Genomic DNA, 230686 nt, shown 5'->3' with positions numbered 1-230686 from the left:
GCCGTCATCAGTAATCTTATCGTCATGGTTTTATCATTGGTATCGGTAACCTGAAGCACCTGTGTCTGTTGATCCCAAAGTTTTGTTTCACTGAGTACTTTTTCAAAATGTTTGCGCAGGGGATCTAACGGCATGGAATAATCCACATAAAGAAAAACAGATCCTAATATTTGTGCATTATTACGCGTCCAGTTCTGGAAGGCATTTTCTGTAAAGTAGGTAATAGGCAACACCAGGCGGCGCAGATCCCAGATACGCACCACAACATAAGTCAGGTTGATCTCCTCAATCCAACCCCATTCATTTTCAACCACCACCGCGTCGTCAATTTTTATCGGTTGCGTAAACGCTATCTGAATTCCGGCAAATAAATTGACCAGCGACTTCTGAAGAGCAAAGCCAATGATTATCCCGGCAACGCCGGCGCCCGCAAGGATAGTCGTGCCGAATTTACGCACCCCCGGAAAACTAAGTAGGATCAGAGTAAGACAGAATGATACCAGTAATACTATAGCGACTTTTTTAACATAGATTATTTGAGTGCGAATTTTTCGCGCGCGGAGATTGTTTGAAAGGTTAATGTCATAGCGTATAAAGAGCATATCCTGCGCGACATTAGTCAACCGGATTAAAATGGAGCAAAATGATAATATAATAAAAATGTTGGTCGTGGTCGTAATAAAGGCAAGGGAGTCTGGGTGAATGTTAATATAATTAACCCCGACATTGATTAACAGCAAGGGAATGAAGAGAAACAGCGATCCGCTCAGATGTTTTTCGAGTGATTTGAATAGCTTTCTGTCACGGCTCTGCCAGTAGCGGATAAACCTGAGAAGTATAAACCGCGCCAGAAAACCCAGAGCGAGCGAGAGCGTGACGAGCAATACAGCAGGCACCCATACTGGAGCACCAGATAACTCACCAAATATTAGTGGCATTCTTTTCCCTTATATTCAGCCAACAACCTTTAGCTGTCAGGTAATTCATAAAAATTCAGTAACCGTTGTCTTTCCGGTTATCTGCGAATGACATGTTTAACGCACGTTAGTTTAGGAAGAATTTAAACATCCGACTTCCCCGACAGGTAAAAAAACCGCGCACAATGACGGTTTTCTAAGGGGGATGCTAGCGCAACTCACTGAAATATATGATGACGGCTTCTTTTATTCTCGGGCTAGTAGGACCACTCTTAAAGTGGCCGCAAGCACAACGCGAGGTCATTTACATAAAACCCTGACCCAACGCTTTCTACCGCAAACAGTTTTACTCCTGCACACGCTCAAATGTGGCAATTACCCGGTCAATATGCTTCTTCATCGCGGCTCTGGCTGCTTTAGCATCCCGTTTTTCTAGCGCCGAGAGAATCTCCATATGCTCCGTTTCTGAGACGAGCGGCATATCGCTCGGCGTGTAGTGCGCCTGCAACATGCGGAACATACTGCCATAGCGATGACCGAGCAGATGGCCGATGATAAAGCCGTAGGCGGGATTGCCACTCGCCTGGGCGATGCGAATGTGGAATAAACGGTCGCCGGGATGGGTGCGCGACTGCGCACGGTTATCTTCACAGTTTTGCCGATACGCTGCGCGGATGAGGGCCAGCTCCTGATCGCTGGCATGCACGGCGGCAAGCGCAGCGGCCTCTGGCTCAATCAGGCGGCGCGCCTGCAGCAGCGAGAAAGGCGGCAGTTCGGTGGAGAAATCCAGCTTTATCCCCAGTTCATCGTCGGGTTCCTTCCACTGATCGCGCCCGGCTTGCATCATCACCGGTTCCTGCGTAGTGGAACGTGCTTTCACAATCACGCCATTGCCCACTTTCACATCTACCAAGCCAATCACTTCCAGAGCGATTAGCGCTTCACGCACCGATGCGCGACTAACTTGTAGCTGCTCTGCCAGCTCGCGCTCCGCTGGCAGACGGCTGCCGGGAGGAAATTCATTGTTATCGATAAGTTTGATCAGCTGGTCAGCTATTTGTCTGTAAAGCCTGGGGTTTTCCATCTTTTTTATCGGCATCGCACTGCTACCTGTCTACATAAATTAAGTGATCGGATGCACAAATAATCATCAGCACACTTGTCAATGTTACGCAATTGTCAATAAAACGTAATGCGTCAGCGAAAAAGTTGCCAGCGTTATTTTGCTAACCCGGAAGGGCAAAACTCACTTTTAATGGCCTGACCATTAGATCTTTGGACCAGAGGAAATGCAATGAATTTATCCGGAAAACGCGTGTTAATCACCGCCGCCGGGCAAGGCATCGGCCTGGCCAGCGCGCGTTATTTTGCGCAGCAGGGCGCAAAGGTTATTGCCAGCGATATCAACCTTGCCGCGCTGCAGGATCTGCAAGGTATCCGCGCTTATCAGCTGGATGTGACCGATCGCCAGGCAATTCGCGCAGCGGCGCAGGAGCTCGGCACGCTCGATGTGCTGTTCAACTGTGCAGGTGTTGTACACAGCGGCAGCCTGCTGGCGTGCAGCGAAAAGGAGTGGCAGTTCGCGCTCGACCTCAACGTCACGGCGATGTTTCACATGATTCAGGCCTTTCTGCCGGGGATGCTGCAACAGCAGCAGGGCTCGATCATTAACATGTCATCGGTGGCATCCAGCGTAAAAGGCGTAGTCAATCGCTTTGCCTACAGCGCGACCAAAGCGGCAGTGATTGGCCTGACACGCTCGGTAGCGGCGGATTACATCGGTGAAGGGATTCGCTGCAACGCCATCTGCCCCGGCACGGTCGATTCGCCTTCGCTACGCCAGCGCATCGCCGCGCAGGCACAGGCGGAAGGCCGCACGGAGGCGGAAGTGTATGACGCCTTTGTCGCGCGTCAGCCGATTGGCCGTATCGGCACCACAGAGGAGATCGCTTATCTGGCGGCCTATCTGGCCTCCGATGCCAGCGCTTATATCACCGGCACCGCACAGATTATTGATGGCGGCTGGAGCAACTAACAGGAGTGCAGTCATGAAATTATTACGAGTGGGCGAGCCGGGAAAAGAGCGTCCGGCAATGCTGGACCAACAGGGTGAACTGCGCGATTTGTCGCACTTTGTCGATGACATCGCTGGCGATGCGCTGCTACCTGCCGAACTGGAAAGGCTGCGTCAGCTGCCGCTCAGTGAACTGCCTAAAATCAGCGGCCAACCGCGCATTGGTGCCTGCGTCGGGCGTATTGGCAAATTTATCTGTATTGGCCTGAACTATGCCGATCACGCCGCCGAAACCGGTGCTGACATCCCGCAAGAACCGGTGGTGTTTAGCAAATGGACCAGCGCCGTGGTGGGACCAAACGATACGGTGCGCATTCCTCGCGGTTCGGTGAAAACCGACTGGGAAGTCGAGCTGGGCGTAGTAATCGGTAAAGGCGGTAGCTATATCGCCGAAGCGGATGCGCTGTCGCATGTCGCAGGCTACTGCGTGGTCAACGACGTTTCTGAACGTGAATATCAGATTGAACGCGGCGGCACATGGGACAAAGGCAAAGGCTGCGACACCTTTGGTCCGATCGGCCCGTGGCTGGTGACTGCTGATGAAATCGCCGATCCGCAGCAGCTTAATTTGTGGCTGGAGGTGGACGGCAGGCGCTATCAGAACGGCAACACCCGCACCATGATCTTCACGGTTGCGCAGATCGTTAGCTATCTCAGTCGGTTTATGAGTTTGCAGCCGGGCGACATCATCTCAACCGGCACACCGCCAGGCGTGGGGATGGGACAAAAACCACCGGTTTATCTGCGTCCGGGGCAGGTCATCCGGTTAGGCATCGCCGGGCTTGGCGAGCAGCGTCAACTCACCGAGGGCAGCGAACAATGACCAGACTTACCGCATTGCGCGTCGAAGACATCCGCTTTCCTACCTCCGAACAGCTCGACGGTTCGGATGCGATGAATCCGGACCCGGATTATTCTGCCGCTTACGTCATCATCGAGACGGATAACGCGGCGATCAGCGGACATGGTCTGACTTTTACCATTGGACGCGGTAATGAAATTTGCTGTGCGGCAATACGCGCGCTGGAGCACCTGATTGTTGGTCGCCAGCTGGAGTCAATCACCGCCGATATGGGGCAGTTCTGGCACGACATCACCAGTGATAGCCAGCTGCGCTGGATCGGCCCGGATAAAGGCGCGATTCATCTGGCGACCGGCGCAGTAGTCAACGCAGTATGGGATCTGTGGGCCAAATCGGAAGAGAAGCCGCTGTGGCGGCTGGTGGCTGATATGTCACCGCAGGAGTTGGTGCGCTGCATCGATTTCCGCTACCTCACTGACTGCATCACGCCGGACGAAGCGCTGGCATTGTTGACGGCGCAGCAGGCTGGCAAAGCGCAGCGCATCCGTGAGCTGGAGCAGCACGGTTATCCCTGTTACACCACCTCGGCAGGCTGGCTCGGTTACGACGACGACAAACTGCGTCGCCTGTGCCAGCAGGCAGTCGATGCCGGATTCTCACACATCAAGCTGAAAGTTGGACGTGACCTCGAAGATGATATTCGCCGCGTGCGCATTGCGCGTGAAGTGCTGGGACCGGATCGCCAGTTAATGATCGATGCCAACCAGGTGTGGGAAGTGAATGACGCGATTGAGTGGGTGCAGCAGCTGGCCTTCGCGCGACCGTGGTTTATCGAGGAACCTACCAGCCCGGATGATATCGAAGGGCATCGCAAAATCCGCCAGGGCGTCGCGCCGGTGAAGGTGGCAACCGGTGAGATGTGCCAGAACCGCATCATCTTCAAGCAGCTGATTATGCGTGAAGCGATTGACGTAGTGCAGATCGATGCCTGTCGCCTCGGCGGCGTTAATGAAGTACTGGCGGTAATGTTAATGGCAGCGAAATACCAGTTGCCGGTGTGCCCGCATGCCGGCGGCGTTGGACTGTGCGAATACGTCCAGCACTTGTCGATGATCGACTTCGTTTGCATAGCCGGCAGCCATCAAGGCCGGGTCATCGAGTATGTCGATCATCTGCACGAGCATTTCTTACATCCTTGCGAAGTGCGCGGCGCTGCCTATATGCCGCCTAGTGCGCCCGGCTTCTCTATCGAGATGTATCCCGCCTCGCGCGAGAAATACCGCTATCGCGCGCAGGGAGGCTGAGGTGCGAATCGACGCTCATCAGCATTTCTGGCGCTATGACGCGGTGGACTATCCGTGGATCGCGGAATCCATGACGCGCCTGCAACAGGATTATTTACCCGATGACCTCGCGCCGCTGCTGGCGCAACGGCAGCTGCAGGGCTCAATTGCCGTTCAGGCGCGGCAGTGCGTGGCGGAGACGCAGCAGCTGTTGCAGTGGGCGCAGCAGCACGCGGCAACGCAGGTGGTTGGCTGGATTGACGTCAGCGCCGCGCACCTGACGGCGCAGCTGGAAGCATTGCAGCATCCGCTGCTGCGAGGGTTCCGTCATCAGGTGCAGGATGAACGCGATCCCGCCGCATGGCTACGGCAACCGCGTGTGGCGAGCGGCATCCGTCTGCTGCAGCAGCGTGATTACGTGTGGGAAATGCTGCTGACCTGGCGGCATCTGGCGGACGCTACCCGGTTTGCCGCACAGCACGACCGTCACTGGCTGGTGCTCGATCACCTCGGCAAACCGGATATTGCGCGCGGCGCGCAGGCGTGGGGCGAACAAGTGGCGGAACTGGCCGCAATGCCGCACGTGGTCTGCAAATTATCGGGGCTGGTGACTGAGGCGCCGCAAGGCCAATGGCACAGCGCGCAGCTGCGGCCCTTTATCGATGAGGCGCTGGCGCGTTTCGGTCCGCAGCGCCTGATGTTTGGCTCAGACTGGCCCGTCTGCCTGCTGGCAGCGGAGTACCACGCGGTGGCGCAGCTGATTGAAGACGCAATCGCTGAGCTTGCAACCGACGAACAGGCCGCCATTTGGGGCAACACGGCGGCGCAGGTATATAGCCTGACAGGAGAGAAGCATGAATCTGTTTTTGCAGGATAAAGTGATTATTGTCACCGGCGGCGGATCGGGCATTGGTGCCGCCATCTCACGACTGCTGGCGGAAGAGGGCGCCATTCCGGTGATCGTCAGCAACGCACAGCCCGATGAGATGTGGCTGGCCGGCTTGCGCGCGCTGCAACCGCAAACCGAAGTGCTGCTTGCCGATCTGTGCGATGAGCAGAACTGCCAGCGTGCGGTTGAGGCCGTGCAGCAGCAGTTTGGGCGCATCGATGGGCTGGTGAACAACGCGGGTGTCAACGATGGCGTCGGGCTGGAAGCGGGGCGCAGCGCCTTTGTCACCTCGCTGGAAAAGAATCTCATCCACTATTACCAGATGACGCATTTCTGCCAGCGCGCGCTGGAAAACAGCGGCGGTGCGATCGTCAATATTGCTTCGAAAACGGCACTGAGCGGACAGGGCGGCACCAGCGGCTACTGCGCGGCCAAAGGCGCGATTCTGGCACTGACGCGGGAGTGGGCGGTGTCACTGCGCAGCAGCGGTGTGCGGGTCAACGCCGTGGTGCCCGCCGAAGTAATGACGCCGCTGTATGAACGCTGGATCGGCACTTTTGCCGATCCGCAGGGCGAACTGGCGAAAATCACCCAGCGGATTCCACTCGGCCAGCGCATGACCACGCCAGAGGAGATCGCTAACACCGTGGTGTTTTTGCTGTCGTCGCGCGCTTCACACACTACCGGCGAGTGGCTGAGCGTTGATGGCGGCTATCTGCATCTCGATCGGGCGCTGTTATGAGCGGCGCAACCGAACGCTACGCTCTGGCGCTGGATCTGGTGGACGAGGCGGACAAAATTGCCGAATACCAGCGCCTGCATCAACGCATCTGGCCAGAAGTGGCGCAGCATCTGCGCCAGCACGGCGTCATCAATATGGAGATTTACCGCCTTGGTACCCGACTTTTTATGGTGATGGAGGTGAACGAACGGTTTAACGCGCAGGATGTTGCTCAGGCCGCTGAGCAAAATCCGCATATTCAGCGCTGGGAAGCGCTGATGTGGCAGTTTCAACAGCCAACGCCCTGGACGCCAGAAGGGGAAAAATGGGTGGCGATGGCGCGAATATTCTCTTTGCAGGACCAATAACAACACTTACCGACTGTACCCTACGAGGATATAACCATGTCTACACAACGCGTCGAGACGCCAGAAAACATTGGCGTCGGGGGAACTATTAGTCTGCGCTGGGCGTTCATGCTGATTACTACCCTGTTTTTTATGTGGGGCGTGTCATACGGCCTGCTGGATGTTCTTAATAAACACTTTCAGGAAACGTTAAGCGTTACCAAAGCCCAATCGGGATTATTACAGGCGGCCTATTTTGGTGCCTATTTTATCATCGCGCTGCCGGCCGGTTATTTTATGCGTCGTCATGGCTATAAGGCTGGCATCCTGGCGGGATTATCGCTGTACGCCCTTGGCGCGCTGCTGTTTGTGCCGGCGGCGATGGTCAATAATTTCTCGGTATTTCTGTTTGCGCTGTTCGTGCTTGCCTGCGGGCTTGGCTGCCTGGAAACCGCGGCTAATCCGTACGCTACGGTACTGGGCGATGCCAACGGCGCCGAGCGTCGTCTCAATCTGGCGCAATCTTTTAATGGTCTTGGGCAGTTTGTCGGGCCTATGATTGGCGGCTCGCTGTTCTTCACCCACGCCAGCCAGGAAGCCGCGCAGGACAGCGTCAAAATGACCTATGTGGTGATTGCGTGTGTGGTTATCGCTATCGCGCTGTTATTTAAGCGTACCGCGTTACCGGATATTCGTGAGGCCGCCAGCGAGCATGTGCAGCAGCCCGGTGCCACGCTATGGCAGCAAAAACATTTTGTCGGCGGGGTGATTGCGCAATTCTTTTATGTTGCCGCTCAGGTTGGGGTAGGTGCCTTCTTTATTAACTACGCCACCGAGCACTGGCATGGCGTGACCAATCAAAGCGCGGCTTATATGCTTTCGGTTGCGATGATCTGCTTTATGCTGGGACGTTTCTTTTCCACCTGGCTAATGGGCAGAGTTAAACCAGCGGCGATGCTGGCGGCCTACGCGCTGATCAACATCGTCCTGAGCGCCATTGTGATGTTAGGCGCAGGCGATGTCTCCGTTATCGCGCTGATCGCCATCTTCTTCTTTATGTCCACCATGTTCCCCACCATCTTTGCTATGGGCGTGAAAAATCTCGGGCAATCCACTAAACAGGCCAGCTCGTTTATGATCATGGCGATTGTGGGTGGTGCAATTATGCCTTACTTCATGGGGCTGATTTCTGACCACGTCAGCACGGCCGTGGCTTACAGTTTACCGCTGCTGTGTTTTGTCGTGGTGTTGGTTTATGCGCTGAGGCAGCGGAGACATTCATAATGACGTCTTCACGTTAGCTTGCGAGGCTGATAAGAGCAGGGCAAGGGCGATGCTGCGGGATCGCCCTTACATGCCGCCAGGCAGGAGTAAAGCAGGCGTGTTTGGCTTAGAGCGGGTAGCAAAATGAAATTAGCAATAACAGTTTGTTAATTGTTATGTTATAACATTTACTTTGACATATAAGGTTAATGTTATGAAAATTAAGAAGTCATTAGTCGTTGTGGGATTAGTATTCAGTTCACACGCCTTTTCACATGCCCATCATTCACACGGTGCGCCACTCACCGCGACAGAGGTGAGTGCGGCAAAAGGTATTTTTAATGATGGCGATATCAAAGACCGACCGCTCTCTGACTGGGATGGCGTATGGCAGTCTATCTATCCATATGCCAAAGATGGCAGTTTGGATCCGGTTTTCCGCAAGAAGGCGGAAGCCGATCAACGAAAATCATTTGAGGATATTAAGCATTACTATTTGAAGGGCTATGCCAGCAATATTACAGATATTGGCATTGAAAACGGGATGATGGAATTTACCGCCAATGGAGAAGTTAACGCCTGTAAATATACTTATAAAGGGTACAAGGTCCTCAATTACGTATCAGGAAAAAGAGGCGTTCGCTATCTTTTCGAATGTACCGATAACAAAAGCGCAGCCCCTAAATTTGTGCAATTTAGCGATCATATTATTAGTCCGAGAAAATCATCGCACTTTCATATTTTCACCGGCAACGTATCACAAGATGCGCTCTATAAAGAGCTGGAGAATTGGCCAACATTTTTCCCCTATCAGCTGACCAAACAGGAAATTGTTGATGACCTAATGCATCACTGATCCCTCAGGGATAAAGGATGCTTTCGTCGCTGGTAGGCTATGAGCCGGACTCTGACGTCCGCTTCTTAACGCGAGACATCAAGAAAAGGGTGAATAGAGGCTACGTTCCATTAATAACAGCCTGTTCCACTACAGGCTGTTTTGCATCTAGCCATGAAACGTTGCTCACAAACATCCTGTATGCAGCTTTGTGTCAGCGGCCTGGTGGTTTATTAAGGTATTTCATCTGAAAACCGTGCGCTAATCGCATCGCGTTCATACCCCTGCGGTTGCGTCAAAATCTGGTATAAATCTGGCCGACGACCGTGGATCCAGCGGCGTCCAGTACTCATTGCCAGCAGGGTCAAATCCAGCTCAGCGCTGACCATGGCATCTTCAGCGGCCCAGGTTTCCTCAATCACTCTTCCATAGGGATCCAGGATCATCGCATTGCCGGTGCGTACTTCGTCGTCATCGGCGCCTACACCGTTACTGAAAAGAAGGAACAATCCGTTGTCATGCGCGCGTGCGGGCAGCCATCGCATTAACCATTCCCGGCCGCTTTGGCCTCTGAATGCCGCAGTGATTTCATCTTTACGCGTTTCCCGTTCCGCCCACAAATCGAGAGGAATCGGCTTCATCGCATGCGGGCTACGGGAATCAGTACCGCCGGTTTGATGGGGGGCGAGCAGGATATCCGCACCCATCAATGCCGTTGCACGCACGTTTTCCACCAGATTATTGTCCCAGCAAATTAAGATGCCTACTTTTACCCCCCATGGTGTTTCAAATACCGTAAACCCGTCGCCGCTGCTGATTGCGGGATGTTCGAAAGCGTGAAGTTTACGGTGCGTGTGCAATGATCCATCTGGCATACAGGCAACGTAAGCATTATAGAGTTGGCCATCCTCGGCTTGCTCAATAAGCCCCGCGCCAATAAGCATTTGATGCTTAATCGCCAGAGAACGGATTAACATCAGGGAAGGGCTGGTTTCAACCGGCTCAGCCAGAGCAGCCACCTCAGCAGCGGTGAGTTTGGGCACATGCCAGTAGCCGGTGATACACATTTCTGGAAAGGTGAGAATCTTCACCTCTTGAAGCGCCGCCTTCTCAATAAATTTCTCCATTATCAGCAGATTATAGTGTTTGTTATTGGCTTGATGCTGAAACTGTACGGTTGCAGCCTTTAAGGTGGTTAATGTGGGCATGATGCTTCTCCTCGGAATCGGAACTGAATTACACAGGAGCGACCGATAACTGTATAATCAATTTATTTCCCTTTTCGATAACATCCTGGAATGTAAATATGAACACCCGGTTGCTAAACGCCTTTGTGATGCTGGCTGAAAAAGGAAATTATGCGGAGGCGGCCCGCGCGCTCTATATTTCGCAGCCGGCGCTGACCAAGCAGATTCATCTCCTTGAATCTATAGTGAACATGCCTTTATTTTCACGTGGCCGCCACGGAGCAATACTGACGGTTGCAGGAAGACGCCTACTGCCACAGGCAGAAAAGGTTGTTCGGCAAACCCAGTTATTCATGCATCATGCTGGGCAGGTTTCAAAAGGGATTGAAGGGAATATTGCAGTGGGGTTCGGTCTTTCGAGCTTTTACCTTGCTCCGCGCTGTATTGCTGAATATCGCCGTGAGTATCCGGGTATTGAGGTTTCATTAACGGATCAAGCATCCTTCCTGCAATACGACATGCTGCTGAACGACGAGCTTCAGTTAGGATTTGTCAGGGTTCCTCCACCCGTAGCGCTTGATTACCTGCCATTATTTACCGATCGATTAGTTCTGGTTGCGCCGGCAACATCTTCATTTAGCGTTGCCGATTGGTTAAAAAAAGTCCCGCTGTTGCGACTTCACACCACGCGCGGGCGGGGTTTAAATGCGCAGATTGATCGCTATCTGCATGACAATGCCCTTTTTACTTCCTCTATTCAGGAGACTGACGATATACAAACCATTGTCGCGCTGGTGATTGCGGGAACGGGCGTTGCGCTTTTGCCTTATAGTGTGGTTCATATAGCGCCGCCAGAACTGGTTATTATTCCGTTAACGGGAGAATCGCTGAGCTGGCAGGTTGGTATCGCCTGGAATGCAAATCATGAGGATGTAATACGCGACAATTTTATTGCCAGCATAAGAAAGGCGATGACGATTAATAAAGAAGAGTAAGCCATAGCGTTTCATTTAATCATATTGACAAAGACTCAATGCATATGGTTGTATCATACAACTAATAGTTGAGGGTTAATGTTTATGCGCTCTGAATCGCTGATGGTTGAAAATATTCGTGTCGCTTCGCGTCAAATGGTGCGGGAGTTGGGGTTCATGAACCACACTCTCGCAGCGACTCAATACTCTCCTTCCGTTGTTCACACTTTGCTGGAAATTGAAGCCCGGGGATTAATGACTGCGGCTCAACTGGTTCAGATTCTGGGACTTGAGAAGTCCAGTGTTAGCCGCATGTTGTCCAAACTGGTCAATATTGGTGAACTGGAAGAACAGCCTTCAACTGAGGATGCCAGAATTAAGCAGCTTGGTTTAACCGCGAAAGGCGAAGAAACAGTGCGAAAAATCAATGAGTTCAGTAATGAACGCGTTATGGGCGCGTTAAAGAAATTGGATCCCATACGGCAGCAGGCCGTTTCACAAGGTCTCAGCGCTTATGCCGCTGCTCTTAAAGCCTGTCGTGAAAACAGTGTGGTAGATTCTTCGACCAGTTGCGAAATCGTTAAGGGGTATCGGGCCGGAATGATTGGCCGTATCACTGAAATGCATGGCAGTTATTATGCAAGAGAACATCAGTTTGGCTATGTTTTTGAAAGCAAGGTTGCAGCAGGCCTGGCGGAATTTTCAGGACGTCTGGAAAGGCCATGTAATGAGATCTGGTTGGCCATACAAAACGATCGCATTGTTGGATCGGTAGCAATCGATGGGCAAGATCTTGGAAACAATGAGGCGCACTTGCGATGGTTCATCCTTGACGATGGTTGTCGTGGTAATGGCGTGGGCAAAAAACTCATTTCCGCCGCTATGAAGTTTTGCGATGAAAAGGAATTTTCAGCCATTCAGCTCTGGACGTTCAATAAATTGACAGCGGCACGGCGTCTTTATGAGTCATTTGATTTTGAATTAACCAAAGAGTGGCAGGGTGACCAATGGGGAAGCCGTGTTACAGAGCAGCAGTTCACTCGGTTGGCGCGATAATGAATGAATAACCGCACGACGTGCGGTTCGTTCTATTTTTTAATATGCACGGTAATGAAGTAACAGAAAAAAGCGTAAAGTCTTATCGCAGTGTGCCGATATAGATAGCGTTTTTTTACTATATGGATATTACATGCGTAAAGTTATCTGCTCCATTGGATTCATGCTTGGAATGACAGGGGTAACGTTACCTCTTCACGCCAATACATTGACGCAAAGCCTGACGCGTTGCGACACAACATTTTTCAGTGAGATTTATCATCAGCGAGCCAAACTCAGCCGCGTAGCACCGTTAACGGTGGATAAGCACTTTCAGGCTTGGTTCAAAGCGCCTGTTGACGGTAACGGCACCATCTGGTTTACCCAATCTCTTCAGGAATTAAACCTGAAAATAGCGGGATATTTTCTGCAAACCAGCAATCTCGATGAAATCAGTTACGGTAAATACTATTACTGGGGCTTGGTTTTCAAAGAATCACCGGAAGAGGTCATGTCCAGGCTCGATCATTTAACGTGGAGTAAGGCAGGGGATGATTATATCTCTCAGGCGATGATTAAAGCAGACGCAAACAGTGTTTGGGAAAAAAATGCACAGGCGGTGTCGGGTATTGCCCCGGCAAAAGAGAGTGCCGAAAAGCTCTTAATGCTCAGCAAAGGCAAAGAAGGAACATTATTGCTCTGTTCAGTTCAGGGAAATGTAACGCCTGACATGCTCACCACATTACGACCTGATTTATCCGGTGGGGCAGCAAAATGAAAAAGTTGACATGGCTGGTATTGTTTATGCTGTCGGGCTGTGCCGGGACCACTACACCCCAGCCGCAAACGCCCGCTAAAGCACCGGCTGGTTTTATAAAAGTTCTTGCAGATGAGCGCGTGACGTCATATGTCGATTTCAGGGTGATTTCAACGTACCAGGGTAATAGCCACTTACGCCGGTTTTATTTCATCAATAACTACGCGAAGCAGACGCAGATTATAAAAAATCCACCCGTCTACGTTTCAAGTTCTCGGGCAATCGATGTGATTAACTGCGACAAAAATCAGCGTGCCGTTATGGGTCGTACACTCTTTTCCAAACCGTTCGCGGAGGGCGATCTTATTCATGCGTCACCGGATGTGGGCCAATGGGAAACTTACCCGAAAGACTCTCTTTTCGGGATAATTGCTGAAAGCATGTGCAGCATTCCCGTAGAAAGACTTAAGCCAGAGCCGGCGAAAGAAAACCGCAAACCGCTATTGGATTAATTACCATTCATCTTAACCTGACGCTCCATGCTGAAGCAGATGGCCTATGTTTATTGTGGGCCATCTGCAATAAGTAAGAGAATAGGGAGCTTCTCTGGCGTGTACCTTTCTACTTAACGCTTCGACCACTCACAACGTTCCGTTGATTCGCTCACCCTAATGATTGAAACGTCTGCGGTTGCTCGACGCAAGCCAGCCATGACACGCCAGGTTAAATTCTTCTTCCGCATTTATTCGGTTTTCCCCTGCATCAGCTGGCGGTATTTCATGCTGTCGTGGTACATCTCATGGAATACGCGGTATTTACGATCGTAATACTCTTTAATCTTGTTGGTCTGCGGCGTGATGGTTTTGCCAATGCGGCTCATGGCGGCCATCGCTTCCGGCAAAGAGTCGTAGGCGCCCGCCGCAACGGTACCCATCATGGCGCTGCCAAGTAACATCGCCTCGCTCTCTTCCGGCAATAGCATCGCGCAGCCTGTCGCATTGGAATGTTCCTGCACAAAGAGCGGGTTTTTGGTGCCGCCGCCGCTCGCCATCATGGTATCGATGCGGTAACCACTCTGGTTCATGGTCTCAATAATATGCCGGGTGCCGAGCGCCAGCGCCTGGATGGTGGCGAGATACTGCAGCGCCATGTCTTCCGGCGTACGTGACAATTTCAGACCTGTCAGCGTGCCAGTCAGCGTCGGATTGGCACGCGGTGAACGGTTGCCGTGAAAATAGGGCAGCATATGAATGTCTTTGGTCAGGAACGCGATATTTTCTGGTTCACCAGCCATTTTGCGCAGTATGCCGTTCAGTATTTCATAAATGGTTTTGCCACTGTCTTTACCCTGTTTAAGCAGGTCCTGATAACACGGGTGTGACTGAATCACATGGTCAATTAACGCGCCGGTGGTGGATTGTCCACCTTCATTCAGCCAGTAATCCGGAAGAATCGCCGAATAGTATGGCCCCCAAATACCACCGATATAGCGCGCGCTACGCGACATCGCCATATGCGCAGTGGACGTACCGCCAATCATCGCGATGCGATTGTCGAAATCCGCCGATTCGCCAGATGCGCCGCTGGCACCAAGAATGCCAAGGCTGCCGGCGTGGGCATCAATAATTGAGACGCTGACCGCTGTACCCGCGATCAGCCCCATCTCGGCGGCGGCGCGCTGCGTCAGACCATGCCCCAGCGGTTCACCCATGGTTTTCACTTCGCTGCCGATTTTTGACGCGTTTTTTTCTAATAAATCTTCCAGACCTATCTGGCGGAAGTAGCTAGTGTCCCAGCGATCTTCGTGACCGATATACGTCCATTTGCAGACGGTGGAACATAAAGATCGCGTAGGGTCCTGCGTGGCGCGCCAGGTCAGAAAATCAGGCAGGTCAAAAAGATGGCCAACATTCTTCCAGGTGGTTGGCATGTGCTGTTTCAGCCAGAGCAGTTTTGGCGTCTGCATTTCGGGGGAAATAATCCCGCCGACAAACTCCAGCACACGATGACCGGTGGCATTGATGCGTTCCGCCTGAGTAATCGCGCGGTGATCCATCCACACAATAATGTTCTGCTCGCTGCGCCCGGACGGGCTTACGGTCAGCGGTTTACCCTCTTTATCCAGCACCACCAACGAACAGGTGGCGTCAAAACCTATGCCTTTCACCTGAATCGGGTTGATATCCGCCTGATTAACCGCGTCTTTAACGGCGTTACAAACGGAGTGCCAAATCTCATCGGAAGACTGCTCAACAAAATCGGCTTTCGGGCGATACAACGTAATATCACGGCTGGCCTGGCCAACCATGCGCCCGGTCATGTCGAAGACGCCCGCGCGGGCGCTGCCGGTTCCAACGTCTACCCCAATAAAATAACTCGCCATGTTTTTTCCCTTCGTAAAAAACGTTCGCTTAGGATTTTCTGTTTTGCAGAGCGATAAACAGGATCAGGACGCAGCCCCACAGGGCCATGGTCAGGTAACTGCTGACGCCCATGAGGTTGAGGCCGCTCTCCAGCATTTGCAGAACGATCAGCGCCAGCACTAACCCGATGACCCGTCCGAAACCGCCGTCGGGATTAATTCCGCCGAGTACGGAGGCCAGAATGGTCACCAGCAAATAGGCATCGCCGTAGCCTGCTTTAGCCGAGTTAAATTTGGACATCATCAGCAGTGCCGCGCCCCAGCCAAGCAGAGCGGAAAGCACGTACACTGCGATGGTGACTTTATGTGTATTAACACCGCTGAATCGCGTGGCCTGTTCGTTGGAACCCATCAGATACAGGCTGCGCCCGAGCGTGGTGTGTTCAAGTAAGACCCACAACAGCAGCGCCACCAGCAGGAATAACAGCAGGGCAACAGGAATGCCCAGCAGGCTGCCGTTGCTGAGGTACTGAATCGCCGACGGGAAGCCGGAAATCACGGCGCCGTTAGTGAGCAGAATATTCAGCCCAGCGATCAGCGTCATGGTCCCGAGCGTCGCCAGAATCGGCGACACACCGATATAGGCGATCAGCGCGCCATTGAGCACGCCAATGACCATTGCCACCAGCAGGCCGGCGAACATCGCCAGCGCGAAATAGCCAGGCTGGTTTGGGTGCGCCACCAGAATGGCCGCCATCACCAGTGAACAGGCGTTGGCACCGGCAATGACCGAAAGATTGATACCGCCGGTCAACATGGTGATACCCATCCCCAGCGCCAGCATACCCAGAATCGGTAACTGCGAGGCAATCGACTGGAAATTGCCAATGCTGTAAAAACTGCCGCCCAACGTAAATGAGAACAGCACGGCAACGGCGACGATGATCAGCAACTGCAAACGGATAATGTGATCGCCGGGTAAGAATCGGTTTAAGGTTGTCATGTCACATCCCCTTTGCGAGTTTGCGCTTTTCATTCCACGCGGTGCTGCTAATGCTGACCAGAATGATCACGCCGCTGAAAACCTGATGCCAGTAAGATGAAATGCTTAGCAAGGTCATGCCGTTTTGCAGGAAGGCCAGCAGCATCACACCCAGAATGGTGCCTGTCAGCGAGCCGCGTCCGCCGGTCATGCTGGTGCCGCCTAACACCACTGCTGCCAACACCGTCAGCTCATAACCGAGCAGGGAGTTAGGCGCGACCGACTGCGTAATTTGCGCCTGAACCACGGCAGCAATGCCCGCCAGCAATCCCATAAAACCGTAGACGTAAAAGTGCAGCCGCAGGATATTCAGACCAAGACGAGAAGCCGCGTCACGATTACTGCCCATGGCATAAATCTGGCGACCCACGCGTGTGCGGTTCATCAGCACCCCGGTTGCGATAATCACGCCCAGCAGGCTGAGCAGTGGCAGCGTCAGGCCATAGTCGTAACCATCGGCGGCGGTAAAGGAGAACCAGTTGATGCCGTTCATAAACCAGTCGGGAAAACCGTACAACCAGGTGCCGTTGGTGAGATACACCAGCAAACCATAGAACAGGTTAAGCGTGGCAATCGTGATAATGATGGCCGGAACGCGCAGCCAGTACACCAGAAAACCGTTGACCAGCCCAAGCAGCAAACCGCTTCCCATCGCCAGGGCAAATGCCAGCGGAAAGCTGCCGCCGTGGTGAATGATGTAACTTGCCATCACGTACTGACCAATGGAGGTGACGGCCGGAAATGAAATGTCGATGCCGCCGGCGATCAGCACCACAAACAGGCCGCAGGCCAGAATACCCAAAATGGCGTAGCTGGTGGCGACGTCAGTCAGGTTACCCAGCGTCATAAACTCGCTGGTGCTGACGCTCAGGCCTATCACCAGCAGCAGCACCAGTAATCCCAACCAGAATTCATGCTGAGAAAACAGCTTCGAGAGCGCCTTGTTATCCATTGATTACCTCCGCAATCTGCGCTTCGCTGCTCTGATGCGGCGCGAATTCCGCCACCAGTTCGCCTTTGCGCATCACCAGCACGCGGTGACTGTTGTAATAAGCCTCCGGGATTTCATCGCAAATCATCAGCACCGCCATGCCGGACTCCGCTAAATCGCGCGCAATGCGGTAAATCCCTTCTTTATTGGCGATATCCACGCCCACGGTGGGTGAATCGAGGATCAGGATATGTGGCCGCGTTGCCACCCATTTGGCAATGGCAATACGCTGCGCATTACCGCCAGAAAGGGTCTTCACGGGTAAGCGGCTATCTGAGACTTTAATATTCAGATCGCGGATGAGATCTTTCACTACCGACGCGGCTTTAGGGTGATCCATCAATCCTGCGACGGTGTGCAGCTTGTCGAAAATTGAGACCAGCGTGTTGTCATAGATGGATTGCTCCATGATGAGCCCCTGCGTCAGACGATCTTCTGACACATAGGCTATACCGTGGCGGATGGCGTCGCGGTTCGAGTGGAATTGCACCGCCTGGCCGTTGATGCGGATCTCTCCGCTGTCGGGCTGGCTCATGCCGAACAGGCTCAGACAGAGTTCCGTACGCCCCGAGCCAAGCAGGCCGACAATCGAGGTGATTTCGCCCTGGCGCAGCGATAGCGAGATATCGTGATATTGCCCTTTGCGGCTCAGATGGCTCACTTCCAGCAGCGGCGTTACGTCGGCAGAGGCACGATGGGGCAGGTGACTGTAGGTAAAACGCTGGCCGGTCATCAGGAAGGCCAGTTCATTGCTATCGAGTTCGCTGGCCGGATAGGTGCCAACCAGTTTGCCGTCGCGCATCACGCTGATGCGGTCGGCCACTTCCATCACTTCATCCAGACGATGGCTGACAAACACCACGCAGATCCCGGCGGCTTTCAGCTCATTCACCACGCGCAGCAGGCCGTTTACTTCTGTGCGGGTCAGTGACGCGGTGGGTTCATCCATAATCACCAGACTGGCGTCAGCGGCGATAGCACGGCATATTGCCACTAACTGGCGGTCGGCGATCGACAACTTTTCGACTTTACGATCCGGATCCAGAGCAACGCCGACGCGTTGCATCGCCGCCACGGCTTTTTTGCGCATGGCCGCGCGATGCACCCAAAAATCACCGCCCGGCAAATAACGGTGAATGGCAATATTTTCGGCCACCGACAAATTTGGGAATAAAGACAGATCCTGATAAATAACCTGAATGCCATAATAAGACGACAGCTGCGGCGTGAGAGTATGAAATAGTTTTCCGTCCAGAGTAATGGCCGCGCCTTTTTCCGGCTGATAGACGCCGGAAATCACTTTAATAATCGTACTTTTGCCGCAGCCATTTTGACCGGCAAGACAATGCACTTCGCCTTTATTGAGTGTCAGGCTGAGATTGTCTAATGCTAATACGCCGGGAAACCTTTTACTGATTTTCTCGAGGCTGATAAAGGCCTCAGCAGGGGCAGGGGACGTGTTGAGAGTATTCATCACAGATCCTTAAACATACCCGACCGGGTTCCAGCGGAGGCGTTGGCTGTACTCGTTCACCCGAAACGCTAACATAGGTCAGCTCTGCCGGGTTTACTCATTTGCAACCTTGCCCCAACTCGAATGATTGAAGGTATACGTTTTCGATGTCAGAGTAGAATTCAAATACGGCACAGCGCACAACGCCGTATTTGTTTCTATTTGCCTGGTGTGGCGCTGGAGCGAATATTGCTCCGTAAAATAAAAGAATTAAAAGATCGGGTTAGAACCCAAGCGATTTCGCATTCTCTGGTGTCACTTCAAGAATTTTATTAAAGCGGATCACTTTCTTATCCATATCTACATCGGCTTTACCCAGTCCCTCGATGCTCAGGTCTTTGATGACTTCTTTACCCTGCAGCAACTGATCGGCAATCGTGACTAAGGCGAAACCGGCATCTTTCGGATCCCATAGCAGCGCTTTCTTAATATCACCGCGCATCAGGTAGGGCGCAGCCTGGCCGGGCATGGCGATGCCAACCACCGCGATTTTATTTTTCGCACGCTTCTGCTGGACAGCTTGACCGGCACCGATCGGGCCGAGCGAACCGAAACCGATTATTCCTTTCAAATCAGGATAGGTTTTCATTAAATCCAGCGTGGTGGAATAGGACTTATCAATGTTTTCTGCTACCGGCAGGCGTGAAGTCACTTCATGCATATCCGGGTATTTTTCTTTCTGATATTTAATTGCGGCATCTGCCCAGGCATTATGCAGTGGCACGGTCAGCGAGCCAACGTAAATGGCGTAACCCCCTTTGCCGCCCATATCTTTTGCCAACTCGTCCATGTTGGCTTGAGCATATTTCTGGCTGTCAATGGTTTCGACATCCCATTGCCCAATTTGCTGATCCGGTGATTCATGCGTTAATACGACGATGCCTTGGTCGCGGGCTTTTTTAAGCACCGGTTCCAGTACCTTGGCATCGTTTGGCACCACGATGATTGCGTTAACTTTTTTGGCAATCAAATCTTCAATCACCTTGACCTGCTGGGCTGGGTCCGGAGTGGCGGCACCGACCTGATAAGCGTTGACATCCAGTTTCTGCGCGGCTTCTTTGACGCCAACTTCCATGCGGGTGAACCAGGGAATACCGGTGACTTTAGCGACGACGGCGATATCGTAAGGCTTGGCGGCGAATGACGGTGTTGTAAATAACATGCATGCTGAAACCACACATGCACTGACCAATGCGAGGTTAAATTTCATTATGGTACCTTTCTTATGATGTTCAGTTAGGGGGAACAGACGATAGTTATTAAATCCGCGATCAGAGATTAACTGAAGGGGATACCGCTTTTCGCGCAAATGTGAACAAAATGTGATCAGCACCCGAATGTGTTAAATTCTATGATTTAATGTGTTAATTTAATGTTAATAACGCGATTATTAAGGCATGAGAGTGATGTAATAATCGAATTTACAATGCTTTTGTTAACCAAGTGGCATCAATTAATAAACAATATTGTTACATATGCAGGCTGGCCAGGCGTCCCTTTGCGGGAAGATTAAGGCCGCGGATTTTAATTGCACAAACTGTGAACAGGGTCACGTGAGCAGGTAACCAGGCTGTATTACTGGTGGTGGATTAAATCTAAAAGTAGAAATTAGATTTCCAGTGCAGCAAGGATCGTCGCTTCCATTTTCTCGGGGGGAGTAAATGGCGCAAAACGTTTAAGCGGCTTGCCGTCGCGTCCAATCAGGAATTTAGTGAAGTTCCACATGATTCGCCCACCCAGCACACCGGGCAGTTGGTTTTTCAGATAACGAAATACCGGATGCGTGGCGGTTCCGTTAACTTCCACTTTCTCAAATATCGGGAAGCTCACACCGTAGTTGATGCGACACGTTTGCGCTATTTCGTCGGGGCCTCCGGGCTCCTGCTTACCAAATTGGTTGCAGGGGAAACCAAGCACCACCAGACCCTCGACGGCGTACTTCTTGTACAGCGCTTCAAGGCCAGTGTATTGCGGTGTGAAGCCACAATGGCTGGCGGTGTTCACCACCAGAACCAACTTACCGGCGTAGTCGGCCATGGAAACATGTTTGCCATCCAGACGAACGGCGGAAAGCTGATGAAAGGTTGTCATAGTCGAATCCCAAAGCAGAACTAATTTAATGTCGACCTTTATCGCTTAATGCCGTTCACTTAAGCAGAAAAATGCCTCTTTATACCAGTGCGCATGAATGTGCACTCTACGAAAAAACCGCTATGACATGTGAAATGTTTCCGCTTATCAGCGTTCGCTGTGTTAAAAATTAACATTTTGCCGATTATATGGCATCCAAATCACATTTATTAACATGCGCCGGCCGTCACTTTTCGCGTCAGTGTTAAAGTCACGAGCTGGCGTCAGCGACATGAGCATGCCGCCAGAACAACGACCGCGCACGAAGTCGGCGCCGGCATAACCTTCCCTTCAGACATTGACTATCAGGGCTAAGACTATGGGCAAAAATCTGGCTTCGCATGCGTCCGAAGAGCGTAACGCCTATCGGATAGCCCCAGGAATACGCTTTGATTTGGTGACGTTAAGAGTGTTTGTTGCCACGGCGGAGCTTGGCGGCATCACACACGCCGCCGCACAATTGCACCTGGTGCCTGCCGCCGCCTCGCGACGCATTCGCGAGCTGGAAGAGCAACTCGGCATGCCGCTGTTTGTCCGCTTGCCGCATGGCATGGCGTTGAACGATGCGGGCCGCGCGATTTTAGCGCATGCACGCTCTATTTTGCATGCCGCCGAACGGATGCAGGATGACATGCAAGCCTTTCTGCAAGGCAATCGCGGTGTGGTACGCATTGCTGCCTGCACCTCGGCAGTATTGCAATTTCTCACCGACGATCTGCGCAGAAGCCATCAGCTCTATCCCAATATTCATATTGATCTGCATGAGATGAATAGTGAAAGCGTGATTCAGGCAGTGCAGCGGGGCGTGGCGGATATTGGCATCTATGAGCAGTCCGTCAGCCATGCTTCGCTGCCGCTGATTCCGTATCGCCACGATCGTCTTTGCGTCGTCACGCCAATTGACCATCCGCTGGCCGAGTGGGTTGCCAGCAAACAGTTGTTAACGGCGAACGAACTGTTGCAGCACGATCTGATTGGGCTGACCGAAGGCGCTTCCATCTCGATTATGCTCACCCAATTGGCGCGCCGGCTGGATAAGCCGCTGAAGATGCGCATTCGCGTTGGCAGCTTCGATAGCATGGCAGCGATGATTTCCTGCGGGATTGGCATTGGACTCATGCCTGAAAGCGTGGCTCGTCAAATTATCTCCACTTCTGAATTTGCACATTTATCGCTGCACGATCCACTGGCTGAGCGTCAGTTTGTGTTGTGCCATCAGGCGCATGAAGCTCAGTCAATGGCGACGGAGAGTATTCTTACGCTACTGAGTCACGTCAGCGAAGCCACGCATTGACATATTGTTAACGCTGTATATCCAAATTGTTAATAGCTTCCGCGTAATTGATTGCAGCATAGTTGACAGGGCGACATACCCTACAACGACTGCCCCAATTACATAAAAGCAGGAGGCAATTTTGAAAACTCAGTCCCACATCAGCAGAAATATGCTGATTATCTTCTGTGCCATGTCATTTATCCTTTATCTGGATCGCGTTAACCTGGCCGCCGCTGCAGGACCGCTAAAAGCGGAACTGGGGCTAACCAATACTGAACTCGGTATCGCTTTTTCAGCATTTGGCTACACCTACGCTATTTTTCAACTGGTCGGTGGCTGGGTGGCGGATCGCTTCGGCGCACGTCGCACCATTATCGTCTGCGGTATCATCTGGGCCGTAGCGACCGTATGCACCGGCCTGATCGGTGGGCTGGTTTCATTGTGCTTAGCACGCCTTTTGCTGGGTATTGGCGAGGGTGCTGCGCTTCCGGCGCAGGCAAGAGCGATTACCAACTGGGTACCAAAACCTAAACGAGGTATGGCTCAAGGGCTGACTCACTCGTTCTCGCGCCTTGGTAACGCTGTAGCGCCTCCGCTGGTGGCCATTTTGATTGCATGGCATTCATGGCGCGCGGCTTTCATCGCGGTGGGCATTCTGTCAGCGTTGTGGCTGGTGGTGTGGCTGGTCTACTTCAAAGAGACACCCGAAGAGCACCCCGGTGTTTCAGACGCGGAATTAGCCTTGCTGCCGCGTCGGGAAAACGTTCAGGAGGGAGGCGACTCGCTGCCACACTCATGGTGGACCATCCTGCGTCGCATGCGCGCGACGATCGCGGTTTACTTCTGCATGGTTTGGTCTAATACGCTGTTTTTCAGCTGGATGCCGATCTTCTTTATGCAGTCGTTAAATCTCGATATCAAAAGCTCAGCGCTCTATTCATCCGGGGTGTTCTTTGCCGGTGTGCTGGGCGATTTAACCGGCGGCGTGATCAGCGACTTCATCTTAAAGCGCACCGGTCGTCTGGCGCTGGCCCGTCAGGGCGTGATCACCATCAGCTTACTGGGCGGGCTCATTTTCTTTATCCCGGTGCTGATCAGTCATAACGTCATCACTATCGCACTGTGCCTGAGTGCTGCATTTTTCTTCCTGGAGTTAACCATTGGGCCGATATGGGCTGTTCCGATGGACGTTGCGCCAAAAACGGCAGGAACTGCCAGTGGCATGCTCAACTTCGGTGCCGCAATGGCGACCATTATTTCCCCGATTATTTTCGGTCTGATGATCGATATGACCGGAAGCTGGACGCTGCCTTTTGCGGGTGCGATTGGCTTCCTGATCCTTGGCATTATTTTTACCCAATGGATCCGTCCGGACATCTCGGTTGAGGACATCTCACAACATAAACCCGCAGAGACACAATCGCTGCTGGGCTAACTTTTAGCGCTTATCCCGTCATTCCCTATGCCACTTTCTTCGGCAGAGGCTTGCCTCTGCCCGTTATAAAATTGAGGAGCAATTCGCCATGACAAATGAAACTTTGCGTCAAACCTTCGCCGAAACCGATAAACCCCATATTGTGCTCGCTGTAGGCGATGCCGCGGGCATTGGTCCCGAGGTTATTGTCACACTGCTAGCGGATCCGCAAACGGCACGCAAAGCGAATGTAACGTTGATCGCGAATATGCCCGCGCTTGAAGCGGCGGCTCGCAGTAAAGGCGTTGCATTACCCACCGCCACTGATTGGCTATCAATTCCGCAGTGGCCAGGCTTACACCGCCACATTGCGCCGGCGCAAGTGAGTGAAGATAACGGCGTATTTATCCTCGAATCGCTGAAAATAGGCGTTGAGATGGTTGCATCTGGGCAGGCCGATGCGCTGTGCTTTGGTCCTCTGAACAAAGGCGCCATGCGCCTGGGCGGAATGCAGCAAGAGGATGAAATGCGTTGGCTGGCAAATGAGCTCAATTACCAAGGCGTTTGCGGTGAATTCAACGTTCTGGATAAGCTCTGGACCGCGCGCGTCACCTCACACATCCCGTTGTCGGCGGTTTCGAGCCAGCTAACTGCAGAAAAAGTTGCCAGAGCAATTGGCATGCTGACGCAGGCGCTAAAAGACGCCGGTGTCGCGCAGCCAAAAATCGGGGTCTGTGGCTTAAATCCCCATAATGGTGATAACGGCAATTACGGTGATGAAGAGGGCAGAATCATCACGCCAGGCATTGAACTGGCTGCAACTCAGGGCTATCCCGCCGAAGGTCCATTCCCGGCAGACACGATTTTCCTGCGCGCCAGAGACGGTCAGTTTGATGGAATTGTTTCGATGTATCACGACCAGGGACAAATCGCCACCAAGATGATGGGCTTTGATATTGGCGTTACCGTACAGGGCGGGTTGCCGATTCCAGTGACCACGCCAGCACACGGCACAGCCTATGAAATTGTCGGCAAAGGCGTGGCAAAAACCACGGCGATGGCCAATGCCTTTGACCTCGCGTGCCGCATGGGAATCAGTCATCGGCAGAAGCGCGCCTGATTTTACTGACCAGCCAGGTGCGCACTCTTGCACACCTGGCATCATGACGATTAATGGAACAGGCTAAAGAACTTCCAGAGCAAGAACGAAAGAACATGCGATCCCTGATCCAGCGACGAAATCTCGCTGGCGCCGGGTGGAATATTAAAGCCGATGTTATGTGCTACCTGAGTAATTAACGGTGCCATGGCTGTACCAATCCAAAGAATGCAGCAGACCACCACAATGGATGAGAGCAGCGAGCGGAACAAATTGCCGGCACAGGGAATAATTACCCAGGTGAGGAAGATCGGGATAACGGGTAAATCAGCGAAGGGCAGAATCTTATTGCCGGGCAGTATTGCAGCAATAAACAGCGTTAACGGCACCATTAAAATACCCACGGAAAGTATTTTGGGATGGCCCAGCGCAATTGCGCCGTCGAGTCCAATATAGACTTTTCTTCCCGGGAACTTCTTCGACATATAGCTCTGAGCACCAATCGAAATAGCCGATAAACCTTCCATGAGTTTTCGCGTCATCATCGGCAAAAGAATCATCACGGCTGCCAGCTGAGTCATCAGAATTAAGGTGCCTTTGATGTCATAGCCGGCTAATAAGCCAATGCCTAATCCGATCAGTAAGCCAAGAATTCCGGGGTCGCCAATGATTTTATAGAGCACACCAATCCTATTATCATTCGTGCTCTGGGATGTGTCATCCGGCTGATGCGCGTGAAAGACGGTTTCCATAATCTGGTCGTAAATTTCGTTGCCTGCAGCGCCGGCGAGAATTTTCACGCCCAAAAACGACGGACAATCCAGATGCGTTCCCGGCGGTAAAGCGGCTGAGTGGATCACAAAGTCGGGCTTAACTGATTGAGCGTACTGTTCGACTTCCGCCAGCTTGCATTGCGAAATCTCAAGCTGAATATTCAGGTCATCAAAGTGCTTCTGTACCTTTTTAATGATCATTGAAGATGTGGCGACCCCGGAAGGGCAGCATACCAAACATTTAGCTGTCGTTTGATGCAGAGCCACGTCAGCAGAATCGCTGCTCCGTTCGCCAATTTTATTAATGCCCGGAATGATGCTCCACAGCTTATTCAAACCGTAACCCACAGGCAGCCAGTTGATGGTTTCCAGATGGGCGAAAGTGACGCCTGGCATCTGGAAATACTTCTCGACAATCGGTGCACCCCAGTCCGCTAATTTCAGCACGACGATAATACTGATGGCTATAGCCAATATGCTTAAGAAGATTGAACCGGTTGAGTAATACACCAGCGCGCCGGTGAAGATGAAGTGCCAGTAATTCCACAAATCAACGTTCAGCACGTTGGTCCAGTTACGCCAAAGCATGATGCCATTAATCAAAAAGTGCAGTACAAATACCCAAAGTACCAGCGGTGTGGCATAAGATATCGCCGCGCCGACCGACCATCCGGTATCCAACACGGTTAAATGGATATCAAAACGTTCGGTCATCAATTTGGTCGCCGCACCCAGATTGGTCACCATAAAACCAATCATCAGATTGATACCAATAAAACCCACTGAGATGGCAATGGCGCTTTTGATGGCGTCCAGCAATTTTACCCGAAAAAATAATGCCACAAACAAGATTAATATCGGCACAACGATGGTTGCGCCATAAGAGAGAAAGTTATCAATGTAACGCATTATAAGAGCAACCATATTGCAACCTCTATTATTATAAAGCGTGAAGGTTAATCGTGCAGGTGCGCATAACTACGCACCCTAAGATATGCCTGGCTTATTGTTAAGCCGCCAATTATGACGACCGAAGACCCTGGTGTTGACGATTCAATCTTCTAATGAAGAAATAAAGGTGCTCAGTGCGCTAAGTGCCGCCTCTTCATCAGGGCCTTCAGCGCTAATAGATATTTTATCCTGATAAGAAATCCCTACCTGCAGGAGTTTCATTAAGCTTTTTCCATTGGCAATTTTATCGCCTTTTTTTACCAGGATTTCTGACTGGAAACGTTTTGCTTCTTTGACAAAACTCGCGCCGGGTCGGGTATGCAGTCCTGTCGGGTTCGTGATCACGATTTCAATTGATTTCATCGCTCTCTCCTTTAGCCACGTTATTATCAGGAAAGTAGGTCACGTACCTGTTCCCCATCTGTAGCATGCTTCAATTGCTCAATAAGGTGGTCATCATCCAGCAGCGTCATAATTTCCATGAGGATGCCTTCATTGAGTTCTTCGTTATTTTTAGCTGCCATGGTGAAAAGAATGCTGACCGGGTCATGATCCTCATGACCAAAGACAACCGGTTCTTTGAGAATAACCAGGCTACAGCCGGTTTTGATCGCACCTGCCTCAGGTCTGGCGTGTGGCATAGCAATACCGGGTAGAATTACAAAGTAAGGGCCATGCTCTGCCACGCTATTTAAAATGCCCTGATAATAATCTGCGGTGATGTAACCTTGCTCTTCGAGTAATGCGCAACCGGCCTGAACTGCGTCTTGCCAATCAGTAGCGACATGTTGTGTAACGAATAAATTATCCGCGACAATTTTAGCAGCTAATTTCATCATTCATCCTAATATTAAGTTGGATTGAAAAAGAGTTAATGCGTATCGCTTAATCCATAGCCGTGGAATTTGATCAACACCTCGTCAATCTGTGCATCGGACAATATTGGCGCGGGATCCATAATGGGTAAAATAGTCAAATACAGTTTTGCCAATACTTCGACTTCCTGTGCCAGCCACAGCGCTTTTTCCAGCGTCTTCGCCGTGGTGATCATACCGTGATGCTGTAATAGCGTGGCTTTATAACCCTGTAAGGCGTTAACCGCATATTCCGATAATTGCTGGGTACCATAGGTGGCATAAGGCGCACAGGGAATGACATTGCCGCCGGCGGCGGCCACCATGTAGTGAATGGCGGGGATTTCTTTATTCATCACGGCAACCGCCGTGGCAGAAATGGCGTGGTTATGCAGCACGACATTTTCTTCCGGTTTTGACTTGAGGATATCCAGGTGAAATCGCCACTCGGAAGAGGGATTTTTACCCGGTTCTGCCGCGCCGTTCATATCGACATAAACGATATCGTCCGGGCGCAGATCTTCATATGGCACGCTGGTCGGGGTAATCAGCATACCATTTTCAAAACGCACGCTGATATTCCCAGAGGTTCCCTGATTCAGGCCCATAGCACTCATCTTTAGACAGGTATTAATAATGTCCTGACTTATCTGTGCTCTGCTCATTTTCTTCTCCTTAGGTAAATTTCCTCATTTTTATAAATGTCAGCATTGAGCACCAACACAGGATTGAAATCAGCTTGTGATGGCAATCATATATTCGGCGTACAATGCGCGAATTTTTCTGGGCGCGCTCACATTTCTCTTTGCCCTTTTGATAAATTTCTTAATCAAACGGGCATTTATGAAGGTAGAAGTACTGCATATAAAAAGTAAAATAATGGGGAGGGGATTAGGTGGGCGTTAGCGTTATACCGGGGTTAACTGTAAAAAACGGATGTGACCTGGCTGAGGTTGAAGAGATTCAACTCACCACGCGAACCTATTTTGCTCTTATCGATGAGCAAAATCTTATTGCTAGCCAGGTTGAAAGCGAATTTTTTAAACTTAGCGTTGCCATTATTGGTATCCCAGATGTTTCCCATCTTATCAATGCTGTCGCAGGAAAAAATAAACAGATCGATTTTCTTCGATTTAATCGCGGGCAGGGCATCGCTGCTCATAAAAAAGCTCGAATACTTCCTGATCAACGTTCCGCCCGTGGAAATAATGGTAATATGGTCTTTCTTTTCGAGTTCGCAACAAATTCTAAAACTATTTGTAATGACGGTAAGCGGAATATTGGGGAGCTGCTTAGATAAATACCAACAGGTGCTGCTGGCATCCAGTGCAATACACATGTTGGGCTTAATTTGCGACAGCACTTGTGAAACCACGTCTTTCTTATTTCGGGCGTGACGGCGGAAACGATCAACGAAGGAGAGTCCGTTATCACTGTTATCATCCGCTAAGGCTTTAATCTTGCCATGCTGACGAATGATTTTGCCCTGCTGGTGCAGTTCACGAATATCGCGTCGTACCGTTTCGATGCTAACGTCTAGCATCGCGGCTAAGTCGCTGGTGGCCAATGAGTGCTGGCCAGCGATAATATCCAGAATTGCGCACTGCCGCTGCTGTTTCATCACCGTCTGTACCTAAAAAAACAGAGACAGAACTATACCTGAAGTTGGGCGGCTATATACATGCTAATGCTGGGATATCAATCACCTTCATTCCATCACCCAGTGCCCGGCACTGACTTCACGATAGCGACGCGTTTCAGGAATAAATCCCACTGCCCGCACTGGGCTTTTTAACTCACCGATCTCCACCTGCCGCTTCAAATGACGCCGCGTCGGATCGGGGATCGGCACTGAAGACAGCAGCTTGCGCGTGTACTCATGCTGAGGGTTTTCGAAGATAGCTGCCCGCGGGCCTATTTCGACGATTTCCCCTAATAACATCACCGCCACCCGATGGCTAATACGTTCGACTACTGCCATATCATGGGAAATAAACAGGTACGACAAGCCCAGACTTTGCTGCAGATCCAGCAGCAGATTGATGATTTGCGCTTTTACGGTGACATCCAGCGCGGACACGGATTCATCCGCAATAATCATTTTGGGGTCGAGCATCAACGCGCGCGCGATGCAGATGCGCTGACGCTGGCCGCCGGAAAATTCGTGCGGATAGCGCGTTAACATGCTGGCAGATAAGCCGACTCGCTCCATCAGCGATGCAGCTTTCTCGCGCGCTTCGGTTTTAGACCCGAGCCGATGCTGTAAAAACGGTTCGGTTAGCGCTTCCTGCACCGACATACGCGGATTGAGGCTGGCGAACGGATCCTGAAAAATCATCTGCATGACGCGACGCAAATTACGCAACTCATTGGCAGAAAGATTCAGCACATCGTACCCATCAAAGGCAATTTCACCGGCCGTGGGCGTGACCAGGCGTGTCAGCGAACGTCCGGTGGTTGATTTTCCGCAGCCAGACTCACCCACCAGCGATAAGGTTTCACCCGGCATCAAATCAAACGAGATATTTTCCACCGCGTGAACCGCCCCGGTTTTGCGGCTAAACACGCCTTCATGGATAGTAAAGCGCGTGCTGAGCTGCTTCACCGACAGCAGCGGCTTAACCGGCGCAGACCTGGTTACCGATTCATCGGGTTCCTTTTCGGAGTTTAAGGCGAACTTGCGCGGCCCACGACTGCCGCGCATCGCACCAAGCTGCGGCACGGTGGCAATGAGCGTGCGCGTATAATCGGCGGCAGGCGCGGCGAAAATCGCTGTGGTCGTGCCGGTTTCTACAACGTCACCTTGATACATGACTAACGTGCGATCGGCGACTTCCGCCACCACGCCCATATCATGGGTGATGAACAAAACTGCGGTGCCTTCCTCTTCCTGCAATGTCTTAATCAGATCAAGAATTTGCCCCTGAATCGTCACATCTAGCGCCGTGGTGGGTTCGTCGGCAATCAACAGTTTGGGCCGCAGTGCCAGAGCCATGGCGATCATCACACGTTGACGCATTCCACCGGAAAAATGGTGGGGATAATCATTGAAGCGTTTACTGGCATTGGGTATACGTACTTTTTCCAATAGCCGTATTGTCTCCTCACGTGCGGCACGTTTACTGATTTTGCGATGATTGATCAGCGCCTCTGCAATTTGATCGCCAATGGTAAAGGAGGGATTGAGGCTGGTCATCGGCTCCTGAAAAATCATTGCCACCGCATTGCCGCGAATATCGCGCATGGCGGATTCGCTTAATTTCAGCAGATCGATGCCGTTTAACATCACTTTGCCGCTGACTCGCGCGTGCCGCAGGTTGAGCAAACGCATAATCGCCATTGAGGTGACGCTTTTGCCCGAGCCTGATTCTCCAACAATCGCGAGCGTCTCACCTGCATGGACGGTTAACGACAGGTTTTTGACAACCTCGCGCCACCCATCGTCGCGATGAAAAGCCACCGTCAGATTTTCAATCCGCAGAACCGGTTCAACCACGGTTATTGGCTCGCTCATTTTGCCGCCAAAAAGCGCGCTGACAGGCGGCTTACCGGCAGGAAAGAAAAGTCGGTATCAAAGGGGTAAGCAGGCTGCAATTTGCGCTTGCGAGCTAAACGTTCCACATATTGATCGACCACGCCTTCCGACAGCGCCATCAGGTTGGGATTGGCCAGCGGCGCGAGTTCCGGCGACAGATAACCTGATTTCACCACGACGATTTTGGCTGCTGCCGGATCGAGGCCAAGCAGAGCAAAATCCGCCAGATTGTGATACGGACGACGCCGATCGGTCACGACCAGCGTAATACCGCCGGTTTGCAGCAATGCTTGTTTTGCCAGGGAGCGGGCGTCGTCGCTGAGATGCTTCACCACAAATTCGGCCTGCACTTTACCTCCCGCCGGATCGAGTGAGGCGCCCACGGTGAGATGCAGCGTAGCGCCCTCGCCAGCGGCAAATGCGGCTTCGGTAGCCGGTTTATCCGTAATACCGGCCACGATGACATCCTGCGCATTTTGACGAATCAGTTCGGCTAACACATCCGCACGATCCCCTACGCCGCCGCCGGTGGGGTTATCCCCAGAATCGGCCAAAATCACCGGCGCGGTTTCGCTGGCGATAGCCATGGAGACACATTCTGTAATGCTGCCGGTGGCGCAGCCAAAGCGAAATTCATCGCGCGCCTGCCAGTAGGCCAGTGCCAGGTTTGCAGCCTGCTCAGCCAGCACATCTGCATGGGTGCCCGTCATGATCGCCGCAGCCGTCGCGCGCGGTTCATCGGCCCACACGTAGCCGACCATCAGCGAAGCATCCCAGATGCCCTCTATCTCATTGATGGCAGGCAAGCGGGCATACAAACTTTTAGCCGGTTCATCTTCAGTGCTGGTACGTTCACCAGGCAAAACGACAGGGATCGGCGCCCATACCACGCCCGGTTTTATGCCGGTTTGCAGGCTTTTAACCAGCATCGTCACCGAGCGGCGCATGGTCTCTTCCACATCAATGTGCGGCGCGGTGCGGTAGGTTGAGAACATATCAATTGCATCAATGATGCGCTGCGTGACGTTGCCGTGTAGATCGTAACTTACCGTAATGGGGCAATCAGGCCCCACCAACTCGCGGGTGGCGCTGATCCAGTCGCCTTCGGCGTCTTCCATACCTTCAACGTAGACCGCGCCGTGCATGGCCAGGTAGACACCGTCGACCGGCAGGTAAGCTGCAAGGCGTGTCAGAAAATCCTGCTTAAAATCCTCGTAGGTCATACGTGCGACGGGGCCGCCGGCAATGGCCCGCGCGTGGAATGTGGGCAGGAACTCAGCGGGATAATCCTGCAGAAAGGCAAAGTAAGGATTGGTCGTCAGTTCATCACCACGCACGATGCGGAAGTCATCGGCGTAATTCAGCACCGGATTGTAAGTACTGCACTCAGTATGAATTCCACCAAAAGCAATGCGCATAGCAGCCTCCGCTAGTCGGGTAAGTGAATGATAAAGCGATATGCCGCCACGCTGGCTGCGGCTCTGGCCCAGCTCTGTTCGTTGATGGCAATATTGGCAATGGGTGTTTTGCCCATCATTGCGGGCAAAACATTGCTATCGATGGCCTGCATGACCACGGTTTTGAGTAGGCCATCAAAGGCATCGGGCTGATGCGCAATGACAATCAATTCGGGATCGTTCATCTGAATGATATTCGCGATCGATAAACCCAGCGCATGTCCGGCCTGGTGCAGAATGGCAATCGCAGCGCTGTTGCCTTTCACCGCCAGTGCCTCCAGCTCGCCAATCGATTCGCTCTCCAGCGCTTTATCGCGCGTGCTTTCGCGAATTGCCGTTAGCGAGGCGAGGGTATCGAGGCAACCTCGCTTGCCGCAGCGGCAGGGGCGACCGCCGGGTTCAATGGTGCAATGGGCAATCTCTCCGGCGCCACCGTGTGCACCACGGTGCAATTGCCCCTGAAAGAAGTGCGCTGAGCCGATGCCGTCGCCATGTGAAATCAGGGTGAAATTGCGCGCCTTTTTTGCCACGCCAAACATCTTCTCGCTCACCGCCAGCGCTTTGGCATCGTTCTCCAGTGAGACGTCCAGGCCGGTTTGCTGCTTCAGCATTTCAGCCAGCGGGACATTTTTCCAACCGAGCAGAGCCGATTGCACACAAACTGCCTGATGTTCATCAATAAAGCCGGAAAGCGTGACGCCAAGGCCGATGACCTGATCCAGTGAAATGGATTTCTGCGCAATCAGCGCTGGGATGGCCGCTGCTATCGCCGCCACTAACTGGGCGGGCGCGAGATGGAGCGCCATTTCGGTGGCTGCCAGCGTATGACCATGCATATCGATTAACACTAAAACTACGCGTTCGCCGAGCAGCGAAGCACCGAGAAAATAGGCGCTGTCGGCGCGCATTTTTAATAATACCGATGGACGTCCCTGGCCGTTTGATTCTGGAATACTTTCCTCCAGTAATCCGGCATTTAGCATCTCTTTAACCTGCGTTGTAATAGCGGCTTTGCTCAACTTCATCTGTTCAGCAATCAGGGTACGGCTCATTCCCTGTGAGGCAATAAGCAAACGCAGAATTTGTTGCTGATGGGCATTGAGCATTCGAGGTCTCACAGCGTTAGCATTTATGCGCTGACAATAATAAGGCCAGAAAACAAATACAACGAGATTTAGTTAAATTTCTGAATACAGATCTAATTATAAGTAAATTATATGAACTGACATCTTGGCTTTTGTTTAGAGATCGTGGCTTATATAGCGCAACGCCGTGGTAAAGATTTCGTAGGGATGCCATTCATGGCAACCAATGCATTCAGGCGCGCATAAATGCGCACCCTACAACGACATGTTCATTCACCCTTCGTTTCAATGATTCATTGAGGGCCTTCATGGAAAGCAAACATAAGCATTTCAAGGTACTGACGCTGGCCGGTTGTTTATTAGCGTCAATGGCCAGCGCCTCCGTTTTCGCCAGCCAGCTGGTGATCATGCAGAACGAACCGCCGCGTAGTATGGATCCGGGCAACCAGACCGCGACCTTTACCGGTACCGTGCTTGATCCGATGTATGAAGGCCTGACGCGCATTGGAGACGATGGAAAAATTATTCCGGCATTAGCCTTATCCTGGACGTCCGACGACAGCGGTCTTAATTGGACTTTCACCCTGCGGCCCAACGTGAAATTCCATGACGGCACGCCGTTTAATGCCGATGCGGTAGTCGAAAACTTTCAGCGCCATTTAAATACGCAACGTGGGCTGGCAGGTAGCGGAAAAATTCGCACCTTTATTCAGGATGTGAAGAAAAAAGACGATCTTACCGTTACGTTCCAGCTTAAAAAAATCAACCCGGCCTTTTTAACCGTTTTAGCCTCCGGACCAGGTTTAATGGTGAGCCCAAAAGCGGATAAAGAGGGCAGCATTAACAATAAAGCCGACGGCACTGGGCCCTATAAGCTGGTGCAATACAAATCTGGCGAATATGTACTTGAACAAAAGAACAGTGACTATTGGGGAAAATCCTCCGGGCCGGATGAAATAAAATGGACGTGGAGCAGCGAGCCTTCGGTAATGAATATGGCGCTGCAATCGGGACAGGTAGATATTATTAATCCGGTGCCGCCGCAGTTCGCTGGTATGTTAAAAAACAATGCCAACGTTAATCTGAAACGGTCGCCGGGAGCGGCTGTGTTCTGGGTCGATCTGAATACGCAGAGCAAAGCGCTCAGCGATGTTCGCGTGCGGCAGGCGCTAAACTTTGCCACCGATCAACAGGCGCTGGTAAAAGCCATCATGTTTGGCTATGCGCAACCGGCCAATTCCGCGCTGGCACCCGTCGATCCTAACTACGACAAGAATCTGCACGATTATCCTTATGATGTTCAAAAGGCCAAAGATCTGCTGAAGGCAGCGGGCTACGCCAATGGCTTCCCGATGTCGATTGCGGTGCAGGCGCCGGACGCGCGTACTGCGCAAGTACTGCAGGGTATGTGGAGCAAAATTGGCGTGAAGCTCACCGTGCGCCAGATGGAAAGCGGTGTGTGGACCAAAGCGGCCTTTGCCGATGGCAAAGAGAAGGCCGCACAGGGCACCGATGCGGTACTGGCGTCATGGTCTTCCGGTTTATACGGCTCAGACCTGCAATTGCGTCCGCTGTATCACACCAGCAGCTTTGCACCAGGTGGCGCCAACCTTGGCTTCTTCAGCGATAAGCACACCGATGAACTGATTGATACTGCCGCGTCCACGCTCGACGATACCCAACGCAAGGATCTCTACTTCCAGGCACAGAAACAGATCAGCGGATTAGCGCCGCAGGTGCTGCTGTTCTATCAGGACGATCTTTACGCCGCGCGCAAAAACATCAGCGGGGTTGTCATGCAGCCGGGTGGGCAGATTGTCGTCCGTGATGCAATGAAGCAATAAACTCATGGCTGATGTGATATGAAAGCGTACGTCGCAAAAAAGGTGCTATCGCTGCCGTTAATTATTTTCGGGGTGTCGATCATTGTATTCATTGCCATCCGCGCGCTGCCGGGCGATCCGGCACGCTTGATGGCAGGACCGGAAGCGCCACAGGAAGCCGTGGATAATATGCGCGTGCGGCTGGGACTGGATAAGCCTTTGCCGCTGCAATATGCGAAATTTGCTGCCGAAGCCATACATGGCAACCTCGGACTGTCGCTGCAGTCGCAGCGACCGGTGATGACGGAAATCAGTGAGCGGCTGCCGTATACCTTATCACTGGCGGCGCTGGCTTATCTGCTGGCCATTGCGATTGGCGTGCCGGCGGGGATGACAGGCGCAATATATCGCCAGCGCATTCCCGACCAAATCGTCATGGTGCTGACCATTGCCGGCGCGTCCATCGCCAACTTCTGGCTGGCGCTGCTGGCGATGAACTACTTCGCCGTTGAGTTAGGTTGGCTACCACTGCTGGGTGCAGATTCATGGAAAAATTACATCATGCCAACCGTTACGCTAGCGATCTTGCCGATGGCGATGATTGCCCGCATGACGCGATCCAGCATGCTGGATGTGCTGAGTCAGGACTATATTCGGACTGCCAAAGCCAAAGGTTTATCGTCTGGCAGCATCCATTGGAAGCATGCGCTGCGTAATGCGCTGATCCCGATCGTCACCATTGTCGCACTGAATTTCGGCAGTCTGATTGGCGGTGCGGTGGTGACGGAATCGGTGTTTAACTGGCCGGGGATTGGCCGCTTACTGGTGGATTCGGTGCGCTACCGTGATTATCCCGTGATTCAGGGCGTGACGCTGGTCGCCGTTACCGGCGTGGTGCTGATGAATCTGGTGGGGGAAATTCTGATTGGTCTGCTTAACCCCAAAATAAGGTTCGACTGATGAACAGCATTGAAAGCTCCGTGCTGCCGCCGCGTTCGCGCAGCCGAAACCTGCTAAGAACCCTGGTCGCTAATCCTTCCATCGCCATTGGCGGCGCACTGGTATTGCTGGTGGTATTCGCCGCCGTGCTGGCACCGCTGATCACCCATTGGGATCCGGTTGAACAGGATTTACTCAATACGCTGCAGGCACCCTCGGCCGCACATTGGTTTGGCACCGACGATTATGGCCGGGATATTTTCTCGCGGGTGATTTTTGGTGCGCGCATAACGCTGTTTGAGGTCTGCCTGAGCGGGGCGATATCAATGGCGATCGGCATTCCACTGGGCATCATTTCTGGCTTAGCCGGGCGTAAAATTGATGCCCTGATCATGTGGGTAATGGACATTATCTTTGCTTTCCCGGGAATTGTTCTGGCGATTCTGGTTGTTAGCGTGCTGGGGGAAGGGCTTACTAATATGTTGATCGCTATCTCGCTCTTCTCCATACCGGTCTATGCGCGCCTGAGCCGCAATTTAACGCTGGGATTGAAAAATATGGAGTATATCGAAGCGGCACATATGCTCGGCGTGCGCTATCCGCGCATCATCACTCACTATATTCTGCGCAATTCGATTGGCCCGCTGATCGTGCAATCAACCCTAACGGCCGGCGCGGTAGTGCTCTCTGCCGCCAGCCTCTCTTTTCTTGGCTTAGGCGTGCAGCCGCCCATGCCGGAGTGGGGCACGATGATGAGCGACGGGCGCAACTTCCTTGGCCTGAATATCTATGTGTCACTCTTCCCTGGATTGGCGATTTTGATTACCGTGCTGGGCTTCAATGTCCTTGGCGACGGCTTGCGTGATGTGATGGATAAACGTTTATGAGTAAACCTGCAGTTATTTGCCTCGATTTGGGCGGTTCATTTATCAAGTTAGGCGTGATGGATGCGCAAAATGCATTAACGATTCTCGATCAGCAGAATATCCCGGCGACCAGTTGGACGGCGTTCACCACGCTGGTCAGCCACATGATTGCCCAACATCAGGCGCATTTTACTGCTGATAGTCCGGTGGCGATTTCCACCGCCGGCATTGTGGCGCCGGACACCGGGGAGATGTTTGCCAGCAATATTCCTGCTTTTCATCAGCGCAGATTGGCCAACGAATTATCAGCGATCTTGCAGCGACGGGTGATTGTGCACAACGACGCCGATTGCTTCACGCTGGCGGAGGCGCTAACGGGAGCCGGGCAAGCACACAAGGTGGTGTTTGGTGCCATCCTCGGTTCAGGTGTTGGCGGTGGATTAGTTGCGGATGGTCGTATCATCACTGGCCAAAATGGTTTGACCGGGGAATGGGGGCATGGGCCGATCACACTCACTGAAGTGGAGCTTGATGGTGAAACGCTGCGCCTGCCGCGCCTGAGCTGCCCGTGCGGACAAAAAGGCTGTCTCGACAGTTACGGCGGCGCGCGCGGCCTGGAAAATCTGCATCAGACATTGCATAGCAGCACGGCGAGCAGCATTGATATTATCAAGCGCTGGCAGCAGCAGGACAGGCAGGCGCAGCAAACCCTGCAGGCGTGGTTACAGCTGGTTGGCCAGCCGCTGGCGTACACCATTAACATTACCGGCGCATCACGCGTGGTGGTAGGCGGCGGGCTGGCTTCTGTGGTGCCGTTAATCGAGGCGTTAGATCAGGCGGTGCAGGGTTATGTGTTGCGCAGTACGCGCCAGCGTTTAGTGGTGCCGGGAGCGTTCGCGCATCATGGCGGCATGATGGGCGCTGCGCTGTTGGCCCGACAACGTCATGGATAATGTTACCCGGTGCGCATAAATGCGCACCCTACGTCGTAGCGTCGCCAATCATGGCGACCAATGCGGCAGCGTTACCCCAGCCATTAACACATAATTGCGCTATCATATGCCGCTTACTTAACTCAGTTACGACGATGGTTGCTGTTCAATGCACCCACGATCCTGGCTGAGTTCTTCACCTGTGGTTCGGAAAACTCATGTCATCAGTACAACCTCAACTTACTCAGTTGCTGAGCGAGGCATCGCTGCCGCGCAAAAGCGTGCTGAAAGCGCTGTTCGCGCTGGGAACCGGTGGCTTTGCCATTGGTACCGGTGAATTCGTGATTATGGGCCTGCTGCCCGATGCAGCCAAAGGCCTCAACGTGTCGATCCCTTCCGCCGGGCATCTGATCAGTATTTACGCTCTCGGCGTGGTAATTGGTGCGCCGCTGCTGGCCGTTTTGGGTGCGCGAGCCTCACGTCGTAATTTTCTGATGACGTTAATGGGCCTGTTTGCCGCCGGAAATTTGCTGAGCGCGGTGGCACCTGGCTACTACTCGATGCTGTTGGCGCGTTTTCTTGCCGGTTTTCCGCATGGCACTTTCTTTGGCGTGGCCGCGCTGGTAGCGGCCGGTTTGGTCGAGCGCAGAAAGCGTGCGCAGGCGGTATCGATGGTGCTATTTGGTTTGACCATTGCTAATTTGCTGGGCGTTCCGGCGGTCACTGCCATCGGTCAATGGTTTGGCTGGCGCGATGCCTTTGCCATTGTGGGTGGTCTGGCGCTGGTCACGTTGCTTTTGGTGTGGCTGTGGGTACCCAACGTAGCGGGTGATAAAAATGCCAGCCCGCTGCGTGAGTTGTCAGCGCTAACGCGCAAGCAGGTGTTGCTCACACTGGCGATTGGTGCAGTAGGCAGCGGCGGATTGTTCTCGGTGTTTAGCTACGTCAAACCCACTATGACCGAACTGGCACAGATGCCGGTGAGCTGGATTCCTGCCGTGTTGGCGCTATTTGGTTTAGGCATGATTATCGGCAATATTGCGGGTGGTCGTCTGGCCGATCGCGGTATTGAAAAGACGATTCGTATTTTGCTGGTGTGGTCGTTTCTGGTGCTTAGCGCCTTTGTGTTTGCTGCACATTATGCCCTGGCGGGTGCAATCAACGTGATGCTGGTTGGCACCATGGTCGCGCTGGCGGCTGTACTGCAAATTCGATTGATGGATGTGGCGGGAGATGCACAAACCATGGCGGCAGCGATGAACCACTCGGCATTTAATCTGGCCAATGCGTTAGGTGCGTGGCTAGGTGGCGTCACGATCTCAGCAGGTTTAGGCTGGCAGTCAACCGGTTGGGTGGGCGCGATTCTGGCGGTGCTGGGTCTGTTGATTCATGGTGTTGCGGTATGTGATGCGCGGCGGAAATCCATCACCTTTGCCCACGATAATCATTAACATCACAGGGTCGCCATGAATGGCGACCCTACTGTTTTGTAGGGTGCGCATTCATGCGCACCTGGTCAAATTATGAAAGCTTCTGCTACAAAAACGTTACAAATATCCTATTTGTCTCCCTCCGAATGTGGGAGATATGCCAGCCCGAACGATGCGAATTACTGCTCCCACCCTGGACAATTAACCACCAGACCTGTCTTGGGTTTCTGCGTTGCGAGGCTAAAAAAATAGAGAAAAAATTAATGGTTCTATAAGGGCGAGCACGCATTATTTCTATATATACCAATACGATGCTTTTATAGTCACGCCGATTTGCTCGCACGATCACAGCGTAAGTAACACAATTTCTTAACATTAATTGCAGTGATTAAGATCGCAATAATTATTCCCATACTCTCTTTAATAGAAAGCCTTGAACCTAAGCAACCTGGCTTAACATGGAGAGGGCAGCATGCAAGAAAAAATCCCCGGAACGCGTTGGTATCGCGTTATCGCCCCCATTCTCATTACCTGCATCGTCTCATTCATGGATCGCGTCAACATCAGCTTTGCGCTGCCTGGCGGCATGGATCAAGACCTGGCGATCACCAGCCAAATGGCGGGTGTGGTAAGTGGCATTTTCTTTATCGGCTACCTGTTCCTGCAAGTGCCAGGTGGACGTATCGCCGTAAATGGCAGCGGTAAACGCTTTATTGCGTGGTCGCTGGCAGCATGGATGGTGGTGTCTATCGCCACCGGCTTTGTTACCAACCATTATCAGCTGCTGGCGCTGCGTTTCGTGCTGGGTATCTCGGAAGGTGGCATGTTACCGGTGGTGTTAACCATGGTCAGCAATTGGTTTCCAGAAAAGGAGCTGGGACGCGCTAATGCTTTTGTAATGATGTTTGCGCCGCTGGGCGGCATGTTTACCGCACCGATATCCGGCTACATCATTAACGTGCTGGACTGGCGCTGGTTGTTCATTATTGAAGGTCTGCTTTCTGCCGCTGTGCTGCTGGTGTGGTGGCTGGTAATCGCCGATCGTCCCGAAGAGGCGCGCTGGTTACCCGCACGTGAAAAGGCGTATTTGCTGCGCGAACTGGCGCGTGAAAAGGCGCAACATCGCCAAAAAGCACCGCTTAGTAAAGCCCCGTTAAAAGCGGTGTTCCGTAATTCAGGTTTGATGAAGCTCGTGGCGCTTAACTTCTTCTACCAAACTGGCGATTACGGTTACACGCTGTGGCTGCCGAGTATCCTGAAAAATCTCACCGGCACTAACATGGCGGGCGTCGGCCTGCTGGCCGCCATTCCGTTTGTGGCGACAGTGCTCGGTATCTATGCGATTTCCTGGCTGAGCGATCGCACCGGTAAGCGACGTTTGTGGGTAATGGTCTCGCTGTTCTGCTTCGCTGCTGCCTTACTGGCTTCGGTGGTGCTGCATGAGAACGTGGTTGCCGCCTATATCGCGCTGGTGGTATGCGGCTTCTTCCTGAAAGCAGCGACCAGTCCGTTCTGGTCTATTCCCGGACGTATCGCTGCGCCGGAAGTGGCGGGTAGCGCACGCGGCGTGATTAATGGACTTGGCAACCTGGGGGGATTCTGTGGGCCGTACTTAGTTGGCATCATGACGCTGCTCTATAGCCAAAACGTGGCAATCTGCTGGCTGGCGGGTTCGCTGGTGATTGCGGGGATCTTTACGCTGTTATTGCCAAAAGAGTGTGATATTAACCCTTCAGAACCGCGCAGACATATGAAGGACGATCGTTTGATGAGTGCCAAATAGTGAAGCTGGCAAGGTTGGCACTATTCTGAATATGAACAATAGAAAGTCAGAATAAATAAAAAGGGAATGCCTGATAAGGTGTTCCCTTTTTAACGTTTCAATCAATCGACAGATTGTGAATAGCCAGCACAGCACGTGCGGCTTCTTTGCCTTTCTTGATGAAATGCTCGGTGTAGAAGTTTTCGATGACGTCTACCGGTTGGAAATTATGCGGCGTCAATGAAACGGAAAACACCGGTACGTTAGTGGTGAGCTGCACATTCATCAGGCCATCAACCACCGCTGCCGCAACGAAATCATGGCGATAGATACCGCCATCCACCACCAGCGCCGCGCAGACAATCGCATCGTATTTGCCGGTTTCAGCCAGACGCTTAGCCAACAGCGGCATTTCAAATGCGCCAGGCACTTCCAGCACTTTTAATTCCGCGGCAATAGATTGATCGGCTAATTCTTTTTCGAAACCTACCAGGGCATTGTGGACAATTTCTTTGTGCCATCCGGCTTTAATAAATGCAATTTTAATAGTGTTCATGGTTATTTCGGCATCACCTGTAATTTGTTCTTGCTCATAAAATAATGTGTTTGTATACCATATGTTACGTTTGTAATCTACCGACGCAAAACCCGTCATACTTCGAGTTGCAGGAAGGCGGCAAGTGGGTTCATCCCCAGGAGCATACTGAAGTATGTGACTGGGGTGGACACGCGCAGCCAACGCACCTGCAGCTCGAAGTATGACGGGTTTAAGTATGGAGAAGACAATTTAACCACACCCTTAATGCAGTTATTCCGCGCTTGACGGCGACCATCGCCTGCAATACAAATAGACGCGTCGGGGGAGTCTCGCCACAGAGACTGAGAGGCTAATAGCGCACTGCGCGGCTTAGCGACCCTTTGAACCTGACCCAGTTGATACTGGCGTAGGAAGACTGACAGTCTGTTAGCTTGGCTGTCTGGCGCTAAGGCAAGCTCGATCGTGGCGCCATTTCCCTTCACCTGTATCTGCGGGTCTCAGTCAACACTGAGAGGCCGATGTGAATTTCCCCTTTTTGAACATCATGGAACCTGCGCTGTGAGCCGCTGGAGCGTGCTAGGCTGCGGCGTGGCCGGCTTGTGCGTGGCAACATTATTGGCGGAGCGCGGCGAAGACGTTGAGGTGATCGACGATGCATCGCGGCGCCCGGCATCGTGGTATGCCGGCGGCATGCTGGCGCCCTGGTGTGAAGCCGAAAGCGCGCCGCGTGAGGTGATAACCCTTGGACAGCACGCCGCCGCGTGGTGGCAACAGCGCGTCAGCAGCGTTGCACATCAGGGAACGCTGGTGGTGGCGCCGCCGCGCGACAGCCAGGAGCTTAACCGCTTTGCCCGCATGACCGAGCAGCATCAATGGGTTGAACCTGGTGCGATTGAACCGGCGCTGGAAGGGCGCTTTGCGCGCGGTCTGTTTTTCGCTCAGGAAGCGCACCTCGACCCGCGCCTGGCGCTGCAGGAAATGCGTGAGAAGCTGATTGCGCGCGGCGTAGCCTTCAACTCGCATGCGCCGAGCGGCCAGATTATCGATTGCCGTGGCATTCATGCCGCGCCCGAATTGCCGCGCCTGCGCGCCGTGCGCGGCGAGATGCTGATTCTGCACAGCGATGAGGTGCAGTTCTCCCGTCCGATTCGCCTGCTACATCCGCGTTTTCCCTGCTATCTGGTGCCGCGTCGCGGCGGGCATTTTATGCTCGGCGCTACCATGATTGAGAGCGATGACGCTAGCCCAATCAGCGCCCGCGCCATGATGGAGTTACTCAGTGCCGCTTACGCCATTCATCCGGCGCTGGCGGAGGCACGGGTAATTGAGAGCGGCAGCGGGCTGCGTCCGGCGTATCCGGCCAATCTGCCGGAAATTCACTATCAAAATCACACCTTCTATCTCAACGGCATGTATCGCCACGGTTTTCTGCTGGCACCGATGCTGGCTGAACAGCTGATGCAGCGCCTATCTGGAGAGCAATCTTATGATTATTCAGCTTAACGGGCGCGCTATCAGCACCGAAGCAAAAAGCCTGAGCGAACTGCTGATCGAGCAGCAAATTGATGTGGCCTGCGTCGCCACCGCCTTTAATGGCACCTTTGTGCCCAAAAGCCACTACGACACGCAGCTGCTGGATGAAGGTTGCCAGCTCGAAGTGTTGTCACCGATGCAGGGAGGCTAAACGATGTTTTACGATGTTGACCCACAATCGCACTTCCTGCTCGGCACCGCCGGATATCCTTCGCCCGCCATTTTGCAGCAGGCGATTGCCGCGTCTGGCACTGAAATCATCACCGTTAGCCTGCGACGTGAAGGTGCTGCGGGCGCGGCATTTCGTGAACTACTGACCGGACTCAACATCCGCGTGTTACCGAATACCGCCGGCTGTCACACGGTGAAAGAGGCGGTCACCACCGCGCATATGGCGCGAGAATTGTTTAATACCGCGTGGATCAAACTGGAAGTGATTGGCCACGCCGACACGCTGCAGCCCGATCCGTTCGCGCTGGTGGAAGCGGCGCGCATTCTCAGCGAAGACGGGTTCAAGGTGTTTCCCTACACCACTGAAGATCTGATCGTTGGCGAAAAACTGCTGGCGGCAGGCTGCGAGCTGCTGATGCCGTGGGGCGCGCCGATCGGTTCCGGCCAGGGACTGCGCAATATCGACGGCCTGCGCGCGATGCGTGCCTGGTTTAGCGATGTGCCGCTGATCATTGATGCCGGCATTGGCGCGCCGTCACAAGCGGCGCAGGCGATGGAAATGGGCTTCGATGGCATCCTGCTGAATACCGCCGTCGCCAAAGCGGGCGATCCGATCGAGATGGCAAACGCATTTCGTCTGGCAATAGAAGCCGGACAGGCGGCCCGTCGCGCCGGATTAATGGAAAAGCGTGATATGGCGAGTGCTTCCACGCCTATCTTTGGCCTGGCAAATCTCAACTGATGGGCGGCGATATGGAACGCTATCAACGCCAGATGATGCTGCCGGAAGTGGGTGAAGACGGGCAGCGCAAACTGCGCAACGCGCGCGTAGTGGTGGTGGGTGCCGGTGGGTTAAGCGCGACGCTGCTGCCGCAGCTGGTGGGCGCGGGCGTCGGCCATATTCGGCTCTATGACGACGATGAAGTGGCGCTGCATAACCTGCATCGGCAAACGCTGTTTACGCTGCAGGATATCGGCCAGCCCAAGGTGCTCAGCGCTCAGCAGGCTTTGCAGCAGCGTAATCCCGAGGTGCAGATCGACGCGATGCAGCAGTCGCTGAGCGCCAGCAATATGCAGCAGGCGCTGGCGCAGTGCGATCTGGTGATCGACGCCGCCGATAATTTTGCCGTCACCTATCAGCTCTCCGATGCATGCATGCTAGCTGGCATCCCGCTGATCAGCGCCTCGGTGTTACGCAGACAAGGTTACGTGGGCGGTTTCTGTGGCGGATCGCCGAGCTATCGCGCGGTATTTCCGCGCCTGCCGACCTCCGCGGCGGACTGCAACACCGCCGGCGTGATGGGGCCGGCGGTCGCCGCATTGGGCGCAATGCAGGCGCAGATGGCGCTCAGCGTGCTGCTCGAACTGCAGCCATCGCCGCTTGGCTGTCTGGTGAATTGCGATTTTGTTAACTGGCACTTCCGCCCGTTCCGCTTTGATCAGGCCGAAGAACCGCAACAGGCGGTGCCGTTTATCGATCGGCCGCTGCTGGCGGCGGATGACTGCATTGTCGAACTGCGTAGCCATGAAGAAGCGCCAGTCAGCGTCGCAGAGGGCGTTGAGCGCATTCTGCCGCAGGCGATCGCCACATGGCAGCCACCGACGCAGCAGCGCATTGTGCTGGTATGCGCCAGTGGCATTCGTGCCGCGCAGGCCGCCGCAGTGTTGGCGCAGCGTGGCTTTAACCAGCTGGCGATTCTGGCGGCAAATCGCCCATGAGCCACGACATTGTGTTCAACGACGTGAGCTTTAGCTGGGGCGATAAACCGCTGTGCCAGCAGCTGAATCTGCGACTGCGCGGCGGCACAACCACGGTGATGCTGGGACGCAGCGGCATCGGCAAAAGCACGCTGCTGCGCTTAATCGCGGGGTTACTTCAGCCGCAACAGGGCGCGGTGCAGGGGTTACGCGGCAATGTCGCCTGGATGGGGCAGCAGGATCTGCTCTATCCGTGGCTGACGGTGCTGGAAAACGTGATGCTATCGGCGCGACTGGGCGGTGAAAAAGCAGATCGTCCGCGCGCGCTGGCGCTGCTGGCGCAGGTGAAGCTCAGCGAGGTGGCGCACGCGCCGCCGCATCAGCTCTCAGGCGGCATGCGGCAACGGGTGGCGCTGGCGCGCACGCTGTATGCGCAGCGTGAGGTGGTGCTGATGGATGAGCCGTTCGCCACGCTGGATGTGATGACCAAACTTAGCCTGCAGACGCTGACCGCACGCTTGCTGCAAGGCAAAACCGTGTTGCTGGTGACCCACGATCCCCTGGAAGCCTGCCGCATGGCTGATGATATTTTGCTGCTTGATGGCCAACCGCTGGCGATCGAAAACTGGCCGGTGCCTGGCGGTGTGACCCCGCGATCGTTCGATGATCCCGGCGTGTTGCAGGCGCAGGCGCAACTTTTCTCCCGATTGAATACCCATGAAAACACTGTTTAGCGCGATCTATTTGTTTGTGGTGCTGCTGTGCGGCTGGCTGCTGGCGCGTCACAGCGGCGTGCCGACCTTTTTACTGCCCGCGCCTCAGGCGGTGCTTGAAGCGCTATGGCTGCAGCGCCAACTGCTCTGGCATCACATGTTATATACGCTGGCGGAAATTGTGCTGGCGCTGCTGCTCGGCGTGGGTGCCGGCGTGACGCTGGCGGTGCTGATGGCTGCCAGCCCGTTGCTGCGACGCGTGCTGTTTCCGCTGGTCACCGCCAGCCAGGCGATCCCGGTATTTGCCCTCGCGCCGCTGCTGGTGCTGTGGCTCGGTTTTGGCATTGCGTCGAAAGTGGTGGTGGCGGCGTTGATTCTGTTTTTTCCGCTGTGCCTGTCGCTGTTCGATGGGCTGTGCCGCACGCCGAGCGGCTGGCTGGAGCTGGCGCAAACCACCACGCCATCGCGCTTTCGCATCTTCTGGCGCGTGCGCTGGCCCGCCGCCTTACCGCAGTTTTTTTCCGGCTTACAGATGGCGGCGGTGCTGGCACCGATAGGCGTCGTGATTGGCGAATGGGTAGGAGCCAGTGAAGGGTTGGGCTACTTGATGATGCAGTCCAACGCCCGGCTGGAAACCGCCACCAGCTTTGCTGCACTGCTGCTGTTACTGATTCTGGCGCTGTTGCTCTCCGGCAGCGTGGCGCTGATTCGCAAGAAAACCCTCTGGCAAACTTCATAAGGATGCACTTTGAACACCTTACGCACTATTTTTACCACCTTGCTGTTGCTGGCTTCTGCTCATGTCCACGCCGCAGAGAAAGTTCGTTTGCTGCTCGACTGGTTTATTAACCCGAATCATGCCGCGATTTTTGCGGCTCAGCACAGCGGGGCTTTCAAAAAAGAGGGGCTGGACGTAGAGATGATCGCGCCTGCCGATTCCGCCTCTGTACCGCTGCTCTTGGCCGCAGGTAAAGCCGATCTTGCTATCAGCTATCAGCCGCAGCTCTATACGCTGGTGGAGAAGGATGTGCCAGTCATCCGCGTTGGCACTTTAATCAATCAGCCACTGAATACGCTGACCACGCTTGCGAGCGATATTCACTCTTTAAAAGATTTTGCAGGGAAAACGCTGGGCTATGCGGTACCGGGAACGGAAGACGTGGCAATTCGCAATATGCTGAAATCGCAGGGCGTTGATGTTGCCACCGTGAAGCTGATTAACCTGAATATGGACGGTGAATCAGCGCTATTGACGCACAAGATTGAGGGTGCGATGACCATCTTCCGCAACTATGAGCTGCTGGATCTGCAGGACAAAGGCGCCAATCCGACGGTGTTCAAACCTGAGGATTACGGTGTGCCGGCGTATGACGAACTGATTATTCTGGCAAATCAAAAAACGGCCGCGCAGGACAAACGTATTCCGGCGTTTTTGCGCGGGCTTGATGCGGGTGTGGCATGGCTGCGCGCGCATCCGCAAGAGGCGTGGCAGGCATTTATCAAGCAATATCCAGAGCTGAACACCAAACTAAACCATGAAGCGTGGCAGGCGACGCTACCGTACTTTGCTGCGCACAGCGCAGAGTTTGATCGGGCGCGCTATCAGGCATTTGGTGAGTATATGAAAGCGAATGGTGTGATTAAGGATGTGGCGCCGATGGCGCGTTATTCACTGCAGTAACTTCTGCCAGGTGCGCAGTAATGCGCACCCTACTAATAGGTAGGGTCGTCATTCATGGCGACAGGAAAAACACAAAGAATTACGCTTGCACGCCGCTGTATTTTTGATAATGATATTTATTCTCAATTATCAAGTGATGGACAACCTGATGCGTTTTCCCGCTCTTTCTCTGCTGCTCACCCTATTTTTCATCTGCACCCACGCCCACGCAACCGCCAGCTGGCCGCGCACCATCCAAACCCCGCAAGGCCCACTTACGCTGCAACAGCCGCCGCAGCGTATTGTTTCGACCAGCGTCACGCTGAGCGGCACTTTGCTGGCAATTAATGCGCCGCTGATCGGCTCTGGCGCCACCAGCCGCAATAGCAGCGTGGCGGATGCGCAGGGCTTCTTTACTCAGTGGAGTGAAGTGGCGAAAGCGCGTCAGGTAAAACCGCTGTACGTGTCGCAGCCAAACGCCGAAGCGATTGCGGCCGAAGCGCCGGACTTGATCGTGATGGCCGCCACCGGCGGGGATTCAGCGCTGCGCTTGTACGATCAGCTGCAAACCATTGCGCCGGTATTAGTGATCGACTACGGCGATAAGAGCTGGCAGGCATTAGCTTTACAGCTGGGCGACATCACCGGTCATGAAGCGGATGCGAAAAAGCTGATAGCTGCGTTTGACCAGCGCGTCGCAGCGGTGCGCAATACGATCACGCTGCCGCCGCAGCCGACGTCTGCCGTGGTCTATTACGAAGATGGACGCGGCATGAACCTATGGACACCGGCCTCGGCGCAGGGTGCGCTGTTAAAGGCGTTGGGCTTTACCTTGGCCGCGCCGCCCGCGAGTTTTCAGGGCAGCACCAGCATGGGCAAGCGCAATGACATCATTCAGCTAAACGGTGAAAATATGGCCGATGGCATCACCGGCAACACTATTTTGCTGTTTGCGGCCGATGAGAAAACCGTGCCGCAGGTGGCGAAGAATCCATTCCTCGCCCATCTGCCCGCGGTGCAGCAGCACGCTATTTTTGCCGTGGGGAACGACACTTTCCGCCTCGATTACTACAGCGCCAGCAATATGCTGAGCAGCATCGAGCGGCAATTCACGCATCAAGCGTCAGCGGTGGCTGGTCGCGACGCATCAGGCTGATCGCCGAGGCGTGCGGTGCGCAGGCCGCGCGCCGCCAGCGCCAGCAAGACCAACAGCCCCGCCGCCAGGCCACCAAACCACAACACGCTGCTCAACGGCGCCAACACCCGTGCCAGTGCCCCCAAACCTAATGCGCCAAGCGAATCGCCCGTCACATCCTGTGCTGTGCCAAGGCTGTTAACGCGACCCAGCAGCGCATCCGGCGTGTGATGCTGCGTCAGCATAAATTGCAACAGCGAGGCGATAGCGTTGCTGTAGCCGTAACACACCAGCGCCAGCAGTGCGGGCAGCAAATGGCTGTAGAAACCGAGCGAGGCGATGCAGGCAAACGCCAGCAGCGCACAACCGATCAGCACCCGCCCCGGGCGTGCCAGTTGTCGCACCCAGCCGCTGGTAAATGCGCCGATCATCGCGCCCAGCGGCACCGCAGAATACATCAAACCTAATGCCGAGGCATCGGCGTGCAAGGTTAGCGCCAGCGCCGGGAACAGTATACGCACCGCGCCCACCATGCTGAGCAGTAACCCAACCAGCACCACCGCGCCCACCACTTTATGCTGGCAAACAAATTGAATGCCGCTCGCCAGCGCGCGCAGCGGATGCTCCGGTTCCTGCTGTTCAGGTTTCATGGCGGGCAAACGCACTAGCGGAATCAGCGTAGCCAGCGTACCGATGGCGGCGACCGCAAAGGCCCAGCCGACGCCTGCCGCGACGATAATCATCCCGCCAATCGCTGGCGAGAGAATCGCGCCGAGGCGCACCGTTAGCATGCTGAGCGCACCGGCTTCAGCCAGATGTTCGCGTCCGACGATCAGCGGGATCACTGCCATCAGTGCGGTCATGCCCAGCGCTCCAAAGAAGCCATCCCAAAAGGCGAGAAAATAGAGCGCCAGCAGCGAAGGCGCTAAGCTGAAGGCATTCAGGCTGAGCAGCACAAAGCCGATGCCGCAGGTGCCGCGTGCAAACAGGATCAGCTTGCGGCGATCGTAGCGATCTGCGAGCACACCGCCAAGCAGCAGGCCGATAAACATGCCGACGCCATCGAGCATCACCGCCACGCCCACCTGCAGCGTGGAGCCGGTCATGGCCTGAATCTGCACCGGCACACCCACCGCCAGCATGCCGAGCGCAAACACCGACAGCATGCGAGCGCAGAATATTGCGCGGAATGACGGGTTATTTTTCAGCAAACTAAAATCTAAAAATATCGAGGGCTTAGCCATATATCTCCAACATAAGGGGTAAAGGTCGCCATGAATGGCGACCCTACACTTATTTCCAGGCCGCTATGAATACGACCCTACAAAAACGTGCAGACCTTTCGTAGGGTGCGCATTTATGCGCACCGTTTCGATGCCCGCACCAAAGCTCAACCCGCTAACAGCTGATTGATCAACGGTCCCAATACCTTCAGCGAATCCGCCGAGAGAATATCGGCGTGTTCACAATCCAGTGGGATGAGGGTGAGCTCATCCACAAACGGCGCCCAGCTGGCGCGGACATCCATATCCGGCGGCACGGTTCTTTTCGCCATAAACAGCGTGGCGCTGCCGGCATAACGCGGCGTGCGCGCTTCGGCCAGGCGCGCGACGGCATCTTTGTAATTAGCCACGATGGTGCTAAACATCGCCGCCTTCTCCGCCCGCAGCAGCGGATCGCGTTCGTCTTCGGTTGCCGCCATAAATTCGGCCTGCTCCCGCGCCACCTCATGTTCCGCTTCCGCGGCATCCGGCATGCGCCAGTCCTGACCTTCCGCCGGATAGGTATCCAGCAGGCCGAGGAAGGCCACCTCTTCACCTAACGCCTGCAGGCGTGCCGCGATGCCTTGCGCCAGCGTGCCGCCAAGCGAATAACCGAGCAGGAAGTAGGGCCCGCTCGGCTGCTGCTGGCGAATCGTTGCCAGATGCCGATCGCACATCGCCGCCACGCTGTGACACGCCGCAATCACCCCATCAGGACGCGGCGATTGCAGGCCGACAATCGGGAAGTCGCCGTCCAGATAGTGCAGCAGGGCGCTGTACTGCCAGGCGAAACCGGAGGCGGGATGGATGCAGAACAGCGTAGGGCCGTTGCCTGCGCGCAGCGGCAGCAGTTCACCGTTGCCACCGGTTTCGCTGCTGGCGCCGTCGTCGAGCAGCGCCGCCAGCTTCTCCACGCTGCGTGCCGCGATGATCTGCCCGACGCTGAGCGGCGGCACCTCACGACGACGCAGTTCTGCCACCAGACGCATCGCCAGCAGCGAATGGCCGCCGAGCGCGAAGAAATCGTCGTCGGCGAACACGCTGTCGCAACCCAGCAGCTGCTGGAACAGCTCTGCCAGCAAATGCTCACTGGCGCTGTCCGGTAAGCGACCGCTGCGCGCGCTGCGCTGCGGCATCGGCAGCGCTTTGCGGTCAAGCTTGCCGTTAGCGCTCAGCGGCAATTGGTCGAGCAGCAGATAGCTGACCGGCTGCATATGCGCAGGCAATCGTTCGCTCAGCTGCTGCTTCACGCGCTCGAGGTCCAGCGTGATGCCCGCTTCCGCTACCAGCCAGCCCAGTAGCTGACGATTATCGACGCCCGGCGTTGACTGCTGCGTAAGGTTGCGCGCCGCGACCACCGCTTGCGCCACGCCTGGCAGCGCCGCCAGGGCTTGTTCGATCTCGCCCGGCTCAATACGCTGTCCGCGCATTTTCAGCTGATCGTCACTGCGTCCCAGATACTCAACCGCACCGTCGGCGCGCCAGCTGGCAATATCGCCGGTGCGATACATGCGTTCCCCTTCGGCAAACGGCGCGGCGACAAAGCGCTGCGCGGTGAGGTCGGCGCGGTGCAAATAGCCATCGGCCAGCTGCACACCGCTGAGATAGAGATCGCCGGGCACGCCAACCGGCACCGGGCGCAGCAGGTTATCGAGAATATGCAGCTGCGTGTTCCACACCGGGCGACCAATCGGCACGCCCGGACCGTTGAGGCTCGCTAGCGCGCTGCCGCTGGCCGGTTGCCAGGTGACATCGACGGCGGCTTCGGTCGGGCCATACAGATTGTGCAGCGGTGCGGCAATCAGATCCTGATAGCTGCGCGCCAAATCGCACGCCAACGCTTCACCGCTACAAAATACGCGGCGCAGGCTTGGGCAAGCACGATCGGTTTGCGTCGCCAGATGGCCGACAAATGCGGCCAGCATCGAGGGGACAAAATGCATTGTGGTGACGCGATAATCGTCAATCAGCTGCCACAGCGCCTGCGGATCGCGGTGTGCCTCCGCTGGAGCCATCATCAGCTGCGCGCCAGTCATCAGCGGCCAGAAGAACTCCCACACCGAGACATCAAAGCTGCACGGGGTTTTCTGCAGCACCACATCGTCGGCGCGCAACGGATAGCTGGCCTGCATCCAGCGCAGACGATTGACGATAGCGCGTTGGTTCACCACCACGCCTTTCGGTTTGCCGGTGGAACCCGAGGTATAAAGGACGTAAGCCGGCCGATTGGCATCCGCCTGCGGCAGCGTGTGCCGAGCCTGAGCCTGTGGGTTGGCTAAGCCATCAAACAGCATCAGCGTACCAAAACGGGCGAAACGAATTTCCAGCGCTGACTCGGTGATCACCACCCACGGCCGCGCATCTTCTACCATGTAGGCCAAACGCTCATCGGGATAACCGATATCCAGCGGCAGATACGCCGCCCCAGCTTGTAAAATGGCGCTGAGCGCGATGCTAAGCCGTACCGAACGCGGCAGCGCCACGGCGACGATGTCGCCCGGCATCACGCCGGCTTCGATCAGGCGATCCGCCAGCAGCGTAACCTGCCGCTGCATGTCGCTGTAGCTCAAACGATGCGCTTCATCAACCAGCGCTAGCGCATCGGGCGTACGCGCTGCCTGCTGGGCAATTGCCTGCTGCAGAGTTTCATCTTCCAGCTGCACGCCGGTGTTATTGACCCACGCCAGCAGCGATTGCTCAGCCAGCGTTTGCAGTCGCCACTGCGTCAGCGGCAGATCGGGCGTGGAAACCAGCTGTTGCAGCAGCAGGAGCAACCGCTCGGCGAGACGTTCCGGCGCGCTGACGCAGTCGCGATACTCCATCAGCAGCGTCAGCTGTTCACCCGGTAGCACCAGCAGCGTCAGCGGGTAATGCGTATAGCCGCGGTTGTGAATCGCCTCGCAGCGCACGTCGGCATTGGCATCCAGCACGCTTTGGTTGTCCGGATAGTTCTCGACCACCAGCAAGGTATCAAACAGCGTACCCGCGCCAACCAGCTGCTGAATTTCGGCCAATCCGAGACAATCCTGCTCAATTAGCTGGATCTGCTGCGCCTGATGATCGGCCAGCTGCGCCAGCAGTGGCCGCTGATGATCGAAGCGAACGCGCACCGGCAAGGTGTTGCTGAACAGGCCGACGTGCTGATCGATACCGTCAATCTGGCCAAATCGACCGGACACTGGTGCGCCAAACACCACGTCCTGCTGGCCGCTGGCAACGGACAGCATCAAGCCCCACACACCCTGCATGACGGTGTTCAGGGTTAATCCACGCGCCCGACACAGCGCATAAAGCTCGCGCTCCAGCGTGGCATCCAGCGTGATGCGTTTTTCGCTGACCGCGCTGTCGGCCGCGTTTGGATAGAGCAGCGTCGGCCGCACGTCGCGCAGGCACGATTGCCACTGTTGGCGGGCGTCGTCGCAGTCACGCTGGCTGAGTTGACGCACCAGGTCAACATAACTGCTGCTGAGCGCGGGCAGGGTTTGCTGGCGCAGCGCACAAAGCAGATCGTGGAGGATCACCGGCGTTGACCAGCCATCGACCACGAGATGATGCGCGTTAAGCAGCAGCGTCCAGCGCAGGCCATCGCGATGGGCGATCAGCGTGGCTTGCAGCATGATCGGCTGACTAAACAGATCCTGCGCCAGCGCCTGATGCTCCAGCGCCAGCAGCGCCTGATCTTCGTCTTCCTCAGCCAACTGATGCACCGCCAGCGGCCAATCCCGCTCGCCTTCCGGCAGCAGCTGCAGCGGTTGCAGGCTGAGTTCGGCATCAAAGCGTGCCGCCAGCTGTGGATGGCGGCGTAGCACCGCGTTCAGCGCCTGCTGAACGGCTGCGGCGCCGATCTCGCCGCTCAGCGTAAGACGCGTCAGCGAGTTATAGCTGCCTTGTTGTGCGGTGGTTTGAGCGTGGAACAGCAGGCCTTTTTGTAATGGCAACAGCGGCAGCACATGGCTGAAGGCGCCGTGACGCGCATGCAGCTGTTGCAGCGTGATATCGTCTACGCCATCAATGGCCACGTCGGCGGCAACCAGCGTATTGGCGGCCTGCTGCGGCTGATCTTGTGCCAGTGCCATCAACGCCTGCGCGGTGCTGACCATCGCCAGATGCAGTTGTTCAATTGCCTCAGCATTTAACACGCCAGCGGCCCAGCTCCAATTGAGCGCCAGCTGCGCCGCGTCCGGCTGCTCTTCGACAAACACGTTAAGTTCTAACGCATGCTGCAGCGGCGGCGCGCCATCCTGCATCACCGCAAAGGTGTCGTGGAACGCCTTGGCGGTGCGCTGTGGCGACCAATAGCCGCTGCGCTGTTGGAAGCGCCCCAGGTAGTTAAATAGCACCTGCGGCGCATGCTCGGCCGCCAGTTTTGCCAGCGTAACGCCGCGATGCGCATCCAGCCAACGTAACTGACCATAGCCAATGCCGCGGTCCGGCACCGCGCGCAGTACCGCTTTTACCGCGCGTACGCTGGCGTTGAGCGGCGCCTGTGGGTTTTCCGGTAATGCCAGCAACAGCGGGAATTCCGCCGTTAACCAGCCAACGGTGCGCGCCAAATCCTGCTGGGTATGCAGCTCGGCGCGGCCATGCGATTCCAGCGTAACGCGTTGCATCGCACTGCCGTTATGCTGGCGCAGCGCGAGGGTCAGCAGCGTTAACAGCAACTCTTCGCTGGTGGCGCGATAAGATTGCGGCAGCGTGTTGAGCAGCGCGTGCGTAGTGGCCGCATCCAGCAGCGTGCGCCGATGCTGCTGGCGATCGCTGTGCTGAAGGGATCGCTGTCCAATCGCCGGCAGCGGTTCAGCCAGCATCTGTTGCCAGAAGGGCAGTTCGCTAGCGCGGACGGAGAGGTTCGCCAGCAAGGCCGCCGACCAGTCATGCAGCGAGGTTTCCTCTGCAGGGATCATCAGCGGCGTGTTATTGAGCAGCGCATCACCGGCCTGTTGCAGCTCATCCAGCAACACGCGCCAGGAAACGCCATCAACAATTAAATGATGCAGCGTCAACACCAGCGCGCAGCTGGCGCCGTTTTGTTGCAACAGCGTGGCCTTGAGTAACGCACCGGCAGCGGGATCAAGCGCGTAAGCATCTTCGGTAAACGCCTGCTCCGCCGCACTATCGCGATCTGCTATTGCCCATACGCGTACGCGGGCAGGGCATGCAGGCAATGTTTCGCCGACGATCAGCTGCTCATCGCGCGTAAAGCCGTTCAACACGGGATGCGCCCGCGCCAGTTGATCGATCAACTGTTCTACCTGCGCCTGCTGTAACTGCGGCGGCACCGACAGCAGCACGCCGTGGGCAAAGCGCGCATTAATGCCTGCCTGCGCGTGGAACCAGTGCAGGATCGGCAATCCGCCAATCGCGCCCTGTTGCGCCACCCGGTTAGCGGTGGACTGTTGTGCCAACGGCGTTAAATCACGCGCCATGCGGGCAGCGGTACGTTCAGCGAAAATTTCACGCGGACGCAGCAGATAACCGGCGCGACGCGCGGCGGTGCTAAGTCCCATCGCCGAGATACTGTCACCGCCGAGTGCAAAGAAATCATCCTCTGCACCCACGCTTTCCAGCCCGAGCAGGTTGGCTATCGCCGAACAAATCAGCTGTTCCTGCGGCGTGCTGGCAGCCCGGCTTTGGTTCTGCGCTGCCTGTTGCGGCTTTGGCAGCGCCTGGCGATCAATCTTGCCGTTGACATTAAGCGGCAACGTCTCCATCACCATCAGTACCGCCGGCACCATGTAATCCGGAAGCCGTGTTGCAAGCTGCGCCAGCAATTGCGCGCTGAGAGTGCCCTCTGCGCGCAGCGCATCATCCTGCACCGAGCAGTAGCCAATTAAGCGATGCGTCGCGCCTATCACTTCGGCGATGACGATGGCGGTGCTGACTTCCGGCAGCGCCACCAGCGCGTTCTCCACCTCACCCAACTCGACGCGGAAGCCGCGCACTTTAATCTGGTGATCGGTACGGCCAATAAACGCCAGCTGACCATCCTGATTCCAGCGCATCAGGTCGCCGCTGCGGTACATCACATCGCCTGCGCGGAACGGATTGGCAACAAAGCGTGCGCTGGTGAGATCGGGGCGACGCAAATAGCCGCGCGCGATGCCGCTTCCGGCAATGTACAACTCGCCTGGGCAGCCAATCGGTACCGGACGCAACTGGTTATCCAGCAAATAGACTTCGCTGTTCCCCACTGGACGGCCAATCACCGGCTGCGGCGAGGCCATCACGTTGGCGCCGAGCGTATCAATGGTGTATTCCGACGGGCCGTAATAGTTGTGGATCTCCATCTGCTGCTGTTGCTGCATCCGTTTCCACAGTGTCGGCGTTGCCGCTTCGCCGCCAATCATCACAAATGATGGGCGATGGTTATCGGCTTCCAGCAGGCCGCTGTCGATCATTTGTGAGAAGAACGACGGTGTGATATCCAGTAAATCCACCGGCACCGCGTTCATCTGTTGTATCAATCCCCAGGCGTCGCGGCGCAGATCTTCGTTGAAGATATTTAGCTCGCAGCCCATCAGCATGCAGAACAGCGGTTCCCAGGAGGAGTCAAAGGAGAATGAGGCGGTGTGACCCGCGCGCATGCGGCGCGGACTGTTGGCGGTAAAGCGCGCAATCGCGGGGCCAAACAGGTGTTCACGATGCGAGAGGAACAGATTGAGCAAACCCTGGTGCGTGCTCATTACGCCTTTGGGGCGTCCGGTCGATCCCGAGGTGTAGATCATGTAAGCCAGATCGACACCGCACAGGTTAGTTGCGGGTCGCGCGGTGGGATGCTTGTTCAACTCAATCTCGTTAATCAGCAGATGCGGCAGTTTTGGCATTTGCTCCAGCGTGCGAGTGTGGGTGAGTAGCAGTTTGGGCTGCGCGTCATCGCACATCAGGGTTAAGCGTTCACGCGGGTAGTCGAGGTCGAGCGGCATATAGGCCGCGCCGCTTGCCAGTACGCCAAATATCGCTACCAGTGAATCTACAGAACGTGGAATTCCGATTGCCACCACGTCGTCGGCGTGCAAACCGCGCGCGATCAGCAGATGTGCAAGCTGCATCGCGCGATCGGCAAGCTGGCGATAACTCAGGCTGCGCTCGCCGCAAACTACCGCGATCTCATTGCCATGTTGCGCAGCAGATTGCAGCAGGACATCAACAATGGTGGCGGTATCGGCAGGCGGTATGATGCCAGGGCCGGTTGACCAGCGCTGCAGATCGGCCTGCTCTTGCGGGGCAATCAGCGACAGCGCACCCACGTTAATAGCAGGATTATCAACAAACTGGTTTAGCAGATAGCCAATGCGTTCGGCGTGACGTTGTAACGATTTTGCATTATAACGCTGCGGGTTAGCGACTAACGTCAACTGTAATGCACCGTCGCGGAAACCAACCTCAAATTCCAGATCGTCCACCGGGCCCATTGCCAGCGTGTGGGTGGCGGCACCATGACCATCGAATTGCACATCGTCGTGATAAACCTTGACGTTAATCACCGGGCCATACAGCGCCTGGCTGCTGCCAACCAGACCCAGATCGCGGCGCAGCTGTTCCGCTTCATAACGCTGATGACGGCGCGCTTTGCGGATTTCGCTCTGCACCTGCTGCAACAGCGCCGGTAACGTCATCTCATCGCTCACGCTAAAGATCAGCGGCAATACATTCACCACCGGTCCGAGCGTTGAGATCGCCGCCGAACCCATGCGGCGCATGAACGGAAAGCCAATCGACAAACGCGAGCGGTTGCTGATGCGGGCGAGATAGGCAATTAACAGGGCACTGACGATATCTCCTTCGCTGCTGTCAGCCAGCTGCTGATGCAATCTCGTCAACTGCGGGAGGGTGACCTGACAACTGATGGGGCGAGCGTCGGGATGCGTTATGTTTTCATTTGAGAGCGTAAGGGTTTCAGGAAGCTCAGCGGTGTAGCTTTGCCAGTGGCTGGCGGCGCGTGCGCAGGCGGCGGAATCCTGCCACTGTTGATACTCCTCAATCACCGTGGTGAAGGGGGTAAACGGCGTGGGCGCAGGCGTTTCGCCGGCACTCACGGCGGCATAGATCGCCGCGATGCGCTGCGTCAACGCCGCAAAACTGAAGCCATCAACCAGCAGATGATGATAGCGCTGATACCACAGCCAGCTGCCGTCATCGACGCGCATTAACACGTGACGATAGAGCGGAGCGTCGCCGTCGGCAGGCAGCTCAGCAGCGAGATCTGCCTGCATCAGCTTGTGCGCCTGGCGGGTTGCGTCGGCACGCTGGCTAAAATCGTGCCATTCCGGTGCGATGGGGGCTTGTGCATCGAACCACTGCGCCGGATTGCCCTCATCGTCGAGACCAAAGCGCGCCTGCACGGTATCAGCTTCGGCCATCGCCTGACGAATAGCGCTATCAAGTGCGACGCGGTTGATGTTGCCGTGCAACACGCTGTAGTGCGCCACGGTAAATTGATTGCGCGGCTGCGCAATGCTGTCAGCGATCCAGATGCCGGGCTGCGCCGCGACTAAAGGATAGGGTTGTTTGATCGTTGCCAAGAGACAGTTCCTGTCTGATTCCCGTCATCCTTCGGGCTGCAGCGGCGTTGGCTGCGTGCGCTCACCCCAGTCACTTACGTCCGTAAGCACCTGGGGATTTGCGCACTTGCCGCCTTGCTGCAGCCCGAATGATTGGGGGAATAAATTAACTAAATGATTAAAAGAGCAAATTAAGCTGCGGTAGACGACGTCTGTTGCGTCGCTGGTCGCATGTCGTGCCAGTTGGCTTCGATAAATTCAATTGCCGCAGCGCGCGTGAGTGGCCCTGCCACGTTGTGCCAACCGGCGGGAACGGGAGCGAATGCTGGCCACAAACTGTATTGCTGGCGCGTGTTAAGCAGCACCAGAAATTCCAGCGCATCGTTATCAAACGGGTTTTGTTGTTCAGACATGGTGATTACCTTCAGAGGGTGAGGTTGGGGATAGAAAATCGGCCAGCAGCCAGCGGCAGCCGTCGATCAGACCGCCGCGCCAGCACAGCGCATCGTGCCCTCCGGCGTAGCGGCGAAAATGTAATTCGTGGCCAGCGGCTTCCAGCACCGGAGCGATCTGCTGGTTGACGTACACCATGTCCGCCTCGCGATCGCCCACTTCCTGGAAGATCTTCAGCGTGCCCGTTGGCAATGTGCCTTGTTGCAGACGCTGCAGCAGCAGGCCCGGCACGTGATGTTCACGATTGGCGTAGTCGCGGAGATATTGCAGGTTGGGCCACCAGAATGAGCCGGATTGCGTAAGAATGCGGCCAAAGCGCTGCGGCCAGTGCAACCCGGCATACAGGGCGGCGAGTCCACCGTAGCTTTGCCCGGCCACCAACGTGCGATCGGCATCGCTACTGAATGCCGCGTGTTGCTGAGCCAGCGGCAGTAGCTCTTGCTGCACCGCCTGCCAGAAAGTTTCATTGCACGGTAATTCCGCTTCGCGATGCTGGCTGTCGATGACATCGATAAACAGCCAGCAGGCCGGCGGCAGTTCGCCAGCGGCGGTGACCTGATCCAGCGCGCTAAAGATCGGCTGGCCGTACACCCAGTTTTGTCCGTCGAGCAGAATTGCCAGCGGACGCTGTTCAGGCCGGTCGGTTTTACCCGTGCTGTAGATCCAAACCTTGCGCGTAACCTGGAGCAGCGTGCTGCGCCACCGCAGCGTTTGCAGCGTATCGGGCCAGGTTTCGGCGAGTCCGGCATCCAGTGCTCGCCACGCCGATTGATCCGGCGCATCCGGCATATGCGCGTTGCTCAAAGCAAAGCGACGGCTGCTGAGAAACGGCGGGGTAGGATTGAGCTTGTCGGGAATCGCCAGCGGCATCAGCGAAATCCACCATTTACGTTGCAGCGCGCGACAGGTGTCATCATCGCCACAAAATAGCGGCGGCAGCTGTTGCGCAGTGACCGGAATCAGGCTGTAACTGCCGCGCCAATCGGATTCAATCGGCGTAGACCAATGCCAGACGTTGCTGTCCCCCACGCGCGCCAAACTTTCTGGCGCTTCGCTGTGGTGATCGGTGACGCCATTAATATCGATATAAACCCGTTGCGTAGAAGAAAGTGCGGAATGACCTTGGGGATCGCGCCAAAAAAAATGCATGGAAGTCTGACCCTGCTCATCACGTTCCACCAGCGGTGTTCCGGTGGCATAAAGCCGCTGCCACCAGCCTTCGCCGCCCACATCAGCTTGTCGCAACCATTGCGCAACGGTTCCCGCAGGCAACCAGGTTTTTGCTGTTTTTTCTGCATGCGTTAGAAACATCCTGCAATCCATCTCCACATTTTGTTCATAGTCTTTACTTAATCAAAGCTAATGCAAATGCTATTGATAACGATTTACATTTGCAATATGATTTTTCGCGCCTAAGAAACCTTCGGATTTTCAGTGGATTATTTTGTGAGAGAGGTCACGCGGGGAAATTAGGGCCGTAAATAATCGATGACAGTAATATTTCAATCCGTTACAGCCTCTGCTATTAGGCGAGGACCTCTGAATGGATTATTTCATTTACAAGGCAGTTTGAAATAGAGATGGCGACTATGTCTATTAAAGTAAGAAAATCAGCAATACCTGCTGTGGCACACCCGTTCAGATTCAATCCTGTATATCTTTCACTGGCCTCAATTTTGTTAGTGGCACCGGTGTCCGCTGAAGAGACGATTACCGTTAACGCCGAAACGCACGAAAGCGTCACCGCACCGCTACAAGGCTATGTGGCGAAAGAGAGCGCGGCAGGCACAAAAACCGCCACGCCGCTGCGCAAAACCCCGCAATCCATTTCAGTGATTACGCGTGAGCAGATGGACGATCAGGCGGCGGCATCGGTGGCGGATGCGCTAAGCTACACCAGCGGCGTGCTAACCAACTATCGCGGTAACTCCAACCGTAATGATGAGATTATTGCGCGCGGTTTCCGCTATGCGCCGAAGTTCCTCGACGGCCTGAGCTACGGCTTGTCCGGTCAGGCGGGCGCCGCGGGGCAGATCGATCCCTGGCTGCTGGAGCGCGTTGAGATGATTCATGGTCCCGCCTCGGTGCTGTACGGCCAGGTGAATCCGGGTGGCATCGTGGCGATGACCAGCAAACGCCCGACGGCGCAAAGTATTCATAAAGTGCAGCTCAGCACTGGCAATCAACATTTGGGTGAAGCGGCGTTTGATTTCGGCGGTAAGCTAAATGATGACAACACGCTGTTTTATCGCCTGAACGGTATCGCCAGCACCAAACACGAGTTCGTTAAAGACAATAAACAGCAGCGTATGGCGATTGCGCCGGCCATCACCTGGCTGCCCAACGCCGATACCAGCTTTACGCTGTTGACGCTGTATCAGAACGAGCCGAAAGCGGGCTACCGTAACTTCCTGCCGGCCAACGGAACGTTGTTCAACACCAGTGCCGGACGGATCCCTTATGACTTTAACGTCAGCGATCCGAGCTTCAACGAAGCCAAACGCGAGCAGACGTCGATTGGTTATATTTTCGAGCACAATCTGAACGACAACGTCAGCTTCACGCAGAATTTGCGCTACAGCAACATGGATGAGTCGTACAAATATCTGGTGTATACCGTTGATGCGGATAACGATCACTCGATCAACCGTCGTCCGCAGCATGACAAGATCAAGTCAAAAGAGTTGGGCCTGGATAACCAGCTGAAAGCCACCTTTGATACCGGGAATGTTGCGCACACTGTGCTTGGCGGGCTGGATTACAAGTGGAGCGACGTAGATAACAAATTGTGGCTCGACAGGGGCGATCAATACATTCTCGATTGGGCTAACCCAACGCGTATCAGCATCAACGAGAGCGATTTGACGCTGACTACCAGCACCCGTAAGAAGCTCGATCAGGTTGGTGTTTATCTGCAGGATCAGCTGGAGTGGAATCAGTGGAACCTGCTGTTGTCAGGCCGTAATGACTGGAGCGAAGTGCGTACACAGGATCGCACCGATAACAGCGAAACCCAGCAGAATGATAACAAGTTCACCGGGCGCGCCGGTTTGCTGTATGCGTTCGATAACGGGATTTCGCCATACATCAGCTACAGCACCTCGTTTGAACCCAACCTGAACAGCGGCGCGCCGGGCACCGATCCGTTCAAACCGACCACCGGTGAACAGACAGAAGTGGGCGTGAAGTATCAGCCGTTGGGGTGGGATGCGGTGTTTACCGTGTCCGCGTTTGATATCACGCAGAAAAACATTACCGCTTATAACAACGTCACCGGCTACAACGAGCAGATTGGTAAAGTGCGTTCAAAAGGTATTGAAACCGAAGCGCATGCGCAGATCACGCCAGAGATCAAACTGCTAGCGGCTTATACCTACACCGATGCGGTGACCAAAGAGAGCAGCATCACCGAGCGTATTGGTCACTCGCCGTCCAGCATTCCGCGTCATGCGGCCTCGGCGTGGGGCAGTTATACCTTCCTCGATGGCGTGCTGAATGGCTTTACCCTTGGCAGCGGCGTGCGCTACACCGGCACCGCGCCAGCGGATGAAACCGGCACCAATAAGGTTCCGCATTACACGTTGTACGACGTGATGGCGAAGTATGAATTAGGCGAAGCGGCGAATTCGCTGCGCGGTACCACGCTGCAACTTAATGTGAATAACGTGGCGGACAAACACTATGTCGCCTCGTGCAGCAACACCAGCGCCTGCTTCTATGGCAGCGGTCGTTCCATTGTTGCATCGGTTAATTACAGCTGGTAATTCCGTCGGCGGTCTTACCGGCCGCCGTTTCTTTTCACATTCCGTGCGGCTGGTATGCACCTGTTACAACTCCTCACCGGTTTTAGGAAAATACTGTAATTATGAGACTGTCATCACTATTCAAGGCACGCTAAAATAATCGCTTCTCATTCAGCAAAGGTGTTTTTGTCACGATGTTATCGCGTTTCACACTGGCCACTTTGATGGCAACCTTAATGCTCACCGGCTGTGCCCGACTGGCTGCCGTTACCGGTACATCCCCTGACAGCACTGCGACGGCGGATACCTCCGCGGCTCAGCCTGCGACCGGCGCGCCAATCGAAAATAATGACACGCCAACCCCATTTGAAAGCGGCCCGACGGTGATTAATGTTTCGCATCTGGTTACGCGTACCGATGATGGTTCAACCATTTATTTAACGGTTGATGGTCAAAATGCGGGACTGTTGCAGAAGGGCGAAAAGAAAGAGATTCGTGTCGCGCCAGGTAAACACCAAATTGGCGGATACGTGCAGACGCTGTTTGGCTTTGGCAAAGTGACGATTGCTTCAGTGGATGTCACCACCGATCCTAATAGTCCGAAAAATGTTGTCTATTCGGTAACCCGCCAGAAGCCAACGTTTAGCGAAACCGACGCTACACCGCCGAATAACTCCTGATTCTGCTCTGTGCGCCGCGTGTTCTGTAGGTCGCCATTTATGGCGACCGTATCGATCTCCGCTGCGACTGAACACCAACTTCAAACCCGCAACGGTAAAGCAACAGGCCAGCAGCGCCTCTAATCCACGGCGGATGCGGCAATAAAAGGCCGCCATCACTGCGGTGGAAAACAGCAGCGCATAGCCCCCAAACACCAGCACGCAGATTGCCGCACAGCCAGCGATAATCATCGGTAAGGTTGACGCAGCGGCGCCCGGTTTAAGCGCTACCGACATGATCGCTACCCAGGTCAGGATCGCCTTGGGATTGCCGACGTGCATTAAAATCCCCTGACGGAACATTGTGCCAAAACGCGCTTTTTCGTTGCCCGGCGCTACTTCCCCGACATCCGACTTACGCAGTGCCGATTTTCCAGCCTTACACGCCAGCCACAGCAGATATAAACCACCGCCAATCTTCAGCACAATCAGCAGTTGCGCGAAGGTAGCCAACACGGTGAGTACGCCGCAGGCCGCCAACAGCGCCCACATCATCGAACCGCCAATCACGCCACTGGCTAAGGCTAACGCCGCGCCGCGTCCCTGTTTCATGGCCGTGCCCATAATCGCCATGTTGCTGGGACCCGGACTGGCGGTGGCGACGAAATAGGTGGTGTAGATCAAAATCAATTCATGTGAAAGCGCCATAGGTTCCTCTGCGATGGCTGATGGGAACTAACGTTATATCGCCTCAAAATGCAGTCTGCCAGAGTGCTATAGGTGTTTAGATATATCGTTGCTGCGGTATCACTGACCTTGCAACTCCTTACGCAACAGCACTAACTCGCCCGCCAGGTCGCGACAGAGCATCGCCGTCATTAGATGATCCTGTGCATGCACCATAATCAGCGTGACCGGCACTTTGCCGCTGCCTTCATCGGCGCCAATTAACGCGGTCTGGATCTTATGCGCCGCCTTTGCTGCCTCGTCCGACGCCGCTAACGCGTCATCCGCCCCTTGCCAGTCGCCTTTGCGGGCTTGCTGAATCGCCATCATGGCTTGCGATCTCGCCTCACCGGCATTAATCAGCAACTCCATCATCGTTTGTTCAAAATCCATAGCCGCCTCACTTATTGGTATGCCAAATTAACGTTAACGATGCTACCGGAATACCAAAAAGAGGTTCCGCGAGCAGGATCACAGAAATTAATCACGATAATCGCCATTTTGGTATGCCACGAACCATCAAGCTCATGCATAACACTTAAAACCGCTGAGGGTTGACCAATGTCTCTACAGGAACGTCTAATCGATTCACTGGGTAGCTTTGCCACCCGATTCAACAGCTACCGCTACATCATGGCGATCAAAGCCTCGTTTATTACCTTGATGCCGGTGATTATCGTCGGTGCTTTTTCGGTGCTGATTTCTAACATGGTGCTCGATCCGAAAAATGGCCTCGCCAGTTTCGCGTCACTGTCGTTTCTCGCCGATTTAAAACCGATCACCAGCAGCATTAATTATGCGACGCTGAGCTTTCTGAATATTGGCGCAGTGTTCCTGATTGGTATTGAACTCGGACGCATCAACGGCATTAAAACGCTGTTTCCGGGCTTATTGGCGATCATCTGTTTTATCTCCGTTACGCCTACCACGCTGCAAATGCTGGTGGACGGGCAGATGCATGTGGTCACCGATGTGTTGGCGAAACAGTTCTCCGACACCAAAAGTCTGTTCCTCGGCATGTTTATCGCCATTCTCTCGGTGGAGATTTATTGCCGGCTGGAGCAGGTTGAGCGGCTGAAAATCAAGATGCCGGATACCGTGCCGCCGAACGTGGCCGCGTCATTTTCCGCGCTGATTCCGTCGATCATTACCGTCACGCTGGTGGCTACCTTTGGCTTTATCTTCCATCAGATCACTAGCATGTACCTGTATGACGCTGTGTATAAAGTGGTGCAGCAGCCGCTGGAATCGGTGGTGCAGAGCCTGTGGGGCATTCTGCTGTTGATGTTTGTTGCCCAGCTGTTTTGGGTGATTGGAATTCACGGCAACCAAATGGTGAAACCGATTCGCGAGCCGCTGCTGCTTGGGGCAATTCTGGTCAACATGAACGCTTTCGAGCAGGGTAAGGAAGCGCCAAACATCATCACCATGCCGTTCTGGGATGTGTATATGAGCATTGGCGGCTCAGGCCTCACGATTGGTCTGTTAACCGCGGTGATGATTGCCACCAAACGTAAAGAGATGCGTGAAATCGCCAAACTGTCGTTTGGACCGGGCCTGTTTAATATCAATGAGCCGGTGATTTTTGGTATGCCGATCATGCTCAATCCTATTCTTGCCATTCCCTTCATCATTACGCCGCTGGTTACCGGTTCGATTGGTTATTTCGCTACGGTGATGGGTTTTGCCGGTAAAGCGGTGGTGATGGTTCCCTGGACCACGCCGCCGATCATCAACGCGTGGCTCTCTACCGCCGGTTCGATGGGCGCGGTGGTGACACAAATTATCTGCATCGTGGTTTCGGTATTGATTTATCTGCCCTTTGTCAAAGTGGCTGCGCGTCGAGCTGAAGCGGCGGAAGCGAAAACGTTGCAGGCAGAGCTGGCACAAAATTAAGGAGAACCTATGAGTAAGCACATCATTAGGCTGCCGGAAGGCTTCATTCTCGGCGCGGCGGCGTCGGCCTGGCAAACCGAAGGCTGGAGCGGCAAAAAAGCGGGGCAGGACTCTTACCTTGATGCCTGGTATCAGCAGGACCGTCATGTCTGGCATAACGGTTATGGACCGGCGGTGGCGACGGATTTTATCAACCGGTTCCGCGAAGATGTGGCGTTAATGAAAGCGGCAGGGCTGACGCACTATCGCACCTCCATCAACTGGTCACGTTTTCTCACCGATTATGAGAACGCGGTAGTTGATGAAGAGTACGCAGCCTATTACGACCAGTTGATTGATGAGATGCAGCGCCAGGGCATTGAACTGATGTTATGCCTCGAACATTACGAACTGCCGCTGCAATTGCTGGAGGCGTATGGCGGCTGGCAATCAAAGCATGTGGTCGAGCTATTTACGCGCTATGTCGAAAAAGTGTTTGCCCGCTACGCCGGAAAAGTGACGCGCTGGTTTGTTTTTAATGAGCCGATTGTGGTGCAGACCCGCGTCTATCTTGATGCGATACGCTGGCCCTATGAGCAGAACACGCATAAGTGGATGCAGTGGAATCACCATAAAAATCTTGCCACGGCGAAGGTGGTGAAACTGTTCCGCCAGCAGGGATACGCCGGCACGATTGGCACCATTCTTAATCCTGAGGTGACTTACCCGCGATCGTCGGCCGCGCACGATGTTAAAGCCGCGCAACGCTACGATCTGTTTTATAACCGGGTATTTCTCGACCCGGCGATCAAAGGCTCCTATCCCGCTGAACTGCTGCAGCTGCTGGCTAAACATGACGTGCAGTGGGACGCGACGGAGGAGGAGCTGGCGATCATCGCCGCCAATACCGTCGATGAAGTGGGGCTCAATCTTTACTATCCGCATCGCGTGAAAGCGCCTTCCCGTGCCTGGCATCCGGAGACGCCGTTTCACCCCGCTTTTTATTACGAGCATTTTGAATTACCGGGCCGCCGCATGAACAGTTCGCGCGGTTGGGAAATTCAGCCTCGCATTGTTTTCGACATGGCGCAGCGTATGAAAGAGGAGTACGGCAATCTGCCGTGGTTTGTGGCGGAGAGCGGCATGGGCATCGAAAACGAAGCGCAATTTAAGAATCCGCAGGGGGAAATTCAGGACGACTACCGCATTAACTTTATTGCTGAACATCTTTACCAGGCGGTGCGCGCGCGTGAAGCGGGCAGCAACTGTCTGGGCTATATGCTGTGGGCGTTCACCGACAACGTTTCACCGATGAATGCGTTCAAAAACCGCTACGGACTGATCGAGATTGATCTCGACAATCAACGCCAACGGCGGATGAAGAAATCGGCGCACTGGTTCCGTCAGTTGCGTGACTCGCAGCAATTGACCCTCAATATTGACGATGACGCCAAATAAGGACGACCTATGAAACGTATTATTCTTGCCTGCGCGGCCGGCATGTCGACTTCGCTGCTGGTCACCCGCATTGAAAAAGAGGCGGTGGCACGTGGCCTTGCGTATCAAATTTATGCCATCCCCGAGCAAAACCTGCGTGAAGAGTTACAAAATTACGGCCAGGAGGTGGTCGTGGTGCTGCTGGGGCCGCAGGTACGCTTTAAGCTGGAGGAGAATAAAAAGTTGACCGATAGCTATCAGCTGCCGATTGCGGTGATTGATAGCGTGGCTTACGGCACGTTGAATGGTGCAAAGGTACTCGATCAGGCGCTGGCTTTGGTACACTAGCGCCCAGATAGCAGTAAGGTTCCGGCTCGCAGAGGATGCGACCGGACCTGGTGCACCATGATGGAAAAGGGTGAGAGCGTGGAAAAAGCCGAAGCGCCACAAGAGAAAAAGCAGTATCAGGAAATTGGTCAACATCTGCGTCAGCAAATCCTTGATGGCCATTATCCCGTTGGCTCACGACTGCCGCCTGAGCGCCAGTTAGCTGAAACCTGGGGCGTGAGCCGCACCATTGTGCGTGAAGCGTTGCTGATGCTGGAGCTGGAAGGCACCGTAGATATTCGCCAGAGCTCCGGCGTCTACGTGATGCGCATTCCTTCCGCCAGTGAAGATGCGGAAGAGGCCTTTTTCCGCAGCGATGTCGGCCCGTTCGAGATGTTGCAGGCGCGTCAGCTGCTGGAGAGCAACATTGCGGCCTTCGCCGCCAAAATGGCCACCAAAGCCGATATCGAGAACCTGCGGCGTACGCTGGAGCAGGAGCAGCGCGCCATCGCACTCAATGACAGCAGCCAGGATAACGATAAGTTATTTCATTTGCTGTTAGCGGGCGCAACGCAAAATCAGATGCTGCTCGACACGGTCACCAGCGTCTGGCGTCATCACGAGGCCAGCCCGCTTTGGCAGCAACTGCGACCGCAGTATGAAACCCGCGCCTATCGCCTGAAGTGGTTAGGCGATCATCAAACGATTCTGGCGGCGCTGCGACGTCGTGATGTGATGGGATCCTGGCAGGCGATGTGGCAGCACCTGGAAAACGTCAAGAACACGCTACTGGAGTTGTCCGATGCGGATGCACCTGACTTCGACGGTTATCTATTCGAATCAGTGCCGATTTTCCAGGGTAAGTTGATGTGATGATGGTGAGTTAATCCAGGAAAACCGGCATAGCTATTCATAGGGTCGCCATTCAAGGCGACCACTCGTCTCACTAAGCGCACCGCAACGGTGCAATGTAACAATATCCGCAAATATTTAACCGCCGAACACTGCAGGCATTATTTATTTTCTTATGACGATTTATTAACTCCTGCACTAATTTGTGACACTCATCTCTCAATTTAATAAGAAATGCACTGAATCTGTGCTGCTCCTCATGAAATCTTCATAAGAAAACAATATATCAGCGGGCAATCCGCATTTCTTTCGAAATGCGCCAGCTGTGGATAATAAATATTTTCTATAATAATCATTATTAATCATATATTTATAATAAATTCCGCCATCTGAAATCCCCATCTCTTGGTTAATTTAAAACCTCGCACCTGTCATATTCATGTAAAAAAACCGTTGCATACCCATTTTTTAAAATGATAAAAGTTTCTCACTTGCTAATTATTTCTCATTTTAAAGGTGACCAACAATGGCTCTTGAAACGGCTGAAGTGCGTATTTCTACCTCATGGCAGCGCCCAGAGAATAAATGGCTGGCGGCATTTGCTGAATTTCCAGTTGCCAATATTGGTGATGCGATGGAAAGACTGAATATGTGCGATGGCGGCATTGTTCCGGTCTCCTCAAAAACGGCATTTGTCGGCTTTGCCTTTCCGGTGCAGGTCACGGCAGGCGATAACGCTGCGGTGATTCGCGCACTGGATTACATCCAGCCGGGCGACGTGATGATGATCAACGGCCAGGGACACATCGATCGGGCGCTGGTGGGCGAGCAATTGACGCAGCGTTTTCAGCATGCCGGTGCGGTGGCGCAGGTTATCGACGGCGCGGTTCGCGATCGCAGCGTGATTGAGTCCACCGGCTTACCCACATTCTGTCGCGGCACCACGCCGGCAGGTCCGTTCAAAAACGGTCCTGGCGTCATCGGTGAGCCGGTCGCGATTGGCGGCGTGGTGTGCTGCGCCGGCGATATTGTGGTTGGTGACGACGATGGCGTCATCATCATTCCGTTCTGGCGTGCAGAGGCGGTATTAGCGGCGGTGCAGGAAGTCGCGCGCCGTGAAGCAGAGATGACGGCAGAAGTGACGCGTCAATATAAGTAAGCCTTTGGCTTCACGAATTCCGGGGATGTATCAACACACTTTCAGGGCAAACCAATGACGAAATCACATGCGGTAACAATGGATTACGCTTTGCCGAAGGACGGAACAACCAAAAATAACGTCGTACGTCGCGCCTCTCTGGCGGGCGGTGTCGGCTCGTTTGTTGAATGGTATGACTACGGTATTTACGGCTTATTAGTCAGCTCGCTGGTGCTGGTATTTTCCGCCAGTGACATGAGTAGCAGCGACTCAGGCCTGATGCTGACTTACCTCGGCTTCACCGTGAGTTTTTTTGTTCGCCCCTTTGGCGGCGTGATCTGCGGTTATCTCGGCGACAGAATGGGGCGTCAGAAGCTGCTGGCGATTTTATTGCTGATGATTTCACTGGCGACGGCGGCAATTGGCCTGCTGCCCAGCTACGCCAGCATCGGCTGGGCGGCACCGGCGCTACTGATTTTGCTGCGCATTGTGCAGGGCTTTTCTGCCGGTGGTGAAGTCTCCGGTGCCGGTTCGTTCGTCGCGGAGTATGCCGAAGATCACCGCCGCGCGATGGTGATGTCACCGCTGGTAATGGGATCGTTTATCGCTCTGCTGTTCGGCAGCTTGCTGATCAGTGGATTGATCAACGTGTTCGGCAGCGAGGCGATGACCGCCTGGGTATGGCGCGTGCCGTTTTTGCTGGCTATTCCAATGGCGTTGATTGGCGTCTACATCCGTACGCGCATTGAAGATACGCCTCACTTTCAGATGGTAAAAGCCAACAAGCGCGTGGTGCGCAATCCGCTGCGTGAAGTGCTTTCCTCAAAGCGTCATCTGAAAGCGATTGGGCTGGCGATTACCTTGCCGGCGGTCAACGGACCTGGCTATTACATCCTTTTTGTCTACATGCCGACTTACCTAAACAAAGTGATGCACTTCCAGCAGATTCAAAGCCTGATGGTCACCGCCTGCGGGTTGATCACTATTATTGGCGCGATTCCGATGATGGCCTGGCTGTCGGATCGTCTGGGGCGCAAGCCGCTGCTGGTGGCCTCCGCTATTGCCATGGCGGTGCTGGCCTGGCCCTGTTTCTGGCTGCTGACGCTCGGCATGTTCCCGCTGGCGTGTATGGCGGCGATTCTGCTGGCCTTTGCCTTCGCCGGACATGCTGGTGTGATTCAAGCCACGCTGGCTGAAATGTTTCCTACCAACGTGCGTTACAGCGCCTACAGCATCGGTTTCAATCTCTCTACGGTGATCTTTGGCGGCTCCGCGCCATTGCTAATGACCTGGCTAATCGGTCTGACCGGCATCGCCAGCATTCCCAGCTATACGGTGATTTTCACCGCCGCGCTGACGCTCATCAGCACGCTTTATCTGAAAGAAACCGCCGGTAAGCCACTCGCTGCCGAGTGAACGCCGTAGCAATCAGCTCACATTCTGGATTTCGAGGTCACTATGAAAAACGCGTCACCCTGGCGGATAGGGTTTGATATTGGCGGCACCTTTACCGATCTGGTGCTGTTGAATGATATCTCTGGCGAGGCGCTACGGCATAAAACCCTCACCACACCGGAGGATCCTTCGGAAGGTGCCTACACCGGCTTAACTCAGCTGGTGGAAATGGCCGGGCTTAAAGCCAGCGACATCCATACCATCACCCATGGCACTACGCTCGCTATCAATGCGCTGCTGGAACGACGTGGCGCGAAGACCGCCTTGGTGGTCACGCGCGGTTTCCGAGACGTGCTGGTGCTGGGGCGTGAGTATCGTTATGACATCTACGACCTGAACGGTGCACCGGCAAAGCCGTTACTGCCGCGTTCGCAGTCCTATGAAATTAGCGAACGCGTGACGGCGCGCGGCGCGGTAATTACGCCACTCGACGAAGCCGAAGTGGTGCAGCTGGCTGCAGAGCTGCGCGACAAAGGCTATGAAGCGGTTGCCGTGCTGTGTATGCATGCCTATGCCTGGCCGGATCATGAGAATCAAATCGAGGCTATTTTCAGCCGCGAACTGCCCGGTGTGTCGATCTCGGTTTCGCACAAAGTGTCACGTGAAATCCGCGAATACGACCGCGGCGTATTAACCGCCATGAATGCGTTTGTTCAGCCCAAGGCGAGACGCTACATGGCGCGGCTGGAGAACAAACTGCGTGAGGGTGGCTTCGTCTGCGACTGGTTGGTGATGGGATCGAACGGAGGATTAATGGCACCGCAGGTTGCCGCTGATTATCCCACGCGCATCATCGAATCCGGCCCGGCGGGCGGTATTGTCGCCACTGCCGCCTTTGCCCGGAAAAACGCCCTGCCGCAGGTGCTGGCGTTTGATATGGGTGGCACCACGGCTAAAGCCTGTGTGGTGCGCGATGGCCAACCCTCCATCACCATTGATTATGAAGTCGGGCGTGCGGATCGCCTGCTGAAAGGCAGCGGGTTACCGGTCAAGCTGCCGGTGGTGGATATGATTGAGATTGGTGCTGGCGGCGGCAGTATCGCCCGCGTCGATTCGCTCGGGTTGCTGGAAATCGGTCCGGAAAGTGCCAGCGCCTGGCCGGGGCCGGCCTGCTACGCGCGCGGCGGCGAACGGCCAACCGTCACCGACGCCAATCTGGTGCTGGGCTTGCTCGATCCCGATGCGTTCCTCGGCGGACGCATGCCGTTGGATGTCGCGGCGGCGCGTCAGGCAATACGCCGCGTGGCCGAGCCGCTCGGATTGAGCATTGAAGATGCCGCCTGGGGCATTCACGAAGTTGCCAATAGCAAAATGTCCGAGGCGCTGCGCACCCATTGCGTTGAGAAAAACGTGAGCCCAGCACAGATGACCATGCTGGCGTTCGGCGGCGCAGGCCCGAGCCACGCCTGGTCGCTGGCAAAACAGCTGAGCGTCAAGCGTGTCTATTTCCCCAATGGTGCGGGCGTTTACTCCGCCTTCGGTTTGCTAACCGCGCCGCCAAGCGCCGACTTTGTACGCAGCGATCGCTGCCGCCTGCAGCCGGACATTGATGTCAACCGTATTGCGGCGTTGTTTGCCGAAGGTTTTGACGAAGCGATCACTACGCTGGCGGCGGCTAACGCTGATCCCAACACCGCGCTTCAACAGAAACTCGCGGGCGTGCGCTATGTCGGTCAGGGCTCGGAACTGACCGTGACGCTGCCAGAAACCTTCCTCACCCAAGGCGATGTAACCGCCTTAGTTGATACCTTTGAGGCGGCGCACCTGGCGCGCTTTGGTCGCACCTTGCCGGGGCAAGGGGTGGAAGTGGTGAACTGGCGTGGCCGCGTGCAGACCACGCCGCCGACGCTGAATACCAGCGATCGATTGCGTCACGCTGAACCCGAAGCGCGTGAGAAAAGCTTGCAGGTGTATCTGGGCCGCGAGCAGGGCTTTAGCGCCTGCCGCGTGATCCCGCGCAGCTTGCTGGTAACCGGTGAAGCGATTCATGGCCCGGCGCTGCTGCAGGAAAAAGAGTGCGCGATTTATGTCGGTCCTGGCGCGTCAGCGCAGCTGGACTCACAGGGCAATATTTTGATGGAGCTGAGCTAATGAGTGCGACAACCCCCGATCATCTGCGTTTTCTCGACGATCCCATTAGTCTGCGCATTACCTGGGATCGGCTGGTCAGTATCTCGGAAGAAGCGGCGGCCACGCTGGTAAATATGGCGTTTTCTAGCATTATCCGCGAAGTTGGCGATTACTCCTGCCTGCTGATGGACGCCGGCGGCAGTTCGCTGGCCCAACCGAAAACCAGCGTCCCGGTGTTTATTGGCACGCTACCCGCCACGGTGCGCCATCTGTTGGCAAAATTCCCGGCGGATACGCTAAAACCCGGTGATGCGCTTATCACCAATGATCCCTGGCTCGGCACCGGCCATCTCAATGACGTGACGGTGGTCACGCCGGTGTTCCGCGCGGGCAAGCTGGTGGCGTTTACCGGCGCAGCGGCGCACATGTCGGACATTGGCGGCTCGCTGAATATGGGGTCATCGCGCGACATGTTCGAAGAGGGCTTCCTCATCCCGCCAAGCAAATTGATGATTGCGGGTGAGGTAAATCAGCAACTACTGGATCTGTTTCTTGCCAACGTGCGCTCGCCGGATCAGGTTGAGGGCGATCTGCACGCCATGCTGGCGGCTAATCAGATAGGTGCCAACGGCCTGCTGGGGTTGATGGATGACTTGCAGCTTGAATCCGTTACGCCGCTGGCGGAAAAAATTCACTCGCTGACCGAAATCGCCATGCGCAAAGCGATTGAGGCGGTGCCGGATGGTCGCTATGAAGCGGCGGTCGATATTGGTGACTATGAAGGGGATATCCATCTCAACGTGGCGGTAATTGTTGAGGGGAGCAACATCACAATCGACTACGCCGGCTCCTCCGCCGAATCGCTGTTTGGCAGCAACTGTCCAATGTCGTTCACCTATGCCTACAGCGTTTATCCGCTGAAGTGCCTGCTGGAACCGCATCTGCCGAATAACGAAGGCTGCTTCAAATCCATCACCGTCACCGCGCCGGAAGGCTCAATTGCCAATGCACGTCCGCCTTGTGCGGTCGAGATGCGCAACCGCGTTGGGCATATGGCGCACGCGGCGATTTTTACTGCGCTAGCGGAGATCATGCCGGATCGCGTGATGGGCCACTCAGGCAGTGCGCCGGTGACCTGCGATGTGTTCGCCGGGCAGTTTGATGACGGGCGGCGGTTTGTTGAAAGCCTGTGCGTGAACGGCGGTACCGGCGCACGTCCCGCTGCAGACGGTATTGTCACCGGCTTTCCCGGCAACATGTCCTCCACGCCGGTGGAACTGATTGAATCTGCCACGCCGCTGCTGTTCCTGCAGAAATCCATCGTTCCCGATTCCGGCGGTGCCGGGCGCTATCGTGGCGGCGTGGCGCAACGCATGGTGATTCGTAATACCAGCAAATATCCGCTCTCGCACAGCATGTTCTATTCGCGACAAAAACACGCGGCAGAAGGCGTTTTGGGCGCGGCGGCGGGTGCGCCTAACTTTGTGGCAATTAACGGCGAATCGCTGGCGAAGCCAGTCGGCCGCCATGATGTGTTACCTGGCGATGAAGTCACCATTCAAATGCCAGGCGGCGGCGGCAAGATGCCGGTGGCCGAACGCGATCTTAAGGCCATTTTGTGGGACGTACAGGAAGGTTACATCACTGAAGCAGGCGCCTTGCGTGATTATGGCGTGAACCTGAATGAAGCTAAAAGGAGCTAAAGCATGGATTCGTTAACGGGAAAAGTGGTGCTGGTGACCGGTGCTGGCAGCGGCATTGGCAAAGCGGCCGCGGCGGGATTTGCCGCGCGAGGCGCCCTGGTGGTGTTAGTAGGACGTCGCCAGTCGGTGCTGGACGAGGTAGCAGCAAGCTTGCAGGCGCAGGGCGGCAAGGTATGCGCTTATGCCGCAGACATCGCGCAAAAAACTGAGGTTGAAGCGCTGGTAGCGTGGGCGATTGCCGAATTGGGACGCGTCGATATTCTGGTCAACAATGCCGGTAGCGCCAGCAAAACCCTGAACGCGCGCTGGATTGCCGAAGAGGAGTGGGATCAGGTACAGGACGTCAATATGAAAGCGGTGTTCCTGCTGACGCAGGCGCTGCTGCCGGAGATGTTAGCGCGCAAAAACGGCACCATCATCACCGTCTCCTCGCTCGCTGCGCTGCGGCCGAATCTGCTGGGCGGCGCGGCATACGGTGCGGCGAAGGCGGCGGTGCGTAACTTCATGACCTATCTGCACAACACCTTTCGCAATGACGGCATTCGCTCAACCTGCATTCTGCCGGGAGAGGTGAACACGCCGATTATGGATAACCGCGCCAATCCACCGGATCAGGCAGTTCGCGATGGCATGGTGCAGCCGGAAGATGTGGCTGAAGCCATTCTGCTGTGTGCCAGTTTGCCGGCACGTACGGTGGTGGAAGAGTTGATTGTCGCGCCAACATTCCTGCGCGATCTCTCTGGCGATCTCGAGATCAGCCGCTGGAAAAATGCCCCGGCAACGTGCCAGGCCGAACGTGAAAAACCTGAATAGGACAGCTTATGTCGAGCCAAATGTTTAAAGCCGCCGAGGCGGTGTTACGCGTAGAGCGCACTTCGCTGCGGGTGCAGCAACCCGCGTCCAGCGGCGATATGATTTCACTGGCGATGGGCGAACCGGATTTCGACACGCCGCCACGTATTGTGCAGGCGGCGGTGGAAGCACTGCAGGCGGGATATACCCATTACGCGCCGTTGCTCGGTGACAAAGCACTGTGTAGCGCGCTGGCGGACGAGGTGTCAGCGCAGAGCGGCAAAGCGGTGAAAGCCGGTGAGATCCTTGTCACCCATGGCGGCACCGCCGGTCTGGCGGCGGCGATTCTCTCCATCGTCAATCCGGGCGACCGCGTGGTGATTCCCGATCCCACCTATTCGCTGTACGCGGATTTGGTGAATATGGCTGGCGGCATCTGCGTGCCCATGCCGTGCCGGGCTGATTTGCACTGGGATTTGGAGCGGTTGGATCACGCGCTCGACGGCGCGAAACTGTTCGTGTTCTGCAATCCCGGCAATCCCACCGGCATTGTGCACAGCCGCGCGGAAATTGAAGCGCTCGGCCAACTGGTGAATAAGCACGATACGCTAGTAATTGCCGATGAAGCTTATAGCGATCTGGTGTTTACCGATCGTCCGTTTACTTCGGTGCTGCACATTGCCGCTTTTGCCGGACGCACGCTGTTCTGTCAGACTTTCTCTAAAAGCTACGCCATGACCGGCTGGCGCGTAGGGTATCTGGCGGGACCAGCGGAGATGATCACCGCTGCGGCGCGCGTGCACAATACAGTGAACGGCTCGGTGAACAGCGCAGTGCAGCGTGCGGCGCTGGTGGCGCTGACGCAGTGTAAAGATGACGTAAAACGTATGTATGATGTCTACCGCCAGCGTCGCGTGCTGATGATGGAGGGATTATCGGCCATTCCAGAGCTAAAGCTAAATGAACCAGAAGGCGCGTTTTACTGCTTTCCGGCTTATTCGTTATCGATTCCAGCGATTGATATGGTATCGCTGCTGCGCGAACAGGGCATCGCGGTGCGGCCTGGCAGTGAGTTTGGCGCGGCGGGCGAAGGGCATTTACGCCTCTCTTACGCTGCCAGCAGTGAAGCCATCATTGAAGGTGTGCGCCGTTTGAAGCGCGGCCTGGCCAGTTTCAAGTAACATCAGCAAGTTTGAGGAAGTACACCCACTATGACGGGAAAACCGATGCGCAGTGATACCGAAAGAAACCGCAAGAACCTGATTCAGGCAGCTGCCCGCTTGTTCGAGCGCTCCGAAACCCCGATAAGCATGACGGAAATCGCCTCAGAAGCTGGCGTCTCCGTGGCCACCGCCTATCGTCAGTTTACGTCGGTAGAAGAGGTGCTGAATGCTTATCGTCAGGACGTGGGACAACTGCTGCTGGATTACAGTCTGGAACAATCCTGCAGCGGTTTACTGAAGCTGGAAAAAGTCAGCCGTTACTGGATCAAACTGGTACGTGAGCGCGGTGCGGCGATGGTGCCGATGCGTAATCGTCGCGGCTATCTGGAGCGCTTATGGGAAGGCGCGGAATACCTGCTAGTACAGGCTGACGCGCTGCGACCCGCGCTACGCGAAGCGATGGAAGAGATGGAACTGCCAGATATCGGCGATAAGGCGGTGTTCCTGTGGAATATTCTCTTCGATCCTCGTGAAATTTTTGATTTGCTTGACACGGTGGGACTCACGGAAAAACAGGTGGGAACCCAGCTGATGTCGGTTCTGATTGGCGGTTTACGCGGCTTCGCTACTGCGAATGAATTTACCGTCGAAGCCAGCCGCAGCAAATAATCCTGGCCGCCTCGCGCGGCCATTTCTCAGCAACATCTAACTATCACATCGCCCTGTGAGGCCATCGTGCGCCCTGCATCCGGCAATAAGGTGAAATGATGAGTGTACTTTCGTATGTTTCAGCAGATAACAATTCAGCGTGGGCGACCTACCTGGCGCAGGTTGAGCGCGTGCTGCCACATCTCGGAGATCTGGCGCGCTGGGCAGACACGCTACGTCACCCGAAGCGGGCATTAATTGTTGATATTCCATTAGAAATGGATGATGGCAGCGTGCGTCATTTCGAAGGTTATCGGGTACAACACAATCTCTCACGCGGCCCCGGCAAAGGCGGCGTGCGCTATCACCCAGATGTCACGCTGGAAGAGGTGATGGCGCTGTCAGCCTGGATGACGGTGAAGTGCGCCGCACTCAATCTACCGTTTGGCGGCGCAAAAGGGGGGATTCGTGTCGACCCGCGCGAGCTGTCACATAAAGAACTGGAAAGGCTGACGCGCCGCTATACCAGTGAAATCGGCACCATTATTGGACCGCAGCAGGATATTCCGGCGCCCGACGTCGGTACCAATCCGCAAGTGATGGCGTGGATGATGGATACCTGGTCAATGAATGTCGGCACCACCTGCACCGGCGTGGTCACCGGCAAACCAATCCATCTCGGCGGTTCACTGGGGCGTGTGAAAGCGACCGGGCGCGGCGTATTTATCACCGGCAGAGCCATGGCGCAGCGCATCGGGTTGTCACTGGAAAATTGCCGCGTGGCGGTGCAGGGATTGGGGAACGTCGGCAGCGTCGCCGCCGAGTTGTTCAGTGAGGCTGGAGCGAAAGTGGTCAGCGTGCAGGATCACAGCGCCACGCTCTACAATGCGAATGGTATTAATATTCCTGCGCTGGTCGCCTGGCAACAGCAAAAGGGTAGCATTGCCGGTTTTAACGGCGCCACTGCTATCAGCCACGAAGCCTTCTGGGAGCAAAGCTATGACATTCTGATTCCGGCGGCGCTGGAAGGACAAATTACCGCCGATCGGGCCAGAAAGCTGGTCTGCCGTTTGGTTCTTGAAGGCGCAAATGGGCCAACCTTACCCGCTGCGGATGACATTTTGCGCGCGCGAAACATCACCGTGGTTCCCGATGTGATTTGTAACGCCGGTGGCGTAACCGTGAGTTATTTCGAATGGGTACAGGACTTCTCCAGCTTTTTCTGGAGCGAGGATGAGATTAACGCCCGGCTGGACCGCATCATGGAACAAGCGCTGCTGTCGGTGTGGCAAAAATCACAGGAAATTGGTGCAACTCTAAGAACGGCTGCCTATGCGGTAGCGTGTGAACGGATTCTGACAGCACGCAAAGAGCGTGGGTTGTATCCGTAAGAATGTGAAGGGGCATCAGTGTGATGCCCCTTCAATGCGTTTTGCGCATCACATCACGTGCTATCACTAAAAACCGCAGAGGCCAGCGATGAAATGAGAATGATCAAGCCGCGAGAATACCATTCTCAGGGGCCTGATTATGACGCATTTAAAGATAATAACGTGCTGGTTATCGATTTCAGAAAATCCGGTGGAGTGGTGACAAAATATATTCAATAGGTGATCTCATCGGTGATGAGCGGATTATGAGAGGACGAGTCAACTCATAGCTTCGCCGTTATCGCGCGCAGATGCTCGCGCAGTAGGCTATGTAAGGCACGGATCGCCGGAGAAAACTGTTTACGGTGCGGGCAGATAAGGTGCAGCGGGGTACTTTCACCCGGCATCTCCGGCAGCACCATCTCCAACCTTCCTGCAAGCACATCCTCACATACATCAATCCAGGATTTATAGGCGATGCCCATGCCCGCGATGGCCCAGCGGCGGGCAACCTCCGCATCATCACACAGCATGCGGCTTTTAACCGTAATTTGCCGCCGCATGCCTTCCTGCGGGAAAGCCCATTTGTCGTAAACGTGTCCGCCCATAATAAACAGCAGGCAGTGATGATGCTGGGCAATCTCTTCCAGCCTTTGCGGGCGACCATGGTGATCGAGGTAATCGGGCGATGCCACCATCACGCGGCGATTATCCTCCGCCAGCGGCAGCGCAACGTAACTGCTGTCTTCCAGCTTGCCGTAGCGAATGGCGATATCCACCGGATCGCGAAACACGTCGCTGATCTGATCGGAAAAAGCGAGCCGCACCGCCAGTGCCGGATGCGCGCGGCAGAAGCCGGTAATCAACGGCAGCAAGATGTTGCGGCCAATGTCCGAAGGCAGCGCGATTTTAAGCTCGCCGCTCAGCGCATCTTCATCGCTCTGCAAACTGTCGGCTCCGGCCTGCATCAGGGCCAGCATCTCCTGCGCATAGGGCAAATACTTTTCCCCTTCCGCGGTTAAACGCAGGCTACGCGTGGAGCGGGCGAATAAGCGGCGATCTAAATCGCGTTCCAGCCGCTGAATCGCCGCGCTCACCTGACCGGGCAATAAGTTCACCTCGCGCGCCGCGCGGGAAAAGCTACCGAGGGCGGCAGAGCGGACAAACAGCGTGACATCTTCCAGACGGATCATCTGTTTCTCAGTGAAAGGAGTGAAAACGGATTTTCACTTTAAAAGTGAAAGTGTTCACCTGCAAGGGGCATTTTTCATTGCATAACGGCCCGCTATGCTGAATCTATCGCATGAAAACTGCTGTTAAATAAGGATCTGCCTGATGAAAGCCATTGTTTATAGCCAAAACGGTTTACCGATTTCTGATGAAAATGCGCTGTATGAACTCGATGTAGAAAAGCCATCGCCAGGCGCACGCGATCTGCTGGTAAAAATTCACGCCATCGCGGTGAACCCCGTGGATACCAAAGTGCGTGCCGGTGCGCCCACCGATAAGCCGCGCATTCTGGGCTGGGATGCGGTTGGCGTAGTGGAAGCGATTGGCGCGGATGTCACGCTGTTCCAGCCCGGTGACGACGTGTTCTACGCCGGTGATATTACCCGCGCTGGCAGCTACGCCGAATATGGGCTGGTGGACGAGCGCATCGCCGGGCACAAACCACGCTCATTGAATGATGCCGATGCCGCCGCGCTGCCGCTGACATCCCTCACAGCCTGGGAATTGCTGTTTGATCGACTGGAAGTGCAAGCTGAAGATGACGCGGCCTTACTGATTATTGGCGCGGGCGGCGGCGTTGGATCGATCCTGACGCAGCTTGCCAGCAAGCTGACCAAACTGACGGTAATTGGCACCGCATCGCGTCCGGAAACGGCAGATTGGGTGCGTAAGCTGGGGGCGCATCATGTGATTGATCACCACCGTCCGCTTGGCGAGCAGCTGGAAGCGATTGGGCATAAAGAGGTGCGCTATGTCGTTTCTTTAACCCACACCGACAGCTATTACGCGCAACTGATCGATGTCATTGCGCCGCAGGGTAAATTGGCGTTAATTGACGACCCGGAGACGCTGGATGCGGTTCCGCTGAAGCGCAAAGCTATTTCGCTGCACTGGGAATTGATGTTTACCCGCTCGCTGTTCCAAACCGCTGATATGCAGCGTCAGCATGAGATTCTGCAGCGCGTGAGCCAGTTAATCGATGATAAAACCCTGCAAACCACGGCGGGAGAACATCACGGCACGATTAATGCCGCTAATTTACGCCAGGCCCACGCGCTGATCGAGAGCGGACGCGCGCGCGGCAAGATTGTGCTGAGCGGGTTTTAAGTTTTAACCATGCGCAATAAATTGCGCCGCTACAGATAACTGTACGCTGCTCTAGCGGCGCGATTTATCGCGCAATGTCGACACCAGAATTTTATTGATCCGAAAACAAGGAATCTGACATGACACTCAATGATGCCGTTGCCCGTCGTCACACCGTAAAAGCCTTTGAGGGCGGTAAAAGCCTGCCGCAGGACGAAATCGAAACCCTGCTAAACGTGCTGCGCAACAGCCCATCATCGGTCAATTCACAGCCGTGGCACTTTGTGGTGGCGTCCACTGCGGCGGGCCGTGAGCAGATGGCAAAATCTACCGACGGCGCGTTCGTCTATAACAGTCCGAAAGTACTGAACGCGTCGCACGTAATCGCGCTGTGCATGCGTACCGATTTGGATGAAGCGCATCTGCAACATGTGCTGGCACAGGAAGAAGCGGACGGACGTTTTGCTAAGCCGGAGGGTAAAGCCGGGCAGGATAAGAGCCGTCGTAGCTATGTTGATATGCATCGTTACGAGCAGCGTGATGTGCCGCAGTGGATGGAAAAACAGGTTTATCTGGCGCTGGGTGGCCTGCTGCTGGGCGCCGCAATGTTAGGGATTGATGCCACACCAATGGAAGGTTTTGACCCGCGCGCACTGGATCAGGCGCTGGGACTGCGTGAAAAAGGTTTCACCAGCGTGGTGCTGGTGTCACTAGGCTACCGCAGCGATGCGGATTTCAACGCTGCGTTGCCAAAATCACGTTTGCCGCGTGAAGAGATTTTCACCTTTATTTGACTGTCGTAGGGTGCGCATTGATGCGCACCGTTTCAACGGCTGCACTTACGCTAAGGAAATCGCAGCGTAAAGCGGTTCACGCCATGCTCGCTGTGCACCTCGCAGCTTCCCTGATGCAGGCGCATAATGCTGCGCACGATCGATAATCCCAATCCGCTGCTGCCCTGATGACGTGATGGATCGGCGCGCCAGAAGCGATCAAAGATGCGCGCCTGCTGTTCGCCACTGAGCGCGGGGCCTCGATTTTCCACTACCAATGTCGTGCCGTGATTGAAAATACGGATGGTGGTATGACGATCGCCATAGCGCAGCGCATTCGCAATCAGATTGGCTAGCGCGCGCTGCAGCAGGTGCGCGTCGGCATGCAGCTCGCCGTGCAGCGCCATCTCCAGTTGCATCGCCTGTTCTTCTGCCATGCCGTCAAAGTACTCCTGCAATTTCTCACCCAGCATCGCCAGATCGATGTTTTGCACATCCATTGCCTGGCTGGCATCTTCCGCTTTCGCCAAAAACAGCATGTTGTCGATCATCTTCGCCAGTCGCTCCAGCTCTTCGTAATTAGAGCCGAGCAGCGCCTGATAATCGTCGATGCTGCGCGTCTGGCTAAGTGCCACTTCGGTCTGTCCCATCAGCGTATTAATGGGCGTGCGCAGATCGTGCGCCATATCCGCCGACACCTGGCTCAACTGCTGATAACCGCTTTCAAGGCGGCTCAGCATCTGATTAAACGCCGCGACCAGCGGCTGCAGTTCTGCTGGGGCTTGATCGGGCATGCGCTGCGACAAATGGCGCACATCAATCGCATCCGCCTGCGCCGCCAAACGTCGGAGCGGAATGAGACCGCGCCGCACCAGCCAAACGCTGATCGCCGCCACCAGCAACGCCGCCAGCGCAGTGGTGAGGACGATTTGATTGCGATAGCTGTTGAGCGTTTGCGTGCGATCGCTCATCAGGCGGCCAGTAACGATCTCGATCTGTCCGCTGCCATCGCGCGTGGGCGTTAGCGCCGCCGCCGAGATAAACGGTGTACCGTCTTCGGCAGCCAGATGATGTACCGACGCAAGCGACAACGGTTGATCTGCAGCGACCGGCGTAATGGCAGGAAGCGGACGTTGACCAGGGTTGACCACAATCAGCGGCGGCTGGCCGGGAAAACGCAGCACCAGCAGCGACTCGGTATTACCAAGCATGTTGGCGAATAAGCGGGGTTTCTGCTGGATCAGCGTCACGGCATCTTCATCGCGCAGCAGGGTGCGGATTTGATCGATACGATTGAGCAGCGCCGCATCGTCGCGCACGCCAATTTGCAGCGCCAGGGAGTGATAGAGCGCGATGCCGCTGAGGGAAAAAATGACGATCACCGTCGCGCTCAACAACAGCGACAGTCGCGCGGCGAGGGAAGGTTTCTTCATGATTCGGCTTCGCAGCGATAACCGACGCCGTGCACGGTGTGAATCAGCGGCGGCTCAAACGGGCCGTCAATTTTTTGCCGCAGACGTTTCACCGCCACATCCACCACATTGGTATCACTATCAAAATTCATGTCCCACACGCGGGAAGCAATGACGGTGCGCGTCAGCACTTCGCCCGGATGCAGCAAGAACAGATGCAGTAAATTGAACTCTTTGTTGGTGAGATCGATACGCTGACCGCCGCGCTCAACGCGGCGCTTTAAAATATCAAGCTGCAAATCGGCAAGCCGCAGCGTATCCGGCAGCTTTTGCTGACTGCCGCGCCGCAGTTGCGTGCGGACGCGTGCCAGTAGTTCTGCGAACGAGAAGGGTTTTACCAGATAATCATCTGCGCCTAGTTCTAGCCCTTTTATCCGATCTTCCAGCGTGCTTTTCGCGGTGAGGAAAATGACCGGCGTGTGGATTTGTTTATCCAGCGCCGCCATCACTTGCCAACCGTCCATGCCGGGCATCATAACGTCGAGTAATATCAAGTCGTAATGATGCTCCTGCGCATAGAACACGCCATCCTGACCGTTTTCCGCCACATCCACGATGAATCCCGCTTCCGTCAATCCTTTGCGCATGTAATCGCGCGCTTTGGCTTCGTCTTCAATCACCAAAATTTTCATGCGCTTCTCCGCGGGAAAGGGGATTTAGGGTTGCGCGTGCTGCGCCGCTTGTTCAATTAATTTTGCAACATCATCAGGATGCGACTGGTAAACCGAATGGCTGGCACCGGCAATTTCCACCGTGTGGCTGTGCGCGCGTTTGGCGTACATGCGCTCCAGATCGGGACTGATGATTTTGTCAGCTTTCGCCACCATGTACCAGCTAGGCTTGGTCTTCCATGCCGGGTCAGGAATGTTGGCGGTGAAAACGGCCGAATTGGTTGGCATTTGCGCATGGGCTTCAAAATCAGCCTGGGCGACCGGCAAATCGGCAGCGAAATCGCTGTGGTAATTTTCTAGCGCGATAGTCAGATAACCGTCACTCGATTTCGCGAACGGATGCGCGCTATTGGGGAATTTTTTGCCGTTGCTGGCTTCCGTCTCGCCGTTATCCAGCGCGTGGGCGGCGATATAGACCAGGCCCGCCACTTTATTGTCGTTACCGGCTTCACTGATGATCGCGCCGCCGTAGCTGTGTCCTACTAAAATCACTGGTCCATTTTGCTGATCGATAATGCGACGCGTCGCTGTGACATCTTCCGGGAAGCCGGTCAGCGGCTCCTGCACCAGCGTCACTTTATAGCCATCGTGCGTCAACCGATCGTACACCGGACGCCAGCCTGCACCGCCAACGAAGGCGCCATGCACCAGCACAATATTGTTAATCGGTTGCGCCTGCGCTTGTGCTGCGCCGCCTGCGATAGCCAGCAGCATGCCCGCTGCGAGAGTCAGTTTGTTCATTTTCATCTTGTTAATCCTGATTGCGAAGGTTGACCTACAGGATATGAAAAGGGCGCTGACATCAGCGTGAGCGAGTTATGACAAAAGAATGACATCGACCGAAACGCGTCTGTCGATCCCGCGCAACCGATCAAGAATTTCGTGAACATCCTCTCACTTTGAATAGTTTCTGAGCGTCACTGCTTGCCAAATAGCGGTGGCTATGTAATTTATTCCATAACTTCACAAATAATCGTGAAGAAGGAAAGTACATTACAACTTGTCACGAAGGATCCTTCCTCATGTCCGAATTAAAGTTTGCTACACGTTTGAACTCATTCGCCTCTGGGGCGCATCTTTACTGGCCAGATCTTCAGGGAAAACCTTCTGTTTTACAGATGATTGCGCGTGCCGGAAAAGTGCAGGGGCTCACGCATTTGGACCTCAACTATCCGCAGCACATCACCACGGATATCCACACCATGCGGCAGGCGATTGACGATGCCGGTTTAGCCGTTAACGGCATGCAGATGCGTTGGGATGCGCCGCAGTTCAAAATTGGTGCCTTTACCAATCCGGATGCAAAGATTCGTCGCGAAGCTATCGAGCTGACTAAGCGCGGTATCGACGCCGGTCGCGAATTCGGTTCACGTTTAATGACACTGTGGATGGGGCAGGACGGCTTCGATTACTGCTTCCAGGCTGACTATAAAAAAATGTGGGAAGACGCAGTGAGCGCGGTGCGTGAAGTGGCGGAGTATGCGCCAGATATCGACGTTAGCATCGAATACAAACCCAACGAACCGCGCGCCTACAGCATCTTCCCGAATGCCACCACTTGCCTGCTGGCGGTGGAAGAGGCCGGTTGCGCCAACCTCGGCATTACGCTGGATTTCGCCCACGTGCTGTTTGCCAACGAAATTCCGGCCTTTGCTGCGGCCATGGTGGCGCGCCGTTCGCGTTTACTTGGATTGGATCTCAACGATGGCTGGGGCAAGCGCGATGACGGTTTGATGGCCGGTTCAGTCAATCCGCGCGCCACGCTAGAGTTCCTCTGGCAGATGCAGCGTGATGGTTATCAAGGCGCGTACTACTTCGATACCTTCCCCGACGCCAGCGGTCTGGATCCGATTCGCGAAGCCGAGATCAATATTGCGACCGTTACCCGTCTGCTGAAACTGTGCGAAAAACTCAATAACAATCCGGCGCTGGAGGAGGCGATTGGTCGCCAGGATGCCGTGTCATCGCAGCAAATTGTCAATGACATCATGCTGGCTCGTTAACGAAACAACTTCAACGTCACGCGAAAACTATAAAAAGGCTAACACCATGAAAAAGCGCTTACTCTCTGTCCTTACCACCGCGTTATTGTGCTCCAGCGTTTACGCCGCCACATTGCCGCCGCTGAAATCCGATTCTGAACCCGATCGCACCGACTGGACGCAACTGGAAAGCAAGTATGGCCCGATGCCGAAAGTCGATGCCAAACTGAAAATTGGCGGCGTATCGAAAACGTTGACCAACGAATACTGGCGTTCCCTCGGCGAAGGCTATCAAAACGTCGCGAAGAAATATGGCTTCACCGTGGCGTATCAGGCAGCGGCCAATGAGGACGATCAGCTCGGCCAGCTGTCGATTGCCGAAACGCTGATCGCGCAGGGATTTAATGGCCTGCTGGTCTCGCCGCAAACCGATATCAACCTCGAACCGGCGCTGGAGAGTGCCAGCAGTAAAGGCATTCCGGTGGTGAACGTTAACGATGCGGTGGTGCCCAGTGCGCAGTATTACGTGGGCAACGTGCAGAAAGATAACGGGGCACGCGTGGCAAAATGGTTTATCCAGCACCATCCGCAAGGCGGCAAAGTGGCGGTGATTGAAGGCCAGCCGGGCGTCTATGCTGCGGGCCAGCGCACCGCCGGTTTCAAGGAGACGCTGCAGGCTAATGGCAAATTCAACATTGTGGCCAGCGTGCCCGCCAACTGGAGCCGCGAGCAGGCGTTCAACGCGGCCTCAACCATTCTGCAGCAGCATCCCGATTTGATCGGTTTCTATGCCAACAACGACACCATGGCCTTAGGCGTCGTTGAAGCGGTGAGCGCGCAGAATAAATCCAAACAAACCGCAGTGTTCGGTACTGATGGCATTTCAGATGCGTATGCCTCCATCAAACGCGGTGAATTGACCGGTACGGTGGATAGCTTCCCGGTGCTGACCGGCGAAGTGGCGACAGAAGTGATCCTGCGCCTGATTGCTGGCCAAAAACTGTCGCGCGTGGTGACTACGCCGCAGGCGCTGATCACCAAAGATAACGCCGAGGCGTTTTCGACCAAAGACAACGACAAACTGCGTCAGCTGCTGGCTCAGCAATAAAACAGGCGGAGAGCGTATGGAACAGTATCGCTTAGTGATGCGCGGTATCACAAAAACCTACGGCAGCGCTGCGGCGCTGCAAGAGGTAGATTTTATGGTGCGGCCAGGTGAAGTACACGCGCTGATTGGTGAGAACGGGGCGGGGAAATCGACGCTCCTCAACATCCTTTCCGGCGTGCGCTCTGCTGACAGTGGTGAAATTTATGTCAATGGCCAACAGGTACAGATGAAGAATCCGCTAAGCGCACGGCATGCCGGCATCGCCATGATTCATCAGGAGTTACAGCATGTTCCTGAGCTCTCCGTAGCCCAGAATATGTTTCTTGGTCGCCCGCTCACCACGCTGAAGGGATTTTTCGTGGATAAGCGTGCGCAGCTGGCGCGTGCGGTGCACATTCTCAAGCAGCTTGATCCGAGTATTAACCCGGCTGAGCCGATTAAAAATCTCAAGGTGTCACAACAGCAGATCGTCGAAATTGCCCGGGCACTGCTGGATGAGGCCAAAATCATCGCCATGGATGAACCGACCTCTAGCCTGACACCGCGCGAGTTTGAGCGTCTGGCTGAACTGATCGCAGATTTGAAATCCACCGGTGTGTCGCTGATTTACGTGTCGCACAAGATGAACGAGATTTTCCAGGTGTGCGATCGTGCCACTATCATGCGCGATGGTCGCCAGGTTGGTGTGGTGAACATTTGCGATGAAACCGAAGAGAGCATCGTGGCCAAAATGGTCGGGCGTAAAATCGAAAAGCTGGAGCATCACTCCTGGGCCAGCGAGCGTCAGGTGCTGCAGGTAGAAAATGTCGCGCGCGGTAATGAGATCAAGCCTGCCAGCTTCAACGTCTGCGCAGGGGAAGTGCTGGGCATCGCCGGGCTGGTGGGCGCCGGTCGAACCGAGTTATTAAAACTTATCGCGGGGATCGACAAACGCAGCGCGGGTGAAGTGCGCGTGAATGGCAAAGCGGTGCGCAATCATAACGTCAGCGCGGCGATTCGTGCCGGTATCGGTTTGGTGCCGGAGGATCGTAAGAAAGAGGGCATTATTAAGGCGCGCGCGGTGAAGATGAATATGGCATTGCCGTCGATGCGCAACTTCACGCTGGGCGGATTGATCCGTAAAGCCAAACTGAACCAGGTGGCGCAGGAAGTGATGTCTGACCTGAAACTGCGTCCGCTGAATATCGAAAAGCCGATCGGCACGCTGAGCGGTGGTAACCAGCAGAAGGTAATTATTGGTCGCTGGGTCGCGGCGGATGCTGACGTATTTTTATTTGATGAACCGACCCGGGGAATTGATATCGGCGCCAAATCAGAAATTTATAATCTGATTGAGAAACTGGCGCAGCAAGGTAAAGCTATTGTGGTGGTCTCTTCGGAAATGACGGAAATACTGCGGGTATCCGATCGCGTTTTAGTGATGCGCGAAGGCAAAATTACCCGTGAACTGCAGGGTGCAGAAATTACCGAAGAAAATATCGCGAGCTTTGCGATTAAAGAAATTAAAGAAGCTGTTTAACGCTTACCCTATCAAGGCTAAATTATGATGACGCAAAGTTCTACTCAGTCTACGACTGCGCCGTCGGCGCTGCTCAAATTTAATCTGCGCGACGCGGGCACGTTAATCGGTCTGGTCATTATCGTCGTGACATTTTCGTTTTTATCGCCGGTTTTTTTTACCGTGCCCAACTTACTGAATATTTTGCAGCAGTCATCGATTAACGCCTTAATTGCGTTAGGTATGACGCTGGTGATTATTTCGGGCGGTATTGACCTTTCCGTTGGTCCAACGGCGGCGCTGTCGGCGGTATTGGGCGCTACTATGATGGTGGCCGGCGTGCCGGTGCCGGTAGCGATTATGGCAACACTGGGGATTGGCGCACTGTGTGGTGTATTTAGCGGCACCTTAATCGCCTATGCAGGATTGCAGCCGTTTATTGTTACGCTCGGCGGCTTATCGTTATTCCGCGCTATTGCACTAATTTATACCGGCGGTAATCCGGTGTTTGGTATTCCGATGGAATTCCGCAGCATCATTAATAGTACGGTAATAGGTGTGCCGACACCGATTGTGATTGTGGCGGTGATTGCGCTGCTGTTATGGGTGGTAATGAATAAAACCCCGCTGGGCGAATACATTCTTGCGGTAGGGGGTAATGAAGAAGCGGCGCGCGTGGCGGGGGTGCCGGTAAAAAGGACGAAAGTGACGGTGTATATTATTTCCGGTACGCTGGCGTCACTGGCGTCATTAATTTTGATTGGCCGCTTAGGTGCAGCTGAACCCACCATCGGTAATTTGTGGGAGCTCGATGCCATTGCGGCGGCGGCGATTGGTGGCGCATCGCTGATGGGGGGTAAAGGGAGTATTGTCGGCACCCTTATTGGTGCAATTATTCTTGGCGCATTGCGTAATGGCTTGACGCTACTAAATATTCAGGCCTTTTATCAATTGCTTGCTACCGGGCTAATCATTATCATAGCGATGTTGATTGACCGGGCGACACGAGGCAGGTAATGAAGCAAGATCCGCGAGCCATTGGCGCTCAAATTCGCATGCGCTTACCGCAACTCACGCCGCTAGAAAGACGCGTAGCAGAAGCGATTATCGCCAGAACCGACATAAATGAACAAACATCGCTGCAGGAGATTGCTGAGGAAAATGGTGTTTCCCAGGCGATGATTGTGAAAATTACCAAGAAGCTTAACTTCACCGGCTTCCGTAATTTTCGTACCGGGCTGATTTATTATAATCAGTCGGAAGTGGCCGGTTTACATGCGGAAATTGAGCCGGATGATTCATCGGAACAATTGCTGGCGAAAGTGTTTAGAACATCGATTCAGGCAATAGAAGAAACATTGTCGATTCTGGACATTTCGCAATTTAACCGTGCGGCAGACATTTTATTTAAAGCGCGTCATATTGATCTTTATGCGGTCGGCGGTTCGGCTACCGTAGCACGCGATTTATCGCATAAGTTGCTTAAGATTGGTATTAAATCGACGGCCTATGATGATGCCCATATTATGCTGATGTCGGCAGCCGTATTGTCTGATGATGATGTGGTTATCGCCATCAGCCATTCCGGTGCCACGCGCGCGGTAAATGATCCTATTAAACTGGCAGCACGTAACGGCGCAAAAATTATTGCGATTACGAACTATGCTGAGTCGCCTATTGCGCGAAATGCGCATGTGGTTCTTACATCAACATCCCAGGGATCGCATCTGCTTGGTGAAAATGCTGCGTCACGTATCGCGCAATTAAATATTCTTGATGCGTTATTTGTCGCAATTGCCAAAAAAGATCTCAAGCTGGCAGAAACGAATCTGATGAAAACCCAGCGAGCGGTTCAGGATCTGCGGGACTTTTAAATCATGAACAAAATTATTGTTGCCGGCAGTTTGCATTACGACATTATGCTGGCGGCCCACCATCGCCCGGAAAAAGGCGAAACGGTTATCGGTAGTGGTTGCAGTTATAAATTTGGTGGCAAAGGCGGCAATCAAGCGATAGCGGCGGCGCGTGCGGGTGCTGCGGTAAGTTTTGTCGGCGCCGTTGGTGATGATGCACAGGGCGAGTTTTTACTGCATGCGCTGCAGGCGGCGGGTGTTGATACCCAGGCTGTGGCAATTCTAGCGGCTATGCCTTCTGGTATGAGCGTGGCCATCAGCGATGCAGAAGGGGATTACGGCGCGGTGGTGGTGTCGAATGCCAATCTGCATATTGATGCCAGTGCAACGCGTGATGCGCTGTGGCGCGATGCGGGCATGCTGGTGTTGCAGAATGAAGTGCCCGCCAGCGTAAATCTGCAGCTGGCAACGCAGGCGAAGCAGCGCGGTATTGCGGTATGCATTAACGCCGCACCGGCGCGTGATATTGAACCCGCGTTGGCCGATTGTGTGCAACTGCTGATCGTTAACGCGGTAGAAGCGCGTGACATGTGCCAGATTGCGGTAAACGATCTCACCTCGGCCTGTGAGGCGGCACAAGCGCTGGCACAGCGCTTTCCACAGGTGATCGTAACGGCAGGTGAACATGGTCTGGCACTATGCGAAGCGGGCGGGGCGGCATTTAGCCTGGCGGCGATCCCGGTTGAGCTGGTGAGTACGCATGGTGCCGGCGATTGTTTCGTCGGCGTGTTGAGTCAGGCGCTGCTGGCGGGACTCAGTTTGTCCGATGCGGCGGCAAAAGCCAATCAAGCCGCCGCCGAGCACGTTTCACGTCCTGCCATCGTGTGACTTTTTCTCCGGCATTAAGATTCTCTTACGGCCGGAGATAAATTCGCTTAACTCCTTCTGTTTTAATAAGAATTTCCTCTGCAATAAACCCATCTTTTTAGTGGTGGCAATGTTTCCATCATGTTATTAACTCTGCATGCCGTTGTGAATTTACCTGCCTGTTGGAGATAACAATGAAAAAGAATTTGTCCTTTGCGTTACTGCTTTCACTGAGCGCTTTCAGTCATGCGGCGTTCGCCGAGCAAACCCTGCGCTTTGGTGTTGATCCTACCTTCCCACCGTTTGAGTCTAAAGCCAGCGACGGATCGTTACAGGGTTTTGATATCGATCTGGGCAACGCAATTTGTGCCCAGGCCAAGGTTAAATGCGAATGGGTACAGATTGGTTTTGACGGCAGCATTCCGGCGCTGCAGGCGAGGAAATTTGATGCCATTCTTTCGGCGATGTCGATGACCGAGAAACGCCGCGAGCAGGTGGCATTCAGCGACATGCTGTACGTCACGCCCAGTGCGCTGCTGACACCGGCGCAAAGTCCGCTGACTGGCGACATTGAAGCGTTACGCGGTAAAAAGATTGGTGTCGCGCAGGGCACCATTCAGGAAACCTACGCCAAAGGAAAGTGGGCTACGCAGGGCGTGGATGTGGTGTCGTATCCCAATCAGATGGAGATTTATCCGGATCTGGTGGCAGGGCGTCTTGATGCCAGCCTGGCGAATGCGGTTTCCGCTGAGCAAGGTTTCCTCAGCACGCCGGAAGGCAAAGGTTATGTCATCAGCGCCACGCTGGTGGATAAAGAGATTCTGGGCAACGGCGTTGGGATTGGGCTGCGCAAAGGTGATGATGCCAATCTTAAGTTGATCAATAGCGCACTGGCTGAGTTGCACAGCAACGGCACCTACGATCACCTGGCGCAGAAATATTTTACATTCAAGGTCTATCCATAATCAGTAAGGCGTGGGCATTGGAAGGGTGCGCATTAATGCGGACCCTACAATTCCCGTAGGGTCGCTATTTATGGCGACCTCGCCGCAAACCGCACCATGCTGGTCAGATCAATCCCGACCGCCATTAATTAGAGCAAGATCAATCATGCCTGACTTACCTCACTACACTACCCAACGCGCGCGTTTTCTCGCCGCCGTTAAACGCCAACACGGCGCGTTGACCTCCTACGCGCATCCATTACCCGGCCCGCAGGGCGAAGAACTTTACACCGATGTTGCCGTCATCGGCGAGGCTAACGCTTCACGGCTGATGTTGGTGATCGCCGGCACGCATGGTGTGGAAGGTTACTACGGCTCTGATTGCCAGATTGCCTGGCTGGATCTGTTTAACCTTACCGCGCTGCCCGCCGATACCGCCATTGTGATGCTGCATCAGCTCAATCCATGGGGCGCTGCGCACCTGCGACGTGTCAATGAAGACAATATTGACCTTAATCGCAACTTTATCGATTTCAACCAGCCTGCTCCGGCGAATCCCGCTTACGCTCGCTGGCACGCGATTTACCATGGCGATCGCGCTAACGCCGATCGGATGTTAGCCGACACGCTAAGCAGCGCCGGATGGCTGGCAGTGAAACGCGTGGTGGAAGCGGGGCAATATGACGCGGCGGACGGCTTCTTTTACGGCGGCCAGCAGCCCAGTTGGTCATACCGCACCATGGAAAGCATTATCGCCAACCACTTATCGCAGGCAAAAACCATTCTCAGCTTTGATTTGCACACCGGCGCGGGCGCGTGGGGGCATCCGATGCTGCTGTCGATTGCCGAGCAGCGTTTCGCCGCGCACGACTGGGGCAAAGAAATTTACGGCGAATGGCTAACGCTGCTGTTTACCGGCGCAGGCCGCGATAGCGAGACCGGCGTGACCGCTACCGCCACCGGTTATCTGTCGCAATTCCTGCTGACTGCGTTACCTGACGTGCAGATTTTGCCGCTGGTAGTGGAGTGTGGCACCTATACCGGCGAAGAGATGCATCGCCGCGTGCGGGACGATCACTGGCTACATTTGCAAGGCGATCCGGCGAGCGAACATGGGCGAGTGATCAAGCAGGCGTTAGTAGAGGGATTCTGGCCCGCCGATGCCGACTGGCGGGCGCTGGTGGCGTTTCGTACTCAGCAGATCTTTGTGCGCGGCTGGCGTGCGTTGCTCGCGACGTTATAACCGGCCATAAAACGTCATTCTGGCGGTTTCCGACAGGGCAATACCCGGCTCGGTGTTGTACGCCAGCACGGCCAGCATGCGGGTGATATCGCCTTCGGTTGGCGTAACGCGATGCAGCGAGTTGCGGCCACGGAATAGCACGAGATCGCCGGCATCAATTGCCAGCGCCTCAACCGGCTGGCGCTGATCGAGCACGGCGGCGACGCCGTCAAAATTCATCTCGCCGGCATCGGCGTTACGTAAATCTTTCACATACTGGAATACCGCACCGGCACGAGGTTTCTGCACCAGCAGGGTGATGGCGAAAGAAGAGTTATCAAAGTGCCAACCCAGCTCCTGACCGTCTGGCGCGTAGTGCAAATTGATCGACGACAGCGGATCGGCGTAGGGATAAAGCGCTTCTTCGCCTAACACATCGCAGAGGAAACTTTTGAACAGCGCATCATTGTAGAGCTGACGCAGCGGCGAATCGGCAGCAATCACGTCATCGGTAATACACCCTTTGGTACTCAGCACATCGCGATTACGTGGATGGTCAGCGCTGTAAGCGTCATCCTTTTTCATCAAATAGACGTTGTGCTTACTGGCGGTGTGATAAGCCAGATGGCGCTGCGCATCACCTTCCGCAATGATGGCATGTAGCGCAGCGGGCTGTAAAAACTGACGCAGTACCAGCGCGCCGTGCTGATTGAGTTGTTCACGGCAGGTGCGACGCCAGTCGGCATCAGCCAGCGGATGCAGGTCGAAACGAATCAAAGCAGACATAGCAACAGTTCTCATTTTTACCGGTGTGTCATGACTGTAACTCGCTGATAGGGTAGTGCGTAACGATAAATTCTTAACACCTTGCTAAGGAAACCTTAATGCCTGCGCAATCACCGCGTTTGCCAAAAATTAGCGTTATTCAATCGTTTAAAGTGGCGGCGGAGCTGGGCAGCCTGGCGAAAGCGGCTGCTCAGCTGGCGTTAACACCCGCCGCCGTCAGCCAGCAAATTCGCCAGCTGGAAGAGCAGTTGGGCAGCGCGTTATTCGTACGTACGCAGAGCGGCGTGATGCTGACGGACATTGGTAAAGAATACCTGCGCTATGTCACTGAAGCATTTGACATTCTGCACCTTGGCCAGCAAAACCTGCGCCATGCTGCCGCCGTGCCAAAACTGACGCTCTATTCACTGCCTGCGCTGGCATCAAAGTGGTTATTGCCCAATATTGCTCGGTGGCGTGAACAGTGCCCGGATATCGATTTATCGCTGCACGGCACCCACACGCAGGTGGATTTCAACGCCACGCCGGCGGATTTTGTCATCTGCTTCGGCGACGATCGCTATCCCCAGCTGGATAAGCAGCTGCTCTTCCGTGATGAGGTGCTGCCGGTAGCCAGTCCAGCGCTGCTGCAACGCTATGTGGGGCAAGACGTTTTGCTGCAGGCACCGTTGATCCATCTCGACTGGGGTAATGAAGGGCGTTTTCTGCCCGACTGGCCCAGCTGGTTTCAGGCTAAAGGGATGGATGATCCGGCGCCGCAGCCCGCTTTTAGCTTCAATCTTACATCGTTGGCTATCGATGCTGCCGTAGCTGGCGCGGGGGTGCTGTTGGGGCAGCGCCGGTTAATTGCTAATGAACTGGCGCGCGGCGATCTGGTGGTTGTCGATGCGCTTAGCCTGCCGCTGAGCAAACCCTACTTCCTCGCCTGGCCACAGCGATCGCTTAGCCAGCCCGGCAGTAAAGCACTGATTAACTGGCTCACGGCACTTTCAAGTTAAAAAACTGTTAACGAATTCATCTTTCTGCGGGTTGGTTTGCAGTAAGCTGTTGCGCTTTGCATCCGTCTGCAGGCGCGCATGAATGCGCACCCTACGAAAACCGCAGCGGGCACGTAGGGTCGCCATTAATGGCGACCAGCACCAGGAAAGGGAGTTCAGTAGTGGCCACAGATCTAAATTTTTGGCTTACCGCACTGGTGGTGGGTATCACCATTGTGCTGTGGGCCAGTGCGCGTTTACCTGAATTTATCACCGCGCTGCTGTTTTTTACTGCAGCGATGCTGTTAAAACTGGCGCCCGCCAGCAGCGTGTTCAGCGGGTTTGCCTCATCGGCATTTTGGCTGGTGCTGAGTGGATTTGTGCTCGGTGCGGCGATCCGTAAAGTCGGCCTCGCGCAGCGCTGGGCCAACTATCTGGTGGTGCCCATGAGCCAAAGCTGGCCGCGCATGGTGGCGGGAACCGTGTTGCTCACCTATCTGCTGGCGTTTGTCATGCCTTCGAATATGGGCCGCATTGCGCTGCTGATGCCGGTGGTGCTGGCGATGGGCGAACGAGCGGGGATCAAAGCGGGCAGCCGCGGCAGCATCGGTTTGGCGCTGGCGGTCGGATTTGGCACCTTCCAGCTCTCCGCCAGCATTTTGCCTGCAAACGTACCTAATCTGGTGCTGAGCGGCGCGGCTGAAAGCGCTTATCAGTTGCATTTGCAATGGTTGCCGTGGTGGGTGCTGCATATGCCGGTGGTCGGCATTGGCAAAGGCATGTTGTTAATCGGTTGCCTGCTGTGGCTGTTTCGCGCCACACCGACGCCGGTTCGCCAGCGCGATGTGCTGCCGGGCTTAAGCCGCAGCGAATGGCGGCTGATCGGCCTGTTGATGGTGACCTTGCTGTTGTGGATGACCGATAGCCTGCATGGCCTGCCCGCAGCGTGGGTGGGATTGGCGGCCGCCTGCATTTGCCTGCTGCCGCGCGTCGGCTTTCTCTCGGGCGATGATTTCACCAACGGCGTGAATTTCCGCACCTGCATTTATATCGCCGGTATTCTGGGCGTCGCCACACTGGTAGTGGATTCCGGATTAGGGCGCTTCATCGCCAATGCGCTACTTAGCGTGTTGCCGCTGCAGGATCACCCGTCGTTCAGTAATTTTGCCGTGCTGAATGCGCTGGTATCGCTAATGAATTTTGTCCTCACCGCTAATGGCGTACCGGCGATGGTCACGCCAATGGCGCAAGAGCTGGCGCAGGCGTCTGGCTTTCCGCTGCTCACCGTCATCATGCTACAGGTGTTTGCCTACGCTACGCCGCTGTTGCCGTACCAGGCGTCACCGGTAGTGGTGGCAATGGGATTAGGCAATGTCCCGGCGAAGGCCGGCCTCCAGCTATGCGCTACCCTCTTTCTGTTCAGCGTCCTGATACTGTTGCCACTGGATTATCTGTGGTTCCGACTGCTAGGCTATGCCTGATATATCTGTCAGAGATCGCCTATGCCAGCTAATAACGATTGGGTTGATTTTCGTCGTGATGACGAGACCGGCATTGAAAGCGTCAACGCGCATTTTCGCGGACACGCTTACGATCCACACGACCACGATGAACTGCTGGTGGGTGTGACCCAGCAGGGGTTACAACGTTTCAATTGCCATCGTTCTCTGCACACCAGCACGCCGGGCCGGGCGATTTTGATTGAGCCTGGCGCGGTGCACGATGGCCATGCGCCGGATGCCGCAGGCTTTACCTATGTGATGCTCTATCTGCCGCAACCTTGGGTGGCAGAGATGATGCAGCGTCGCGGGTTGGGTGATGTTTCAAATATTGAAGGCGCCTTCCGCCACACGCTCACCGACGACGCGCTGCTCGCGAGCGCCATTCAGCAGGCGTGGTTTGCGGTGCATCAGGGAGAAGGGAGGCTGGCGCGCGATCAAAGCCTCGATCATCTTCTCACTCTGCTTGCGCGTCACCTGGATACCAAACCCAGCGTGCAGCACAGCGAAGCGATGCGTCAGATGCAGCTGCTGCGCGACTATCTGCACGATTTTATGGCGCAGGACATTGGGTTGGATGAACTCGCCCGACTTTCCGGCATCGATCGATTTCGTCTGACGCGCCAATTCAAACAGGCGTTTGGTCAATCTCCACATGCCTATCTGGTGCGTTTGCGATTGCGCAGCGCACGCGCGCTGCTGGCCCAGGGTATTGAGCCCGTGCAGGTGGCAACGCAGGTAGGATTCGCCGATCAAAGCCATCTGGGCCGCTGGTTCCAACGCGCCTATCGCATGACGCCGGCGTCTTATCAACGTCAGTGCACAAACGTTCTATACGCTTCCCTGCCTGCTCTTAGATGATGAGGTTTTGTTGTCATTGGAGAGTAGTTGCAGATGTTTGATACCAAAATCGCCCTGATCGTACGTGATGATTTAGCCACCTGGCAGCGCCTGAATGTGGTGGCGTTTCTTGCCACCGGCATTGCCTCCGCCGCGCCTGAAATGATGGGTGCCCCCTACGTTGATGCAAAGGAGCGCCAGTACGGCAATATGGCGGGACAGCCAATGCTGGTGTTTGCCGGAGATTTAGCCGGGTTACAGCGCGCGCATCGTCAGGGACTGGAGCGTGAGTTAACCCTCATTCCTTACGTCGAAGCGATGTTCTCCACCGGCCACGACGCCGCGAACCGCGACGTGTTTAAGGCGGAAGACGCCGATAATTTGAACTTGGTGGGTATTGCACTGCGCGGCCCGAAGAAGGCGGTGGATAAGGCGATTAAGGGATTGGCGTTGCACGGGTAAGAAGGGTACGCATTTAGGCGCACCTGAATTTATCCGCCACGCTCAGCAACAAATCTTCCCGCCCACGCAGCGCCAGCAGCTCCAGCCCAATCGGCAAACCTTCGGCGCTGAATCCTGCCGGAATGCTGATCGCCGGCGCGCCGGTCACCGCTGAAATCAGTGCGTTGCTGCCTTCCTGCATCTCGCCGTGCTTAACCGGCGCACGGCGCACCACTGGATAAGCCAGCAGATTGATCTGCTGCGCGGCGAAAAATTCAGCCAGCAGCAGATACAATTCGCGCTGACGCTGCTGTACCTGCTGATAACCTTCACTCTCCACGCCCGGATGCTGCGCCCGCGTGGTAAACACCGTTTCCAGCTGCGGATGGTAACGCTTTGACGCCACCACTTCCGCCAGCGTGCGGCTCTGCGCCTGCGGTTTATCCGCCAGATACGCCGCAAGCGCACCGGCAAATTCGTAGCCGATGATATTGGCGTCAGCCGCCAATGTCTCCAGCTGCGGATAACTCACTTCACGCGGCGCGAAATCCACCAGCGCCGCGCGCACCGCCTGATTAATCTCGTCTTCATCGGCAGCAAACCCTTCCTGCCAGATGCCGATGCGCAGCGGCTCATCGCTCTCCGCGAACTGTTGCCCGCTCAAAATCTCAGACGCTAAACGCAGATCCGCCGCCGATCGCGCCAGCGGGCCGGGAATGTCCTGGGTTGGCGACAACGGCACGATACCGTCGGTGCTGATCGCGCCGCGCGTCATGCGCAGTCCGAACAGATGATTAAACGCCGCCGGAATGCGCACCGAACCGGCGGTATCGCTGCCGATCGCCAGCGGCACATAACCGGCCGAGACCGCTACGGCGGAACCGCTGCTCGATCCGCCCGGCGAGCGGCCTTCAACCCACGCATTGTGGGTAAAACCGCTCAACGATGACGCGCCGGTAATGCCTGCCGCCAGCTCATGCATGGCGGTTTTGCCGATCAAAATCGCGCCTGCTTTTCTCAGTCGGGTAACCAGCGGCGCATCATCGCTGGCGATAACCTCACGCAGCAGCACCGAACCGGCGCTGGTCGGCCAGCCTTGTACTTCAATATTGTCCTTGATCAGCACTGGAATCCCTTCCAGAGGTCCCGCCACTTCTCCACGCTGACGACGCACATCGCTGGCGTCCGCCGCCGCTAAAGCCTGATCGGCAAACAGCCAGGTAATGGCGTTGTAACGCGGCTGATCCACCTCGCCAATGCGCTGCAGCGCGAACGTCGTTAACTGGCGAGCGCTCACCGTGCGCTGGGTCAGCGCCTGCTGTAAATCGTTAATCGAAGCGGTGAGATAATCGGCGTATTGCATCAGGTTAAACCTCCAGCGGAATCCATTGCCCGTCGCGTGAGACGCGTCCGCACGAGCTGCCATTAAAGTGGGTGCTGAACCAGATTGCCTGATGATGTGCGCACCAGTCCACCACGCGTTGCCTTGAAGTGACGGCCAGCGCTTTATCCTCGCAAAACAGCGAGTTCCAGTGCGGATACTGAAACTGGATGGCATTGTGCATCACGTCACCGGCAAAGATGGCGGATTCACCGGCACTTTGCAGCACGATCGAGGCATGATCGCCACTGTGACCTGGCGTTGAGAGATAGCGCAGCACGCCAGCAAACAGCGGGGAATCCTGCACGTTGATAGTCTCCAGCTGTCCGCTCTCGATCAGCGGCAGAATGCTATCGCGATAGAGTTCCTGCGCCGCTGGATTCTGCTGGCAATGCGCCAGTTCCCGCGCCGAGCAAATATAGCGCGCATTCGGGAACATCGGCTGCCATTCACCGTCTTGTTGATGGGTGTTCCAGCCAACGTGATCGGTATGAATATGTGTCATCAGCACCAGCGTCACCTCCGCCGGATCAACGCCTGCGCGCGCCAGGTTTTCGGCATACGGCATATTCAGCTGATGGAACAGCGGTTTGTTATCGCGGTTGCGGCCGTTGCCGGTGGCGGTATCGATGATGATGGTGTGTTCGCCGGTGCGCACCACCCAGCTGTGAATCGACATTTCAGCAGGTTGATTGGCTAATTCATCACTCATTTCCGCGCGATGCGGCGTAAACAGCACGCCGATTGGGAAGGCAGCGGTTTGTTCGCTCACTTTGGTAATCCGGCAATCGCCGACGCGAATCGTCATGAGGTGCTCCTTATTGCTTGGTTGCAGCGAAGAAGCCTCACTATACTGGCGGCACGATCATTATTTAAATCGATTAAAATCATGAAAGGCATCAACGAAAATGATTTTGCACGCATCGACCTGAATTTGCTGGTGGTGTTGATGGTGATGTACGAGGTGCGCAGCGTTACGCAGGCGGCAAATCGGCTCTATCTCGGACAACCGGCAGTGAGCGCGGCGTTAAAGCGTCTGCGCGAGATGTTTGACGACCCGCTGTTTGTCCGCGCCTCAAACGGCATGACGCCAACGCCACGCGCCGAGCAGTTGGTGCAGCAGTTCGCGCCGCTGATGCAGGATCTGCATCGTGTGATCTTCACGCAGCAGCCCTTTAACGCGGCAGAAGATAACTACAGTTTTCGCATTGGCATGAGCGACTGGCTGGAACATTGGCTGATGCCGGATTTGCTGGCAGAACTGGCGCGCGTGGCGCCGAATGTTGATGTGAAAGTCATCGCCACCGATCCATGGAAGGCGATTCCGCTGATGGAACAGCAGCAGGCCGATGTTGTGATCACGGTCGGCAACGAAACCAGCCGCGATCTTACGCGTGAGAAGATCCTACGCGCGGGTTTCAGCACGGTTTGGCACCGCGATCAGATTCAACTCGATGCGCCGCTGACGCTGCAGCAGTTTGTCAGTTACGAGCATGCGTTGGTGTCGTATCGCGGCGTAAGTGAAAGCGCGCTGGATCGGCAGTTGCAACAGCATGGAATGGCGCGGCGCGTGCGTTATGTGACGCCGCACTTCTCCGCGCTGCCAATGCTGCTTAAGCGTCTGCCGCTGTTCGCTACGGTGCCGCAGGGTTTGGTGCCATCCTGGTGCACGTTATATGCGCTGAGCGCTGCGCCCGTGCCGGTCAGCATGCCGGATTATGAGGTGTCGCTGCTGTGGCACAACGCGCGCAGCGAAGATGCCGCCAACCGCTGGCTGCGGGATTTGCTGCGCGGGTTAATAAGGTCGCCATGAATGGCGATCCTACGACAGGACGGCGGGAATTCCGTAGGGTCGCCATTTATGGCGACCGTTATGCCGACCTGCTCGCTTACCACGGCACCACGCGTCCTAAATAATCCAGATAATGAATCCCGCGCCGTCCGGCGTAACTTTCCATGGTATTCAGCAGATTCGGGATGCTCTCCTCAATGGTCAGGCGAGCTTCCGGGCCGCCCATATCGGTGCGCACCCAGCCGGGCGCCATCAGCAATAATGTGCGTTCGCCGCCACTGCGTGCGGCAAAGCTGCGCATAAACATATTCAGCGCCGCTTTGCTGCCGCGATACACCTCGTAATTGCCGTTGGTGTTGTTGGTCAAACTGCCCTGGCCGGATGACATCACGGCGATGGTGCCGCTGGCCGTGACGCGATCTTTAAAGGTTTCAATCACCCGCAGCGGACTCAGCGCATTGGTCACCATCACGCGGGTAAACTCTTCGGTTGAGACATCGGCGATGGTTTCGCGGTCGTCATTTTTCACGCCCGCGTTAACGAACAGCATATCGAACTGGCGATCCGCCAGCCGCGTATGCAGCGCTTTGACCTGTTCGGGTTCATTGATATCCACGCTTTCTACCCTGAGCTGTGCGGGGAAGCGACCGGCCAGTTGCTGAAAATTGCCTGTCGAGTTTTCACGCCCGGTGGCGACCACCTGATAACCGCGCTGCAGCATGGTTTCCGCCAGCGCCAAACCCAGTCCACGCGATGCGCCAATCAGTAAAATGTTCATATTGTTCTCCTCGGTGTTTGCGATGGATAGAGTGTAGCGCCGGGTGAGGGCAGGCGGAATGCGCAGCATTGACAGTATTAACCTGCACCAAACGCCTTGTCTCGATGCGTCGAATCGGCGAGGATAACCCGCATGAATGATGCCGATCTCAACCTGTTAATTGCTTTGGATGCGCTGCTGATTGAAGGCAGCGTGATTGGCGCTGCGCGTCGCTTGGGCTTAAGCGAATCGGCGATGAGCCGCACGCTGGGACGCTTACGCGCCACCACTGGCGATGCGCTGTTAGTGCGCGCCGGACGCAACATGGTGCTGACACCTTATGCTGAAGCGATCCGCGAGCGCACCCATCACACGGTGAGCGAAGCGCGTGCGGTGTTAAGCCCGACGGCGCAGTCGCTGGATCTACGTCAGCTGGATCGCTGTTTTACCTTGCGCACCAATGAGGGATTCGTCGAAGCCTTTGGCAGCGAGCTGATCGCAGCCGTGGCTCAACAAGCGCCGCACGCGTGGCTCAGTTTTGTGCCCAAGCCAGAGAAAAGCGCGCGCGAATTGCGCGAAGGCAACATTGATCTGGAGATTGGCGTTTTGGGCAACATGGGCCCGGAGATTCGTTTGCAGGCGCTGTTTCGCGATGTTTTTGTGGGCGTGGTGCGCGCCGGACATCCGCTCACTCAGCAGCTGGATATCGCCCAGTTCGCCGCCTTTGGTCATATCGTGGCGTCAAGGCGCGGTGAATTGGGTGGGCCGATTCATGATGCGCTGCAACAGGCGGGATTTACGCGCAAAGTCGCGGCGCTGGTACCGGCATTTTCCAGCGCGGTGGCGCTGGCGCAGGATTCAGATTTCGTCGCCTTAGTGCCGCGTTCGCTGTTTCTGCATCATCCGCTGATCAAAAACAGCACCACCTTAGCGATGTTTGAACTTCCATTCGCCACGCCGGAAATGACTGTGTCACAGCTGTGGCATCCGCGACTGGAAAATGATGCCGCGCATCGTTGGCTGCGCGGCGTAGTAAAAGACGTTTGTCAGCCGCCGCGCACCGAACCACGCCACACCACATCGGCCTGATAGAGTAAACTATCGTGTTGCTGTTCACCTTGTGGAGTGAAACCGGTGTCATCTTCCTCCGTCTTCATTAACCACTTCACTGCATCATGGGCAAACTGCTCAACCGGCTGCGCAAATGTTGTGAGATGGTAGGATGACCAACCGGCCTGAGCGATATTGTCAAACCCGATCAAACAGAGGTCTTCCGGTACGCGCAGCGCAAAGCGATGCCGTGCTTCATCCATAAATCCGCAGGCCACTAAATCGGTCACACAGAACACGCCGTCCGGGCGCTGATGACGCGTCAGCAGGCGGTGTGCCAGAATCTGGCCGCTTTCGTAAGAGGTGGTGCCAAAGCGCTCTACCGTTACGCTTAACCCGGCGCGTTCGGCCAGGGCGATAAAAGTGGCTTCGCGTTTAAGCAGGCTTGGCGTACCGGCAAGCGAGTTGGCAAACGCCAAATGGCGACAACCGGCGCGCTGAAACGCCATTAATGCCGTTTCAGCGGCGCTTTCTGCATCAAGGTTGATGCTGAGCGAGCCTGGCAGCGCTTCGTCGCGGTTAATTAAGATGATGCGCTGGCCGTGTTTGTAGCACTGGCGCGTGATGGTGCGATCCGGCATGCCGGAGAGAATGATGGAGGCATCGGCACGAAAGTTAATGGCCTGCTGCAGCGCTGCGGAAACGCTGTTATCAGAGCGATCGGTGTTAATCAGCATCGCCACTTTTCCCGCCTCCTGTAAAAACTGTGTCAGCCAGCGCACCAGACTGGCGCGATAGGGCGTGGCAATTTCGGAAACAATCAGGCAGACAATGCTGCTGCGGTTGCGCACCAGGCCGCGCGCCAGATGATTGACGTGATAGCCTAGCTCCGCTGCCGCCTTCATCACCCGTTCGCGCGTTGCCGGTGACACGCTGGCGCCTGGCGTAAACGCGCGCGATACCGCTGAACGCGATACGCCTGCGCGATCGGCCACGTCCTGCGCGCTGACCACCGCTTTCTCATGCTGCATGCTTAACACCCCATCTCAATCGACTCAATTCAGTCTGCCTTAGATTGCAAAGCTGTGCAAACTGCCTGAGATCTCATTTGTTGCATTTTTGTGACACCGCCTAACAATTGCGCAATGTGGTGTTTGACAGGACAATTCTTGTTCATTACTACTTTGCACACACGTGCAAGAAAAGGTGCCAATGAAGCACCAACCCTACAAACCAGGAGAACACTATGCGAGTCACCTCAATGGCCATCGCGCTATCCCTCTGTTGCAGTGCACTGCCGTTTGCCGCCTCGGCAGCGGGCAATTTGAATATGGTTTGCTCTGCCGACGTGGTGGTGTGTGAGCTTATGACCACTATTTTCAGCAAGGCGCATCCGGATATAAAAGTCAGCATGGTGCGACTCTCGGCAGGCGAAGCCTATGCGCGTCTGCGCAGCGAAGCGCGCAACCCGCGTACCGATATTTGGTGGGCAGGGACCGGCGATCCGCATATGCAAGCCGCGGAAGAGGGGCTGACGCAGGTGTACAAATCACCGCTGCTCGACCAGCAGCAGGATTGGGCGCAGAAGCAGGCGGAGAACTCCGGCTATCGTACGGTGGGTATCTACGCCGGTGCGCTCGGTTGGGGCTACAACACCAGGCTGCTGGAATCGAAAAAGCTGAAAGAACCAAAATGCTGGGCCGATCTGCTGGATCCCAGCTTTAAGGGTGAAATTCAGATCGCTAACCCAAATTCTTCCGGTACCGCCTACAACACCCTGGCCACGCTGGTGCAGATCATGGGCGAAGATAAAGCCTTCGATTACCTGAAGAAGCTCAATGCCAACATTTCGCAGTACACCAAATCCGGTTCCGCACCGGTGAAATCTGCCGCGCGTGGCGAAACCACCGTCGGCATCGTGTTTATGCATGATGCGGTGGCGATGCAGGTGGATGGCTTCCCGATCAAGACTGTCGCGCCGTGCGAAGGCACCGGCTATGAGATTGGCTCGATGTCGATTGTGAAAGGCGCGCGTAACCTGGCCAATGCCAAAGTCTGGTACGACTGGGCGCTAAGCGCTGAAGCGCAATCGCACATGAAAGAGGCCAAATCGTTCCAGCTGCCATCGAACCGTAACGCCGAGATTTCTGAATACGCGCCGCGTTTCGAGAACATCAAACTGATTGATTACGACTTCAAAACCTACGGTGATTCCGCTAAGCGCAAGGCGCTGTTAGGGCGTTGGGATAAAGAGATTGGCGCCAGCGCGCAGTGAGATCGGCGCATTCTGTGGCCAGGTCGTCATGAATGACGACCCTACAAAACCGCGTCAATCCCCGTACGGTCGCCATTTCGGCGACCTGGTTAAGCACCAAACCTTGTAGGGTCGCCATTTATGGCGACCTGGTTAAGCACCGCACGAGACCCGAAGTCGAGGTATTTGATGAATGCAAATAATCGCCGTCTGACAGGCGCGCTGCTCATCGGCGCAGTGGCTTTATTGCTGCTGCCCTGGTTCAGCCTGGAAGCCGGTTTCTTCAGCAGCGGCTGGTTAACCAGCTTGTGGAGCGATAGCAGCAACGCGCCTGCACTGTGGCAACTCGGCGAACATCCGTGGCTTGCCATCGCTATCGCGCTGTTTGTTCTGTGCGCAGCCTGCGGCGCGCTGCCTTCAAGGATGCGTAGCCGTTTGCTGCTACTTTTTAGCGCGCTTGGCGTGCTGTTCCTTGTGATTGAAGGCCACGCCATTGGCTACAGCGGCTGGAGTTGGGTGTGGTTGGAAAATCGCTTCGGCGCGCTCGAATCCGGTCAACCGGCGATGGGCGCGGGGGCGCTGCTGCTGCTGACCACGTTTCTGCTGCTGTTCTCTTTTGCACTTGCTGAGCGCGGGGTGATGAAAGGCGATGCGTTTGTGGTGGCGTCGCTGGTGCTGCTCACCGCGCTGGTCAGCATCTTTGTGCTTTATCCGGTGCTAAGCATGTTTGTGGTATCAGTTCAGGACGTAGACGGCAGTTTCAAGCCGGATGGGTTGATCAGCAACATTCAGGACCCGTCAATCTGGAGCCTCTCCTGTTTGTCGGGCGGCACCTGCGGCACCGCGTGGCGTACGCTGTGGCTGGCGCTAATGACCGCAGCAGGTTCCACGCTGCTCGGCCTGGCCTTTGCTCTCGCCGCAACGCGTACACCGTTACCCTTTAAGAAAGCACTGCGTATGCTCACCATCCTGCCGATTATCACACCGCCGTTTGTCATCGGGCTGGCGCTGATTCTGCTGTTTGGCCGTTCCGGCGTAGTAACGGAACACCTGGCGGCGCTGTTTGGCATTGAGCCGGGCCGCTGGCTGTATGGCTTAACCGGTATCTGGATTGCGCAGGTGCTGTCGTTTACGCCGATTGCTTTTCTGGTACTGATTGGCGTAGTCGAAGGGGTCAGTCCTTCGCTGGAAGAGGCCTCGCAAACGCTGCGTGCCAATCGCTGGCGCACCTTTAGCCGCATCTCTTTACCGCTGATGGCGCCGGGTTTAGCCAATGCTTTCCTGATTAGCTTTATTGAAAGCATGGCGGATTTCGGTAATCCGATGGTGCTGGGCGGCAGCCACGGCGTGCTCTCAACTGAGATCTTCTTCTCGGTGGTGGGCGCGCAAAACGATCCGAGCCGCGCGGCGGTATTGGCGATGATTCTGCTGTGCTTCACGCTGACCGCCTTTGTGCTGCAACGCTGGTGGCTGGGCGGGAAAAACTTTGCCACTGTGACCGGCAAAGGCGACGGCGGCAAACATGTGCAGCTGCCGCGCGTGCTGCGTTTTGGTGTGTACGGCATGGTGATTCCGTGGGGCCTGTTCACGCTGGTGATCTACGGCATGATTGTGGTGGGCGGCTTTGTGCAGTCGTGGGGATTGAACGATGCGCTGACCATTGCGCATTACGTTCGCGCCTTCGGCGTCAGCTTCAGCGACGGACATCTGCTATGGAGCGGCGTAGCATGGAACTCGTTCTGGACCACGCTGGAAATTGCGCTGATTGCCGCACCGCTGACGGCGATCGTTGGCCTGCTTACCGCGTGGCTGATTGTGCGGCAGAAATTTGCTGGGCGTCAAACCTTTGAATTCCTGCTGATGCTCAGCTTCGCGATTCCCGGCACGGTCATCGGCGTGAGCTACGTAATGGCGTATAACCTGCCACCGCTGGAGATCACCGGCACCGCGCTGATCCTCGTTGCCTGCTTTGTGTTCCGCAATATGCCGGTTGGCGTACGCGGCGGCATCGCGGCAATGAGTCAGCTGGATAAAAGTCTTGATGAAGCCTCATTAACGCTGGGTGCCAATAGCTTCCGCACGCTGCGCAAAGTGGTGCTGCCGCTGCTGAAACCGGCAATCAGCGCCGCGCTGGTCTACGCCTTTGTGCGCGCCATTACTTCGATCAGTGCGGTGATTTTCCTCGTCAGTGCGCAGTACAACATGGCAACGTCTTACATCGTTGGGCTGGTAGAAAACGGCGAATACGGCGTGGCGATTGCTTATTCAACGGTATTGATCGTGGTTATGCTGCTGATCATCGGCCTGTTCCAGTGGCTGGTGGGCGAACGACGTCTGCGTCGTGTGGCCCGTCCGGTCGATATGCTTGCACCGCCTGCTTCAACCTCATTAACTCAGGAGAGTGCCGTATGACTCGCGTAACCGCCGGTTCTGTGGTGTTTGAACATGTCTCAAAACGCTTTGCCGGTTTTGATGCCATTCCCGATCTCTCGTTAACCGTCGAACCCGGCACGCTGGTCACGCTGCTCGGCCCGTCCGGCTGCGGTAAAACCACAACGCTGCGTTTATTGGCCGGGCTGGAGCATCCCACCGCCGGACGCATTTTGATTGGTGGCAAAGATGTCACCAATCTTCCCGCCAACGAGCGCGACGTGGCGATGGTATTTCAATCTTACGCGCTGTTCCCGCACATGAGCGCGCTGGATAACATCATGTACGGCTTGCAGTCATCCGGGATGAATAAACGAGAAGCGCAGGACCGCGCGCGTGAAGGGCTGAAGCTGGTGGGGCTGGAACATCAAGGTCAGCGCCTGCCGTCGGAGCTCTCTGGAGGTCAACAGCAGCGCATTGCAGTGGCACGTGCGCTGGTGCTGGAGCCGCAGGTGCTGCTGCTGGATGAACCCCTCTCCAACCTCGATGAACGTCTGCGCCGACGGGTGCGCACCGATATCCGCGACTTGCAGCAGCGGCTCGGCTTCACCGCCGTATATGTCACACACGATCAGGAAGAGGCGCTGGCGGTCTCCGATAAGATTATTGTCATGAAAGAGGGCGATATTGCCCAGCAGGGCGCGCCGGAAAGCCTGTATCACGCGCCAAACTCGGTGTTCATCGCCGACTTTATGGGTGAAGCCAATATTCTCCCGTGTGAAGTGGAGCAGCTCGAAGGCAGTGAGGCGCTGGTGCGCTTAGGCAGCCAGCGCTATCGCGTGCGTGGCAATGGCCTGAAAACCGGCGCGGCGCAGCTGTCGGTCCGTCCGCAGTTCATCACGCTGCGCGGCGAAGGCGAAGGCGCACTGCGTGGCGAAGTAACGCATAGCACCTGGCTGGGCGACCATATTGAATATGAAGTCGCCACCGAATTGGGATCGCTGTTCATTGTTGATGCGGAGATGGAGCAGCAGCTGCCGTTGGCATCGCATGTCGCAATTGATTTTAAACCTCAGGGTTTGGCCCTGATTGCCGGTTAATTTAAGGATGGATGATGAGTGAATTAGACAATGACCCGCTGTTATCGCGCCTGATTCTGGCGGAGAAAGTGGCCCGCGCAGGGGGGGCTAAAGCGCTGGAATATTTCCATCAGCGCGACACCCTGGTGGTGGAAACCAAATACGATTTGCAGGATGTGGTATCCCGCGCTGACCGTGAAGTGGAACAGATGATCGATCAGCAAATCCGTGCGCAGTTTGCGGAGGATGGTTTCCTCGGCGAAGAGTATGGTCTGCAGGAAGGCTCATCGGGCTATACCTGGGTAGTGGATCCCATTGACGGCACCAGCCCGTTCCTCAATGGCATGCCGAACTGGTGCGTATCCGTCGCGGTGCTACACGATGGCGTGCCGGTGATCGGCGTGATTTTCGCGCCTTATTACCAGGAGTGCTACGTGGCGGCCATCGGCCATGGCGCGACGCTGAACGGCAAGCGCTTGCAGGTGGATGCGACGCGCACGCTGCAAAACCATGTCACCGGTTTTGGTGCTAACAGCCACGTGAGTCCGGATGAAGTGGGGAAAATCCTCGCCTCGCTGCTGGCTGCGGGTGGTAACTTTATCCGCATCGGTTCGGGCGCATTGATGCTGGCGTGGGTGGCTGCGGGGCGTGTAGTTGGCTATTACGAACCTTATATGCACGCGTGGGATTGTCTGGCCGGTTATTGCCTGGTGAAAGAGGCGGGTGGCTGGTATCACCCGTTCAATACCGAAGGCGAACGTTTGCTGAAAGGCGCGCAGGTATTGGCTGTGGCGCCGGGTGCGGAAGCCGATTTGAAGCGGATTGCCGGGCTGTGATGTTGGTACTGGTCGCCATTAAGGTACGACCGGGCACATGGGTAACAGATCAGACCGGGCACATAGGTAACACATTTGTGCTCAGTCTATCCGGATAATACGTTTTTCTGACTGGTCATAATACGCCAGTATCAGCCTGTCGAAGAGGATGACGTCGATTCCGTCATCTACCTCCAGGAACCGTACGTATTCTCCGCACAGCGATGCGCTCAGGAACGTTCTTCCGTTCAGTCTCAGGTCACCTTTTTCTCCCACTTTGAAGAGCTTCGCACCCTCCGGATAATTAACCTCCGGCACCCGGCCATCCCACTGCCGGGCTGATGGCGTCCAGCAGCTTGCCGGCGGCTTATTTTCATGGGCCTCGTGTGGCCTTTCATGATTAAACTCCTCCTGCCAGCTGCTGAACCAGGCCTGCTGCTCCGCCAGCGTGGTGAAGATATTGCCATGGCTCATTGAGGCCTTTAGCGAGCGGTGCATTCTTTCATGGCGTGCGTTCTGTCCGGGGCAACCCGGCGCTATGCGCTCCGGCAGGATACTCAGCTTTATCAGCCACACGTTTAGCTTTGTCAGCGCGGCAATACCGGGCCCGGCAAAAGGGGAGCCGTTATCGGTGAGTATGACGTCAGGCAGCCCGCACTCCCGGAACACCCGCTCCATGCATGTGCGCACGAACGCGGTGGTCTCCACGTAACTGGCCTCGCAGGCCAGCAGGTAGCGGCTGTGGTTATCCGTCAGCGTGAACGGACGGCAGTAGCGCGCGTCTTTCAGGCGGAACCGCCCCCTGAAGTCGGCGCTCCAGACCTGATTATTTTTTTCTGCGACGGTGAGCTTCTGCACGTTGCCGGGAGTGCGCTTGCGCTTCAGGCGGTCCGGTACGAGGCCCTCATTTTTCAGCAGGTCACCAATGGTGCTTGCAGCGGGCACGATGAAGTCGGCGTTGTGGTTGAGGAACCAGTGACGGATTTTTTTAGGTCCCCAGTCGGGGTGCTGCATGCGGAACAGCACCAGCCGATCGGCGATGTCCGGCGGGATTTTTTCCGGCTGAGTGAGGCGCGCGCGGGAGTGATTTTCGAGAGAGGACAGCGCCGCGGGCTCAAAGCGGGAGAGCCACTTATAGCCGGTTTTGCGGCTGATGCCGTGGAGACGACAGAGTTCAGAAATGGAATGCGTGCCTGCTTCGCAGGCACGGATGAAATCAAGGCGTTGCATGGTAACGGTCTCAGTCCAGGGCATAGTGAGTCTCCTCTGCTATGCCATTTATAACTGTTACCCATGTGCCCGGTCTAAAGTGTTACCTATGTGCCCGGTTTGTACCTTAATGGCGACCCTACGGCGGTTCTGCACGCTTTTGTAGGGTCGTCATTTATGACGACCTTCCATCAAACCAGAATAAATTCCCGATAACCCGACCAAATCACATAGATCGCAAAATAAACAAAAATCAGCGCTGAAGCGAGGTAGGAGTACTTAAGTAAGCGCGCCCCCAGTAATTTTCCGCCCATGCTGCCGACCAGGCACAGTACGCAGGTCCACACCACCCCGGCTATAAAGAAGCCGCTGAGGAAAGAGGACGTAGCGATTGCGCTGCCGTGTCCCATGCGGGAAATCAACGCGCCGCCAACGCTGGCAAACCATAGAATCGCCGTGGGTGATGACATCGCGAGCATTACGCCCCGACTAAACTCGCGCAGTAGCGATCGATACGGCTGCTGTTCTGCTTCTGGCAGTGCCGTCTGTTTGCGCAGCGCTGCATAGAGCATTTTTACAGCAAACCACAGCAGCAGCACACCGCCACCAATCCACAGCACCCAGCGCACCGCGGTAAACTGCAATACCACAGCCATGCCCGCCAGCGCCAATAGCGCGTAGATCAAGTCACCGATACAGGTGCCAATCCCCAGCCAGAACCCATGAAAGTAGCCGCGCTGCATCGCCAGCGTAATCATGGCGATATTGGCGAGGCCGATATCGAGGCACAACGATAAACTCAGTAGAAAACCATTTGAAAACTGCAGCATAGCAACGTCAGCATCCCCGGCATGTAAATGGAGTGTTATTAAATCACACTGTACTTTGTCGCGGAGGAATTTATTGCGCTATGGGGTCACGCTAAAAAGGGGGGGGGGGGCTGATGGCAGATCGGTATGGATTTTGTCGGCTGCGCATTTATGCGCATCGGGTTCTTTTTTAAACAGCCACACATTTAATTCTTATTATGCTAATTCTACGGTAAGAAACTCCACGTTCTCATCACAATGTTTAATCTCCTTTTAGCTTGCTCATAAATCTTGATGTTTAGCGTGATAATTTATCCCGCAACTTTACAAGGGATAAACAGGGAGACATTAAAATGGAAATGTTACGCCAGATTAAATTATTTGTGAACAATGAGGTGTTATATAAATGAAAAAAGTAAAACATCTCTACATCATTATTTTCCTCGCCGCCATCTTAACCTACCTAGTCTCAGCAGAATATACCAAGTTGGGGGCCCACTCATTATGGTGGGGCCTGCGTCAGAACATGGTATTTCTCGCCGGCGTGTTGGCATGGTTTGGTATGTCTTTTACGATTATTTTAAGTATTCGCAACGGTGTTATTTCCCGCTGGTGCGGCGGGCTGGATAAAGCGTATAAATTGCACAAATGGTGTGCTATTTCAGCCGTGGTGCTGGCGTTAATTCACTGGCTGGCAGAGAAAGTGCCGCACTGGTTAGTTGATGCAGGCATGGTTGCCCACCCTGGAGAATTGGGTGACATTGTTATGGCCGGCTGGCAAGAGCAGTTATTAGATTTCGGACTGGTATTAGCAGAGTATGGTTTATATCTCTTAATTGCGCTGTCGCTGGTCTCTATCAGTAAAAAAATTCCCTATCACATCTTTTATTACCTGCATAAAGCTTTTCCGGTTGTCTATATCGCCTGTGCCTATCATGTGATGACGTCGTTATTTAAAACCGACTGGTGGCAAACTCCCGCTGCCTATCTGTTGGCGTTCGTCACGGCGGTGGCGGTGGGTTGCGCGTTGATTGCATTATTCCAGCGAACCGGCAGTCGCAACACGTCCGTGGCCGATATTCTTCATGTTGAAGCGGCACCGCAAGATATCGTCGAGGTGACAGTACGTCATCGCGCCACTATCCCAATGTTGCCCGGACAGTTTGCGTTTGTGCAGTTTGCACACTCGACAGAGCGCCATCCGTTTACCCTGTCTGATGTTAATCCCGATGAAAAATCGCTGACTTTTTCTATAAAAAAGCTCGGTGATTATACCCGCGAGCTGGCTCAGCATCTCCTGCCGGGCCAACGTGTAAAAATTGAAGGTCCCTACGGTGATTTTACCTTTGAACATGCAGGAAATAAGCAGTTATGGATTGCCGGAGGTATTGGTGTGACACCCTTTATGGCGAAATTGAAAGATGCCACGAGAAAAGGGCAGCCACTTTCGGGTGTCGAATTCTGGTACTTTACTCGTCCGGACCGGGGATTGACCTATCCAGATTATTTAACTGAACTGTGTCACCAGGCCGGCGTGAGGCTTAAATACTTCACCGTAAATAATACGGAAAATATGCAACAACACATTACTGAAATGAAAAGCAGCCTGAATGACAACGGGGTGGATATTTGGTTTTGCGGACCTGATGGTTTGAAAAAAAGCATTAATGATACGCTGAAACAGCAAGCCGTTAGCATTCAACATTTTCATGCGGATTGCTTCTCGTGGCGATGATAAAAGCCAACGAAAAATAATTGCGCGGTATCGATTTTTATTTAAATCAATTATGTGAAGGTGGTCACCTTTAGTGCCCGCCTCGCAGGCTTATCGCACGCTATATTCCCTTAACAGTCAGCCAATCTTTTATTGATGCGGAGTGTTAACTTGATTAATTCTCATAATTTCAAAAGGCAGGGTTTAGCAACCAACCTAACCGTGGCATTATCTGCTGTTCTTTTAATCATAGCGGGAAGTGCAATGGCAACTGCAGCGGAACATCACAACCAAACGGCCTTAGTGGGCACATGGACCAGCATCCCGGATGCACCCTTAGTGCAAAACCCGGGACATCCCAGCGAAGGGTTATACCGTTTGAAGGTCAATAGCGACGGTACCTTAACGCAACTCGACTTCATTAAAATGAAAAGTCCCTCATGGATTGTGAAATCACATGATGGGCGTTTTGCTTACACCACCAATGAAGAGAACGCGGGTGCGGTTACGGCGCTGGCGATTGATCACGATGGCAAGGTACGCGTGATCAATGCGGTGGACAGTCACGGGCAGCAGCCTACACATGCCACCATCAGTCCGGAGGGTAAATTCCTGTTTGTCGCTAACTATTCCGTGGCGAAGGGCGGGGCCAGCGTTGCAGTGTTCCCGATTCATCACGATGGTTCGCTGGGTGAACAGGTACAGAATTTTCCGTTTACCCACGGAAGCGGCGCGGTGAAAGATCGGCAGGATAGCGGTCATGCACATTCGACCACCTTCACCCACGATGGCAAATACCTGTATGCGGCCGATCTCGGCGGCGACAAACTGCATGCCTACGCCTATCACGCCGGCCAAAAAGAGCCATTGCAGGCAGATAGCACACGTGATGTCAGCTTCCCAGCGGGATCGGGTCCACGTCATATGGTGTTTTCCCCCGACGGCAAACATGCTTATGTCACCACCGAAATGGCCGGTGAAGTGGTAGTGTTTGCGGTGAAGGACGATCGACTGGAGCAGCAAGCCCGGGTCAAACTGAATACGGAAAATAGCAGCGCCGAGTACCGAAGCGGGGGCGGTATTATCCTTAGCCCTAACGGTAAGTTTGTGATTGCGGCCAACCGTGGATCGGATAACCGTTTAGTGGTGTTCAGAATTGAACAAGATGGCATGTTGGGTTCGCCGGTGCGTTATAAAGCGGACGGCATTGAACCGCGCGCATTCGCTTTTGATGCCAGCGGTAAATATCTTTACGTGGCGAATGTGTTCACCAACAACATCACCATGTTCCATTTTGATGCAGAGAGCGGCGCGCTGAAAGCGGCAGGTGAAGTGGCGAAGATGCCGACGCCGACGGATATTAAATTCTTTAATTAGGGTATTGCCCTTAGCCCGGCCCTCACCCCAACCCTCTCCCGCGCGCGGGAGAGGGAGCTGCCCGAGTGATGCTCAACGTTGAGTGTCATATTCACACACGATGCCGATCGGTTCCCTCGCCCGCTTGCGGGAGAGGGCTAAGGTGAGGGGAAAAGATCTAAAGCTGCTGCACATTTAGCCGATAACTTTCCTCAATAGTACCTAACGAGGATTATTTTCATGCTAAACGGGATTGGCAGCAGCGTACTGAGAAATTTAATTACGTCAAATGCGGTGATAACGCCGGCGGTAAACAACAAAAGCGCGCAAAACGCCCTGACGGCGGAAGCATCAACCAAAGTTACCTTCAGCGAGGCGAGTGACGCTATCGCCGCGATCTATAAAATTGTACCCGCGCAGGTGCAGAGCTCGGTGGGTGTCACCAGCAGCCTGCAAGCGCAGTTGAATGGTGCCGCGCAGTCGAAAGGCGTCGGCATGAATGGTCTTGGCAGCACCTTGCTCAGCAACCTGGTGAACAACCGTGGTGACGTGACGCTGAGCGTGCCGGCAACTGATGCGGTCAACGCTGCGCAGAGCAGCAGCCAAAGCGCGCTGGCGCTTACCGTGATGACGCAATCGGGTGTGCAGGTTAGCCTACAAATGACGCGCCAGCAGGGCGGCATGGTGGTGGAGCTGAAAACCAGCGGCGGCCAGTTAAATACTGACGAAGCCGCGTCCATCGGCAAACTGTCGGCAGGTTTGCAAACGGCACTGGATGGCTTAGATAGCAGCACCACTAAGCTCGATATCAGCGATTTAATGAAGTTTGATAGTTCCCAGCTGAAAAGTGTCGATCTCAAAACCGATCTGCGCAGCGGAAATAGCGTCACGCAGTCGCTTAATTTACATGCGGATGATCAAGAGCGCTGGCTCGGTTTCCACAATGGAGATGTCAGCATTAAGCTGGACACCGATATGTCGAAACTGACCCAGGCAGGCAGCGCTGCACAGCAGCAGGCCGCCCTGGATAAGTGGGCCGCGAAGTTCGATCAGGCAGCTTCGCGCGGTCACGGCAATAGCGACATGCTATCGCTGTTTAAAGAGAGTTTCCGCGCCCTCAATACCACCGAAGGTAAAGCGAACGAAAGCATCAATACGCAACGCGTGAAGTCGATTGATGCTAACGCTGCGAAGAACGGTGCGATTAGCGGACTGGCGGATTTCTCCGCCACATATCAGCAAACGCCGGTTGCTGGTAATCCGTATAAGCCAGAAGAAGAAGATACGTTTTCGCTGAACGTGGCACAGAAAACCACCTCGCAGACGCAGGGTGATACTCAGCATCTCACCCAGCAAACGCTGTTTAAACTGAAAGCCAGCTTCCATACCGCGCTGGATTCGGATGCGCCAGCTAAGCTCAACGCGCTGAAGTCATCGCAAAATTATAAGTACCATTTGATCGATGATGAAGAGCGTAGCCAGACGGCGGTGACGCAGAATAAGAAAGGGGAGCTGACCGCGAACTATTCCCAGCAGCTGACGCAAAATGAAACGGTGAAGCGCTATCAGCTGGCGAAGTTGATAGATAGCGTACAGATTCCGCACAGCGCGAAAAGTGAATCGACACGCTCGTTTGCCGCTGCACAGTTTGATGCGCAAATATAAATGCCTAATCTGTCGTATTGTAGTCGTAAGGTCGCCATTAATGGCGACCCTACAAAATAACCATATGCATTAATTAACATTCAATTGCGTTATTTGATCTTAAGAATTACTCGCCACTTTTTTATTCTCTTCTTTTCCCCCTATCGCCGCTGGTAGCCTGTTGTTGTCGTTAAATAAATCCATAGCTTAATAATGGCAACCCATTGCCAGATATAGCATAACCGCGCTATTTACTTGCTTTCACCCCGCTGATTATCATCGCTTTCAATCTGTTATTCATTTCCTGGCCTGCTGGCATATTCCGTGCAGGCTTACTATTCGCTGTGCAGTAAAAGTGAAATCAGCTATGACGCAAACCAGTGACGAGAATATTAACCGCGCCGCGATATTAAGCAGCGATGCACAGGCGATTGCCGCCGCACGCCATTTAGCCGAGCAGGCGAAAAGTGGGGCAGTCGAGCGCGATCAACAGCGCTTATACCCGATTGCGCTGCTCAATCAATTTACTTTACTGGGGTTGGGGAGCATCAGTGTGCCGCGAGAATTTGGCGGTGCCGGATTGTCGTTTCAAACCCTGGCGGAGGTGTTCCGTCTTATCTCGGCCAGCGATCCGTCGCTCGGGCAAATCCCCCAGAACCATTTTGGCCTGATTCAGTTCATCCTTGGCGAAGGCACGTTGGCGCAACAGCAGCAATTGCTCAGCGCAGTGGTCAGTGGCAAGCGTCTCGGCAACGGCGGTCCGGAGAAAAACACCAAACACACGCGCGATGTACAGGCGCAACTGGTGACAACGTCACACGGAGTGCAACTCACCGGTGAGAAGTTCTACTCTACCGGCGCACTGTTCGCCGACATTCTGGTGACGACCGCGATGCACGAGCAGCAGCCGACAATGGCCTTTATTCCGTTACCAGCGCAGGGCGTAGAAATAGTTGATGACTGGTCAGGTATTGGCCAGCGCACCACCGCCAGCGGTACGGTGAAACTGCAGCAGGTAACCGTAGATCCCACGCTATTAATGCCGTTACCGCCAGCGGAAAAGCCGACGCTGCGCGGGGCGGTTTCGCAGCTGATTCAGGCGGCGATTGATGCCGGTATTGCGCAAGGGGCGCTGGATGAAGCGTTGGAGTTTGTGCGCAGCAGCTCGCGACCGTGGGTAGATGCTAATGTCAGCCGCAATGCCGACGATCCTTACATCCTCGCCGACGTTGGCCGTCTCAGCACCGAGTTGAGTGCCGCCAATGCCTTGCTGGCGCGTGCCGCCCGCGTGCTGGACGGTATCGACCAACAATCACTTAGCGCTGAAAACTGCGCGCGCGCGTCAATTGCGGTGGCGGAAGCCAAAGTCCTGACCACCGAAGTGGCACTGCGGGCCAGTGAGAAGCTACTGGAATGGGGGGGCAGCCGCGCCACGCTGCTGCGTCATGGACTCGATCGCCACTGGCGTAATGCGCGTACCCATACTTTGCACGATCCGGTGCGCTGGAAAACCCACGCTATCGGCAACTATTACCTCAATGATGCGCTGCCTGCGCGTCATGCGTGGATTTAAGGAGCGATCATGACGCAGGTATTGCCAAAACAGCGCGCGACGCGCATCAACAATGCTCATCAGGCGTTGCAGGTGGCGCAGGAACTAGCTGAACGTTTTCGCACCGGTTCCGCTCAGCGCGACCGCGACCGCGAATTGCCGCACGCAGAATTGCAGCAGTTATTTCACTCAGGACTTGGTGCTGTCACCGTGCCGCGCGCTTTCGGTGGCATTGAGATTTCTACCGCGGAGTTAGCAGAAATATTCGTTATTTTGAGTGCAGCTGACGGTTCTATCGGACAGGTGCCGCAGAACCATTTCTACGCGCTGGAAGTGCTGCGCATTAACGGCAGCGACGCGCAGAAAAAACGGCTGTACGCCGAGGTGCTGGACGGCGTGCATCACGGCAATGCGCTGGCGGAGTTCAGCTCGCCGGCCGCGCATCAGCGATCGACTGCCGTTTCGCAACAGGCTGAGGGATTGCGTCTCAGCGGCAACAAGTTTTACTGCACCGGCGCGCTGTATGCCGATCGTATTCCGACGCTGGCGATTGCGGATGATGGCAAAGAACAGCTGGTGTTTGTACCGCGTCATCAGCCTGGCGTGAATGTGATTAATGACTGGAGCGGCTTTGGTCAGCGCACCACCGGCAGCGGCAGCGTGCAGTTCAGCAATGTAACGATTGAGCCAGATGATGTGGTGCCCTTCCAAACGGCGTTTGAGCGGCCGAGCACCGTTGGGCCCTTTGCGCAGATTATGCATGCCGCCATCGATCAGGGCATCGCGCGTGCAGCCTTTAACGACATGCTCGATTTCCTGCGCCAGCGCGCACGTCCCTGGCCGGACAGCGGCGTGGATCGCGCCAGCGACGATCCGTTGACGCTCGATCGTACCGGTCGCCTTGCCGCGCAACTTAGCGCAGGTGATGCGCTGCTGGCGATTGCCGGTGACGCCGTTGACGTGGCGCAGCGCGATCCCAGTGCGGAAAACGTGGCGCTAGCTTCAGTCGAAGTGGCGAAGGCGCGCGCCTGGACTACGGAAGTGTCGCTGGAGGCCAGCAATCTGCTGTTTGAACTGGGTGGGTCGCGCTCCAGCCTGCGCGAACACAACTTCGACCGCCACTGGCGCAATGCGCGCACCCACATCCTGCACGATCCGGTGCGCTGGAAATATCCGGCGATTGGTAACTATCTGCTGAATGGCGTGCTGCCACCGCGTCGGGGGACGATATGAGTCAAAAACAGATTCTGCTTAACGCTTTCAATATGAATTGCGTGGGCCATATTCATCACGGTATGTGGACGCATCCGCAGGATCGTTCGGTGGATTTCAATTCGCTGGAGTACTGGCTCGATTTGGCGCGCCTGCTGGAACGCGGGCTGTTTGATGGATTGTTTATCGCCGATATTCTCGGCGTGTATGACGTCTACCAGCAGGGCATTGGCCTGACGGCCCAAGAGTCGATTCAGCTGCCGGTTAACGATCCGTTGATGCTGATTTCCGGCATGGCGAGCGTTACGCAACATCTGGGCTTTGGCGTCACCGCCAACCTGAGTTATGAAGCGCCGTATCCGTTTGCGCGCCGCCTTTCCACGCTTGATCACCTGACCAAAGGGCGCATCGGCTGGAACATTGTCACCGGTTATCTCGATAGCGCCGCACGCGCCATGGGGCAGCAACAGCTGCTGGCGCACGACCGTCGCTACGATCAGGCCGATGAGTTTCTGGATGTCACCTACAAATTGTGGGAAGGCAGCTGGCAGGACGATGCGGTGGTGCAGGATAAGGTCAATCGTCTGTACGCCGATGCCAGCAAAATCAAGCAAATCCATCATCAGGGCGAGTTCTATCAGCTGCAGGGCTATCACCTGAGCAGCCCATCACCACAGCGCACACCGCTGCTGTTCCAGGCCGGTTCCTCGGCGCGCGGCGTGCAGTTTGCCGGGCGTCATGCCGAGTGCAGCTTTGTTAATGCAGCGTCGCCGGCGGCGATGCGCGAGCAGTCCACGCGCCTACGCCAGGCGGCGGTGGCAGCCGGACGCCATCCTGACGATCTGCGCATCTTTATGGGCGTCAGCGTGATTGTGGCACCGACCGAACGTGAAGCGCAGGAGAAGCAGCGCAGCTATCTCGAATATGCCAGCCCGGAAGCCGGCATCGCCCACTTCTCCAGCTCGATTGGTCTGGACCTGGCGGCCTTTGAACTGGATGAGCCGATTCAGACTGGCGACACGCGCGCGATCGAATCGGTGAGCAAAGCCTTCAGCGGCTGGACGCGTCGTCGCTTGCTGGAGCAGCACGCCATGGGCAGCCGCTATCCGCTGATCGTTGGCAATCCGAGCCAGGTCGCGGATGCGCTGATTAAGTGGATCGACGAAGGCGATATCGACGGCTTTAACCTGACGCGCATCCTTAATCCGCAGAGCTACCGCGATTTTATCGATCTGGTGGTGCCGGAATTACAGCAGCGCGGCCGCTTCAAGACCGCGTATCAGCCCGGTTCATTGCGGCAGAAAATTTTTCAACAGCAGGACCGCTTGCCCGATCGCCATCCGGCGGCGCGCTGGCGCGACGGCGTTAACCTTCGTTAATTTAACCTCAGGGATCTAATATGAACATTGCACGTCATTTTGCGCTGGCTGCCAGCGTCGCACTGCTGGCGTTTAGCGCCGTCGCCGCCGAGAACTACAGCGGACCGCTGAAAGTGGGCACCACCGCAGCCTTTGCGCCGCCGCTGGAAACCGCGGTGGCCGAAGCGAAAAAACAGGGTTTGAACGTTGAGCTGGTGGAGTTCACCGACTGGACGGCACCCAACGTCAGCGTGGAAAACGGCGATATCGATGTGAACCTGTTCCAGCATAAGCCGTTCCTCGAGAATGCCAATCAGCAGGGCGGATTCCATCTGGTACCTTATGCACCGGCGATCATCAATAACATCGGGCTCTATTCGAAGAAACACACCGCGATTGACCAGATCCCCGACGGTGGCACGGTGGCGATTGCCAACGATCCGATCAACGGCGCGCGCGGCCTGCTGCTGCTGCAAAAAGCCAAACTGATTACGCTGAAACCGGGCGCGGGTCTCAAATCGACCGTGGATGATATCGTCAGCAATCCAAAGCACCTCAAGATCATCGAAGTGGAAGCGGTGCAGCTATCGCGCTCGCTGGATGAAGTCGATTTAGCGCAGGGCTATCCGCACTATCTACGCCTGTCGAAGACCATTGATTCCAACAATGCCTTGCTGTTCGATGGCCTTGAGCATCCGGAATATGTGATTCAGTTTGTCATCCGCGACGGCCATCAGAACGATCCGCGCCTGGCGAAGTTTGTCGATATCTACCAGCATTCGCCGGTAGTACGCGCCAAACTGGATGACTTCTACGGCAAACTGTATCAGCCGGGCTGGAGCCAGTAAGCATGGTTAGCCTGACGCTACCCGGCGAGCGCGATGCGTTGCTGTCACCGACGGCCGAGACGGCAGGGAAAGTGCACGTGCAGATTCGTGGCTTGAGTAAACGTTATCCCGGACAAACCCAGGAGGCATTGAAAGCGGTGGATCTGCAGGTTAAGCGCGGCGAGATTTTCGGCATTATTGGTCGTAGCGGTGCCGGTAAATCGACGCTGATTCGCTGCCTTAACCGGCTGGAAAACCCGACAAGCGGTCAGGTGGTGATTGACGGCATCGATCTTGGCAGCCTGAGCGATCGTCAGCTGGTGGATTGGCGACGTCGTACCGGTATGATCTTCCAGCATTTCAATTTGCTTTCCGCCAAAACGGTGCGCGAAAACATTGAGCTGCCGATGAAAGTGGCGGGCGTACCTGCGGCTGAGCGGCGGCGCAAGGTGGATGAACTGCTGGCGCTGGTGGGACTGGAGCAGCGTCAGCACGCCTGGCCTGCACAGTTGTCCGGCGGCCAGAAGCAGCGCGTCGGCATTGCGCGCGCGCTGGTGCACGATCCCGAACTGCTGCTGTGTGATGAGGCGACTTCAGCGCTCGATCCGGAAACCACACGCTCGATTCTGGCGCTGCTGAAGAAAATCAATCAGCAGCGGCACATCACTATCGTGTTGATTACGCATGAAATGGATGTGGTGCACGATCTCTGTCATCAGGTAGCGGTGATCGATCAGGGTGAAATCATTGAGCGCGGTCCAGTATGGCAGGTATATAGCGATCCGCAGCAGGAAACCACGCGGCAATTGCTCAACCCCCAGTTCAGTGCGCTGCCGGAAGCGATTCAACCGCTGCTGACGCCAACGCGTCAGCGTGCCGATTCGCGTCTGCTGGTGCGCCTGCGCTACACCGGGCAAGGCGCGCTGCCGGATTTGGCGGCGCTGAGCACGCGCGTGGGCGGAGAACTAACTCTGCTGTTCAGCGCGGTGGAGTGGGTGGATAACAAGCCGACCGGGCAGATGCTACTGCTGCTGGATGCGCGTCATGAATCTGACGCCGTGCGTGCGCTATTAACCCCTGTTGCTGACCAACTGGAGATTCCGGGCTATGTCACTGGCTATTGATCGTTTATGGGTGGGGCTGCTGGATACGCTGCTGATGGTTGGCGTGTCCTCGCTGCTGGCGCTGGCCTTAGGCTTGCCGATGGCGGTGATTTTGGCGGTGACTGGACGCGGCGATCTGTTTCCCAGCCCGCTGTTGAATCGTGTGCTTGGCTGGGTGGTGAACCTGTTCCGCTCGATTCCGTTTTTGATTCTGATGGTAGCGCTGATTCCATTTACCCGCTGGATCGTCGGCACCACCTACGGCGTGTGGGCGGCGGTGGTGCCGCTGACGCTGGCAGCAACGCCATTTTTTGCGCGTATAGCCGAAGTGAGCCTGCGTGAAGTGGATAAAGGGCTGACCGAAGCGGCGCAGGCGATGGGCTTTCATCGCTGGCACATTATCTGGCATGTGCTGTTGCCCGAAGCGCGACCCGGCATCGTCAGTGGATTTACTATTACGCTGGTGACGATGATCAACGCCTCAGCCATGGCCGGCGCGATAGGTGCCGGTGGTTTGGGCGATCTGGCTTATCGTTATGGCTATCAGCGTTTTGATATGCAGGTGATGCTGACGGTGATTGTGGTGCTGGTGGCGCTGGTCACGGTGCTGCAGTTTTTTGGCGACAGGTTGTCGCGGCGGTTGAATCACCGCTGATATGAGCGGTCGCCATCAATGGCGACCCTACAAATCTGAACCGGCTCTATTACCGTTGATTGCGTGGTCGCCATTAATGACGACCCTACGAAAACACACCGTAGGGTGCGCATTAATGCGCACCAGCAATTTAACGGATCGATAATCCTTCCAGCGCGGCCAGCAGCGCATCGACTTTGGGAAGCAGCTGTTTGCGGCGCGGCCAGATCAGCGTTAAGGCTAAACCGTCCGGCTGCTGTTCGGGCAGAATAATCTGCAGATCGCCGCGCGCCAGCGGCTCACGGATCAACCACGATGGCATCTGTGCAATGCCTAGCCCGCCACACACTGCCTGCACCTGCGCATCCACATCCCCCAGCGCCATGCGGTGCGGCACATTGCGCCAGTGCGGATAGCCATCTTCAGTGGTAAACAGCCATGGTTTGGTGCTGCCATCGACGCGTTCATACATGATGGCCTGATGCTGAAGCAGCTCGCTTTCATTGTTTGGGCGACCTACGCGCGTCAGGTAATCCGGTGACGCGCAAAATACCATGCGTTCGCGACCCATCTGGCGACAGCCGAGCGAGGCGGGTAGATCGGGCGATCCGCCAATGCGTACCGCAACATCAATCCCCTCATCGAACAGATCGATAAAACGATCGGAGAACGTCAGATTGAGCTCTACATCCGGATGCTGCTGGCAAAACGGAATCAGCAGCGGCATCACGCCAAGGCGGCCATAAGTATTCGGCACCGCGAGGCGCAAGCGGCCGGAAGGGATGGTGCGCTGCGCCGCCAGCACCGCTTCGGCTTCTGCCAGCTCCTCCATAATGCGCAAACAGGTTTGGTAATAGGCGTTACCGGCGTCGGTGAGTTTCAGGCTGCGCGTGGTGCGCTCCAGCAGGCGCGAGCCAAGCCGGGTTTCCAGCCGCGTTACGCTCTTACTCACGGCGGAACCGGTCAAATGCAGACGCTCCGCGGCAGCGGCAAAGCTGCCGCTCTCCACGCTGGCAACAAAAGGAACAATATCTTTCAGGCGTTGATCGTGCATCGATTAGTGAACTCAGGTTGTGAATGCCGTGAATTAATGCCAGAGATAGGAATTTAATTCTCTATTAAACTCATCATTACTGAAACTGAGGAGAATTGAAATGCAAAAGCAGGCATTGATTGTAGGTATTAGCGGTGTGATTGGACGTGCGCTGGCAGAAAAATTACAGCGTGAAGGCTGGCAGGTGAGCGGCTTATCGCGCGGACGTGGCGCGGTGCCAGATGGCTGCCGCAGCCTGACTGCCGATCTTACTGACGCAGCAGCGGTGCGCGCTGCGCTGGGGCAAGAGAAGCCGGATGCACTGTTCTTTAGCGTTTGGTCGCGTCAGGAAAATGAGAAAGAGAACATTCGCGTCAATGGCGCGATGGTGCGCAACGTAATTGAAGCGTTAGGCGATCGTCTAAACGGCGCGCATGTGGCGCTGGTGACCGGCCTCAAGCACTACCTCGGTCCATTTGAAGCGTACGGCAAAGGCGCGGTGCCGGTCACACCGTTCCGCGAAGAGCAGGGTCGTCAGCCGGTCGATAACTTCTATTACGCGCAGGAAGATGAAGTGTTTGCCGGGGCGGAGAAATATGGCTATCGCTGGAGCGTGCATCGCCCGCACTCCATCGTTGGGTTCGCGCTGGGCAACGCCATGAACATGGGCCAGACGCTGGCAGTCTACGCTACGCTGTGCCGTGAACAAGGCTTGCCGTTTATTTTCCCCGGTTCGCCAGAACAGTGGAACGGTGTTTCTGATGTCACCGATGCCGGTTTGCTGGCTGAGCAACTGCTGTGGGCGGCGACGGCGGCAGAAGCGGCCAATCAGGACTTCAATGCGGTGAACGGTGACGTGTTCCGCTGGAACTGGTTGTGGCCACGTCTGGCGGCCTATTTCGGCGTGGAAGCGGCGGCGTATCCGGCACAGATGATGCCACTGGAAGGGCGCATGCAGGATGCGGCAGATGCCTGGCGTGATGTGGCAGCACGTTATCAGCTGCGCGAAGCGGACATCACTAAGCTCGCATCCTGGTGGCACACCGATGCCGACTTGGGCCGTCCGATGGAAGCCTTCACCGACATGAGCAAGAGCCGCAAAGCGGGCTTTACCGGGTATCGTTCAACGCTGGATTCCTTTACTGAACTTTTTGATCGGCTGAAAGCAGAGAAGGTTATCCCACAATAAAGCTGCGCGAAATAAAAAGGGCGGCTCGTGAGAACCGCCCTCCAAATTAACTGTTTTGCAATGCGCCTGCCGGTTTTAACCATTACTTCTTCTTATAAACGATCGCAGTGCCATATATTTTATTATTGGTATTTGCTGAGGTAACGATATAAATATCGCCGCCTTTTTCATCTGCCAGTTTAGACAGTTCTTCTTTGGCGCTTGCCGCATCCGTTTCACCCGAAGTGGAAATATTTCCCACCTCAACGTATTGATCTTTCACCTTTTCAAATTCTACTTTTGTCATCAGTTCTGCAGCAAATGCGCTAAAAGATAGTGAGGTTGCTAATAATGCCAATATTAATTTTTTCATACGAATCCTTGGATGAGGTAAATGATGGGAATAATGTTAGCATTGCTATTATTCTATAGTTTACAAATGTGCCCTTTACAATGTGATTGAGCCAATTTTTAAACTTTTGCGTAACTTGCATCCCCTCCAAAAATTAACTTAAAAAAGTTAACTCTCTTACTTCAACGTCACCCACCGTTTTCCTACCAACACCGTCATTGCCACAATGGTCACTATTGCAGCCAGATGCATGACAAAATCCATTGGATGCAGATGGACCGGATGGCAAAACGCCAGCAGCGTGACCGCCATGCAGGAGACGCCCAATCCCGCCATCGCTAAGCTGCGTACCGGATGCAGTGCGCGAGTACGGCGCAGGCTGGCGATCATTAGCAGCATCATTGGCGTGCTGACCACCAGCAAAAAGGTAAAACAGCGCGTACTGTCGTTATCGTGCACCAGCGGCACTTCACCGGGAATCTGGCTGATGCTCATGCCGAGCCAGAGCAAACCGATTGTCAGCAGCGCTTTCCAGCTGATGCTGCGACGTCCGGCGATGCTCATCGTAAAGGCGCTGCGGATCGCTAGGGTACCGAGTACAAACGCCAGCGCAAGTTGCAACATGGCCTGTAGCGCGCCGGGCTGCGTCCAGTCGGTGAAACTGCGCTGTACCAAAAAGCTGGCGGCAATCCCGCAGGGGAGAGCCAGTAGCAGCCAGACAAAGACGCGCCAGCCGGTTGAACGCAGCGGTTTAACGGGTTGCATCTCGCGCCCGAGTTTTTCAATTAACAGGTCATGATCGGTCATGATTGGCTCCAAAGCGGCGCAAATTGGTTAATGCGCGATGTAGCAGCGATTTCACCGCCGCCACACTCAGGTTGTTATGCGCGGCCGCTTCCGTCAGGCTCATCTCACGCAGGTGAACATGTTCAACAATTTCGCGCTGACGCGAAGGTAGCTGTTGCAGGTAACCGGCCAGCTCATCCTGCGTATCTTGCCGGTGCGCGTCCGGTACGCTGGCGGCTTCCGGTAATGCGTCGTCGTTCACTTCCCACTGCTGATGGCGGCCGCGACGTCGTAGTGCATCAATAGCGCGCGCCGAGATAATCGCCATCAGCCAGGGCAAAAAAGGGTAGGCAGGATCATAGGTGTGACGCACCCGATGCACTGCCAGCAGCACATCCTGAATCACATCTTCGACTAATGCCTCATCGCTGAAGTGCTTGCGTACTTGCGAACGAATCACCGGCACCAGCGCTTTGAGCAATCGGGTATAGGCGAGCTGATCGCCCGCCTGCGCCCGTTCCATTAGCGCGGGCCAACTTTCGCGCGCGCTATCGCTTGTTTGCATAATCCGCCTTGTTGTTCTTACGCCTTCTTGCTTGCCGCCTGATTGAGCGCATTCACCACAATGCTGGGTGTCAGCACCTGCGGCAGCACTTTCGGCGGTCCGCCATCGGCGGGGTACACCAGATACATCGGTAAGCCACCCTGGCCGAATTCACTCATCGTGTCATCCACGTCCGGGTTAAATTTAGTGGAATCGGCCACCATGTACAGCGTACCGGTTTTTGCTAACGCGTCTTGCACGGCCTGCGTTGAGAGCGAGGTTTTCTCGTTCACCTGGCAGGTGATGCACCAGGAGGCGGTGAAATCGACAAAGATCGCTTTACCGTGACCGCGCTGCGCTTCAACCGCTTGCGGCGACCATTTGGCTTTGCTTACTTCAGCCGTGAGCCGATCGCCCGCCAGCCCTGTGCCCGGTTTGATCAGGCTGGGTAGTGGCGCGATCACCGCGATAATTAACACCGCCGTCACGCTATACATGACTTTATGACTTTTACCGGTGAAGTGGCGATGCTGCGCCATCCCATATAACCAGCCAGCGAAGGCAACGACCACAGAGGCAGCCAGTAAGGTGGCGAGGGCTGCGCTGCCCGCTTGCTGCGCTAAAACCCATACCAGCCAGGCGTAAGCACCAAACATAGGGAACGCCAGGCCGCGCTTAAGAATATCCATCCATGCGCCGGGACGCGGCAGGAATTTAGCCAAAGCCGGGAACAGGGAAACCAGCGTAAACGGTGCGGCAAAGCCCAGCGCCAACGCGAAAAAGATCACTAAGGCAACGGCAGGCGGCTGTACCAACGCATAACCGATGGCGCTGGCCATAAACGGCGCGGCGCAGGGTGTCGCAACGATAATCGCTAGCGCGCCGGTCAAGGCTGAACGCGTAAAGGCGCCGCGTCCGACATCGACCGAACCTACACGCTGTACCGATAAACCCACTTCAAACACGCCAAGTAAATTGAGTGCGGCGGCAAGGATCACCAGCGAAAGCAGGGCGATCACCAACGGCGATTGCAGTTGGAAGCCCCAGCCAACGGCGGCACCACCGGCTCGCGCCGCCAGCAAGATCCCCGCCAGCGCCATCATGGTGACGACAACGCCGAGTAAAAAGCTCAAACCTTCGCGGCGCGCGCTGGCGGCGTTATCGGTATGGCGTAACAGGCCGAGTGCTTTCAGCGAGATCACCGGAAACACGCAGGGCATAAGATTGAGAATAATGCCGCCGATGAAGGCGGCCAGCATGGCGGTTAACATCGCTGGCCTCTTTGCTTAGTGAGTTTGCGGATGAGAGGCGTCGTACTGCTTAACGGCGGCCAGCGCTTTCTCGATATGCGTGTCAGGGTTTCTATCAGTGTAACTCAGCAGAATATTGCCATCTGGCGCAATCACGTAAGAGGTACGATCGGAGAGGGTTTTGCCTTTCATCTGCATGGTGGTTTGGTATTGTGCGGCCACTTTTGCGCCCGGATCGGCGGCAACGGTAAATTTATCGCGGCACTCCAGTTTGGAGAAATCGCTAACCTGATCGGTATTGCCCGCGGTGACCCCAATGACTGTGGCGCCCATTTTGGTAAAGCTGTCGGTGGCTTCGGCAAAATCGTGCGCTTCGATGGTGCAGCCCTTACTGAACGCGGCCGGGAAGAAATAGAGTACCACTGGGCCTTTCTGCAGCGCTTTATCCAGTGAGAAGGTCAATGGCTTACCGGCTAACGCGCCCTGCAGTTCAAAGTTGGGGGCTTTAGCGCCTACCGGCAATGCGGCACCGGCGTTGAACGCGGACAGACCCAGTGCTGCTGTTATAGTCAGGGTACAAACGAGGGATTTCATGCGTTTCATTAGCTGCTCCTGCGATGTAGGGGAGTTCCGATTTGGGTGACTCAGTAGTTCAGTTCGCTGGGGCGGGAAGGAAAGTTTCGGTGGAGGTGAAAAAAAACTATTTTTTTAGACGTGCCAACATACGCATGCTGTTCTCAACAGCGTGGTCAGATCGGGATTGTTTTCAAAATGAGCAATAGTGGATTGTTTTAACCCGACTTTCTTCGCCAATTCACTCTGTGTCCATTGGTTCTTTTGACGAATCAGCCTGACGTGATTGGCAAGTTGGCGCGGACTGTAAATCATCTCTTATTCTCATCTTAAGGGTGCATAACGTTGAGCCATTATCCCTTACAGAGGATAAGCAAGGGTTTATCCTCGCCAGGGGATAAGCAAAGAACAGGCGCTGGTCTACGTTTTGGATAGCCCATTGGAATGTCACGAAGCGCTATGAATCTCTACGAAGCGGCGAGTGATGTGGGTTTAATCCCCTGACAAAACAGACTCAAGCTATGCTGCACGATGATGTCGCGATTGTACGCAGGATCGTTGGCAAAGCGGGTGAAGGGCACCAATACCAGGCTAAGGATTGATGTCATCAGCAGCTGCGGCTCTAAATCTGCATTGAGTAATCCCTGCTGCTGCCAGCCTTCAATCAATTTTTTTACCTCATCACGCTCACCGTGGCCAAAACGCTTCTTAATGTGCTGACCTAAACCGCCTTCACCTTGCATCACTTCCTGCATCCACAAGGGGGCGAACCAATTGTATGTCGTGACGATATCCGCGACCTCGCGAATAAACGCGCTAAAAGTCGTGACAGGGTCACGCGGGTCGTCAATAAAGTGCGCGACCAGGCGTTGACGTAACGGTAAAAAACGCTCCTCAACCACAATATCCAGTAGCGATTCGCGGGACTGAAAATAGTAATTGAGCATTGCCGGACTTACGCCCGCTTTGCGCGCAATCGCATTCAGTGACGTCTCGCCAATGCCGTTTTCTGCGTATAGCGCCAGAGTGATATCAAGCAGCAATTCACGCTGCTGCACGTTAATCGCGCCGCCGCGTGGACGGCCGGGACGACGCGGTTTGGCTGCCGTGGTTTTCGCTGCTGCTGGGATTTTTTTTGCGGTCATCTTTACTCGCTCGCTTGCTTCATGTCAGACTGCGCTCAATATTAATTGTGTATTTAATTAATTTCAATTGGTGTCTGTGATGAAACTTAACACTCTTACACCGTCGTCGGGCAGCGGGGAGGAGAATCCTCCTTCAATCCGCTTGCTGATGGGCGCTTTACTTCTTGTCATGCTGTTATCGGCGCTGGATCAAACTATCGTCTCCACCGCGCTGCCCACTATTGTGGGCGAGCTGGGCGGGCTCGATCGCCTGTCGTGGATCGTCACGGCTTATATGCTGGCATCCACCATTGTCGTGCCGTTGTATGGCAAGTTTGGCGATCTGTTTGGCCGCAAAACGGTGTTGCAAATCTCGGTGGTACTGTTCCTGATAGGCTCCGCATTGTGCGGGTTAGCGCAGAATATGGAACAGCTCATTTTTACCCGTGCGCTGCAAGGTTTAGGTGGCGGCGGCCTGATGGTGGTGAGCATGGCTGCGGTGGCTGATGTCATCCCACCACAGGAACGCGGTAAATATCAGGGCTTATTTGGCGGCGTGTTCGGCCTGGCAACGGTAATTGGCCCGCTGCTCGGCGGCTTTATTGTGCAGCATGCCTCGTGGCGCTGGATTTTTTATATCAATCTACCGTTGGGTTTACTGGCGCTGTTAATCATCAACGCGGTGTTCAAAACCGACAACAAGCGTAAGCCACACGAAATCGATTTTCCCGGTGCGGTGTTCCTCAGCATGGCGCTGGTGGGCATCACGCTATTTACCAGTGAAGGCGGCACGCTGCGCGCGTGGTCCGATCCTCAGCTCTGGTGCATTCTGGCATTTGGTGTGATTGGGGTGATCGGGTTTGTTTATGAAGAGCGTCGCGCCTGGGAGCCGATTATTCCGCTGGCGCTGTTTCGTAATCGTAGCTTCTCCCTCGCCAGTTTAATGGCCTTTATCGTCGGCATGGCGCTGTTTGGAAGCGTTACCTTTCTACCGCTCTATCTGCAAGTGGTGAAGGGATCGACGCCGACCGAAGCGGGTTTACAATTACTGCCGTTGATGGGCGGGTTGCTGGTCACGTCCATCGCCAGCGGGCGCATTATTAGCCGAACCGGCAAATATCGCCTGTTCCCGATTGCCGGTACATTGCTGGCAACCATCGGCATGGCGCTGCTGACCACGCTAACCATTGATGCACCGCTGTGGCACATTTACCTGTTCGCCTGTGTGTTAGGCATGGGAATGGGGATGGTAATGCAGGTGCTGGTGCTGGCGGTGCAGAACACGGTAACGCCGGACAGGATTGGCGTGGCAACCTCATCAGTAACGCTGTTCCGTTCCGTTGGCGGCTCAATCGGCGTGGCGCTGTTTGGGGCGGTATTCAGCCAGGTGCTGAAATCGGGCCTGACCTCGCTGGTGGAACAAGGCAAAACGCTGCCGCGCGCGCTCGATCCAGAGGCGGTGCATCATCTCCCCCCTGATGTGCAGCAGGCGTATTTACAGGTCTTTGGCGACGCGGTGCACGCCGCGTTTCAAATGGCGGCGGTGGTGATGTTGCTGGCCTTTATCCTTTCTCTGATGTTGCCAGAATCACCGCTGCGCAAGAAAGACGCAGCGGCGTAACACGGCTTATACTCCCGCGCGCTGCTGCAAGGTTTTCACCGCTTGCGCAGCGTCGCGGCGCAATTCAGCCACATCCAGCCCCGGAATCACATCTTCCTGCATCACAACATGTCCATCGCAAATAAGCGCTTTCACGCTGGCGCGCCCACCGCTGGCTATCGGACCGATGGCCATATCATGCAGGCCAAAATAGCGCGGATCGTCGAGGCGATAAATGGCGATGTCGGCAGCCATGCCCGGCGCAATACGCCCGGTGTGCAATCCCAGCACCTGCGCGCCGCCCGACGTGCCCCAGCGCACCACATCCTCAATGCTGGCGGCATCACCTCCACCTTCATACGTACCACCAGCATAGCGCGGCTGGGCCTGCATGCCTTTACGTACGCGCTGTAACTGCCAGGCAGCGTGGGTTTCACTTTGCATATCTGCCGCTTCGTTCGATGCCGCACCATCTACGCCAATTGAGATTTTCATGCCGGCTTGTTCCATTGCGACTACATCGGCAATGCCGCTACCGAGGCGCGCATTACTTTGCGGGCAATGCGCGATGCCGCTGCCTGCCGCACCCAGCATCGCGATCTCTTCCGGCAGCAGTTTTACCAGATGTGCGAACCAGACATCGTCACCAATCCAGTCGTGTTCAGCGCAAAATTGCAGCGGCGTCATACCGAATTTGCTGCGCGCCGCATCGAGATAGTCAACGGTCTCGGAGAGATGACTATGCAGGCGAATACCGAGCTGACGGGCGAGGCGCGCGCTTTCGCGTAACTCCTGAGGCGTGGTGGAGTGCAAGGTGGTGGTAGGTGCCATCACGATGCGACGCATCGCCCGATCGTGCGGTTGATGATAGCGCGCAACCAGGCGATCGACATCCGCCATCATGCTGTGGAAGTTTTCCGGACGCAGCGCGCCAGGTAAGTCGCTTTCCAGGCCACGACTTTGTGTGGCGCCGCCGCGACACAAAACAAAGCGCACGCCCAGTTTGGCGGCCTCATCGAACAGGATTTCTGCGCCATCAAACGGCATATCCGGCCAATACAGGTAGTGATGGTCAGCAAGGGTGGTACAGCCAGAACGCACTAATTCAACCAGGCCAACGCGTACCGCAATACGAAACGTCTGTTCATCGAATGCCCCGCGAAAGCGATAGGGCGTGGCGGCCAGCCAGCCGCCAAGGCTCAGATTCAAACCCTTAGGTTCACCTTTCAGTAATGATTGAAACAGATGGTGATGGGTATTGACCCAGCCGGGATAGACCACACAATCGCGGGCATCAATGACCGTTTCATCTGCTGTCGCGATGAGATCGCCCATTTCGACGATCAGGCCGTCACGAATACGTATATCGCGTGCCTGGCTGCGTGGCTGGTGTTTATCCCCGGTCATAATCGCGGCGCAGTGTTTAATTAACAGTGGGTTCATCGCGGCCTCACTGCGTAGCGGATGGAGTGAACTGGGTGGTGAAAGCACGTTGCCAATCGGTGGCGGCTTTCAGCAATCCCGCGTTGACCATAAAATCACGCGTGGCCTGCCAGCGTTGCTCGGTCATCACGCCTAGGCCCTGTGTCGCTGCATCGCCGCCGTCTATCAGGTGCAAAGCCTTCATTTGTGATACGCCGAAAGCCAGAATGGCGTCGGTCATTTGTGTGTTCTCTTTTTTGATCAGCGTATTGCCTGCTGTCGGATTAGCGAGATAGGATTTCCAGCCTTCCATCGAAGCCGCAACAAAGCGTTTCATCACATCCGGCTCTTTTTGCAGTAAATCATCGCGCGTAACCAGAATGCCGCCGTAGGCCGGATAGCCATAATCGGCAAACAGATAAAATTTACTGTTGGGCTGCACTTCTTTGATCTGTTGCACTTCGGAAGTGGCGTAAGCCTGTTGCGCAGTATTTTTATCAGCAAGGAAAGGTTGCATGTTGAAGGTGTAAGGACGCGCCTGACCATCCTGCAGCTGATATTTGCTTTTCAACCACGGCCACCAGCTGGCTTGCCCGCTGGCTGATACCAGCACGGTTTTGCCCTTGAGCTGAGCCAATGATTTCACATCGCCGTGGGTAACAATGCCTTGGGGATCAAACTGAAAGGGCGCAGCGATGGCTTTTAACGGAAAATTGCGTTCGATGCCCTGCAACACTTGCAGGTCGTAGCTGACGATCACATCGGCGCGATTCGCTAACAGCAGCGTCATGTTATTGAGCTGTGGCCCACCTGAACGTACTTCGACATCCAGCCCATATTTTTTGTAGATGCCGGTAGCGACCGCCTGGTAATAGCCGCCTTGCTCGGCTTGTGCGACCCAGGTGGTTTGCAACACCAGTTTGTCTGCGGCGTGCGTCAGCGCAGAAGTGCCGAGCAGCACAGCGAGTAAAGAGAAACGGAAACGTGACATTGTCATAATAACCCCCAATAAACGTTGAGTTTGTCGTCATCATCAGGGGCGCAGCGGCGCATGGCGTGCTCACGATGCCGGTAATAAAAGCATCGTCCCCTGACGAGGTACAGCTAACGCTGTAGAGCAATGTCCTGCGTGAATCTGGTGTCACGCTGACCGCTTATACTCAGTGTGGAATTAGCAAAGCGCATGCCATTTATGTAACGATTTGAATATACGCATATTTTATTAACTCCTCTGTCACATTTCTCTCAAGCGCTGCTCATTCAGGATGCATCCTGGCGGGTGTTGCACCGCCTTTGTGCACGATGGGCATGCCACTTTGTTTAACCTATTGATTCTGCGTGGTTCACCGAGCTGGCACAGGCTTTGCTTGAGTGAACATGAGTAGAAGCTGTCAGCCGTGGTTTTACCCGGTGGGTCATTGCTCGATCGCCTGTTGTAGTAAAGCAAACAGGCGCGGGGATGACTGCCACGCTGCGGGCGTGTCATCCGTTATCGCTCAATAACGAGGTGAACCAATGGAAAAGACCACTTTTGACATGCATGAACTGGCTAAAGAATCGCGCATGGGCGCGCGCGGCGTTGAGGCAGCACGCGATGTGCGCATCATCGATCTCTCTGATTTTGAACAGCGTAAACCCGAAATAGCCGAGCAGCTGTGGCAAGCCGCCACGGAGATCGGTTTTTTCCAGGTTTCCGGCCACGGCATTCCGCTAGACGATATCAACGCTGCCTTTGCTAACGCTGAGCGCTTTTTTGCACTGCCGCAACGTGAGAAAGCACGTTATCCGTTAAGCCGTAACGCGGGCTGGGAATACCGGGCGCAAATCCGTCCTTCCACCGGTAAACCCGATCAAAAAGAGTCGTATCAGATAACGCGGCCGCGTATGGCAGATCTGTGGCCTGATGATGCCTTACCGGATTTTCAACGCGACGTGCTGAAATTTGAACGCCAGTGCTGGGAAGTGGGGATGCGTTTGCTTTCCTGTTTCGCGCTTAAGCTGGGCTTCCCGGACGATTTCTTTGCTCAGGCGCACGAACCTTCACGTGAAACCTATCAAAGTACGTTGCGCATGCTGCACTACTTTGCCATTAGCGGCGAACCTGATGGGCCGTGGCGTGCCGGTGCGCATACCGATTTTGATTGCCTGACTTTGCTGTTCCAGCGCGATGGGCAGGGCGGTTTACAGGTGTGTCCAGGTAAAGAGATGGAAGAGCAGGTGTGGACGCCCATCGAGCCGCTGGAAGGCGTTATTACCTGTAATGTCGGCGATATGCTGATGCGCTGGAGCGATGATAAATTGCCGTCCAATTTCCATCGCGTCAGTAATCCATTACCTGGCGAATCTGTCCCGGCACGCTATAGCCTGGCGTTTTTCTGTCAGGCTAATGAGGATGTGATTATCGAAGGACCGGAGAAAAAGTATCCGCCTATTTCCGCCCGGGATTATCTGGCGCAGCGTATAAGCGCCAACTTCTCCGGCAAGTATTAAACTTACAGCTGTAAGGCGAAATTGATGACATTCTGTGCAGGAGGGGTAAATATTCTCCTGCACAAAAAATTAGCGCTAAGGAAAATAGATTTTTAACTCAAATACAAGATGTTACCGAAGCGTAAACTTAGGTAAAACCAAGCGGTAATTAAAAGATTTCGCCGCGCGGCTATTTATTTCTGCAACTTCTTTACGGTATAAATCTCTAACCCCTGTCTCCTCAGCGAAAACACCATCACATGATCAATTCTGCTGCCTGCAAAGTTATCGCCTGCCTGTTTCTCTTTACTCTGGCAGGTTGTTCATCTAAGTCTTCACACGCGCCTGCTGAGGAGAGCGTTGATACTTCGGCCGAGGGTGGCAAGCAGCCCGATTTGATTCCGGTAATTGCAGCGCTGCACGATCAAATGCATTCATGGGAAGGGACAAAATATCAGTGGGGCGGCACGCAATTAACCGGCGTGGATTGTTCAGGATTTGTCTGGCGCACGCTGAAAGATCGCTTCAATATTCCCATGGATCGTGTCACCACCAAAGAGTTAATTGCCATGGGCAAGCCGGTGGATCAGGCGCATTTGCAGCCGGGTGACTTAGTCTTCTTCCGCATTAAACGTGAGTTGCACGTTGGCTTTTATGACACCGATCATCAGTTCCTGCACGCCTCTGTAAGCCAGGGCGTGATGCGCTCATCGCTAAATAACCCGTATTGGAAATCGGTTTATTTGGAGGCACGACGTTTGCCGAAAGAACAAAATTCACAGATCAGTTTCAATTATAAAAACAAGGTTTGATTGGAGGTGCGCATAAATGCGCACCTTACCTTGTTGGGTGATCCGGATAGATTAGAATTGATATGACAGGCTCATTGAGAAGCTACGCGGTGCGCCATATACGTAGCTGTTCATGTAGCTGTAATATTCGCGGTCAAAGAGGTTATCTACGTTAGCCTGCACTGTCACCTGCTTAGTAACCTGATAACGCGCAAACAAGGATGCCAGCGGATAGCTACCTTGATAAACGCGCACGGTATCACCAGTGGCATTGGTCGCGTCTTCAAACACGCGATTTTGCCAGTTCAGCCCCCCGCCAACCGTTAGATCGGGCAGCATTGGCAGTTGATAACGCGTAAACAGCTTGAAAGACGTTTGCGGCTGGTAGCTGTTGAAGCGACCCTCTTTATCCCGAGCGACATAGCGTGTGGCACCGAAAGTCAGCTGCAGATTATCCGTTAGCGCTCCATTCAGCTCAAACTCCGCACCTTTACTGACCGCCCCTTTGGCCGGCGCGTATGCCTGCTCGCTGCCGCTAAGATAAACACCATCAATTGCCTGCCCAACGTTATCCTGTTCAATGCGGAACACTGCAACCGTCGCCGTTAATCGACCATCATACCAGGCAGATTTCAGCCCGGTTTCATAGCTTTTACCGGTAACCGGTGACAGATATTTGCCGCTGGTGTCGCGATAGGTTTGCGGCAGGAAGATGGAGGTGTAGCTGCCGTAAGCGGACCAGGTATCATTAATGTCATACACCAAACCCGCATACGGCGTAGTGTTGCTTTTGGTCATGTCGCCGCTGCTGCCATTGGTGCTCCACTGCGTGTAACGCGCACCAATAATCAGCGAAAGCGGATCGGCCAGCGAGAAACGCGCGGCGGTGTAGGCCGATTTCTGGCGGATAGTGTCATTAGCGTTCTGATACCAGCCTTGCCACTGCGGTTCGGCAATGTTGCCGTTCCAGCTGTTATTGAAGATCCCCATATCGCTGGTGGCGATATCGTAGTTTTCCAGATCCGTGACGCCATCCTGGCTATATGTCGCGTTGTGCTGGCGGCTATAGCTGACGCCCGCCATTAACTGATGCTGACGACCTAACAGTTCAATCGGGCCGCTGGCATAACCGTCGAAAGAGTCCATCTGGCGTTTGCCACGATCCATGCTGCCGTAGCCGGTGGTGCCTTCACCCGTATCCTGATCGGCATTGCCCATCACATATAACAACTTATCGTTGAACGTGTTCTCCGCGTGTGTGCTGTTAACGTGGATATTCCAGCCGTTATCGAAGTTATGGTCGATATCGGCGAACACTTTGCGGGAGTTGGTGTTATAACGCGCCCAGTTAGCCGCGGAGTTAAGGCTACGATCGTAATGTGTGGTGGCGTTATTGCTATAGAACATGGGTAAGCCACCCCATGTCGGATTTCCGGTGTTGGCGTCTTCATAGTCGTAGCCCAGCGACAGGGTGGTGTGCTCGGTGATATCCGCATCAAGCACGCCATAGAGGAATTTTTTTGTTTTGTGGTAGCGGTCGAGCCAGCCATCTTCATCGCTGTAACCGGTTACGACACGGCCGCGCAAGCTGCCATCCTGATTCAGTGGCGCTGAGAGATCGGCGACGTAGCGCTGTTTGTTCCAACTGCCGTAGCTGGCGCTGATCGAACCGGTGAAGGTTTTGCTATCGGCGTGCTTGCGTACCATATTGATGGATGCTGCGGGGCTGCCCGCACCGGTCATTAAGCCGGTGGCACCGCGTACAATCTCGATGCGATCGTAAATGGCGGTATCAGATGCGGCATCACCGTAATTCCAGCTGTCATTAACCGAAGTTGGAATGCCGTCGTAAGAGAAATTGCTGATTTTAAAACCGCGCGAGTAGTATTCCGAACGCTCGCTATCGATCAAATTGGTGGAAATGCCGGTGGCATTGGTCAGCACATCGTTCACCGATTGCAGATTCTGATCTTGCATACGCTGCTGGGTTACCACGCTCAGCGATTGCGGAACATCGCGCGGGGTCAGCAACAATTTTGTGCCAGCACGCGTGGTTTTTACGGCGTAATCCTGCTTTTCATTGTCTTCATCCGCGCTGGTTGTCGCATCCACTACCAAATCCTGTTGGCTATTGCTGCTGGAGGCCGCTGCTTGTGCCACGGCTGGGTTGAGCAGGGCATGTATCGCCATAGCCAGTATTGAGACGCTAAAGGTATTCCTGATGCCAGACATAAAACTTCCTATAAAAACAGCGTTGTTTGAAGCTGTTGCGCTCCAGTTCTTATCATTAGTGTTACTCCAATACCGCCATCAAGGGCAGGGAGAGAAACACGCATAACGCTGTTAAGCCACAAATGAGAAGGGCAATGATAATCATTTGCTTTAGATATTCTCGGAAGGTTTCCTCTGCAATTGTAATAATATGTGTACTTGATAAATATCAATTGGTTATGTATGAAAATAACCCGTTAATTGCCAACGTTTTCACATTTATTTGGCACGTAGGGTGAATTCTGAAGACGTTTGCGGGTCTGGAAAAGCGTTATTCCCGGAATGAAATGCGTGTGGAGGGGATAAAAGCGTCGGAAGAGTTGCTAAGTTCATGCTAATGCGTATGATTCTCATTCTTCTTGTGTTTTCCGTACGCGCACAGGTGCTACGGGGCCGTTCATCCATTGATGGAGTTGAGCATGAAATCGTTATTTAGCCCGCGCAAAGCGGCCGTTGCTGCAGCGGTTGTTGCCGCATTCAGCCTGACCGCTTGTCAGGCACCCGCTAAAAAAGCTGAAGCGCCAGCTGCTGCCGCCAAGCCTGCTGATACTGCGTTGACCCAACGCACGCTGGGTGACGGACTGTATGAAATGGCGTACTCGCCTGCTGCGAAAGCGCTCTATGTTGCCAGTGCTCAGAGCTTCAAAGACGTCAACGGCGGCGTGATTTACCGCCTCGATCCCACCACTTTGGCGACCAAAGGGGTAACGCATACCGATCTGAAAAACTTCGGTACCGCGATTGATGAAGAAGGCAGCGTGTTCTACACCACCAACTCGCTGGATGGCGCCCTCTCCAAAGTGGACGCGCAAACGGGGAAGGTTTTGCAGCGTTTAGTCTTCCCAGGTAAGAAAGATAAAGAAGGTTATCCGGCGGGCGCGCGTGAAGTGCTGTGGCACGGTAACGAGTTATATGTCGGCCGCGTGGCGGATCCCGGTTATATCTCCGTGGTTGACGAGAAAAGCTTTAAGCTGAAAGCAACCATCCAGAATGCGGGCAAATGGGTAACCGGTATCATCTATTCACCGCTGACGGAGCGTATTTATGCCACCAACGGTGCAGGTGAGATTTTGGTGATCAATCCACGTACGCATAAGATTGAAAAACGCTGGACTGCGGGCGATGGCAAAGAGTACCTGTTCCTGAACATGGCGGAAGACCCGGACACCGGTCGACTGTTTGTTACCGATGATTCGAAAGGCAAGACCACGCTGGTATTCGATGAGCGTACTGGCAAAGTGATTAAACGCATCGAAGGTGATGCGCTGGGCATCAAGTTTAATGCTAAGCGTAATGAGATCTACATTAGCCAGCGCGAATCGAAGAAAGTGCTGCAGCTGGATGCCACCACCTATGCGGTGAAAAACAGCTGGTCGTTTGATAACCATCCAAATAGCCTGCTGATTGGTCCGGACAACAATACTTTGTATGTCACGCTGAAAGCGGAGTTCAATAAAGACTCCTCCACTAAAGGCCAGGATCAGATTGCGCGTATCTCACTGAAATAAGATTGTGGTTGCAGCGTTAATTATGCCCTCGTAAGAGGGCATTTTTGTTTCTCATGGCTTATAACCAAGCAGGAAAAGATTCTGTTCACTGTTATCTCTTAATAAGGCGCTGGTTATGTTTAAAGGTTTAAGTGCGTTTCCTCTGACTCCGCTGAATGCTTCTGGTATCGACGAAAAAGCTTTTCTTAACATCCTCAAAAGGCTAACTGATGCTCAAGTAGATTCGCTTGGCATATTAGGTTCCACCGGCAGCTACGCCTATTTTACGCGTGAACAGCGCAAGCGCATTGCTACCCTGGCCGTTCAGCATGCGGATAACATTCCGGTGATGGTAAGTATTGGCGCAATAAGTACTGATGAGGTGCTGCGGCTGGCCGATGATGCGCAGCAGGCTGGCGCGAGTGCCTTATTACTACCGGCCGTTTCGTATCAAAAATTGAATGATGAAGAGGTGTTTGGCTTTTATCAGGATGTCTCGCGGCATGTGTCACTGCCGATCTGCGTTTACGATAATCCCGGTACGACCCACACTGTTTTCTCTGATGCGTTACATGCCCGCATCGCCACGCTGCCACATATTGCTTCCATCAAAATCCCCGGCGTACCTGCGGATATTGCAGCCGCCACGGAGCGGGTACAGGCATTGCGTGCAGACTTCCCAGCACGCGTCTCGATTGGCGTGAGCGGCGATGCGTTCGCGGGTGCAGGGCTGATCGCCGGTTGCGACCTGTGGTATTCGGTGTGTGGCGGACTGTTCCCGCGCACCGCTAAAGCCATCACTGATGCGGCAATGGCGGGAGATTTTGCTAGCGTTGCCGCACAGGCACAACGTCTGGCACCGCTTTGGGCGCTGTTTACCAGGCACGGCGGAAGTCTTCGCGTCATCGCCGCCGCAGCAAGCAATTTGGGACTGGCAGAGATGGATTGTCTGCCGCGGCCGTTGCGACCGCTAGCTGCCGCCGAGGCTGCCGAAGTCCATAAAGTGATTGTCGGGCTGGAATTGGGTGAGTGATAGTTAGGTAATTAACTGTGATCGCACTAATAGTTAATCTGATAATAGTTTCATTGGTTATCATTGTTTCCATCGAAGGCACACAGCCTTCACAACAAACACCTAAAGGATTATGACCATGAAAACTATCAAAACACTGACTATCGCTGCTGCCGCCGCTCTTTCATTGATGTCTGCTGCGAGCTTCGCACAAACCGTTTCCGCCACTTCGCTGACTCTGGATGGTGCTGAGGCCAAAATTGCTGCGCAGGCCAAACAGAATGGCGAGCAATATCGCATCCTGGAAGCCAGCAACGGTAATGTCGTACACATGACGGCTGAACTGTATAAATAAAGGATGGTTGCATACGGATGTGCCAGAACAGGTCGCCTACGGGCGGCCTTTTTTGTATATAAAACTCGCCGAAGCGTATAGTTACGTAAGTTATCGTGATCGCACTAATGGTTAATATTGAAACGATAACCTGAGTTATTATTATTTTCATCGAAGGCACACAGCCTTCTTAATAAACCACTAAGGATTATGACCATGAAAACCATCAAAACACTGTCTATCGCCGCCGTTGCCGCTCTTTCACTGATGTCTGCTGCCAGCTTTGCACAAAGCATTTCAGTTGAGTCATCAACGCTTGATGGCGCAGAAGCGAAAATTGCCGCTCAGGCACAGCAGCAGGGCGCACAGTATAAAATTACTGAAGCTAACACCAATAACCGCGTTCACATGACTGCTGAGCTGTACAAATAAGTCTCTGAATAGACGTTGTGTTAAGGCCGCCTCCGGGCGGCTTTGCTGTATCTGGATGTCCGTAAATGGTCTGCACCTGTCCCACGCTTGCGAGGCGTGGTGTGTAATATCGTTGCAGTCCTCAGTTAATCGGATATGTCATGAAAACGTATGTCAGTAAAAATTACACACCCGCTAATGCATGGGATGCGCTAGACATCGCAAATTTCTCAGGCACCAGCGTGCGTTTGCACTGGACCAATCAACCTTACAAATGGCACATCAATGACGGAGAAGAAGTGTTTGCGGTGCTGGATGGCACGGTAGAGATGCATTACCGCGAAGCGGGAGAGGTGCAAAGCGTGTTGCTCAATACCGGCGATATCTTTTATGCCAGCATCGGCACTGAACATGTCGCGCATCCGCAAGGCGAAGCGCGCGTGCTGGTGATTGAGAAAGCGGGCTCGATTTAGTCGGCTGCCACAGCCGTGCTTATGAATCGTGCAAAAAGTAACCGCGCGCGTGTATCAGGCGCTGTATGCAGTAAGAAGAGTTTTATCCACAGGATAACGCCGACTCTACGCACGGGGATTGTGGATAACCTTATTAGCGGTGCCCTTTAAGGGCACCGCACCGTTAACGCATCGCATCCACAAAGCGACGAGTGATCTGTTGCGGACGCGTAATCGCACCGCCGACCACCACCGCATGCGCCCCAAGGGCGAGGCAGCGTGCCGCCATAGCTGGCGTTTCAACATTCCCTTCGGCAATCACCGGCACGTTGACCGCTGCAAGCACGTCGCGCAGAAAGCGGTACTCATTGGCCGCCAAATAACAGCCTTGCGTTTCCGCGGTGTAACCGTGCAGCGTGGTGCCCACGCAGTCAAAGCCTAACTGAGATGCCTGACGGGCCTCTTCAACCGTAGCAATGTCGGCCATCAGCAGCAGCTGTGGATAGCGCTGGCGAATTGCTGCCACCAGCGCGGGCAGCTGCAGGTCGCCAGAGCGTTGATGGAACGTAGCATCCAGAGCAATCATCGCGGGGTTCGCCACCATCAGCTCATCCACTTCTTGCAAGGTGGCGGTGATATAGACATCGCTGCCGGGATAGTCGCGCTTGATAATGGCAATAATCGGCAGATTTACGGTTTGCATAATCTGCTGCACGTCAATCAGGCTATTAGCGCGAATCGCTGCCGCGCCGCCTTCTTTGGCCGCCAACGCCATGCGCGACATAATAAATGGACTGTGCAACGGCTCATTTTCCAGCGCCTGGCACGAGACCACCAGTTTTCCTTTAATCTGTGCCAGCATGGGTGCTTTCATAGCGCGAGTAACTCCTCTACTTCATTTTTGATAATGGTGACGTGCGGACCATAAATTACCTGCACGCCTTTGCCACGTTGGATCACCGCGCGGGCGCCGGTGGCTTTCAGTGCGTCTTCATTGAGTTTGCTGCCATCCAGCAGGGTGATACGCAAGCGTGTGGCGCAGCAATCCAGCTCGACAATATTCGCTTTGCCGCCTAATGCGGCGATCACCTGCTGTGGACGCTCGCCAACCACCAAGGGAGCGCTTTCGATGTTGCTGTCTTCGCGGCCGGGAGTTTTGAAATTGAAACGGCTAATCAGCAGGCGGAAGGAAAAGTAATAGAGCAGGAACCACGGCACGCCAACCAGCGGTACATACCACCAATGGGTTTTCGCTTCGCCCTGTAATACGCCGAAAAGAATGAAATCAATCAGGCCGCCGGAGAATGTCTGGCCGATGGTGATATGCAGGAGGTGGGCGATCATAAACGCCAGGCCATCGAACAGGGCGTGAATCACGTAGAGCACCGGCGCAACGAAGAGAAATGAGAACTCAATCGGTTCGGTAATGCCCGTGAGGAAGGAGGTTAACGCCGCTGATAACAACAAGCCGGCCACGCGCTTACGATTTTCCGGTCTGGCGGTGTGATACATCGCCAGACATGCGCCAATCAGGCCAAACATCATGGTGATGAAGCGACCGGACATAAAGCGTGATGTACCGACATAGAATTGCTGCGTAGTGGGATCGGCGAGCTGGGCGAAGAAGATACGCTGCGTCCCTTCCACCAAATGCCCATTGATCACTTCGCTCCCTCCAAGCGCTGTGGTCCAGAATGGCAGATAGAAGATGTGATGCAGGCCAAACGGGCCGAGCATGCGCAGCACGAAGCCGTAAATAAAGGTGCCGAAATAGCCGGTTGCATCCACTAACCCGCCCAGACCAAAAATCAACTTTTGAAAGTGCGGCCAGACGATAGTCATCGCCGCACCGACTAAAATGGCGGCCAACGAACTGATGATCGGCACGAAACGCGAGCCGCCAAAGAAGCCAAGAAACTGCGGCAGCGCAATTTTGTTGTAACGGTTGTGCAGTATTGCCGTCACCAAGCCAATAATTACGCCACCAAACACGCCCGTTTCCAGCGTCTGAATGCCGAGTGCCATGCCTTGTCCCACCGCGCTGAGATGGCTTTCTGCCATCACGCCGGTTAGCGTGAGGAGCGCGTTGATGGTGGCATTCATCACCAGATAAGCCAGTAGCGAGGCAAGACCCGCAGTCCCTTTATCACCTTTGGCCAATCCTACCGCGACACCCACCGCAAACAGCACCGCGAGGTTGGCAAACACCACCGAACCGGCACTCGCCATGATTGTGAACACGCCCTGTAGCCAGGCAACATCGAGAAATGGATAGGCTTGAATCGTGTTGGGATTGGAGAGGGCGCCGCCAATACCCAGCAGCAATCCCGCCGCCGGGAGAACGGCAATTGGCAACATAAACGACTTACCAAAGCGCTGGGCTTTTTCAAACCAGCTGCCTGAGGAAGCACCGCTAAAGTGTGATGACATAAATTTTTATCCTTGATGAGCTATTGTGGTAAAAATTATTACCACAATTTAATTCATCAGATGAAAATTTCCATCATTATTGTGATAGCTTTCACTTATGCCCTAATCTGCTGCACACTGTGCGCCATCAACGACGCGAAAAGGGAAGGCTGCCATGACGGACAATGAAAACATCTTGCTGCACCTGCGACAGGGATTGCCGGGCTACAGCCCAACGCTGCAAAAGTTGGGCGATTTCATACTCACCGAACCGCAGAGAGTGTTGTATCTCACCATCACCGAGCTGGCGCGCGAGACCGAAACCAGCGAAGCCAGCGTGACGCGTCTCTGCCGTCATTTGGGCTGCAAAGGTTATACCGAATTCAAAATGGCGCTGGCGCTGGATGTACAGCACAGCCAGCCCGCGGCGATCGCCAGCGGTGATAGCATCGACATGCTGGTAGAAGAAACCGTGCAGGCATTACGCGATACCGGAAAATTCATTCATCGCGAAGTGCTTCAGCAGGCGGTAGATGCGCTGCATCAGGCCAAATCGATCCAGATTTACGGCGTAGCCGCCAGTGCGATCACCGGTGAATATTTGCACTATCGTTTGTTGCGCTTAGGTAAATCGGCACAGCTATTTGGTGATATGCATCGCGCGGCGATGAACGCCTCGACTTTATCCACGGGCGATTTGGTGATCGCTATCTCTGCTTCCGGATCGACTAAAGATGTGATGCACGTGGTGAAGGTGGCAAAAAAGCAGGGCGCTCAGGTGCTGATGTTGAGTAATACGCTGCGCAGTCCGATGGGCAGTTTAGCGGATATGTTGCTGGTGGCCGCGCGCCCCGAGGGGCCGTTCAATGCCGGAGCGCTGGGCGGTAAAGTGGGAGCGATGCTGCTGGTAGAAGTGCTGATTAATGAACTGATGACGCACGATGCGCGTTATCTGGCGGCAAGTCAGCAAACGGCCACTGCGACCTTGCCGATGTTGATCTGAGCTGTGTGCTTAACGGTCGCCATAAATGGCGTAATGCTCGTCAGTTAAGCGTGAATCGGTCACCATGAATGGTGACCCTACGTGGATATCGCCGGGTTTTCGTAGGGTGAGCATTCATGCGCACCTGCATAAACAGGCATTTTTTTGCTTAAGTGAGCGGCATTACGCCATAAATGGCGACCCTACGAAGTTGTAGGCGCACCGTTTCAAATCACTCGCTGGCTAATGCCGCGACCGGATCCATGCGCGCCGCTTTGCGGGCCGGCAAGTAGCCAAAAATCATGCCGATAATGGTGGAGCAGGCAAAGGCTGCGCCTGCCGATTGCCACGAGAATATTGCGGTGATCATGCCGCCCGCCAGCAGGCTAATAATGGGGCCAATCACCAGCGCTAACGCGACGCCGAGCGATCCGCCGACCAGGCATACCAGCACCGCTTCAATCATAAATTGCTGCATAATGTCACCACGCCGCGCGCCAACCGCCATGCGCACGCCGATTTCGTGGGTACGTTCCGTGACCGACACCAGCATGATGTTCATCACGCCAATGCTGCCAATCATCAGCGCAATTGATGCCACTAACAGAATCAACAAGGTTAACGTTGCCGCCGCATCTTCAATGGCTTTACGGTATTTATCGCGGTTAAACATCAGGAAATCTTTGGTGCCGTGTCGCGTAGTCAGTAGTTGCGTCAACGACTCCACCGCCGGGCCGCTGACCACGTCATCTTTTAACTTAATGCTGATGCTGGTAAGCGCAGTCTGCCCGCTGATGCGATACATCACCGTGCTCCACGGCAGCCAGACGCTGAGCCGGTTAGGTGACATGCCATCATTATTATCCGCGACGCCAATGACGCGCACCGGCACTGAACCCAATACGATCATTTTGCCAATTGGGCTGTCGCCGTGTTCACCAAACAGCTTGTTGCGCGTGTTGGTATCAATGATGATCTCCTGGCGTGCATGGCGTTCATCACTGAAGTTGCTGCCCTCCAGCAGTTTGATACCCTGAATCTGGAAATATTCTTTACCCACGCCATACACCGAGGTCTTCGAGGCGTTAGAGAGATAGCGGATGGGTTGGCTGGCGATCATCTCCGGACTGACAGCAGCGACAAACTGTTGACGCGCAATCACTTCCGCATCTGCCATCACCAGGGTCAAAACCGGGTGCGCTTCATCTTCGACAAAATCGCCACCGGCGTACACCGACACCACGTTGGTGCCGAGACCGGAGATACTCTCCAGCGTTTTTTGCCGTGCGCCCTGGCCGAGTGCTACCACCGTAACCACCGCCGCGATGCCAAAAATAATGCCGGTCATGGTCAATGCGGTACGGAGCCGATGTGCGTTCATGGCATTCAACGCCATGCGCAGCGATTCACGCAAGCGATCAACCCATCCGCGCAATTTGCTCTGACTTTTTCGGGCCGCGGGGATATAACGCGCGCGCGTCGTGTCCTGTTTGCGACCGCTATCGGCAAAAATCTCACCATCCTGGATCTCAATAATACGATCGGCGTGCTGTGCCACTTTCATATCATGCGTCACGATGATCACGGTGTGACCTTCACGATTGAGATCGTGCAGGATACGCAGCACCTCTTCACCGGAATGTGAGTCCAGCGCGCCAGTCGGTTCATCGGCGAGAATGATTTCAGCACCGTTGATCAGCGCGCGCGCAATGCTCACGCGCTGCTGCTGGCCGCCGGAAAGTTCACCCGGTTTGTGATGTTCGCGTCCTTCCAGACCCAAACGTGCCAGCAGCGCCGCCGCCCGTTGCAGCCGCGCTTTGCCTTGCAGATTGGCGTAAATGGAGGGAATTTCAACGTTGCTTAAAGCGCTAAGGTCCGGCATTAAATGATAGCGCTGGAAGATAAAGCCAATATGTTCACGCCGCACTTTCGCCAGCGCGTCCGGTGATAACGTGGCGGTATGCTGGCCGCCAATCAAATAATCGCCGCTGTCCGGCGCATCAAGACAGCCAAGAATATTCAGCAGCGTGGATTTTCCCGAGCCGGAAGGTCCAATGATCGCTACCAACTCGCCGCTGGCGATGCTCAGGTTAATGTTTTTCAGCACGTGCAGAGATTGCGAACCGTTAACATAGCTGCGCTGAATGTTTTTCAGTTCGATGATATTCACATCACCACCTTGTCTGCGCCCGCCGTCTGGGTAGCAAGAATCACTTTTTCACCGGTTGTTAATCCGCTCAGCACCTGAATATCAACACTGTCAGAAATGCCGGTGGTGATAAGACGTTTAACCGGCTTATTTTCTGCATCAGGGATTTCGACGTAAGTTTTACCGTCGGCATCTTTCTTTGTCGCCTGCACCGGCACCAGCAGGGTATTTTTAGCGGCATCGCGCAGCAGATTGACCTGCGCCGTCATGGAGATGCGTAGCGCATTGTCCGGGTTCGGCACATCGAGCAGGGCGTTGTAATAGACTGCGGCGTTCGTCGTGCTGCTCGGCGTGCTTTCACTGTTGCCCATCAGCGCATCATCTTTCATCACCGATTCGGGGGCCAGTTCGAGGCTGCGCAAAGTGGCGTTATAGCGCTTATCCGGGTTGGAGAAAGTTGTGAACCACGCCTTTTGGCCTGGCTGAACGTTATTGATGTCTGCTTCAGAAATCTGCACTTTGATGGTCATGGTGCCCAGCTGCGCCAGCTTGGCGATAGTCGGCGCGGTTTGCACGGCATTCACCGTCTGGCCTTGTTTGGTGACAATGGCGACCACGGTGCCGTCCATCGGCGCCATGATGCGGGTGTAACCGAGATCGAGCTGTTTCTTATCTACCTCAATTTGTGCCTGAATCACGCGCGCTTTCTGTGCCGTCAGCTCCGCCTGCGCAATGCTCCACGCTTCTGCGGCTTCGTCAAAATCCTGGCGCGATACCGCATTGGTTTTAATCATCTGCTGCAAACGTTTGAACTGCGCCGACTGTCGCACCAGCGTGGCTTCACGCGTCGCTAAATCGGCCTGCGCTACGCTAAGCGCTGCCTGAGCATTGCGCAAATCGCTACGCTGGGGCTGATCGTCAATCTCGGCAATCAGCTCTCCTTTACGCACGTTGTCGCCGGTCTTGATATAGAGTTTTTTTACCTGACCGGAGACCTGAGCCCCCACATTGACGCGTTCCACCGCATCCATTTTGCCGGTTGCGGCAATCACATTTTCGATGTCGCCCTGGCGCACCACGGCGGTCACAACGGTATTCGGTTTAGTGCCTGAACCGGCGTAGTGCCAGATGAGCAGCAGGATAATGAGCAGCGCGAGCGCGATCGACAACCACTTCTTTGAGATATTGAGCATAAGCGTCCCTTTTATGAAGTGAGAATCATAATCATTAAATGGGACAAACTGGAGAAAATTCGCCGGTTTTTTGCCAGCAGTACGTGGCAGTGGAATAAAAGTAAATTTTTCCGAATAGAAATGTGAGTTGAGTTGTTTACAGCCTATCTGAGTCACTTTTTAACTCAGTACAACTTAGCGTTACATGTCACTCCGTGAGGAAAAATGATGAAGACGATAATGAAGTTACGTTGGTTAGCGATGCCGGCTTTGCTGTTGGCGCTGCATGTACCGGCTGCACTGGCGATGGGCGACGATGATAGCGACAAAAAAACGCCGGATTGCCCGAAAGGTCAGGTTTATGACAGTAAATCCAAATCCTGCGTGCCAGAAAAAACCAGCATGCTGAGCGACAGTGATAAGACCCAATACGCCTATCATCTGGCGAAAAAAGGCGAATACCAGGCTGCATTAACTCTGTTGGATACGTTACATAATCAGAACACGAAAGAAGCGTGGAATTATCGTGGTTATGCCACGCGCAAGCTGGGACGCACCGATGAAGGTATGCGTTATTATCAGAAATCGATCGCGCTGGATCCCAAATATGCCAAAGTGCGCGAATACCTCGGGGAAGCCTGGATGATCAAAGGTCGTCCGGATCTGGCGCAAGAGCAGCTCACCATTATTAAATCGTTATGTGGCGTTGATTGCGAAGAGTACCGCGATTTACACGCGGCCATTCAGGGACATCCTGAAGCCTGACGATGTCGGCTATTGGAGGAGAAAAAAATCACCAGCACTGAAGTTCGTCAGCATTTAGCCGCGCATCTGGCACGCATGTGGCGTTACGCGATGGTGTTATCACGTAATCGCGACGTGGCCGAAGAACTGGTGCAGTCTACCTGCGTGCGGGCGCTCGAGCGCGCTCACCACTACACGCCGGGCACGCGCATCGACCGCTGGTTATTTACCGTGCTGCACTCAGTGTGGATTAACGAACTTCGGGCGCAGCGGGTTCGCGTGGGACAAGGTTTCGTCGATAGCGATGAGTTGGTGGCACCCGATCTGCAGACGCTCAGCGATGAGCGCTTGCAGTACGCCAATGTGATGCAGCGCGTTGGTCAGCTGCCGGAAGCACAGCGTAACGCGGTCTTTCTGGTTTACGTTGAAGGCTTTACCTACCAGGAGGCCGCCGCTACGCTGGCGGTGCCCATTGGTACCATCATGAGCCGCCTCGCCGCGGCGCGTAGCACCTTGGCCGGCGCCATCACCGCGCGGCCAGAGATAAGGGAGAAACGTTTGTGAAGGCAGCTCGTTTTAATTCGCCCTACGCGGATGAGGCCATCGTTGCCTGGCTGGATGGTGAGATGCATGTGGAAGACGCGCAGGCGTTTGAAACCGAACTTAAGCGCAGCGAGACGCTCTCGGCGCGCACGGCGGAGTTGATGCAAAGCAATCAACCTTTTGCCGAGGCGTTTGCCTCTTTGCTGGAAGCTGCACCGCAGGCGCGCATGGCGCAACGGTTAGAATATCTGCTGGCTCATACGCCAGCCACGCCGCAGAAAATGCCCGCCCAGGTGAGCCGTCGCGCGATGATTGCCGCTTCCGTCAGCTTTTTGCTGATTGGTGGAGGTCTGGGATTTCTGACGCGTCCCACAGCGCAGGCAGAAAAGGGGGAAAGCGCCAACATTCGTGAGCTGGAAGCGCAGTATATGTCGCTTTACAGCACCGAAACGCTGGCAGACGTCGACAGTTCACCGCAGATGTTACAACGTTCGCTGGCGCGAACCGCGCGCGATCTTGATCTGCACCTCACTCCCGCGCAGTTAACTCTGCCGGAAGCGAATCTGAAAAGCGTGCGCATGCTGCGTTATGACGATGTGTTAATCACGCAGATCGCCTGGAATCACAGCAATTACGGTCCGATGGCGCTGTGCATTTCCCGCGAAGATCATCAGCAGTCCACCGAGCTGGTGCAGGAAAAAAGGCAGGGCATGAATGTCGTGTGGTGGCATCGTGCGGGTTATCAGTATGTTTTGATTGGACGCAATCCGGCGGAGCAGTTAAAAAAGTCGGCGCAGGCGTTAAGCCGAACGTTAATGGCGTAATGCCGATCAGTTAAGCACCGTATCAAATCACCGCACCTTTCGTAGCGGCGCAATGAATTGCGCCGCTACAAGGTGTGCGCTCGGTAATGAGGGTTTTCATGTCTTAACTAACCAGCATTAGGCTCCTCATGGCCACCTGGTTTACGCGTGCCTACCTTATAGATCGAGCTGGGTTTTCAGCAACGCAATCTCCTCGCGCCACTGCGCCTGCAACGCCGGCTTTTGATGTTTAGGCTTGCGCGCCAGATCCTCATCCAGTTTGCTTTCGACGTGCAAAAGTGCCAACAGCAGGGCATCTTCATCCAGCGCTTGAGCCGTCGCGGGACGGGCAATCGCGTCAGATTTCGCTACTGATTGCTCAGTACGCATGCGCTCGGTGACTACATCAAAATCTTGCCATTCACTCAGCCGCCGATCCTCAATCAGCCAGAAGCGATTACAGCTGTTGGCGATTAACTGACGATCGTGTGATACCAGCAGCACCGCGCCTTCGAAATGATTTAGCGCCTCCGCCAGCTCCTCTTTTCCTACCATATCCAGGTGGTTGGTTGGTTCGTCGAGCAGAAGCAGCGAATAGCGTGCCAGCGTTAATCCCACAAACAGTAAGCGCGAACGCTCTCCGCCGCTCAGTGAAGCAATTAACTGCTGATGGCGTAAATAGGGGAAACCGGCAGCGATCAGCGCCATTTTACGCTGCTCATCGTTGAGTGGCGCAAACTGGCAAAGCGCGTCGGAAAGGGTCGCATTATCTTGCAGCTGATGCAGGCTCTGATCGTAATAGCCAAGGCGCACACGCGGATGAAACAGCGCGCTGTCGGTGTGCTGATATTCACGCCACAGCTGACGCAGCAGTGACGACTTTCCCGAACCATTGCGGCCAACAATCGCCACGCGATCGCCACTTTTTACCTGCATTTCTGATAGAGAGAAGAGCGCGGACGCTCCTTCAGCAGGATGAATCATCATCTCTGGCAGCGCCAGCACGCGATTTGCGTCCAGCGCCTCGCCGTGCAGCTGAAGACGCCACAGCGAACCTTCACTCAGCGTGGTTTGCGCCTCTTTTAACCAGCCGGCACGTTTCTCCATTTGCTGTGCCTTGCGCGCCAAGCCTTCGTTATCATAGGTGCGCCCCCACATCGCCAGGCGTTTAGCGCTTTTCTCTACGCGTTCAATCTCCTTTTGCTCAGCCTGAAAGCGTTGCGCATCGGCTGCGTCTTGCTCAAGCAGCGCCTGTCGAGCCGCGCTACAGGGCAGACGGAAGAATTGCAGGCCGCGATCGCGCAGAATCCAGCTGCAATTGGTCACCCGATCAAGCAAGGTGCTGTCGTGAGAGACCAGCACAAAGCTGCCGCTCCAGCTATGCAGGAAATTTTCCAGCCACAGCAAAGTGGGAAGATCAAGATGGTTACTGGGCTCATCCAGCAGCAGCAAATCCGGCTGCAGAATCAATGCGCGCGCCAGGAGTAAGCGCATATGCTGACCGCCACTCAAGGTTTCGATACTTTGTGTTTGTTGTTGCGCGGTAAAACCCAAACTGCCAAGCAGTGCTTCCGCACGCCAGCGATCGATCTGGTGCGCTAATCGCGCCATTACGGCCTCAAGCAGCGTAGAAGAGTGCAGCGCATCTGGCAGATGTTGTTCAATGCGCGCCAGTAAACAGTGATTGGCCTGTGTTATGCAGCCGTGGCTGGCTTCCAGCTCACCACTGAGGATCTTCAACAGGGTACTTTTGCCAGTGCCGTTATCGCCCAGCAAACCAATGCGGTCGCCTTTTTTCAGGCTGAAATGAATATCGTGGAACAGGGTGCCGAAGGCGTTATCGAAGCCGATAGCCTGTGCAGATAGTAAAGTGCTCATGTGCTTACTCATAAGTTGCAGGCGTAAAAAAGCCTGACGTCATAAAAAGCTGACGACAACCCAGCAAGCCGGAGGAATTAGATTGAGAAAACTTCGCTCAGGACGGATTATCGCAGCACGAGTGCGGAAATGCCTGAACGCGGCCAATTACTATAGAAGTGTGAGTAAATAAACAATTCACACGCGGGCATAGTAATCCTCCTTAGTTATCAATAAGTGAAAAGTTGAATCGATGATAACGGGACTATAACCGCTTTTCCAGCGCCAAATGACACCCACATGAGTTTCCTGATGATAATCAAGCTGGATAGAGTCAGGAGGCTTCATCATTAAAATGTGCTAGCTATCACATTTAATGAAATTTCTTTTTGTTCCGCATGACGCTTTTGGCGTTAAAGTCCGCTTAGATGTCACGCTTTGTGACAAGATAGGTGGAAAAATTGTCGCATCAGGATGTTTAAATATATGTTCGACGCCAGAAGATTATCTAAACTTAACGCACTCGAAAGCAGCGTGCATAACTATATTATAAAGAATATTAACGCGGTTATTTATATGACAATAAGGGAGCTGGCCGATAATTCTGGTGTCTCTACGGCGACGGTTCTTCGATTCTGTAAAAAAATGGATTTCAAAGGTTACTCTGAACTTAAAGCCAGTATGAAATTGCACCTGCATAAAAACAGTACCTTACTCATACCCCATGGCGCAGAGGAGATACTGACTTTCTTTAAAAGCATCAGGAATGATGAGTTCGATGCGCTTATTGAGCATGCTGCAGAATACATTCGCAATGCAGAGCGGGTTTTCTTTGTTGGGGCAGGCAGCTCTGGCACGCTCGGAAGGTATGGTGCGCGCTTTTTCTCTAATATTGGTAAGTTCAGTAATCACATTGACGATCCCTATTATCCGGTCAGTACCGACATGGTCCAGAGTTCAGTTGCCGTCATACTCTCTGTTTCTGGCGAGACACCTGAAATTTTGAAACTCGCAAGACAGTTTGTTATCCATAAATGCAAAGTTGTTTCCATTACCAGTAACCCGAATTCAACCCTGGCGAAGCTTTCTGATTTTATTATTCCTTATCATGTTTCGCGCATTTTGATCGACAATGAATATGATATTACAACGCAGGTTCCGGTTATTTTTATTCTTGAATCTATCGGTAGAAAACTGGTGGTGAATAATGTCAGTGAGTTGTCACGTGGTGTGACATTTTTGTAATTATCGACCCGGTTTGTCATATTGTGACCACGTGACATTGCCAGGCGTATTTTCTAACATCGCCAGAGTAAGTTCGCTCCTGATGGGCTGAATTCCCTCTGGTAATGGAAAAACAAGATGGCAATAAATTATGCAGATTCTGCGAAAGAGATCGTAAGACTGATTGGTGGCGACAATAATGTGATAAGCGTCACGCATTGTGCCACACGACTGCGGTTTGTGCTTAAAGATCATTCTGAGGTCGATGTTGAATCGCTGAAACGTGTAAAAGGTGTGATTACCGCCGTTAAGGCGAGCGGGCAGATGCAGGTGATAATCGGAAATCACGTGGGTGACGCTTATCGTGAAGTTCAGAATCTGCTGAACATTGACGAAAGCGCAGCAGTAACAGCACCTAACGTCGGCATTGTCAGCCGCATTATGGATATCATCTCCAGCATATTTGCGCCTTTCCTTTATCCGCTGGCAGCCTGCGGTGTTCTGCAGGGCATCATTTCTTTGCTGACCGCATTAGGTGTGATGGACCCAGCAGGAGGAACCTATCGCATACTTAACTATGTATCCTGGACGGGCTTTACTTTCCTTCCCGTCATGGTGGCTTTTACCGCCGCAAAAAAATTCAATGTAAATCCGTTCACTGCGGTTATCTCGGCTTGTGCTCTGGTGTCGCCGGACTACCTGAATATGTTGACGGCCAATAAAATCCTCACCGCCAACTCAGCCGATCCGGCTGTGCATGCCTTAATGAAAAGCGCGGTTGAAAATCCCGCAATCTCAAAAGTGCTGGTTGAGATTGCCGGTATTCCGCTTGATGCCGCTCCGCTGACGTTCATGGGGCTACCGGTGCAGTATTTGAGTTACACCTCATCCGTTATTCCCATTATTTTGATGGTGTGGGGCATGTCTTATGTTCAGCGCTTCTTCGAACGCCTGCTTCCGATGGTGATAAGAAATCTTTTCACCCCGATGTTCTGCATCGCCATCATGGTGCCACTCACGCTTCTGGCATTCGGACCTGTCGGCAACATGATCGGTGGCGCCATCGGTGGGGTCTATAACACCCTTTATCATCTGAGTCCCGCGATCGCCGGGTTTGTGGTAGGTGCCCTGTGGATGCCGCTTGTTACCCTGGGTGTGCACTGGGGGATCACGCCAGTTACCGTCGGAAACTATGCGACATTGGGCTACGACACCTTTACCGGTCTGCAGGCCTCGGCGGTATTTGGTATGGCAGGCGCTGTGCTGGGCGTTTACCTGAAGGCCAAAGATGCTGAGCTTAAGCGTATGGCGTTGTCGGCGGGTGTTACCGCGCTGTTCGGCATTACCGAACCCGCCATCTACGGTGTGGCACTGCGCCTTAAGCGCCCGATGATTTGTGGCTGCCTGGCCGGAGCGGCGGGGGGTGTGATCGCTGGCGCTTTCAATGCGGTTTCCTGGAGCTACTGCATTCCCGGCATCGCCGTTCTGCCGGTGTTCTTCAAAGAAGGGCACATGACGCAGTTCCTCGGATTCCTGCTGTCCATCATCGTTGCATTCGTGCTGGGGATTATTTTCGCCTGGGTAGCGGGTTTCAAAGAACAGAGCCAGCCCGAAGTGACCGCAATGCCTCAACCTGGCACCCTTTGAATATATTGAGAGAATGAAATGAATAACGAATTTCCGAAAAATTTTATGTGGGGTGGCGCTGTTGCCGCACATCAGGTGGAAGGTGGTTGGGATAAAGGTGGTAAAGGGCCCAGCATTGTCGATGTACTGACGAGTGGGGCGCACGGCGTTGACCGAGTCATCACTGATGGGGTTCAGGAAGGCTACCTGTATGCGAACCATGAGGCGGCGGACTTTTATCATCGTTACCGTGAGGACGTAGCGCTGCTGGCTGAAATGGGTTTTCGCTGCTTCCGCACCTCGATTGCGTGGTCACGTATCTTTCCTCGCGGCGATGAAGCCGAGCCGAACGAAGAGGGACTGCGTTTTTACGATGCGCTATTCGATGAGCTGTTGAAATACGGCATCGAACCGGTTATCACGCTGTCCCATTTTGAAATGCCAAATTTCCTGGCAACCGAATATGGCGGCTGGAAAAATAGAAAGGTAATGGCGTTTTTTGTCCGCTTCAGCGCGGTGGTTATTCAACGCTTCCAGCACAAAGTTAAATACTGGATGACGTTTAACGAAATTAACAATCAGCGCAACTGGAAAACCCCTCTTTTCGGTTACTGTTGCTCCGGGGTTATATTCACCGATGAGCCTAATCCCGAAGAGTGCATGTATCAGGTCCTGCATCATCAGTTTGTTGCCAGTGCGCAGGTCGTGAAGCTGGGGCACGACATTAATCCTCAACTGAAAATTGGCTGCATGATCGCGATGGTGCCGTTATACCCGTTTTCTTGTCATCCTGATGACGTGATGTATGCCCAGGAAGCTATGCGGGAGCGATTTCTCTTCAGTGACGTGCATATGCGCGGCCATTATCCGGCTTATATTCTCAAGGAGTGGCAACGTAAGGGATACCATATTGCAATGGAGCCTGGCGATGAGCAGGTGCTGCGTGAAGGATGTGCCGATTATATCGGGTTAAGCTATTACATGAGTAATGCCGTCAGCAAAGAAAATGCTGGCAGCGGCACGGCACTTTCTGGGTTTGAGGGCAGCGTGCCAAACCCTCACGTTAAAGCCTCTGACTGGGGCTGGCAGATAGATCCGGTTGGCCTGCGCTATGTCCTGAATATTCTTTATGAACGTTACGAAAAACCACTTTTCATTGTTGAGAACGGCTTTGGTGCCATTGATAAATTGAATGAAAAGGGTGAAGTCAATGACGACTACCGGATTGACTATTTGCGCGCTCATATTGAACAAATGAAGAAAGCCGTAACGGAAGACGGCGTCGACCTAATGGGATATACCCCTTGGGGATGTATTGACTGCGTCTCTTTCACCACCGGGCAATACAGCAAACGCTATGGTTTTATTTACGTGAATAAAAATGACGATGGCAGCGGTGATTTTTCCCGTTCGAAGAAGAAAAGCTTTGATTGGTATCGTCGGGTTATTGCCAGCAACGGCAGCGATCTCAGTTAGCGTTTGAATAGCGATATCACTTAATGCACGTATCGTAGCGGTGCAATTTATAACGCGATAAATCGCGCCGTTACGACATGTGCAAGAGTTGAGTCACCGTGCTTCTTTTTCGGCTACCTGCAGAGCATTATGGTCTTTCTTGTTCGTTTTCCTCGGGAATTAGCGGCTCATCAATCGCGATGGACGAATTTGATTTCAGCAGCTGAATATCCAGAATCACGTAAACCATGGTGGTGATAAACAGTGAAATCACGCTGCCGATTACGCCGCTGGTGGTGAAGGTGAAATAGTTATACATCACCACCCAAGTCACGCAGATAAACAGCGCTAGCGCTACATTAATCGCCGACTGAGAATAGTTAGTGGTTCGCGCGCCCATTTCATTAATTTGCCGCGTGAGATTCGCACCGCTGTATTTTTCTAATACTTCAATACCCTGTTCCCAATTACTCAGTCGCCGCGCACCACTACGGGTAAGAAAAAGATACAGCAGCGATACAAATAAGCCGGAAAAAGCGATCAGCACTGGCACTGCCTCGAGCGCATAGGCGAGGCTTTTATGGCTGGATACCTGCGGGGTAAGGTCCAGCGTTAACGATGCGCCCAATGCGGCATAGAGAAAGACGAATAACAGCAGAAACAGCGCATTGCGCTTCCAGTCGAGGTTGGCTTCGTGGTTTTTTTGCTGGTGCGCACTGTTCAGTGCCTGCTGCATTTGCGCGGCCTGTGGCGATGCGGTCTCAATACTCTCAACAACGTCGCCTAGCAAGCGGTGAATAAATGGCTGATCGGCCGGTTCAATAGTAATACGCATAAATTTCTCGGTGTCGTAACGATCAAAGGCGTCAGTGTAACGTAATTCCCCCGTGACGCGCAGAATCTGCGAGTAAGCGCGCAAATTTTCATCTGTATTCCGGCTTGTATTGCACATCATTCATACAATTACTGTGCGGTTATTATTGACCGTGCAAATGACGACGGAGTAAATCGCTATGTCGTACGTTGATGGTTTTGTTGTAGCGGTACAGGAGGCGAATAAGGAAGATTATCGAGCCATGGCGGCCAAGGCCGCGCCGCTGTTTAAAGAGTTTGGCGCCACGCGTATCGTTGAGTGCTGGGCTGATGATGTTCCCGTGGGTACGCAGACGGATTTTTATCGCGCGGTAAAAGCCGAAGAGGGAGAAACGGTGGTATTTAGCTGGATTGAGTATACGTCGAAAGAGGTTCGCGATGCAGCGAATGCCAAAATGATGTCCGATCCGCGCATGAAAGAGCTGGGTGATAATATGCCTTTCGATGGCAAACGCATGATTTACGGCGGATTCGCGATATTATTGGAGGAGTAGCTGTCAGGTGCGCATAAATGCGCACCCTACGAAAACCCAGCTTAATCAACGCAGGGGCGCCATTAATAACATAATGCCGATCGGTGAAGTGCCGCATCAAATCACCGCACCTTGTAGCGGCGCGATTTATCGTGCAATGCGTGCGCAACCTGTTGCGTTGATTGGCGATAGCGGATTATTCGGGTAACGTGGAATGCTTATCTACGTACCTATAATAAATTACCGCGCGTTAAGCTGCAGGAGAGTCAGGCCATGACCATTAATTCCAACCTCGTCGGTGTTATTAGCGATGAACTCATCAATCCGAATAGTATAAAACTGCTGAATGAGGTGACGCGTCAGCTCAATGAGCGCGGCTTCATCACTCTCCTGCTGAATGTGACTTCACGCGAAACCTATCAAACTACCTTGCGTAATCTGGTGCAGCTCAACATTAGCGGATTGGTATTTCTGACATCGCTGTTTGACGATGAACTCAGCGTGGCGACGGATATTCTGCCGCAGGTCGCGACTGTGCACCTCAGCCCAAGCGTCAGTGCAAATGCCAATGTGGTGGTTGCCGATGGTTATGACGCAGGCGCAGAGATGGGATTACTGCTGCTAGCGCAAGGTCATCAACGGTTTGGTTTTATGCATAGCCAGCAAAACACGGCGCCCGTTTGCCAGATGGCGGGATTTGTCGCGAGTTTGCAGCTCGAGCAGAAAGCGCTGAACCTTCAGCTTTACGCAGGCGGTAATGCGCGCGAACGGGCTTATGAGGCTATGATGGCGTATCTAAAGAAAACGCGCGCCGCCGAGCGCATTAATGCCCTCTTTTGTGAGAGCGATGTGCTGGCCTTTGGTGCCTTACAGGCAGTGCGCGATTTTGGCCAGGGGGCACATGTCGCAGTGGTTGGTTTTGATGATGTTGATGAAGCGCGAGCCTCCACCTGGCATCTCACCAGCTGGGCGCAACGGCGTGATTTGCTGGTGGCCGAAGCGCTCAATCGCTTACTTGAAAACCGCGTTGATACCAGTGGCTCGTGGCAGCAAGGCGAACTTCAGGTACGTCACTCGCATCAGGGCAAACCTGTGCCGGGCGAGATGTCGCAGTGTGGGTGTGCGATTCGCCACTGATAATTAAGATTTGAGTGCTGGAGGTAAGATTTGATGCTGTGGCTTATCGCCAAATATGCCATTACGGCGGGCATGGTGGTGCTGATATCTGAAGTGGCAAAACGTAGCGATCGCCTCGGCGGATTAATTGCCGCGCTGCCGTTGGTGACGGTATTGGTGCTGATTTGGATGAAGCTGGAAGGGCAGAGCCAGGCCAAAATAGCCAGTCACGCGTGGTATACCTTTTGGTATGTGGTACCTACATTGCCAATGTTTGTGGCCTTTCCCTTTCTCTATCAACGCTGGGGATTTTGGCCGACATTACTGGCGAGCTGCGCACTCACCATTCTGTTATTTCTGCTCTGGGCAACGCTATTAAAACGCTTTGGTATTGCGCTAATGTGAATGCGGTTAAGTGCGCGTGAACGCACCGATACTAATGCTTGGTATCGTCACTGGCGTCACGGTTACGAAAAATATGCGTAACATTATCCGTGCTTTTAAGGGCCACGCCAGCGGCTTGAGGTGTTTCGATATGGTTCATGACTTCAGTCATTGCACGGCTAAACGCTTGTTGGCGCGCAGAATCATATTCGAGCGCAGCCATTTTACGCAATTTTTCGAGCAGGGCGCGTGATGAAATCGGCCCAGATTTTTTCAGCAGCTGTAAAATTGCATCGCCCATGATGATATCAGTGAGTCGTTCTTCATCACTTCTGTACATAAATACTCTCTAATTACTGCTGTAAAGCATCGTGGATTCAGTGTTATGCAAACGCGAAAGACATAAAACCACGTGGATAATTTTCAAGCCGATAAAGGAGATTTTCACGCTTCGCGTTCTACTGAGAACATCAGTCCAATCAATTGCTGATAGTGAATTTCCTCTTCCGTTCCGCGCGCCTGCTCCATGCGGCAGAGCAATTTGGTGCAAAGCGATTTGCGACTGAGCGTACGTCCGGAACGCAAAATTTCAACCACGAGTTGGCCGAGCGTTTCCTGCTGTGAAGGTAAAGACGCTTCATTAAAGTAACGTGCGATGGCGTCTGAAGCTGCTGAGTAATTACGATCCTGGCGCATGGTTCATCCCTCGAGGTTAACGTGGCTAAAAGCCCATTAAACTTATACAAATAAAATTAATCTGTACAGGAATATGACGAATCCCCGAGGCGCCATTTTAGCCAAAAGTGCTAATTTATTGTTAACAATAACTTAAGAGAAAACATGATTTGAGCGTTGCCCTGTCTCAAATCATGCGGCCTTAAGCTCCTCAACCGTCTGTCGAACGCGTGATCGCTTCCCAGCGATCGATCTCCTCGCTATATGAATGCAGTTTTTCCCGCACTAATCTGAGTGCGTCACTGCCTAGCAGCAAATGCGCTGGCGGGTCGCGGCTTTCAATCACGTCCAGCATGGCGCGTGCGGCTTTAATAGGATCGCCCAACTGCTTGCCGCTTTTCTCTTCACGCGCCTGGCGAATAGGATCAAACAGCGCATCATAATCCGGAATGCTGCGCGCGCTACGTACCATAGAACGACCGGCCCAATCGGTACGGAATGAACCGGGCGCCACGGCGGTGACATGGATATTGAACGTTGCCAGTTCTTTACTTAAGGTTTCCGATATTCCTTCCAGCGCGAATTTACTGCCGCAGTAATAGCTGATGCCCGGCATAGTGATAAAGCCGCCCATCGAGGTGATATTAATGATATGACCACGGCGACGCTGACGCATAAAAGGCAGCACCGCTTTTATCATCGCCACTGCACCAAATACGTTAACGTCAAATTGTTGGCGCATCTCATCCAGCGATGACTCTTCCATAACGCCTTCATGGCCGTATCCCGCATTATTCACTAGCACGTCTATCGGACCAATTTGCGCCTCAATATCTGCAATCACGTCATCTATCGCCGCGAAATGGGTAACATCCAGCAGATAGGCGAAAGCATTTTTGCTCTCTAATGCTTCAAATGCCGCTTTCGCGGTGGCATTGCGAACCGTACCAACCACGCGATAGCCCCTTTCTAACGCGACCTGAGCCAGTGCGCGACCAAATCCGCTGCTCACGCCGGTAATTAATAACGTTTTTACGTTGGACATTTGTTGACTTCCTGAATGAATGGAAGGTGCATAATATTCTCATTGCATGCTAAGTTTAAGGCCGGATATTGTTGTTATATTGCCTAAAATTATGAGTTCAATTTTTCGATGATGAATGAAACGTTACAAAATCAGACGGTGGAATTGCTGAAAGCTTTAGCGCCACAGGAGGGCTATAACCTCACCGCACTGGCCGATGTGCGCATCCTGCGTTCCGATCGCCCGCTAGCACGCACGCCTGTTCTCTACGATCCGGGTATCGTGATTGTTTGTCAGGGTTCGAAACGTGGCTTCTTTGGCGATCGCGTCTATTTGTACGACGAGCAGCACTATTTGGCGGTCTCGGTTCCCGTGCCTTTTACAATGGAAACCGCCGCGTCGGCAGAACATCCGCTGCTGGCCATTTATATGCATCTGGACTTCAACGTCGTGACCGAACTGATGTTGCAGCTGGAGCAGCAGGAGGTGGGGTTTGAGGTTAAAGCGGCGCAGAGCATGATGTCGAGTCCAATGGATGAAACGCTGCGGGAAACGGTGCTACGTTTTCTTACTGCGCTAAACCACCCGCTGGATGCAAAGATACTCGGCCCCTCGCTGGTGCGCGAGCTCTATTATCGCGTACTGACCGGCGCTCAGGGCAGTGCGCTGCGATCGGCTCTGACATTGCAGGGGCGATTTGGCAAGGTGGGGAAAGCGCTAAGCCACATTCATGCCTACTATGCGCAGCCGTTAACGCTGGGTCAGCTGGCGGCGGTAGCGGGAATGAGCGTGCCCACCTTTCACACGCATTTTAAAAACATTACCAATCAGCCACCTATGCAATATGTTAAATCTGTCCGTCTGCATCAGGCTCGCATGCTGATGGTTCGCAGAGAGATGACCGCAGCGGCAGCGAGTCATGCTGTCGGTTATGAAAGCGCTTCACAGTTTAATCGCGAGTTTAAACGTTTGTTTGGTTTACCCCCTGCAGAAGAGATTAAACGCATGCAGCGTAACTTTGCAGTGCCGCCTGCGCATCAGGCATCGGTGTTTGTATCATCGCATTAAAGCCGCGTATGCTATAAATGATAACCATTATCATTTTTACGTGAGGCAAATGTGCAAACACCATTGGGAAAGGAATTAACCGCTGATTGTTGCATCGTCGGCGGAGGGCCAGCGGGTCTAATGCTTAGCTATTTGCTGGCGCGTGCGGGATTAAAGGTGGTTGTTATTGAGAAACATCCTGATTTCCTGCGCGATTTTCGTGGTGATACGATTCACCCTTCCACGTTAGAAATTATGCACCAGCTTGGGCTGTTGGATGAGCTGTTGGCATTGCCGCATCAGCGCGCCGAGAAACTCCAGGCGGAAGTGGCGGGACAAGAGGTCACGATGGCTGATTTCTCTCGTTTACCGGTCCAGTGCCGCTTTATCGCCTTCATGCCACAATGGGACTTCCTTAATTTCCTTGCGGATAAAGCCGCTCAGTTCCCCGGCTTTACGCTACTGCAATCCACCGCTTTTGATGACTTTCTGTATGAGAAAGGGGAAATAAGTGGCGTGCAGGCGTTACAGGGTAACGAAAAGTGGGTCGTTCGGACTTCTCTGGTGATCGGTGCAGACGGCCGCAATTCACAAGTAAAAGCGCAAGCGGGGTTAACCGGCAAAAGCTTCGGTGCGCCGCGTGATGTGTTGTGGTTCCGCCTGGATAAACAGCCTGATGATCCTGAGTGGGGTATGGGGCACAAAGGGCCGAAGCAAAACTTCATCGTCATCGATCGGGGGGATTATTGGCAGTGCGGTTACACTATTCAAAAGGGGCAATTTGAAGCGCTGAAAGCGGCAGGATTAGAGGTGTTGATCAACGCTATTGCGCAGGTTGCCCCTTTCAGCGCTGCACGCATGGCAGAAGTGGATGAGTGGGAAAAGCTCAAGCTATTGTCTATTCGTATTGACCGTCTCGATCGCTGGATGAAACCGGGCGTGCTGTGCATCGGCGATGCCGCGCATGCGATGTCACCGATTGGCGGTGTTGGGGTGAATCTGGCGATTCAGGATGCTGTCGCGACCGCCAACATGCTGACCAGGCCCTTGCTAAAGGGCAATGTCACGTTGCGCGATCTGCAGAAAGTGCAGAAGCGTCGTCAATTTCCCACCGTCGCCACTCAGTTTCTACAAATCAAGATGAGCGGCGGCAAGCGTAAACGCACTACGCCGAGTAAAGTGCCGCAACTTATCAGCCGCTTTCCCTTCCTGCGCCATCTTTTTGGGCGACTGATTGGATTAGGATTCCGCACAGAAAAGCCGCAGCATCTCTGACTTAAGGCTCGTTAGTTAAGCGTGAATCGGTCACCATGAATGGTGAACCAGCGTAGGTATAGCCGGGTTTTCGTAGGATGCGCATTCATGCGCACCTGCATAAACAGGCATTTTTTTGCTTAACCGATCGGCATTCCAGCATCTCTGACTCGGTTTAAGCCAAAAAAATGCCCGCTAAGCGGGCCGGGTAAACGTTACCAATTTGGAAATTCTCGTTGCAACGCATTGCTGTGTGTTGCGTCACTATATTAGCAACGTGTCGCTTGTAGTACAGGAAATGATCAACGAGTTAATTTTGTTGAATGGATAAGCATTATGGTTTCACTGCACGTGTTGACCACCAACACAGTAGAGAACCGAAGCTCACCATGGCGGTGCCTTGCCAAAAGGACGTCGTCAAATGTGAGCGAAGAATAAAGGCGGCAAGGAGCGAAGAGATTATTGGGATGAAATAGGATGCGGCAGCCAGCACGGTGACGTTACCGTGCAAAATCCCCACGTTCCACGCGGCGTAGCCAAAGCCCATCGCGACAGCGGCCAAAGCCAAACTGCTCCATGCCGCCACGGATAAGTGAAACGGAGGTTGGGGGGAAAGCAGGAATTTCAGCCAAAGCGTCAATGCGGTTAAAATAAAAAACAGCGTTATGCCATTGCTGCCATCAGCAATTTTCCTGGTTACAACACAATAAACTGCCCAAATAACCGCGCCGCTAAAGGCAAGGCCGTAGCTCAAAGGATTATCCATTACGTTGCGGGTTATTTCGCTGAATGAAAAACCCTGGTCACCGCCGAGCACGCGGCAAATCCCCGCCACGGCCAGCAACACACCGGGAATAATCAGCGGGCTGGTTTTTTGGCGATTGACGATGACCGCTAATACGATTGTCATACTCGGCCATAAATAATTGACCATGCCGACCTCAATCGCCTGCCGACCGCTGTGAGTAAAGCCTAACGAGAGTGACAAGCAGAGTTCATAACAAACAAAGAGCACGCTGCCGAAGAGTAAATAACGGCGTGGAAAGCGGCGTAAGGTGGGCAATCCGACGCTAAACAGCAGCACAACTGCGCTCGCGCTGTAGATGAGCGCGGCACCGCCAACCGGTCCAAAACCTTCACTGACGGTTTTAATCAGTCCTACGATGGTGCTCCAGAGTAAAATGGCAATCAAACCAATTAGTGTGGCTCTTTTTTGCGGCATGGCCCGCTACCTTAATGAGCTATATCGGGCCAAAATCCTATCAAATCATGTTCTGTTTGTATTGCTTACCACTTCATTTCGCCGGTATTCACTTTGGCACTGAGCTCCAGCGAACTCTCATCGGGTAAATGAGGATAGGACGCTTTCATGGCCGCGATCACAGGCGCTGCTTGCTTATGCTGCTGCAACGTGTGCTCAAACGTTTGTAAATAGTGGGACGTAAAGGTGATCGCCGCATCTCCAGCAGGGCGAGTACCGAGGTAATGCCCAGGAATGACCACCTTCGGCTGCAGTTTTTGCATTTCGCTCAGGACACTGCGCCATTGCTGACGAATGGCTGGTGTTTGCGTATCGGCAGTCCACACATGAATGCCTGCCGCCACGCCGGTGCCGCCCAAAATCGCTTTATTGGCCGGGATCCATACATAAGCGGCGTAATCATGGGGGTGACGCAGTTCCAGCGTTTCGCCATCGACGTTAAAGCGGGTGGCGTCGGTCACCTGTGGCACATACAACTGCTTGGGTGCACCGTCTTTCATTAGTGGCCCCCAATACGCCAGCTTGGCTGCTTTGGTGGCTTCAATATGCGTTACCACATCGGCTGACGCCACAATCTTCACCTGCGGGAACGCTTTTACGATCGGTTCAAGTCCAAAGTAAAAGTCAGGATCGCCGGAAGTGATGACAATTTGCGTAAGCTTTTTGCCGCTGGCTTTAATCATCTGCACCAGTTTTTCACCGTCTTTAACGCTGAATTGGGCATCAAACAGCATGGCTTCATGCGGGCCAGAAACCAGTGTGGAAGAGACCGGGAAAATACCCTTTTCTTGCGGGTTATAAACTTCTAACTGCAACGGCGCGGCAACAGCAGGCAGGGCGCTTAACGCCAGGGCCAGCGACAGTATTTTCATTTTCATCACGTTATCCTTTATCTGGCAATGTGCCGTATTCAGGACGCTATTGTAGAGAAATCAGCGGCTGCCAGAATTCCCGAAAATGGATATGATCAGTTTCGTAAAACGATCAAATGGAGCCAATATGGATAGAGTGACGGCAGCTACGGTATTTAACCGAATTTGCGAACTGGGCAGCCTAAGCGCAGCTGCACGTGCGCTGGATATCTCGCGGCCGATGGTGAGTCGCTATCTTGAGGAGATGGAGAAATGGGCTGGTGCACGCTTGCTGCACCGTTCATCGCGTAAGCTGACTATTACGCCCAGCGGTGAAAAGATCCTCGAAAAAACCCGGGCGCTGGCCAGGTTAGCTGAAGATATCACTGGCCAGGAGGCAGATGGCCAGCCGCAAGGCACGCTGCGAGTCGCCTGTGCGCACTCTACCGCCACGCATATTCTGGGTCCGATGATTCCAGGATTTCTGGCGCGTTATCCGGCGGTGCGCATAGAGCTGGAAATTAACAACCAGCCGGTGAGCCTGATTGGCGAACGCATTGATGTTGCGGTGCGTATTACTGACGATCCCGAACCGGGCGCGATTGCCCGGCGCTTAGGCGAATGTATTTCGGTGGTGTGTGCAGCTCCGGATTATCTGCAAGCCCGCGGTACACCGCAAACGCCGGATGATTTGGCCCAGCATAATTGCCTGCATTACAGCCGTTTTGCCGGACAGCGTTGGCAGTTCTACGATACACAGGGCGAAATCATTTCTACAGAGGTAAACGGTAATTTCAGCGCTGGGATCTCTTCGGTACTGTGTGACGCAGCAATCGCTGGCTGCGGTTTGGCGATGGTGCCGGAAATGGAAGCGCGGCAGGGGATCGACAGCGGACAACTTCAAACCGTGATGCCCCATTATCAGCCAAAGACGTTGGCGATCTACGGACTGTATATGTCGCGCGATAGGCAACCCGCAGCGCTGCGTGCCTTTCTTGATGCGGTGAAATTGGCGATAAATGTTGGATAAGCATTCGACACACTATGAAACGACGGTAAATAGTCTACCAATCATTAACTTATAAATTATTGGTCGCTATTTAAAGTGGCATTTTCAGCCTGAAATCGCCAGGGTGTGATGGAATTTTGCTCAGCGTCGGCCGCAATAAAATGATGGCACCTGGCCCGTTACGCGGCGAAACATGGTGGAAAATGATGAGCTGCTGTCATAGCCGAGGGACAGCGCAACCTCGTTAACTGATTTCCCCGCCACCAGCAACGCAAGTGCCGTGACCACACAGGCGCGCTGTCGCCAGGCGGAAAATGACAATCCGGTTTGCTGCAGAAATTGGCGGCGAAAGGTACTCGGGCTCATAAACAGCGCTTTGGCCCAGCGATCGGCTGCATCATGAATGGTCGGCGCCTGCAGGAAAATCTGACACTGTGCCAGCAATGCCGGATGCTGGGGCAAAGGGATATCAAATTCGCGTGCCGGCATCGACGCCAGCTCCAGTAGCAGTAACTTTATCAAGGCTCGATCGCGTTCGCTCGCATATAACGCTGGTAAATCAACAGCTTCAATCAACAGCTGGCGCAGCAAGGGTGACACGCTGATCACGCTGCAGCGATCGATATGACGTAGCGATGCTGCACAGTGCGGTTCAATGTAAATGCTACGCGTTGCAACTCCCTCAAACCTTACGCTGTGCGCGGTATGAGGGGGAATCCACACGGCATGCTGAGGCGGCACCACCCATTCTCCTGATTGGGTGGTGACGTGCATCAATCCCGTCGCGCCATATAACAGCTGTGCACGACGATGGCGATGTTCTGGCAGCACAAATCCTTGCGCATAGTGGTTACCGAGCGCAACCACCTCGCGATCCAAATGATCGTATTGATCGATATGACTGTTGCGCATTTCACACACCCGCCAGGATTGACCGGTTTGCAAGAGTAATCGAGCGCTGCACAAATGGGAAGCGGGCAGTTTACTGCGTAAGCTGCGAAGCTCTTTTGCGATGCAGGGAAACAAGATGAGCGATTTGTTGATTATTGCGCTGGCGGGGTTTACCACCGGCATCACCACGGTGTTGTTTGGTTTCGGCGGTGGTTTTGTGGTGGTGCCTTTTGTCTATCAGCTGTTGATGCAGCAGCCCCCGCTGGCTGCCAATGCGATGCACATCGCGGTGGCGACCTCCACGGCAGTAATGATTTTTAATGCCGGCTGGGCCAGCTACCAAAACTGGCAGGCAGGCAAACTGAATAAAACCACGCTATTACCGCTGTTATGGTTTATTGCTTTGGGGGCGGTAATCGGTTCATGGCTAGCCGGGCAGATAAGCGATAGCGGAATACGTCGACTCTTTATGGTTTACATGGTGGTGACCATCGGCGACTGCCTGCTGCGTAAAGGTTTTTTTCGACGTACGGAACCGCGCGCGTTATCACATCGCACCACCATTGCGGGAGGGAGCATCATTGGCATTATAGCGGCAATGTTGGGCGTCGGTGGCAGCGTAATGACCGTGCCGCTATTGCGCCGACACGGCAACGCGATGCGCGACTGCGTTAACGCAGCCAATCCGCTGTCATTACCGGTCGCCGTTTGTGGCACCCTCACTTACGCCATCAGCGGCTGGCAGCATATTCCCGCCAGCGGCTATCTGGGTTTTATCAATCTGAAAATTTTGCTGCTACTGGTGATCGCTGGTTTCATGGGGATTCTGTTTGCACGGCGATGCATCCCGGCGGTGGCGGATATATGGCATGCGCGCGTTTATGTACTGCTTTTGTGCGCGGTGCTGGTAGCCATAGCCATTTAAACGCGTTAGATAGGACAGCGATGATAGTCCGCAACTTTCACGATCGTTAAGCCAATTTTAAGCTTCGACGCGTACAGTGCCTTCACAGTTACAACCATCAGTAAACGAAGTCAGGATAGAAGGGTGGCAACAGAACTCCTGTTAAACACCCGCGTCTACAGAGCGTACTGAGCTATGAATTAAGCGCTGGAGTGTTTCTTTGTTGCGATTACTGTTTCTTCTGATGGGTGGATCAGCATTGCGGTCCGGCTGGGCTTATCTCGCTGGCCTGGGTGTGCTCTGTATTGTCGCGAGTGGTGGCATCGTCATTGATTTAATGCAGCATGGACGCGTCTCTTTTCCGCTGCACGCATTAGGTCTGTTCCTGACCGTGGAAGGCATAGCCGAAGCGTTACGCGCTATTTATGCGCCCGCTGGCATTGCCTGGCCGTCACTGGTGAAATCCGCAGTGCTGATGCTGCTCGGTGTAGCGGTGTTCTTGGTGCCGCAAGAGAGCGGTGTCTGTATTTCGCTAGCCTTTGCCGCCGCCTTTTTACTGGATGGTGGTTTTCGCATCATCTCGTGTTGCCTGATGCGCTGTCGTCGCTGGACGCGCAAGTTGACGCTGGGCTGTGCCGAGATGCTGTTTAGCGTATTGATTGCTATGGATTGGCCGCTCTCACCACACGTCATTGTGCCCGTGTGTTTTGCGCTTTTGCTGACGGGATGGGGAATCAATTTGCTGTTTATGGCGACGCAAATTCATGCCTTACCCGCCAACACCAGCGTGACCGCATTGCCGATCTTCACGCGTAAAGGGTTGCGTGCGCCTCACGGCTTGGGATACGTGCATCCCCCTTTGAACCACCAACCGGTGAGTGTTCCGTTGAACATCTATATCTGGACGCCAATGGGGTCGGGTGAAGTAGCAGGACGTCGACCCTGGTTTGACCGATGGGTTGCTGCAATTGACCATCGTGGTGAGGTCTCCACCGGGCATACCTCGCTGGAAATGGGCGATGAGATATATATTAGCCTCTATCCTGCTGATGATGTTTCACGTACTTTTACTGGATTTATCAAAACGTTGCGTGCGAAGGAGGAGTTTGATGTGGAAGGTTTTCTGCTGCCGTCGCTGGAGAAAGAGATCAAAGCATGGTGCCGCCCTGACAAACGTTTAACGCTCGCGCACTACAATCAGGCAGCGCTGCGCAATTTCTGGCTCAGCAACGCGGCTGACACGCGTTATAACCTCACTTCACGCAACTGCTCAACCAGTGTAATCCAGGCGCTGGATGTGGCTACCGAAGGTTTGCTCGGGGAACGAGGATTGAAAGGCCTTTGGGTACTATTTAATCCCGATTTTTGGCTATTAAGCCTGGTACGCAGCCGTGCCGAAGGTATGACCTGGACGCCAGGCTTAGTGATGGATTACAGCATCCTGCTGCGCCGCGTGTTGCAGCCGGGAAATCGTTATAGCGCCTGCAGAAGGGCAGCAAACGGGTTGCGCAACGAATTACACAGCGTGCTGAGCAATAAAAACTCGGCCACCGATCCTTAACGCGCTAATTGAAAGCCGTGCTGCTGCAAGATGCGTTGCGCCATCCCGGACATAATAAACTGAGCAAAAGGCTGCGCTGCGGGTGAGCAACATGCCCAGCCATATTCAGCTTGTACGTTATAAGGCTCAGGAATATCAAACACCTGTAGCCCTGTGCAGCGGCGCAGGCGTGGTGCATAACTGACGTAGCCAATAAAGGTGTCAGCATAATGATGTTCAATCAGCCATTGGGCGGCCAGTTCACCGGCTGGCAAGGCTAAACTCTCCGCTCCACCAACCAGGGGGCGCGCTTTCCGCCTTATTCTCTCACCTAATCCATGATGAAGCCGTTCGATATTATCAAAAAGCTGCCAGGTGTAATCGCCAGAGGGATCGCAATGCGGCGTTGAGGTCGCCAATCGTAAATCATTCCGACGCAGCAGTGCTAACCAGTCATCACCCTGCGTGACAACGTCACGATTGACCGTCAGGCAAAGCGCATTCGCTGCAAATATGCCCACGGCGCAAGCCCGTCCCTGAGCCAATAACCGTTGTGGGTGCAACATATTGGCGGAGGCAAAAAAGTCACAGTGTTCACCCGCTTCAATGCGCTGACGCAGCAGTCCCGCCGGGGCAAAATCAGTGGTCATCGCGAGGCCGGTGAGAGAGGTGAAATGTTTCTCTAGATCCGGCCAGACCGCCCGCAGGCTACCGGCTGCCAGAATTTGCAGCGTTGTCATGATAATGTGTCCGGTAGAAGCGCTGATACCAGTGGTCAGCCTGCTGCTGCATGTCGATATCGTGGAATTTTTGCGGATAGAGTTTTTTCGCCATCCACAACTCGCCTAAACCCATCGCTTCTGGCATCGGATAGCCCCACGCCTTGGCGTATTCCGGCATAAGCCACACTTGATGATTTTTCACTGCGTCAATGGTTTGCCAGCGTGGGTCATGCTCGATCGTCTGCACCACCTGTGGATAGCGGTCCTGCACGAAAATTACCTGCGGATCCCACGCCACAACCTGCTCCATGCTGACCTGTTTGAAACCTTGCACAGTGGCAGCAGCGACATTGAATGCCCCCGCATGCGCCATCATCAGGCCGGTATATTTACCCGAGCCGTAAGTGGTGAGGTCAGGGTTCGCCATATAGGCACGTACGCGCTGCTGTTCAGGAATATTTTTTAGACGATCGCTCACCATCTTACGCCCGGCGAAAGCGGCATCAATCAACGCCTGCGCCTGCTCAGGCCTGTTTACCACATCGCCAATCAGCGTAATACCTTCTTTAATGCCGCGCTCGTAAGCCTGATCTTCATTTTGCATGGTGGGATTGATTTTGCCTTGCTGGCCCGCGTCGTCGTGCCGAAGCGAAATCGCCAACACTGGAATCCCGAGGGCGGAGATCTGGTCGATCATCTCCTTCGGCGCATAGTTAGTGACAAACACCACCTGCGGATGCAGCGCCACCAGCTGTTCGAGATCAACGTGAGTCAAGTCACCCAACATCGCTTTATGGGTTAACTCCGGTACCAGTTGGGCATAGCTATCGCCTAACTGCTGTTTCCAGTTCGCCAGAATACCAACAATTTTATCCGTCGCATTCAGCTGCACGAGTAGATTTAAGGTTTGATGTTGCAATACCACTACGCGATCGACCTCATCCGGGATAGTCACCTGGCGACCTATCTGATCGGTTACCACGCGGCTGGCATAGCTGTGAAGAGAGGTAAAAGTAAGTAAGCCGGCGAGAATCAGCCGGCCGTAGGTCATCTTCATAAAAGCTCCTTGCTTCGTTATGCAAGGGATTATATAGCGATTGGCGGGGCCGGGATATGAAAGTTTACGGAATGATGCGTGCTGCACGTAGCTGAGCAAATAGGCTAATGAACATCTCATCTGTCGCCTGAAAAGCAGTGAAGCCCGCGCGGCGCAGCTTACTGCCATCGCCAAACATGTCGTAATCCCAGCTAAAGACAAAATCGGCAAAGTGGCCATCATTTAATCGTAAGATATCTGGTTCGCTGAGCTGATGTTGTTCAGCGATGCGGCGCCAGAGATCGCGGTAATCATGAAACAATTGATGAAACGATAACTTCACTGCGGGCGCGGTTTCCAGTTCAAACCAGCGAGCAATAGCAGGCCAGAGTTCGCTCCAGCGCCATAAATCACCGTTATTCACATTGAAGGCCTGATTATGTGCAGCGGGCGCGTCGGCAGCCCACAGCGTGGCCTGAGCGAGCAGTTCGGCATCAGTATGACCCACCATGCTATGCCAGGTTTGTAACGATCCGGGAAAGCGCAACGGCAAACGTTGAGATTTACACAGCGAAGCGTAGATCGCGATGCTCAATGCCAGATTCATGGCATTACCCGGCACCGGGCTGCCTACCACGCCCGGGCGCAGAGCATGCCAGTGCCAGGATTTACCACGTTGAAAATCGCTCAGCCAGCGAAGCTGTTCCGCATTAAATTCTGCGCCCGCCACGCCAGCATCGCTTTCACGCGCGGGGGTTTTGAAGGGGCCCAAATGTGCACCGTAAACTTTATAACCCTGCATCAAACTGACGCTGCGTAGCGGCGCGATGTTCTCCATATTACTGACCAGATTACGCAGCATAGTGACATTAGGCTCAACCATTTCCCGCCAGCTTGCTGCATTCAGCCAGGCGCTATAGAAAATATGCGTAACCTGGTTAAGCGGTGCCAATGCCTGCGCGCTCTGTTGCGCATCCAGCAAATTTGCATTGATCAGCGGAATATCATCACTGTGTGCTGCTGGCTGGCGTGTAAGACCAATGACTTGCCACTGCTGTTCGCGTAGCGTTTTTATCAATTGGCTGCCGACGATACCGGTTGCTCCGGCCACCAGCGCGACCTTTTTACCCTGTGTTTGTGCCATTTTGCTTCTCCTGAATACAAGACAACCACAGTGTTATCTATTATTTTAAAAGCTTATATCCCACAAATCCGATGAAACTTATTAAAAAAATCACTAAATGAATAATAAGCTCAATGCTATCAATACTTTTGTGCGGGTTGCTGAGGCGGGTTCCTTTTCTGCCGCGGCGCGACAGACCGGAATGAAACAATCGGCCGTTAGCCAGCAAATCGCCGCGTTAGAAGAAGAACTCGGTGTGGTATTGCTGCATCGCACTACGCGTGCCATGGCATTAACCGAGCAGGGCGAGCGCTATTTACAGCAGATGCGGCCACTGCTTGCTGCAATGCAGGAGGCGGAAAGCCAGCTGCGTTCGCAGCAGTTGGCACTGCAGGGCAACGTGCATATCCAGCTGCCCAGCGGATTAGGCCAGTTGTTTTTGCCGCACTTGCTGGCCTTACAGCAGCGGCATCCACAACTACACCTCACGATTGCGCTAGACGATCGCATTGCAGAACTGGTGAGTGAAGGTGTTGACGTTGCCCTGCGTTTGAGTGAAACACCACCCGACAGGTTTGCCGCGCGAGTGCTAGCACGCATTGAAACGCCGCTTTTCGCTGCGCCAGAGCGGGTGCGGGAAACCCCGATTACCACCCTGGCGCAGCTTGCCTCTCATCCCCACGTTCGCTTTAGCGCAATTCCTAAAGACGCGCCGCTGCGTCTGATTTCCGATTCCAAAGCGGTGACGCTGGCGGTGGATACCGTGTTCCGTGCCAATAGCAGTGAGGGATTATTGCAGGCGCTTCAAGCGAACATTGGTGTTGGTGGCATGCAGTTACCGCTGGTAGCCAAAGCGTTAAAAGCCGGTTCGCTGAGACGAATTGTGCCGGAATATCGGTTACCTGACAGATTTCTGTATGCGGTATTTCCCGACGCGCGCTTTATCCCCCTGAGAGTCCGACACATTGTTGAGCTGATCGAACAGGTGCTATCTGAGTTAATACAGGTAGCAGATCAGTCATAACACGGCGAACGCCATAATGGCGCATCTCTGCGCCATTATCGTGCTTTTATCCTTTCGCTTTGCTGCTTAAAGATGCATAAGTATTCGATCTTGTATCCAAGTCCGTATCCCATCTGGCTTTGCTTCACGCCTCGCGCTTTCTGGAAAGTATTGGCACGTAATCTGCACTATCCCCGATAAGTTCTACATCGGGAGTATTCACATGTTTGATGTACTGTTGGATGAGGATGCCACCACGCTCGCGGCATTAGTTCATCGCGGCGAGCTTTCGGCGCGTGAGCTGACGCAAGCAGCTATTGATCGCATGGAACAGCGCGAGCCGCTCATTAAGGCGTTTTGCACCGCAACGCCAGAGTTGGCGCTGCAGCAGGCGACGGCGATTGACGCCAGGCGCAGGCGCGGCGAAACGTTGGGTGCGCTGGCCGGCGTGCCGCTGGCGGTGAAAGATCTGATCTGTACCGCTGGGGTAAAAACCACTTCCGGATCTGCGGCCTATGCCGACTTTGTTCCGCAAGAGGATGACATCACCGTGGAACGCCTGCTGGCCGCTGATGCGGTGCTGCTGGGTAAAACCACGGCGCCAGAATTCGGCTACAGCGGGGTTGGGCACAATCCGCTGTTTCCATCACCACGCAATCCGTGGGATCTCAGTAAAACGCCGGGCGGTTCAAGTGCCGGTTCCGGAGCGGCGCTGGCAGCGCGCTTATGTCCCATGGCGTTAGGCAGCGACGGCGGCGGTTCGGTGCGCATTCCCGCTGCGCACTGTGGCGTGTACGGGCTGAAAGCGTCGATGGGGCGCGTGCCGCTGTGGCCAGGCTGTCGTGATGAGCGTTATCCCGGCGTCTCCAGCTGGGAATCGCTGGAGCATATTGGGCCAATGACGCGTACCGTGCGTGACAGCGCGCTCATGATGTCGGTGATGGCGGGACCGGATATGCGCGATCGCCACTCCATTCCCTGTAATGACGTCGACTGGCTGACGGCGCTGAATAAACCGCTGGAGGGCCTGCGCATCGCCTTTAGCGCTGATTTTGGCTATATCACCGTCGATCCCGAGGTGCGTGACGTTGTCACTCAGGCGGCGCGACGCTTTGCTCGTGAACTGGGCGCTGAATTGGAAGAGGTCGATCCGGGTATCGCCGACGAAAGTGCCACCTTTGCTGCGCTGGTGGCATTTGAAAGCGATTTGGCGGGCATGCGTCAGATGCAAACAGCGCTCGGTTCGCGGATGTCGCCGCATCTTACTGCCATGCTTCAGCGCGACTGGCGCGCGGAAAACTTCACCGATGCCAACACCACGCGTAAAAAACTGTGCAATCAGATGTGGCGCTTTATGCAGCGCTACGATCTGCTGCTTTCGCCGACGCTGGCGGTACCACCATTCCCGCTCAACATGCAGGGGCCGGAGGTGATTGATGGCCGCATGGTGCGTAGCGATCACTGGCTGTCGTTCTGTTTCCCCTTCAACTTTACCGGCCAACCGGCGGCGTCTGTGCCGGCGGGCTTCACCGCCAGCGGATTGCCGATTGGCATGCAAATTGTGGGTCGTCATCTGGACGATGGCCTGGTGCTGGCGGCAAGTGCCGCATTCGAGCGCATTCAACCCTGGAATCACATCGCCTGTTCATTCGGAGTTGCCCATGACTAACAAAAATTCACCTGCTCTTGAGCAGGAGTTCGAACACGAGCCGGTGCCGCTGAGCCATCGCCATTCAACCGGCTCGGTCTCTGCGGTGTGGTTCGGTTTTCCGATGATCCTCACCAATGCGCTATTCGGCGGCATCATCACCTGGCATCTCGGTTTTTGGCCGGCATTGATAGCGATTTTGCTGGGTAATCTGGTGCTGTTTGCTTACGTCGGCGCGCTAAGCTGGTTTGCGGGTAACACCGGCATGAACTTTGCGCTGCAGGCGAAGCGCACCTTCGGCACCAAAGGCTACATTCTGGTGTCAGGTTTTCTTTCTACCGTGGTTATTGGCTGGTATGCCTTCCAGACCGGCCTAACCGGTACGGTGATCCATCAAACTTTTGGCTGGAACGCGCTGGCAGTAACGGCGTTTGCGATGGTGTTGTACACCGCCATTACTTTCCTGGGCGTGCGGGCGTTGTCGGTGCTGGGTCTGATTGCCGCTCCGCTGTTTGTGATTCTGGGAGTGGTGGCACTATGGCTGATTGGTCAGGATCACGATTTCAGCACCGTTACCCAGTTTAAGGGGAGTGCCAGTGCGGTCGGCGCGATGAGCATGGGTACGGCAGTTACCATGGTGGTGGCCGGTTTTGCTGATTCAGGCACCATGACCGCTGATTTCACTCGCTGGTCGAAAGATGGGAAATCGGCGGTGATTGCTGCGTTCTCTGCTTTTCCGCTAGCGAATGTTATCTCTTATCTGTTTGGTGTGGTGATTGTAGCCGTTGGTGCGGCGGTGGACCCGGCGAGCAACGGCGGTAACTTCCTGCCGATGCTGATGGGGCATGGCATGTTGCTCTCGGTCATTGCCTTCCTTTTCGTATTCATCAACCTTGGTTCCGTGTGCACGCATTGCCTTTATAACGGTGCGGTCGGCTTTAGCCACCTTTTCAGCAGCAAAATGCGCTTGTGGACGGTGATCCTTGGCGTCATCGGCGGGGCGCTTGCGCTTGCTGGGGTGTGGTCTTATTTCCTCGAGTGGCTCAGCTTGCTGGGTATTGTGGTGCCGCCATTTGGCGCGGTGATGATTGTCGACCTGAGCTTCATGGCAAAAGTCAGCGAGCAGCGTAAATCACGTCGTTTACGAGGCAGCGCCTTCGCGGCCTGGGCAATAGGCAGCTTGTGTGCGGTGATGGCACATGTTGCATTTCCACAATTTGGTGAAGCGGTGATTGGTCTGGTTACTGCCGCCGCTAGTTATACGCTGATTGTCAAATTTAAGCGTGAGAACGCAATCAATGTGATGGAGGAAAAAAATGCCTGATTTCGCAATTGATTCAACCCCTTACTCATGGCCGTATGACGGCCGCTGCAGCCCGCGCGATACCGCGCTGATCGTTATTGATATGCAGACTGATTTCTGCGGCAAGGGCGGTTATGTGGATAGCATGGGTTACGATATCGCCTTAACGCGCGCGCCCATTGCGCCACTGCAACGCGTGCTGGCAACGATGCGTGAATGGGGATTCCCGATCATTCATACCCGCGAAGGTCATCGCCCTGATCTCAGCGATTTGCCCGCGAATAAGCGTTGGCGTTCGAAGCGGATGCAGGCAGAAATTGGCGCGCCTGGTCCGTGCGGCCGCATTCTGGTGCGCGGTGAACCGGGCTGGGAAATCATTCCGGAACTGGCGCCGCTGCCGGGTGAAATCATCATCGATAAACCGGGCAAAGGCTCATTTTACGCCACCGATTTGGAGTTGATCTTACGCAGTCGCGGTATTCGTAATCTGATTATCAGCGGTATCACCACCGATGTTTGCGTGCATACCACACTGCGCGAAGCTAACGATCGCGGTTTTGAGTGCCTGGTGCTGGCCGATTGCTGCGCCGCTACTGAGTTAAAACATCATGAAGCGGCGCTCAGTATGATCCATATGCAGGGCGGGATTTTTGGTGCGGTGGCCACTTCGCAGACTTTGCTGGCGGGATTTGCCAGCGAGCAGCTGGCCACGATGCGTTAACGTTGCAACCAATTTTCATAGTGCTCCGGCCACGCCACGGTGGGTGTGCCGGGCCTGCCCATGCCAAAGCCATGTCCGCCACTGCTGTAACGATGCATCTCAACCGGAACATGCTGCTGCTGACAAGCATCGGCCATGATCAGCGTGTTGTGTGGATCAGAGATCGGATCATCCTTAGCCTGCACCAGAAAGAAGGGCGGCGAGTGCGGATTCACAAATTGCTGCACGGACCAACGTGCATCTTCGCTTGCGGGCGCATTGTTGCCGACCAGAATCTTGTGCGTTGAAGTGTGTGTATAGGGCTGCTCCAGCGTGATGATCGGATAGATGAGCGCCGCGCGGTCGGCGGTCGCGGGCTGATTATCCAGCGCATCCGTGACCTTATAAGAACGGAAGTCCGGTCGTGTCGCTGCCATGCCGAGCAGGTGCCCACCGGCCGAGAATCCCAGCACGCTGACATGCTTTTCACGCTGCCGTACTATGCGCAACGCGCGCTGTGCATCCTGCAATGAAACTGTCGCGCCATCTTTCCAGCCTTCATGAGGCAAACGATAGCTCAGCACATAGGCGGTATAACCGCGCGCGGTCAGCCATCGGGCGGCGGGCCAGGCCTCTTTACCCATTTCTATGCGCGTGTAGCCACCGCCGGCGGCAACTAATACCGCGCTGCCATTGGGCTTAGCAGGGGTTAATACCGTAAGCGTGGGCTGCGCAATATTGCGCTGCGCGCCTTTGTCTGAGATCACCACCTTGCCAGAAGGGCCGCCGCCGCCGGGCGGCAAATCAGGCCAAAGTGGTAAAATTGTCGTTGTGACATGCGTGGCTGCAGCAAACGTCATCCCGCTGCGTATGGCCAGCGCCGAAAGCGAAAGGCAGGATAAAAAATGGCGGCGATTCATGGTAGATCCTCATGAAATGGGTGATTTATTGAAGCAGAAAAATCAGCAGGAGGGCGCGGCTTTGTATTACCAAATGCGACGAGGGAATTTAACGTTTATAGTTACAACATACTTTGATGTGGTCTTTTGATCCGGGCTTTAGCGACATTGCTGTGGTCTTTATACAGGGACTTTATGTTGATGCGGGAGTGTGAAAATCAATCAACAGAATATAGGCATATGCCAAGCATACGCGTATACTTCACATATGTGCCTAGTGGAGGAAAATCATGCGTACTGTATCTGTATTCAAAAATGGCAACAATCGCGCTATCCGTTTGCCGCGCGACATGGACTTTGAGGGGGTCAACGAACTCGAAATTATTCGTGAAGGGGATACGCTAATCCTGCGTCCGGTTAAGCCGAGTTGGGATTCTTACTTATTGGAAGAAAAGGCAGAGCCAGACTTCTTGAGTGAGAGGGATGACGTGATTCAGGAAGGGCGGTTTGAACTTTGATGAAAACCTATATGCTAGATACCAATATATGCTCATTTATTATGCGTGAGCAGCCGGAAGCGGTGATTGAGAAGTTAACGCAATGTGTTATGCGACGCGATCGTATTGTGGTATCGGCTATCACTTATGCCGAAATGCGCTTTGGCGCGATTGGCAAAAAAGCCTCTCCGAAACACCTCTCGTTAGTTGAAGCGTTTGTGACTCGACTTGATGCTGTTTTGCCATGGGACCGTGCGGCAGTTGATGCCACCACTCAAGTGAAAATGGCGCTTGCTGCTACCGGTACGCCGATAGGAGCTAATGATGCGGCAATTGCTGGGCATGCGATTGCGACAAATACTATTTTAGTCACCAATAATACGCGAGAATTCATTCGTGTTGCAGGCCTCGATCTACAAGATTGGTCTCAGTAATAACGAATATTAATGACTGCACTGAAATAAATGCAGCCAGATGAATGTTTGTGTTATGGCGTGTTTAATCTCCACGCAACACCGACAACAATGTTTCGGTATTCATTTTCCCCACGCTATCACTGCCTGCCAGTAAGTCCGCTGCCAGCTGACGTTTACGGTTATGGTTGCGGAAATTCGCAGCTATTCACCGAGTACCGCGGCAATTTTTCTGTGTGCTTCGTTCACCGTATAGGCGACTAATCGGGTCGGCGTTTCATTGACCATGACGACCTGATCGCGGCTATCGAAGCTCGGGCTGAGCCTAAGACAAAGTTGGTCGTGCTTTTCGGTGATCGAGAGTTGGATTTGTACTGACTCAATATCGATGCGGACATCCGGCGCATCTCGCCAGAAAACAGCGGGATGTCCGGCCAACAGCGGCAGCGCTGTATTAGCGTCAACTTCATATCTATCCGAACCGTAATAGTGGTATTGCGAAGTGATAGGTTTGGCGACCTGGCGATCCTGCGCCACCAGCTATGGCAGCTTATTATCGATATATGGAGTAAAAGCGCAGGGTAACAGAACGTTACCCTGCGAATGGCGTAGTTATCCGCGCATCGGTTCAGCGCGTACCGGTTTATCACCGGCGACAAAGTAATCCGCTTCACTGCGCGGCAGCGGCTGGCGACCACGAATGTTATCCGCGATTTTTTCACCAATCATGATGGTGGTAGCGTTGAGATTGCCGGTGATGATTAACGGCATGATCGAGGCATCGACAACGCGCAGTGCTTCAATACCGTGCACGCGACCTTCGCCATCAACCACCGACATCTCGTCGTTACCCATCTTACAGGTGCCGCACGGGTGATAAGCGGTTTCGCCGTGGTTACGCACAAACTCATCCAGCTGTTCATCGGTCTGGCAATCCAGGCCTGGGCTGATCTCTTTGCCACGATACTTATCCAGCGCCGGTTGATTGATGATTTGACGCGTGATGCGAATGGCATCGCGGAACTCATGCCAATCCTGCTCATGTGACATGTAGTTGAACAGAATCGCCGGATCGCGACGTGGATCGCGTGATTTCAGGCGTACATGGCCGCGACTTGGTGAGCGCATGGAGCCAACGTGGCACTGGAATCCGTGCGCTTCCACCGCATTCGAGCCGTTGTAGTTAATCGCTACTGGCAGGAAGTGATACTGAATATTCGGCCAGGTAAACTCTTCGCGGCTGCGGATAAAGCCGCCGCCTTCGAAGTGATTACTGGCGCCAACGCCGGTGCCGTTAAACAGCCACTCCGCGCCAATTTTCGGCTGGTTCCACCACTTCAGTGCCGGATAAAGCGAAACCGGCTCTTTGCACTCATATTGCAGGTACATTTCGAGGTGATCCTGCAGGTTCTCGCCCACGCCTGGCAAATCATGCACCAGCGGAATATCAAACTGTTTCAGCAACGCTGCCGAACCGACGCCAGAACGCTGCAGAATCTGCGGCGAAGCAATGGCACCGGCGCAAAGCAGCACTTCACGACGCGCCTCTACTTTATGCGAGGTGTTGCTGGAACCCAGCAGATACTGCACGCCAATGGCGCGTTTACCGTCAAACAGAATGCGATCGGTGGTGGCATGCGTGATGATCTTCAGGTTCGGACGCGTTTTCGCGGTATCGAGATAGCCGCGCGCGGTGCTCGAACGGCGGCCTTTCGGCGTGACAAAGCGGTCCATTGGACCAAAGCCTTCCTGCTGATAGCCGTTGAGATCGTCAGTGCGCGGATAACCTGCCTGAACGCCCGCTTCAATCATCGCTGCAAACAGCGGATTGTTACCGGGTTTACAGGTGGTAATGCTCACCGGGCCTTCGCCGCCATGATAATCGTTGGCACCGATATCGCGCGTTTCAGATTTGCGATAGTAGGGCAGACAGTTGAGATAGCTCCAGCTCTCGAGGCCAGGTTCCTTCGCCCAGTTGTCCAGGTCCATGGCGTTACCACGGATGTAACACATGCCGTTGATCAGCGATGAACCGCCTAAACCCTTGCCGCGCCCGCACTCCATTCGGCGGTTGTTCATGTATGGCTCAGGTTCCGTTTCATATGCCCAGTTGTAGCGTTTTCCCTGCAAAGGGAAAGCCAGCGCCGCAGGCATCTGCGTGCGAAAGTCGAAGCGGTAGTCTGGGCCACCCGCCTCTAAAAGCAGCACATTGACGCTGCTATCTTCGGTCAGTCTTGTTGCCAAAACGTTCCCTGCGGATCCGGCTCCGATAATGATGTAATCAAATTCCATTAGTCGTTCCTCAGGTTAAAAGCCAAAATTAAAATACGGACTGAAAACGGGTCATTTCGAGCTGAACAGATTTCACCTGGGTGTAATTCTGCAGCGTCATCAGGCCGTTTTCGCGGCCCACGCCGGAGTGCTTATAGCCACCCACCGGCATTTCAGCGGCGGATTCTCCCCAGGTGTTGATCCAGCAAATGCCCGCTTCAATCTGGTGAATTACGCGGTGCGCGCGGTTAAGATTTTGCGTCACCACACCGGCCGCCAGACCAAAATCGGTCGCGTTGGCGCGACGTACCACTTCGTCTTCGCTTTCGTAAGTCAGAATTGACATCACCGGGCCAAAAATCTCTTCGCGCACGATGGTCATCTCATCGCGGCAATCGGTGAACACGGTCGGCTCCACCCATGCGCCGTTATCGAAGCCCGCGCCGCTCAGGCGTTTACCGCCGCACAGCAGACGCGCGCCTTCGCTAATACCTGATTCGATATAGCGCATGACGTTGTCGCGATGGGGGAAGCTCACCAGTGGACCAAAATTAGTGCCCGGATCGTTCAGGTCTCCCGCTTTAATGCGCGCCACGCGCTCGGTGATTTTTGTTTCAAACGCAGACAGCAATTTGGCAGGGATGAACACGCGCGTGCCGTTGGTGCAAACCTGGCCGGAGCTGTAGAAGTTCGCCATCATGGCGATATCGGCAGCGAGATCGAGATCCGCATCATCGAAGATGATCAGCGGTGATTTACCGCCCAGCTCCATGGTGACGTCTTTCAGCGTCGAACCAGCCGCGTTAGCCATCACTTTCTTACCGCTCGCCACGCCGCCGGTGAAGGATACTTTATCGATGCCCGGATGATCGGTCAGCAGCTGCCCGGTGACGGAGCCGCGACCGTTCACCACGTTAAACACACCATCTGGCACGCCGGCTTCGGTGTAGATTTCTGCCAGTTTCAGCGCGGTTAGCGGCGTGACTTCACTTGGTTTGAAGATCATCGCGTTACCGGCAGCCAGCGCTGGCGCCGATTTCCACAAGGCAATCTGAATCGGGTAGTTCCACGCGCCAATACCGGCAACCACGCCCAGCGGTTCACGGCGGGTATAGACGAAAGAAGTATCGCGCAGCGGAATTTGCTGGCCTTCAAGCGCGGGAATCAAGCCGGCGTAGTATTCCAGAACGTCGGCGCCGGTGACGATATCAACATATTGGGTTTCGCTGAGCGGCTTGCCGGTGTCGAGGGTTTCCAGCGCGGCCAGTTCATCATTGCGTTCACGCAGAATATCCACCGCACGACGCAAAATGCGCGAGCGTTCCATTGCGGTCATCGCCGCCCAGACTTTTTGGCCTTTTTTTGCCGCGGCGACAGCGCGATCAACATCCGCGCGCTCGGCTTCGTGCACTTCAGCGAGTACTTCGCCGTTGGCCGGGTTGATGGTCTGAAAGGTGTTGCCTGCCGCAGCGGGAACTCGTGCGCCATCAATATAAAGGTGTTGCTCGGTGAATCGGGACATGATTTCTCCTTCCTCAGTGATTCTGGTCAGCCAGCTGCTGACGAATGAATTGGGTGGTGAGCGTTCTGGCGATATCCAAATCGAACGGTTTACCGCTTAGCGCGGCGCGCAGCCATAGGCCATCGATCAGCGAGGCGAGACCATGTGCCGCCAGGCGAGCCTTTTCGCGCGGAATCACGCGGCGAAATTCAGCCGCGAGTGTGGAAAACAGTCGACGGCTGCTAACGCGTTCCAGTCGCCCTAGCTGTGGCTGATGCATGCTGCTGGCCCAAAAATCCAGCCAGGCTTTCATCGCGGCGCTGTGCACCTGCGAATCATCAAAATTGCCTTCCACAATCGCCAGCAGGCGCGCTTCGGTACTGGCGTCGGCCAGCGGCTTTAATCGTGCCGCCACGGCATCGCGCAACTGACGAGTAACGTCGCGCATGGTGGCTTCTAACAGACCGTTCTTGTCTTTGAAGTAGTGGCTGATGATGCCTGTCGATACGCCGGCACGTCGTGCAATTTGCACGATGGTGGCGTCGTTGATCCCGACTTCATTAATGGTACTCAGGGTCGCATCAATCAGTTGCCGACGACGTATCGGCTGCATTCCCACCTTTGGCATAACGCTCCAGCTCCACCGCAATGTAAGGACACTATTAAAACTTTTTTTGATTGCACGTTCAATATAAAAAAGAAATTTGTTAGGATGCTGTGCTTGATTTGTTACAGAAACGGAGCGGTTAGTTGAAAGGAACTCAGCAGGTGCGCATTATTGCGCACCCTACGAAAACCGCATTTTCCCGCGTAGGATCGCCATTCATTGCGACCAAATCGGGCTTTATTGGCATGAATTACAGGAAATTAACCAGAGGTAATCGATGATTAATCCACCTGCCAGTGAAAAAGACAGAATCAATCCTGTGGTGTTTTACACCTCCGCCGGACTGATTCTGACGTTTTCACTTGTCACGATTTTTTACAGCGAATTAGCGGCCAGCTGGATTCAGACCGCCGTCAATTGGGTCACCTCCACGTTTGGCTGGTACTACATGCTCGCTGCCACGCTGTACATCGTGTTCGTCATTTACATGGCGTGTTCCCGCTACGGCGCGATCAAGCTCGGGCCTGAGCAATCCAAACCCGAATTCAGCTTACTGAGCTGGTCGGCAATGCTGTTCGCGGCCGGTATTGGTATAGACCTGATGTTCTTCTCGGTAGCCGAACCGGTTACCCAATATATGCAGCCGCCGGAAGGTGCCGGGCAGACCATGGAAGCGGCGCGTCAGGCAATGGTGTGGACACTGTTTCACTATGGCGTGACCGGCTGGTCTATGTACGCGTTAATGGGGATCGCACTCGGCTACTTTAGCTATCGCTACAATCTGCCGCTCACCATTCGTTCCGCGCTCTATCCGATATTCGGTAAGCGCATTAATGGTCCGATTGGTCACACGGTAGATATCGCCGCGGTAATCGGCACCATCTTTGGTATCGCCACTACCCTGGGTATTGGTGTGGTGCAGCTTAACTACGGTCTCAATGTACTGTTTGATGTGCCGGAAGGTTTCACTGCGCAGGCGGCGTTGATTGTGCTGTCGGTGATTATCGCGACCATTTCCGTCACCTCCGGCGTAGATAAAGGGATCCGTATTCTTTCGGAACTCAACGTCGCGCTGGCGCTGGGATTGATCCTGTTCGTGTTGTTTATGGGCAAAACGGACTTCCTGCTTAATGCGCTGGTGCTGAACGTGGGGGATTACGTCAATCGCTTTATGGGCATGACGCTCAACACCTTTGCCTTTGATCAGCCAAGAGAGTGGATGAATAGCTGGACGCTGTTCTTCTGGGCATGGTGGGTTGCATGGTCACCGTTTGTTGGCCTGTTCCTTGCGCGTATTTCACGCGGCCGTACCATTCGTGAGTTCGTATTAGGTACGCTGATCATCCCCTTCACCTTTACGCTGCTGTGGCTGTCAGTGTTCGGTAACGCGGCGCTGTACGAAATCATTCACGGCGATGCAGGTTTTGCGCAGGAAGTGATGGCGCATGCCGAACGCGGTTTCTACAGTCTGCTGGCGCAGTATCCCGCCTTTAAGTTCAGTGCTTCCGTTGCCACCATCACCGGTATGCTGTTCTATGTCACGTCTGCTGATTCAGGCTCGCTGGTGCTGGGTAACTTCACCTCGAAGCTGAAAGACATCAACAGCGATGCACCAAACTGGCTGCGTATTTTCTGGTCGATAGCGATTGGTGTGCTGACCATGGGCATGCTGATGACCAACGGCATTTCTGCCTTGCAGAACGCCACGGTGATCATGGGCTTACCGTTCAGTTTCGTGATCTTCTTTGTGATGGCCGGCTTGTATAAATCGCTGAAGGTGGAAGATCATCGCCGCGCCAGCGCCAGCCGCGACACTGCGCCGTATATTCCGGCCAGCAACGATCGTCTGAGCTGGAAGAAGCGCTTATCGCGCCTGATGAACTACCCGGGCACGCGCTATACACAGAAAATGATGGAAGAGGTGTTGTATCCAGCGATGCAGGACGTGGCGAAAGAATTGGAACTGCGCGGTGGACGCGTGTCGCTGGAGCGGGCGGAACCGGAGGAAGGGCAGCCGCTGGGCCATCTGGACCTGCGCGTGCTGCTGGGCGAAGAGCAGGATTTCGTCTATCAGATTTGGCCACAACAGTACTCGGTACCGGGCTTTACCTATCGTGCGCGCAGCGGTAAATCAACCTATTACCGCCTGGAAACCTTCCTGCTGGAAGGCAGCCAGGGCAACGATTTGATGGACTACAACAAAGAGCAGGTGATTATCGATATTCTCGATCAGTATGAGCGTCACCTGAACTTTATCCATCTTCATCGTGAAGCGCCGGGCAGCAGCATGACCTTCCCGAGCGTGTAACGGGTGGTCACCTGCCGATGAGCTAAGCACTGAACGACTTTCGTTCGCGATTTGCTACTGAGTCATCATCGCTGTAACGCCTGTAGGGTCGCCATTCATGGCGACCCACTCGCGCAGATTCCCGAATAACAGCTAAGCTTTCAAGCTGATTAAATGGGGGATGAAATGAAATTAGGCTTTGCTTGTAAGTATCTGGATCAACAGGCTACCCAGCCGTTTCCCTTCAAAAGCACCACGCGCACGCGCTTTCTCAGCCTTGACGATGATGCTCGCATCACGCTGCTGAACCAACTTGCGCAGAATAATCTGCAAAACCTCGACCTCACGCTGAACCAGTTGGCAGCGCAACCAGACGCGCTTCGCATGATGCGAATTGGCAGCGATCTGTTGCCGCTCTACACGGTCCCGCAAGCTACCCAGCTTTATGGTGAATTGCTGAAGGATCTCGAGCCGTTATTGCAGCGCTGCGGTGAGTTGGCGCGCGCCCATAATATTCGCCTGTCATTTCACCCCGGCCAATATACCGTGCTGGCATCAGATAATGAGGGCGTAGTGGATCGCGCGATTGAAGATGTGGAATATCACGCCACCTGCGCCGTGCTGATGGGTTATGGCCGCCAGTTTCAGGATTTCAAAATCAATATCCATATGAACGGGAAAAAGGGGATTGAGGGATTTCGCGCCGCGTTTAGGCGCCTGAGTCCGGCAGCCCGTAATATGCTCACGGTGGAAAATGATGAGATATCCTGCTCGCTGGATGATGTATTACAGGCGCGCCATCTTTGTCCTGTGGTGCTGGATATCCACCATCATTGGGTAAAAGAGAATCAATATATTCAGGCTGACGATGCGCGTATTGAGCTGATTGAGGCGTCATGGTGTGACGTGCGGCCGGTACTGCATTATTCAATTGCCCAGGAAGGCATCATTCCCGATCGCGGTTTTCCCGATCAGCAGGATTTAGCCGTATCAAAGTCGAAACTTCGCGCCCACTCCGATTACTACTTCAATCAAACGTTAAATGATTGGGCGCTGTCGTTTAATGCCTTTGATATTATGTGCGAAGTCAAAATGAAGAATTTAGCACGCGACCGTTTATACCATTATGCAGTCGAGCACCAGCGCATTACGGCGAGGTAATCACAATCGCTACGCGGCGATTTTGTGCCCGGCCCTGAGCGCTGTTATTACTGGTGACCGGCGCGCTCATGCCGAGGCCGCGCGTGACAATATTGTCGCGTGGGATTGCCGCGCCCACCGCCCACTGTGCCGCTACGGCGTTGGCGCGTTTCAGTGAGAGCTGTTGGTTATAATCCGCTTTGCCGTAGTTATCTGTATGACCATCAACGCGCACGTGCTTAATGCCGCTAGCCGCCAAATTTCTCGCCATCGTGGTGATGGTACTTTTACTGGCTGGCGTGAGTTCCGACTCGTTCACACCGAACAAAATTTTGTCCGATAAGCCTAACCCCCAGCCTTCGTTATTTTCACTGAAGCCAGCGTGACGCATCGCCGCTATTTGCGCATCGCTGAAGCGCCCCGTTGACTGGCAGCCAACCAGCGCCCATACCACCATCATCAGGAAAAGTTTTCTTTTCATACCTGCACCTTACTTATTCCCTTATTTTTATACATATTCATATCTGCGCGTTCCAGAATCGATTCCACCGTATCGCCGTGCTGTGACCAGGCATAGCCGATGGTTACCGAGGTGGTTATCTGAGTGCCTTCCGCAACCACAATTTTTTGGCTAATGGCTTCATGAATATCCTGCAATAGCAATTGAAGCTGTGCTTCACTTACCCGGCTGGTGATTAACATGGCGAACTCATCGCCCCCAAGTCGTGCCACTAAATCATTTTTATAAGCCAAAGCGGAAAGGCGTGATCCGACGGTTTTCAGAACCTCATCACCGGCTGCATGTCCCCAATTGTCATTAATACTCTTAAAGCGATCGCCATCGAGGAACAGCAGGGCAAAACGCTCTTTCGCGAACTGCCGATCGAGCAATTGCGACAGGCGGGCCACAAAAGCGGCGCGGTTAGCCAGGCCGGTTAACGGATCTTCCAGGGCTTTAGCCGCCAGCGACTGATTGTCACGTAGCAGCGAAGCCTGCAACGTTTGCATCTCTGTCAGCAGCGAATTGAGGTCGTCGGAGAAAAGCTGAAACTCCCGGGTTGGGCTTTCCGGAATACGTAATGAAAAGTCACCGGAGCGAATCACGTAATGAATTGAGCTGGTGATATTGCGCAATGAGGCGAGCATGCCGCGATGCAAAAATTCACTCAACAGGAAAGAGATAATCAATACGCACAGCATGCCGCTGGTTAAAATCATCAGCGAGTAGCGGATAAATTCGGCCGCACCGGTAACGGTGCCCTCAAGCGTCAGCGTGCCGACGGTGGATTCCGCGTGGTTAATGTTGACGCTAAGCGGTTTGACGTAAATCCATTCACGCAATAAACGCGGATACCAGCCGTTCTCTTGCTGATGATCGTGCCACTCCACCAATACAGTGTGATCATCAGTGACCAGTTTTGCCGAGTCAAACATTCCTTCTTCACCCAGGCGCGCAATTTTATTATGCGCATCGTAACTGTCTTCAAATACCGTAGCGGCGGTGAGGGTGGTGCTCAGCGTCGCAGCAATCAGTTCCAGATTGCGCTTTTCGTAGTTTTTTATAAACAGTAACGACGTTGAAGAGAGCAGCAGCCAGCACAGCAATAAAATAACGGCAGAATTGATGGTGCTAATTTTGCGCAACTTATTGCGTATCGATGATTTGTCATTTCTTATTTTATCGAGTTTCATCTTATTTGCTTCCATTGCGGGACAGCAACAGCACATCTGGGCTTACCCTGACGCCACTCCGCGCCAGTGAATCAAGATTGACTGAAAATAGCGTGTGGTCAGCATTGAAGATCAGACAAAATGCGGCACCAATCGTACAATCTGTATTGTTTTCAGCCAGGGTAAGCACCGGTTTCCCGCTGAATTGCTTAGCAATTTCCAGCTGTTGTTGTGGCGTCTGTTCGCCGAAATAGACCGCATCGCAATCTTGCGTCGCCAGCTCGCTCTGGCTGGTCAAATAGACCACCTTAAACAGCGCTGCATTGGAGGCGGTATTTTGCGGCAGCGAGAGATGCTGCGCGGATGAAAATACGCAAAGTTGCGGTGCGCGCGTTAAACCCGGCCAGTGCGTAAAGCTAATAATGCCGCTGACGATCCGGTTAGCTTTATCGTCTTTAATTTCGGCAAAAGCAGAGTGTGAAATAAACAGCAGCAGAAAGATGGCATAGATAAAAATTTTACAGGCGTGGATCAGGGATAATTGCCAGTTGGCTTCCCAATAAGCGTGTTGTTTACATAACATCCTGCGTTCCTGGTCATTCTTCGCATCGTTCTGCGCCTGATTAAGCGGGTAAATAGTACCATCGCCGGTTTTAAAAGAGTACTGGGGTTGGCCGCTCGCGCTGATCGGGTCGCCACAATCAATGGCAGCGAGCGGAGTGGCTACTCGTCCAGGCGGGAGGCGCTTTGGTAGATGAAGAGATGATCTGGCACAGGAAACCTCTTTTCTCTGCGCGAAATAATTTTATGGAAATCCCACCGGAATGAGCATGTTTCAACAAAGTGTGATCCAGCACACATTTATTTGTCTGATAACAGATCCTCGTAAAAATCGTCTCAGGCGCGATAATTGTGCAAAACAGCAGCAATAATGCGCTCCAGCAATCAGATTGCATTAGCAGTCCTTACACGTTATCCGCGCAAAGCATGCGGTTTAAGAACATCTTTTTTTATTGCGAAACATTTTGTCGTATTTATCGAGGTGAGGCTTTTTTACATTCTGGCAGGATACGCAGCACTCGTACTTCCTGGTCTTTGTGTGATGCAGTGGTTTTCAAAAAACGCCGTTTTTTTTGCTGTAAAAACCTCTCTGGCCGCCTTCCTGGCATTGTATCTCGCACTGGAATTGAATCTGGATAAGCCGGCCTGGGCAGTGACCACGGTCCTGCTTGCGTCGCAGCTCTATTCCGCCTCAACCATTTCCAAATCGGTGTTTCGATTACTCGGCACCTTGCTGGGTGGCGTATTTATCTTCTTTATTTTTCCGCCAACCGTGCAACATCCATTGCTGTTCTGTTTCTGCGTCTCGCTGTGGGTGAGCGTTTGCTTGTATTTGTCGCTGCATGACCGCACACCAAAAAGTTATATTTTCATGCTGGCCGGTTACAGTGCAGCAATCATGGGGTTCCCGGAAGTCACCACGCCGCTCTCTATCACCAGCACGGTTATCTCGCGTATAGAAGAGATCACGTTGGGTATCGTCTGCAGCAGCCTGGTGCATGCGCTGTTATTTCCGGTCTCGATGCGCAGCCTGCTGGAGCAAAGCGTTAGCCTGTGGTATCTCAACGCGCGCAAATTATGCAGCGATCTGCTCTCCGGTATTCCCAGCGACACATCGCCTGAGCGCGACGATATCCTCATCCGCATGGCAACCAACCCGCAGCAGGTGGAAGTTCTGATTACCCACTGCGTCTATGAAGGCGATGCCGCGCGCCGGTTAATTCGTCTGGTCAGCGTACAATACCAACATCTTTCCTATTTAATCCCGACGCTCACGGCGATTGAGCTGCGTTTACAGCGGTTATCTGCGCTGCAAATTACTTTCCCGGAAAATGTGGCGCTAACTTTTCAGCTGTTTTTGCAATGGCTTCATGATGGCGAAGCGGTGGGTGAAACCAGTGGCATTCAGCAGACGCTGAGTGGCTGTCAGCAGGAACTCAATGTCACATGGCAAAACGGGGAGATGCCCACGGAAACCTGGCTGCTGTTGACCGGATTACTTGAACGGCTGACGGATTTTGTGCGTATTGCCGGTGCGTATCAAAGCGTAAGTGGTCTGGTCAGCGATTTGTCGGGCGACACCACGCTGGCACGGGGCAAACGCACGCATCGCTTTTTTGATAAAGGGCTGATCCGGCTCTCCGCGTTAACCGCATTTTGCGCAACCTTCGGTTCCTGCCTGTTATGGATGGCCTCGGGTTGGCGCGATGGCGCGTCGGCGCCGGTAATGGCGGCCATCCTGTGCTCATTGCTGGCCAGTGTGGATACGCCGCTAACCTCGATGAAGCTGTTTGTGCGTGGCGTCATCGTAGCCATTGTTATCAGCGTGATTTACGTGGCGCTGCTGTTACCGCAAGCCACCTCATTTGAAGCGTTAATCATTTGCCTGGCACCTGGCCTGATGATGCTTGCGCTGATGATTGCGCGGCCTTCGACCAACATGATTGGCCTCAGCGTCGCGATTCAAATTCCCGGTTTCATTGGTTTGGGTCACCATCTAAAACCGGATTTGGTATTGCTGATCAATAATGCGATAGCTTCGATGGCCGGCGTGATGTTTGCGGTTATCGTAACAGCCATCATGCGCAACAAACGACCTTCCTGGACCGCACGCCGCGCAGTGCGGCAAGGCCTGCGCGAGCTATTACGCTTTATTAAAGAGACCGAACGTAATGGCTCGTCGCTGCTGGGACGCCAACGCTTTATCAGTCTGATGTTGGATAAAGTGAATGTGGTACTGCCGCGTTTGCGTCTGGATCCGCATCCCGATATGCGTTCAGCCGGAATGTTGCTCAAAGAAGTGTGGTTGGGCGTAAACAGTTTTGACTACTACGCGCGGCACAAAGCGCTTCTGCAGCAATATCAGCTGGATAGCGGACAGATGTTTCATGAACTGGCGCTGTTTCTTAAACGCAGGCTGAAATCCTTGCAGACGCCGCCGCACGCTGACTTGCAAGAGGAACTGGATTTGCTGCTGTTGATACTGGAGCAGTTGGCAAAAAGCGATGAAAGGGTGCTAACACCCTTGTTCCATCTGTTCAGCGTTCGGTTGTATCTGTTCCCGCAGCAAGCGTGGCCGGTGGCGACGCCGCGTCAGGTGGAGATTATTGCGCGACGTCGTTTTATTCACACAAAGTAAGGTGCACGCTAGTGCGCACGCGTTAGATCGAATCCAGATTACGCCCGTTGCTGGCAATAACCTGTTTGTACCACCAGAACGATTTTTTGCGGATACGCTCAAGGCTGCCGTTACCTTGATCGTCACGATCAACATAGACGAAGCCATAACGTTTACTCATTTCACCGGTCGATGCCGCCACTAAATCAATGCAGCCCCAGGTGGTATAGCCAATCAGCGGAACACCATCAGCGATGGCGTCGCCCATCGCCTGAATATGCTGCTTAAGGTAACTAATGCGGTAATCATCGTTAATTTCGCCGTCAGCATTCATTTCATCGTGCGCGCCTAATCCGTTTTCCACCAGGAAAAGCGGCTTTTGGTAGCGGTCATACATCATGTTCATGGTGATGCGCAGACCAAGCGGATCGATGCCCCAGCCCCACTCGCTACGCGGCAAGTGGGGATTGGTAAGTGATTTCACCACATTGGCGGCGCTGCTGTTTTGCTCATTCATCTCAGCCGACGCACAGCGCGAGGCATAATAGCTGAAAGAGACAAAATCAACCGTGTGACGCAGCGTGGCGGCGTCTTCAGGCTCCATCGCAATTTCCACGCCTTTTTCCCGAAACACGCGAGCGGCATAAGAAGGGTAGGCCCCACGCGCCTGCACATCGATGAAGAACAGGTTTTCGCGATCTTTTTCCAGTGCTGCCCAAACATCTTCCGGCTTGCACGACCACGGATAAAAATTGCCGCCCGCCAGCATGCATCCCACCTGGTTAGCGGGATTGACCTCATGCGCAATTTTCGTGACCAGCGCACTGGCTACCAGCTCATGATGCGCCGCCTGATACTTCACCTGTTCTGGATTTTCATCAGGCTCAAACACCAAACCCGCGCCCGAAAAAGGACTGTGCAGGAGAATGTTGATCTCGTTAAAAGTCAGCCAATATTTCACCAGACCGTCAAACGCTTCAAAGCAGGTACGCGCGTAGCGGCTGAAAAAAGCGATCATTTTGCGGTTGCGCCATGAACCGTATTCCGTCACCAGATGCATTGGCACATCAAAGTGGCTTAGCGTTACCAGCGGCGTGATGCCGTATTTCTGGCACTCTTCAAACAGGCTACGGTAAAAAGCGATACCTTCTTCATTCGGCGTCAGTTCATCGCCTTTTGGGTAAATACGGCTCCAGGCTATCGAGGTACGGAATACGGTAAAACCCATTTCGGCCATCAGCGCAATATCGTCCTGGTAGCGACGGTAAAAATCGATGGCTTCATGACTGGGATAGTATTCATCGCTGCGCAGCGCAAAGCGCTTCTCCAGGCCCAGCTTTACCGGCATGCGGTGTGCACCATGGGGAATCATATCCACCGTGGTTAAGCCTTTGCCGCCGGCCAGATAGCTCCCCTCAGACTGATTAGCGGCTAATGCGCCGCCCCATAAAAATCCCTCTGGAAATGTCACTGCAGACATAAAAACCTCATTTACACCTTGGATAAATTAACGTTGGCTGGCTTAGCGTTCTCTGCTGCAGCTTTTGCCGGTGTATTCTCGGTCACCGGAATATCTTCAAAGCCCAGAATCAACGTAAGCACGAAGGAGAGCACCACGGAAAGCACCATCACGCCACCAACCCACACCATGCTCATCGGATTGCCAGGGTCAAAAAATTGTACGCTGGTAAACAAACCTGGTGAGGCCATCGAATGGCTGGCAAGCCCGCCAATGCCGGCTACCGCGCCGCAAATAAAGCCGCTTATCAGGCTGGCGATCAGGGGACGTTTGAGGCGAACCGCCACGCCGTACAGCGCCGGTTCGGAGATGCCCGCTATAATCGCCGACGCGGCTGCGGCAAACGCCGTCTGGCGCAGTTCCGGATTTTTGGTTTTAAACGCTACCGCCAGCGAAGAGCCGCCAAGCGACAAATTGGCACCGATTTCTGAAGGCATTACCATGCCTTCTTTACCCGTTTCGGCAATGGTTTGGATAATGGTGGGGGTGAACACACGATGCATGCCGGTCATCACCAGTAGCGGCCACAGCGCGCCCATAATGGCCACTGAAAGCCAGCCAAGATAGCCGTGAATGGTATAAACCAGCGCCGAGATACCGCTACCAATCCAGATGCCGAGTGGACCAATCAGCACAATGGCGATCGGTGCCGCTACCAGCACAATCAGCATTGGCTTGAGGAAATTCTTTGTCACTGCCGGTGTGATGCGATCAATCCAGTACTCGATATGTGACAAGATCCAGGTCATTACCAACGCCGGGATCACCGTGTAAGTATATTTCACCGCCGTAACGGGGATATAGGCGAACTCAACCGCCTGACCCTGCGCGGCTTTGGCCATCAAATCAATAAAGTTGGGATGAACCAGCACGCCGGCAATCGCAATCGCTAATGACATATTGGTTTTGAATTTGAGCGCCGCCGAGGCCGCCACCATAATCGGCAGGAAGAAGAAGGCACCATCACCAATGACGTTAAGAATTACTAGCGTAGACGAACCTTTTGCCAGTACGCCGCTCATCTCTAACACCATCGCCAGCAGTTTGACCATCGAACCGCCAATGATCGCCGGAATCAGTGGCGACATGGTGCCCACCAGCGCGTCGAGAATCCCGGCACCGATGCTGCGCAGGGTGATTTTGCGTTTTAACGGCGCGGCACCATCGCGGTTGGGCGTACCGAGCTTCAACACTTCCTGATAAGCGAGGTTAACGTTATTTCCAATGATCACCTGACATTGGGCATCGGTATGGACGACGCCCATCACGCCGGGAATGGCCTTCAGCGTGGCGTTATCAATCTGCGCGCTATCTTTCACCACAAAGCGCAGACGCGTCATGCAGTGCGTTACCGCTTCGATATTGTCTAACCCGCCGAGCGAAGCCACGATGGCGCGTGAGACTTCCGCATAATTTTTAGCCATGGATTTTTGGTCTCTGTTTTTTTAGGTAGAAGTACAGCCGCCTTCTGTATGATTTATCATCATGAGAAACCGGTTTCACAAAATCATGAAGATGTGGGTTTTCACAGGCAAGAAATTTAAAATTTAATGATCGGAAATGTGAAGTTGATCGGATCGAGCAGAACCATAAATTCGTCGCGGCAGCAGAAAAATTGCCGCACAATTCGCAGCTTAGGTACACTGCGGCAATGAGCATGGAAAAAGAGTGAATCATGGCGACCATACTTGAGGTGGCAAAAGTAGCAGGCGTCTCCAAAGCGACGGTGTCGCGCGTGTTATCGGGCAATGGTTATGTCAGTCAGGAAAAACGGGAAAAAGTGTTTGAGGCGATAGCCGCAACGGGTTTTCGCCCCAATTTACTGGCGCGCAACCTTGCGACCAAATCGAGCCAAACGATAGGATTGGTGATCACCAACACCTTGTATACCGGCAGCTATTTCACTGAATTGATGCAGCACTCCGCACGCCTGATGGAACAGCAGGGGCGTCAACTGCTACTGGTGGATGGCAAACACAGTGCTGAAGAGGAGCGTGCCGCCATTCAATTCCTGCTCGATCTGCGCTGTGATGGGGTAATCATCTATCCGCGTTTTCTCACCACGGATGAGATGGACAACATCATTGCGCAGCATAACCAGCCGATATTGGTGATCAACCGCCGCCTGCGTCAGCACGACAGCTATTGCATCTATTCCGATCAGCAGCGCAGCAGCGCCGAAGCGGTGGAGCAATTAATTGCTCTGGGCCATCGCGATATCGCGTTTATCACCGGGTCGCTGGATTCTCCGACCGGACGCGAGCGTCTGGCGGGCTACAAAGCGGCATTGCAGAAACAGGGCATTGCGGTTGATGAAGGGTTGATCGTGGCGGGCAAATGGCAAGCGCAAAACGGCATGGCGGCGGTAAACGCGCTTGTTGCGCAGGGGCGCAATTTCACCGCGCTGGTTGCCAGTAACGACGATATGGCCGTGGGTGCGCTTAAAGCGCTGGCACAACATCAGATTGCCGTGCCCGCACAGGTAGCCGTGATTGGATTCGATGACATTCCGCTGGCGCCTTTTACTATTCCTGCACTGTCGAGCGTAAAAATGCCGGTCACCGAGATGATTCAGGAGACCATCGAACGTTTGATTGCGATGCTGGACGGCGGTGAAATGCGCAATGATAAAATGTTTAGCGGCGAACTGATTGTGCGGGAATCAATGGGGCCCGGGCCTCATAACAATTTGTGATGGATTAAGTAAAATTTGGCAATGTATCAGTTTCCATCCTGTTATTTCACCGATGGCCAGTTATTACTCTGCTAATAAATGGCTTTATTATTTTTACGCATTAAAAAACAAAATTGATAAAATGCAATGGGAAAAGAGTTCCCTCCACAATGTTCGTTAATTTATTGAGGCCAGTAAACAGCAAGCAACGCCGCAATTATTTGTTAGGTTATGTTCTCATTCCATTCCTTCTTAATCAGAATTAGTCTTATTGCTAATAAAAGTTACGTGGTGTTAATTTGAGTTAACTCACCAGTCATCTTTCCTGAGGGAATTATGCACGCACGTATAACGCATCTTGATGGAATGCGCGGTTTAGCGATTCTCATGGTTATTGGTTATCATGCCTACGCACGATGGGCGGAATTATTACCCTATGCCACTGCTACAGAGCATATTCCCGTTTTTGCTTATGGTTGGCTTGGTGTGGAATTATTCTTTATGATCTCTGGCTTCGTCATTTTTATGACGCTGGATAAATCGGTTAGCTACATCAGTTTCCTGAAAAAACGCTGGCTGCGTCTTTTCCCTGCCATGTTTATTGCCAGTATGTTGTTGTACTTTGTCGGCGGACTCTTTCCCGAATGGTCAGCGATGACGCCGCAGGTCAAAAACCTGCTGCCCGGCCTGATATTTACCAATCCAGAAACCCTGTCGCAGTTAACCGGCATTGAGTTTAAATCGATGGCGGGTTCGTTCTGGTCGCTTTATGTTGAAGCCGTTTTTTATCTTATTATCGGTGCCATCTATTTTACCTTTGGGCGTAAATATTGCTTACCAGGATTGCTGGTACCCATGCTGCTGCTGTCTGCCTCTTCGGTATTGAAGTCGTTGGGCTATCCTCTGTTTATAGATGTTATTGCCAAGTTCGGTTTTATCCATTACTCATGGTTTATGGTAGGCTGCCTGGTTTACGAAAGAATGCACGGGCGCGATAAGCTGTTGCATTACGCCATTGTGGCGTTCGCGATGCTGATTAATTTCAGCTATTACGTTAAGAATGCCGGCGTAATGACAATTATTCCTTTGCTTGTCGTCATGCTGTTTTTTATTGCCAGTTTCTATTTTAAACAGATGGAGCGCATACTCTCCGTGCGTTTTTTCACGGCGATTGGTTTTGCCAGCTACGCCTTCTATCTTATCCATGAAAACTTAATGATCGCTACGCTAATTAAACTGAATGTTTATATTAAGAGTGAGGGGATCATGCTATTCATGCCGATTGTTGTGGCTACCGTGCTGTATTATATCGCATTTCTGATCACCAAATATGCAGAGCCAACGTTGAGAAATATGCTTAAAGGCAAGCGCGTGCCTGCGGCACCGCAATCGGGGGCGGGAGCTTAATACTTCAGCCTGATTGGTTTGGTCTTTCTCAGGGTGCGCTTTTAGGCGCACCGGTCGCTTTCGTCTGCGCATCAGATGTTTACCACCGCCATTTAGTCCTTTCATCCCTCCTTCGGAATTTCTAAAGCAACACCTCGGTTAATGCTGTTTTCACTGTTTCAGGCCGCAGGGTATATCTGACGTAAATCTTTCACTGTTAGCAGGCTGACATGAGCACACATACGCGCATTCGTAAATTCAACACCAAAGAGACGTATCCCAACCAGGCTCTAGATAACGATCTTTGCCAGGCCGTTCGCGCCGGTAATACCGTTTATGTCCGCGGGCAGATAGGCACTGACTTTGCGGGCAATCTGGTGGGGTTAGGCGATCCTGCCGCGCAAGCCGAACAAGCGATGAAAAATGTCAAACAGCTGCTGGAAGAAGCGGGCAGCGATTTGTCGCATATCGTGAAAACCACCACTTACATTATCGATCCGCGCTATCGCGAGCCGGTGTATCAAGTGGTGGGCAAATGGTTGAAAGGGGTGTTTCCCATATCAACTGGCCTGGTGATTTCCGGCCTCGGCCAACCGCAGTGGCTAATGGAAATAGATGTGATCGCCGTGATCCCCGACGACTGGCAGCCAGCAGAAGGAGCATGAATTAATGACGTTATCCATTGTTGGACGCTGCGCGGCAACTGGCCAAATCGGCATCGCGATCGCCTCATCCAGTATCGCTGTGGGCGCGCGTTGCCCGTGGTTACGCTCTGACGTCGGTGCCGTCTCAACGCAAAACATCACGTTACCGGCGCTTGGACCACGCATTTTGGATCGCCTGCAGCAGGGTGACAGCGCTGAAGCCGCGTTGCGTAGTGGTTTAGCGAGCGATTGCTGGTTTCAGTATCGCCAGATAACGGTGTTAGCGGCCGATGGGCAAAGTGCCTGGTTCAGCGGAGAGCAAACGTTGGGGATACATAACGCGCAAAGCGGTAACCAGTGCGTCGCCGCCGGTAATTTGCTGGCCAATCCCGAGGTCATCCCGGCGATGGTCGCTGCTTTTGAGCAGCAGCAGGGGCAACTTGCCGCGCGTTTGCTGGCGGCGATGCAAGCCGGCATGGCGGCGGGAGGTGAAGCGGGCCCGATACACTCAGCCGCCTTATCGATCGTGGCGGATCAAGTGTGGCCGATTGTCGATCTCCGTGTTGACTGGACCGCAGCCGAGCCTATCGACGAGCTGAACCAGCTATGGCTGGCTTACCAGCCGCAAATGAATGATTACGTGACGCGCGCCATCGATCCCACTCAGGCACCCAGCTACGGCGTGCCGGGTGACGAGTAACGTTCAAGGAGCGGTGATGTTAACCAGTCGACAACTGCTTGAAACGTTGGTGGCGTTTGATACCACCAGCCGCGAATCCAACCTGGCGCTGATTGATTTCGCCTGGCGCTACTTAACCGATCTGGGGGTCAGCTGCGAGCTGATCCACAACGCTGAACGCAGTAAAGCCAATCTTTATGCGCGGCTGGGGCCAGCGGGCGATGGTGGCGTCATGCTCTCCGGCCACAGTGATGTGGTGCCGGTAGAGGGGCAAAAATGGAGCGTGCCGCCGTTTACCCTAACCGAGCGTGACGGCAAGCTATACGGGCGCGGCACGGCAGACATGAAGGGCTATATCGCCTGTATGCTGGCCGCGGTTCCGCATTTTCTGGCGCAGCCGCTTACGCAGCCTCTTCATCTGGCGATCACTTACGATGAGGAAGTGGGCTGCGTTGGCGTGCGTACTTTGCTTGACGCGCTGGCGCAACGTGCGGAAAAACCGGCGATTTGCCTGATAGGCGAGCCAACTGAACTGCAGCCGGTGCTGGGACACAAAGGTAAACTGGGCGTGCGCTGTGAAGTGAAAGGCGCCGCCTGTCATTCGGCCTATGCGCCGCAGGGCGTGAATGCCATCGAATACGCTGCCAAATTAATTCATCGCCTCACTGCGATAGGCGAACGCCTTTCGCAACCGCAACGGCAGGATGCACGTTTTGATCCCCCGTTCACGACGGTACAAACGGGCACGATCAACGGTGGCACCGCGTTAAACATTGTGCCAGCCGAATGTACCTTCGACTTCGAAGTCCGCACCTTACCGCACGATAGCGCGCAGGCTATCGCCGATGAGCTGGAGAATTTCGCTCAAACCGCACTTTTACCGCCTATGCGGGCTATCGCACCTGAAAGCGGCATCCGTTTTTATCCTATAAGCGGCTATCCAGGTCTATTCACTGATAAGGAGAGCGCGGCGGCGCAGCTGATTGCCTACCTGACTCAATCAACCGATTTTTCAACGGTAGCCTTTGGTACGGAAGGCGGGCTGTTTCATCAGGCTGGCATTCCCAGCGTAATTTGCGGACCCGGCAGCATGGCGCAGGGCCATAAGCCGGATGAATTTATCAGCGTTGCCCAGCTTGACGCGTGTGATGCCATGCTGGCTCGTCTTGCCGGATGGATGTGCCGCTCATTATCGTGACAACGTCACGGATTGCGTTGCTTTATGTTTTCCAAATGCCAGCTTCAGTAAGCACTAACCGTGTTACACGCGCACAAGCCGTATGCTGGTGACAAGCAATACAGCCCCGTTTTTTGGAGATTCCATGGTAAGTGCAGAAGTGACTTCATTCCCGCATCCTGAGCGGCTTGCGCCAGCAGCGAAAGCCGTTAACGTTGCCGTGCAATTAGATGGCGTGCTAAAGCGTTTTGGTGACGCCATCGCGTTACACAAGATTTCTCTCACGATTGAAGAAGGCGAGTTCATTACGCTATTGGGGCCATCTGGCTGCGGGAAAACTACGCTGCTTAATCTGATGGCGGGTTTTGCCGAAGCCGACGGCGGCGAAATTTTCATTGATGGCGATTTGGTGACGGAGATTCCGCCTTATCAGCGTGAAATCGGCATCGTATTCCAGAATTACGCGCTATTCCCGCATATGACGGTAGAGAAAAACGTCGGATACGGCTTGCGTATGCGCGGTGTGGCGAAAGATGAAATTGCTGAGCGTGTTGAACAGGCGTTGGCGCTGGTCAAACTGGCGGGCTACGGCCACCGCAAACCGCGCGAGTTATCTGGTGGACAGCAGCAGCGCGTGGCGCTGGCACGGGCGCTGGTCATTCGCCCGAAAGTGCTTTTGCTGGACGAACCCTTCTCCGCACTGGATAAAAATTTACGCTTATCGATGCAGGTCGAGCTAAAAGCTATCCAGCGCAAACTGGGCGTTACCACGGTGTTCGTGACGCACGATCAGGGCGAAGCATTGAGCATGAGCGATCGCGTTGTCGTGATGTCAGCGGGGCACGTGCGGCAAATCGGCACGCCAGATGAGATCTATCGCCGCCCGCGCGATCCTTTCGTCGCTGGTTTTGTGGGCGATGTGAACATTCTGCCGGGTCGATACGCCGGCCGTGATAGTGCTGCGGTGGTTGAACTGGGCGGCAATGCGCTGCGTCTGCCCGCGGAACGCGTCCAGGCTACGGTGGGCGAGCGGCTTGACGTGTATGTCCGCCCTGAGAACATTCAACTGGCTGCGCTTGGGCCGCACTCCTTCCTCAGCGCGACGGTGATCACCCATGTCTTCCAGGGCGACCATGTTGATGTGCATCTTGATGTGCCCGCGTTAGGCAGTGCGACACTGTTTGCCCGTCAATCGGGGCTGGAATCATTGACGCGCTGGCCGGTGGGCAGCGTGGTGGGCGTGATGTTTGATGATGAGGGCGTTTGCGCCTTTACCTCTGAGAAGCAGGGATAACGCAGATGCTACCAGAAATGATGAAAGCGGTGATTGCTCACCAGCCGGGCGGCCCCGAGGTGTTAACCATGGTTGACCGCGCGGTACCGCAGCCAGGGGCAGGTGAAGTGCTTATCCGCGTAAGCCATGCGGGGGTGAACCGTCCTGACATTATGCAGCGCAGCGGGATGCCCGTTCCACCCGGTACCAGCGAGGTGCTTGGTCTGGAAGTATCGGGCGTTGTCGCGGAATTGGGTGAGGGCGTTGATAGCCTGAACCTCGGCACGCCGGTGATGGCGCTGCTCAACGGGGGTGGCTATGCCGAATATTGTGTCGCACGCGCCGAACTCTGTCTGCCGGTGCCGGCAGCGCTGCCGCTGGCGCTGGCCGCCGGCGTGCCGGAAGCGGCCTTTACCGTCTGGCATAACCTGTTTGAGCTAGGCCGCCTAACGCCGGGTGAAACCGTGCTGATTCATGGGGCGGCCAGCGGCGTGGGCAGCTTTGCGATTCAAAGTGCGCAGGCGTGTGGCGCGCGGGTTATTGCCACGGCTGGCGGAGCCGCTAAGATTGCCGCACTTCAGCGACTCGGCGTGTGGCGCGCCATTGATCGCCACAGCCAGGATTTTGTCGCGCTGATCCAGGATGAAACCCAAGGCCACGGGGTTGATGTGGTGCTGGACAACGTGGGGGGTGACTATGTGGCCCGCAATCTCAGCGTTATGGCGCAGGGCGGACGCCATGTCAGCTTGTCATTTATGCGCGGCGCTAAAATTGAACTCGATTTGCAACTGGTGATGCGCAAAGGCTTGAGCCTGACCTCATCCACGTTACGTCCTAAGCCGGCCGCTGAAAAAGCGCGTCTGGCCGAGTGTCTGCGAAAACACATTTTGCCGCTGCTGGCAGCAGGAAAAATCATTCCCACGCTACATCAAACCTTACCGTTAGCGCAGGCGGCTGAGGCACATCGCATCCTGGAAGCCAATGCCAATATCGGCAAAGTACTGCTCGCCATTGATCAACCAGGAGTGTCGAGATGATGCAGCTCTACTACGCCAGCACCTCGGCTTATGTTCGCAAAGTCATGGTTACGGCACATTGCCTGGGGCTGCTCGATGAGATTACGCTTTTGGCGTCAGCGGCCCATCCCATCGAACGCGATGAGCGCATTGCCAGCATCAATCCTTTAGCCAAGGTGCCTGCGCTGCGAACCGAGACGGATTTATGTCTGTATGACAGCCGCGTGATTTGCGAGTACCTCAACGCACGCGCGCAGGGAAATTTACTGCCGGCGCACGGTGAATCCCGCTGGGTAAGTCTGGCTCGTCAGGCGTTGGGTGACGGATTGATCGATGCAGCACTGCTGGCGCGCTATGAGTTCAGCGCGCGCCCGGCAGAGAAGCAGTGGCCTGGCTGGGCTGATGCGCAGTTAAAAAAAGTCAGCGCCGCACTGGGGGAAATTGAACGTCAGGTTGTCGGCTTTAACACCCTTCCCGATGATATCGGTTTAATTGCTATAGGTTGCGCGCTCGGTTACCTCGACTTCCGTTTTGCCGGGATGAACTGGCGTAAGCAGCATCCCCTTACTGCCGCGTGGTTTGCAATTTTCGATGCTCATCCGGCCATGGCCGCCACGCGCCCGCATTGATAGTCAGGAGCTTACATGGCACAGCAGATTTTCTTCCTTAACGGACCGAACGCAAATTTGTACGGCATGGATAAAGGCGGCACTTACGGCACGGAAAGTTTTGTCAGTATTGGTGAGCGATGCCAGCGCCGTGCGGCAGCACACAACGTGAACCTGCAATTTCGCCAAAGTAATCATGAAGGCATTATTGTCGACTGGATTCAGGAGGCACGTCAGCACGCGGCGGGGATAATTATCAACGCGGCGGGGCTGAGCTACAGTTCAGTACCTATTCTGGATGCCTTGCTAATGTTCGATGGGCCCATTATCGAAGCGCATATGAGTAATATCTGGAAGCGTGAACCCTTTCGCCATCACTCAATGGTTTCCAAAGCGGCCACCGGTGTGATTGCCGGACTCGGCGTGCTGGGGTACGAGCTGGCGATTGATGCGGTGGTCACGTTGATAAAGGCGGACGCGGCATGAGTACGTTGGTGTTTTACAGTGAATTCGACAGTTTCACCGAGTGGTCAGCGTTATTGGCGCCGCATCTTCCCGGCGTCACTATTTGTCGCGCTGAAGAGGTACAGCAGGCTGATGAGGTGCACTATGCGCTGGTGTGGAAACCCCCGCACGGTTTTTTTGCCCCTTATCGCCATTTAAAACTGTTGGTCAATCTGGGGGCTGGCGTTGATTCGCTGGTTGGCCGTGATGATTTGCCAGACATTCCGATAATCCGCCTGTCGGATCCGCATATGGCGCGCATGATGGCCAGCTACGTGCTGTTTGCCGTGCTGCGCTACGCGCGTGATATACCGGCGTTTGAGCGGGCGCAGCGCGATCGACGCTGGCATTATCTGCATCCGCGATCGCCAGAAAGCGTGCGCGTAGGGGTGCTTGGTTTGGGTGAGCTGGGAGCCTATGCCGCGAGTGAATTGGCGCGGCAGGGGTTTGATGTCCGTGGCTGGTCGCGTTCGCAGAAAACGCTGGCTGGCATTGCCTGCAGCAGCGGAATGGATGCGCTGGACGATTTCCTCGCCAGCAGTGACATCCTGGTGGTAATGCTGCCGTTGACGCCGCAAACCCACGGATTGCTGAACGCTGAAAGATTAGCGTGCTTGCCGCAAGGCGCTGCGTTTATCAATGTGTCGCGCGGTGCCATCGTTGATCAGCAGGCATTAACTCTGGCGCTGAGGCGCGGGGATATTGCCGAAGCAACGCTGGATGTCTTCGATCGTGAACCTTTACCTCCAGATGATGCATTGTGGGGCATGGATAATGTGCTGATCACGCCTCATCTGGCATCTGTGGCGATCCCCGCCAGTGCCGCACCGCAGGTGGCGGATAATATTCACCGCATCACTCGCGGGGAGCCGGTGTTAAATCAGGTGTTTCCGCAACAAGGTTACTAAAGCAAGCGCTTAGTTGCGTCGCTATGCATCCAGGTGCGCATGAACGCGCACCCTACGACATCCCCTCACCCTTTATGGTGTCCGGTTCACGCTTATCTGACGAGCATTACGCCACCTTGACCACTTGCGGATCGAAATAGCTCGGTGCCGCCATGCCGGGAATGTACTGGTCGGAAATAAACATGCGGCAACGCTCGGCAAAGGCACTGACCACCATCGATTGCTGCACATGTGCCACCGTGGCATAGCCGAGTTGCATGGGCTTATTCACACCCGCCAAACGTACGCGAATTAAGCGTTTACCATCCTGCGAAAGGTGAGCTTTGGGCCGCACGTTAGCGATGCCAAAACCTACGCCGTTTGCCACCATCGCGCGGACCACTTCCATATTGCTCGAGCGCATAACAATGTTGGGCGTGACGCCCGCCTCACTAAACAGACTCAGAAAATATTCCCGGCTCCACGGCATATCCAGCAATACCATCGGCACATCGGCCAGATCCTGCATAGAGACGGCTGATTGCGTGGCGAACGGATGATGTTCACCCACCATCACATAAGGCGGCAACTGCGCGAGTGATTGAAAGGTGATGTCGCCGGCAGGAACCAGATCGTAAGTCAGGGCAATATCGATATCGGCCGCACGCAGCTGTTTCAATAGCTGCTCGTGATTGCCCTCTACCAGCGTGATACGCACGCCAGGAAAAGCGCGACCAAAACCGAACACCAGTTCAGGCGTCAACATCGGCGCTAAGGTATCGAGACAGCCGACGCGCAGCGGTCCGCGCACATTATTCATGGATTCTGAAGCAATCGTGTAGAGGTTCGACATCTGCTCCAGGATCAGCTTCGCCTCTTTTAAAACCTGATGGCCGATGGCGGTGAGTGAGACGCCCTGCGCGTGATGACGGACAAAAAGCTGCACGCCAAGCTCAGACTCAATATGGGTGATAGCCGCTGAGATCGACGGTGATGAAACGTGGATACGTTCCGATGCGCCGATAATGCTGCCCGCTTCACCGGAAGCGACAAAATATTCCAGCTGACGCTGGGTGATGCGACTGAGCATGCAGATTCTCCTGGGATTGCTGACGCGCTCATGTCGCGCCAGTCATTCTAATTGTGTTGGAGACTATGCATTTATCATGCCGGCTCCCGTAACAGGATAATCACCTGCCTGCATCTCTTCGCCCATTCGCTTCTGCCTCACCTGCGGTTAAGAAAATCCTTGCCAGAGCAGCGCTTTTTTTAGCGTCAGAAATTCTGACGCAACAGCGAGGTAAATGCTGTTTTACCGAATCTCAGCCTGACGGCAATATCGCTTTAACACCAGAGAGCTGCCTTCGCACTGTTGTAGTGCAATGCGACGTAACGGAGCAGACGGTGGTTCACAGTTGCTACCACAGCCATTTCATTCATTGGGGACGAGAATATGTTGCGTAAGATTTGTGCCTTAACGTTGTTGACCACTGGCGTATTAAGCGCGGGCAATGCAATGGCCGCAGATAAGCTGATTGTCAGCACCTGGGGCGGCAGCTTTAAAGATCTGATTGATCAAACCATCGCGAAAGAGTTCACCAAAGAAACCGGTGTTGAAGTGCAATTTGTCACGGGCGGAACCATTGACCGCCTCAACAAAGCCAAGTTGGCCGGCGGCTCGCCCGAAACGGATGTGACGTTTACCACCGCGCACGTCGGCTATTTGTATGCCAACAGCGGTCTGTTTGAGAAGCTCGATATGAGCAAAATCCCCAATGCGGTCAATCTGGTGCAGCAAGCCAAAGTCAGCCCTTATCACCTTGGTGTTTGGGGTTATGTTTACACCATCGGCTACCGTCCCGATTTAGTGCCAAAAGGCGAAACCTTCTCCAGCTGGAACGATTTGTGGCGCCCTGAGCTGAAAGGATCGCTGGCGCTGCCCGATTGGGATCCCAGCCATATTATTGCGGTATCTGCCAAGCTCTCCGGTACGGATGCAGCACACTGGCAACAGGGGCAGGCCAAGCTGAAGGCGCTGATTCCTAACATCAAATCCTTCTATACCGATGATGCCAACAGCCAACAGCTGATCTCTACCGGCGAAACCCCGGTGCAGGTGATGTTGTCGATGAATGCCTACAGCATGATTGCCGAGGGCGTCAACATTAAGCTGGCCATTCCCAAAGAGGGCGCAATTCTCGGGGTGGATACCGTGGGAATCAACAAAGGCACTAAGCATGCCGACCTGGCCTACAAATTTATGAACATTGCGCTTAAGCCGGAAATCCAGCAGCAGGTGGCGAAGATCTATCGCGGCAGCCCAACGGTGACCAATGCGCATATCGATCCTGAGCTGGCGAAGTTGCCGGGCATGCTGACCACGCCCGAACAGTGGAATGCCACCATCAACACCGATCCGCAGCTGCGCGCGGAGAAAACCGCCGAATGGCGTCAGTGGTTCTCGGAAAACATCATGTCTCATTGAGGGGGATGGGCAGCCCGCGCTGCCCACTTCTCAACGGTAGTCGCAACATTTTATGCAGGCAGCAACGTCTATGACGAGAAAACCGACATTTTTACCCTGGTTCATTATCCCAGCCACCTTTACGGCGCTCGGGTTAGTGGTTGCCATGTTCGCCGTGATGCAGTTTAGCGTGCGGGCCTATATTCCCGGTTCACTGGACGTGGGCGGATTTACCCTGGCGAACTTTAATGGCTTGTTTAAGAAAATCTATGCCGATGCCTTTATCAACACGGTGCTGCTTAGCGCGAAAACCGCCATTTTTGGCTTGCTGATGAGCTATCCGCTGGCCTACGCGCTGGTGCGAACGCGCACCACATGGATCAAATCCACCCTTTTGATTATTGCCATCACGCCGCTGTTTCTCGGCGAAGTGGTGCGTACCTATTCGTGGATTATCGTGTTGGGCAATAGCGGATTTCTTAACAGCGTACTGCTGGCAATCGGCATCATTCATAAGCCTATCCAGTTTATGTTCACGCAAACGGGAGTGGTGGTGGCGCTGGTGCATGTGACGATGCCGATCATGGTGATGATGCTGGCCACCGCGCTGTCACACATCAATCCTGATTATGAAAAAGCCGCCACCAGCCTTGGGGCCGGGCCCATACGCACACTGCTTACGGTGACGATTCCGCTGTCGCTGCCAGGCATAGTTTCGAGTTTAACCACGGCCTTCGCCTGGACCTTCAGTGCTTTCGCCACCCCGCAACTGATCGGTGGAGGACGCGTTAGCACCGTGGCCACCATGGTGTATCAGCTGGGATTTTCATCGATGAATTTTCCGTTTGCCGCCGCGCTCAGCATTGCCGGTTTACTGCTGACGATTCTGCTGCTGATGGTGCTAAAACGCATGAGCCGCTTCCTGCACGCAATAGGAGAACATTAAGATGACGCGTTCGCTAAACGATAAACTGATTACCCTGACCGGTCGCCTGCTGGTCATTGCCATTGTTCTGTTTGTCATGCTGCCAACGATTGTGGTTTTCATCTCCTCATTCAGCAGCACATCGGTGCTGTTCTTCCCACCGAAAGGCTGGTCACTGCGCTGGTTTGAGCGTGCAGTAAGTTACGATGATTTTCGCCACGGCTTCTATTCTGGCCTCATTGTTACCGCCTGGGCATCCTCCCTGGCGGTGATCATCGGCGCAACACTGGCTATTGCAATTGAGCGCTACAGCTTTCCCTGCAAGCAGGTGCTGGAAGGGGTGTTGCTCTCACCGCTTTTCATTCCCCATTTCACTATTGGGCTGGGTTTGCTGATGCTGGTTTCGCAGCTCGGTATCGGGCGCGGTTATCCACTGGTGATTTTCTGCCATATCGTGCTGGTGCTGCCGTTCGTGTTGCGCAGCGTGTATGTGTCATTAAAGAATCTGGAGCAACGTATTGAACTGGCCGCCGCCAGCCTTGGTGCATCGCCTTTACGCGTGGTGTGGACCATCACCGTGCCGTTGATATTACCCGGCCTGTTTGGCGGCTGGTTATTTGCGGCTATCCTGTCGTTCAATGAATTCACTGCCTCGCTGTTTATTACCACGCAAGCGACGCAAACCCTGCCGGTGGCGATGTACAACTATGTACGTGAATTTGCTGACCCCACGCTGGCGGCACTCTCGGTTATTTATATTGCCGTAACGGCAACGATGTTAATTATTGCCAATAAGTTTTTAGGCTTAGGAAAAATTCTGAATGTTGAAGCGGGACATTAATTAATTTACTGAGCGTCAGCGCTTTCTAACGCACCGATTAACTTCAATGCGACTCTTTTCCATGAAAAGGGCGGAGTCGTTCATCTTTAGGAAATTCACATGTCAGTAGAAAAAATGAATACCGTGATTGTCGGGGCAGGCCAGGCAGGTATTGCGATGAGTGAGCATCTGTCATTAATGGGGGTTCCCCATGTGGTTTTAGAGCGTAGTCGTATTGCCGAACGCTGGCGTTCTGAACGTTGGGATTCATTAGTTGCGAATGGTCCAGCGTGGCACGATCGTTTTCCGTCATTAAAATTCGACAATATTTCCCAGGAAGCTTTTCCGCCCAAAGAGCGTATGGCGCAATATTTCGAGGATTACGCAAAAATGCTCGATGCGCCCGTGCGAACTGGCGTTGAGGTTTATCTGGTTGAGCGCCTGGCCGGACGCAGCGGATTTAAAGTCGTCACCTCGGCGGGAGAATTTGAGGCGGATAACGTGGTAGCCGCCACCGGGCCTTTTCAAAAGCCCTCGATCCCGCAGATTGTGCCAGAGAGCGCCGCACTGCATCAGATCCACTCTTCGGGCTATAAAAATCCTCAGCAGCTGCCGGAAGGCGGCGTGCTGGTGGTGGGTGCTGGCGCTTCCGGGACACAAATCGCGGAAGAGTTAAGAAAATCAGGGCGTGACGTGTATCTCTCAGTCGGCGAACACTATCGTCCGCCGCGCGCCTATCGCGACCGTGATTACTGCTGGTGGCTCGGCGCACTTGGCCTGTGGGATGAGGTGAAGATCAAGCCGAAAAAACAGCACGTTGCCTTTGCGGTGAGCGGCTATGAAGGCGGCAAAACGGTAGATTTTCGTCGTCTGGCCCACATGGGCATCACGCTTGTGGGCATCACGACGCGTTGGGATGATGGCGTACTCAGCTTTGCCGAAGGTTTGGCGGAGAATATTGCCGAAGGGGATAAAGCCTATTTCGATGTGCTGCGTGATGCAGATGCTTATATTGCACGCAACGGTTTGGACCTGCCGCCAGAACCGCAGGCGTGGGAGTTGTTGTCGGATCCTGAATGCCTGATTAATCCGCTGGCTAAGTTGGATATTCATGGCGCAGGGATTAGCACTATTATTTGGGCCACCGGATTTAAATTTGATTTTAGCTGGCTGCAGGTCGATGCATTTGATGAAAAGGGTGTGCCATTCCATAAGCGCGGTATTTCAGCAGAACGTGGCATCTATTTTCTTGGCCTGCCGAATCTGGTTAATCGTGCATCCTCATTTATTTATGGTGTCTGGCATGATGCGAAATATATAGCTGACCATATCGTGTTGCAAAATGCCTATACCGATTACGTAAAATCGTAATTTATGCGCATGAGGTGCGTATAAATGCGCACCCAGCCGCGCTGTAGTGAATATTTTCGGATGCCGATTGATGAACATAACCTGTATTGAAGAGTTACGCCTTCTGGCGCGTAAGCGTGTACCGAAAATGTTTTATGATTATGTGGATGCAGGTTCATGGACGGAATACAGCTATCGCGCTAATGAGGCCGACCTGCAACGCATCGAATTTCGTCAGCGCGTGGCCGTCGATATCTCTCAGCGCAGCACCACCAGCACGATGTTGGGGCAACCCGTTACGTTGCCGATGGCGATTGCACCCACCGGCTTAACCGGCATGGTGCATGCCAATGGTGAAATCCTTGCCGCGCGGGCAGCAAAAAATTTTGGCATTCCTTTCACGCTATCCACCATGAGCATCTGTTCTATCGAAGCGGTGGCACAGGCGACACAGCACCATCCCTTTTGGTTTCAGCTGTATGTGATGCGCGATCGTCAGTTTGTCGCCCGTTTAATTGAGCGCGCTAAAGCCGCCAACTGCAGTGCGTTGGTGGTTACCATGGATTTACAGGTGTTTGGTCAGCGGCACAAAGACATCAAGAATGGCTTATCCACGCCGCCCAAAATGACGCTGAAAAATATGATCAACATTGCCAGCAAACCGCGCTGGTGCCGCAACATGCTGGCATCACCGCATCGTAATTTTGGCAATATTATTGGCCATGCCAGCGGGGTAGAGAGTATTGATGCAATGATGGCGTGGACGCAGCAGCAGTTTGATCCTTGCCTCTCGTGGCGGGATGTTGAGTGGATTAAACAGCGCTGGGGCGGCAAACTTATTGTCAAGGGCATCATGGATGCCGAGGATGCGCGATTAGCGGTGGCAGCGGGTGCGGATGCCGTGATCGTTTCTAATCATGGTGGTCGTCAGCTGGACGGCGTCTCTTCATCGATATCCATGTTGCCACTGATTGTTGATGCGGTGAAAAATCAGGCCGAAGTGCACTTTGATGGCGGCATCCGTTCCGGACAGGATGTCCTCAAGGCTATCGCGCTGGGCGCCAAAGGCACCTATATCGGCCGCAGCATGCTGTATGGATTGGGGGCATTAGGTGAGCAGGGCGTAACCTGCGCGCTGAATATCATCCGTAATGAATTCGACCTCTCAATGGCGTTTTGTGGCAAAACGGAGGTGGCCGCAATTGATGCGACGATATTGCGTCAGGATATTTGCCGATAAAAAAAGCCGGACATGGTCCGGCTTTGTTCATTTCTGGCGTGAATTACAGCGCCATATCCTGCTTGCCTGATTCCGCACGCGGTTTAGCCTGCGTTGGCGCCACGGTCTGGTCGCCCATGTTAATCACCGGCGGTTTAGTCAACTGCAGCGTGGCTGCGGTATTGTCCCAAACCTGCTGCGTCAACGCGGTGTTGCCGTTCAGCTTCTGGCCGAAACTTGGCACGACGTCACGGATCTTCTGCTGCCACTCTGGCGATGCAAACTGCTCTGGGAACAGCTTCTTCATCACGTCGAGGGTGATAGGTGCGGCAGTCGATGCACCTGGTGAGGCACCTAACAGCGCTGCCAGGGTTTTCTGCTGATCGGTCACAATTTCGGTGCCCAGCTTCAGCACGCCGCCTTTGTCTGCGTCTTTCTTAATGATCTGTACGCGCTGGCCGGCCTGAATCAATTTCCAGTCCTCTTTACGTGCGTTTGGATAGTACTCCTTCAGCGCAGCAAAGCGGTCATCATCATTCAGCATCACCTGACCAATCAGGTATTTCACCAGATCAAAGTTATCAATACCCACATGCGTCATCGGCATGATGTTGCTGGTGGTGGTGGCGCTCAGCAGATCGAACAGCGAACCGTTTTTCAGGTACTTGGTCGAGAAGGTGGCGAACGGGCCAAACAGCACCACTTTCTTACCGTCGAGGTAGCGAGAATCGATGTGTGGCACGGACATCGGCGGAGCGCCCACAGAAGCCTGGCCGTACACTTTTTCCAGGTGACGGTTGGCGATCGCTGGGTTTTCGGTCATCAGGAAGGAACCGCCGACCGGGAAGCCGCCGTAGTTATCGGCTTCTGGAATACCGGTTTTCTGCAGCAGCTTAATGGCAGCGCCGCCTGCGCCGATAAACACGTATTTCGCATCGACAGAGCGCTTATCACCGCTCTTCACATCTTTAACGGTAACGTGCCAGGAGTTGTCACTGTTACGCTTGAAATCAGTGACTTCAGTAGACGTTTCCAGCTTGAAGTTCTGATCTTTTTTCAGGCTGCCGATCAGCTGACGGGTGATTTCACCGTAGTTGACATCGGTGCCCACTGGCGTCCAGGTTGCAGCAACTTTCTGGTTCGGATCGCGGCCTTCCATCACCAGCGGTGCCCATTGCTGGATCTGCTGATGATCGGTTGAGAATTTCATGCCCTGGAACAGCGTCGTTTTCTGCAGCGCCTCATAACGCTTGGTGAGGTATTCGACATTTTTGTCGCCCCAAACGAAGCTCATATGCGGAGTCGAATTGATAAACGAGTGTGGATCGTGCAACACGCCGCGCTGTACTTGTGAAGTCCAGAATTGACGAGAAATCATGAACGCTTCGTTGATTTCCAGCGCTTTGCTAACGTCGATTGAACCGTCTGCACGCTCTGGCGTGTAGTTCAGCTCCATGTTAGCAGAGTGCCCCGTACCGGCGTTGTTCCAGCCGTTGGACGATTCCAGTGCCACGCCATCCAGCTTCTCAACCATCAGCTGTTTCCAGCCCGGCTGAAGCTCTTGCAGCCAGGTGCCAAGCGAGGCGCTCATGATACCGCCGCCAATCAGCAGCACGTCAGTTTTTTCTGGTGCATCTTCAGCGTGTAGCGCAGAAGAGACAAGCAGCGCTGCCAGCGATAGGGCAGACACGATCTTTTTGGTGTGAGTCATTCCAGTCCTACTTATTATGCAATGCAGGTGAACGTTAAAAATTCGGTTTGCACATTAAGAGATTGTTACGAAATGATTAACTTATTTTTAGTTAATAAAGTATTGGTGTTAATTAATTAACTTTAAAAAAAGAAAGGCGGATAAAACATAAGCAAAACAGGGAGTAAAGCGAGGATAAACCGCTCAGGTCACGCGGTTATTCTTTATATCGGTTGACGCGACTTAGGTCAAATAAAAACCTCGCCTACCGCTGCACATTTCATAAACCATCACTGCACGAAGCGTGTTCATTGCGCGTAGCAAAACTGTATTACCCTAAGGTCTCTAATGATTTGTTTAAACACTTTCACGTGGGCAACGGCATGGCTAACAAAACGCTGTATGAAAAACTGATCGATCAGCATGTGGTTCGGACGTTAGAGGACGAAGGGCATGTGCTGCTGTACATCGACCGCTCTATTCTGAATGAGTACACCAGCCCGCAGGCGTTTAGCGGTTTGCGCGATCATCAGCGTGCGGTGCGTAATCCCGGCACTATTTTACTGAATGTCGATCACGTCAACCCAACGCGTCCCGAGCGCGATGACGCCATGACCGATGCCGGTGGACAATTACAGGTTGATTATTTCCGCCAGAATGCCGCGCATTTTGGCATTGAACTGTTCGATGTGATGGATCCACGTCAGGGTATTGAACATGTTGTTGCCCACGAGCAGGGCCTGGTCATGCCCGGAATGGTGATCGCTGCAGGTGATAGCCATACCACCACATACGGCGCGTTTGGTGCACTTGGCTTCGGCATCGGCACCTCGGAAATCGAGCATCTGCTTGCTACGCAAACGCTGATTTATCGCCGGTTGAAAACCATGCTGGTGACGGTGAACGGCGAGTTGCCGTTTGGCTGCTCGGCGAAGGACATCATCATGGCGCTGATTGAGCAGATTGGCGCTTCAGGGGCTACCGGTTTTGCCATTGAATTTACCGGTGTTGCCATTGCGGCGCTGAGTATGGAAGGGCGCATGACGCTGTGTAACATGGCGGTGGAAGCCGGTGCTCGCGGCGCTATCATCGCGCCGGATGAAAAGGTCTTTGCCTATATTGCGGGCAAACCGCAAATGCCGGTGGGACCAATGTGGGATCGGGCCGTTGCGGAGTGGCGTGCATTAAAGAGCGATGCTGACGCGCCCTTTGATCGCCGCATTACCATCGATTGTAGTGACCTCGAACCCAAAGTGACCTGGGGAATTAGCCCGGATCAAGCTGGCGCTATCACGGGGCGCGTCCCCGATCCCGCGCAGGAAAAAGATCCGGTTAAACAGCAGGCGTTAAATACCGCACTGAAATACATGGGGCTGGAACCCGGCACGCCGTTAGCCGATATCGCCATCACGCACGCCTTTATTGGTTCCTGTACCAATGGTCGAATTGAGGATTTACGAGCCGCGGCCGCCATTATCGACGGCCATAAAATTGCGCCACACGTGCGAGGCATTATCGTTCCTGGTTCAACTCAGGTGCGTCAGCAGGCAGAAGCGGAAGGATTAGCGGCGATATTCATCAACGCCGGCTTTGAGTGGCGTCAATCAGGTTGCTCAATGTGTCTGGCAATGAATGAAGATGTGCTTGCGCCTGGCGATCGTTGCGCTTCAGGTACCAACCGTAATTTCCCAGGCCGTCAGGGCGCAGGTGCCCGCACGCATTTGATGAGTCCGGCGATGGTTGCCGCCGCCGCGATTGCCGGTCATCTGGTTGACGTCCGCCGCTTTATGACAGCAGAGGTTTAAAATGGAAGCGTTTAATAACATTACCGGCACGCTCGCCCCGTTACCGGCTGCCAATATTGATACGGATGTGATCATGCCGAAGCAGTTTCTCAAAGGCATTGATCGCCAAGGTTTAGATCGCGGCGTGTTCTTCGACCTGCGCTTTTTGGCCGATGGCAGCCCAAACCCGGATTTCATTCTCAATCAGCGCGGGTGGGAACACGCCACTTTCTTGCTGGTGGGGGCGAATTTCGGCTGTGGTTCCAGCCGCGAACATGCGGTGTGGGGGCTCAATCAGCTCGGCATTCGCGCCATTATTGGTACCAGTTTTGCCGGTATCTTTGATGATAACTGCCAGCGCAACGGTGTTCTGACGCTGACGTTGAGTGATGAGGATTACCAGCGATTGAGTGCAGTGGCGAACGATCCTACCAACAATCGCATTACCGTTTCGCTGGAACAGCAGGCGATCCTTTTCGATAATCAACGTATTGCGTTCTCCGTGAGCGCATTGAAACGTGAAATGCTGCTGGGCGGCGGAAGCGCTGTAGATTGGACGCTGCAATACGCCTCTGATATTAGCCAGTTTGAAACGCAGCATTTTGCCCAACGTCCGTGGCTGAAACGCGCGAATACGGCAAAGGATGAACAGCATGAGTGAGATAACGCCTCAGGGAGATTCGCCGTTTATTGAAGGCTTTACGCTTAGCGACGTGCGTCTGGCTAACGGCATTACGTTACGCGTAGCCATGGGCGGCGAAGGGCCGCCGCTGCTGCTTTTGCATGGTCATCCGCAGAATCATCTGGCGTGGCGCAAGATTGCGCCGCAGCTGGCGCAAAAATATCGCGTTATCCTGCCGGATTTACGTGGCTATGGCGACAGTGATAAACCGCCGAGTGACGAAACCCATCGCCCCTACTCAAAACGCGTGATGGCCGATGACATTAGCCTGCTGATTGAAGCATTGGGATGGGAGCGCGTGGCTTTCGTGGGCCACGATCGCGGCGCCCGCGTCGGGCACCGATTGGCGCTCGATCACCCGGAAAAACTCTCCTGCTGCGTATTTGTCGATATTGCACCTACCGCAACCATGTATGCATTAACCGATAAAACATTCGCCACGCGTTATTTCTGGTGGTTTTTCCTGATTCAGCCGTACCCGTTACCCGAAACCATGATCGGTCACGACCCGGCTTTATTTCTGCGTAAACACATTGATGGCCAATTAAAAACGCCAGGCGCAACCTCGGATGAAATATTTAATGATTATCTGCGCTGTTATCAAAATAAAGCGATGATACATGCAGTATGCGAAGATTATCGCGCTGCGGCCACCATCGATTTAGACGACGACGCGCAAGACAGTGATAAACGTATTGAATCTCCGCTATTGCTGTTGTGGGGTGAAAAGGGCACGGTTGGTCAGTTATATAACGTAGTGGATACCTGGCAGGATAAAGCGCGTCATGTGCAAGGGCAGGCATTACCTTGTGGCCACTCGCCGCATGAGGAAGTACCCGAACTGTTTTTAAGCCAGCTTCAGTGCTTCCTGGATTCTGTGTTATAACCGGCTAAATTTCTTTAACGCTGTGGTGTTATGAAGATATTGCTTGCCGGAAAAAGTTATCAGAAACCCTTGCAGGGCTGGCCTTCAGTAGAAGATCTGTACGTGTTTATCAGCGTGGCGCGCTATGAAGGTTTTGGCCGCGCCGCAACGGAGCTGGGCCAGTCGCCATCTTACATCAGCAAACGTATTGCCATCCTTGAAAAGCAGCTGGAAACCCGGCTGTTTTTTCGCACCAACCGTGTGATGCGCCTGACGCCCGAAGGTGAAAAAGCGCTGGAGGGCGCGCTGCAGGTGGTGAATGAAATGGATTCTTTCCTGAATAATTTCCAGCAGTGGCGCGGAGAGCTGACCGGCGACCTCACCGTGGCTTGCTCCTTTGGTTTTGGGCAGGACTATCTTTCCGACGCCGTGGCAGAATTTATGGCGCGTCATCCCTCGCTGAATATCAAATTAATTCTCACCGATCGCGATATTGATCTGCTGCAATCTGGCATCGATGTTGATATTCGCGTCAGTGATGATATTAATCACTCTTACATCGCCAAAAAATTAGCAGCTAATCGGCGTATTTTATGTGCATCGGCAGAGTATTTAGCGCAGTCACCTGCATTAACCACGCTGGACGATTTGATGGATCACAGCTGCCTTATTATTAATGAAAACAACAACACATTTGGGCATTGGACATTGACTGATGGTGAAAACAAAATTGTTTGTCGTCTTAATAGTCACTATTCATCCAACAGTGGCAAAGTGATTCTTAACTGGGCATTAAAATCACACGGGATTGCACTGCGCTCAGCCTGGGACGTTTCACCTTATTTAACAGAGAACAAACTCGTTCACGTTTTACCGCAGTGGTATCAGGAAGCCAATATATGGGCGGTTTATACACAACGCTCTTCAGAATCTCCGCGTATTAAGGTGTTTATTGATTTTCTCGTCGAATACTTTGGAGGGAAAAATTTATTTATTTCCTAGATGATTCACCATGATGTCAAAAAATTAAACCGTCCGCTGCAAAAATACGGACGGTTGGTACTAGGCAACAGTTTTATCGGCACGGCACTTTGTTACATGGTTTACCAGTTTCCATACGGATATTTTTTTCCTTTAATGAAATCTTTTATATCCTGGTCATATCCATAGGAAAAGTCACTCTTGGTAATATTTTTGCAGAGTGCTAATTGATCACCTGAGGTGGTCTTCAGGACTGATGGTCTCACCCGATAGTTTGGTTCGTTGCCTATGCCACGTAGCCAGACGGCTACCTTACCCTCAGGTCCCAGACCAATCTGTATTGTGTCGTAATAACCGATATTACCTTGGTAATCTTTGTGCTCGCTAGGCCTGCGCATTTTATTTATCGTTGCATCTGACAATGTCAGGTGAGTTTCATATACTTTTTTATCAATTACTGAATCCCAGCAGAAAAGAATATGTTTGGGAGGATGTTCAAGGTGATTCCAGTATCCATTGGGTGCACGGTCAATATCATTCCATTCTCCGATAACGTTACTCAGGTTAGGGGTGCTGTTTAGTGTATTAAAGCGATAATTATAACCGTCTGCATCAAGGATCGCAGCAAAAGTCACACGTGCAGGCAACGCCCTGGGTGTAAAAAAGTTAAAATTCCACTGCGTAGGTAGATCCTTTGGGAGAGGAACCGCATTGGGCTTAATAGCACTGTGGCAGGCCGTTATCAACAGAATTGAAAGAACTGCAACTTTACGGATTATTTCCATATTTTATTTCCTTCCATATCATAAATTGTCCGCTGCCAGCGTTCATCTGGGCGGTTAGTAAAAGTGATTAATTTAGCCGGTTTGACTGCGTCAGTGACCGCCCCTTGGCCGTCTCTTAACACGCTGTTCCAATTGGCTGAACAGTGGATATATTTTCCGCCAGAGCAAGAATTTAGGAAGTGGTAAAACCTTTAATAGGGCCGCCACTGCGAATAATAGTTTTATCGGCACGGCACTCTGTTACATGGTTTACCAGTTTCCATAAGGATATTTTTTTCCTTTAATGAAATCAGAAGTGTCACCATAATATTTATATCCGTTTGGATGTTTAGTTATCCCTTTGCAAAGAGCTAATTTCTCGCCTGAGACGGTCTTCAAGACTGATGGTCTTACCCGATAGTTTGGTTCGTTGCCTATACCACGTAGCCAGACGGCCACCTTACCCTCAGGTCCCAGACCAATCTGTATTGTGTCGTAATAACCGATATTACCTTGGTAATCTTTGTGCTCGCTAGGCCTGCGCATTTTATTTATCGTTGCATCTGACAATGTCAGGTGAGTTTCATATACTTTTTTATCAATTACTGAATCCCAGCAGAAAAGAATATGTTTGGGAGGATGTTCAAGGTGATTCCAGTATCCACTGGGTGCACGATCAATATCATTCCACTCTCCGATAACGTTACTCAGGTCAGGGGTGCTGTTTAGTGTATTAAAGCGATAATTATAACCGTCTGCATCAAGGATCGCAGCAAAAGTCACAAGTGCGGGCAACGCCCTGGGGGTAAAAAAGTTAAAATTCCACTGCGTAGGTAGATCCTTTGGGAGAGGAATCGCATTGGGATTACCAGCACTGTGGCAGGCCGTTATCAACAGAATTGAAAGAAGTGCAACTTTACGGATTATTTCCATATTTTATTTCCGTCCATATCGTAAATTGTCCGCTGCCAGCGTTCATCTGGGCGGTTAGTGAAAGTGATTAATTTAGCCGGTCTGACTCCGCCAACGATTGCCCCTTGGTCGTCTCTTATCACGCTGTTCCAATTGGACGAGCAGTGGATATATTTTTCCGCCAGAGCATGAATTTCGGAAGTGGTAAAACCTTTAATAGGGCCGCCACTGCGAATGGCACGTCCCATTACAATCGCTTTCTCACTTAAGCTGTTCAAATCGGCGGGCAATAAAAAGTCAGGGATACTGTCATCGATAGGATTAAAAATCACACCCGCCTCCTGTGCTGCATCTAGCATCACTCGTAATACCACTTTCGACCAATCATTGTGTGTTGAACGTTCAATGGTTAAGGCTACGCCGCTGCGTTTTTGCAAGGTGCCGTAGCGATCTGCGGGCATTCTGTCGTCATGCCAAGTGCTAATCTTGGTCTCCACACCATGAAGAATAGGTGCGACTACTGGGCTCTTACTTATCATCTCCCGCTGTTTACGGGCCTGCTGATAAATCCGGGTATCGCTCTCTGCAGTTGAAATAGGCACGGTTTCAAACTGCGGTCGGGTAAGAAAATACGCTTCATGCTCCTCTGGATTGTAGCCGCCACCTATATCTGAGTGCGCACCAGGCAAAGCAAGCTCCGGCCATGTCGGTTTCACACTGTTAAGTGCAAAATTAAAACGGCATTCGTGCTGTGCGGTGATATGAAAAACTTTCTGAGCCACGCCCGGGCGCAGCACAATATTTACCTCACCGGTATCGGCGCTGTGTGGATTAAAGCCGTTCACCGGTGAGCCAATCGCCGCCACGGTATCAAAGATCCCCACGAAGCGAGTTTTACCCCCGGGTGTACCTAAGAATTCGATACCCTCCAGCCCGGTTTTAATGGCTGTAATGATAGTTTTATCCTGTTCGAAGACCCGGTTAGCAAAATGCCGGGCTGCCGCTGCTCCACGGCTGAACCCGAAAAGATCAAATTGTATTTCCTTGACGATGCATGCACTCGCGTCGGGCAAGATGGCCAGATAATTTTTAATACCTGCTATCAGCAAAGTGATTGCCTTATCTGTTTTTCTCACCACACCAGTGCTACCCCCGCCAGTCCCTATTCCATAGATGCTATCACCCTGACCATTTTCAGTGCCGATCCCTTCGATATAAATCGCGTGCTGTCCATATCCCGTACTGGCCATAAGATTCTGGTTATAAAGTGTATAAAGCCAGTGCACATTGGTGTAATAACCGAGATGACTTCCAGCGGCCGTGCCGCTGTAGCCACGTTTTAGTTGAATACATTGAGAATAGGCCGACTGAGTATCGCCATCATTCATTCCAAAATGCTCCCCTGAGCATGCATCCAAACTTGCAACGGTATTATCCGCATTATTTCCTGTACCATCAAAGAACACGCCAATAGTAAGGGTAATTTCACGCTTTGGGGGCTGTGGACGAGTAGCATTCGACACCGGTGAAAAGGCTTTTTTACGTGCTGCCTGGGCATGCTGTTCCGGTTCCGCATTGCTATTTCGTGTCATGCGCGTTGTTGGTCGGGGTTTACCATTTGAATGCTGATAATTCCTGCGGCTAACTGAACGGTGATATTCAGCGATAATTCTGTCAGCACCGCTGAAAGAGAAGGCATGGACGTTGTTACAAATCAGTTCACCTTTATCATTAATGTAGAAAATAACGTCAGGGCCATGCATTTCGCTGAGCATTACTGCGTCACCGCAAAATATCATCTTTTCCAGTCGTTCTTTCTCGCGTGGCCCGTGAGGTCCGGGTTGGTGTGGATTCCTGCATGAGGATTGTTCACGCATGTTAATAATATTGAAACCTGGGTTATAACTATCGTCAAACTCGTATTGATCACAAATTCGTGCCCAGGCATAGCTGGGTGAGACAATGCGTTCAAAATCCTCAGGAGCGAGGTTATCGTTAGGCAGGTAGTAGAGATATATTCCTGGCAAACTAAGGCTCATATCTATTTCCCTCTGGATGGAATTTTATGCCGTCACCATATAGTGTTTTTTTGCAGAGGGTAAATACCTGATAACTATCTATTAGTAAGTTAAGTCGATTTTAATGCCTACACCAATTTCTAGTGAAAAAGATAAAACTTATCTTTATCAGAGGATTACTGCGTAGTCTATTTAGGCATAATGGTTTGTTATCCAACTTTGATATTAAGTAAGTTCTATCATTTTTCTCAGAATTTCCTTTGCTTGCTTTTAATAGTTAAGTTGCCATTGTAATAAAGTTCGAGCGTTAATAGTGAATGGCATTCGCTATTTATATGTTATTGTATACATATCACATACATCCACTCTTTAGTATATCGACTTTCATACAGAGTATTTCGCAGAAAAAAGCCTGCCGATGACGCAAGGCAGGCTATGAATTCATGCAGGACGACAGTAAACATCAGCCATAGGCCACTTTACTATTGATGTGATAAAGCGTCGCTGTTGCAGCCATCACGTGTTGGCCATCGTGCGCCGGCTCGTGAGACTCAACGTCGGTGATGTGGTAGCCCACAGCGCCAGCGGCAAGTGCTTTTTGCACAAATGCGTCATTCAGTTCTTCCATTGAGGTGGCCCAGCTCACGGAAGTAAATCCAACCGGATGGATTGATGAAATTTCGCGATGGGTTAAATCAGCACGAATTAAAACGGGTTTTACAGATTGCGGTGTAAAGATTGAGATAACATCATTAATTAATTGTTTCATGGCCATACTCCTCGGAAAGAATAGCTGAGCCCATGGCTGAAGCTGCGAGTTGTTCAATTGTTGATAATGCGCTTTTACATCCCAAAAATGCTCACGGCGGGTGATCATTGCCGGTAAAGCTAATAAACACGTTTTGAGGTTAAGCGTTTTAGCTTTAATTGCTAATTAGATGTTAAGAAATCTTCAGCCACAACTCATTCAAACTTCCGCGAATATATTTGCATGTGGTTACATTTGCCGCTGTTAAAAATGTTGTCATGAATGGCGGCCTGACAAAAAACGGTAAAGCGCTTCTGACAGCCGCATTCATGGCAAACCGGCTAAGGGTTGCGTTAGAAAAATTAAAACTCGCGCTGTCCGCCCAACTCAATCACCCGATTCGGCGGGATATTAAACTGCTCATGCGCGCGCAGCGCATTACGCTGGCAGAAATGGAAGATACCGCCTTTCACCCGCATCAGACCTTTTCTTTTTTTCATCACCAGGGTGTCATGTGAGGTAAAGAAGGAGGCTTCATTCACGGTACAGCCAAATCCTTCCAGCCCACACAGATGCAGAATTTCAGCCATTGACGGCGTTTCGCGCCAACCATAAGTGGCGGTGACTTGCCAGAATGAAGGGGACAGCTGGGAGATGCTCAGGCGCTTTTGATTATAAACGCGCGGTATATCAGCGGTGCGGATGTGTAGCAGCACCACGCGTTTATGTAATACGCGGTTGTGTTTGAGGTTATGCAGCAGCGCCTGCGGAATTTCGTGCTGTTTCCGCGCCAGAAAAATCGCCGTGCCGGCCACGCGACTGGGCGGATTGGTTTCCAGCGATCTGACCAATGCTTGCAAGCTTTCTGGATCGTTATTCAATCGGCGAATTAAACGATTACGCTCGCTGCTCCAAATCAGCATGAGTCCCATCATACTGAGTGCCAGCAACACGGGCACCCAACCGCCAGAGAACAATTTCATCAGATTGGCGCTAAATAGCGGTACATCAATGCTGAGCATACACAGCAGGAAAATGAGAGCGACCGGTAACGGCCACTTCCAGTTACGCAGCGCGACGACGCCTGCCAGGCAGGCGGTAATCACCATTGTTCCGGTGACGACGATGCCGTAAGCGGAAGAGAGCGCCGAAGACTGGCGGAAGGCCAAAACAATCACCGTTACGGCAACGAACAGCAGCCAGTTCACCACGGGAATATAGATCTGTCCGGATTCGGTATGTGACGTAAAGATAATGCGCATCGGCGGCAGGAAGCCCTGACGTATCGCCTGATGCGTCAGGGTATATACGCCGGAAATCACGGATTGTGCGGCAATCACCGTTGCCATTGTCGAAAGCACAATCAGCGGAATTTGCCCCCAGGCAGGTGCGAGGTTAAAGAACGGGTTATTAATAGCCTGCGGATTGGCAATCACTAATGCACCCTGACCAAAATAGTTAAGTACCAGCGCAGGCATGGCGATGACCAGCCAGGCCATGCGAATCGGTGTTTTACCCAAGTGTCCCATATCTGCATACAGCGCTTCTGCACCGGTTACCGCCAGAACCACCATGCCGAGCGCGGCAAACGAGAGCGCTTTATGGCTCAGTAAAAACGTCAGTGCGTAGGAAGGATTGAGCGCGTAGAGCACGTCAGGGTTGAGTGCGATACCGCGAATACCTAGCAGGGCAATTGAAACAAACCAGACAAACATCACCGGCCCGAATACTTTACTGACCTTCTCCGTTCCGTGCCGTTGAATGATAAACAGTAGGGTAAGAATCACTACCGCCAGCGGTACCACATATTTATCCAACTCTGGGGAAACCACTTCAATCCCTTCAATCGCCGATAGCACCGAAATTGCCGGCGTAATAACACCATCGCCATAAAAGAACGCGCCGCCAATTAAGCCCGCCAGCACAATGATGTGACCCGCTTTTTCTCCAACGTGCTGGCGCGCCAGCGACATCAACGTTAGAACGCCGCCTTCGCCATCGTGATCGGCTCGCATGACAAAACAAACATATTTCAAGGTAACGATGAGCGTCAGCGCCCAGAAAATCAGCGAAAGAAAGCCCATTACCGCCGTGGTTGATATGCTGCCGTCGGGCAGAATGGAGAGGCACTCTTTGAGGGTATAAAGTGGGCTGGTACCGATATCGCCAAACACTATGCCTGCTGCGGCTAGCATCCCTGCCGGTAGGGACTGTTTTTCGTTCTGACTCATAGATTTCCTGTAGGTATCAGGTTTGAGACTCATGATGGCGAACATACCCGTTTGCAACGCGGGCGAACAGGGTAAGGCGAATTTATGAACACCATTTTTACGCCAATCGCCGATATTTTTACGGCATTTTTATATTGCTGCCTGGTTTATGATCTGAGCGTAGTTGATTAATCGTTTTAACAGTGAGAGAGGAAAGCAAATGTGAAGAGAAAGAGGGGCTTGATGTTGAGATAGCCGCGCAAAAAAATGCGTTGCGCGGCTTTATTTTGCCGGGTATTACCAGCCTTTAATAATATCGCCTTTATAGATTTCGTTCGCTTTATCCAGCACTTCCTGCGACTGGAAGGCCTGTTTCAACTTCTGCACGTTGGCGCTGTCTTTATTGTCTTCACGCGCCACGATGGCATTGACGTACGGTGAGGCTTTGCCTTCCATAAACATCCCATCACGCGAAGCAGAGAGATTCACCAGGGCAGCAAAGTTGTTGTTGATGATGGAAATATAAACCTGTGGGTCATCCAGGGTGCGCGCTAGCTGCGGCGTATCAACTTCCACAATTTTCAGCTTTTTAGGATTGTCAGTGATATCCAGCGTGGTGGGCAGCAGACCCGCTTCTGGTTTTACTTTAATTAGGCCTTGCGCCTGTAACAGCAGCAGACTGCGGCCCAGCGTGGTCGCTTCATTAGAGATAGTTACAGTGGCACCGATGGGTAACTCATTAAGCGATTTTATCTTGCGGGAATAACCCGCAATCGGGAATACAAAGGTGTTGGTTACTACGGCGAAGTGGTAACCGCGCTCTTTTGATTGCATCTCCAGATAGGGCAGGCTCTGAAACGCATTGGCGTCAACATCTTTGTTATACAGCGCTTCGTTTGGCTGTACATAGTCATTGAAGGCGACAACATCAACATCCAGCTGATATTTGTCGTGCGCAACTTGCTTCACTGTGTCCCATAACGCTTGGTCTGGCCCGGTATTTATGGCCACTTTGATGTGGTTTTCATCGTTTTTATTACAGCCACTCAACAGTGCAACGGAAGCAGCCAGCAGAGTTGTGAGTATTATTTTCTTCATTGCGCAGGTCCCCTCTTAACGTAGGAAACGGACTATAATGGATATCTAGACGTCTGTACATCCATTGGTGAGCCGTTCGCCTGGAATTCGTTCAGGGGCCGCTACTTTTGCAAACAGGCGATGTATTTCTCTCCCGAATGCAGAACTTTTTTCTGCGCTTCGGTCAAAATTTCACGATGCTCAAATGCGCCGTAAAGTTGCTCAAATTTTAACGGTGAAAGCCGAAGCATAATGTCGCTCACCGTCGAGGCAGAGAGTGGCAGCATATTTGGGTAGCTCCACATAAATGACACGGCATTAGCGCCAGGCGTGACTTGCAATATATCGCCGCTTAAAAGTAAGCCGTCATTGTGCGAATGATGCAACACACAACCCCCGGCAAAATGGCCGCCAAGACGAATCAGCTTCACTGCAGGTAAAATTTCCTGTTCGTCACCGTGCCAAAGCTGAATATGGGAACTGGAGCGCATAATCCATTCACGATCGCTGGCATGGAGGTAAATCGGCGCGTTAAAGGCGGCAGCCCAATCCTGCATGGTGCTGTAATAATGCGGGTGTGAAATAGCGATGGCGTGAATACCGCCAAGCGCGCTGATAATGGCTTTCGTGGCGTTATCCAGATTAGCGATGCAATCCCAAAGAATATTTCCCTGAGATGTTCGCAGCAGAAAGGCGCGTTGATTGATGGCAAAGCCAGGCACCGTCTGCAAGCTAAAGAGTGTGGCGGTGTGCTGCTGCCATTTATTGCTGTGAGTGACGAGCAGGCGTTCCAGCGGCATCCATTTTTGCCCGGTTGCCGGCACGTATTGCCGATCATCGTCACATATTGCGCAGCGTTTGATTTCTTCACGTTGCTCGTCGTAAGACGTGCCGCATGCAGTGCAGACTTTAATCATGCTCGACTCCTGACCATAAATGAAACATGCTTATTACTGCGGCTGAAGCTGGTAAATCCATGCCGAGAGCGGCTGTCCATCAAGGGTGATCACGTCGACTTCAACGCGATCGTAGCCATCTTCAAATTCATCAAGCATCGGCCAATGTGACGCCAGCCGATCGGACATAAACACATAACCCTGCACGCGTGGCCCGTCGTGCTGCAAAACAATGCCGGGAAAATCCGCTGCAGCGCCCCAGCCACGCGCGTAGTAGATGCCTGCAACCGATCCCGCCAGCCATTCGCCGCCGATATTTTCCAGAATATGGGCATTGGAGTGGCCTGGTTGTAACGTACCGTAAACAAATAAACGTTCCATTTTCCCTCGTAAAATCAAGCAAAAGCGGCACTTTACTCTGCCGCAGGGATGATGTCATCCCCGGCATGCAGACCGCCCGATATGTGATGTGCGTACTATTGAAAATCGCTATTCTGAACCACCCGCCTGGTGAGGTAAAAGATCAATGATGAATAGTTCGAGCATTGCCCGCTGCACGATAAAAAGCTATCCACAATCCGCACAATTTGATGGCAAGAGATTTAATAATGGCATTCCACGCCAGCAGCTGGGATTGGCCGAATATGCCAAACTTATCTGGGACTTTACGTTTAACAAACCTAAAAATACGGTTCCCGAGCATGCATTACCGCTTATCCCTCTTAGCGCGCAGCAGCTGCTTCTCGCACCGGATAAGCGTGTATATCGGCTTGGACACTCTTCATTATTGTTTAAAATACAGGGCAAATTTTGGCTGACCGATCCGGTATTTACCCAGCGTGCGTCACCGTTTCGCCGATTAGGTCCCAAACGCTTTCAGCCGGCACCTATTTCACTCGACGCGCTGCCGCCCATCGAAGGGATTATTCTCTCGCACGATCATTATGATCATCTCGATTATCACAGCATCATGCAGCTCAAAGATCGGGTGCGATATTTCCTGACTCCGCTCGGTGTTGGCGACTTGATTACATCCTGGGGCGTTGCGCCGGAGAAAATTACGCAGCTCGATTGGTGGGAATCCACAGATATTGGCGGCATTCAATTTGTCGCAACGCCTTCGCAGCACTTTTCCGGGCGAGGTTTATTTGACGGTAATAAACGCTTATGGTGCTCGTGGAGCATCATTAGCGATGAATTCCGCCTGTTCTTCGGTGGTGATTCCGGCTATTTCGACGGATTCAAACAGATCGGCCATAAGTTTGGCCCATTCGATATGGCATTTCTGGAAAATGGGGCTTATGACCGTCGCTGGGCCGATATTCACATGCTGCCGCAAGACACCATAAAAGCCTTTAAAGATCTGAACGCGAAATGGCTGTTTCCGATTCACAATGCCACCTTCGATCTGGCATTTCATCACTGGAACGATCCGCTGAATCAAATAGTCGCGCTGGCAAAGGAACATCAAATCAAACTCTGTATGCCGCAAATCGGGCAGGGCGTGCAATTTTTGCAGCCGCAGGAAGAAGCCTGCTGGTGGTAAAAAGCAGCATCCCAGCGTATGACGCTGGGATGCTTTTTATCAATCGAGGGTTAATTCATCGTACAGGCTGCGTAAGCGGGTGCGCAAAAACAGTACCGCTTTATGCTTGCGCGACAATAAAGCCTGCACGCTGCTGCCGCTTTCTGCTGCCAGCTCATGATAGCTATATCCGAGGAGTTCGGTTTTCTCGAATACCTCGCGCTGTAAAGCTGGAAGCTCAGCGAGCGCTTCCTCCAGCTCTTCCCACAGTAACGCTTTTAAATATTCATCTTCTGGCGTTTGCGGCACGCCAAATAAGGTTTCCGCCAGCTCATCCTCAGGAAATTCACCCTCTTCGTCACCGCCGAAGACGTTCGAAAGAGGCTGTTCGGTCTTTTTACGCGCGCGGTCGGTCATTTCATTGCGCGCCGCGCGAAACAGCCAGGCGGCAACGTTCTCCACCGGCTGCTCTACCTGCATCAGCTTATAGGTGACTTCCTGCAAGATATCATCAGCATCTTCACGCACCGCCGTTCGACCGCGAATAAACGCCTTCAGCTTTGTGCGACAGGCGTTGATTGCTGACATTAGCAGTGAATCCTGCGGCATCACGATTACTCGGAATCGCTGGGTTTGGACGCGTTGCTATCGGGCTGCGGGCGAGAATCGTTTCTTTCGTCACGACGACCACCGTGCCAGTCGCAGCGATCGCGGTGGCCGCGATGACCAAAACGATTACGGCGATGCTGCATAAACTCTTCGCGCTGTTCCGGTGTCATTTGCATCCAGCGTTCATGCATACGGCGGCGTGCCATACCAAACATCCCTGGGCGGAAACCCAACCCCCCAAACAGAATGCGGCAAAGCGCTAACAGCCCCAACGCCTGCCAGAAACCGATGCTTTTCACGCCGACGATGCCCGGCAGTAACGCATTCCAAAGCGACATCACCAGCAATCCGAGTACGGCAACAATAACGGCACCGATGATCAGCGGTTTTGCCATGCGGTGACCACCAAAATGGTGGCCGTGATCGCGTCTGTGCATATCAAAATCTCTCATTGCTCTTTCCTCATTACATTATTAGATAACGGCTTGTGATGAGGTAGACGAATGAGCGGCAGGAATATTGCTGATTATTTGAAAAAATATTCAGCCAGCGGTTTTCAGCAGTCTGCATTCACGCCAGAAAGCATAGCTACAAACCAGGATGATCAGCGCGGCGGTCAAAGTGCGAGACGTCCAGTACAACTTCACGATCTGTTGTGTGATCATCTGCGCTGGTCCAGCAGAATAAGGTGGGGCGCTGGTGATGTTGGCGGTGATCATCCACAATATTGTCACCACGAAACAGCTGCCAATCAGCCAGGCAATAAAGGGCAACGTCAGCGCAAAACCCCAGGTGAAATGGGCTTTACGCGTTAGCCAGACAAAACAGGCGAGAGGAATGCATGCCGGGACGATATTGGCGCTATAGGTCACGACCAGCTGCCAGATCGGAACATCGTATTGTTGCAGTACTTGCCAAGATAATACGATCTCGGTAAGCAACGTCCGGTACAGTAATAAAAAACAAACTACACCCCACACCAGTGCCGCTCTCAGTTTTGTGTTCATCAGCTAACTAATCCTTAGTTATCAAAGATGCCACTTTACCTTCACACCCCCGGCGCTGGGAATGCGTTAAGCCACACATTCAGGCAATGTTCACTCAATGGCTGTTAACGCCTGGCCTTATCCCGGCGCGGGCGTATTACGATGTCGGCGATCTGCGTGTCTTCCAGACTATCAACAATAAATCTGACGGCACGCGCAACAGAAGAGGCCTCAAGATATTCCCGTGGATTGATGGGGGCATGGTTACCGGCACGTTGGCGCGAGGCTTGATTCATCGGCGTATCGGTGGGGCCTGGCGCGATCGTCGCCACGCGCACGCCATGCTCGCTCTCTTCCGTCCGCAGCGCATGCGCCAGTGCCGTGAGCGCAAATTTCGAGGCGGAATAAACAACATGGCCTGCCAGTGCCAGCGTGCCCGAGCCGGAGTTAATAAACACCACCTTACCCTGAGATGCGCGCAGAGCAGGCAACGCTAAGCGCGTCAGTTCAGCCGGTGCAATGACGTTGATACTCAAATGCTGCTGCCACAGTTCTGGCGTGGCCGAGTAAGTGGTGCTGAGCACCGAGATCGCCGCAGAATGTACCAGCACATCGACACGCGCGAGAGAAGCCGTAAACGCGGCTACGGCGGCGTAATCCGTGATATCCAATGCTACCGGTATTACATTTGCCACCTTTTCCAGTGCCTGAAGCGTTTGCGGGTTGCGCCCAATCGCGTAAACCTGGTGATCGGTCGCCAGTAATTTTACCGTTTCCAATCCAATGCCGCTGTTGCCGCCCGTCACAATGGCAACGGATAATGTTGATGCCGTCATCTATTCTCTCTCCTGGTAAAAGCCTTCACCCTATGGAAAAGAGAATAGTGTGGCAAATGCCGAAATTAACTATCTATAGACGATACCCCCTGGCACGGAAGCGACGGGGTCAGATGGATTATCACATGGTGATGTCGCGCGTCGTCGCACAAGGTGATTTCATCTCCCGCGCAGAGCTCGCCATCCAGCCACATTTGATGGGCACCCTCGGCACGCACAATATCAATCTCATACGTTGCCTCGCCTTCGCGATAGGTGACCTTCGCGCCTGGCCACGCGGTTGGCAGTCGCGGACGTAATTGCAACTGCTTGCCGTGTCGGATGATGCCCAGCAGGCTCTCAATTATTAGCTGATAGGCCCAGCCAGCCGAGCCGGTATACCAGGTCCAGCCGCCGCGCCCTTCGTGGTTCTCTGCGCTGTAGACATCCGCCGCCATCACATAGGGCTCAACTTTGTAGGTTTCAACGTCAGCCGGCGTGAGACTGTGATTGATAGGATTAACCAGCGC

General features: G+C 54.0%; 209 protein-coding genes, 2 pseudogenes and 1 riboswitch (2 of these 212 running past the window's edge). Of the genes and pseudogenes, 125 read left to right on the top strand and 86 right to left on the bottom strand.

The genetic code is table 11. The annotated features are described in order from the left end of the window. Both CRO19_RS22720 and CRO19_RS22715 read right to left on the bottom strand, forming a co-directional pair. Nucleotides 1–938: the 5' portion of a mechanosensitive ion channel family protein gene (locus CRO19_RS22720; protein WP_097098095.1), read on the bottom strand. Its footprint begins 127 nt before the window's first position; 938 of the gene's 1065 nt are visible here — the first part of the coding sequence; it begins with the start codon at nucleotides 936–938; its stop codon lies off the left edge, out of view. 325 nt (nucleotides 939–1263) lie between these two features. Beyond that, nucleotides 1264–2016 carry a FadR/GntR family transcriptional regulator gene (locus CRO19_RS22715; RefSeq protein WP_097098094.1) on the bottom strand — a complete coding sequence of 251 codons (753 nt, stop codon included), beginning with the start codon at nucleotides 2014–2016 and terminating at the stop codon, nucleotides 1264–1266. Nucleotides 2017–2211: 195 nt separating this feature from the next. On the opposite strand from CRO19_RS22715, the gene CRO19_RS22710 reads away from it, so the two are divergent. The 8 genes from CRO19_RS22710 to zinT all read left to right on the top strand — a co-directional run bounded on the left by CRO19_RS22710 (nucleotide 2212) and on the right by zinT (nucleotide 9152). Beyond that, nucleotides 2212–2952 (top strand): SDR family oxidoreductase, encoded by a 741-nt coding sequence (locus CRO19_RS22710; protein ID WP_097098093.1) that lies wholly within the window; start codon nucleotides 2212–2214, stop codon nucleotides 2950–2952. 13 nt (nucleotides 2953–2965) lie between these two features. After that, complete coding sequence (locus tag CRO19_RS22705) at nucleotides 2966–3814, top strand: fumarylacetoacetate hydrolase family protein (RefSeq protein ID WP_097098092.1); 849 nt, start codon at nucleotides 2966–2968, stop codon at nucleotides 3812–3814. Next, nucleotides 3811–5097 carry an L-fuconate dehydratase gene (locus CRO19_RS22700; protein WP_097098091.1) on the top strand — a complete coding sequence of 429 codons (1287 nt, stop codon included), beginning with the start codon at nucleotides 3811–3813 and terminating at the stop codon, nucleotides 5095–5097. The genes CRO19_RS22705 and CRO19_RS22700 overlap by 4 nt, the downstream gene beginning before the upstream one ends. Before the next feature lies 1 nt (nucleotide 5098). Next, a complete protein-coding gene (locus CRO19_RS22695) occupies nucleotides 5099–5953 on the top strand; it encodes an amidohydrolase family protein (RefSeq protein WP_097098090.1) in 855 nt (284 codons plus the stop codon). Continuing rightward, complete coding sequence (locus tag CRO19_RS22690) at nucleotides 5931–6707, top strand: L-fucose dehydrogenase (protein ID WP_097098089.1); 777 nt, start codon at nucleotides 5931–5933, stop codon at nucleotides 6705–6707. Before CRO19_RS22695 ends, CRO19_RS22690 begins: the two co-directional genes overlap by 23 nt. Then, the gene (locus CRO19_RS22685) at nucleotides 6704–7054 is read left to right on the top strand and encodes an L-rhamnose mutarotase (RefSeq protein ID WP_097098088.1); all 351 of its coding nucleotides are present in this window, start codon (nucleotides 6704–6706) and stop codon (nucleotides 7052–7054) included. Before CRO19_RS22690 ends, CRO19_RS22685 begins: the two co-directional genes overlap by 4 nt. Nucleotides 7055–7090: 36 nt before the next feature. Continuing rightward, entirely contained in the window at nucleotides 7091–8317 is a 1227-nt protein-coding gene (gene fucP / locus CRO19_RS22680; RefSeq protein ID WP_097098087.1) for an L-fucose:H+ symporter permease, read from the top strand. A 193-nt stretch (nucleotides 8318–8510) separates the two neighbouring features. Further along, nucleotides 8511–9152, top strand: a complete 642-nt coding sequence (zinT, locus tag CRO19_RS22675) for a metal-binding protein ZinT (RefSeq protein WP_097098086.1) — start codon at nucleotides 8511–8513, stop codon at nucleotides 9150–9152. A 212-nt stretch (nucleotides 9153–9364) separates the two neighbouring features. On the opposite strand, the gene CRO19_RS22670 is transcribed toward zinT, so the two are convergent. Then, complete coding sequence (locus CRO19_RS22670; RefSeq protein WP_097098085.1) at nucleotides 9365–10339, bottom strand: nitrilase family protein; 975 nt, start codon at nucleotides 10337–10339, stop codon at nucleotides 9365–9367. 98 nt (nucleotides 10340–10437) lie between these two features. Between CRO19_RS22670 and CRO19_RS22665 the strand changes: the two genes are divergently transcribed. The 4 genes from CRO19_RS22665 (at nucleotide 10438) to CRO19_RS22650 (ending at nucleotide 13596) form a co-directional block, all read left to right on the top strand. Continuing rightward, nucleotides 10438–11313: a LysR family transcriptional regulator gene (locus CRO19_RS22665; protein WP_097098084.1), complete on the top strand. Its 876-nt coding sequence runs from the start codon at nucleotides 10438–10440 to the stop codon at nucleotides 11311–11313. A gap of 84 nt (nucleotides 11314–11397) precedes the next feature. Further along, nucleotides 11398–12348 (top strand): helix-turn-helix domain-containing GNAT family N-acetyltransferase, encoded by a 951-nt coding sequence (locus tag CRO19_RS22660; protein WP_097098346.1) that lies wholly within the window; start codon nucleotides 11398–11400, stop codon nucleotides 12346–12348. Between the two features lie 133 nt (nucleotides 12349–12481). After that, nucleotides 12482–13105 carry a hypothetical protein gene (locus CRO19_RS22655; RefSeq protein WP_097098083.1) on the top strand — a complete coding sequence of 208 codons (624 nt, stop codon included), beginning with the start codon at nucleotides 12482–12484 and terminating at the stop codon, nucleotides 13103–13105. Continuing rightward, complete coding sequence (locus tag CRO19_RS22650; RefSeq protein WP_320204525.1) at nucleotides 13102–13596, top strand: surface-adhesin E family protein; 495 nt, start codon at nucleotides 13102–13104, stop codon at nucleotides 13594–13596. Before CRO19_RS22655 ends, CRO19_RS22650 begins: the two co-directional genes overlap by 4 nt. A gap of 230 nt (nucleotides 13597–13826) precedes the next feature. Here CRO19_RS22650 and CRO19_RS22645 read toward each other — a convergent pair whose 3' ends face one another. From CRO19_RS22645 to CRO19_RS22620, 6 genes are all read right to left on the bottom strand, one after another. Next, nucleotides 13827–15467, bottom strand: coding sequence for an FGGY-family carbohydrate kinase (locus tag CRO19_RS22645; RefSeq protein WP_097098082.1), 1641 nt, complete (start codon nucleotides 15465–15467; stop codon nucleotides 13827–13829). Nucleotides 15468–15495: 28 nt separating this feature from the next. Continuing rightward, nucleotides 15496–16449: an ABC transporter permease gene (locus CRO19_RS22640; RefSeq protein ID WP_097098081.1), complete on the bottom strand. Its 954-nt coding sequence runs from the start codon at nucleotides 16447–16449 to the stop codon at nucleotides 15496–15498. 1 nt (nucleotide 16450) lies between these two features. Next, on the bottom strand, nucleotides 16451–17440 hold the full coding sequence (locus tag CRO19_RS22635; RefSeq protein WP_097098080.1) for an ABC transporter permease: 990 nt from the start codon (nucleotides 17438–17440) through the stop codon (nucleotides 16451–16453). Continuing rightward, nucleotides 17433–18953, bottom strand: a complete 1521-nt coding sequence (locus CRO19_RS22630) for a sugar ABC transporter ATP-binding protein (protein WP_097098079.1) — start codon at nucleotides 18951–18953, stop codon at nucleotides 17433–17435. Before CRO19_RS22630 ends, CRO19_RS22635 begins: the two co-directional genes overlap by 8 nt. Before the next feature lie 262 nt (nucleotides 18954–19215). Further along, nucleotides 19216–20202 carry an autoinducer 2 ABC transporter substrate-binding protein gene (locus tag CRO19_RS22625; protein WP_097098078.1) on the bottom strand — a complete coding sequence of 329 codons (987 nt, stop codon included), beginning with the start codon at nucleotides 20200–20202 and terminating at the stop codon, nucleotides 19216–19218. Nucleotides 20203–20600: 398 nt separating this feature from the next. Next, nucleotides 20601–21083: a glutathione peroxidase gene (locus CRO19_RS22620; RefSeq protein ID WP_097098077.1), complete on the bottom strand. Its 483-nt coding sequence runs from the start codon at nucleotides 21081–21083 to the stop codon at nucleotides 20601–20603. Between the two features lie 358 nt (nucleotides 21084–21441). Between CRO19_RS22620 and CRO19_RS22615 the strand changes: the two genes are divergently transcribed. The 3 genes from CRO19_RS22615 to CRO19_RS22605 all read left to right on the top strand — a co-directional run bounded on the left by CRO19_RS22615 (nucleotide 21442) and on the right by CRO19_RS22605 (nucleotide 24932). Continuing rightward, nucleotides 21442–22416 carry a LysR family transcriptional regulator gene (locus CRO19_RS22615; RefSeq protein WP_097098076.1) on the top strand — a complete coding sequence of 325 codons (975 nt, stop codon included), beginning with the start codon at nucleotides 21442–21444 and terminating at the stop codon, nucleotides 22414–22416. A gap of 121 nt (nucleotides 22417–22537) precedes the next feature. Continuing rightward, complete coding sequence (locus tag CRO19_RS22610) at nucleotides 22538–23833, top strand: MFS transporter (RefSeq protein WP_320204524.1); 1296 nt, start codon at nucleotides 22538–22540, stop codon at nucleotides 23831–23833. An 88-nt stretch (nucleotides 23834–23921) separates the two neighbouring features. Next, on the top strand, nucleotides 23922–24932 hold the full coding sequence (locus CRO19_RS22605; RefSeq protein WP_097098074.1) for a 4-hydroxythreonine-4-phosphate dehydrogenase PdxA: 1011 nt from the start codon (nucleotides 23922–23924) through the stop codon (nucleotides 24930–24932). 50 nt (nucleotides 24933–24982) lie between these two features. Here the strand turns inward: CRO19_RS22605 and CRO19_RS26175 are convergent, their stop codons facing one another. From CRO19_RS26175 to CRO19_RS22560, 8 genes are all read right to left on the bottom strand, one after another. Beyond that, on the bottom strand, nucleotides 24983–26593 hold the full coding sequence (locus CRO19_RS26175; RefSeq protein ID WP_099686962.1) for a PTS transporter subunit IIC: 1611 nt from the start codon (nucleotides 26591–26593) through the stop codon (nucleotides 24983–24985). Between the two features lie 144 nt (nucleotides 26594–26737). After that, nucleotides 26738–26998, bottom strand: a complete 261-nt coding sequence (locus tag CRO19_RS22590; protein ID WP_097098073.1) for an HPr family phosphocarrier protein — start codon at nucleotides 26996–26998, stop codon at nucleotides 26738–26740. Nucleotides 26999–27024: 26 nt separating this feature from the next. Next, nucleotides 27025–27474, bottom strand: coding sequence for a PTS sugar transporter subunit IIA (locus CRO19_RS22585; protein WP_097098072.1), 450 nt, complete (start codon nucleotides 27472–27474; stop codon nucleotides 27025–27027). A 32-nt stretch (nucleotides 27475–27506) separates the two neighbouring features. Next, a complete protein-coding gene (locus CRO19_RS22580; RefSeq protein ID WP_097098071.1) occupies nucleotides 27507–28154 on the bottom strand; it encodes an L-fuculose-phosphate aldolase in 648 nt (215 codons plus the stop codon). Between the two features lie 254 nt (nucleotides 28155–28408). Continuing rightward, entirely contained in the window at nucleotides 28409–29110 is a 702-nt protein-coding gene (locus tag CRO19_RS22575; RefSeq protein WP_097098070.1) for a DeoR family transcriptional regulator, read from the bottom strand. Nucleotides 29111–29197: 87 nt separating this feature from the next. Next, a complete protein-coding gene (locus tag CRO19_RS22570; protein WP_097098069.1) occupies nucleotides 29198–31003 on the bottom strand; it encodes an ABC transporter ATP-binding protein in 1806 nt (601 codons plus the stop codon). Continuing rightward, the gene (locus tag CRO19_RS22565) at nucleotides 31000–32442 is read right to left on the bottom strand and encodes a M81 family metallopeptidase (protein WP_097098068.1); all 1443 of its coding nucleotides are present in this window, start codon (nucleotides 32440–32442) and stop codon (nucleotides 31000–31002) included. The genes CRO19_RS22570 and CRO19_RS22565 overlap by 4 nt, the downstream gene beginning before the upstream one ends. An 11-nt stretch (nucleotides 32443–32453) precedes the next feature. After that, entirely contained in the window at nucleotides 32454–33587 is a 1134-nt protein-coding gene (locus CRO19_RS22560) for an ROK family transcriptional regulator (protein ID WP_097098067.1), read from the bottom strand. A 287-nt stretch (nucleotides 33588–33874) separates the two neighbouring features. Here CRO19_RS22560 and CRO19_RS22555 point away from each other — a divergent pair, with 287 nt between their 5' ends. The 6 genes from CRO19_RS22555 (at nucleotide 33875) to CRO19_RS22530 (ending at nucleotide 41339) form a co-directional block, all read left to right on the top strand. Then, nucleotides 33875–35410: an ABC transporter substrate-binding protein gene (locus CRO19_RS22555; RefSeq protein WP_097098066.1), complete on the top strand. Its 1536-nt coding sequence runs from the start codon at nucleotides 33875–33877 to the stop codon at nucleotides 35408–35410. 18 nt (nucleotides 35411–35428) lie between these two features. Continuing rightward, nucleotides 35429–36349: an ABC transporter permease gene (locus CRO19_RS22550; RefSeq protein ID WP_097098065.1), complete on the top strand. Its 921-nt coding sequence runs from the start codon at nucleotides 35429–35431 to the stop codon at nucleotides 36347–36349. Continuing rightward, the gene (locus CRO19_RS22545; RefSeq protein WP_097098064.1) at nucleotides 36349–37215 is read left to right on the top strand and encodes an ABC transporter permease; all 867 of its coding nucleotides are present in this window, start codon (nucleotides 36349–36351) and stop codon (nucleotides 37213–37215) included. Before CRO19_RS22550 ends, CRO19_RS22545 begins: the two co-directional genes overlap by 1 nt. Continuing rightward, nucleotides 37212–38147, top strand: coding sequence for an ROK family protein (locus tag CRO19_RS22540; RefSeq protein ID WP_097098063.1), 936 nt, complete (start codon nucleotides 37212–37214; stop codon nucleotides 38145–38147). The genes CRO19_RS22545 and CRO19_RS22540 overlap by 4 nt, the downstream gene beginning before the upstream one ends. Before the next feature lie 197 nt (nucleotides 38148–38344). Beyond that, complete coding sequence (locus CRO19_RS22535) at nucleotides 38345–39577, top strand: MFS transporter (protein ID WP_097098062.1); 1233 nt, start codon at nucleotides 38345–38347, stop codon at nucleotides 39575–39577. A gap of 451 nt (nucleotides 39578–40028) precedes the next feature. Next, complete coding sequence (locus CRO19_RS22530; RefSeq protein WP_097098061.1) at nucleotides 40029–41339, top strand: MFS transporter; 1311 nt, start codon at nucleotides 40029–40031, stop codon at nucleotides 41337–41339. Between the two features lie 97 nt (nucleotides 41340–41436). On the opposite strand, the gene CRO19_RS22525 is transcribed toward CRO19_RS22530, so the two are convergent. Next, a complete protein-coding gene (locus CRO19_RS22525; RefSeq protein WP_097098343.1) occupies nucleotides 41437–41874 on the bottom strand; it encodes a 6,7-dimethyl-8-ribityllumazine synthase in 438 nt (145 codons plus the stop codon). A 292-nt stretch (nucleotides 41875–42166) separates the two neighbouring features. Next, nucleotides 42167–42286, top strand: a riboswitch (TPP riboswitch). Nucleotides 42287–42414: 128 nt separating this feature from the next. Here CRO19_RS22525 and CRO19_RS22520 point away from each other — a divergent pair. From CRO19_RS22520 to fepB, 8 genes are all read left to right on the top strand, one after another. After that, the gene (locus CRO19_RS22520; protein WP_097098060.1) at nucleotides 42415–43359 is read left to right on the top strand and encodes an FAD-dependent oxidoreductase; all 945 of its coding nucleotides are present in this window, start codon (nucleotides 42415–42417) and stop codon (nucleotides 43357–43359) included. After that, nucleotides 43343–43540, top strand: coding sequence for a sulfur carrier protein ThiS (thiS, locus tag CRO19_RS22515; protein WP_097098059.1), 198 nt, complete (start codon nucleotides 43343–43345; stop codon nucleotides 43538–43540). The genes CRO19_RS22520 and thiS overlap by 17 nt, the downstream gene beginning before the upstream one ends. Nucleotides 43541–43543: 3 nt before the next feature. Next, nucleotides 43544–44302, top strand: a complete 759-nt coding sequence (locus CRO19_RS22510; protein ID WP_097098058.1) for a thiazole synthase — start codon at nucleotides 43544–43546, stop codon at nucleotides 44300–44302. A gap of 11 nt (nucleotides 44303–44313) precedes the next feature. Then, entirely contained in the window at nucleotides 44314–45279 is a 966-nt protein-coding gene (locus CRO19_RS22505) for a HesA/MoeB/ThiF family protein (protein ID WP_097098342.1), read from the top strand. Further along, on the top strand, nucleotides 45276–45992 hold the full coding sequence (locus CRO19_RS22500) for an ABC transporter ATP-binding protein (RefSeq protein ID WP_097098057.1): 717 nt from the start codon (nucleotides 45276–45278) through the stop codon (nucleotides 45990–45992). Before CRO19_RS22505 ends, CRO19_RS22500 begins: the two co-directional genes overlap by 4 nt. Continuing rightward, nucleotides 45976–46710, top strand: a complete 735-nt coding sequence (locus CRO19_RS22495) for an ABC transporter permease (RefSeq protein WP_097098056.1) — start codon at nucleotides 45976–45978, stop codon at nucleotides 46708–46710. The genes CRO19_RS22500 and CRO19_RS22495 overlap by 17 nt, the downstream gene beginning before the upstream one ends. 9 nt (nucleotides 46711–46719) lie before the next feature. Next, nucleotides 46720–47652, top strand: coding sequence for an ABC transporter substrate-binding protein (locus CRO19_RS22490; RefSeq protein WP_097098055.1), 933 nt, complete (start codon nucleotides 46720–46722; stop codon nucleotides 47650–47652). Between the two features lie 148 nt (nucleotides 47653–47800). Then, complete coding sequence (fepB, locus tag CRO19_RS22485) at nucleotides 47801–48787, top strand: Fe2+-enterobactin ABC transporter substrate-binding protein (protein ID WP_097098341.1); 987 nt, start codon at nucleotides 47801–47803, stop codon at nucleotides 48785–48787. Here the strand turns inward: fepB and entS are convergent. From entS to fes, 4 genes are all read right to left on the bottom strand, one after another. Continuing rightward, entirely contained in the window at nucleotides 48748–50010 is a 1263-nt protein-coding gene (gene entS, locus CRO19_RS22480) for an enterobactin transporter EntS (protein ID WP_097098054.1), read from the bottom strand. The genes fepB and entS overlap by 40 nt on opposite strands. 146 nt (nucleotides 50011–50156) lie before the next feature. Continuing rightward, nucleotides 50157–58550 (bottom strand): non-ribosomal peptide synthetase, encoded by an 8394-nt coding sequence (locus CRO19_RS22475; RefSeq protein ID WP_097098053.1) that lies wholly within the window; start codon nucleotides 58548–58550, stop codon nucleotides 50157–50159. 170 nt (nucleotides 58551–58720) lie between these two features. Then, nucleotides 58721–58942, bottom strand: a complete 222-nt coding sequence (locus tag CRO19_RS22465; RefSeq protein ID WP_097098052.1) for an MbtH family protein — start codon at nucleotides 58940–58942, stop codon at nucleotides 58721–58723. Continuing rightward, nucleotides 58935–60293 (bottom strand): enterochelin esterase, encoded by a 1359-nt coding sequence (fes, locus tag CRO19_RS22460; RefSeq protein ID WP_097098051.1) that lies wholly within the window; start codon nucleotides 60291–60293, stop codon nucleotides 58935–58937. Before fes ends, CRO19_RS22465 begins: the two co-directional genes overlap by 8 nt. A gap of 278 nt (nucleotides 60294–60571) precedes the next feature. Between fes and CRO19_RS22455 the strand changes: the two genes are divergently transcribed. Both CRO19_RS22455 and CRO19_RS22450 read left to right on the top strand, forming a co-directional pair. After that, nucleotides 60572–62746: a TonB-dependent siderophore receptor gene (locus CRO19_RS22455; RefSeq protein ID WP_097098050.1), complete on the top strand. Its 2175-nt coding sequence runs from the start codon at nucleotides 60572–60574 to the stop codon at nucleotides 62744–62746. A gap of 173 nt (nucleotides 62747–62919) precedes the next feature. Then, nucleotides 62920–63405 (top strand): hypothetical protein, encoded by a 486-nt coding sequence (locus CRO19_RS22450; RefSeq protein WP_097098049.1) that lies wholly within the window; start codon nucleotides 62920–62922, stop codon nucleotides 63403–63405. A gap of 60 nt (nucleotides 63406–63465) precedes the next feature. On the opposite strand, the pseudogene CRO19_RS22445 reads toward CRO19_RS22450, so the two are convergent. Next, nucleotides 63466–64092: pseudogene (locus tag CRO19_RS22445) on the bottom strand (LysE family translocator); the annotation flags it as partial. 99 nt (nucleotides 64093–64191) lie between these two features. Next, nucleotides 64192–64503: a PTS lactose/cellobiose transporter subunit IIA gene (locus tag CRO19_RS22440; protein ID WP_097098048.1), complete on the bottom strand. Its 312-nt coding sequence runs from the start codon at nucleotides 64501–64503 to the stop codon at nucleotides 64192–64194. Between the two features lie 168 nt (nucleotides 64504–64671). On the opposite strand from CRO19_RS22440, the gene CRO19_RS22435 reads away from it, so the two are divergent. From CRO19_RS22435 to CRO19_RS22380, 12 genes are all read left to right on the top strand, one after another. Next, nucleotides 64672–66006 (top strand): PTS sugar transporter subunit IIC, encoded by a 1335-nt coding sequence (locus CRO19_RS22435; RefSeq protein ID WP_097098047.1) that lies wholly within the window; start codon nucleotides 64672–64674, stop codon nucleotides 66004–66006. Nucleotides 66007–66015: 9 nt separating this feature from the next. Beyond that, nucleotides 66016–67443, top strand: coding sequence for a glycoside hydrolase family 1 protein (locus CRO19_RS22430; RefSeq protein ID WP_097098046.1), 1428 nt, complete (start codon nucleotides 66016–66018; stop codon nucleotides 67441–67443). 9 nt (nucleotides 67444–67452) lie between these two features. Next, complete coding sequence (locus CRO19_RS22425; RefSeq protein WP_049852818.1) at nucleotides 67453–67770, top strand: PTS sugar transporter subunit IIB; 318 nt, start codon at nucleotides 67453–67455, stop codon at nucleotides 67768–67770. A gap of 78 nt (nucleotides 67771–67848) precedes the next feature. Beyond that, nucleotides 67849–68622 carry an FCD domain-containing protein gene (locus CRO19_RS22420; protein ID WP_036621357.1) on the top strand — a complete coding sequence of 258 codons (774 nt, stop codon included), beginning with the start codon at nucleotides 67849–67851 and terminating at the stop codon, nucleotides 68620–68622. A 505-nt stretch (nucleotides 68623–69127) separates the two neighbouring features. After that, on the top strand, nucleotides 69128–69760 hold the full coding sequence (locus CRO19_RS22415) for an RraA family protein (protein ID WP_049852819.1): 633 nt from the start codon (nucleotides 69128–69130) through the stop codon (nucleotides 69758–69760). 54 nt (nucleotides 69761–69814) lie between these two features. Continuing rightward, complete coding sequence (locus CRO19_RS22410; RefSeq protein WP_097098045.1) at nucleotides 69815–71155, top strand: MFS transporter; 1341 nt, start codon at nucleotides 69815–69817, stop codon at nucleotides 71153–71155. A 42-nt stretch (nucleotides 71156–71197) separates the two neighbouring features. Further along, nucleotides 71198–73285: a hydantoinase/oxoprolinase family protein gene (locus CRO19_RS22405; RefSeq protein WP_097098044.1), complete on the top strand. Its 2088-nt coding sequence runs from the start codon at nucleotides 71198–71200 to the stop codon at nucleotides 73283–73285. Then, nucleotides 73285–74967 carry a hydantoinase B/oxoprolinase family protein gene (locus tag CRO19_RS22400; RefSeq protein WP_097098043.1) on the top strand — a complete coding sequence of 561 codons (1683 nt, stop codon included), beginning with the start codon at nucleotides 73285–73287 and terminating at the stop codon, nucleotides 74965–74967. The genes CRO19_RS22405 and CRO19_RS22400 overlap by 1 nt, the downstream gene beginning before the upstream one ends. A 3-nt stretch (nucleotides 74968–74970) precedes the next feature. Beyond that, entirely contained in the window at nucleotides 74971–75780 is an 810-nt protein-coding gene (locus CRO19_RS22395; RefSeq protein ID WP_097098042.1) for an SDR family NAD(P)-dependent oxidoreductase, read from the top strand. An 8-nt stretch (nucleotides 75781–75788) separates the two neighbouring features. Continuing rightward, entirely contained in the window at nucleotides 75789–76940 is a 1152-nt protein-coding gene (locus CRO19_RS22390) for a pyridoxal phosphate-dependent aminotransferase (RefSeq protein ID WP_097098041.1), read from the top strand. A 30-nt stretch (nucleotides 76941–76970) separates the two neighbouring features. Then, the gene (locus CRO19_RS22385; protein ID WP_097098040.1) at nucleotides 76971–77591 is read left to right on the top strand and encodes a TetR/AcrR family transcriptional regulator; all 621 of its coding nucleotides are present in this window, start codon (nucleotides 76971–76973) and stop codon (nucleotides 77589–77591) included. Between the two features lie 98 nt (nucleotides 77592–77689). Beyond that, a complete protein-coding gene (locus CRO19_RS22380) occupies nucleotides 77690–78961 on the top strand; it encodes a Glu/Leu/Phe/Val family dehydrogenase (RefSeq protein ID WP_097098039.1) in 1272 nt (423 codons plus the stop codon). Nucleotides 78962–79224: 263 nt separating this feature from the next. Here CRO19_RS22380 and CRO19_RS22375 read toward each other — a convergent pair whose 3' ends face one another. After that, nucleotides 79225–80133: a LysR family transcriptional regulator gene (locus CRO19_RS22375; RefSeq protein WP_097098038.1), complete on the bottom strand. Its 909-nt coding sequence runs from the start codon at nucleotides 80131–80133 to the stop codon at nucleotides 79225–79227. Nucleotides 80134–80275: 142 nt separating this feature from the next. Between CRO19_RS22375 and CRO19_RS22370 the strand changes: the two genes are divergently transcribed. Both CRO19_RS22370 and nfsB read left to right on the top strand, forming a co-directional pair. Continuing rightward, complete coding sequence (locus CRO19_RS22370) at nucleotides 80276–81277, top strand: zinc-binding alcohol dehydrogenase family protein (RefSeq protein ID WP_097098037.1); 1002 nt, start codon at nucleotides 80276–80278, stop codon at nucleotides 81275–81277. 119 nt (nucleotides 81278–81396) lie between these two features. Beyond that, nucleotides 81397–82050, top strand: coding sequence for an oxygen-insensitive NAD(P)H nitroreductase (gene nfsB, locus CRO19_RS22365; protein ID WP_097098036.1), 654 nt, complete (start codon nucleotides 81397–81399; stop codon nucleotides 82048–82050). Nucleotides 82051–82100: 50 nt separating this feature from the next. Here nfsB and CRO19_RS22360 read toward each other — a convergent pair whose 3' ends face one another. The 3 genes from CRO19_RS22360 to CRO19_RS22350 are packed head-to-tail and all read right to left on the bottom strand — an operon-like array spanning nucleotide 82101 to nucleotide 84919. Further along, on the bottom strand, nucleotides 82101–83462 hold the full coding sequence (locus CRO19_RS22360; protein WP_097098035.1) for a heavy metal sensor histidine kinase: 1362 nt from the start codon (nucleotides 83460–83462) through the stop codon (nucleotides 82101–82103). Further along, nucleotides 83459–84133 carry a heavy metal response regulator transcription factor gene (locus CRO19_RS22355; RefSeq protein ID WP_097098034.1) on the bottom strand — a complete coding sequence of 225 codons (675 nt, stop codon included), beginning with the start codon at nucleotides 84131–84133 and terminating at the stop codon, nucleotides 83459–83461. The genes CRO19_RS22360 and CRO19_RS22355 overlap by 4 nt, the downstream gene beginning before the upstream one ends. Nucleotides 84134–84157: 24 nt before the next feature. Next, complete coding sequence (locus tag CRO19_RS22350) at nucleotides 84158–84919, bottom strand: alpha/beta hydrolase (protein WP_097098033.1); 762 nt, start codon at nucleotides 84917–84919, stop codon at nucleotides 84158–84160. Nucleotides 84920–85194: 275 nt separating this feature from the next. On the opposite strand from CRO19_RS22350, the gene CRO19_RS22345 reads away from it, so the two are divergent. From CRO19_RS22345 to CRO19_RS22310, 8 genes are all read left to right on the top strand, one after another. Continuing rightward, nucleotides 85195–86175, top strand: a complete 981-nt coding sequence (locus tag CRO19_RS22345; protein WP_097098032.1) for a TIM barrel protein — start codon at nucleotides 85195–85197, stop codon at nucleotides 86173–86175. A 46-nt stretch (nucleotides 86176–86221) separates the two neighbouring features. Next, entirely contained in the window at nucleotides 86222–87262 is a 1041-nt protein-coding gene (locus CRO19_RS22340) for a sugar ABC transporter substrate-binding protein (protein WP_097098031.1), read from the top strand. 16 nt (nucleotides 87263–87278) lie between these two features. Continuing rightward, complete coding sequence (locus tag CRO19_RS22335; protein ID WP_097098030.1) at nucleotides 87279–88781, top strand: sugar ABC transporter ATP-binding protein; 1503 nt, start codon at nucleotides 87279–87281, stop codon at nucleotides 88779–88781. A 24-nt stretch (nucleotides 88782–88805) separates the two neighbouring features. Further along, on the top strand, nucleotides 88806–89777 hold the full coding sequence (locus CRO19_RS22330; protein ID WP_097098029.1) for an ABC transporter permease: 972 nt from the start codon (nucleotides 88806–88808) through the stop codon (nucleotides 89775–89777). Further along, nucleotides 89777–90634, top strand: coding sequence for a MurR/RpiR family transcriptional regulator (locus CRO19_RS22325; RefSeq protein ID WP_097098028.1), 858 nt, complete (start codon nucleotides 89777–89779; stop codon nucleotides 90632–90634). The genes CRO19_RS22330 and CRO19_RS22325 overlap by 1 nt, the downstream gene beginning before the upstream one ends. A 3-nt stretch (nucleotides 90635–90637) precedes the next feature. Continuing rightward, complete coding sequence (locus CRO19_RS22320; protein WP_097098027.1) at nucleotides 90638–91501, top strand: PfkB family carbohydrate kinase; 864 nt, start codon at nucleotides 90638–90640, stop codon at nucleotides 91499–91501. A gap of 173 nt (nucleotides 91502–91674) precedes the next feature. Beyond that, entirely contained in the window at nucleotides 91675–92445 is a 771-nt protein-coding gene (locus tag CRO19_RS22315; RefSeq protein ID WP_097098026.1) for a transporter substrate-binding domain-containing protein, read from the top strand. A 145-nt stretch (nucleotides 92446–92590) separates the two neighbouring features. Beyond that, entirely contained in the window at nucleotides 92591–93667 is a 1077-nt protein-coding gene (locus tag CRO19_RS22310) for a DUF2817 domain-containing protein (protein WP_097098025.1), read from the top strand. Here the strand turns inward: CRO19_RS22310 and CRO19_RS22305 are convergent. Beyond that, nucleotides 93662–94432, bottom strand: a complete 771-nt coding sequence (locus CRO19_RS22305) for a 2OG-Fe(II) oxygenase (RefSeq protein ID WP_097098024.1) — start codon at nucleotides 94430–94432, stop codon at nucleotides 93662–93664. The two genes, CRO19_RS22310 and CRO19_RS22305, sit on opposite strands and share 6 nt — an antisense overlap. Nucleotides 94433–94530: 98 nt before the next feature. On the opposite strand from CRO19_RS22305, the gene CRO19_RS22300 reads away from it, so the two are divergent. From CRO19_RS22300 to CRO19_RS22285, 4 genes are all read left to right on the top strand, one after another. Beyond that, nucleotides 94531–95430 (top strand): LysR substrate-binding domain-containing protein, encoded by a 900-nt coding sequence (locus CRO19_RS22300; protein ID WP_097098023.1) that lies wholly within the window; start codon nucleotides 94531–94533, stop codon nucleotides 95428–95430. A 161-nt stretch (nucleotides 95431–95591) separates the two neighbouring features. Next, nucleotides 95592–96890, top strand: coding sequence for an SLC13 family permease (locus tag CRO19_RS22295; protein ID WP_097098022.1), 1299 nt, complete (start codon nucleotides 95592–95594; stop codon nucleotides 96888–96890). Between the two features lie 21 nt (nucleotides 96891–96911). Next, entirely contained in the window at nucleotides 96912–97769 is an 858-nt protein-coding gene (locus tag CRO19_RS22290; protein ID WP_097098021.1) for an AraC family transcriptional regulator, read from the top strand. Between the two features lie 33 nt (nucleotides 97770–97802). Beyond that, entirely contained in the window at nucleotides 97803–98210 is a 408-nt protein-coding gene (locus CRO19_RS22285) for a DUF2000 family protein (protein ID WP_097098020.1), read from the top strand. 13 nt (nucleotides 98211–98223) lie between these two features. Here the strand turns inward: CRO19_RS22285 and CRO19_RS22280 are convergent, their stop codons facing one another. Next, a complete protein-coding gene (locus tag CRO19_RS22280) occupies nucleotides 98224–99552 on the bottom strand; it encodes an amidase (RefSeq protein ID WP_097098019.1) in 1329 nt (442 codons plus the stop codon). A 4-nt stretch (nucleotides 99553–99556) separates the two neighbouring features. Then, nucleotides 99557–100378, bottom strand: coding sequence for an MBL fold metallo-hydrolase (locus CRO19_RS22275; RefSeq protein ID WP_097098018.1), 822 nt, complete (start codon nucleotides 100376–100378; stop codon nucleotides 99557–99559). Nucleotides 100379–100459: 81 nt separating this feature from the next. Between CRO19_RS22275 and CRO19_RS22270 the strand changes: the two genes are divergently transcribed. Beyond that, nucleotides 100460–101383, top strand: a complete 924-nt coding sequence (locus CRO19_RS22270) for a LysR family transcriptional regulator (protein WP_097098017.1) — start codon at nucleotides 100460–100462, stop codon at nucleotides 101381–101383. A gap of 76 nt (nucleotides 101384–101459) precedes the next feature. On the opposite strand, the gene CRO19_RS22265 is transcribed toward CRO19_RS22270, so the two are convergent. Further along, entirely contained in the window at nucleotides 101460–102140 is a 681-nt protein-coding gene (locus CRO19_RS22265) for an SDR family NAD(P)-dependent oxidoreductase (RefSeq protein WP_097098016.1), read from the bottom strand. A 132-nt stretch (nucleotides 102141–102272) separates the two neighbouring features. On the opposite strand from CRO19_RS22265, the gene CRO19_RS22260 reads away from it, so the two are divergent. After that, nucleotides 102273–103208 carry a LysR family transcriptional regulator gene (locus CRO19_RS22260; RefSeq protein WP_097098015.1) on the top strand — a complete coding sequence of 312 codons (936 nt, stop codon included), beginning with the start codon at nucleotides 102273–102275 and terminating at the stop codon, nucleotides 103206–103208. On the opposite strand, the gene CRO19_RS22255 is transcribed toward CRO19_RS22260, so the two are convergent. Then, a complete protein-coding gene (locus tag CRO19_RS22255) occupies nucleotides 103166–104200 on the bottom strand; it encodes a LacI family DNA-binding transcriptional regulator (RefSeq protein WP_097098014.1) in 1035 nt (344 codons plus the stop codon). The two genes, CRO19_RS22260 and CRO19_RS22255, sit on opposite strands and share 43 nt — an antisense overlap. 215 nt (nucleotides 104201–104415) lie before the next feature. Between CRO19_RS22255 and CRO19_RS22250 the strand changes: the two genes are divergently transcribed. The 4 genes from CRO19_RS22250 to CRO19_RS22235 all read left to right on the top strand — a co-directional run bounded on the left by CRO19_RS22250 (nucleotide 104416) and on the right by CRO19_RS22235 (nucleotide 109708). Beyond that, a complete protein-coding gene (locus tag CRO19_RS22250) occupies nucleotides 104416–105444 on the top strand; it encodes an ABC transporter substrate-binding protein (RefSeq protein WP_097098013.1) in 1029 nt (342 codons plus the stop codon). Between the two features lie 168 nt (nucleotides 105445–105612). After that, nucleotides 105613–107835 (top strand): ABC transporter permease, encoded by a 2223-nt coding sequence (locus tag CRO19_RS22245; protein WP_097098012.1) that lies wholly within the window; start codon nucleotides 105613–105615, stop codon nucleotides 107833–107835. Further along, nucleotides 107832–108893, top strand: coding sequence for an ABC transporter ATP-binding protein (locus CRO19_RS22240; protein WP_097098011.1), 1062 nt, complete (start codon nucleotides 107832–107834; stop codon nucleotides 108891–108893). Before CRO19_RS22245 ends, CRO19_RS22240 begins: the two co-directional genes overlap by 4 nt. A gap of 14 nt (nucleotides 108894–108907) precedes the next feature. Next, complete coding sequence (locus tag CRO19_RS22235) at nucleotides 108908–109708, top strand: inositol monophosphatase family protein (RefSeq protein WP_097098010.1); 801 nt, start codon at nucleotides 108908–108910, stop codon at nucleotides 109706–109708. 81 nt (nucleotides 109709–109789) lie between these two features. Here the strand turns inward: CRO19_RS22235 and CRO19_RS22230 are convergent, their stop codons facing one another. Together CRO19_RS22230 and CRO19_RS22225 are read right to left on the bottom strand one after the other, a co-directional pair. Then, nucleotides 109790–110941, bottom strand: coding sequence for an integrase core domain-containing protein (locus tag CRO19_RS22230; protein WP_097098009.1), 1152 nt, complete (start codon nucleotides 110939–110941; stop codon nucleotides 109790–109792). A gap of 146 nt (nucleotides 110942–111087) precedes the next feature. Further along, entirely contained in the window at nucleotides 111088–111726 is a 639-nt protein-coding gene (locus CRO19_RS22225; protein WP_097098008.1) for a LysE family translocator, read from the bottom strand. A 385-nt stretch (nucleotides 111727–112111) separates the two neighbouring features. Here CRO19_RS22225 and CRO19_RS22220 point away from each other — a divergent pair, with 385 nt between their 5' ends. The 9 genes from CRO19_RS22220 (at nucleotide 112112) to CRO19_RS22180 (ending at nucleotide 123126) form a co-directional block, all read left to right on the top strand. Further along, nucleotides 112112–113440 (top strand): ferredoxin reductase family protein, encoded by a 1329-nt coding sequence (locus tag CRO19_RS22220; RefSeq protein WP_097098007.1) that lies wholly within the window; start codon nucleotides 112112–112114, stop codon nucleotides 113438–113440. Nucleotides 113441–113683: 243 nt separating this feature from the next. After that, nucleotides 113684–114796, top strand: a complete 1113-nt coding sequence (locus tag CRO19_RS22215) for a beta-propeller fold lactonase family protein (protein WP_097098006.1) — start codon at nucleotides 113684–113686, stop codon at nucleotides 114794–114796. A gap of 219 nt (nucleotides 114797–115015) precedes the next feature. Continuing rightward, on the top strand, nucleotides 115016–116440 hold the full coding sequence (locus CRO19_RS22210; RefSeq protein ID WP_097098005.1) for a hypothetical protein: 1425 nt from the start codon (nucleotides 115016–115018) through the stop codon (nucleotides 116438–116440). Nucleotides 116441–116786: 346 nt separating this feature from the next. Continuing rightward, entirely contained in the window at nucleotides 116787–117992 is a 1206-nt protein-coding gene (locus CRO19_RS22205; RefSeq protein WP_097098004.1) for an SfnB family sulfur acquisition oxidoreductase, read from the top strand. Between the two features lie 9 nt (nucleotides 117993–118001). After that, nucleotides 118002–119204, top strand: coding sequence for an SfnB family sulfur acquisition oxidoreductase (locus CRO19_RS22200; protein WP_097098003.1), 1203 nt, complete (start codon nucleotides 118002–118004; stop codon nucleotides 119202–119204). Beyond that, on the top strand, nucleotides 119201–120562 hold the full coding sequence (locus CRO19_RS22195) for an LLM class flavin-dependent oxidoreductase (protein WP_097098002.1): 1362 nt from the start codon (nucleotides 119201–119203) through the stop codon (nucleotides 120560–120562). The genes CRO19_RS22200 and CRO19_RS22195 overlap by 4 nt, the downstream gene beginning before the upstream one ends. A gap of 20 nt (nucleotides 120563–120582) precedes the next feature. Continuing rightward, nucleotides 120583–121389 (top strand): MetQ/NlpA family ABC transporter substrate-binding protein, encoded by an 807-nt coding sequence (locus tag CRO19_RS22190; RefSeq protein WP_097098001.1) that lies wholly within the window; start codon nucleotides 120583–120585, stop codon nucleotides 121387–121389. A gap of 2 nt (nucleotides 121390–121391) precedes the next feature. Further along, nucleotides 121392–122492, top strand: coding sequence for a methionine ABC transporter ATP-binding protein (locus tag CRO19_RS22185; RefSeq protein WP_097098000.1), 1101 nt, complete (start codon nucleotides 121392–121394; stop codon nucleotides 122490–122492). Continuing rightward, nucleotides 122476–123126: a methionine ABC transporter permease gene (locus tag CRO19_RS22180; protein WP_097097999.1), complete on the top strand. Its 651-nt coding sequence runs from the start codon at nucleotides 122476–122478 to the stop codon at nucleotides 123124–123126. The genes CRO19_RS22185 and CRO19_RS22180 overlap by 17 nt, the downstream gene beginning before the upstream one ends. A 130-nt stretch (nucleotides 123127–123256) precedes the next feature. Here the strand turns inward: CRO19_RS22180 and CRO19_RS22175 are convergent, their stop codons facing one another. Next, nucleotides 123257–124159 (bottom strand): LysR family transcriptional regulator, encoded by a 903-nt coding sequence (locus CRO19_RS22175; RefSeq protein WP_097097998.1) that lies wholly within the window; start codon nucleotides 124157–124159, stop codon nucleotides 123257–123259. 100 nt (nucleotides 124160–124259) lie between these two features. On the opposite strand from CRO19_RS22175, the gene CRO19_RS22170 reads away from it, so the two are divergent. Further along, complete coding sequence (locus CRO19_RS22170) at nucleotides 124260–125327, top strand: SDR family oxidoreductase (RefSeq protein WP_097097997.1); 1068 nt, start codon at nucleotides 124260–124262, stop codon at nucleotides 125325–125327. Nucleotides 125328–125409: 82 nt separating this feature from the next. On the opposite strand, the gene yahO is transcribed toward CRO19_RS22170, so the two are convergent. The 7 genes and pseudogenes from yahO to CRO19_RS22135 all read right to left on the bottom strand — a co-directional run bounded on the left by yahO (nucleotide 125410) and on the right by CRO19_RS22135 (nucleotide 129956). Then, a complete protein-coding gene (yahO, locus tag CRO19_RS22165) occupies nucleotides 125410–125679 on the bottom strand; it encodes a DUF1471 family periplasmic protein YahO (protein ID WP_097097996.1) in 270 nt (89 codons plus the stop codon). A gap of 156 nt (nucleotides 125680–125835) precedes the next feature. Beyond that, entirely contained in the window at nucleotides 125836–126465 is a 630-nt protein-coding gene (locus tag CRO19_RS22160; RefSeq protein WP_097097995.1) for an NrsF family protein, read from the bottom strand. Continuing rightward, nucleotides 126452–127009: a sigma-70 family RNA polymerase sigma factor gene (locus CRO19_RS22155; protein ID WP_097097994.1), complete on the bottom strand. Its 558-nt coding sequence runs from the start codon at nucleotides 127007–127009 to the stop codon at nucleotides 126452–126454. Before CRO19_RS22155 ends, CRO19_RS22160 begins: the two co-directional genes overlap by 14 nt. A gap of 17 nt (nucleotides 127010–127026) precedes the next feature. After that, complete coding sequence (locus CRO19_RS22150; protein ID WP_097097993.1) at nucleotides 127027–128259, bottom strand: protein-disulfide reductase DsbD family protein; 1233 nt, start codon at nucleotides 128257–128259, stop codon at nucleotides 127027–127029. 15 nt (nucleotides 128260–128274) lie between these two features. After that, complete coding sequence (locus CRO19_RS22145; RefSeq protein ID WP_097097992.1) at nucleotides 128275–128841, bottom strand: peroxiredoxin; 567 nt, start codon at nucleotides 128839–128841, stop codon at nucleotides 128275–128277. Nucleotides 128842–128979: 138 nt separating this feature from the next. Further along, nucleotides 128980–129126, bottom strand: a pseudogene (gene hipB / locus CRO19_RS22140) (type II toxin-antitoxin system antitoxin HipB); the annotation flags it as partial. Between the two features lie 152 nt (nucleotides 129127–129278). After that, nucleotides 129279–129956: a TetR/AcrR family transcriptional regulator gene (locus CRO19_RS22135; protein WP_097097990.1), complete on the bottom strand. Its 678-nt coding sequence runs from the start codon at nucleotides 129954–129956 to the stop codon at nucleotides 129279–129281. A gap of 79 nt (nucleotides 129957–130035) precedes the next feature. Between CRO19_RS22135 and CRO19_RS22130 the strand changes: the two genes are divergently transcribed. After that, nucleotides 130036–131556 carry an MDR family MFS transporter gene (locus tag CRO19_RS22130; protein WP_097097989.1) on the top strand — a complete coding sequence of 507 codons (1521 nt, stop codon included), beginning with the start codon at nucleotides 130036–130038 and terminating at the stop codon, nucleotides 131554–131556. Nucleotides 131557–131562: 6 nt separating this feature from the next. Here CRO19_RS22130 and CRO19_RS22125 read toward each other — a convergent pair whose 3' ends face one another. Together CRO19_RS22125 and CRO19_RS22120 are read right to left on the bottom strand one after the other, a co-directional pair. Beyond that, complete coding sequence (locus CRO19_RS22125) at nucleotides 131563–132978, bottom strand: amidohydrolase family protein (RefSeq protein WP_097097988.1); 1416 nt, start codon at nucleotides 132976–132978, stop codon at nucleotides 131563–131565. A gap of 7 nt (nucleotides 132979–132985) precedes the next feature. After that, nucleotides 132986–133954 carry an ABC transporter substrate-binding protein gene (locus CRO19_RS22120; RefSeq protein ID WP_097097987.1) on the bottom strand — a complete coding sequence of 323 codons (969 nt, stop codon included), beginning with the start codon at nucleotides 133952–133954 and terminating at the stop codon, nucleotides 132986–132988. A 518-nt stretch (nucleotides 133955–134472) separates the two neighbouring features. Between CRO19_RS22120 and CRO19_RS22115 the strand changes: the two genes are divergently transcribed. Beyond that, entirely contained in the window at nucleotides 134473–135447 is a 975-nt protein-coding gene (locus tag CRO19_RS22115; RefSeq protein WP_097097986.1) for an isopenicillin N synthase family dioxygenase, read from the top strand. A 239-nt stretch (nucleotides 135448–135686) separates the two neighbouring features. Beyond that, on the top strand, nucleotides 135687–136238 hold the full coding sequence (locus CRO19_RS22110; protein ID WP_097097985.1) for a C40 family peptidase: 552 nt from the start codon (nucleotides 135687–135689) through the stop codon (nucleotides 136236–136238). Between the two features lie 51 nt (nucleotides 136239–136289). Here the strand turns inward: CRO19_RS22110 and fhuE are convergent, their stop codons facing one another. After that, nucleotides 136290–138449, bottom strand: a complete 2160-nt coding sequence (gene fhuE, locus CRO19_RS22105; protein WP_097097984.1) for a ferric-rhodotorulic acid/ferric-coprogen receptor FhuE — start codon at nucleotides 138447–138449, stop codon at nucleotides 136290–136292. A 458-nt stretch (nucleotides 138450–138907) separates the two neighbouring features. Here fhuE and CRO19_RS22100 point away from each other — a divergent pair, with 458 nt between their 5' ends. From CRO19_RS22100 to CRO19_RS22080, 5 genes are all read left to right on the top strand, one after another. Then, a complete protein-coding gene (locus tag CRO19_RS22100) occupies nucleotides 138908–139996 on the top strand; it encodes a YncE family protein (RefSeq protein WP_097097983.1) in 1089 nt (362 codons plus the stop codon). Between the two features lie 115 nt (nucleotides 139997–140111). Further along, the gene (locus CRO19_RS22095) at nucleotides 140112–141008 is read left to right on the top strand and encodes a dihydrodipicolinate synthase family protein (protein ID WP_097097982.1); all 897 of its coding nucleotides are present in this window, start codon (nucleotides 140112–140114) and stop codon (nucleotides 141006–141008) included. Nucleotides 141009–141126: 118 nt separating this feature from the next. Further along, nucleotides 141127–141342, top strand: a complete 216-nt coding sequence (locus CRO19_RS22090; RefSeq protein ID WP_097097981.1) for a YdgH/BhsA/McbA-like domain containing protein — start codon at nucleotides 141127–141129, stop codon at nucleotides 141340–141342. A gap of 195 nt (nucleotides 141343–141537) precedes the next feature. Next, nucleotides 141538–141753, top strand: coding sequence for a YdgH/BhsA/McbA-like domain containing protein (locus CRO19_RS22085; protein ID WP_097097980.1), 216 nt, complete (start codon nucleotides 141538–141540; stop codon nucleotides 141751–141753). Between the two features lie 140 nt (nucleotides 141754–141893). Beyond that, complete coding sequence (locus CRO19_RS22080; RefSeq protein WP_097097979.1) at nucleotides 141894–142205, top strand: cupin domain-containing protein; 312 nt, start codon at nucleotides 141894–141896, stop codon at nucleotides 142203–142205. Nucleotides 142206–142368: 163 nt separating this feature from the next. Here the strand turns inward: CRO19_RS22080 and CRO19_RS22075 are convergent, their stop codons facing one another. Both CRO19_RS22075 and CRO19_RS22070 read right to left on the bottom strand, forming a co-directional pair. After that, nucleotides 142369–143058, bottom strand: a complete 690-nt coding sequence (locus CRO19_RS22075) for an N-acetylmannosamine-6-phosphate 2-epimerase (protein ID WP_097097978.1) — start codon at nucleotides 143056–143058, stop codon at nucleotides 142369–142371. Continuing rightward, nucleotides 143055–144614 carry a PTS transporter subunit EIIC gene (locus tag CRO19_RS22070; protein ID WP_097097977.1) on the bottom strand — a complete coding sequence of 520 codons (1560 nt, stop codon included), beginning with the start codon at nucleotides 144612–144614 and terminating at the stop codon, nucleotides 143055–143057. The genes CRO19_RS22075 and CRO19_RS22070 overlap by 4 nt, the downstream gene beginning before the upstream one ends. A gap of 154 nt (nucleotides 144615–144768) precedes the next feature. Here CRO19_RS22070 and CRO19_RS22065 point away from each other — a divergent pair, with 154 nt between their 5' ends. After that, nucleotides 144769–145596: a MurR/RpiR family transcriptional regulator gene (locus tag CRO19_RS22065; protein ID WP_097097976.1), complete on the top strand. Its 828-nt coding sequence runs from the start codon at nucleotides 144769–144771 to the stop codon at nucleotides 145594–145596. 211 nt (nucleotides 145597–145807) lie between these two features. Here the strand turns inward: CRO19_RS22065 and CRO19_RS22060 are convergent, their stop codons facing one another. Both CRO19_RS22060 and CRO19_RS22055 read right to left on the bottom strand, forming a co-directional pair. Then, nucleotides 145808–147745, bottom strand: a complete 1938-nt coding sequence (locus CRO19_RS22060) for a MacB family efflux pump subunit (protein WP_097097975.1) — start codon at nucleotides 147743–147745, stop codon at nucleotides 145808–145810. Next, nucleotides 147742–148917, bottom strand: coding sequence for an efflux RND transporter periplasmic adaptor subunit (locus tag CRO19_RS22055; RefSeq protein WP_097097974.1), 1176 nt, complete (start codon nucleotides 148915–148917; stop codon nucleotides 147742–147744). Before CRO19_RS22055 ends, CRO19_RS22060 begins: the two co-directional genes overlap by 4 nt. A gap of 207 nt (nucleotides 148918–149124) precedes the next feature. Between CRO19_RS22055 and CRO19_RS22050 the strand changes: the two genes are divergently transcribed. The 3 genes from CRO19_RS22050 to CRO19_RS22040 are packed head-to-tail and all read left to right on the top strand — an operon-like array spanning nucleotide 149125 to nucleotide 151007. Continuing rightward, a complete protein-coding gene (locus tag CRO19_RS22050; RefSeq protein WP_097097973.1) occupies nucleotides 149125–149661 on the top strand; it encodes a tetratricopeptide repeat protein in 537 nt (178 codons plus the stop codon). Between the two features lie 12 nt (nucleotides 149662–149673). Then, nucleotides 149674–150204: a sigma-70 family RNA polymerase sigma factor gene (locus CRO19_RS22045; protein ID WP_097097972.1), complete on the top strand. Its 531-nt coding sequence runs from the start codon at nucleotides 149674–149676 to the stop codon at nucleotides 150202–150204. Then, nucleotides 150201–151007, top strand: a complete 807-nt coding sequence (locus CRO19_RS22040) for an anti-sigma factor family protein (protein ID WP_097097971.1) — start codon at nucleotides 150201–150203, stop codon at nucleotides 151005–151007. Before CRO19_RS22045 ends, CRO19_RS22040 begins: the two co-directional genes overlap by 4 nt. Nucleotides 151008–151163: 156 nt before the next feature. On the opposite strand, the gene CRO19_RS22035 is transcribed toward CRO19_RS22040, so the two are convergent. Then, nucleotides 151164–152864 (bottom strand): ABC-F family ATP-binding cassette domain-containing protein, encoded by a 1701-nt coding sequence (locus CRO19_RS22035; RefSeq protein ID WP_097097970.1) that lies wholly within the window; start codon nucleotides 152862–152864, stop codon nucleotides 151164–151166. Nucleotides 152865–153329: 465 nt separating this feature from the next. On the opposite strand from CRO19_RS22035, the gene CRO19_RS22030 reads away from it, so the two are divergent. The 3 genes from CRO19_RS22030 (at nucleotide 153330) to CRO19_RS22020 (ending at nucleotide 157169) form a co-directional block, all read left to right on the top strand. Beyond that, complete coding sequence (locus tag CRO19_RS22030; protein WP_097097969.1) at nucleotides 153330–154088, top strand: MurR/RpiR family transcriptional regulator; 759 nt, start codon at nucleotides 153330–153332, stop codon at nucleotides 154086–154088. A 117-nt stretch (nucleotides 154089–154205) separates the two neighbouring features. Further along, nucleotides 154206–155714: a PTS transporter subunit EIIC gene (locus CRO19_RS22025; protein WP_097097968.1), complete on the top strand. Its 1509-nt coding sequence runs from the start codon at nucleotides 154206–154208 to the stop codon at nucleotides 155712–155714. An 18-nt stretch (nucleotides 155715–155732) separates the two neighbouring features. Next, the gene (locus tag CRO19_RS22020; RefSeq protein WP_097097967.1) at nucleotides 155733–157169 is read left to right on the top strand and encodes a 6-phospho-beta-glucosidase; all 1437 of its coding nucleotides are present in this window, start codon (nucleotides 155733–155735) and stop codon (nucleotides 157167–157169) included. 127 nt (nucleotides 157170–157296) lie between these two features. Here the strand turns inward: CRO19_RS22020 and CRO19_RS22015 are convergent, their stop codons facing one another. Continuing rightward, entirely contained in the window at nucleotides 157297–157983 is a 687-nt protein-coding gene (locus CRO19_RS22015; protein WP_097098339.1) for a RipA family octameric membrane protein, read from the bottom strand. 178 nt (nucleotides 157984–158161) lie between these two features. Here CRO19_RS22015 and CRO19_RS22010 point away from each other — a divergent pair, with 178 nt between their 5' ends. The 3 genes from CRO19_RS22010 to CRO19_RS22000 all read left to right on the top strand — a co-directional run bounded on the left by CRO19_RS22010 (nucleotide 158162) and on the right by CRO19_RS22000 (nucleotide 160015). Next, complete coding sequence (locus tag CRO19_RS22010) at nucleotides 158162–158515, top strand: DUF1428 domain-containing protein (RefSeq protein ID WP_097097966.1); 354 nt, start codon at nucleotides 158162–158164, stop codon at nucleotides 158513–158515. A gap of 252 nt (nucleotides 158516–158767) precedes the next feature. Further along, complete coding sequence (locus tag CRO19_RS22005; protein ID WP_097097965.1) at nucleotides 158768–159631, top strand: substrate-binding domain-containing protein; 864 nt, start codon at nucleotides 158768–158770, stop codon at nucleotides 159629–159631. A 33-nt stretch (nucleotides 159632–159664) separates the two neighbouring features. Then, a complete protein-coding gene (locus CRO19_RS22000) occupies nucleotides 159665–160015 on the top strand; it encodes a DUF3147 family protein (protein ID WP_097097964.1) in 351 nt (116 codons plus the stop codon). A gap of 31 nt (nucleotides 160016–160046) precedes the next feature. Here the strand turns inward: CRO19_RS22000 and CRO19_RS21995 are convergent, their stop codons facing one another. From CRO19_RS21995 to CRO19_RS21985, 3 genes are all read right to left on the bottom strand, one after another. Then, nucleotides 160047–160334 carry a hypothetical protein gene (locus CRO19_RS21995; protein WP_097097963.1) on the bottom strand — a complete coding sequence of 96 codons (288 nt, stop codon included), beginning with the start codon at nucleotides 160332–160334 and terminating at the stop codon, nucleotides 160047–160049. 104 nt (nucleotides 160335–160438) lie between these two features. Further along, on the bottom strand, nucleotides 160439–160690 hold the full coding sequence (gene ycgZ / locus CRO19_RS21990; RefSeq protein ID WP_097097962.1) for a regulatory protein YcgZ: 252 nt from the start codon (nucleotides 160688–160690) through the stop codon (nucleotides 160439–160441). 190 nt (nucleotides 160691–160880) lie between these two features. Beyond that, complete coding sequence (locus CRO19_RS21985) at nucleotides 160881–161714, bottom strand: oxidoreductase (protein ID WP_097097961.1); 834 nt, start codon at nucleotides 161712–161714, stop codon at nucleotides 160881–160883. Between the two features lie 111 nt (nucleotides 161715–161825). Here CRO19_RS21985 and CRO19_RS21980 point away from each other — a divergent pair, with 111 nt between their 5' ends. Together CRO19_RS21980 and CRO19_RS21975 are read left to right on the top strand one after the other, a co-directional pair. After that, complete coding sequence (locus CRO19_RS21980) at nucleotides 161826–162761, top strand: AraC family transcriptional regulator N-terminal domain-containing protein (protein ID WP_097098338.1); 936 nt, start codon at nucleotides 161826–161828, stop codon at nucleotides 162759–162761. 120 nt (nucleotides 162762–162881) lie between these two features. After that, complete coding sequence (locus tag CRO19_RS21975; protein WP_370659825.1) at nucleotides 162882–164015, top strand: FAD-dependent oxidoreductase; 1134 nt, start codon at nucleotides 162882–162884, stop codon at nucleotides 164013–164015. A 313-nt stretch (nucleotides 164016–164328) separates the two neighbouring features. Here the strand turns inward: CRO19_RS21975 and yddG are convergent, their stop codons facing one another. Further along, nucleotides 164329–165216 (bottom strand): aromatic amino acid DMT transporter YddG, encoded by an 888-nt coding sequence (yddG, locus tag CRO19_RS21970; protein ID WP_097097959.1) that lies wholly within the window; start codon nucleotides 165214–165216, stop codon nucleotides 164329–164331. 65 nt (nucleotides 165217–165281) lie between these two features. Next, entirely contained in the window at nucleotides 165282–166133 is an 852-nt protein-coding gene (locus CRO19_RS21965; RefSeq protein WP_097097958.1) for a Vmh family MBL fold metallo-hydrolase, read from the bottom strand. Between the two features lie 121 nt (nucleotides 166134–166254). On the opposite strand from CRO19_RS21965, the gene CRO19_RS21960 reads away from it, so the two are divergent. Further along, nucleotides 166255–167136, top strand: a complete 882-nt coding sequence (locus CRO19_RS21960) for a LysR family transcriptional regulator (protein ID WP_097097957.1) — start codon at nucleotides 166255–166257, stop codon at nucleotides 167134–167136. 120 nt (nucleotides 167137–167256) lie between these two features. Here the strand turns inward: CRO19_RS21960 and CRO19_RS21955 are convergent, their stop codons facing one another. Continuing rightward, a complete protein-coding gene (locus tag CRO19_RS21955; RefSeq protein WP_097097956.1) occupies nucleotides 167257–168027 on the bottom strand; it encodes an AraC family transcriptional regulator in 771 nt (256 codons plus the stop codon). Between the two features lie 115 nt (nucleotides 168028–168142). Here CRO19_RS21955 and CRO19_RS21950 point away from each other — a divergent pair, with 115 nt between their 5' ends. Together CRO19_RS21950 and CRO19_RS21945 are read left to right on the top strand one after the other, a co-directional pair. Next, nucleotides 168143–168931: a sulfite exporter TauE/SafE family protein gene (locus CRO19_RS21950; RefSeq protein WP_097097955.1), complete on the top strand. Its 789-nt coding sequence runs from the start codon at nucleotides 168143–168145 to the stop codon at nucleotides 168929–168931. Nucleotides 168932–169169: 238 nt separating this feature from the next. Continuing rightward, the gene (locus tag CRO19_RS21945; protein WP_320204523.1) at nucleotides 169170–170471 is read left to right on the top strand and encodes an HdeD family acid-resistance protein; all 1302 of its coding nucleotides are present in this window, start codon (nucleotides 169170–169172) and stop codon (nucleotides 170469–170471) included. On the opposite strand, the gene CRO19_RS21940 is transcribed toward CRO19_RS21945, so the two are convergent. The 3 genes from CRO19_RS21940 to CRO19_RS21930 all read right to left on the bottom strand — a co-directional run bounded on the left by CRO19_RS21940 (nucleotide 170468) and on the right by CRO19_RS21930 (nucleotide 173352). After that, the gene (locus CRO19_RS21940; RefSeq protein ID WP_097097953.1) at nucleotides 170468–171190 is read right to left on the bottom strand and encodes a substrate-binding domain-containing protein; all 723 of its coding nucleotides are present in this window, start codon (nucleotides 171188–171190) and stop codon (nucleotides 170468–170470) included. The two genes, CRO19_RS21945 and CRO19_RS21940, sit on opposite strands and share 4 nt — an antisense overlap. Beyond that, nucleotides 171159–172229: an ABC transporter substrate-binding protein gene (locus CRO19_RS21935; protein ID WP_097097952.1), complete on the bottom strand. Its 1071-nt coding sequence runs from the start codon at nucleotides 172227–172229 to the stop codon at nucleotides 171159–171161. The genes CRO19_RS21940 and CRO19_RS21935 overlap by 32 nt, the downstream gene beginning before the upstream one ends. 64 nt (nucleotides 172230–172293) lie before the next feature. Then, nucleotides 172294–173352, bottom strand: a complete 1059-nt coding sequence (locus tag CRO19_RS21930; RefSeq protein ID WP_097097951.1) for an SDR family oxidoreductase — start codon at nucleotides 173350–173352, stop codon at nucleotides 172294–172296. A 97-nt stretch (nucleotides 173353–173449) separates the two neighbouring features. On the opposite strand from CRO19_RS21930, the gene CRO19_RS21925 reads away from it, so the two are divergent. The 4 genes from CRO19_RS21925 to biuH all read left to right on the top strand — a co-directional run bounded on the left by CRO19_RS21925 (nucleotide 173450) and on the right by biuH (nucleotide 178006). After that, nucleotides 173450–174355, top strand: coding sequence for a LysR family transcriptional regulator (locus CRO19_RS21925; protein ID WP_097097950.1), 906 nt, complete (start codon nucleotides 173450–173452; stop codon nucleotides 174353–174355). Between the two features lie 202 nt (nucleotides 174356–174557). Continuing rightward, nucleotides 174558–176003 carry an amidase gene (locus CRO19_RS21920; RefSeq protein ID WP_097097949.1) on the top strand — a complete coding sequence of 482 codons (1446 nt, stop codon included), beginning with the start codon at nucleotides 174558–174560 and terminating at the stop codon, nucleotides 176001–176003. Further along, nucleotides 175996–177306, top strand: a complete 1311-nt coding sequence (locus CRO19_RS21915; protein ID WP_097097948.1) for a purine-cytosine permease family protein — start codon at nucleotides 175996–175998, stop codon at nucleotides 177304–177306. The genes CRO19_RS21920 and CRO19_RS21915 overlap by 8 nt, the downstream gene beginning before the upstream one ends. Beyond that, complete coding sequence (gene biuH / locus CRO19_RS21910; RefSeq protein ID WP_097097947.1) at nucleotides 177299–178006, top strand: biuret amidohydrolase; 708 nt, start codon at nucleotides 177299–177301, stop codon at nucleotides 178004–178006. Before CRO19_RS21915 ends, biuH begins: the two co-directional genes overlap by 8 nt. Here biuH and CRO19_RS21905 read toward each other — a convergent pair. Beyond that, nucleotides 178003–178905: an alpha/beta hydrolase gene (locus tag CRO19_RS21905; RefSeq protein ID WP_097097946.1), complete on the bottom strand. Its 903-nt coding sequence runs from the start codon at nucleotides 178903–178905 to the stop codon at nucleotides 178003–178005. The two genes, biuH and CRO19_RS21905, sit on opposite strands and share 4 nt — an antisense overlap. A 269-nt stretch (nucleotides 178906–179174) precedes the next feature. On the opposite strand from CRO19_RS21905, the gene vapB reads away from it, so the two are divergent. Further along, the gene (gene vapB, locus CRO19_RS21900; protein WP_097097945.1) at nucleotides 179175–179402 is read left to right on the top strand and encodes a type II toxin-antitoxin system VapB family antitoxin; all 228 of its coding nucleotides are present in this window, start codon (nucleotides 179175–179177) and stop codon (nucleotides 179400–179402) included. Further along, complete coding sequence (locus CRO19_RS21895; protein ID WP_097097944.1) at nucleotides 179399–179815, top strand: type II toxin-antitoxin system VapC family toxin; 417 nt, start codon at nucleotides 179399–179401, stop codon at nucleotides 179813–179815. Before vapB ends, CRO19_RS21895 begins: the two co-directional genes overlap by 4 nt. Nucleotides 179816–179998: 183 nt before the next feature. On the opposite strand, the gene CRO19_RS21890 is transcribed toward CRO19_RS21895, so the two are convergent. The 4 genes from CRO19_RS21890 to betI all read right to left on the bottom strand — a co-directional run bounded on the left by CRO19_RS21890 (nucleotide 179999) and on the right by betI (nucleotide 184194). After that, a complete protein-coding gene (locus CRO19_RS21890; protein WP_097097943.1) occupies nucleotides 179999–180331 on the bottom strand; it encodes a hypothetical protein in 333 nt (110 codons plus the stop codon). A gap of 75 nt (nucleotides 180332–180406) precedes the next feature. Next, nucleotides 180407–182086 (bottom strand): choline dehydrogenase, encoded by a 1680-nt coding sequence (betA, locus tag CRO19_RS21885; RefSeq protein WP_097097942.1) that lies wholly within the window; start codon nucleotides 182084–182086, stop codon nucleotides 180407–180409. 28 nt (nucleotides 182087–182114) lie between these two features. Beyond that, entirely contained in the window at nucleotides 182115–183587 is a 1473-nt protein-coding gene (gene betB / locus CRO19_RS21880) for a betaine-aldehyde dehydrogenase (protein ID WP_097097941.1), read from the bottom strand. Nucleotides 183588–183600: 13 nt separating this feature from the next. Then, a complete protein-coding gene (gene betI, locus CRO19_RS21875; RefSeq protein WP_097097940.1) occupies nucleotides 183601–184194 on the bottom strand; it encodes a transcriptional regulator BetI in 594 nt (197 codons plus the stop codon). Between the two features lie 256 nt (nucleotides 184195–184450). Between betI and CRO19_RS21870 the strand changes: the two genes are divergently transcribed. Continuing rightward, nucleotides 184451–186481 (top strand): choline transporter, encoded by a 2031-nt coding sequence (locus CRO19_RS21870; RefSeq protein ID WP_097097939.1) that lies wholly within the window; start codon nucleotides 184451–184453, stop codon nucleotides 186479–186481. A gap of 165 nt (nucleotides 186482–186646) precedes the next feature. After that, a complete protein-coding gene (uvsE, locus tag CRO19_RS21865; RefSeq protein ID WP_097097938.1) occupies nucleotides 186647–187621 on the top strand; it encodes a UV DNA damage repair endonuclease UvsE in 975 nt (324 codons plus the stop codon). Here the strand turns inward: uvsE and yfiB are convergent. The 3 genes from yfiB to yfiR are packed head-to-tail and all read right to left on the bottom strand — an operon-like array spanning nucleotide 187608 to nucleotide 189854. Continuing rightward, entirely contained in the window at nucleotides 187608–188081 is a 474-nt protein-coding gene (yfiB, locus tag CRO19_RS21860) for an outer membrane lipoprotein YfiB (RefSeq protein ID WP_097097937.1), read from the bottom strand. The two genes, uvsE and yfiB, sit on opposite strands and share 14 nt — an antisense overlap. Further along, a complete protein-coding gene (gene dgcN / locus CRO19_RS21855) occupies nucleotides 188078–189292 on the bottom strand; it encodes a diguanylate cyclase DgcN/YfiN (RefSeq protein WP_097097936.1) in 1215 nt (404 codons plus the stop codon). Before dgcN ends, yfiB begins: the two co-directional genes overlap by 4 nt. 1 nt (nucleotide 189293) lies before the next feature. Further along, nucleotides 189294–189854: a regulatory sequestration protein YfiR gene (yfiR, locus tag CRO19_RS21850; RefSeq protein ID WP_097097935.1), complete on the bottom strand. Its 561-nt coding sequence runs from the start codon at nucleotides 189852–189854 to the stop codon at nucleotides 189294–189296. A 519-nt stretch (nucleotides 189855–190373) separates the two neighbouring features. Here yfiR and CRO19_RS21845 point away from each other — a divergent pair. After that, complete coding sequence (locus CRO19_RS21845; protein WP_097097934.1) at nucleotides 190374–192470, top strand: FUSC family protein; 2097 nt, start codon at nucleotides 190374–190376, stop codon at nucleotides 192468–192470. Nucleotides 192471–192492: 22 nt separating this feature from the next. Here CRO19_RS21845 and CRO19_RS21840 read toward each other — a convergent pair whose 3' ends face one another. Both CRO19_RS21840 and ascF read right to left on the bottom strand, forming a co-directional pair. Next, a complete protein-coding gene (locus CRO19_RS21840) occupies nucleotides 192493–193929 on the bottom strand; it encodes a 6-phospho-beta-glucosidase (protein WP_097097933.1) in 1437 nt (478 codons plus the stop codon). Nucleotides 193930–193940: 11 nt separating this feature from the next. Further along, on the bottom strand, nucleotides 193941–195392 hold the full coding sequence (gene ascF, locus CRO19_RS21835; RefSeq protein WP_097097932.1) for a PTS cellobiose/arbutin/salicin transporter subunit IIBC: 1452 nt from the start codon (nucleotides 195390–195392) through the stop codon (nucleotides 193941–193943). Between the two features lie 251 nt (nucleotides 195393–195643). Between ascF and CRO19_RS21830 the strand changes: the two genes are divergently transcribed. The 10 genes from CRO19_RS21830 to CRO19_RS21785 all read left to right on the top strand — a co-directional run bounded on the left by CRO19_RS21830 (nucleotide 195644) and on the right by CRO19_RS21785 (nucleotide 204837). Next, nucleotides 195644–196663: a LacI family DNA-binding transcriptional regulator gene (locus tag CRO19_RS21830; RefSeq protein WP_097097931.1), complete on the top strand. Its 1020-nt coding sequence runs from the start codon at nucleotides 195644–195646 to the stop codon at nucleotides 196661–196663. A gap of 315 nt (nucleotides 196664–196978) precedes the next feature. Next, a complete protein-coding gene (locus tag CRO19_RS21825) occupies nucleotides 196979–198049 on the top strand; it encodes an acyltransferase family protein (RefSeq protein ID WP_097097930.1) in 1071 nt (356 codons plus the stop codon). A 209-nt stretch (nucleotides 198050–198258) separates the two neighbouring features. After that, nucleotides 198259–198693, top strand: a complete 435-nt coding sequence (locus CRO19_RS21820; protein ID WP_097097929.1) for a RidA family protein — start codon at nucleotides 198259–198261, stop codon at nucleotides 198691–198693. A 4-nt stretch (nucleotides 198694–198697) separates the two neighbouring features. Then, complete coding sequence (locus CRO19_RS21815) at nucleotides 198698–199372, top strand: DUF1028 domain-containing protein (RefSeq protein WP_097097928.1); 675 nt, start codon at nucleotides 198698–198700, stop codon at nucleotides 199370–199372. A gap of 16 nt (nucleotides 199373–199388) precedes the next feature. Further along, entirely contained in the window at nucleotides 199389–200549 is a 1161-nt protein-coding gene (argE, locus tag CRO19_RS21810; protein ID WP_097097927.1) for an acetylornithine deacetylase, read from the top strand. 124 nt (nucleotides 200550–200673) lie between these two features. Continuing rightward, nucleotides 200674–201822 (top strand): ABC transporter ATP-binding protein, encoded by a 1149-nt coding sequence (locus tag CRO19_RS21805; protein ID WP_097097926.1) that lies wholly within the window; start codon nucleotides 200674–200676, stop codon nucleotides 201820–201822. Nucleotides 201823–201827: 5 nt separating this feature from the next. Next, nucleotides 201828–202838 (top strand): NAD(P)H-quinone oxidoreductase, encoded by a 1011-nt coding sequence (locus CRO19_RS21800; RefSeq protein ID WP_097097925.1) that lies wholly within the window; start codon nucleotides 201828–201830, stop codon nucleotides 202836–202838. After that, nucleotides 202835–203446 carry a glutathione S-transferase family protein gene (locus CRO19_RS21795; RefSeq protein WP_097097924.1) on the top strand — a complete coding sequence of 204 codons (612 nt, stop codon included), beginning with the start codon at nucleotides 202835–202837 and terminating at the stop codon, nucleotides 203444–203446. The genes CRO19_RS21800 and CRO19_RS21795 overlap by 4 nt, the downstream gene beginning before the upstream one ends. Before the next feature lie 15 nt (nucleotides 203447–203461). Continuing rightward, nucleotides 203462–203911, top strand: a complete 450-nt coding sequence (locus CRO19_RS21790; protein ID WP_097097923.1) for a type II 3-dehydroquinate dehydratase — start codon at nucleotides 203462–203464, stop codon at nucleotides 203909–203911. Further along, nucleotides 203908–204837 (top strand): 2-hydroxyacid dehydrogenase, encoded by a 930-nt coding sequence (locus CRO19_RS21785; RefSeq protein WP_176519237.1) that lies wholly within the window; start codon nucleotides 203908–203910, stop codon nucleotides 204835–204837. The genes CRO19_RS21790 and CRO19_RS21785 overlap by 4 nt, the downstream gene beginning before the upstream one ends. A gap of 106 nt (nucleotides 204838–204943) precedes the next feature. Here CRO19_RS21785 and CRO19_RS21780 read toward each other — a convergent pair whose 3' ends face one another. Further along, nucleotides 204944–205906, bottom strand: a complete 963-nt coding sequence (locus tag CRO19_RS21780; RefSeq protein ID WP_097097922.1) for a LysR family transcriptional regulator — start codon at nucleotides 205904–205906, stop codon at nucleotides 204944–204946. A gap of 363 nt (nucleotides 205907–206269) precedes the next feature. Between CRO19_RS21780 and CRO19_RS21775 the strand changes: the two genes are divergently transcribed. From CRO19_RS21775 to CRO19_RS21755, 5 genes are all read left to right on the top strand, one after another. After that, nucleotides 206270–207301: a polyamine ABC transporter substrate-binding protein gene (locus tag CRO19_RS21775; RefSeq protein WP_097097921.1), complete on the top strand. Its 1032-nt coding sequence runs from the start codon at nucleotides 206270–206272 to the stop codon at nucleotides 207299–207301. A gap of 70 nt (nucleotides 207302–207371) precedes the next feature. Continuing rightward, nucleotides 207372–208226 carry an ABC transporter permease gene (locus tag CRO19_RS21770; RefSeq protein ID WP_097097920.1) on the top strand — a complete coding sequence of 285 codons (855 nt, stop codon included), beginning with the start codon at nucleotides 207372–207374 and terminating at the stop codon, nucleotides 208224–208226. Nucleotide 208227: 1 nt separating this feature from the next. After that, complete coding sequence (locus CRO19_RS21765) at nucleotides 208228–209046, top strand: ABC transporter permease (protein WP_097097919.1); 819 nt, start codon at nucleotides 208228–208230, stop codon at nucleotides 209044–209046. Between the two features lie 99 nt (nucleotides 209047–209145). After that, entirely contained in the window at nucleotides 209146–210396 is a 1251-nt protein-coding gene (locus tag CRO19_RS21760; RefSeq protein ID WP_097097918.1) for a flavin-containing monooxygenase, read from the top strand. A gap of 70 nt (nucleotides 210397–210466) precedes the next feature. After that, entirely contained in the window at nucleotides 210467–211615 is a 1149-nt protein-coding gene (locus tag CRO19_RS21755; RefSeq protein ID WP_097097917.1) for an alpha-hydroxy acid oxidase, read from the top strand. A 43-nt stretch (nucleotides 211616–211658) separates the two neighbouring features. Here the strand turns inward: CRO19_RS21755 and mqo are convergent, their stop codons facing one another. After that, nucleotides 211659–213305, bottom strand: coding sequence for a malate dehydrogenase (quinone) (gene mqo, locus CRO19_RS21750; protein WP_097097916.1), 1647 nt, complete (start codon nucleotides 213303–213305; stop codon nucleotides 211659–211661). Between the two features lie 362 nt (nucleotides 213306–213667). On the opposite strand from mqo, the gene leuC reads away from it, so the two are divergent. Genes leuC through CRO19_RS21730 form a run of 4 tightly spaced genes read left to right on the top strand, consistent with a single transcriptional unit; the run spans nucleotide 213668 to nucleotide 217617 of the window. Further along, the gene (leuC, locus tag CRO19_RS21745) at nucleotides 213668–215089 is read left to right on the top strand and encodes a 3-isopropylmalate dehydratase large subunit (protein WP_097097915.1); all 1422 of its coding nucleotides are present in this window, start codon (nucleotides 213668–213670) and stop codon (nucleotides 215087–215089) included. Between the two features lies 1 nt (nucleotide 215090). Beyond that, nucleotides 215091–215729, top strand: coding sequence for a 3-isopropylmalate dehydratase small subunit (gene leuD / locus CRO19_RS21740; protein WP_097097914.1), 639 nt, complete (start codon nucleotides 215091–215093; stop codon nucleotides 215727–215729). Then, the gene (locus tag CRO19_RS21735) at nucleotides 215722–216636 is read left to right on the top strand and encodes an alpha/beta fold hydrolase (RefSeq protein ID WP_097097913.1); all 915 of its coding nucleotides are present in this window, start codon (nucleotides 215722–215724) and stop codon (nucleotides 216634–216636) included. Before leuD ends, CRO19_RS21735 begins: the two co-directional genes overlap by 8 nt. Before the next feature lie 30 nt (nucleotides 216637–216666). Then, nucleotides 216667–217617, top strand: a complete 951-nt coding sequence (locus CRO19_RS21730; RefSeq protein ID WP_097097912.1) for a LysR family transcriptional regulator — start codon at nucleotides 216667–216669, stop codon at nucleotides 217615–217617. A 101-nt stretch (nucleotides 217618–217718) separates the two neighbouring features. Here CRO19_RS21730 and CRO19_RS21725 read toward each other — a convergent pair whose 3' ends face one another. From CRO19_RS21725 to CRO19_RS21690, 8 genes are all read right to left on the bottom strand, one after another. Continuing rightward, nucleotides 217719–218381 (bottom strand): DUF2931 family protein, encoded by a 663-nt coding sequence (locus CRO19_RS21725; RefSeq protein WP_097097911.1) that lies wholly within the window; start codon nucleotides 218379–218381, stop codon nucleotides 217719–217721. A 249-nt stretch (nucleotides 218382–218630) separates the two neighbouring features. Beyond that, nucleotides 218631–219293, bottom strand: a complete 663-nt coding sequence (locus CRO19_RS21720; RefSeq protein ID WP_097097910.1) for a DUF2931 family protein — start codon at nucleotides 219291–219293, stop codon at nucleotides 218631–218633. After that, nucleotides 219284–221311, bottom strand: coding sequence for a DUF8093 domain-containing protein (locus CRO19_RS21715; RefSeq protein WP_370659823.1), 2028 nt, complete (start codon nucleotides 221309–221311; stop codon nucleotides 219284–219286). The genes CRO19_RS21720 and CRO19_RS21715 overlap by 10 nt, the downstream gene beginning before the upstream one ends. Before the next feature lie 442 nt (nucleotides 221312–221753). After that, nucleotides 221754–222059 (bottom strand): YdgH/BhsA/McbA family protein, encoded by a 306-nt coding sequence (locus tag CRO19_RS21710; RefSeq protein WP_097097909.1) that lies wholly within the window; start codon nucleotides 222057–222059, stop codon nucleotides 221754–221756. 341 nt (nucleotides 222060–222400) lie between these two features. Further along, complete coding sequence (gene kup / locus CRO19_RS21705; protein ID WP_097097908.1) at nucleotides 222401–224269, bottom strand: low affinity potassium transporter Kup; 1869 nt, start codon at nucleotides 224267–224269, stop codon at nucleotides 222401–222403. Nucleotides 224270–224545: 276 nt separating this feature from the next. Then, the gene (locus CRO19_RS21700) at nucleotides 224546–225346 is read right to left on the bottom strand and encodes a MetQ/NlpA family ABC transporter substrate-binding protein (RefSeq protein WP_097097907.1); all 801 of its coding nucleotides are present in this window, start codon (nucleotides 225344–225346) and stop codon (nucleotides 224546–224548) included. Between the two features lie 101 nt (nucleotides 225347–225447). Next, nucleotides 225448–226242 carry an MBL fold metallo-hydrolase gene (locus CRO19_RS21695; RefSeq protein ID WP_097097906.1) on the bottom strand — a complete coding sequence of 265 codons (795 nt, stop codon included), beginning with the start codon at nucleotides 226240–226242 and terminating at the stop codon, nucleotides 225448–225450. A gap of 33 nt (nucleotides 226243–226275) precedes the next feature. Beyond that, entirely contained in the window at nucleotides 226276–226602 is a 327-nt protein-coding gene (locus CRO19_RS21690) for a gamma-glutamylcyclotransferase family protein (RefSeq protein WP_097097905.1), read from the bottom strand. A 145-nt stretch (nucleotides 226603–226747) separates the two neighbouring features. On the opposite strand from CRO19_RS21690, the gene CRO19_RS21685 reads away from it, so the two are divergent. Beyond that, nucleotides 226748–227767 (top strand): MBL fold metallo-hydrolase, encoded by a 1020-nt coding sequence (locus CRO19_RS21685; protein ID WP_097097904.1) that lies wholly within the window; start codon nucleotides 226748–226750, stop codon nucleotides 227765–227767. A 39-nt stretch (nucleotides 227768–227806) separates the two neighbouring features. On the opposite strand, the gene CRO19_RS21680 is transcribed toward CRO19_RS21685, so the two are convergent. The 5 genes from CRO19_RS21680 to CRO19_RS21660 all read right to left on the bottom strand — a co-directional run. Next, nucleotides 227807–228355 (bottom strand): RNA polymerase sigma factor, encoded by a 549-nt coding sequence (locus CRO19_RS21680; protein WP_097097903.1) that lies wholly within the window; start codon nucleotides 228353–228355, stop codon nucleotides 227807–227809. A gap of 5 nt (nucleotides 228356–228360) precedes the next feature. After that, on the bottom strand, nucleotides 228361–228807 hold the full coding sequence (locus CRO19_RS21675; RefSeq protein ID WP_097097902.1) for a hypothetical protein: 447 nt from the start codon (nucleotides 228805–228807) through the stop codon (nucleotides 228361–228363). A 90-nt stretch (nucleotides 228808–228897) separates the two neighbouring features. Next, a complete protein-coding gene (locus tag CRO19_RS21670; RefSeq protein WP_097097901.1) occupies nucleotides 228898–229362 on the bottom strand; it encodes a hypothetical protein in 465 nt (154 codons plus the stop codon). Nucleotides 229363–229466: 104 nt separating this feature from the next. Beyond that, the gene (locus CRO19_RS21665; RefSeq protein WP_097097900.1) at nucleotides 229467–230177 is read right to left on the bottom strand and encodes an SDR family oxidoreductase; all 711 of its coding nucleotides are present in this window, start codon (nucleotides 230175–230177) and stop codon (nucleotides 229467–229469) included. A gap of 65 nt (nucleotides 230178–230242) precedes the next feature. Next, nucleotides 230243–230686: the 3' end of a glycoside hydrolase family 94 protein gene (locus tag CRO19_RS21660; RefSeq protein ID WP_097097899.1), read on the bottom strand. It continues 8190 nt past the right edge of the window; the window shows 444 of its 8634 coding nt (coding positions 8191–8634); its start codon lies beyond the right edge, outside the window; it ends in the stop codon at nucleotides 230243–230245.

The organism is Candidatus Pantoea floridensis, assembly GCF_900215435.1.
In the GTDB taxonomy this organism is placed as follows: Bacteria; Pseudomonadota; Gammaproteobacteria; order Enterobacterales; family Enterobacteriaceae; genus Pantoea; species Pantoea floridensis.
This window is presented reverse-complemented; position numbering and strand designations above follow the sequence as displayed.

Coding starts and splice junctions, on each gene's coding strand:
- CRO19_RS22715 (WP_097098094.1), bottom strand. CDS start 2,016: ATGCCGATAAAAAAGATGGAAAACCCCAGGCTTTACAGACAAATAGCT.
- CRO19_RS22710 (WP_097098093.1), top strand. CDS start 2,212: ATGAATTTATCCGGAAAACGCGTGTTAATCACCGCCGCCGGGCAAGGC.
- CRO19_RS22705 (WP_097098092.1), top strand. CDS start 2,966: ATGAAATTATTACGAGTGGGCGAGCCGGGAAAAGAGCGTCCGGCAATG.
- CRO19_RS22700 (WP_097098091.1), top strand. CDS start 3,811: ATGACCAGACTTACCGCATTGCGCGTCGAAGACATCCGCTTTCCTACC.
- CRO19_RS22690 (WP_097098089.1), top strand. CDS start 5,931: ATGAATCTGTTTTTGCAGGATAAAGTGATTATTGTCACCGGCGGCGGA.
- CRO19_RS22685 (WP_097098088.1), top strand. CDS start 6,704: ATGAGCGGCGCAACCGAACGCTACGCTCTGGCGCTGGATCTGGTGGAC.
- fucP (WP_097098087.1), top strand. CDS start 7,091: ATGTCTACACAACGCGTCGAGACGCCAGAAAACATTGGCGTCGGGGGA.
- zinT (WP_097098086.1), top strand. CDS start 8,511: ATGAAAATTAAGAAGTCATTAGTCGTTGTGGGATTAGTATTCAGTTCA.
- CRO19_RS22670 (WP_097098085.1), bottom strand. CDS start 10,339: ATGCCCACATTAACCACCTTAAAGGCTGCAACCGTACAGTTTCAGCAT.
- CRO19_RS22665 (WP_097098084.1), top strand. CDS start 10,438: ATGAACACCCGGTTGCTAAACGCCTTTGTGATGCTGGCTGAAAAAGGA.
- CRO19_RS22660 (WP_097098346.1), top strand. CDS start 11,398: ATGCGCTCTGAATCGCTGATGGTTGAAAATATTCGTGTCGCTTCGCGT.
- CRO19_RS22655 (WP_097098083.1), top strand. CDS start 12,482: ATGCGTAAAGTTATCTGCTCCATTGGATTCATGCTTGGAATGACAGGG.
- CRO19_RS22650 (WP_320204525.1), top strand. CDS start 13,102: ATGAAAAAGTTGACATGGCTGGTATTGTTTATGCTGTCGGGCTGTGCC.
- CRO19_RS22645 (WP_097098082.1), bottom strand. CDS start 15,467: ATGGCGAGTTATTTTATTGGGGTAGACGTTGGAACCGGCAGCGCCCGC.
- CRO19_RS22640 (WP_097098081.1), bottom strand. CDS start 16,449: ATGACAACCTTAAACCGATTCTTACCCGGCGATCACATTATCCGTTTG.
- CRO19_RS22635 (WP_097098080.1), bottom strand. CDS start 17,440: ATGGATAACAAGGCGCTCTCGAAGCTGTTTTCTCAGCATGAATTCTGG.
- CRO19_RS22630 (WP_097098079.1), bottom strand. CDS start 18,953: ATGAATACTCTCAACACGTCCCCTGCCCCTGCTGAGGCCTTTATCAGC.
- CRO19_RS22625 (WP_097098078.1), bottom strand. CDS start 20,202: ATGAAATTTAACCTCGCATTGGTCAGTGCATGTGTGGTTTCAGCATGC.
- CRO19_RS22620 (WP_097098077.1), bottom strand. CDS start 21,083: ATGACAACCTTTCATCAGCTTTCCGCCGTTCGTCTGGATGGCAAACAT.
- CRO19_RS22615 (WP_097098076.1), top strand. CDS start 21,442: ATGGGCAAAAATCTGGCTTCGCATGCGTCCGAAGAGCGTAACGCCTAT.
- CRO19_RS22605 (WP_097098074.1), top strand. CDS start 23,922: ATGACAAATGAAACTTTGCGTCAAACCTTCGCCGAAACCGATAAACCC.
- CRO19_RS26175 (WP_099686962.1), bottom strand. CDS start 26,593: ATGCGTTACATTGATAACTTTCTCTCTTATGGCGCAACCATCGTTGTG.
- CRO19_RS22590 (WP_097098073.1), bottom strand. CDS start 26,998: ATGAAATCAATTGAAATCGTGATCACGAACCCGACAGGACTGCATACC.
- CRO19_RS22585 (WP_097098072.1), bottom strand. CDS start 27,474: ATGATGAAATTAGCTGCTAAAATTGTCGCGGATAATTTATTCGTTACA.
- CRO19_RS22580 (WP_097098071.1), bottom strand. CDS start 28,154: ATGAGCAGAGCACAGATAAGTCAGGACATTATTAATACCTGTCTAAAG.
- CRO19_RS22575 (WP_097098070.1), bottom strand. CDS start 29,110: ATGAAACAGCAGCGGCAGTGCGCAATTCTGGATATTATCGCTGGCCAG.
- CRO19_RS22570 (WP_097098069.1), bottom strand. CDS start 31,003: ATGAGCGAGCCAATAACCGTGGTTGAACCGGTTCTGCGGATTGAAAAT.
- CRO19_RS22565 (WP_097098068.1), bottom strand. CDS start 32,442: ATGCGCATTGCTTTTGGTGGAATTCATACTGAGTGCAGTACTTACAAT.
- CRO19_RS22560 (WP_097098067.1), bottom strand. CDS start 33,587: ATGCTCAATGCCCATCAGCAACAAATTCTGCGTTTGCTTATTGCCTCA.
- CRO19_RS22555 (WP_097098066.1), top strand. CDS start 33,875: ATGGAAAGCAAACATAAGCATTTCAAGGTACTGACGCTGGCCGGTTGT.
- CRO19_RS22550 (WP_097098065.1), top strand. CDS start 35,429: ATGAAAGCGTACGTCGCAAAAAAGGTGCTATCGCTGCCGTTAATTATT.
- CRO19_RS22545 (WP_097098064.1), top strand. CDS start 36,349: ATGAACAGCATTGAAAGCTCCGTGCTGCCGCCGCGTTCGCGCAGCCGA.
- CRO19_RS22540 (WP_097098063.1), top strand. CDS start 37,212: ATGAGTAAACCTGCAGTTATTTGCCTCGATTTGGGCGGTTCATTTATC.
- CRO19_RS22535 (WP_097098062.1), top strand. CDS start 38,345: ATGTCATCAGTACAACCTCAACTTACTCAGTTGCTGAGCGAGGCATCG.
- CRO19_RS22530 (WP_097098061.1), top strand. CDS start 40,029: ATGCAAGAAAAAATCCCCGGAACGCGTTGGTATCGCGTTATCGCCCCC.
- CRO19_RS22525 (WP_097098343.1), bottom strand. CDS start 41,874: ATGAACACTATTAAAATTGCATTTATTAAAGCCGGATGGCACAAAGAA.
- thiS (WP_097098059.1), top strand. CDS start 43,343: ATGATTATTCAGCTTAACGGGCGCGCTATCAGCACCGAAGCAAAAAGC.
- CRO19_RS22510 (WP_097098058.1), top strand. CDS start 43,544: ATGTTTTACGATGTTGACCCACAATCGCACTTCCTGCTCGGCACCGCC.
- CRO19_RS22505 (WP_097098342.1), top strand. CDS start 44,314: ATGGAACGCTATCAACGCCAGATGATGCTGCCGGAAGTGGGTGAAGAC.
- CRO19_RS22500 (WP_097098057.1), top strand. CDS start 45,276: ATGAGCCACGACATTGTGTTCAACGACGTGAGCTTTAGCTGGGGCGAT.
- CRO19_RS22495 (WP_097098056.1), top strand. CDS start 45,976: ATGAAAACACTGTTTAGCGCGATCTATTTGTTTGTGGTGCTGCTGTGC.
- fepB (WP_097098341.1), top strand. CDS start 47,801: ATGCGTTTTCCCGCTCTTTCTCTGCTGCTCACCCTATTTTTCATCTGC.
- entS (WP_097098054.1), bottom strand. CDS start 50,010: ATGGCTAAGCCCTCGATATTTTTAGATTTTAGTTTGCTGAAAAATAAC.
- CRO19_RS22465 (WP_097098052.1), bottom strand. CDS start 58,942: ATGTCTGAACAACAAAACCCGTTTGATAACGATGCGCTGGAATTTCTG.
- fes (WP_097098051.1), bottom strand. CDS start 60,293: ATGTTTCTAACGCATGCAGAAAAAACAGCAAAAACCTGGTTGCCTGCG.
- CRO19_RS22455 (WP_097098050.1), top strand. CDS start 60,572: ATGTCTATTAAAGTAAGAAAATCAGCAATACCTGCTGTGGCACACCCG.
- CRO19_RS22450 (WP_097098049.1), top strand. CDS start 62,920: ATGTTATCGCGTTTCACACTGGCCACTTTGATGGCAACCTTAATGCTC.
- CRO19_RS22440 (WP_097098048.1), bottom strand. CDS start 64,503: ATGGATTTTGAACAAACGATGATGGAGTTGCTGATTAATGCCGGTGAG.
- CRO19_RS22435 (WP_097098047.1), top strand. CDS start 64,672: ATGTCTCTACAGGAACGTCTAATCGATTCACTGGGTAGCTTTGCCACC.
- CRO19_RS22430 (WP_097098046.1), top strand. CDS start 66,016: ATGAGTAAGCACATCATTAGGCTGCCGGAAGGCTTCATTCTCGGCGCG.
- CRO19_RS22425 (WP_049852818.1), top strand. CDS start 67,453: ATGAAACGTATTATTCTTGCCTGCGCGGCCGGCATGTCGACTTCGCTG.
- CRO19_RS22415 (WP_049852819.1), top strand. CDS start 69,128: ATGGCTCTTGAAACGGCTGAAGTGCGTATTTCTACCTCATGGCAGCGC.
- CRO19_RS22410 (WP_097098045.1), top strand. CDS start 69,815: ATGACGAAATCACATGCGGTAACAATGGATTACGCTTTGCCGAAGGAC.
- CRO19_RS22405 (WP_097098044.1), top strand. CDS start 71,198: ATGAAAAACGCGTCACCCTGGCGGATAGGGTTTGATATTGGCGGCACC.
- CRO19_RS22400 (WP_097098043.1), top strand. CDS start 73,285: ATGAGTGCGACAACCCCCGATCATCTGCGTTTTCTCGACGATCCCATT.
- CRO19_RS22395 (WP_097098042.1), top strand. CDS start 74,971: ATGGATTCGTTAACGGGAAAAGTGGTGCTGGTGACCGGTGCTGGCAGC.
- CRO19_RS22390 (WP_097098041.1), top strand. CDS start 75,789: ATGTCGAGCCAAATGTTTAAAGCCGCCGAGGCGGTGTTACGCGTAGAG.
- CRO19_RS22385 (WP_097098040.1), top strand. CDS start 76,971: ATGACGGGAAAACCGATGCGCAGTGATACCGAAAGAAACCGCAAGAAC.
- CRO19_RS22380 (WP_097098039.1), top strand. CDS start 77,690: ATGAGTGTACTTTCGTATGTTTCAGCAGATAACAATTCAGCGTGGGCG.
- CRO19_RS22375 (WP_097098038.1), bottom strand. CDS start 80,133: ATGATCCGTCTGGAAGATGTCACGCTGTTTGTCCGCTCTGCCGCCCTC.
- CRO19_RS22370 (WP_097098037.1), top strand. CDS start 80,276: ATGAAAGCCATTGTTTATAGCCAAAACGGTTTACCGATTTCTGATGAA.
- nfsB (WP_097098036.1), top strand. CDS start 81,397: ATGACACTCAATGATGCCGTTGCCCGTCGTCACACCGTAAAAGCCTTT.
- CRO19_RS22360 (WP_097098035.1), bottom strand. CDS start 83,462: ATGAAGAAACCTTCCCTCGCCGCGCGACTGTCGCTGTTGTTGAGCGCG.
- CRO19_RS22355 (WP_097098034.1), bottom strand. CDS start 84,133: ATGAAAATTTTGGTGATTGAAGACGAAGCCAAAGCGCGCGATTACATG.
- CRO19_RS22350 (WP_097098033.1), bottom strand. CDS start 84,919: ATGAAAATGAACAAACTGACTCTCGCAGCGGGCATGCTGCTGGCTATC.
- CRO19_RS22345 (WP_097098032.1), top strand. CDS start 85,195: ATGTCCGAATTAAAGTTTGCTACACGTTTGAACTCATTCGCCTCTGGG.
- CRO19_RS22340 (WP_097098031.1), top strand. CDS start 86,222: ATGAAAAAGCGCTTACTCTCTGTCCTTACCACCGCGTTATTGTGCTCC.
- CRO19_RS22335 (WP_097098030.1), top strand. CDS start 87,279: ATGGAACAGTATCGCTTAGTGATGCGCGGTATCACAAAAACCTACGGC.
- CRO19_RS22330 (WP_097098029.1), top strand. CDS start 88,806: ATGATGACGCAAAGTTCTACTCAGTCTACGACTGCGCCGTCGGCGCTG.
- CRO19_RS22325 (WP_097098028.1), top strand. CDS start 89,777: ATGAAGCAAGATCCGCGAGCCATTGGCGCTCAAATTCGCATGCGCTTA.
- CRO19_RS22320 (WP_097098027.1), top strand. CDS start 90,638: ATGAACAAAATTATTGTTGCCGGCAGTTTGCATTACGACATTATGCTG.
- CRO19_RS22315 (WP_097098026.1), top strand. CDS start 91,675: ATGAAAAAGAATTTGTCCTTTGCGTTACTGCTTTCACTGAGCGCTTTC.
- CRO19_RS22310 (WP_097098025.1), top strand. CDS start 92,591: ATGCCTGACTTACCTCACTACACTACCCAACGCGCGCGTTTTCTCGCC.
- CRO19_RS22305 (WP_097098024.1), bottom strand. CDS start 94,432: ATGTCTGCTTTGATTCGTTTCGACCTGCATCCGCTGGCTGATGCCGAC.
- CRO19_RS22300 (WP_097098023.1), top strand. CDS start 94,531: ATGCCTGCGCAATCACCGCGTTTGCCAAAAATTAGCGTTATTCAATCG.
- CRO19_RS22290 (WP_097098021.1), top strand. CDS start 96,912: ATGCCAGCTAATAACGATTGGGTTGATTTTCGTCGTGATGACGAGACC.
- CRO19_RS22285 (WP_097098020.1), top strand. CDS start 97,803: ATGTTTGATACCAAAATCGCCCTGATCGTACGTGATGATTTAGCCACC.
- CRO19_RS22280 (WP_097098019.1), bottom strand. CDS start 99,552: ATGCAATACGCCGATTATCTCACCGCTTCGATTAACGATTTACAGCAG.
- CRO19_RS22275 (WP_097098018.1), bottom strand. CDS start 100,378: ATGACGATTCGCGTCGGCGATTGCCGGATTACCAAAGTGAGCGAACAA.
- CRO19_RS22270 (WP_097098017.1), top strand. CDS start 100,460: ATGAAAGGCATCAACGAAAATGATTTTGCACGCATCGACCTGAATTTG.
- CRO19_RS22265 (WP_097098016.1), bottom strand. CDS start 102,140: ATGAACATTTTACTGATTGGCGCATCGCGTGGACTGGGTTTGGCGCTG.
- CRO19_RS22260 (WP_097098015.1), top strand. CDS start 102,273: ATGAATGATGCCGATCTCAACCTGTTAATTGCTTTGGATGCGCTGCTG.
- CRO19_RS22255 (WP_097098014.1), bottom strand. CDS start 104,200: ATGCAGCATGAGAAAGCGGTGGTCAGCGCGCAGGACGTGGCCGATCGC.
- CRO19_RS22250 (WP_097098013.1), top strand. CDS start 104,416: ATGCGAGTCACCTCAATGGCCATCGCGCTATCCCTCTGTTGCAGTGCA.
- CRO19_RS22245 (WP_097098012.1), top strand. CDS start 105,613: ATGAATGCAAATAATCGCCGTCTGACAGGCGCGCTGCTCATCGGCGCA.
- CRO19_RS22240 (WP_097098011.1), top strand. CDS start 107,832: ATGACTCGCGTAACCGCCGGTTCTGTGGTGTTTGAACATGTCTCAAAA.
- CRO19_RS22235 (WP_097098010.1), top strand. CDS start 108,908: ATGAGTGAATTAGACAATGACCCGCTGTTATCGCGCCTGATTCTGGCG.
- CRO19_RS22230 (WP_097098009.1), bottom strand. CDS start 110,941: ATGCCCTGGACTGAGACCGTTACCATGCAACGCCTTGATTTCATCCGT.
- CRO19_RS22225 (WP_097098008.1), bottom strand. CDS start 111,726: ATGCTGCAGTTTTCAAATGGTTTTCTACTGAGTTTATCGTTGTGCCTC.
- CRO19_RS22220 (WP_097098007.1), top strand. CDS start 112,112: ATGAAAAAAGTAAAACATCTCTACATCATTATTTTCCTCGCCGCCATC.
- CRO19_RS22215 (WP_097098006.1), top strand. CDS start 113,684: ATGGCAACTGCAGCGGAACATCACAACCAAACGGCCTTAGTGGGCACA.
- CRO19_RS22210 (WP_097098005.1), top strand. CDS start 115,016: ATGCTAAACGGGATTGGCAGCAGCGTACTGAGAAATTTAATTACGTCA.
- CRO19_RS22205 (WP_097098004.1), top strand. CDS start 116,787: ATGACGCAAACCAGTGACGAGAATATTAACCGCGCCGCGATATTAAGC.
- CRO19_RS22200 (WP_097098003.1), top strand. CDS start 118,002: ATGACGCAGGTATTGCCAAAACAGCGCGCGACGCGCATCAACAATGCT.
- CRO19_RS22195 (WP_097098002.1), top strand. CDS start 119,201: ATGAGTCAAAAACAGATTCTGCTTAACGCTTTCAATATGAATTGCGTG.
- CRO19_RS22190 (WP_097098001.1), top strand. CDS start 120,583: ATGAACATTGCACGTCATTTTGCGCTGGCTGCCAGCGTCGCACTGCTG.
- CRO19_RS22185 (WP_097098000.1), top strand. CDS start 121,392: ATGGTTAGCCTGACGCTACCCGGCGAGCGCGATGCGTTGCTGTCACCG.
- CRO19_RS22180 (WP_097097999.1), top strand. CDS start 122,476: ATGTCACTGGCTATTGATCGTTTATGGGTGGGGCTGCTGGATACGCTG.
- CRO19_RS22175 (WP_097097998.1), bottom strand. CDS start 124,159: ATGCACGATCAACGCCTGAAAGATATTGTTCCTTTTGTTGCCAGCGTG.
- CRO19_RS22170 (WP_097097997.1), top strand. CDS start 124,260: ATGCAAAAGCAGGCATTGATTGTAGGTATTAGCGGTGTGATTGGACGT.
- yahO (WP_097097996.1), bottom strand. CDS start 125,679: ATGAAAAAATTAATATTGGCATTATTAGCAACCTCACTATCTTTTAGC.
- CRO19_RS22160 (WP_097097995.1), bottom strand. CDS start 126,465: ATGACCGATCATGACCTGTTAATTGAAAAACTCGGGCGCGAGATGCAA.
- CRO19_RS22155 (WP_097097994.1), bottom strand. CDS start 127,009: ATGCAAACAAGCGATAGCGCGCGCGAAAGTTGGCCCGCGCTAATGGAA.
- CRO19_RS22150 (WP_097097993.1), bottom strand. CDS start 128,259: ATGTTAACCGCCATGCTGGCCGCCTTCATCGGCGGCATTATTCTCAAT.
- CRO19_RS22145 (WP_097097992.1), bottom strand. CDS start 128,841: ATGAAACGCATGAAATCCCTCGTTTGTACCCTGACTATAACAGCAGCA.
- CRO19_RS22135 (WP_097097990.1), bottom strand. CDS start 129,956: ATGACCGCAAAAAAAATCCCAGCAGCAGCGAAAACCACGGCAGCCAAA.
- CRO19_RS22130 (WP_097097989.1), top strand. CDS start 130,036: ATGAAACTTAACACTCTTACACCGTCGTCGGGCAGCGGGGAGGAGAAT.
- CRO19_RS22125 (WP_097097988.1), bottom strand. CDS start 132,978: ATGAACCCACTGTTAATTAAACACTGCGCCGCGATTATGACCGGGGAT.
- CRO19_RS22120 (WP_097097987.1), bottom strand. CDS start 133,954: ATGACAATGTCACGTTTCCGTTTCTCTTTACTCGCTGTGCTGCTCGGC.
- CRO19_RS22115 (WP_097097986.1), top strand. CDS start 134,473: ATGGAAAAGACCACTTTTGACATGCATGAACTGGCTAAAGAATCGCGC.
- CRO19_RS22110 (WP_097097985.1), top strand. CDS start 135,687: ATGATCAATTCTGCTGCCTGCAAAGTTATCGCCTGCCTGTTTCTCTTT.
- fhuE (WP_097097984.1), bottom strand. CDS start 138,449: ATGTCTGGCATCAGGAATACCTTTAGCGTCTCAATACTGGCTATGGCG.
- CRO19_RS22100 (WP_097097983.1), top strand. CDS start 138,908: ATGAAATCGTTATTTAGCCCGCGCAAAGCGGCCGTTGCTGCAGCGGTT.
- CRO19_RS22095 (WP_097097982.1), top strand. CDS start 140,112: ATGTTTAAAGGTTTAAGTGCGTTTCCTCTGACTCCGCTGAATGCTTCT.
- CRO19_RS22090 (WP_097097981.1), top strand. CDS start 141,127: ATGAAAACTATCAAAACACTGACTATCGCTGCTGCCGCCGCTCTTTCA.
- CRO19_RS22085 (WP_097097980.1), top strand. CDS start 141,538: ATGAAAACCATCAAAACACTGTCTATCGCCGCCGTTGCCGCTCTTTCA.
- CRO19_RS22080 (WP_097097979.1), top strand. CDS start 141,894: ATGAAAACGTATGTCAGTAAAAATTACACACCCGCTAATGCATGGGAT.
- CRO19_RS22075 (WP_097097978.1), bottom strand. CDS start 143,058: ATGAAAGCACCCATGCTGGCACAGATTAAAGGAAAACTGGTGGTCTCG.
- CRO19_RS22070 (WP_097097977.1), bottom strand. CDS start 144,614: ATGTCATCACACTTTAGCGGTGCTTCCTCAGGCAGCTGGTTTGAAAAA.
- CRO19_RS22065 (WP_097097976.1), top strand. CDS start 144,769: ATGACGGACAATGAAAACATCTTGCTGCACCTGCGACAGGGATTGCCG.
- CRO19_RS22055 (WP_097097974.1), bottom strand. CDS start 148,917: ATGCTCAATATCTCAAAGAAGTGGTTGTCGATCGCGCTCGCGCTGCTC.
- CRO19_RS22050 (WP_097097973.1), top strand. CDS start 149,125: ATGAAGACGATAATGAAGTTACGTTGGTTAGCGATGCCGGCTTTGCTG.
- CRO19_RS22035 (WP_097097970.1), bottom strand. CDS start 152,864: ATGAGCACTTTACTATCTGCACAGGCTATCGGCTTCGATAACGCCTTC.
- CRO19_RS22030 (WP_097097969.1), top strand. CDS start 153,330: ATGTTCGACGCCAGAAGATTATCTAAACTTAACGCACTCGAAAGCAGC.
- CRO19_RS22025 (WP_097097968.1), top strand. CDS start 154,206: ATGGCAATAAATTATGCAGATTCTGCGAAAGAGATCGTAAGACTGATT.
- CRO19_RS22020 (WP_097097967.1), top strand. CDS start 155,733: ATGAATAACGAATTTCCGAAAAATTTTATGTGGGGTGGCGCTGTTGCC.
- CRO19_RS22015 (WP_097098339.1), bottom strand. CDS start 157,983: ATGCGTATTACTATTGAACCGGCCGATCAGCCATTTATTCACCGCTTG.
- CRO19_RS22010 (WP_097097966.1), top strand. CDS start 158,162: ATGTCGTACGTTGATGGTTTTGTTGTAGCGGTACAGGAGGCGAATAAG.
- CRO19_RS22005 (WP_097097965.1), top strand. CDS start 158,768: ATGACCATTAATTCCAACCTCGTCGGTGTTATTAGCGATGAACTCATC.
- CRO19_RS22000 (WP_097097964.1), top strand. CDS start 159,665: ATGCTGTGGCTTATCGCCAAATATGCCATTACGGCGGGCATGGTGGTG.
- CRO19_RS21995 (WP_097097963.1), bottom strand. CDS start 160,334: ATGTACAGAAGTGATGAAGAACGACTCACTGATATCATCATGGGCGAT.
- ycgZ (WP_097097962.1), bottom strand. CDS start 160,690: ATGCGCCAGGATCGTAATTACTCAGCAGCTTCAGACGCCATCGCACGT.
- CRO19_RS21985 (WP_097097961.1), bottom strand. CDS start 161,714: ATGTCCAACGTAAAAACGTTATTAATTACCGGCGTGAGCAGCGGATTT.
- CRO19_RS21980 (WP_097098338.1), top strand. CDS start 161,826: ATGAATGAAACGTTACAAAATCAGACGGTGGAATTGCTGAAAGCTTTA.
- CRO19_RS21975 (WP_370659825.1), top strand. CDS start 162,882: ATGCTTAGCTATTTGCTGGCGCGTGCGGGATTAAAGGTGGTTGTTATT.
- yddG (WP_097097959.1), bottom strand. CDS start 165,216: ATGCCGCAAAAAAGAGCCACACTAATTGGTTTGATTGCCATTTTACTC.
- CRO19_RS21965 (WP_097097958.1), bottom strand. CDS start 166,133: ATGAAAATGAAAATACTGTCGCTGGCCCTGGCGTTAAGCGCCCTGCCT.
- CRO19_RS21960 (WP_097097957.1), top strand. CDS start 166,255: ATGGATAGAGTGACGGCAGCTACGGTATTTAACCGAATTTGCGAACTG.
- CRO19_RS21955 (WP_097097956.1), bottom strand. CDS start 168,027: ATGCGCAACAGTCATATCGATCAATACGATCATTTGGATCGCGAGGTG.
- CRO19_RS21950 (WP_097097955.1), top strand. CDS start 168,143: ATGAGCGATTTGTTGATTATTGCGCTGGCGGGGTTTACCACCGGCATC.
- CRO19_RS21940 (WP_097097953.1), bottom strand. CDS start 171,190: ATGACAACGCTGCAAATTCTGGCAGCCGGTAGCCTGCGGGCGGTCTGG.
- CRO19_RS21935 (WP_097097952.1), bottom strand. CDS start 172,229: ATGAAGATGACCTACGGCCGGCTGATTCTCGCCGGCTTACTTACTTTT.
- CRO19_RS21930 (WP_097097951.1), bottom strand. CDS start 173,352: ATGGCACAAACACAGGGTAAAAAGGTCGCGCTGGTGGCCGGAGCAACC.
- CRO19_RS21925 (WP_097097950.1), top strand. CDS start 173,450: ATGAATAATAAGCTCAATGCTATCAATACTTTTGTGCGGGTTGCTGAG.
- CRO19_RS21920 (WP_097097949.1), top strand. CDS start 174,558: ATGTTTGATGTACTGTTGGATGAGGATGCCACCACGCTCGCGGCATTA.
- CRO19_RS21915 (WP_097097948.1), top strand. CDS start 175,996: ATGACTAACAAAAATTCACCTGCTCTTGAGCAGGAGTTCGAACACGAG.
- biuH (WP_097097947.1), top strand. CDS start 177,299: ATGCCTGATTTCGCAATTGATTCAACCCCTTACTCATGGCCGTATGAC.
- CRO19_RS21905 (WP_097097946.1), bottom strand. CDS start 178,905: ATGAATCGCCGCCATTTTTTATCCTGCCTTTCGCTTTCGGCGCTGGCC.
- vapB (WP_097097945.1), top strand. CDS start 179,175: ATGCGTACTGTATCTGTATTCAAAAATGGCAACAATCGCGCTATCCGT.
- betA (WP_097097942.1), bottom strand. CDS start 182,086: ATGGAATTTGATTACATCATTATCGGAGCCGGATCCGCAGGGAACGTT.
- betB (WP_097097941.1), bottom strand. CDS start 183,587: ATGTCCCGATTCACCGAGCAACACCTTTATATTGATGGCGCACGAGTT.
- betI (WP_097097940.1), bottom strand. CDS start 184,194: ATGCCAAAGGTGGGAATGCAGCCGATACGTCGTCGGCAACTGATTGAT.
- CRO19_RS21870 (WP_097097939.1), top strand. CDS start 184,451: ATGATTAATCCACCTGCCAGTGAAAAAGACAGAATCAATCCTGTGGTG.
- uvsE (WP_097097938.1), top strand. CDS start 186,647: ATGAAATTAGGCTTTGCTTGTAAGTATCTGGATCAACAGGCTACCCAG.
- yfiB (WP_097097937.1), bottom strand. CDS start 188,081: ATGAAAAGAAAACTTTTCCTGATGATGGTGGTATGGGCGCTGGTTGGC.
- dgcN (WP_097097936.1), bottom strand. CDS start 189,292: ATGAAACTCGATAAAATAAGAAATGACAAATCATCGATACGCAATAAG.
- yfiR (WP_097097935.1), bottom strand. CDS start 189,854: ATGTTATGTAAACAACACGCTTATTGGGAAGCCAACTGGCAATTATCC.
- CRO19_RS21845 (WP_097097934.1), top strand. CDS start 190,374: ATGCAGTGGTTTTCAAAAAACGCCGTTTTTTTTGCTGTAAAAACCTCT.
- CRO19_RS21840 (WP_097097933.1), bottom strand. CDS start 193,929: ATGTCTGCAGTGACATTTCCAGAGGGATTTTTATGGGGCGGCGCATTA.
- ascF (WP_097097932.1), bottom strand. CDS start 195,392: ATGGCTAAAAATTATGCGGAAGTCTCACGCGCCATCGTGGCTTCGCTC.
- CRO19_RS21830 (WP_097097931.1), top strand. CDS start 195,644: ATGGCGACCATACTTGAGGTGGCAAAAGTAGCAGGCGTCTCCAAAGCG.
- CRO19_RS21825 (WP_097097930.1), top strand. CDS start 196,979: ATGCACGCACGTATAACGCATCTTGATGGAATGCGCGGTTTAGCGATT.
- CRO19_RS21820 (WP_097097929.1), top strand. CDS start 198,259: ATGAGCACACATACGCGCATTCGTAAATTCAACACCAAAGAGACGTAT.
- CRO19_RS21815 (WP_097097928.1), top strand. CDS start 198,698: ATGACGTTATCCATTGTTGGACGCTGCGCGGCAACTGGCCAAATCGGC.
- argE (WP_097097927.1), top strand. CDS start 199,389: ATGTTAACCAGTCGACAACTGCTTGAAACGTTGGTGGCGTTTGATACC.
- CRO19_RS21805 (WP_097097926.1), top strand. CDS start 200,674: ATGGTAAGTGCAGAAGTGACTTCATTCCCGCATCCTGAGCGGCTTGCG.
- CRO19_RS21800 (WP_097097925.1), top strand. CDS start 201,828: ATGCTACCAGAAATGATGAAAGCGGTGATTGCTCACCAGCCGGGCGGC.
- CRO19_RS21795 (WP_097097924.1), top strand. CDS start 202,835: ATGATGCAGCTCTACTACGCCAGCACCTCGGCTTATGTTCGCAAAGTC.
- CRO19_RS21790 (WP_097097923.1), top strand. CDS start 203,462: ATGGCACAGCAGATTTTCTTCCTTAACGGACCGAACGCAAATTTGTAC.
- CRO19_RS21785 (WP_176519237.1), top strand. CDS start 203,908: ATGAGTACGTTGGTGTTTTACAGTGAATTCGACAGTTTCACCGAGTGG.
- CRO19_RS21780 (WP_097097922.1), bottom strand. CDS start 205,906: ATGCTCAGTCGCATCACCCAGCGTCAGCTGGAATATTTTGTCGCTTCC.
- CRO19_RS21775 (WP_097097921.1), top strand. CDS start 206,270: ATGTTGCGTAAGATTTGTGCCTTAACGTTGTTGACCACTGGCGTATTA.
- CRO19_RS21770 (WP_097097920.1), top strand. CDS start 207,372: ATGACGAGAAAACCGACATTTTTACCCTGGTTCATTATCCCAGCCACC.
- CRO19_RS21765 (WP_097097919.1), top strand. CDS start 208,228: ATGACGCGTTCGCTAAACGATAAACTGATTACCCTGACCGGTCGCCTG.
- CRO19_RS21760 (WP_097097918.1), top strand. CDS start 209,146: ATGTCAGTAGAAAAAATGAATACCGTGATTGTCGGGGCAGGCCAGGCA.
- CRO19_RS21755 (WP_097097917.1), top strand. CDS start 210,467: ATGAACATAACCTGTATTGAAGAGTTACGCCTTCTGGCGCGTAAGCGT.
- mqo (WP_097097916.1), bottom strand. CDS start 213,305: ATGACTCACACCAAAAAGATCGTGTCTGCCCTATCGCTGGCAGCGCTG.
- leuC (WP_097097915.1), top strand. CDS start 213,668: ATGGCTAACAAAACGCTGTATGAAAAACTGATCGATCAGCATGTGGTT.
- leuD (WP_097097914.1), top strand. CDS start 215,091: ATGGAAGCGTTTAATAACATTACCGGCACGCTCGCCCCGTTACCGGCT.
- CRO19_RS21735 (WP_097097913.1), top strand. CDS start 215,722: ATGAGTGAGATAACGCCTCAGGGAGATTCGCCGTTTATTGAAGGCTTT.
- CRO19_RS21730 (WP_097097912.1), top strand. CDS start 216,667: ATGAAGATATTGCTTGCCGGAAAAAGTTATCAGAAACCCTTGCAGGGC.
- CRO19_RS21725 (WP_097097911.1), bottom strand. CDS start 218,381: ATGGAAATAATCCGTAAAGTTGCAGTTCTTTCAATTCTGTTGATAACG.
- CRO19_RS21720 (WP_097097910.1), bottom strand. CDS start 219,293: ATGGAAATAATCCGTAAAGTTGCACTTCTTTCAATTCTGTTGATAACG.
- CRO19_RS21715 (WP_370659823.1), bottom strand. CDS start 221,311: ATGAGCCTTAGTTTGCCAGGAATATATCTCTACTACCTGCCTAACGAT.
- CRO19_RS21710 (WP_097097909.1), bottom strand. CDS start 222,059: ATGAAACAATTAATTAATGATGTTATCTCAATCTTTACACCGCAATCT.
- kup (WP_097097908.1), bottom strand. CDS start 224,269: ATGAGTCAGAACGAAAAACAGTCCCTACCGGCAGGGATGCTAGCCGCA.
- CRO19_RS21700 (WP_097097907.1), bottom strand. CDS start 225,346: ATGAAGAAAATAATACTCACAACTCTGCTGGCTGCTTCCGTTGCACTG.
- CRO19_RS21695 (WP_097097906.1), bottom strand. CDS start 226,242: ATGATTAAAGTCTGCACTGCATGCGGCACGTCTTACGACGAGCAACGT.
- CRO19_RS21690 (WP_097097905.1), bottom strand. CDS start 226,602: ATGGAACGTTTATTTGTTTACGGTACGTTACAACCAGGCCACTCCAAT.
- CRO19_RS21685 (WP_097097904.1), top strand. CDS start 226,748: ATGATGAATAGTTCGAGCATTGCCCGCTGCACGATAAAAAGCTATCCA.
- CRO19_RS21680 (WP_097097903.1), bottom strand. CDS start 228,355: ATGCCGCAGGATTCACTGCTAATGTCAGCAATCAACGCCTGTCGCACA.
- CRO19_RS21675 (WP_097097902.1), bottom strand. CDS start 228,807: ATGAGAGATTTTGATATGCACAGACGCGATCACGGCCACCATTTTGGT.
- CRO19_RS21670 (WP_097097901.1), bottom strand. CDS start 229,362: ATGAACACAAAACTGAGAGCGGCACTGGTGTGGGGTGTAGTTTGTTTT.
- CRO19_RS21665 (WP_097097900.1), bottom strand. CDS start 230,177: ATGACGGCATCAACATTATCCGTTGCCATTGTGACGGGCGGCAACAGC.